Genomic DNA, 230,686 nt, shown 5'->3' on the forward strand with positions numbered 1-230,686 from the left:
CCCACTGTTGTGATCTCTCAATCCATACAGTAGGGGATATTTTAGGGGCTGGCAAGCCTATTTTTTATGCAGTTAGATTCTGCACAAATTCCTCGCAAACCTCTGTACTTTTATTTTGCAATAAACAACCGCTAAGATTCAATTTTTAAAAATGTTAGGTGTTAGATAAAGAAGAAGTACAAATGCTGCAAGATTGGCTTTATTTGGTACAAAGAAAACTAACTATTTTTGATTCCAACTATTAAACCTTATTAATACTTTTTAAATTCCTCTTAATTGTTTGCATTATTTTTCTACTGTTTACCATTCGATACCTTCTGAATGATTAAAGCTTAAAAACCAAAGTTTTTGGATGAAAAATGATATGCAAATTTAATTGGTTTTCAGCAATCAGTCTTCCGCAAACGGGCCAGATTCACTATAATATGTATTAATCCTTTCTAAAAATAAAAAGGGATAAAGCAAATCGCTTTATCCTGAAAAATTCTCATTAAATCGTCTCTCATAATCTTCCATGTCATTTTGTATAAATTCTAACCTTCTGCGATTATAATTAAGGGATAAACCAAAATCATATTTAGTAGTTTGATAATTTTGTGGAAGTATCAAATGGATTAAATCCTCAAAATAGTGAAAAAACAACTGGTCAAATTCAATTAATTTTTCTTTCCATTCATCCAAATCAAAGACTTTTCTAGTAATCATTTGAGGCGTATATTCTATATTACCACTAACATATCCCATCATCATGCTATTATATTGCTCACCTAAATTTTTGGTATATAAGCTACCTCTATGTTTTACATAGTTATATAGTTGTCTCACCTCTAACGTTAGAGGGTTGTTATTAAAGGCAAGTAAATGTTGCCTGAATTCATCCCTGCCTCTTAATCCAACCACTTCAAGTAGGGTTGGAAAAGTACAGAACCCAGCGTATTTTTGATAGTATCTAGGCTTCTCCATGAATAGAAATGAGTTATCTCCTAGATAAAACCAGATAACTTGCCAAGATAAATCGATGGCGTAGTTGTAAAAAGATAAAGCACTTTGAAGAAATTTAGATCTTATGTATCTGAGGTGTGTGTCATCATTTTGAGATATTAATTGACCAAAATTTTCACAATCGAAATCTGAAAGATAGGACCTTCCATTACTAAAGGCATAATAGACATCACCAATTTTATGTGCTGCGTAAATGATATTAGGTTCAAAATTCATATAATGTACATCCCAAGGCTCTAAATCGAACCAATGATCCACACTGAAATCACTGTATAATTCTTGTATGCTAGTCAACAGCTTCACCCGCTTAATTTAATAGAATTACAGTATAATATTACCATATTTAGATAAAAATATCGTCTTTAATTTACGTCATTTCTTATTCAAGTAACGAAGCTTATGTTGAACAAGAAGCTGAAAAACTAAATTCCTTGCTACACAGTACAAGAATACTGTTGAACATAAAAGTATATTCAACGGGCGTGTTTGTTGAAAATCAAAAGCCTAATCCCTTGCAAAAAAATACAAGGGATTAGGCTTTTTAGGCATTTTTCTTTCAAAATCCTTAACGTTGTAAATAGACGTTCCTGATGCTACCCGTTGGCCAATGTATTGGCGATAAGTGGTAAATCTAATGGAGATAGGCAGTGAAAAATATGACAGAAGTGGTTCATAATGAATTCCTGTCCTCTATCTTTATCGTTATAATTTAGTATTCTTCTCTAAGAGCAGATAAAAATGCAAATAGGTTCTTCTTTTGCTTTTCAGTTAGTAAGTGGATGCTTTGTATTAACTGCTGATCAATTAGGTTTTGTTCATCACTCATATCGTTTAATTGCTTGAAAAATTCATGAAGAGGGATGTTAAAATAATTACAAAATTGTTCTATAAAACGGATACTTATATCTTGTTCTCCAGCCTCGATTCTAGATAATCGGGGCTGCGTGGTTTGTAGTGCTGAAGCCAAATCTATCATAGAGACTTTATGTTCTTTTCGGATCTTTCTAATCAATTCTCCTGTTCTCTTATTAATCATAATCATTACCCTTTTTAGTCTAGTTTAGCGTTTTCCCAATTTACAAGCAAATAAACATATTTTATAATAAATAATATATAAAAAATATACATAATTATATATAAAAAGAGGTGGGGAAATTGGCTGATCTTTCATTTGATGAAGCATTTAATGATTTTGTCGAGAAGCGTATTCATGAAGCTTTAATAAAAAAATCAGATTCAAAGCAGAAGGAACTACTAGAAAGTCTTGAAAGTGAATTATTATCGCTCTTATCATCAGAAAGCGAGAGGGATAAATTAAAAGAAGTCTTCTTCAAGATATTAAGTGAACAGAATCAAATTTGCTATGAGTTAGGTTTGGCTGATTCTCGATTATTTTCACTAAAACTTTCTAGGTAACGAATAAAGTACCATTATTGAAAGCTATGATAAAAGAATATACCATAATCTGCTTTTCGCTGTATCAATAATTACAATGCTGGAGGTGTGTTAACTTGGGAACGTATGTTGGTTTGTCACTACTGCCCGAAGGAGTATCTCAACTACAATGGGGGAAGGTGTACGAAGAAAGTCTTGAATTATTAAACGCATTTCCGTTTGCAGATATAAAAGAGAAAAATTACTTTGGACTCACTATCCCTGTGTTTGTACAAGCAAAAGAAAGAGTTGAGCCAAAAAAGTTCTGGCAGTTTTGTGGAGATTTGAATAGCAAAAAATATGGAGAAACTTTTAAACTTTATAAAGAAATAAGTGTTTATAAGAAATCGATTGAATCTGATGGAAGAAAAGATATTTTATTTGAGAATCAAGAGCAGCATATTGTACGCATTTTTGATTCAAAGACGCAGGGGCATGAGTATCATTTGTATATCTTAGCTATTGCAATGCTCATAGAAAGTCGTCTACCTAAATACGCTTTAGTCAGTGGTAATATTGACTATAAACAATGTGTTAAAGCTAAGGAGTGGGCGGACATGCATCTTTCTACTCCAATTGATCTACCTGTTAGGGTGGACGCAGAGAGATTGCTTCCGCGATTTAGTCTTATTAATAATGACATTGATAAGATTGAGGTTCTGGATAAGTGGCTAATTGCTGATCAAGAAAAAAAGTTTGAAATTATTTTTAATCTCTTTTCAAGGGAGAGTTTCGTTCAGTGGTTTTTAAGAATTCTAAGGTCCTATTCCTCACCGGTGCAGATAGGCGCATTGAAATTTATGATCTATTATTTGAACATAGTAGAAGATTTAAAAGGCTTAATTTATTTAGCGTGTAAACATGAGGACGGTCCAAAATTTCAATCATCTGATATGATAAAAGCTATTGCGCGGACATGGATATGTTTGCCTCAAGAACACTTTTCGTTTATGAAAGCTTTTAATAAAGTTGAAGGGCATCCGGAAATTGTTGAACGGCAATTTGGAATGATGATGTTGGATTTAAGGTTCTCAGGTAGAGAAATCAAAACTCATATTCCCTTGGACGAAGTAGCAGCAAATTTAGAGAACCATTTTCCAGATTTTGAGGGAAGTATTGAACAAACTTTAATCGATGAAATTTCTTTAATAGAAGGAGAACTTCAAATCTTTCATGAACAAGTTAAGCCATCCCTTGAAATATCTGATGCATCTACAGAAAGTAAAATGTATTTAGCTGATGGGGATGCTTTTCTTTATTTCAACAATGATAATATCCTATTAACAGAAGACCAAGAACTACAATTGAGAGCTATCGCTTATAGTATTAAAGTCTTTATAGAAAAAAATGAATATTCGAAGATGTTAAATCAATTTTTATTTGGATCACTTTCGGATATGAAAAAAGTGTTGGCAGCGTTATCGAATGAAAAATTTCATATGATATTGACAGAACACACGTGGAACTGGATTCAAGAAACAGATAATGTAGAGTTAATAAAAACATTATTATTAAAATTAATAATTGACGAGTTAATGAGTAATAAAAGTGAAAAGAATAATTCGGATATGCGGAAAGCGATGTTCGAAAACAGGAAGCTATTAGAAAAAATAAATGGATATATCAAAGATGAGCAAACTATGGAAATTATGCAGGAGTGGATTAAGGAAGAAGAGGAAGGCAAAGGTAAATAGCGCTTAACAAGAGGGCAGCCGATGGAGAATAACCATCTTAATACAATCAAAAAAGCAATTGAAAATTCTGTTTTCTGCTTTGCAAGTCGGAGTGGACAGGGGTTCATTGAAAAAACAAAATGCCAATGCTATTTGGCTGGCCAAACCTACTGTGATGCTTATTTTGAACAATTGGAGTTTTACAAATTATATAGTGAATTAGAAAAGCAGGGGCTTACTAAGAATCAAATTATTGAAGATATCAAGGGAGTTTTTCAATGGGATAAAACATCATGGATTCAATATAATGTGAAGGATTAGTATTTTTTTAGGTCTGTTAAAAAGAAGAATAAAATTAAGGCAAGTAGTTTGCGGCTTTTTAGACAAGGAAGAGAGCGTATATGAAACTATTACTGTGTAAAAATTGCAATGATATATTTAATCTTGACTATTTAGAAAAAAGTTGTCGATGCGGTTTCACTAGAGGCAAGTACTTAGACCAAAGGTTAGCTGAATATTTTGGGGAGTATGCTGTGCCAATCGGGATTGCCAATGATTCTCTAATTAATGCAATAAAAAATCAACAGAATGAGGGCATGGGGGAATTATTTAAGGCTTTTGTAATTCCTGTCATATGTTCTACTTTTAAAAAGAATGAAGATAACAAATCAAGCTAGTTGAAGAACCTATTTTAAACCGATAAATTGAATTTGGTTTCCCTTGTGGAATAATTGACAGATCTTATTTTCGAAACTCCGATTCGTTTTTTAGCTATATACTATTGGATAGCTAAAAAACGAGTCGGAGTGTTGGTAGCATTTCGATTCGCGTCCATTGTGAATCTTAGAGTAAATAATCCACCCAAACGGTTCGTAATGAAAAAGATGACCTATAAATGGAGGTATAGTCTATTTATAGGTTTCTTTTTGTATTTAACATTTGGTATTGTAATGATTTTTGAACATTTAAGTCAATCTGTAACAGTTAGTCGAGTAAGTAAAATGCTAAATGATCAGGGGGTACTTACAAGAAAAAGACTATTGTGGATTCCAGCAGTAGTTAGACGCATTGCGAAATCTGAAGTATACGTCGGGGATCTTTTCTTTAATAAAAACCAAACGATTTATGTAAATGGAAATAAAGTAATAATCAATAGTTCAAGTAGTGAATATTGCCATGATCTAGTGACACTTTTGCCATAGTTGAGAGAAACCAATAAAACTCCTATTGTAAAGGGAAGGTGGAAGCAGATTGACACTTTACATGGAGCCTCTACGGGCATGGATTCCTAGCCAAAAGCCAGCATTATGGGGCTGTCTCGGCCCACAAGGCTATCTTGCTCGCCTTTCCATATAAAGTTGTAGCCTAGTCAGCTTGTTTATTCTAGGTGGCGCCACTCGAAGATCTAGCTAAAGTGATAAATATTTTAAAGGAAAACCATATTGAAATTGAGGTGTTGGGCAGCATGTAATTAAGATGGGCTTCATAATAATAGCAGAAAAGTAGAGGAATTGGCATCCATCTGCTTTTTTTGTTTACTGTTATTCTAACATTTTTTCGTCAAGGGTAACCTTGATTATTGCGTATCCTGTTTGATAACGACATAACCTTCTTTGTAAATCAATTGTAAAAGTAAATCGACAATTTCCTGAGCTTGTATTAGTTCTATCTTTTTTTCGTTTGCTATTTCTTTAGCTATTCTATCGCGAGTATTTCGTATCATTAGGTATTCCCCCATTGTTTAAGAAAATAGGTTGCGAAACTTAACCGTTTAAGCCCCATTTCTTTTTGCATATATTGATTATCTTACTTGATTACTGATATGAAACACTTTAACCGAATGACCTATTACTTCCTCAAGGCGCTTTTTGAACTGTCTTACAATCTCATCGGCATTTATCGACTTATTAATCCAATCTGTATCAATATATACAGCAAATTCATCGTTTATCAAGTAACCGTCTTCAGATTGCTCTCCTTTTATAACCATTCGTGTTGTTCCTTTTACCGTATCTAAATATATTTTAACTCATCCATTTTTACGTACTTACACATTGCCTTCCCTCCAAAATTAGTTTCTCTTCAGTTTTTATGTCTATTTCCTCCAATCCATTTTAAAATTTGAGTTTTGTCTTTTTTTATTTTACAACCATGGAAATATAAAATATAATAAATTATATATAAAAAATATGCACAATATAATATATAAATATACAATAATTAACTTTACATGCAAAGACTCAAATAATTAGTGGTTGAAGGAGCAGAGATGCAGTACGTAAAACATTTAGGATTTCTACAAATAGATATGTATATAATCACAAAATTAAACGAGGTTCCACAATCAAAAATCTCTGAAGAGCTTTTATCGGATATTGTAACCGTCCTTGCAAAACACGAAGTCGTAACGGATAGTATAATTTTCGATTTTTTAAGTAGTGAGAGATGTGAACAGAAGGATATTATACACAAGGCGTTGATTGATGCGGGTAAACGAATTGCTAAAGAAAATCTATAAGTGGCTCAGAAAAAGCAAAAGGTCATTAAATGAAAATATTTAACCACAAAAAAATGAGGAATGGTTCGATGTTTATATTTAAAAATGAAAATGGAAAAAACTCCTTAGAAATAAATATTGAATACCCTTTTGAGGATTTCTTTTCCTTAGTAAATCACATAAAACGAACCTCAAATCTGGATTTAGTGAGAACAGAAACAAAGCAGTTAATAGATGCTGGTATTCAAGTATGCTCATATAAAATTTACTACAAAGACTTAAATGAAGAGATTGGAATAATGATTAAAGATAGTTCTTATTCAATTCATTTTAGCAGTTTTATTACATTATCTGCTGTTCTAGAGAAGGAAAAGCGTAAGGAACTTGAGAGTAAAAATATAAAAGAAATCAGAATTTTTCTAAATAGCAGAAATGAAACGGATTTGTATGAGGTATGTATTGAGAATATAAAAAAATATTACCTAATGGAATCAACATCTCACCTTTCTAATTATCAAATAAAAAAGATTCTCTCTGGGAAACGTTCATTAAATTATATAGAGATTAGGCTTTAACATAATGGGATTAGATAATATATCACTAGTAAAAAGGAGAATAAACACATGGAAATATACTCTGGTAAATTAAAGATAGAGCTTGCAACAATCGTTGAGTCTTCAGAAGAAAATAATATGAAAAACAAAGTTCATGAAGGATTAACTATGGAATTGATGGGGGAAATTCGACTTTTACTAGGCGCTGCTGGATACATGGTAGGAGCTATTGGAACAACATTGGAGAAAGTTGAAAATCCCAAGTCTAGTGACTATTCTATGATTAAATCCGAAGTAGAGAAATCCAAAAAAGAAATTAACCGCGTGTATAACAAGGCTAGTAGAAGGTCAATTAAAATTGAATAAATTATTTTTTCGGAAGTTTTCGCTAATATAAAAACCGCCTTTATACCTATTAAGGCGGTTTTTATATTCCCGCTCATATACAAAAACAATAAAGTCTTTATATAAACGTTGTATTAGATGAGAAAGGACTAATTTTCTATTTCAGCTGTGACATATAAATGGAGATTTTAAAGCATTAGAAATCCTCTTCAAGTCTTTTTAAAGCTCTTGCATAGGCTGCATTTCGCTCTTTTTCTTCCCAATCAAGATTTTGAAGTATGCGCTGCCAATATATATTCCCTTGTTCTGCATATGATTTTGCAGTTTCTCTCCATAAAAACGCTTCTGCTTCTTCTAAAACAATATATGATCTACTTTGAATTTTGAAATGTGGCATACCTTCCTCTTTTAATAAACTGTATATAGTTGCAGGACTTGTTCTGAAGTAGTCAGCTGCTTCTTTTACCGTTAGGACTGTTCTACCGTAGTATCGTTTTTTTTCCTTTTTGGTTTCTTTTATTAGATCTTTAGAGAATTGATCAAGTTCTTCCCTAATTATCTGCCTGAGAATATCCTCTATCATTCTAGGCCCTCCTTTATTTTTTTCGAAATTAATAATTTCTGATTGTATCTTTGAAACATCCCAATTTTTATCTGGATCTGACCAATCATTCATTTTGTAATCCGAAATTGTCGGTTTAATTTCGTTTTCCTCAAGTATTATCCGGCCTTTAACTTTTAAATGTGGCATAGCTCTTGCATACGTTAATTGACGCAAAACAGAAGAACTAATCCCGTTTATGTTGGCAGCTTCTTTCATAGTAAGATATCTTTTTTTGATCTGGTTATTTGTTGGGGACAAACTTTCTGTAAGTACGATCAGTTCCTCATGGAGAATTTTGGTATAAAGATTCTCAAATAAGAAAGCAATCACCTGTTTTTCCATAGTCCACCTCACCTTAAAATGTCATATCCGACTCTATTATAAAACAAAAAAAGAACATATGTTTTGAAATATGTAACTATATTTAAATATTCTGTATTATAATATTAGTAGATAGAGTATTTATAATTTGAGAGTTGGGAGGATATGATTATGGTATATTATCCGAATATACAAAAAATATTAATATAAAGAATTCATTATAGGAATAACAGGGAATTGATTTTCAATAGGGGGCGATAGGTATGTCAAAAACACCAATACCTGAGAAGGTTAAAATAAGGCTATGGGGTAAGGCTGCAGGGCGTTGTCAGTATGAGGGGTGTAATAAGCCTTTATGGTATGACTCAACCACTAAGTCCGAATTTAATTCTGCCTACATAGCTCATATTGTGGCAGATAGTCCTGATGGTCCGAGGGGAGACAAGCAGCGTTCAGAATTATTGAGTAAAGATATTAAGAACCTTATGTTAATGTGTGATACCCATCATAGATTGATAGACCGTGATCAAGTTAAAGAACACCCCGAAGAATTACTTTTGGGGATGAAAAAGAGGCATGAGGAAAAAATGGAGATGCTGACTTCTTTAACAGAAGAAAAGCAATCGACTGTTCTACTATATGGAGCGAATATTGGACAAAATGGTTCAAATGTTAGTATGGAGAAAGCGGTATATGCTATGTTACCTGAAAAATACCCTGCAGAAAAAACGGGAATGGAACTAGGTTTTGAAGGCAGTATGTTTAATGATAAAGAACAATTGTATTGGACAATGGAGGCTGAAAATTTAAGGCGACAATTTAAAGGAAAAGTATTACCTAGAATTGAAGCCGGTATAAATCATATGTCCATATTTGCCCTAGCTCCCCAGCCGCTTTTAATAGAACTTGGAAGATTGTTATCCGATATACAGGCTGCGGATGTATATCAGTTGCATCGTGAACCTTCAGATTGGAAATGGCAAGAGACCCCTGAAGAATTTGACTATGTTGTTATCCCGCCGGATACAAAAACAAATACTGTTGCACTTAACCTTTCATTAAGTGGGACAATAGATAATAGTCGTATTCGGGATGTATTAGGAAACGATGTGTCGATTTGGACATTAACGATAGAAAATCCGTATAATGATTTTTTAAAAAGTAAGGAGCAATTGAGATCATTTAGAGAAGTTTTCAGAAAATTAATGGATCAAATTAAAAGTAACCATGGTCATAAAAATGAACTTCATTTGTTTCCTGCTGCCCCAGTTTCTATAGCTATTGAAATTGGAAGAGCGTGGATGCCAAAAGCGGATTTACCTTTAAGGATTTATGACGAAAATAATGGCTTTTCTCATGTTTGGAGTATTGAATAATTTAAAAGGAAGTGTTTCGGGTTGAATAATCGGGAAGATATTGTATTAAAGGAATTAGTTGAACGTTTGGATTTACCAGATTCTGCTTATGAGAAGGCAGAAAAAAGATATAAAGATTTAGGAGAATGGTTTAACAGGGATAACTCGAAACTCAGTGGTTATAATGTTCATATCTTTCCTCAAGGTTCTTTTTTGTTAGGTACTGCTATTCGCCCTATTAATGAGGAAGATGAATATGACTTAGATCTTGCCTGTAAGCTACGCCAAGGAATCAGTAAAAGTTCCCATACACAGGAAGAATTAAAAACACTTGTTGGAGAAGAGCTAGAAGCCTACAGAAAAGCAAGAGGAATTTTAGAGCCTTTAGTTCCAAAGCATCGTTGCTGGAGACTTGAGTATCATGATGATATTAGCTTTCACCTAGATATTGTCCCTGCTATCCCCCTCGATGATTTTAAGAAATCTATGCTATTCGAAGCTATGAATATGAGAGGAACAGGGGAGAGTGTTGCAAAGGGGGCATCTGAAAAAGCCATCTCAATTACAGATGACAGGGATCCCAATTATAAAAAAATTATTGATGAGTGGAATATTAGTAATCCTGAAGGTTATAGTATTTGGTTTAATGAACAAAATAAAACTACTGAAAATTACGTTTTATTAGAAAAAGCTCAAGTGGATAAGGTACCACTTTATAAACAAAAAAGCCCTCTTCAGAGATGTATACAAATATTAAAGAGACACCGAGATATTATGTTTGGTGATGATGAATCAAAGCCGATTTCCATAATTATTACAACATTAGCAGCAAGAGCCTATAATGGAGAAAGTGATATATACGTCGCTTTAAGTAATATATTAGAGAAAATGGCTGGTATGATTAATAATCAATCTCCTCGTGTCCCTAATCCGGTCAATCCTGAAGAGGATTTTGCAGACAGATGGGCTATGCCTGAGTGCATTCATTTAAACTTAGAAGAGAACTTTAAGATTTGGTTGCAACAGGCTCGGAGAGATTACAATAGTATAACAACACTGAAAGATCCTGTTTTGTTAACTGAAGCCATTAGCAAAAGTTTTTCGATATCAATAAATAGCGAGGAACTCAAGAAAAAACTTGGTTTAAGTAATTCATCTACTCCATTTAGTAAACCGAAAGATCATTACATTAGCGAGCCTGCTAAACCATGGAAACAAAAGATGTAGGCGGTTGGATATGAACTTACACGGAGCATTGGAATTCCTAAATGATTACCCGGAAATGTCTTTTGGTCCTATGAAGAGTAGGGAGTTAAATCTAAGAGGTACATTTAGATTCAGAGCAAATTACGAAGGTGGTCCAATCATAGAGGATAGGTATGAACTAGAGATTTTGATTCCTGAAGGGTTTCCGATTGAACTTCCAAAAGTTAAAGAGTTAAAAGGAAAAATACCAAGGGATAACAATTATCACATTAATCCGGATGATACATTGTGTGTAGGTTCACCACTTAGAGTCATTTTAAAACTCCAAGAATCGGCAACATTGAATACTTATGCGGAAGAATGCCTAGTACCATATTTATATGCCGTTTCTTATAAGTTGAAAAATGGAGGCGACTTTATTTTTGGTGAACTTGAACACGGTAAAAAGGGGATATTCAATGATTACTGTGATATATTAGGGCTTACAAATCCGAATCAGGTTGCTAAAGCACTATCATTGCTTTGTATGAAAAAAAGAATAGCTAACAAGAAAATTTGTCCTTGTGAATGTGGCAAAAGGCTAGGGTCCTGCAATTTTCACATTAAACTAAACACATTAAGATTGGTGGCACCAAGATCTTTTTATAAAAAACATTTATTAGATCTTATTTAGTAACCCTATTTTAAATAAGCATTGGGAGTTAAATCTCAATGCTTATTATCTTTAATCACTACCCTGAACAGTAATTATTATAATAATACTACACCACTACATCTCATTTTTTAATTTATGTTTTTCCTACCTTCAGCACTCGACGCATATTAACCAATGCCTACTTTTTCCTCTTAAATTAACACGGTTAACCTTAACATAATAAATCACATTTACATCATTATCTTTTTTATTCCATGCTAGCAGTGTTTTTCATTCCATTCCTTCACCCATGCTATTATTTTTTTGGCCCCAATTTGGGCCCAGTGGCCCCAGATTAGTGCATTATCTTGCTCCATTTTGCAAAATAAATATAAACGAAAAAACCCCTGAAACGTTGATTTAACAACATTTCAAGGGTTTTATTTGCATTATAATGCTTAATGCTAATATTAACGAGAGTAGAACTCAACGATAAGAGCTTCGTTAATTTCAGCTGGCAATTCAGAACGTTCTGGTAAACGAGTGAATGTACCTTCTAATTTATCAGCATCGAAAGTCAAGAAATCAGGTACGAAGTTGTTCACTTCAACTGCTTCTTTAACAATATCAAGATTACGTGATTTTTCACGCAATGTGATTGTTTGACCTGCTTTTAGACGGTATGATGGGATATCAACACGTCCACCATCAACGATAACGTGACCGTGGTTAACAAGCTGACGTGCTTGACGACGTGTACGAGCAAGACCTAAACGATAAACAACGTTATCAAGGCGAGATTCTAGAAGCGCCATGAAGTTTTCACCGTGTTTACCTTTCATTTTGCCAGCAATATCGAATAAATTACGGAATTGACGCTCATTTACACCATACATATGACGTAATTTTTGCTTTTCCTGTAATTGTAAACCGTATTCTGATAATTTTTTGCGTTGGTTTGGACCATGTTGTCCTGGAGCGTAAGGGCGTTTATCTAACTCTTTGCCAGTACCGCTTAAAGAAATTCCAAGACGACGAGAAAGTTTCCAACTTGGACCTGTATAACGAGCCATTGATGACTCCTCCTTCATGTTTTTATTTTGTAAAATAAAAACAGATGCAACTAGCCTTTATGTTTATTTTGTCTTCATGTACCTTCGCCCTAGCAGCTAAGGGTTACACAATACACCATCAAAAAAGCTTTTGAGGAACAAAATAAAGCAACAAAGTGATTTGCATATGCTGCAATATTTTACACAAAGAATATTATATGATTTCAACTGCCTAAAAGTCAAGCTAAGATTTATTAATTTTATGCTAGTAGAAATTTACCTTTATAGGAGCAGGAAAATTTTATGCTCTTGTATTCTCATTACAGCGCCTTGTGATATAATTGTTTTACTTTACTATAAGAATTGTCCGATAATTTAAGTATATAAAATTCCTACTTTTGGATTAGGCGAAAAGTATCTGTTGTTTATATAGGACTGGATGTTGCTAACTTTAGTCTAGCACTAAGTCTTGTCATTATAAAATTAAATAGAAGACAGCGGCAATATCTTTGGATAAATTGGGAAAAATACAATGAATAGTTAGATGAATAGGTGATAATTAGATGGATATGCTTGACCACCAATCAATAGTAAAGCTAAAAAGTCGTTTCTTTGATCTCTTTGATATAGAAAGTAAAAGCTTTAATTACGAAATAATTCTGCGAGAAATGCTTTATATTATTAAAAATTTTTTGCATGCTGCAGAAGTGACTTACTATAGTGCTAATGAGTGGAACGATGAATGGGCTGTGGAGGCGTCAACAAACCCAACAGTTGCAGCATCCATCCTTCCGTATACAGTAGATATAAAAAACAGGCTGCTGACAAGAGCAGTCAGCAAAAAGCCAATTGGTATTGATGAATTAGAAGAGTATGATTTGTTAATTCCTTTAAAAAATAAAGATGGCTTTTATAATTTTTTTGTTGTGAGATTAAATGAATCCGAACAAAGCAAATCACTTGGTGATGACTGTCTGTATAAGCTGATAAGTGAAGAATTTAGTTACTATATAATAAAGGTTCAAAATTTACTGGAAGTGGTTGCAGAGGAGAAAAGATATAAAAAACTCTTCAAGGTAACCGAAAAATTCCACTCCTCCATGAATACAGAAGGGGTTTTGCGGGCGATTATCAATACTTTAAAGGATATCTATCCATCGCTCGGCTATTATCTGTTATTGTCTCATGATAATAACACACATGGAGATCTGCTCATTAAGGATTTGGAATATGACAGCTCAAACCTTGCTGCGATGGAAGCCTACGTAACTGGTGAGATCCAGTTTGAGTATCTTCAAGAGGGCAGAAATTCGATACTATATGCTCCTTTGAAAGGAAAGCAAGGGGTATACGGTGTTTTGCAAGTAATTGCTGAAAACTCGGTTAAGTTCCCTAAAAAAGAAGTAGAGTTCATTTCTCTGCTTGCTAATACTGCGGGTGGTGCACTTGAAAACGCACAGCTGTATCAGCAGTCGAAAAAACTGGTGTCTGATCTTCAGCTTATTAATGAAGCGTCCCATCGGTTAAACGCTAATCTAAGGCTTAATGAAATGATGACATATATGTCGAATCGAATATCAACAAGCTTTGAGGCTGAAGAGGTAGGATTTATTTTATTTTCCGCTGAATCAAATACAGTGACTGTCTTAAACGGAAGCACGGACTTTTTCTGCTCAAAAGCTGCTGAAAGTTATATCCAGTATTTTAAAGAAAAGATTAAACAAGAAAAAGACTCTTTGTTTTTAGGAGATTTCAGTATGCCTGCCGAAGAGGATGCTGTTTTCAAATCGATTATGGCAGTGCCGATGATGCAAACAGGCATTTTAAAAGGTTTTTCTATCGTGATGCATCAAAAGCCGTATCATTTTTCATTTGATACTTTTAAGCTGCTGCAATCACTTATCCATCATTCTACATTAGCACTGACTAATTCTATGCTTAGAGAAGAGCTAGAAAAGATGGTCGTCACAGATCATCTAACAAAACTTTATTCCAGAAGCTTCTTAGATGAAAAGCTAGAAAGGTCCCTTGTAGAGGATGCAGAAGGTACATTCATTCTCATTGATATTGATAACTTTAAAGCAGTTAATGATACGTATGGACATCAAGTCGGTGACGAAATTATTATTCAGGTTGCTAATATCATCTTAGAAAACATTCGAGCGACAGATATTGGAGCAAGATGGGGCGGTGAGGAGCTCGCAATCTACTTGCCAAGAGTTCCGCTCCAAGTAGGGGTTGCTATTGCAGAAAGACTTGTGGAAAAAGTCAGGAAAAGCTCTGCCCCGCCTGTGACTATTTCCTGCGGGGTCTCCTATTGGATGAGACATAAGAAGGAGAATTACCATGCACTCTTTAAGCGTGCAGACAAAGCGCTGTATATTGCTAAGGAAACAGGGAAGGACCGAGTCATCGTCCAGGACGCATTCTTGCAAAAATAATGCTTGCTTCAAAAAGAAAACACCCCGAAACGTTTGAACTGCGCCCCAATTGTTAGACACATCTAACAATGGGAGGCGCAGTTTTTTATGGCAAAATATACATCAGAGGAAAAATTACAAGCAGCACTACGGTACTTAGAAGGCAAAGAAAGCTCACATGAAATTGCTAAAACTATTGGAACAGACCATAAAGCAATTCTTAAATGGGCGAAACAATATGAGTATAACGGTGTAGAAGCTTTTATTAAACGGTATACAAATTATTCAGCACAGTTTAAACTAGACGTACTAAATTACATGATTGAACATGGTACGTCCTTTATCGAAACTGCGGCTATATTTAATATAGCTACTCCATCTACACTTCGAAGTTGGAACAAACAACTTGAAACAAAAGGATTCGATGCCCTTCAATCAAAGAAAAAGGGGCGTCCATCCATGAAAAAAGAAACGAATAAACAACCAAAACAAACACCAGTAGAAGGGTCAACAGAAGCACTTCAAGCACGTATTAAGCAACTTGAAATGGAAAACGAGTATTTAAAAAAGTTGAATGCCTTAGTTCAAGCCAAGGAAACATCACCAAAAAAGACAAAGTAAAGGTCATCTATGAATTAAGGCATAAATACTCGGTGAAGGCATTTGCCAAATTTGCACAGATTCCACGTAGTACGTACTATGACTTAGTGAAGAAATTAGATCGACCCGATCTAGATGCCGAGTTAAAAACCGAGATTCAAGCGATTTACAACGAACATGAGGGTCGTTATGGGTACCGACGAATTCGTGATGAACTCGCAAATCGTGGGCGAAAAGTGAATCATAAAAAAGTTCAACGCATCATGAAAACCCTTGGTTTAAAGTGCATAGTCAGAATGAAAAAGTATAAATCATATAAAGGGACAGTCGGTAAAATCGCACCTAATATTTTAGACCGCAAGTTTACAGTTGAAGTCCCTAATACGAAGTGGGTAACCGATATTTCAGAGCTTAAATTATTTGGTGAAAAGCTCTATTTATCACCTGTTTTAGACTTATTTAATGGGGAAATAATTACATACACAATTGGTCATAGACCCACGTATTCCCTTGTTTCAGAAATGTTGGAGAAAGCATTAGAAAAGTTACCAGAGGAACACCAATTACTGATGCATTCCGATCAAGGTTGGCATTATCAAATGAAACAATATCGTCACGCACTTGCATCAAGAGGCATTGTGCAAAGTATGTCTCGTAAAGGAAACTGTTACGACAACTCAGTTATGGAGAATTTCTTTGGAATTCTTAAATCGGAATTCCTCTACTTAAAGGAATTTGAAAGTATGGAACATTTTAAATTGGAACTTGAAAATTACATAACGTATTACAACACAAAACGCATGAAGGCAAAATTAAAAATGAGTCCGATACAATACCGAACTCATTTTATACAAGCTGCCTGACGAAATAACCGTGTCTAACTTTTAGGGGTCACTTCACGTTTCGGGGTGTTTTTCGTATGAACTAGAACAAATTAATTTACAAAATCCATTAGGGCAGAAACAAATAATTCTAAATACTTCTTGTCTGTTTCATCAAAGCGGGATTTTTCAGGTGAATCAATATCGAGAACACCTAATAATGTGCCGTCTTCTTTCACCAATGGCACGACAATTTCTGATTGGGAAGCAGCATCACAAGCAATATGTCCCGGGAATTGATGAACATCTTCCACTAATACTGTCTCCTTCTTCTCGGCAGAAGTTCCGCAAACACCTCTTCCGAAAGGAATACGAACACATGCAGGCAAACCTTGGAACGGGCCGAGTACAAGCTCCTTATTATCCTCTGTTAAATAAAAGCCTACCCAATTGACACGATCCAAAAATTGATTCAAAAGAGCAGCTGCATTTGATAAGTTTGCAATTGTATTTGATTCGCCTTCAAGAAGAGCTTTCAGCTGTTTAATTACCAATTCGTATTGCTGTTCTCGATTGCCTTTGTATGTTTCGACGTTAAACAAGCAAATCACCTAACTTTCCTTCTATTATTCTCATTATTTTAGCAGATTAGAGCGAATATGAAAAAGTTTTGTCGACTTTCTTTTAAAGGATTGGCCAATATAATCAAGAAATTTATATAGAGGCTATTCTTCTATCATTTATGCTGCACAAAAATAATTATTATTCAAACATATATTACTTTGAATAGCAAGAGAAAAGAGGCGATATGGGTGAAAAGAAATTCAAAGGAAGCAATAGTCGAATCTGCGATTACATTATTCAACAGAAAAGGCTACAATGGTACATCTATCAGAGACATCGCAGGCCATGCCAATGTAAATATTGCAAATATTTCCTACTACTTTAATGGTAAGAATGGTTTGCTTGAGTATTGCTTCACTAATTATTTTGAGAATTATATGGCTGTCCTGGAGGAGGTTTGCCGCCATAATTATAGCAGCATGTCGGAAAAGCTGAAAACAGTCGTAAAAGAAATCATTGAATTTCAATGGAAGAATTTACAGTTAACAAGGTTCGTACTCCGAGAAGTATCTATTGATTCCCAAGTTGTCAGGGAAATATTGTCTACTTATTATGTAAAGGAACGCTATTATTTATCAAGCATTTTGGAAAGTGGCATAGAAAAAAAGGAATTTAAAAAACAATCTGTTCCATACAGCATCATTCAGTTAAAAAGCTTCCTTTCTATGCCTTTTCTAAATGCATCGTATATTCAAGAGGTTCTTCATATTTATTTAAATGAACCATATTTCATCAAAAAATACCTAGAGGAAATCGATAAATGGATTGATGAAGTAATTTGCTTTCCGCAGCGCTTAGCCGTTCCCAATTAATAGATGTTGCCCTTGTCCTAAATCCTTGGCTTGGTGGGCATCTGATCCATATATAAGCGGGATTTGCAGACGCACTGCTTCCTCTATCGCCCAAATGGGAGGGTATGTCTCCTCGCATAATGGCTTAAATAATCCTGCTGCATTATAATCCAGCTCAAGCTCCTTTTGTTTCACAAGATGAAGTATTTCCTTTATAGCAAGTGAAAAATCCTGAACCGGAGGGAATTGCTTTTGAAACTTATGGACAAGCGTCATATGTCCGATTCTTTTCGGTTTAAATGGACCTAAATCAGCTAATATCGATTTAGAGAGTGTTTGGAAATAGCATTCATAGATACAATCAACATGTCCATATTTCTCAATCATACTAGCAAATATTTCGGGGCTGTAATCAAGGCAATCATATTTTCCGTGTGGATTTTTTAAAAAATGCACACTCAATACACTGTCATCTAAAAATTTCCCCCACTCTAGCAAGAACTCCATCGTTCCATTCTCATAGCCTTCAATATAATCAATCTCTAGACCAAGATTAATGATCAGTTCCCTGCTGAATTCCGCCTTTACTTCTAAGACATCTTCGACATAAGAAGGCAGCTGCTCCATTGTCATGCTGCTGTCTTTTGTCGGGGCTGCATCCTCAAACCCCTTCGGTAACGGGGCATGTTCCGTGAACGTTATCTCTTTAAATCCTAGGTCTATAGCTCTTTTTATGTATTCTTTTAATCCGTCCTTTGTCCCATGCGGACAATATGGTGTATGAATATGACCATCTCTTTTGTACATGACTCTCACCCTTTCCCAGTATGGCTATATTTATTATACCTTTATTGTTCCGATATACAGGAATGCTTTTTTTAAAAATATTCTATAAATGCTTAAAAACAGACGGAAATCGGACTGAATTTCACTAGGGAGTAGTGCCGGCAAGATACGGGGAGAACTATTGTTTGCCTTACGTAAATTCACATAAAGAAAAACTGTCTTGGAAAATAACAATTTTCTTTAAAAAAAAAATAAAATATTAGTCAAAAATTGTCGTTTACATGGTATCATAAATACAAATATATAACCTTTACATATAAAAGTATGTTGAAATAAATTTGGTCGGTGTATGAACAGGGGGCTTCAAATGAACTACATAATCGGAGGAGTAGGCATTTTAATCTGCCTATTTGCAGCAGGATATTTTATTAGAAGAAAATATTATGGAACAGTGGATGAGCTGGAAAGCTGGAAAATCGATATAATGAATCGGCCTGTGTTGAATGAGCTTTCGAAAGTGAAAAAGCTTAATATGATTGGGCAAACGGAGGAACTCTTTGAAAAATGGAGAGCTGATTGGGATGGTATCGTGACAGATCAGTTGCCGGAACTCGAAGAGCTTTTGTTTGATACAGAAGAGTCGATTGATAAATATAAGTTCAGAAAAGCAAAAGAGCTTCAGAAAAAAATCCGCGTTAAATTGGAGAGCATGGAGAGCAGCATCGAAACAATGCTTGAGGAGCTTAATAATTTAATTGGAAGCGAAGAAAAGAACAGAACTGAAATTGATGCTTTAAAGGAATCCTATCGAGAAAGCAAAAAGACATTGCTAGCACATAGGCACTCTTTCGGAGAAACAGAAAGCAAAATAGAAGAAATGCTGCAGGAAACTACTGTAAAGCTAAAAGAGTATGAAGAAAAAACGAATAATGGCGATTATTTGGAAGCAAGGGAAATTATTCATGCAATCGAAAAGCTCACTGGCGATATTCGCTACTTGATTGATAATGTGCCTCCGTTGCTTATTGAGTGCCAAACGAAGCTTCCTGAACAGCTGAATGATTTAAAAGATGGATATGCAGATATGCTGGAACAAGGCTTCATTCTTGAACATATCCAGCTTGAAACAGAAGTGAAGGAAATTGAAGTGGAACTGGAAGAAAGCAACAAGCTGCTTGTAGAAGGAAAGATAGAGCAGGTGCAAAATGTTATTGCAGAAGTACAGGAAAAACTGGATCTTCTGTATGACTTGCTTGAAAAAGAAGTAATTGCAAGAAACTACTGGAACAAAAACTTAGATCCTGCTAAGGCAATCCTTGAAGAAATCAGGGAAGGGAACTCTCGCCTTCAAGTAGAGGTATCCTTGCTGCAGAGAAGCTATAATTTGAATGATGAAGATTTAGAGCTGCAGTTCAAACTCGAGAAACGTCTGAAGCTATTATACAAGCAATATGAGGTGCTTGAGCATAAGCTGTTGACAGAGTCTGCGGCACATACGATTTTAAGTGAGGAACTAAAGGTTCTTAAAGAGCAGCTTGAGAGTGCTTCAAAGGAACAGGAGGACCTCTTTGACAAGCTTCATGCCTTAAGAAAAGATGAAGTAGCTGCACATGAAAAAATGACAGAGCTCACAAAGCAAATGACAAATGCTCTTCGGATGGTTGCGAACAGTAATTTGCCTGGTGTTACAGCAGAATACAATGAGCTTGCAGAAGAGACAAAGGAAGCTATGGCTAAGCTTAAAACCGTATTGCAGGAGGCGCCACTTGATTTGCCGACGGTTCAAAGCATGGTTGAAAATGCAGAGCATGTTACACATGCGCTGGTGAATGCTACGGAAGAATTGGTTGAGACGGTTCTGTTGGCTGAGAAGGTCATCCAATATGGTAATAGATACCGCCGTAAATATCCAAAGGCTGAAAAGTCGCTTGCAGAAGCGGAAATGCTTTTCCGTAAGTATCGTTATAAGGAAGCATTAGAGCAAGCAGCTGCGGCGGTTGAGGAAATTGAACCTGGCAGTATGAAGCGAATGGAAGCTTTGATTGGCGATTTAAGGGAAAAGCAAATGAAATAGAAAAAAGAAGATAGCCCGAGCAAGGCTATCTTTTTTTTGCAGTGCAATTCAAACTATCTTTTTGTTTTTAACGCATAGCTCTATTATATTTTCAAATAATGTTTACTATGATACCATAAAGTGCTGGAGTTCTTAGTTAGGAGGGGCTTATGATATATTTGGATAATAGTGCGACAACAAAGCCGTTTCCGGAAGTGATTGAATCCTATACAGCAGTTGCAGCAAACTATTTTGGAAATCCTTCTTCTTTGCATCGAATAGGGATGGAAGCAGAGAAGCTTTTGATACAAGCAAGGGCTCAAATTGCCGCGTTGCTAGATGTTAAGGAAAGCGAGATTTATTTTACTTCTGGCGGTACAGAAGGAAACAATATGGCACTAAAAGGGATTTCTCGAAGGTTTAAGTCAAGAGGTCAACATATTATCACAACAAGCATAGAGCATGATTCGATAATGAAGGTAATGGAACAGCTGGAGCAAGACGGTTTCTCCGTAACATACCTTCCTGTTAACGAGGATGGGATTGTATCTGTTGAGGATATTAAAAAACATATACAGAGTGATACAATACTTGTTTCTATCATGCATGTTAATAATGAAACAGGCGCAATCCAACCGATTGAAGCAATCGGAAAGTTATTGAACGAATATCCTAAGATATATTTTCATGTAGATGGTGTTCAGGCAATAGGAAAAACGCCTCTTTCATTAAGAGATTATCATATAGATTTATATACAATGTCCGCACATAAATTTCATGGACTAAAAGGCAATGGTATCCTGTTTGCAAAGGACGGAATTAATATTTCTCCATTGCTTGCCGGCGGAGGACAGGAGCGCAATGTAAGAAGCGGAACGGAAAATGTGGCAGGTGCAGTAGCAACAGCGAAAGCTTTAAGAATGCAGCTTGATAACTACAAAAATCAGTTTGGGAAAATGCTTGAACAGAACAAGTTCATCCGTGATCAGTTAGAAAGCATGGATAATGTTGTTGTCCACTCCCCGGTTAACAGTGTTCCGCATATTATTAATTTCTCAGCAAGTGGTATCAAAGCAGAGGTATTGATTCACGCCCTCGAGGAAAAAGGTATTTTTCTGTCGACTACTAGTGCGTGTTCATCAAAGACAAACACAGTCAGCAAAACATTATTGGCTATGGGAGTACCGGAAAATATCGCAGAAAGTTCTTTTCGAATCAGCTTGGCTTATGATAATGAGTTAAAAGATATTCGGGAAGCAATGTCTGTATTAAAGGAAACTATCAACTGGCTAAGAGGAGTAATGAACAGATGAAGTATGATCGTATATTAATTCGGTATGGAGAGCTTTCTACTAAAGGAAAAAACAGAAAAAAATTCGTTGATAAATTAAGACATTCCATTGCAGATGCTTTAAGCAGTTTTCCTAACATCAAAATTGACGGACAGCGTGACCGTATGTATGTCATTTTAAATGGGACGGAAGCAGAAGCTGTCGTTCATTCATTAAGGAACATCTTTGGAATTCAGTCATTCAGCCCTGCTATTAAGGTCGACCGAGATTTAGACTTGCTGAAAGACACAGCATTAGAGCTTGTATCTTCAATCTATAAGGATGGAAATACGTTTAAAGTGAGTGCGCGAAGATCTGATAAGACCTTCTCCTTGGACACAAATGAACTGAACCATTTTTTTGGTTCTCATATTTTGAAAAATATTCCTGGTATAAAAGTAGATGTCAAAAATCCCGATATTACACTGCAGGTCGAAGTGAGAAGTGAGGCAGTGTATTTGTCGAGTGAAAACTTTGCTGGTGCTGGTGGACTGCCTTCTGGTGCGAGCGGAAAAGCAGTTCTTATGCTATCAGGCGGGTTAGACAGTCCTGTTGCAGGCTACTTGTCTATGAAGAGAGGGCTTGAACTTGAGGGGGTTCACTTCTTTAGTCCTCCATTCACTAGTGAAAGAGCTAAGCAAAAGGTTGTCGATATTGGCAATGTGCTTGCTTCCATGAATGGGCGGTTTGTCCTTCACATTGTACCTTTTACAGAGATACAGCAGTTAATTCATAAACAAATACCAGAAAACTATACAATGACTGCGACAAGAAGGCTAATGCTGCGAATCACAGATGAAATCAGAAGAAGGCAAGAAGCATTAGCAATCATTACAGGGGAAAGTCTCGGTCAAGTTGCCAGCCAGACCCTTGAAAGCATGTATGCGATAAATGCAGTTACAAATACACCGATTATCAGACCATTGGTCGCATCTGATAAAGGAGATATTGTCGACATTGCTAAGTCTATTGGAACATATGACATCTCCATCAGACCTTATGAGGATTGTTGTACAGTATTTGTTCCTGCTTCCCCAAAAACAAAACCGAAAAAAGAGAAGGTGGAGTTTTATGAGAGTTTTGTGGACTTTGAGCCAATGATTAAGGAAGCTGTCGACAAAGTAGAAACAATTATACTAACTGGCAAACAGGAAGAAAACAGTCTGTTAGACAGCTTGTTTTAACAGAAAGTAACCTATTTGCTAGTAGTGGTAATAATGTGAACAATTACCAATTAGAAAAAATGAATGAAGTCCATGTGTATTACACATTCTATTATCAACAAGGAGGTGATACACATGGCAAACAACAACAGCAGCAATAACTTAGTAGTACCTGGTGCAGACCAAGCTCTACAACAAATGAAATATGAAATCGCTTCAGAATTTGGCGTTAACTTAGGTGCAGAAACAACTGCTCGCGCTAACGGTTCTGTTGGTGGTGAAATCACTAAACGTCTAGTTCAAATGGCTGAACAACAACTTGGTGGCGGATACCAACAATAATAAAATAATATGGCGATAGAGATGAGGCCTTTGCCTCATCTCTTTTTGCTTATAAATCACTTATTATCTCCTTAGCGAAAATGAAATATTTTAAAAATGAAAGAGTTAGTAGTATAATGACATAAGTATTTTTAAACCTAATCACTAGGGGGAAATGAAATGGGTCGGGAAGAATTATTGGCTCCGGAAATGTATAACTTCGTTTCCGAGATTGAAAAGTTTGCGCAAAACAAAGAAAGGCTTGCATTGCGCTGGCAAAATGAAAGCGGAGATAAGCAAGAAATTACATACAGCCAACTTATGCAGCAGGCAAATAAGATGGGCAATGTTTTTAAGGAAGCGGGCCTTGTAAAAGGTGATGTTGTATTGGTCATTGTACCAAGACTGATTGAAGCGTACCAAGTATACATAGCTGCACTGAAATTAGGGCTTACAATCCTTCCAAGCTCAGAAATGCTTCGGGCGAAGGATCTGCAATACAGGATTACACACGGTGAAGTGAAAGCTGTCATCAGCTATTATCCATTTTTGGACGAGCTTAACAAAGTAGAAGAGCTCAACAGCCTGAAACGATTTGTTATCGGCAAAGAAGCAGATGGATGGAGATATTTAGATGAAGCAGCAGCAGACGCTTCTGATGAGTTGGAGTTAACGATAACAAAAAAATCAGATACAGCATTTATTTCGTATACGTCTGGAACTACAGGTAATCCAAAAGGTGTTGTACATACACATGGCTGGGCATATGCTCACCTTCGTACAGCTGCGCCAAACTGGCTGTGTATTGAAAGTGGCGACTTAGTTTGGGCTACAGCTGGACCTGGCTGGCAGAAATGGGTTTGGAGTCCGCTTCTTTCCGTATTAGGATCAGGTGCAGTCGGATTTGTTTACCACGGCAAGTTCGATCCTCGCAAATATTTACAGCTGCTCGAAGACTATGAAATCAATGTATTATGCTGTACTCCTACAGAGTATCGCCTGATGGCTAAAGTAGAAGATATCGGTTCATTCAAGCTTCCTAGCTTACGAAGTGCAGTTTCAGCAGGAGAGCCGCTGAACAGAGAAGTAATCGATGTATTCAAAGCTCATTTCAATCTTGATGTACGAGATGGATATGGCCAAACAGAAAATACGCTGCTGTTAGGCATTACAAAAGGAGTTCCACTTCGTCCAGGTTCGATGGGCAAACCAACACCTGGAAATATTGTTGAAGTTGTCGACGAAAATGGTAAACCATGTGCAGTGGGAGAAGTTGGCGATATTGCTGTCCATAAAGACACACCTGCTTTATTTAAAGAGTACTTTAAAGAGCCGGAGCGGACTAGACAGCAGTTCAGAGGCGAATACTATATTACTGGCGACAGAGCGAAAAAGGATGCAGACGGTTATTTCTGGTTTGAAGGCAGAAGTGATGATATCATCATAAGCTCTGGCTATACAATCGGGCCATTTGAAGTCGAAGATGCACTAGTTAAACATACTGCAGTAAAAGAGTGTGCTGTTGTCGCAAGTCCAGACCCTATCAGAGGAAATGTCGTAAAAGCATTTATTGTGCTTCGTGATGGTATCGAAGGGACAGATGAGTTAGTGAAGGAATTGCAGACACATGTTAAGACTATGACTGCGCCTTATAAATATCCGCGTAAGATTGAATTTATCAATGAGCTTCCTAAAACAGCTTCTGGTAAAACAAGAAGAGTGGAACTAAGGGATAATGAACAGAAAAACAATGGATAACCGAAATTTCGGTTTATGAAATACCCTATAAGCAAAGAAGGAATAAGCAGCATGTATGCAAAATATATACATAGCTGCTTATTTGTTTAGGAGGAAAAGAATGGGTACTTTATTTTATGGTGGAACAATATACACAATGAAGCAAGAGGGCGAAATGATAGAGGCTGTATATACAGAAGGACAGCTTATAGTCGATTATGGCGATAAACAGACGCTTGAAAAAAAATATAGAAGCAACATAACGGATCAGGTCCATTTAAAAGGTGCTGCCATGTTGCCGGGCTTTGTGGACAGTCATATGCATCTTATTGGACATGGGGAAAGACTGCTTCGTCTAGACCTGTCCGCATGTATTTCAAAAGAAGCTGCATTGCAGCTTATAAAGAAAGCAGGAAAGAAGGCAACAGCAGGTGAATGGATTTTAGGGGGAGGCTGGAATGAGAATATTTGGGATGACAAATCTCCACTCACTAAAGAAGAACTTGATAAAGCAATCCCGAATAATCCAGTTGTTTTGGACAGAATCTGCAAACACGCCATTGCAGTGAATTCAAAGGCATTACAATTAGCAAACGTGACAAATAAGACAGAAGAGCCCTTTGGCGGAGTAATAGAAAGAGATGAAACAGGTGCCATTACTGGGGTATTGAAGGATAAAGCGCAGGAGCTTATTACTAAGGTCATACCTGAGAAAAGTCATGAATATGTTAAAAATGCATTACGTGAAGGCATCAAGGATGCTTACAGACTTGGTTTGACAGGTGCTCATACAGAAGATTTATTTTATTATCACGGTTTTGAGGGAACTCAAACAGCCTTCAAGGAAGTGATAGAAGAAGAGGGGCATCTGTTTAGGGCACATTTGCTTGTACATCATCGTGTTTTTGATGAGATGGTGAAGTCCGGAAATACTTATCAATCTGGGGGAGATTGGGTAGAATTTGGCGCCATGAAAATATTTGCAGATGGCGCATTTGGCGGGAGGACAGCATTTTTAAGCAGACCTTATGCTGATGATCCGTCCACACAAGGTGTCAGCATCTTTACAATGGAGCAGTTAGAGGAGCTAATCAAGAAGGCAAGAGAAAATAATATGCCTGTAGCAGTGCATGCTATTGGGGATGCCGCTTTTGATATGGTTTTACAAATGATTGAGAAGCATCCGTTAAAGGGATACGGCAGAGACAGACTCATTCATGCAACCATGCTGCGTGAAGACTTAATCAACCGTATGAAAGGCCTTCCCCTTATACTAGATATTCAGCCTAGCTTTGTTACATCAGATTTTCCATGGGTGTATGACCGACTTGGCAAGGATAATATGAAATATTGTTATGCATGGAAAACATTGCTCAAAAGCGGACTTCATTGTGCAGGCGGTTCTGATGCACCAATTGAATCCGCTGACCCTCTTGCAGGTATTTATGCTGCCGTGACGAGAACGAATACAGAAGATCTAAGCGGAGCAGGCTATATGCCGGAACAAGCATTATCTGTATATGAAGCAGTAAGCTTGTATACAAAGGGCAGCGCCTATGCTATTTGCCATGAAAAAGACAGAGGCGTAATTGAAAAAGGATACCTTGCAGATTTCACGGTGCTTGATCAAGATTTATTTACAATAGAGCCTAAAGATATCCAGAAAGTACAAGTTGTACAAACTATTATTGCAAGTGAAACTGTATATCAAAAAGAAGAGAGAGATTAAGGAATACTTAATCTCTTTTTCTTTTTTGGAAAATTTCGGGTTGTGCATTATCTGGAATAGAATTATAATATGAAATATTTCGAAAATAGAAAGAAGAGATAAAGATGAAGGATAACCAAATGAAAACGGGAGTGCTGTATGCTGCCATCGCTTACTTAATCTGGGGGTTATTTCCGATTTATTGGAAGAATCTGCAAGGGGTAGGAGCAGACGAAATTCTCGCAAATCGAGTGTTATGGTCTTTTGTATTTATGGTATTGCTAATAACAGTAACAAAGAAATGGAAAAAACTGATTGGAGTGCTTTCCAGTTTCAAAACTAATAAAAAACAAGGCTTGATGCTATTTGTTGCTTCTTTGTTAGTTAGCTGCAATTGGTTTATCTATATTTGGGCAGTTAATGCAGACCAAATTATTGAAACTAGTCTTGGCTATTATATTAATCCTTTAGTCAGCGTATTGCTTGGCATGATTGTGCTGAAGGAAAAATTGACAAAAACACAGTATGTTTCTGTCGGTTTAGCAGCCATTGGAGTAATAATTTTAACCTTTTCCCATGGAAGCTTTCCATGGATAGCTTTGTCCCTTGCATTCACGTTTGGATTATATGGTTTGGCCAAGAAGCTTATTTCAATTGATTCAAGTATAGGGCTCACATTAGAAACATTGTTTATAACACCAATTGCATTAATGTATATTGCTTATTTATTTGTTAAGGGAGACCATGCTTTTCTGGCAGTTTCACCACAATTGGATTTGTTAGTCATTCTTTCTGGTGTGTTAACAGCAGTTCCGCTCCTATTTTTTGCTAAAGGTGCTCAACGAATACCACTATCCATGCTGGGATTCATCCAATATATGACACCAACTTTGACTCTTATTTTAGGTGTATTTGTTTATGATGAACCATTTACAACAACCCATTTATTATCCTTCCTGTTTATTTGGGCTGCATTATCGATTTATTCTTTATCAAAGACAAAGCTGTTTTCTCATGCAAGCAGTGCAAAAGGCAAAAAAAGCGCAGAAATTTAAGAAGGCATATAGAGTCTCTTGCTAGTTAAGAATGAACTTATTCTTATAAGCAGACTATAAAACAGAAGAATCTTGAAACATTTATTATAGTCATTCGTAGAAAGTAAGGAGAAGGAGGGATACATAAGCAATGAATAAAAAAAGATGGGCGGCACTTGGAATCGCTGGATTCATTTTTGTGTTTTCAATAATCACAAGCTTTGTGTCGACAGCGTTAACTACTGATTTCAGCAGTGTTTTTTCCGATTTAATGGCAAGCAGTGAAGAGGAATTTGCAGAAACTACGTTGGAGAGTGGAGATGAGTTTAATAAAATAGCTGTGCTTGAAGTGGATGGGACGATTCAGGATACTGGAGATACACAATCAATCCTTTCATCTGCGGGATACAATCACAAAGCCTTTATGAAAAAGCTTGATAAAGTGAAGGATGATTCCGATGTTAAAGGGATAATTCTTAGGGTGAACTCCCCAGGCGGAGGAGTTGTCGAAAGTGCAGAAATCCATGACAAAATCGTCGAAATACAAGAAGAAACTAAAAAGCCTGTATATGTTTCAATGGGATCAATGGCGGCTTCGGGAGGGTATTATATCTCGGCACCTGCTGACAAAATCTACGCCAGCCAGGAAACGATGACAGGATCATTAGGTGTTATTATGTCAGGTTATAATTTCGAAGGACTTGCTGAGAAGTACGGGGTTGAATTTGTAACAATCAAAAGCGGTCCATATAAAGATATCATGAGTTCTACAAGAGAAATGACAGATGAAGAAAGAGATATTCTTCAGACGATGATTAACAATTCCTATGATGGATTTGTAAAGGTTATTTCAGAAGGCAGAGGCATAAAAGAGGATAAAGTCAGAGAGATTGCCGATGGCCGAATTTATGACGGCAGACAGGCGAAGGATTTGAATTTAATAGATGATTTTGGTTACTTGGATGATGTCATTGCTGCGATGAAAGCTGACTATAAGTGGAATGATGCAATGGTTGTGAGCTATAGCGATTCAGGAAGCTTGGCTTCCATGTTTGGCATGTCAGCAAAAAGTTTGCTTAGCGGAGAAGAGCGTGAGTTGGCCAATATTCTTACAATCGCAACTAATGCAAATTCACCGCGGCTTATGTACTTGTATGCAGAATAGGGGGTCGGATAAATGGATATGGATATAACAAACACAGGAACCGATCAACTCACTGGACATGCTGAAGAACAGGCAAGTACGAAAAATGATTTACATCATTATGCTGGTTTTTGGATGCGGTTTTGGGCGTATATTGCTGATATCATTATCATTACTAGCATACACCGGATTATAATTTATCCTATATTTCGCTTAATGGACTTGTCTACGGAAAACACGGGCCTGTTTTCTGCCGTAAATATTCTGACAGCATTCGTTTTCTACCTGTATTTTGTATTGATGACAAAGTATTTTAAGCAGACGTTAGGAAAAATGATTTTCGGTTTGAAGGTAATTCCCTTGAAGAAAGATCAATTAACGTGGGACACCGTTATTTTCCGGGAGTGGATAGGCAGATTTATATCTGCAAGTATTTTTATTCTCTATCTTCTAGTCGCATTTCTGCCAAAGAAACAAGGCTTGCATGATTTATTTGCAGATACTGCTGTTGTACACGAAAGACGCTAGCATATAAGTTCAAGAGAAACCTGCCTTTATGGCAGGTTTATTTTTTTATTCATTAGCAAATAATAGTAAGGCTGAAAGGATGTGCACAGTGTGAGAGTTATATTCATCATCGGCATCATTATTCTATGCCTTCTTCTTTTGTTTTTACTGCTTTTATTGATGAAAATTACTGTAAGGATACGATATTACCATGCAAAAGACAATGATGATCTTTCTATTGAAATTAGAGTGTTTTTTGGTCTGATAAGAATCAAGAAGAAATTCCCGCTGATTAAAGTAGATGATAACTCTCCTTCTCTTGTTGTTAAAGAAGAAACAAAAGTGAAGGTTGGAGAGGATGGACCTGAACAGAAAGGTGATAAGAAGACAAACCAATTTACAGGCGACGATTTACTTAATACCTTTTCCAACACAAAGGAACTGCTTCAGCATGTTGTAGGCTTTCACCGCATTTTCCGCTATTTACTGTCAAAAGTCCGCATAAAGGATATCGAATGGAGCTCCATTATCGGACTGGGAGATGCTGCCCATACAGGGGCGATAGCAGGAGCTGTTTGGGCGGTTAAAGGTGCGATTATCGGTATCATCAGCAATTATATGAAAATGCAAAATATGCCTCATATACATATATATCCGCAATTCCAGCGCAATGCTTCAGAAACTTTATTTAAGTGTATGATTCGATTTCGCTTAGGGCATGCTATGATTGCAGGAATTAAACTAGTGAAATATTGGAAGGGCGGTATGCCTCATTTAAAAGCAAATAATGAAGCGCCGGCCATCCAAAAATAATAATGAATAACGAAAATGGAGGAATAAACATGTCTGATCATCCAATACAAGGCTTAATGACAACTGCAATGGAAAACTTAAAGGAAATGATCGATGTCAATACGATTATCGGAGACCCTGTTGAAACTCCGGACGGCAGTGTAATCCTTACTGTTTCAAAGGTTGGTTTCGGGTTTGCAGCAGGTGGAAGTGAATTTACTCTTGAAGATCATTCTTTGCATGACAATGGTGTAAGCAAACACCCATTTGGCGGCGGAAGCGGCGGCGGAGTTTCTATTACGCCAATAGCATTCTTAATTGTTAATGGCCAAGGAGTAAAAATGGTTCACCTTGACGAAAGCACACACCTATATGAAAAACTATTGGATTTTGCTCCGCAAGCTGTTGATAAAATTCAGCAAATGTTCTCTAAAAACGGAGACAGCCAGTCAGGTTCCGGACAGCAGCAGCAATCTTCCAGCCAAACTGCCAGCAAGAAGGAAGATATTGAATTTTAATAATAGATAATAGGTCTGAAACCACATTTTAAGGCAGTCTTTTTTAGCCTGTGGAATCAGACTATTATTTTTTTAGCAGACATTTTCTTTGCAAATAGACCCGTGTATCGCTATGATAAACACATATACATATTTAAAATTACGGGAAGGGTGACTTTAATGCCTGCAGTAACATTCAAAAACAACCCCGTCACATTAATTGGCAATGAGGTAAAGGTTGGAGACAAGGCTCCTGACTTTAAAGTGTTGGCAAACGACATGACGGAAATTACGCTGGATAGCTCTAAAGGAAAGGTACGCTTATTCAGTGTCATCCCATCCATTGACACGGGTGTATGTGATGCTCAAACGAGACGCTTTAATGAAGAGGCTGCAAAACTTGATAATGTAGAAGTAATTACAGTAAGTGCAGACCTTCCCTTCGCTCAAAGAAGATGGTGTGCTGCTGCCGGATTGGAAAATGTCATTACTGTATCAGACCATAAAGATCTTTTCTTCGGCAAAGCGTACGGTGTAGTAATGGAAGAGCTGCGTTTGCTTGCACGAGCTACTTTTGTTGTGGATTCAAACGACGTTGTTACATATGCCGAATATGTGGAAGAGGCGAGTAATCATCCGAATTATGATGCAGCTATAGAAGCAGTAAAGGCTGCAAAATAATAAGTGATTTGTGAGTAATCGGGAATAACGCAGAAAGTCTCGAAAGAGTTTCGAGGCTTTTTCTGTGCGGGATTAGTAAAAATTAACTTAACATATAGGAAAGATAGGTGAGAGGCATGAAAATAAGTCCTGTCGAACAATTATTTACTATTTTTAATGAAACAGCTACAGTGCTTCAAGAAGAACTGCACTGTACCTATTTAGAAGCGTTAGCTGAAACGGGAGAAAATATCTTCCAGGAAGCAATCTTGCAGGAAGAAATTAGCGAGATTGCAAAGAAAAGACTTGCTAAAAGCTATGAGACCATTTCGCTTTCAGCATTCAGCAAAGAGGATATCCGTAAAAGCTTTCAGTTGGCAATCTTAAAAGGCATGAAAGAAAACACACAGCCTAATCACCAGATGACACCAGATTCAATTGGAATGTTTATTGGTTATCTTGTGCAAAAGTTCTATACAGAAAAAGAACTGCGTCTACTAGACTTGGCTGTAGGCACAGGCAATTTGTTAACATCTGTCATTAACCAACAAGGTGACAAGCAAGCAGAGGCGATTGGGGTAGACATCGATGATTTACTTCTTCAGCTTGCGTATGTCAATGCGAATCTTCAGGAACAGCCAATAGAGTTCTTTAATCAGGACAGTCTTGAGAAATTGTTCATCGATCCAGTGGACATTGTTATAAGTGATCTGCCAGTAGGATACTATCCAAATGATGTTGGTGCAAGTGAGTATGAGCTTAAGGCAGACAGCGGTCATTCTTATGCCCATCATCTTTTTATCGAACAGTCCATCAATCATTTAAAACCTGGTGGATTTGGATTTTTTATGGTTCCAAATGGATTATTTGAAAGTGAACAGGCACCTAAACTTCATGCTTATTTAAAGGATGCCGTTCATATTCAAGCAATCATGCAGCTTCCATTGACATTATTTAAAAATAAACAGGCAGGAAAAAGCATTTTGATATTGCAGAAAAAAGGAGATACTATAAAGGCACCGAAACAAGTGCTCCTTGCAAGCATTCCAAGCTTCTCTAATATGCAGGCAATGGAAAAAATACTCGGCCAGGTTGAACAATGGCTGACAGAAAACAAGCAGTAAAAAACAGACCGTAACGCCAAAAGTACACGTATACCTGTTCTATAAAAAAACAGCATTTGTACTAATACAGTCTGACACTATTATATAAAAGTTTTTCCTTGTTTTTTGGACAAATTCACGAAAATAACAAAAAAACAAGAAAAAAACAAAGAACTGTATCAATATAACTTGAAATGTTTGTGACACAATGTTTAAATGAGAAATTGAGAGATATTTGTCCAGTAAGGTTATTATATGAAGCTGTTCAATGTCAGATTAGCACAATAAAATGTTGTTATATAAAAGGGGAGTAAAATACTTTATGGCAAAAATTATTGCGATCAACGCAGGAAGTTCTTCACTTAAGTTCCAGCTGTTTGAAATGCCAAGTGAGGACGTAATCACAAAAGGTCTTATTGAACGAATCGGTTTAAATGAGGCAGTATTCAATATTTCCGTTAATGGTGAAAAAATCAAAGAAGTGACAGACATTCCTGATCACGAGGTAGCAGTTACTATTCTTTTGAATAAGTTGACAGAACTTGGAATCATTAAGTCATTAGATGAAATTGAAGGTATCGGACACCGCGTTGTACATGGTGGAGAAGAGTTTGCTGATTCTGCTTTAATTACAGATGAAGTTATGGAGAAGATCGACAAGCTGTCTGAATTGGCTCCACTGCACAATCCAGCTAACTTGACTGGAATCCGTGCATTCCAAAACGTTCTTCCAGATGTGCCGGCTGTTGCTGTATTTGATACTGCTTTCCACCAAACAATGCCTGAAAGCTCTTATCTATACAGTCTTCCTTATGAATACTATGAAAAATACGGTATTCGTAAGTACGGTTTCCATGGAACAAGCCATAAATATGTTTCACAACGCGCTGCAGAAATGCTAGGCCGTCCAATTGACCAGCTTCGTTTGATTTCTTGTCACTTAGGTAACGGAGCAAGTATCGCTGCAATCGAAGGCGGTAAATCAATTGATACTTCTATGGGCTTCACACCGCTTGCTGGTGTAACAATGGGGACTCGTTCAGGTAACATCGACCCTGCCTTGATTCCATATATCATGGAAAAAACAGACCAATCTGCAGATGAAGTACTGCAAGTATTGAACAAAAAAAGCGGATTGCTAGGAATTTCCGGATTCTCAAGTGACCTTCGTGATATTACAGAACAAGCTCAATCTGGAAATGACCGTGCTGAATTGGCATTGACAGTATTTGCTGAGCATATTCATAAATATATTGGTTCTTACGCTTCTGGCATGAACGGTGTAGATGCAATCATCTTCACAGCTGGTATCGGTGAAAACAGTGAAGTTGTTCGTGCACGAGTGTTGAAAGGCCTTGAATTTATGGGAGTTTATTGGGATCAATCACTAAATAAAATTTCTGGTGAGGAATCATTTATTAACTATCCTCACTCACCAGTAAAAGTTATGGTAATCCCAACAAATGAAGAAGTTATGATTGCACGCGACGTTGCAAGAATTGCAAGTGTGTAAGCTGTATTAAAAGGGAAAGACAATCTTTTGTAATTGCAAAAGATTGTCTTTTTTTATGTATGGATACAATGCTAGTGCCTGGCCAAATGATATACTGTAAATACTAAAGGCTTTGGTAACTTGAAAGGAGCTGTATTATGCTGACATTTAGAGAAGAAGAAGTACTTAAGGAGCTATCTGAGTGGGAGAGAGAACTGCTTTCATATGAAAAGAATGATATGGTGAGTTTATATGAAAAGTATGTGAAAAAAAGCATGTCATATATAGAAGAAAGCAAGTGGCAGGATATTTATGCAGTTATTGATAATTCTTTATTTCATGCATATACGATGCTTTTAAGTTCCAGCCTTCACGAAAATGCAAATGAGCGAATGCTGTCAACCGCTAGAATATTTAATGAGAATATTACGGAAATAACGGATATGAAGTCTTTAACAATTGATCAACTCCACTTTATTGGGCAGCAGCAAATGGCGAAACACCGTTTGTATGCCTGTTTTCAAGGCAGTATTACAGGAACTGGCGGTGTTGCAGCGGCAGCTTCTGACTTTTTGGGACTGATGGCAATCAATATAAGATTTTGTCAGCAAATATCTTCCTTGTTTGGTTCACCAGGCAACACTCCTACTGAAATAATGACTGCATTAAAGGTTCTTCATGGTGCATGCCTGCCAAAAAGACTTCAAGGCAAGGCTTGGGCAGAATTAATGGAAGAGCTGGGACGACCGAACAATTATTTTTATGAAGGATCAGAAAACGTTGCAAGTTCGGAAGTGGCAGAGGTCATGTTGCAGCAGACAATGAAAATGTTTTTTATTTTTCTATTTGGTAAAAAGACATATAAGAAAATGCCTTTTGTCAGCATGTTTATCGGTGCGGGGGCCAATTATCAGTATACGAAAAAGATAACAGAATTTATTTATAAGTTTTACCAGCGCCGGTATCTGTATGAAAAGCTGCAAAGTTAAGCAGAAAATAAAGGAGAGGAAGCAGGTTTGAGCATAAATACTCATAATAATAAGAATTATACTCATATTAAGTGCAAAGTAATTACAGTGAGTGATACAAGAACAGAGGCTGATGATAAAAGCGGAAAGACAATAATGGAATTGTTGGAAGCGGCAGGCCATTATACAGCTAATTATGTGATTGTCAAAGATGAAATAAAGGAAATTCAAACAGAACTATTGAAAAATACAGAAGCACAAGCAATTATTTTGAACGGGGGAACGGGGATTTCTCCAAGAGATGTCACAATTGAAGCAGTCGCACCATTGTTAACAAAGGAAATAAGCGGGTTTGGTGAGCTTTTTAGGATGCTTAGCTATACAGAGGATATTGGAGCAGCAGCTATGCTGTCAAGAGCAATTGCCGGGACGGTTGGCGAGCGTGCAGTCTTTGCAATGCCAGGTTCAACAGGAGCTGTAATGCTTGGAATGAAGAAACTTATACTTCCAGAGCTCAGCCATGTCATCAGTGAACTACATAAAAAATAAGGAACATTTGAATAAGATTTTGCATAAAAGGGAGGAGAGCCTCCTTTTTTTTACGGTTTTTTTTTATAACCGGCAATGAAAATACTGATGTGACAACAAATACTTTTAGACGTCCTGAGTGTATGTATAGAGGCATTATTATAAATATAAATATTTTTGTATTTTTATAGAATAAAAGCTTGAAATTCTCTTAAAAAGTTGCTAAAGTGTTTAGTATAGTTTTTGAATAAAAATATAAATAAATGAATAATTATTCGTATATATAGGAGGAAAACGCTCATGGCGAATCCAAAAGTTGTATTAGCATATTCAGGTGGTTTAGATACATCCGTAGCAATCAAATGGCTACAAGATCAAGGTTTTGATGTAGTTGCTTGCTGTCTTGATGTTGGAGAAGGTAAGGACTTGAAATTTATTCAAGAAAAGGCTCTAACAGTTGGAGCTGTTCAATCATATGTAATTGATGCAAAAGAAGAATTTGCACAGGATTTTGCTTTGATAGCGATGCAGGCACATACATTATATGAAGGAAAATATCCGCTAGTTTCTGCACTTTCAAGACCGTTAATTGCAAAAAAACTTGTTGAAGTGGCAGAAAAAGAAAATGCAGTAGCTGTTGCACACGGATGCACAGGAAAAGGAAATGACCAAGTGCGTTTTGAGGTTTCTATCCAAGCTCTTAACCCGAACTTAAAGGTGTTGGCGCCAGTGCGCGAATGGGGTTGGTCTCGTGAAGAAGAAATCGAATATGCGAAAGAGAAAAATATTCCGATTCCAATTAACTTAGACAGCCCATTCTCTATTGACCAAAACTTATGGGGACGCAGCAATGAGTGCGGAATTTTAGAAGATCCATGGGCGGCACCGCCGGAAGATGCATATGATTTAACAGTAAGTCTAGAAAATGCGCCTGATACGCCGGACATTATCGAAATAGACTTTAAAGAAGGTATTCCAGTCAGCATTGACGGCATTTCATACAAATTGTCTGATTTAATCCTTGAGCTGAATAAATTGGCAGGTAAGCATGGAGTAGGACGTATTGATCATGTAGAAAACCGCCTTGTTGGGATTAAATCACGTGAGGTTTATGAGTGCCCTGGTGCTATTACACTTATCCAAGCACATAAAGAGCTCGAAGACATTACGCTTGTAAAAGAAGTTGCTCACTTCAAGCCAGTTATCGAAAAGAAAATCACGGAAGTTATTTATGAAGGCTTATGGTTCTCTCCAATAACAAATGCTCTTCAGGCATTCCTGAAAGAAACGCAAAAGAATGTGACAGGAACTGTACGTGTTAAGCTATTTAAAGGTCATGCAATCGTTGAAGGAAGAAAATCTCCTAACTCCTTGTATGATGAAAAGCTGGCAACATACACTTCAGATGATGAATTCGATCATGCAGCTGCTGTTGGCTTCATTAAACTATGGGGGCTGCCAACAAAAGTGCAAAGCATTGTGGAAAACAGCAAGAAGGTGACAGTGTGAAGAAATTATGGGGAGGCAGATTTACAAAATCTGCAGAAGAATGGGTAGACGAATTCGGCGCATCCATCTCCTTTGATCAAGAGCTAGTCTTAGAAGACATTGACGGAAGCATTGCCCATGTGGCAATGCTTTCTGAAACAGGAATTCTAAGTGTAGAGGAAGCGGAAAAAATCAAAGCTGGATTGCTTCTATTAAAAGAAAAAGCAAACAAGGAAGAGCTTGAGTTCTCTGTTAAATTGGAAGATATCCATCTTAATCTTGAAAGCCAACTGACAGAACTGGTTGGTCCTGTTGGCGGCAAGCTTCATACTGGAAGAAGCCGTAATGATCAGGTTGCAACAGATATGCATTTGTATTTGCGCAAGCAAGTAAAGAATATCATTGCTCTTTTAGAGGAGCTTCAAGGTGCGTTGCTCGAAAAGGCGGAAGCCAACATCGAAACGATTATGCCTGGGTATACACATTTGCAAAGAGCACAGCCTATATCCTTTGCTCATCATCTGATGGCTTATTTTTGGATGTTTGAACGAGATAAAGCGAGATACAAGGAAAACTTGAACCGCATTAATGTCTCGCCGCTTGGTGCAGGAGCATTAGCAGGGACAACTTTCCCTATCGATCGTTACAGAACTGCTGAACTTTTGGATTTTGAAGGTATTTATGAGAATAGCATGGATGCTGTCAGCGACCGTGATTTTATCTTGGAGTTTTTATCTTCGAGCAGTATCTTAATGATGCATCTATCTAGATTCAGTGAGGAAATCATTCTTTGGTCAAGCCAGGAGTTTAAATTTATTGAACTGGATGACAGCTTCTCAACAGGAAGCAGCATCATGCCGCAGAAGAAAAATCCGGATATGGCAGAACTAATCAGAGGAAAAACAGGCAGAGTCTACGGTAATTTAATGGGATTGCTGACTGTCTTAAAGGGGCTTCCTCTTGCTTATAATAAAGACATGCAAGAAGACAAAGAAGGAATGTTTGATACTGTCAAAACAGTAGCAGGTTCTTTGAAGATTTTTGCTGGCATGGTTCAGACGATGAAGGTTCAGACAAATGCAATGGAGCAAGCAACAAAAAATGACTTTTCTAATGCAACAGAACTGGCCGACTATTTATCAGACAAAGGCATGCCGTTTAGAGAAGCACATGAGGTTGTAGGCAAATTAGTGCTGCACTGTGTGCAGAAACAATGCTTTTTGGCAGATTTGCCGCTGGATGAACTTCAAGCTGCAAGCCCGCTGTTTGAAGGAGATATTTACGAGGTGCTCAATCCAAGAACGGCTGTACAAAGAAGAAACAGTGCAGGCGGAACTGGATTCCAGCAAGTCGAACAAGCTATTAAAAAAGCAAAAACATGCCTTGATTCTTTTGCGAAGGCATAATTTAAGAGAGGCATCCGTTGGGATGCCTCTCTCTTTCTTATATTCCATTTCTTACAATAAGCACATCACATGGCGCATTGCGGGCAATTCCCTCAGAAACACTGCCGATAATAAAACGTTCCACTGTATTCAAACCAGTAGCGCCGCAAATAATCAAATCGGCATCATATTTCTCGGCAATATCCCTTGGAATAACAGCTCTTGGTGATCCGAATTCAATTGCTTTCTCCACATTTTCTACACCGCCTTGGGCTGCCTTCCTTGTATACTTTTCCATTATTTCTTTGGCAAATTCGTCTGCTTTCGAAGCAACAGATTGATCAAATGCTGCAACTGTAGCGAAAGAACGTGTGTCAATAACATGTGCTAAAATAAGCTTTGCATTATTTTCTGCTGCAATAGATACAGCCTTTTCAAAGGCTTTTTCTCCTTGCTCCGAACCGTCGACAGCAACAATGATTTTCTTATACGTTAACCCCATATTAACACCCTCCTATTTCTTCTATTTAATTATATACCCTCCTATTGCATAACATTAACTTTAATAAGCAAAAATAAAAAAGCATTTCAAAACAGGAGGGGACAGCCATCATGAGGGAAATAAAGGGAAACCCGAACTTTGATTATGATGAAAATGGTCATTTGGAAGTTACGGCACAAGTGATGGACGCCTATAATGACGGCGCCATTGACAGCTTGATTATCCGCAGCCAAGAAGAGAAATAAGCAAAAAAACTGACTCAAAACTCCGTTAAACGGTCATTTGAGTCAGCCCCTTCTTCATTCATTATGAAATTACTTGAAGCTCTTTCGGAAACTTCGTCAGGATTTCCACGCCATCTTTCGTTACATACACATCATCTTCGATTCGCACACCAGCTACATTTGGCACATATATACCTGGCTCAATTGTATAAACCATACCCTCTTTTAATGTAAGTGGATTTGTTGATGTGAGGGATGGGAACTCATGAACACTTATACCAAGACCATGTCCAAGGCGATGTGGAAAATACTCTCCATAACCAGCGTCCTTAATCACATTTCGTGCTGCCATGTCCACATCCATACATTTAGCTCCAGGAACAGATGCATCAAGAGCAGCGAGCTGGGCTTTCAATACTGTGTCATATATCTTTTGCTGTTCATCATTTATATCCCCGAAAGCTACCGTTCTTGTAATATCGGAACAATAGCCATCCACAACAACGCCTAAATCAAACAGAACTAAATCTCCCTTTTTGATTTTTGTATTCCCTGGAGTGCCGTGTGGTGACGCACCGTTTTTGCCTGTTAGCACCATTGTGGAGAAGGACATTTTGCCGATGCCTTTTTTCTTCAATTCATACTCAATGGCAGCCAAAATTTCCATTTCTGTTTTGCCTTCTGCAATCTCGCTGCAGCCAACCTCAATCGCATAATCTGCCCACTTGCAAGCTTCGCGGATTTTGGAAAGCTCTTGCTCTGATTTGACCATTCTCACTTCATTCAGCTTTTCCTCTGCAGGCAAGTATTTCTCAATGGCAGGGAAATATTGCTGTAATGCTTCATATCTAGAAATATTCATATGTTCTTTTTCAACAGCAATTCGTTTTGCTGCTGATTTTTTGCTGACTTTTTCCTGAATTGTTTCCCATGGATTATCCGTGTCACTATAACCGATTATGTCATACTTCCAGCCTGCATTTCTTGCATCATTTTGCTCCATTGCAGGACATACAAGAATCGGTTCTTCTTTTGGGAAAAGTATCAGTGCCAGTAGTCTTTCATGTGGATCACTGTAAAATCCGCTCAAATAAAAAATATTATCTGTTGATGTCAAGAAGGTGAAATCGATTGCCTCTTGTTCCATCCATGTTGATAGTTCCTTTAATTGCTTCTCCAAGGAATAATTCCTCCTTTAATAAAGTTAAACATTATCTTAATATATGTTATCGCTTCTTAAGATTATCAACAACTCCATTGCTTGTAAACCTTTAGTAATGCGAAATATTCAAGAAGAATGACTTTTTTTAAACTTGTCCGCATAGAATGGTTATAAGTGAAAAAAGGAGGAAAAATATGAAGAAGAATCGGTATTTATTATGCATTCTGTTATGTGGTGTTCTTTTATATTATGGTGTACCAAGGCTTGCTCCGTATGATGCTGGCTTGGCAGGAATCTTTTCTGTTACTTGGCTCGCATTTGCCATCTTTGTGCTTGCAGGAAACTTAACTGCATTGCTGTATACGCCAAAAGCAAAACAACAGAACAGTAAAAAAACACTTCAGCAGCTGCAAAAGAAAAGAAAAATCCGTTACTATCAATAAAATACTTAAGCTTGTCAAAGCTTCTCAATCACAGGTGAGTCCATTCGCATAATTGGGCAACATTGGTGGATAATGAAGAAGGGATTTGGCAAGCTTCTTTTTTTGCTTCTAATTCTATAACAGATATATGAATTATTTGTAACAATTCTTTCGTTACTTTCTTTTTTCTTTGTCATACAAGTATTAAATAACTAAATGGTCAAAACTGTACTAATAATTAAGACGATAAAAATTTCACTGTTATATACATATTGGATTGAATCGAACGAGTGGACATTCTATAATAAAAGAGAAGACAACCGAAAGAGCTAAACTCACTAAACTTACCCGTTTTCATTAAGTTTATGAGTTGACTACATAGAGAATGAAACCCAAAAGGAGGGTGAACAGTGGCAACAAAACATGAACAGATTCTGAATTATATCGACGAACTGCCCGTTGGAGAAAAAATTTCCGTCAGGCAAATCGCAAAGGCGCTGAGCGTAAGCGAAGGAACAGCCTATCGTGCTATTAAGGAGGCTGAGAATAAAGGGTATGTCAGCACGATTGAACGGGTTGGAACGATAAGGATTGAAAGAAAAAAGAAAGAAAATATTGAAAAGCTGACATTTGCTGAGGTAGTAAATATTGTAGATGGACAAGTTCTTGGCGGAAGGGATGGACTTCATAAAACCCTAAACCGATTTGTCATTGGAGCGATGAAACTAGATGCAATGATGCGCTATACAGGTGCAGGCAATTTAATGATCATTGGGAACAGAATAAAGGCTCAGGAGCATGTATTAAGAGCAGGTGCGGCTGTTTTAATTACCGGTGGATTTGATACAGAGGAACATGTGAAGCGGCTTGCTGATGAGCTGCAGCTTCCGATTATTTTAACAAGCTATGATTCCTTTACTGTTGCTACCATGATCAACAGGGCAATCTATGATCAGTTGATTAAAAAGGAAATAGTGCTTGTAGAGGATGTTCTGACTCCTTTGGAAGAGACGATTTATTTAAAGACAGATGATCCTGTTTCCATGTGGCAGAAATATAATGAAGAGACAATGCATGGCAGGTTTCCAGTTGTTGATGCCAACATGAAAGTACAAGGCATGGTTACTTCGAAAGATATTATCGGTAAACAAAAGGAAATATCAGTTGAAAAGATTATGACGAAAAGCCCTGTTACAGTCGGCGGCAAAACAAGTGTAGCCTCTTGCTCCCACATTATGGTTTGGGAAGGGATTGAGCTGCTTCCAGTAGTTGATGAAGCAAATAGGCTCCAGGGAATCATAAGCAGACAGGATGTCTTAAAAGCGCTGCAGATGAATCAGAGACAGCCGCAGATTGGCGAAACAATTGATGATATCATTACAAAACAAATCAATGTTTCTAAAGGCAAACCGAAGTCAGAAAATTCCTTTACTTGCGAAGTTACCCCGCAGATGACAAATCACTTAGGAACCATTTCTTATGGAGTGTTCACCACCATTGTTGCAGAAGCTGCAAACCGAGTGCTGAGAGGGCATAAAAAAGGCGATTTAGTGGTGGAAAACTTAACAATCTATTTTATAAAACCAGTTCAGATTGACAGCACCATTGAAATAGTCCCGAAAATCCTGGAAGTTGGCCGGAAATTTGGGAAAGTCGATGTAGAAGTGTTCAATCAAGGCGTGCTTGTCGGCAAGGCTATGATGATGTGCCAGTTAATTGACAGACACTAGAAAGGAGAGAAATAGAAGATGAAACAAAGCATATTAGATGCAATTAAACAATTTGAAACCATTATAATCCACAGGCATGTCCGTCCAGATCCAGATGCATATGGATCTCAAGGAGGCTTGGCTGAAATCATCAAAACATCTTTCCCTGCCAAAAAAGTTTATACAGTAGGGAAGGAAGAAGAATCGCTTCATTTTTTACGAAGACTTGATGTAATTGAGGACAGCATGTATGAGAATGCTTTAGTTATTGTTTGCGATACTGCCAATCAAGAAAGAGTATGTGATAGTAGATATACAAAAGGGCGTATGCTGATAAAAATTGACCATCATCCTAATGACGATCCATACGGGGATATTGTTTGGGTCGATACTTCGGCAAGCTCTGTAAGCGAAATGATTTATGAATTTTATTTATTTGGCAAAGATCAAGGCTTGAAGCTGAACGATGAAGGAGCAAGACTGCTTTATGCCGGCATTGTCGGAGATACAGGCAGGTTTTTATATCCAAGCACAACAGAAAAAACCTTCAGCTATGCAGGAGAATTAATAAATTACAACTTCACACGGCCTGACATGTACAATCAAATGTATGAGCTTGAACCAAATATCGTTAAATTAAATGGATATGTGCTGCAGAATTTTACGATGCTTCCAAGCGGAGCAGCATATATGAAGCTTGATAAGGAGGTATTAAGCCGTTTTGAGGCTGTTCCTTCGCAAGCTTCGTTACTTGTCGGCGAACTGGGAAGCGTAAAGGGTATTACAGCATGGGTGTTCTTTATTGAAGAAGACGATCAAATCAGGGTCAGATTCCGCTCTAAAGGTCCTATTATTAATGTCCTTGCGAAAAAGTACAATGGGGGCGGTCATCCCCTCGCATCTGGAGCGAGTATATTTAGCTGGGATGTTGCACAAGACGTTATCCGTGATTTAGATGAGCTTTGTAAATAAAAAGTAAAAACCCAAGAATTATTTCTTGGGTTTTTTATCATACTGCTAATCGGCAAAGGTTACACTCAGCTCTACATATACAGTCGTATAAATGATAAGCTCAGAGACTTTGAATCTGTAGCGCTTTTGATCTGATTCGACCACTTTATTTTCGATAGATTTCTTGAGCAGGGCCCGGCTTTTATATACAAGCTCCATATCTTTAGCCACAATTGTCCGCAGATCTTCCTTAATAGCATCTTCCATTTCTAAAGCATTAAATGGTTTGATATCGTATTTTTCCTTGTCTTTGCTGTTTATTTTCACGACTATTCCTTGTATTGTCAGTTTTTCCTCCGCTTTTTTATTCAGCTCGGAAAACTCCTGCTGCCATATTTCCTTATCTTTTTCTAAGTCTGCAATCGTGCTTTTTTGATTTTTTATTTCAGTGCTGTACCTTTCTTGCCAAACACCAAACATAAACAGAAAGACACACCAGCTTATAAAGCCTCCTATCACCATTCCAGCAAAAAAACGCTGAAGGGAAACATTTTTATAAAACGGTGGTATCCTCATGTTAAATATACTCCTGTGTTATCCATCGTAAGATCGTTGCACCAGTATGGGCCCCGCCGAATGCAGAAACAATCAATAGTATCTGTTTGAAAAGATCTTTCGTTCCGGCGTCATAAATACCCTTTTCAATTGTATTGATTGCATCGAAAGTGCCGCCTATAGCTGTAACAATCGCCCAAATCCTAATCATATCCGACAATTTCGTTATTTCTGTCAAGAGAGGCTTGCCTGTCATAAATGCGGCTAAACCGCCTAACAGGGCACCTCCGAGCACAACACCAAGGGCAATAAAATAGCTTTCTATAAATGCCGGGAAAAATGGTTCTTGGTTCATCTTGTCAACCTCACAGTCCCTATTATTCTCTTAATCATACATATGGACAAACTGGGGGAATTATGATTGCTGGAGTTTGGAAACACGAAAAAACTTCCATATTAAAATGAATTAGGCTTTGCTATAAGGAATTCGTATAGACAATGAAAAAGTAAGAACATATTTTCTTTTTTTATGCAATAGAACTATAATAAAAGGATAATTAGTTGCCATAGTCGAACAATTAAATGATTGTGGCGATAAAGAATAATAGTAGAAAGTTTTTGTAAAAGAGTGGTGATTATATGTCTTTTGTTCATCTGCAAGTATCAAGCGCGTACAGCTTGCTGTCGAGTACAGCGTCCGTTAAACAGCTTGTTTCCGCTGCGAAGGAAAGGGGATTCAGTGCGCTTGCCTTGACCGATCGCAATGTTATGTATGGGACGGCAGCTTTTTATAAGGAATGTATCAAGCAGAATATTAAACCTATTATCGGTTTAACTGTCGATATTATCAGTGAAAAGCACACAGATACGGCCTTCCCTCTAGTGCTGCTGGCAAAAAACGGGGAAGGCTTCCAAAACCTGTTGAAATTATCAAGTGCCATCCAGACTAAAAACAAACAAGGCATTCCAATCAGATGGCTAAAGCATTATGCTGACGGGCTGTTTGCGTTTACTCCAGGACATAGTGGTGAAATAGAGCAGTCTCTGCTGGCAGAAGACCTAGAGCACGCTAAAGAAACAGTGGCTTTATTTAAGAGCATACTCGCTCCCGGTCATTTTTATTTATCGCTACAAAAGCACGGGATAGAAGCAGAGACAGCCTTGAATAAAAAGCTAAAAGAATTAGCAGAGTCTTCAGCAACAAAACTGATTGCTGTAAATGATGTCAAGTATACAAGCAAGGGAGACCGTTTTGCGCAAAGCTGTTTGAATGCAATTAAACATGGCATCACCTTAGCTGAGGTAGTACAGGATGAATGGGAATCTGAAGAGCGTTATTTGAAAAGCAAGCAGGAGATGGTAGAGCTGTTCAGCGAGGAGCCGGAGGCGTTGGAGAATACTTGGGCGGTTGCTTCAGCATGTGAATTCCAGCTTGGAGAGAAGGTCGCTGCATTGCCAAAATACCCTCTTTTAGCCGGACAAACAGCCGACGGGTATTTACTGGACTTATGCGAGCAAGGGCTGAAAGCTAGATATACAAATCCTTCGAAAATACATATGGAACGCCTTCGTTATGAACTGGATGTAATCAACCGGATGGGCTACAGCGATTACTTTCTGATTGTCTGGGACTTTATGAAATATGCAAGAGACAACGAAATCCTAACAGGGCCTGGAAGGGGTTCTGCTGCAGGCTCGATGGTTGCATATGTGTTGTTCATTACAGACGTTGATCCGATAAAATATGACTTGCTGTTTGAGCGCTTCTTGAATCCTGAACGGATTACGATGCCAGATATCGATATTGATTTCCCGGATGACAAGCGGGAACAGGTTATTGAATATGTTAAAAACAAATATGGTGAGCTGCATGTAGCACAAATTATTACATTTGGGACACTTGCAGCAAAAGCTGCCTTAAGAGATGTTGGCAGGGTTTTTGGGTTATCGATGAAAGAGTTGGAGCAACTTTCAAAATCAGTGCCCTCGAAGCTTGGAATCACATTGGAGCAGTCCCTGCGGGAATCAAAGCAGCTTCAAGCATTTATTGCGGAATCTCCGAAAAATAAACAAATCTTTGAAACAGCTTGCAAAATAGAAGGGCTGCCGCGACATGCGTCTACACATGCTGCTGGGGTAGTGTTAAGCGAAGAGCCCCTTGTACAGATTGTCCCGATTCAAGGAGGCAATGAAGAGGTTTATTTAACACAGTACAGCATGGAGCATTTGGAGGAACTGGGATTATTAAAGATGGATTTTCTCGGGTTAAGGAATTTATCCTTGCTGCAATCTATCATGGAAACCATTCAGCGCCAAACACATAGAAGAATCGCAATTAAAGAAATTCCTTTAGATGATTCAGCAGTGTTTGAACTCTTGAGCCAAGGAGAAACAACAGGAATATTTCAGTTGGAATCTGACGGAATGAGAAATGTCTTGAAAAAGCTAAAACCAACAGAGTTTGAAGACATAGTAGCTGTTAATGCCCTTTACCGTCCCGGTCCAATGGAGAACATCCCGTTATATATTAACAGGAAGCACGGCAAAGAAGAAATTGATTATTACCACCCTGATTTACAGGTAATCTTAGAGAAAACATACGGGGTAATTGTTTACCAAGAGCAGATTATGCAAATTGCTTCTAAAATGGCAGGTTTTACTCTAGGCGAAGCAGATTTGCTTCGCAGAGCAGTGAGCAAAAAGCAGCGGGATGTGCTAGCGTCAGAACGGGTTCATTTTGTAAATGGTGCGTTGGCAAAGGGATATACACAAAAGGCCGCAGATGAAATTTATGAACTGATTGTCCGATTTGCAGATTACGGGTTTAATAGGAGTCACGCAGTAGCATACAGTATGATTGCCTACCAGCTTGCCTACTTAAAGGCGAACTATCCGCTGTTTTTCATGTCATCTCTTCTGACGTCAGCAGTCGGAAATGAAGGGAAAATTATGCAGTATATCCAGGAATCAAAGCAAATGGGTATTAAGGTTTTGCCTCCTTCTATTAATAAGAGTCATTTCGCCTTTATGGTCGAAGGCAGTGAGATTTTATACAGCTTAGCGGCTGTTAAAGGGGTCGGAGCAGCTGTCTTGAAAGAAGTGTTCCGTGCGAGAAGGCAAAAAAGATTTGAGGATCTTTTTGATTTCTGTTTGCGAACCTCTCCAAAGATAGTAAACAGAAAAATCATAGAAGCCTTTATATACGCAGGCTGCTTTGACGAATTTGGAGAGGACAGGGCAACATTGCTTGCGACCATTGATGTAGCAATTCAGCATGCTCAACTTGTTCATCCAGATGGCATGGAACAAGATGATCTGTTCGGTGAAGAAGGCTTTTTCTTTAAGCCGAAATATGTCCAAGTAGATCCGATGAACGCAGAGGATAAGCTTTCATTAGAGAAAAAGGTTCTCGGACTCTATCTATCTAATCACCCAGTTTCCATATATGAGCAATACAAGCAATTGCTTCGCTCTAATCATTTAGGTGAGATGGCTCCAGGCGGAAAATACAGGACTATAGTATATATAACGGACTGGAAAGCAATCCGAACAAAAAAAGGGGAACCGATGGCGTTCCTTTCCATAAGTGACCAGAGCGGGGAAATGGAGGCAGTCGCTTTTCCGGCAGCTTATAAAAAACTGCAAAACTTGATTCAAACGGAAAAAATTGTATTTATGGAAGGGAAAGTTGATGAACGGAACGGAAACAAACAATTTGTTATCCAAGATGCTGCAAATGTTTTGGAAATCGTCCAATCACAGAAAGCAAACAAACATAAATTATTTATTAAGATTGTCCAGGAAAATGAAACAGATGAAATAAAAGGAAGACTATTGGACATCATTAACAATTATAAAGGGGCTACCCCTGTTATTATCCACTATGTGCAATCTGGAAAGACAATTCAGCTGAATGAAGATTTCTTCATCGATCCTGTAAAGGAATGCCTTCAAAGGCTTGAAGAATTGCTTGGTACAAATCACGTAATCTTGTCTGATTAACTTTACAACTCTGCAATCTTGTTATATTGTTTAATAAGTCAACTGGTCTGACCACTAAGTTCGCGAGTTTTCTTACAGAAACAGGAAGTTTTTATGGCGGGAAAAGGAAAGATGACCAGAAGTTTTAAGGACATGCTAACAAGAAGCAGGTGATGATGAACGGTGAACGAGTCTTCTTCTAACAGCTCCAAGCTTTATTTGGACATAGTCAATCAATTAAGGGACATGATTGAGCAGGATGGCTTAAAACCTGGAGACAGGCTTCCCTCTGAACGTACCCTTTCCGAAAGGCTAAATGCAGGAAGGTCGTCTGTAAGAGAGGCGCTGAGGGCTTTAGAGCTTTTAGGGCTTATTGAGACGAAAAAAGGCGAAGGCACTTTTCTTCGGGATTTTCAAGGACATCGTCTTGTACAGTTAATCAGCACATTTATACTGCGTGATGAAAAGGCTAAATTGGATGTATTAGAAACAAAGAACTTTATACAATTGAATTGTTTGCAAATTGCAATGGAAAAAATGACAGAGAAAGAGCTGGCCGAAATCACAGAATGGGTTGAGTCTGAAAAGGTCAGTGAGAGTGATTTCTTTTTCAAGATTGTCCATATAGCCGACAACTATTTGCTGTTTCGTTTATGGACTATTCTAAAGGATTATTATTATTCTTTAGGGTTTTCCAATGTCTACTGGACAAAAGAAGACTATTTGCTGCTATTAAATAATATAAAAAGCAAAAATGAACTAGAACTGATCATGAACTATAGGGAAAAAAAGCAACTTTAAAGAAAATTAGCTATTATTTTATTTATTATCCTGATTTTTAGATACTTTTTAAAAATGCCAGTCAGGTAAGTATCAGTATGCTTTTTTTTACTATAATGTGCTGCTAAGATTAAAAATATGGTCTTAGATAAAGCGCAAAATGCAAAAAAATGGGGAGGCTTCCACATTGATGATAAAGGAAATATTTTCGAAATCGAAAAAAAAGAAATATGCAACCATCCCTTCAGAATCATCTAAACATGATGTTCCAGAAGGTGTCATGACAAAATGCAGCAATTGCAAAAAAATCATGTATACAAAGGAATTGCAAAAGAACCTCAAGGTTTGCCTGAACTGTGGCTTCCACTTGCCAATGACAGGCTATGAGAGGCTCGACAGCTTGCTTGATGAAGGCACGTTCACAGAGATGAACAAGGAAATGAAAACAGGCAATCCATTAAATTTCCCAGGCTACGAGGAAAAAATCGCAGGCGATCAGAAAAAAACGCATATGAATGAAGCGGTTGTAACAGGCACTGGTGAAATAAATGGTCTTCAAGTAGTAGTCGCTGTCATGGATTCTTCCTTTAGAATGGGAAGCATGGGATCGGTTGTCGGAGAGAAAATCACTTTGGCAATAGAAAAAGCAGATGAACTTTCTGTGCCATTCATCATTTTCACAGCATCAGGCGGTGCAAGGATGCAGGAAGGTGTCCTCAGTTTAATGCAAATGGCTAAAACAAGTACAGCATTGAAGAAATTCAGCGACAATGGCGGGTTGTACATTACGGTGATGACACATCCAACAACAGGTGGAGTGTCTGCAAGTTTTGCTTCGTTAGGAGACTATAACTTTGCTGAGCCAGGCGCCCTGATCGGATTCGCAGGTAGAAGAATTATCGAACAGACGATAGGCGAAAAGCTGCCGGAAGACTTCCAAACATCTGAGTTTTTATTAAAGCATGGTCAGCTCGATGCCGTTATACCGAGACTGGAAATGAAAGAAAAACTCCATTTAGTATTAGAAATGCATCAAGCGGGCGGTGATTCAGAATGGTAGAACTAGAATTTGACAAGCCAGTCGTTGAACTGAAAAACAAGATTAAAGAACTTGAAGATTTCTCGAAAAAAGCAAATGTTGATCTTTCTACTGAAATTGAAAAACTGGAAAAACGATTGGAGAAATTGGAAAAGGATATATATGAGAACATGAAGCCTTGGGATAGGGTGCAGATTGCAAGACACCCAAGCAGACCGACAACTCTTGACTATATTCCATATCTTTTCACCGATTTTATCGAGCTGCATGGTGACAGAACATTTGGTGATGATGCAGCAATAGTTGCCGGTATTGCTAAATTTAAAGGTCTTCCGATAACAGTTATAGGCCACCAAAGAGGGAAGGATACAAAGGAAAATATCCGCAGAAACTTTGGTATGCCTCATCCTGAGGGATACAGAAAAGCATTGAGATTAATGAAACAGGCAGATAAGTTTAGACGGCCGATTGTTTGCTTTATTGATACAAAAGGGGCTTATCCTGGAAAAGCGGCAGAAGAACGCGGGCAAAGTGAAGCTATTGCGAAAAATTTATTTGAGATGGCTTCTTTAAAAGTGCCTGTTATCTGCATCGTAATTGGAGAAGGAGGAAGTGGCGGAGCGCTGGCATTAGGTGTTGGTAACCATATGCATATGCTTGAGAACTCCACGTATTCCGTTATTTCTCCAGAAGGTGCAGCAAGCATCCTATGGAAAGACTCTAATCTGGCAAAGCAAGCTGCAGAAAAGATGAAAATCACGGCACCTGATTTGAAGGAGCTGGGTATTGTTGATACGATCATTCCAGAGGTAAGAGGCGGAGCACATCACGATGTCGAAGCACAAGCTGGTGAGATTGAACAGGTGTTGTTTGCATCCCTTAAGGAATTGAGGGCAATGACAGAAGGTGAGCTTGTTGAACACCGTTACAATAAATTCAAAAGCATCGGAGAACATATCTCTGAGTGATTCTAACGTAAAGAGCTTAAATGGGAAGCATAAGCTTCTTGTTTAAGCTTTATTTTTTTTTGTGCAAATCTTTATATAAAAATATTGAATGAAAATATAGCAATTATCATCGGAAAATGAGAAAATGCAGATGTCGGCAAAAAAGGAATCATCAAAGATTCTTAAATAGCATGCTAGAGGGTTTAAGCTTTCTTATTCGGGAAAAGATAAAAGAGGGAGCAAATAAGATTTTGCTGACAATTCCGTCTTTAATTTTTTTTTTAGATAAAGTTGAGATAGATGAGCCTTCATGATATGTTAGAATTGTTATAGTCAAATGTAATTAAATGAACGCTAAATTATCATAATAAGGAAAAGAAAGCCTTGGGAATTACTATTTTTTAGGGAATATTATCTTTTTATGTGTAATATTTGTGACAGATATTGCAGAAAGATGTTATATAATTTAGTATATGTATGTTTTTATCTACATAGCAGTAGATTAAATTGTATGAGGTGATTGTAATGGTTAAAAGAATTGGGGTACTAACTAGCGGCGGAGATGCGCCAGGAATGAATGCAGCAGTAAGAGCAGTTGTGCGTAAAGCTATTTTCCATAACGTGGAAGTATACGGAGTAATTGGCGGATATGCAGGTCTAATCAATGGAAACTTCAAGAAACTAGAAGTTGGTTCTGTTGGAGACATCATTCACCGCGGCGGAACATTTTTATTCTCTGCTCGTTGTGAAGAGTTTAAAACAAAAGAAGGTCAACAAAAAGGTATTGAGCAGCTTAAAAAGCACGGTATTGATGGTCTTGTAGTTATCGGTGGAGACGGGTCCTACATGGGTGCGAAGGCGCTTACAGAACAAGGATATCCATGTGTCGGCGTGCCAGGAACAATCGACAACGATATTCCAGGAACAGAGCTGACTATCGGATTTGATACAGCTTTGAACACTGTTATTGATGCGATTGACAAAATCCGCGATACAGCAACATCCCATGAGCGTACATTTATTGTCGAAGTTATGGGAAGAAACGCTGGAGACATTGCACTTTGGGCAGGTCTTGCTGGCGGAGCTGAAACAATCCTTATTCCAGAAGAAGGCTTCCATATTGAAGAAGTGGTTGACCGTCTGAAAAAAGGTAGTGAACGCGGCAAAAAACACAGCATTATCATTGTTGCTGAAGGTGTAAGCTCAGGTGTCGAAATCGGCAGACAAATTGAAGAGCACACCGGGTTTGACACTCGCGTCTCTGTATTGGGTCATATGCAGCGCGGAGGTTCTCCAACTGCAGCAGACCGTGTGCTTGCAAGCAGACTTGGCGCATACGCAGTCGAGCTTCTTGTAGAAGGAAAAGGCGGACGAGCAGTTGGTATCGAAAAGAACCAATTGGTAGATTATGATATAATTGAAGCATTATCACGCAAACATACAATCGACAAGAACTTATATCGCCTATCAAAAGAATTGTCCATCTAATGATAGAACAGGAGACTCGAATTAGAATTATTTCTACTTGGAGTCTCTGCCATGAATAAAAAATATTTAAATTGGAGGCAATAATAATGCGTAAGACAAAAATAGTATGTACAATCGGTCCTGCTAGTGAAAGTGTTGAAAAGCTGACACAACTTATGGAAGCAGGTATGAACGTTGCACGTTTAAACTTCTCTCATGGTGATTTTGATGAGCATGGAGCTCGTATTAAAAACATCCGTGAAGCATCTGAAGTTACTGGTAAAAACATCGCGATTCTTCTTGATACAAAAGGCCCGGAAATTCGTACGAATAATATGAAAGACGGTGCTATTGAGCTTGTAGCTGGAAACAACATCATTGTTTCTATGAAAGAAGTAGAAGGTACTACAGAAAAATTCTCCATTACATACGAAGGACTTATCGATGATGTCGAAGCAGGAAGCAAAATCCTTTTGGATGATGGCTTAATTGGACTTGAAGTAACAAGCATTGATAAAGCAGCAGGAGAAATACATACAAAAATCCTCAATACAGGCACATTGAAAAACAAAAAAGGTGTTAACGTGCCTGGCGTTTCTGTTAAGCTTCCAGGAATCACAGAAAAAGATGCTAACGACATTCTATTCGGAGTGGAGCAAGGCATTGACTTCATCGCAGCTTCATTTGTTCGCCGTGCATCTGACGTACTTGAAATCAAGCAGTTGTTAAAAGACAATAACGCTTCTCATGTTCATATCATTCCTAAAATCGAAAACCAAGAAGGTGTCGATAACATCGATGAAATCTTGGAAGTTTCCGACGGCTTAATGGTAGCACGCGGTGACTTAGGTGTGGAAATACCTGCAGAGGAAGTTCCATTGGTTCAAAAATTATTGATTAAAAAATGTAATATCTTAGGTAAGCCGGTTATTACTGCTACGCAAATGCTTGACAGCATGCAGCGCAATCCGCGTCCAACAAGAGCGGAAGCAAGTGATGTAGCAAATGCGATTTTTGACGGTACAGATGCTATCATGCTTTCTGGAGAAACAGCTGCTGGAACATACCCTGTTGAAGCTGTTCAAACAATGCATAATATCGCGTCAAGAGCAGAAACAGCTCTTAACCATAAAGAGATCCTTTCAAAACGCAGCAGAGAGATTGAGCACAACATCACTGATTCAATTGGACAATCTGTTGCTCACACTGCTTTGAATCTTGATGTTAAAGCAGTAATCACACCAACTGCAAGTGGACAAACGGCAAGAATGATTTCTAAATTCCGTCCGGAAGCTCCAATTGTTGCTGTGACATATGATGCGCATATTTTAAGACAGCTTGCTCTAGTTTGGGGTGTTTATCCACGTCTAAGCACAAGATCAGAGTCTACTGATGAAATGCTTGATGTAGCAGTACAAGAGAGTGTTAACAGCTCTATCGTGACACACGGTGACACAGTTGTTATTACAGCTGGTCTGCCAGTTGGTGAAACAGGAACTACAAACATCATGAAAATTCATGTTGTTGGAGACGTTTTAGCAAAAGGTCAAGGTATCGGCCGCAAAACAGCTTACGGTAAGGTTATCGTTGCTAACAATGCGAAGGATGCACTTGATAAAGTGAAGCAAGGTTCTGTTTTAGTAACTACAGGAACAGATCGTGACATGGTTCCAGCTTTGGAAAAATGCAGTGCTTTGATTACAGAAGAGGGCGGATTAACAAGCCATGCTGCTGTAGTTGGACTAAATCTTGGTATCCCAGTAATCGTAGGTGTTGAAAATGCAACTAGCATCTTCGAAGATGGACAAGAAATTACAGTTGATTCCCGTATTGGAACAATCTACAGCGGACATGCAAGTGTGCTGTAATAGTTAATAATAAAAACGCCAATGGTTCTTTACCCTTGGCGTTTTGTTTTGTTTGGAAGAATATGCATTCACTAAATATTTTTCTAATCAAGTAGAAAAAGCTATAATAGAGAAAAGTGGTTTTGAAGGAGGAGCATCATTTTGCGCAATCTTTTTATCGCATTATTGTTTCTTCCGCTTGTCGAACTGGCTGCATTTCTGCTGTCAGGACGGTTTATCGGCATACCGGAGACTTTGCTGTTAGTGGTGGTAACCAGTGCGCTGGGAGCTTTTATTCTTAAAAAGGAAGGCGTAAAAGCCATAAAAAATGTTCAAGAGCAATTAAATTCAGGAAGACTTCCAGGCGATGCCATATTGAACGGTTTTTGTGTACTTCTCGGAGGAATACTTATGCTGCTGCCAGGCTTTCTGTCTGATATTGCAGGTGCTTTACTGTTGCTTCCACCGACGAGGAAGCTTTGCAAGAAGCTGCTGCTTAACTACATGCAGAAAAAACTGCTGCAAAAGAACAGGATTATCATTCAACAATGAATGTAGGAAAAAACAAGCGGCCAGGATTTATTCCAGGCCGCTTGTTTGCTTGTTATATCTTTTTTTCGTCTCCTTTTATGAAGCTCCATAAATCAGCGAAAACTCCAGCTTTATTCAATGTGCTAATAATGACAAGTGTGACTGGACCGATGATTAATCCTAAAAAACCGATCAGCTTAAAGCCGACAAATAAGGCAATTAATGTTGCAAGAGGATCAACACCGATGCTAGAAGAAAGGATTTTTGGTTCCATGATTTGTCTTTGCACAAGAACTACTATATACAATACTGTCAGTCCGACAGCTAAAGGCATTTGTCCGGCAATCATTTCGTATATAATCCATGGAACAAAGACTAGCCCAGTGCCTAAATAAGGAATAATATCAACAATCCCAGTTACTAAGGCAATAGTGATTGCGTAATCGACTCTAAGAATGATTAAGCCGATTAAAATGATGACTGTTGTGATAGATACTAATGTAAGCTGAGCCTTCAAAAAACCAAGCAATGCTCTCTTTAAATCGACAAACACGGATTTTCCGCTTCTGCTCAAACGCGGAGGAAGCAATTTTGAAAGTTTTCGTATGAGGCGATTCCAGTCTTTGCTGATAAAGAAGGTGGCCAATAAAGAGAAAATAATCACAGTAGCAGCATTGGGAAACCAAGACAAGATAATCGGGATGTTTTGGAAAAACGATTGGATAAACGCTCCCACACTTGTCCCGATTTGCTCTCCAACATTTTTGATATTGGAAATAATGGTATCCTGCTGGTTAGTACCTAAGCTTTTAAATGTGCTTGCAAGCTGATTGTAAAGCGGGATAATTTGGGCGGTAAAAAAGTTCTCTATGTATTCAATCAGTGTATTAATATGCTGTGGTACGACATTAGCAAGATAGGCAGCACCTGTGACAATTTCTGCGATTAACAGTGTAATAAGGCCTGCAAACACAGATAAAATGATAATAATACTTAAAACTACGGCAAAGGACCTAGGTAATCTACACTTAAATTGCAGGAAGTTTACAAGTGGATTCATCAGGAACGCAATCAAAAAACCGATAATAAAGGGATAGGTTATTTTTGATAAATAAAAAAAACCAACAAATACTAGTACCGTCACTGCAATTACAAACAGCAGACGAAGTGAACGGTGAATCAAAGTCAGGTTCAATAGACGTCCTCCATTCTTTGGAAAATACATAGCAGTCTTTCCGAAATGTTATCATTTCATATGTAAACTTAAACAATGCAGCCATAAAGTATAATCTGTTAAAGGCTCATCTATGCTTATATCATTGATTATAGAGGAAAGGAAAAGGATGGGTCAATAAATGGTAATTTAGCTTTAGAAAGGAGTACATAATATGTTTAGTCAATCATACCTATTTTTATATTTGCTTGTCATTATCGCCCTTATTGCCAAAAACACATCTCTGCTGTTCGCAGTCGGAGCATTATTGATTTTAAAGGTGATCGGCCTTGATGCAAAATCCTTCTCTTTCATCCAGTCAAAGGGGATTAATTGGGGGGTTACCATTATTACAATAGCTGTACTGGCACCCATCGCAACTGGTGAAATCGGTTTCCGAGATCTTTCTGCCGCTTTTAAATCTCCTTTTGCATGGATTGCCCTCTTATCTGGAATTGCAGTCGCACTGCTTGCCAAAGGCGGGGTTAACTTGCTGTCATCAGATCCCCAAATCACTACTGCACTTGTATTAGGAACCATTTTAGCTGTTTCCTTGTTTAAAGGGGTTGCTGTTGGTCCGTTAATAGGAGCAGGGATTGCATACATGGCGATGAGGGCTATGGAGTGGTTTAAATAGCGAAATAGGCGAGGGAACACGTTCTGAGGTTCCCTTTATTGTTCTTTTGTTTCATCTCCTCTCACTTTTGTATCTCCTCTACATATTGTAAGAAATCCTTTCATGTAAATGCTACCAACTTTCGAATAGTAAATTTTAAGTTTTTAAAATATACATAATGAAATTATTTAAAGATAATTATTTTCAAAACGAAAAAACACTGTCAGATTATCTGACAGAATTCATTTCCTTTTGTTTTTATCATGGTACGATTGTGTCAACATTTTAGTAAAAGGAGACAATTACATGAAAAAAACACGTCCTGTACTCACTATCTTTTTATTCTTTTTAGGCTGGGTATTTATGTATGCTGACAGAAATATCTTATCACCTGTCATGGGCAGTATCGGCGAGGAATGGAGTTTAAATCAAACGCAGTTAGGATTAATGGCGACCGTCTTTTTTGCTGCATATGCCTTCATGCAAATTCCTACAGGGTTTTTGGCAGATAAGTTCGGCCGTGTCAAAGTGTTAGTGATCGGCTTTATCGTTTTTGGTATCGGAACATATTTGAGTGGTGCATCTACAACATTTGGGATATTTCTACTGATGCGCGCACTTACTGGATTAGGTGAGGGCACCTATTATGGCTCGCAATACGGCATCTCCTCCACCATTACTCCGAAGAAGTACCGCGGCCTCGTTTCTGCGATTATAAACAGCGGCATGGCCTTTGGTATCTCACTTGGATTTATGTCATCAAGCTACTTTACCTATACTTTAAATAAAGGGTGGCAGTTTCCCTTTTATGTCTTTGCCATCCCAACGATAATCGTCGGTATCTTAATTGGTATTTTTGTCCGCGATAACTCACATAAAGAGAAAAAACAGGCTGTTCAAGGAGCAGAAAAAGTAGAATTAAAAAGCATTTTTACAAAAAACCATATATTCGTTTATGTGTTGATTTTCTGTTCCTTATATGGCTTTTTTGGAATGCTGACATGGCTTCCTTACTATTTGCAGACAGCAAGAGATATAGAGGCTTCGCAAACAGGCATTATTTCCTCCTTAGTACCGTGGGCCTCCATTCCTGGAGCAATTCTTTTCGGTTATTTATCTGATCGAATTAAAAGCAGAAAACCGCTTATTATCGGGCTTTCCCTGGCAGGGGCAATCTGTCAGTTTGTCATTCCTTACACAGAAAATTACTCCTTCTTAATCGTTGGTTTATGCCTGTACGGTTTGCTTGGGAAATTAGCGCTAGACCCAGTATTGATTTCTTATATGGCAGATATTACGCCACAGTCCATGTATTCAAGAGTTTATGGGTTTTTCAACTTCAGCGGTATGCTTTCCTCTATTTTTGCACCATATATAACAGGCTATTTTGCAGATAAGACAGGAAGTCTTGAATTTGGCTTCTATTTATCAGGGGGGCTGCTAATTATCGGTGCAGTATTATTTTTGTTCACGACAGATAAAAAACAAGCGGATGTTAATTCGATTGAATCAATCGCCACTTTGAAAAGGGAGGAGAAGCTGATTTGAAGAAAGTAATTGTCGGCACAAAATCGATGGTGGTCAGCCCCCATTATTTAGCTTCACAGGCTGGTGAAAGGATATTACAACAAGGAGGGAACGCATTTGATGCTGCTGTTGCAGTGAGTGCTTGCCTTGCAGTTGTTTATCCTCATATGACAGGTCTTGGCGGTGATTCCTTTTGGCTTGCTTATCATGCAGAAAAAAAGAAGGTCCGCTCCTACAACGGCAGTGGCCGTTCCGGTTCAAAAGTGACGAGAGACAAATATAAAGGCAAAGAGGCGATTCCTTTTCGCGGAATAGAAAGTGTTATTACAGTGCCAGGGATGGTAGACAGCTGGGATGCAGTCCTAAGGGAATATGGAAGGATGTCACTCAAGGAAGTGCTTGCACCTGCTATTGAATATGCAGAAAATGGATTCCCAGTTTCCAATGACCAATATGAAAATACGGTAAAGAGTATCGAACTGTTACAGTCAGATAAAGACATGGCAAAAGTATTTTTGCCTGAGGGAAAAGTGCCCAATACATTCAGCAAGTTTGTGCAGAAAAATCTTGGGTGTACACTTCAAAGCTTGGCGGATAAAGGAAGAGATGATTTTTATAAAGGAGATTTAGCAAAGAGAATTATTTCCAGTATCCAAAAAAAGGGCGGTTTGCTGACAGAACAGGATTTTGCTGCACATCAAGGTGAATGGACTGAACCTCTTTCGTCCACATATCGGGACTATACCATATTCCAAGTACCACCTAACTCGCAAGGATTTGTTGGTCTGATGATACTTAATATTTTGGAAAATTTCGATTTATCAGCAATCCCACATGAATCATACGAATATTACCATCTATTAGTGGAGGCTGTGAAAAAAAGCTTCCAGGATCGGAACAATCACTTAACAGATCCTGTGTGGCATAATATACCGTTAGAAAAATTATTAAGCAAAGAATATGCAAAGGAATTGGCTGCCTCCATATCATTTGACCATACATGTGATTTGCCGACACAGCCTGTCGGCAGTGATACTGCGCATGCTGCAGTTGTGGACGAAGACGGCAATGCAGTTTCCTTTATTCAAAGCTTATATTTCGAGTTTGGATCAGGAATTATTGCCGGAGATACAGGAATTACGATGCAAAACAGAGGCTCCTTCTTTTCCCTTGATGCAGACCATATTAATGCATTAGAACCAAATAAAAGGACTTTTCATACGTTGATGCCGGCGATGGCTTTTAAAGAAGATAAGCCATATGTACTATACGGCACACAAGGCGGTGAAGGACAGCCGCAAACACAAACGGTGATGATCACTAGAATGCTTGACTACGGGATGGACCCACAAGCTGCAATCAGCGGTCCAAGATTTGTATGGGGCAGAACTTGGGGAGAAAAAACCCAAGAATTGAAAATCGAAGGTCGGGTGGCAAATGACGTTTTGGAAAAGCTGCAAAAGCTAGGCCATTCAGTGAATAGAGTTGATGACTATGCTGGGATTATGGGTCATGCGAACGCAATTCTCATTGATGAGCAAGGGTTTTTCTATGGCGGTGTTGACCCGAGAAGTGATGGAGCAGCTGTCGGAAGATAGTGGTGAGGGGGCACAGATGAAAGCAGCTGTGCTTCCTTTTTTTTACTTACTGTTTTAGCAGAAAAATAATTTATATGTCACAACTTGTCTCCAATGCCGTGCTAAAAAATCCGGAATATTAGCGGTGTGAAAAGAATATATTTTACTAAAGGCATGGTAAGTATGTAATATTTTTTACTATATTGATAGTTTATAGGTGTAAAATATGAGACATTTGGAGAATTTTTAGGTATAATAAAAATGTAGTTACGGAACACCCGTATTATAAAGATGGTATTCCTTATTTTTTTGACGAAAAATGTAAGCATTTACAATGTCTTATTTTAACAGAAAAGAGAAATGATACTATGGTGGAAATGTTAGAAAAAGGCCCCTCAAAATCTGGTTTTATCAATCCGCAAAACAATTTTTATTGATTTTTAGGTACATAATCAGTTAATCTAACAAAATAGTGAACTTTTTTTAGAGGCTGTTTTTCAGCTGCTACCTAATTTTTTATTAAATGGCTCCAAACAAGTCTTAATCAAATTTTAGTCTGAATAATCTAAAAATTCAATGTAGAGGCAAGATTCATTAAAGAAATCTGTAATTATATACGTAACTACATTCATGAATAATATGGGGACTTATATTTTGCGATGTATTGGAGAGAAGTAAGGAGAAAAGGAGAGATAGTTTATGGCAGTAACAAGAGGTCTAGAAGGAATAATTGCAACCACTTCTTCTATCAGCTCTATCATTGATGATTCATTATCGTATGTTGGTTATGACATTGATGTTTTGGCAGAAAACTCCAGTTTTGAAGAAGTAGTTTTTTTACTGTGGAACAGAAGATTGCCGACAGAAGCAGAATTGGATGATTTAAAGCAAGAGTTAGCTGATAATGCAGAGCTGCCTGCGCCGCTGCTTGAACAGCTTAGGCTGTTGCCGCTTGCAAATGTGCACCCAATGGCTGTACTCCGTTCAGCAGTATCCCTTCTGGGTGTTTACGATAAGGATGCTGACTTTATGGATGAAAGCACAAACTATCAAAAAGCATTGAGATTACAAGCCAAAATCCCTACTATCGTTACAGCCTTCTCAAGATTAAGAAAAGGGCTTGATCCGATTGCACCGAGAAAAGATTTGAACTTTGCAGCAAATTTTTTATATATGCTGACAGGAGAAGAGCCTGAGAGCATTGCGGTAGAGGCATTTAATAAAGCATTAGTGCTGCATGCAGACCATGAGCTGAATGCTTCTACGTTTACAGCACGGGTTTGTGTGGCAACATTGTCTGATGTATATTCAGGTATCACATCTGCAATTGGTGCATTGAAGGGACCGCTCCACGGCGGTGCTAACGAAGCAGTCATGAAGATGCTGACAGAAATCGGCAGTGTTGATAATGTTGATGCTTATATTTTTGACAAAATGGATAAGAAGGAAAAAATCATGGGCTTCGGTCACCGCGTTTACCGTAAAGGTGATCCGCGTGCTAAGCACTTGAAGGAAATGGCAAGGAAGCTGACAGAATTGACGGGTCAATCAGAGCTGTTTGAAATGAGCTTAAGGATTGAAGAACTGCTGAAGGAAAAGAAAGGCCTTGTTCCGAATGTAGATTTCTTTTCTGCGTCTGTCTATCACAGCCTGGAAATAGATCATGATTTGTTCACGCCGATTTTTGCTGTGAGCAGGGTTTCCGGATGGCTTGCCCATATTTTAGAGCAATACGAAAATAACCGCTTGATCAGGCCAAGAGCTGATTATACAGGACCTGAAAGAGCTGTTTACATTCCAGTTCATGAACGCTAAATTTACGCGTCTATGATATACTTATTGCAGCATAGAACAAGCAAAGTCAGGAGTCTCCTAAAGCGGGGAATGTGCGAATAAGCGGCATACGTGCCGAGCGCCCTTCTTAGACGAAGCCAATATGCGCAACTTACTTTAGCCATTCTTGCAAAAGGAGTAACGCTTCTTTTGCAGGAAATACTTTTTTAACGGAGGGATACATATGAAAGGTGAAAAAATTTCAGTAGTTGATGGTGTATTAAATGTACCAGCAAATCCAATCGTACCATTTATCGAAGGTGACGGAATCGGTCCTGACATCTGGGCTGCAGCTTCAAGAGTGCTGGATGCTGCCGTAGAAAAAGCATATAGCGGTGATCGTAAGATTGTTTGGAAAGAAGTGTTGGCTGGAGAGAAGGCATTTAATGAAACAGGTGAATGGCTGCCTTCTGAAACATTGGAACAAATACAAGAATACTTGATTGCTATAAAAGGTCCATTAACAACTCCTGTCGGCGGTGGAATTCGTTCGTTGAACGTAGCACTTCGTCAAGAGCTTGACCTTTATGTATGCTTGCGACCTGTTAGATGGTTTGAAGGCGTGCCTTCTCCTGTTAAAAGACCGCAAGATACAGACATGGTTATCTTCCGTGAAAATACAGAAGATATCTATGCAGGAATCGAGTATGAAAAAGGGTCTGAAGGTGCTGCTAAACTACTAAAATTCCTTCAAGATGAAATGGGTGTTAACAAAATCAGATTCCCGGAAACTTCCGGTTTAGGAATCAAGCCAGTTTCTGAAGAAGGCACAAGCCGTTTAGTGCGTGCTGCAATTAACTATGCCATCAAAGAAGGCAGAAAGTCTGTAACACTTGTACACAAAGGCAATATCATGAAATTTACAGAAGGTGCCTTTAAGAACTGGGGCTATGAACTAGCTGAGAAAGAATTCGGAGATAAAGTGTTCACTTGGGCGCAATATGACCGCATTAAAGAAGAGCAAGGCTCAGATGCAGCAAATAAAGCTCAGGCAGAAGCTGAAGCAGCTGGAAAGATCATCGTAAAAGATTCCATTGCTGATATCTTCTTGCAGCAAATCCTGACTCGTCCAACTGAGTTCGATGTAGTTGCTACAATGAACTTGAATGGAGACTACATTTCTGACGCGCTTGCAGCACAAGTAGGCGGAATTGGAATTGCTCCAGGAGCGAATATCAACTACGAAACAGGTCATGCTATCTTTGAAGCGACACATGGAACTGCGCCAAAATATGCTGGATTAGATAAAGTGAATCCTTCATCTGTTCTACTTTCAGGTGTACTGTTGCTTGAACATTTAGGCTGGAATGAGGCAGCTCAGTTAGTTGTTTCATCAGTTGAAAAGACTATCGCTTCTAAAGTGGTAACTTACGATTTCGCTCGTTTAATGGACGGAGCGACTGAAGTGAAATGTTCTGAATTCGGTGATGAATTAATTAAAAATATGGACTAAAATAGCTCATCGTTTGAATTTGCCAAGTATTCCAAAAGAATACCTGCTAAAATCAAGCCCTTGACTGTTAAGGCTTAGTCTATTCGAGGGAAGAGTGTTGAGGGGCCTCTTCCCTCTTTTATTGCATAAAAAAGATTTAAAGGAGGAATTAGCATGAGTTTGCGCAAAAAGATTTCCATTATTGGCGGCGGATTTACTGGTGCTACGACTGCATTTCTGCTGGCTCAAAAGGAGCTTGGCGATATTGTGCTGCTTGATATTCCGAAGATGGAAAATCCAACAAAGGGAAAAGCGCTTGATATGTTTGAGGCGAGTCCAGTACAAGGCTTTGATGCAAATATTAAAGGAACATCAGATTATAAGGATACAGAAGGTTCGGATATAGTTGTTATCACGGCGGGTATCGCAAGGAAGCCTGGGATGAGCAGAGATGATTTAGTGCAAACAAATCAAAGTATTATGAAGTCGGTCACAAATGAAGTGGTCAAGTACTCGCCGGATTGCATTATCATTGTCCTTTCCAACCCGGTAGATGCAATGACATACACGGTGTACAAGGAGTCAGGCTTTGCGAAAAATAGAGTCATTGGACAATCTGGTGTCCTGGATTCAGCAAGATTCAGAAGCTTTGTAGCAATGGAATTGAATTTATCTGTTAAGGATATTACTGGCTTTGTTCTTGGCGGCCACGGAGATGATATGGTTCCTTTAATCCGTTATTCCTATGCTGGTGGTATTCCGCTGGAAACATTGATACCAAAGCATCGCTTGGATGAGATTATTGACCGAACAAGAAACGGCGGTGCTGAAATCGTTAATCTGCTCGGAAATGGAAGCGCTTATTACGCTCCGGCAGCATCACTTGCCGAAATGTGCGAAGCGATAATCAAAAACCAAAGAAGAGTCTTGCCTGCAGTTGCTTATCTTGATGGAGAATACGGCTATTCTAATATATACTTGGGAGTTCCGACCATACTTGGCGGAAACGGTATCGAGCAGGTAATTGAACTTGAACTGACAAAAGAAGAGAAAGCAGCATTGGACAAGTCAGTAATTTCCGTGAAAAATGTTCTTAATGTGCTTACATAAAATGTATTATAAAAAGACCCATCTAGTACTAGATGGGTCTTTTTTACCTACTATCCAATACGGACCAAAAATATGCAGGAAGTAGGATGGATAGAGCAAGCTTAGCTTGTTGTTCGTCTGCTGCTGATTTATACTATAATAGACATGTAAATTTTGGGGGACTTAGGGGAATTTTTTAAACTTGGAGGCATTTATGAAGAAGAAAGTTCTTGTGGTTGATGATGAGCAGTCTATCGTAACACTACTAAAATATAACCTGCAACAGGCGGGCTATGATGTTATAACAGCAATGGATGGTGAGGAAGGGCTGAATCTTGCGGTTACGTCAAATCCTGATGTCATCCTCCTTGATTTGATGCTTCCGAAGATGGACGGGATGGATGTCTGCAAAAACTTGAGGCAGCAAAGAATATTTACACCCATTCTTATGCTGACTGCAAAGGATGATGAGTTCGATAAGGTTCTTGGCTTGGAGCTTGGTGCAGATGATTATATGACAAAACCATTCAGCCCAAGGGAAGTTATTGCCCGTATTAAAGCAGTATTAAGACGCTCTCAGCTAATATCAGAATCATCAGAGCAGGAAAAGGAAGAAAGAGATACGCTTAAAATTGGGGAGCTTAAAGTCATGCCAAACCACTATGAAGCATATTTCAAGGAAGAACTTTTAGAGCTTACTCCAAAGGAATTTGAACTGCTTCTGTATTTGGCGAGAAACAAAGGACGTGTTCTAACTAGAGATCAGCTGTTAAGTGCGGTTTGGAACTACGATTTTGTTGGAGACACAAGAATCGTTGATGTTCATATAAGCCATTTGCGTGAAAAAATGGAGCATAACACGAAGAAGCCAATCTACATTAAAACGATTCGTGGATTAGGATATAAACTAGAGGAACCAAAATAAAATGAAAACATTTAAATCCAGGCTGCTGGCCAGTTTACTTCTGGTCGTCGCCATTGTCTTTTTGGTGCTGGGTTTGTTTATTTACCAGTTAAATAAATCTTCTTACATAAATTCGTCTGATACGAGGCTGGAAAGGGAAAGCAGTTTGCTTGTAGCTCAAATGGCCAATGCTGATTCTATTGAGGATATAGATGCAAGTGAGATGGCAGAATACAGCAGGCTTTTGGATATCCAAATAACAGTAACAGACACAAAAGGAAATATCCTCATTGATGAGGGAGAAAAGGCGCATGATGAATTTTTACAATCACTGAGTTCAGTCGTCAGCAAAGCATCGAGCCAGCCGCAAGATGACTTTACTGGCGGAGATACGAGTTTCCATTATTATTGGCAAGAGCTGAAGTTTAATGGGGACAAGCAAGGCTATCTTTTTTTAGGTCTTGATTTGTCATCACAGAAGGATGCCTATCAGCAGATGAATACATATGTCCTTGCTGCATTGCTCATTGCTTTTGTTTTAATCTTTGTTATTGGTTTAACACTTGTGTTCCGCTATATGAGACCAATCGAATCTGCTGCAAAGGTAGCGGTTGATTTGGCAAAAGGCAATTATCATGCACGTACATATGAGGATAATATGGATGAGACAGGTATGCTCAGCTCCTCTTTAAATAAGCTGGCAAAAAACCTGCAAGAGATGGTTAAGGCTCAGGAGATTCAGCAGGACCGGCTTGGAACTCTTATTGAAAATATTGGGAGCGGGCTGTTGCTGATTGACAGCAGAGGGTATATAAATCTAGTAAACAGAGCTTACAAGGATTTATTTACTGTTAATTCATCTGATTATTTATACAAGCTTTACTATCACGTTATAGAACATAGAGAAATATCTGATTTAGTTGAAGAAATTTTTATGACGGAGCATAAGGTTGTTAAGCAATTACAGCTTACTATTAATTTTGAGAAAAAAAGCTTCCAAGTTTATGGTGTGCCTATAATCGGGACAAATGATATGTGGATGGGCATATTGCTCGTCTTCCATGACATTACAGAGTTGAAAAAACTCGAACAAATCAGAAAAGATTTTGTCGCAAATGTATCTCATGAACTGAAGACACCAATCACCTCCATTAAAGGATTTTCGGAAACTCTATTGGACGGGGCGATGGATAATAGAGAGGCATTAGTAGAGTTTTTGCAAATCATATTAAAAGAGAGTGACAGGCTGCAATCGCTTATTCAGGACTTACTTGACTTAACAAAGCTGGAGCAGCATAACTTCTCATTAGTTAAGGAGCCAATTAATATCCTGGATATTTTGGAAGAGGTCAGCAAACTTCTTGCGAATAAAGCGGATGCCAAGAATTTAATTCTTGATTTTCAACGTCCTAGTGAGGAAGTTTGGATTGAAGGTGACAGGGCCCGTCTTATTCAAGTGTTTATGAATCTGATATCTAATGCGATTTCTTATACACCAAGCGGCGGCAAGGTTTCCGTTTCTGTCGAAAACAAGGAAAGGGATGTATTAGTTTTTGTAGCAGATACGGGAATAGGTATTGAAAGAAGTGAAATTCCAAGGATTTTTGAACGCTTTTACAGAGTCGATAAAGCAAGAAGCAGGAACTCTGGCGGAACTGGCCTTGGATTGGCAATTGTAAAGCATCTTGTTGAACTCCATAAAGGATTAATAAAGGTGGATAGTGAAGTTGGCGAAGGAACAACTTTCACCATATTGCTGCATAAAAAGTTCCCATATTAATTGTACAAGTTTACATTACTTTTACATATGGTTTGCAAAGTATTTACAAGGGTTTGCTAAAATACTAGTGAAGACCCCCCTTATCCATTAGGTTAAGAGCTGAAGCCCGAAAGCCACCCCGCTTTCGGCTTCTTACATTTACAAGAGTTAATCTACTTAAAAGAGATCCTATCGTTGAAAATCAATTAATTAGGTGCATCTATACATAATCTTTTTAGTGCAGAATTGTTTTCTGCACTTTTTCTATTTTTTAACGGTAGTAAATGCTTTTCTGTCTTATAAAAGGGATTAGCATGAGCAGGCTATGAACAAGGGCTATTCCTTACAATCTTTATCTACTCATGGTAAAATAAAAGAGATTAGACCATAATAATATTACTTATTTTGCTGTTAAAGCAAAGGCGGCTGATATAGAGGAACATAAGGAATGGAGGAACTGAATTTGAAGAAAAAACTGATTCTGATTGACGGGAACAGCATTGCATACAGGGCGTTTTTTGCCTTGCCTCTGCTGAACAACGACAAAGGTGTACATACAAATGCAGTTTACGGTTTTACAATGATGCTGATGAAAATATTGGAGGATGAAAAGCCGACACATATGCTCGTTGCTTTTGATGCTGGCAAAACAACATTCCGGCATAAAACCTTCAGTGAATATAAGGGAGGTCGTCAAAAGACTCCGCCTGAATTATCGGAGCAGTTTCCATATATAAGGGAGCTCTTACAGTCATATGGCATCCGCCACTATGAGTTGGAGAATTATGAAGCAGATGATATTATCGGTACACTTTCCTTGCAAGGCGAACAGGATGGATATGAGGTTGTTGTTATATCAGGTGACAAAGACTTGACTCAACTGAGCTCAGATAAAACGACTGTTTACATTACGAGAAAAGGGATTACAGATATTGAATCATATACGCCTGATCATATTCAAGAAAAATACGGCTTGACTCCAGACCGGATTATTGACATGAAGGGATTAATGGGTGATAGTTCTGATAATATTCCTGGGGTGCCAGGAGTCGGAGAAAAGACGGCGATTAAGCTGTTGAAGGAATTTGAAACACTTGAAAATCTTCTGCAGTCCATCGATCAAGTCAGTGGTAAAAAGCTGAAAGAAAAACTCGAGGAATTCAAAGATCAAGCGTTAATGAGCAAGGAGCTGGCCACGATTACAAGAGAGGCTCCGTTAACTGTAGGATTAGGGGAACTGGAATTTCCGGGCATGAACGAAGAGAAGCTCCGCCCATTTTTCAAGGAGCTCGGCTTTAATTCTCTTTTGGACAAGCTTGGAGATGCACCTGTGGAAGAAGCTGCAGAGCTGGAACAAATTGAATTTGAACATGTGAAGGAGATTACGGCAGATATTTTTGCCGACGAGAACGTCCTGTATGTGGAAGTGTTAGAAGATAACTATCATTATGCGCCAATTATCGGAATCTCGTTAGTGAATGAAAAAGGGGCATTTTATTTGCCGATTGAATCAGCCCTAGAATCAGCAGCCTTTAAGGAATGGGCAGAGGATGAGTCAAAGCAGAAGACAGTGTATGACGCGAAAAGATCAGAGGTAGCTCTCCGACATAAGGGCATTCATTTGAAAGGCATCACATTCGACTGTTTAATTGCGGCGTATCTTGCAGATCCATCTGCATCCATCGAGGATGTTGCGTCTGTTTCTAAAAAGTACGGCTTCACGAATATTCAATCGGATGAAGCGTTTTATGGTAAAGGAGCTAAACGAAAGGTGCCAGAGGAAGACATGCTTTCAGACCATCTTGTCCGCAAAACATTTGCCCTTTCTGCCATTCAGGACAAAATGGAAGAAGAGCTTAAGAAGAATGGTCAAGAGGAACTATTCTATGAGCTGGAAATGCCACTTAGTCTTGTACTAGCAGATATGGAATCAACAGGAGTAGAGGTTGATGTAGAAAGACTTCAAAAGATGGGTGCAGAAATCAATGACAGGCTTAAAAGTATTGAAGAGCGTATTTATGAATTGGCTGGCGAAACGTTCAACATCAATTCTCCTAAGCAGCTGGGGGTTATCCTGTTTGAAAAGCTTGGTCTTCCTGTCGTTAAAAAGACAAAGACAGGTTATTCCACTTCAGCAGATGTCTTAGAACAGCTGGCGAGCTCCCATGATGTGATTAAGGAAATTCTTGAATACAGACAGCTTGGAAAGCTTCAGTCCACATATATTGAAGGATTGCAAAAAGTGGTTCACAACGGCAAAATTCACACTCGCTTTAATCAGGTGTTGACACAAACAGGCCGATTGAGCTCCATTGATCCAAATCTGCAAAACATTCCAATCAGACTTGAGGAAGGCAGAAAAATTAGGCAAGCATTCGTTCCTTCTGAGAAGGATTGGATTATATTTGCTGCTGACTATAGCCAAATTGAGCTTCGGGTGCTTGCTCATATTGCCAATGATGAGAAGCTGATTGAGGCCTTTAGGGAGGATCATGATATCCATACAGAAACAGCAATGTCTGTTTTCCATGTGGAAGCAGATGAAGTAACCTCTAATATGAGAAGACACGCTAAAGCAGTTAACTTTGGCATTGTTTATGGTATCAGTGATTACGGCTTATCACAGAGCTTGAGTATCACGAGAAAGGAAGCTGGGAAGTTTATTGAAAGATATTTGGAGAGCTATCCTGGCGTTAAGAACTATATGGAGGAGATTGTGGCAGACGCAAAGCAGCAAGGCTATGTGTCCACATTGCTTCATAGAAGAAGATACTTGCCTGATATTACAAGCCGAAACTTCAATTTGCGCAGCTTTGCAGAAAGAACTGCGATGAATACGCCAATACAGGGCAGTGCGGCAGATATTATCAAAAAAGCGATGATTGAAATGGCGAAGCGTTTGGAATCAGAAGGCTTGCAAGCAAAACTGCTGCTGCAGGTGCATGATGAATTGATCTTTGAAGCACCAAAGAATGAAATCGAAAAGCTGAAAGAAATTGTGCCAGACGTGATGGAAAACGCAGTGGAACTTAGTGTTCCGCTGAAGGTGGACTATTCGTATGGTGACACATGGTTTGATGCTAAGTAATAGAAAAGAGGTAAATGAAGTTGCCTGAATTACCAGAAGTAGAAACAGTCAGACGGACGTTAAAGGAGCTCACACAGCATAAGGTAATCAAAGAGGTTGCTGTATCGTGGGCGAAGATGATAAAAAGACCGGAAAATGTCGAGGAGTTTTCCGATGCTCTTGTTGGACAAAGGATTGAAGATATTAAACGGAGAGGCAAGTTCCTTCTCATTGAAACAACTGATTTTACAATTGTCTCTCATTTGCGGATGGAAGGACGGTACGGGTTGTTCCAAAAGGACGATCCTGTTGACAAGCATACACATGTAATTTTTTATTTTGAAGACGACTCACAGTTGCGATATAAGGATGTCCGCAAATTCGGAACGATGCATCTATTTAAAAAAGGAGAGGAGCACCATACCCTTCCCCTTTCCCAGCTTGGTCCGGAGCCTTTTGACTCTGAATTTACAATCGGGAACTTCAAGGAAAGGCTTGGACGCACGACAAGAAGCATCAAAACAGCCTTGCTTGATCAAAAGATTGTCGTTGGACTCGGAAATATTTATGTAGATGAGGCATTGTTCCGCAGCGGCATTCATCCAGAACGAATTGCGAGCACGATCAATGATCTAGAAGCAGAGACTCTGTACAGAGAAATTATAGCGACATTGTCAGAAGCGGTGGAAAAAGGCGGAAGCACGATACGCTCTTATGTTAATACACAAGGGCAAATCGGAATGTTCCAGCTTGAACTTTTTGTTTACGGCAGAAAAGGGGAAGCTTGCAAAAAATGCGGCTCCGAATTAGAAAGAATCATTGTTGGAGGCAGAGGGACTGTTTTTTGTCCGCATTGTCAAAAATAGCAGCCAGTATTAGCATTAACATTGGATGGGCTCCTTCCATATAGTATATTACTATCCGTTAGGAAGGAGCTTTTTTAAAATGTCACAAGTACTTTCTCTTATCCTATTAGCGCTTGCTGTCAGTATTGATAATTTCAGTGTCGGGTTCACTTATGGTTTACGAAAGATGAAGATTCCTTTTAAATCCATTTTCATCATTGCCTGCTGTTCTGGATTCACACTGCTGCTTTCGATGCTGTTAGGCCATGTTATTGCACAAGTGTTCTCTTCTGATTTTGCCGAACAAATCGGCGGCGGAATTCTTATTATTTTAGGAATCTGGATCTTATATCAGTTTTTTCGGCCGGATAAAGAAAGAGAAATTATTACCACAGAAAAAAACTTGGTGAATTTTGAAATTAAGTCATTGGGAATTGTGATTAACATTTTAAGAAAACCGATGTCAGCTGATTTTGACAACTCTGGAACTATAACAGGAGTTGAGGCAATAGTCCTTGGGTTTGCGCTGTCATTAGATGCATTTGGGGCAGGAATAGGAGCATCCATGCTAGGATTCTCTCCATTCTTTTTGACACTTGCTGTCATCATTATGAGTACATCCTTTGTTTCGTTAGGAATGTTTGGCGGACGAATGCTGTCTAAAAAAAGCTATATGGAGAAATTCTCCTTTATCCCAGGAATTATTTTAATTATTATTGGTATTTTTAAGCTGTAAAAAAGAAACCATTGAATAAAAGGCAGGAGAACAAATGACTTTAATTATAGGCTTGACAGGCGGCATCGCCAGCGGTAAAAGCACCATATCCAACTATTTCAGCTCTCTGGGCTTAGTCGTTATTGATGCTGATGTTGAAGCCCGTTTAGCTGTAGAAAAGGGGGAGCCGGCATACCGTGAAATCGTTGCCCATTTTGGCTCTGGAATTTTGCTCGAAGACGGCAGTCTAAATCGGGCTAGGCTCGGCGAAATCGTCTTCAGCGATGAAAAACAGCGGGCTGTGCTTAATGGAATTGTACATCCAGAGGTAAGAAACCGAATGAACGCCAAGCAAGAGGAGGCCGTTAAAGCAGGCAGCCCGGCAGTAATTCTTGATATACCTTTACTGTTTGAAAATAAGCTGGATGCCACAGTTGAGAAAACAGTCCTTGTCTATGTGGAAAAAGATACTCAAATACAGCGGCTGATGGACAGAAACGCTCTAAGCCTTGAACAGGCACAATTAAGAGTTGCAGCGCAAATGCCTTTAGAAGAGAAGCGAGTGCTGGCAGATAGAATAATCGACAATAATGGAACTGTTGAAGATTCCCAAGCTCAAGCTCTTCAGATTTTGCATGACTGGAAGGTCCTTTAAAAAATGTGTTACGATGCCCCATAGCTTTAATGGGGCAGTTTTTCATGAAGAAATATGCTGCATTTTCCATTGTTTCCATAAAAAATGGACATAAAGTTTTAAGCAGGAAATAATTAATTCATTCTATCACTTGTACAAACTAGCACTTTTTTATAAGATAATATTAATGGGAATCAATACATTGCGAACAATGAATTCGGAGCTGATATAGATGAGATGTCCTTCATGTCAACATAATAATAACCGTGTTCTTGATTCACGACCTGTTGATGACAGCCGCTCAATCCGCAGAAGAAGAGAATGCGAAGAGTGCGGTTACCGCTTTACTACTTTCGAAAAAGTAGAAGAAATACCGTTGATCGTTGTGAAAAAAGAAGGAACTCGAGAAGAGTTCAGCCGTGACAAGATTCTGCGTGGTCTCATTAGGGCATGCGAAAAAAGGCCTGTTGCTTTAAAGCAGCTAGAAGACATTACGGCAGAAATTGAAAAGGAACTTAGAAGCAACGCCGTTTCGGAGATTAATAGTGAAGACATCGGTGAAATGGTCATGGATCGTTTGGCGGAAGTCGATGAAGTGGCATATGTCCGCTTTGCATCTGTTTACCGTCAATTTAAAGATATAAATGTTTTTATAGAGGAACTGAAAGAGCTGATAAAAAAGAATTAAGGCAAACCGGTGCTGCACAGGTGACACTTCGAGCGGTCACTTGAAAATGAAAAAGGAGCTGAAGGATTCTTTGGCTCTTTTTTGACTTTGTTTTAGGCTCTAACCTGCTAAGTCTTTACAACCTTTTTAAGCAATAATAGCAAAGGAGTGACGGTTATGTCACAGCATTGGCAGGACTTGCTTCCAATCGACAGATATCAAGTATCGACAAACGGACTATTAAGTGAGTATGACCGGAAGGTAATCACCTTTTTGTATCAGCCGCTTATCGGGACATCCTGTCTTGGCCTGTATATGACCTTATGGGGAGAGGTAGAGGAAAACCGTCTATGGTCAACTGATCATTCCCATCACAGCCTCATGAACTTTATGGATTGCGGCTTGAAGGAAATATATGCTGCAAGATCAAAGCTGGAAGGAATCGGACTTCTTAAGACATATATGAAAAAGGAAGGAGAAAATCGCTCCTTCATTTATGAGTTACAGCCGCCATTAACACCTGAACAGTTTTTTCTTGATGGCATACTAAATGTTTATCTTTTTCGAAAAATAGGGAAAGCCCAATATAACAGGCTGAAGAACTTCTTTGCAGAAGAACGCAAGCTTGATGAGAAAGAGTACAAGCCGGTCACGAAGGCGTTTCAGGATGTATTCATGTCTGATCATTCCAGTGTCGTTCGATCGACATATGAATGGGAAGGCGGCGAGATGTTAGATGAGGAAACCATCCTTATCGGCAAAAGAGAGCAGAAAAGCATTAAAATCGAGAACAACGATTTTGATTTTGATCTTCTTCTTGCAGGATTGAATGAATCCTTCCTTTCCAAAAAGGCGATAACAACTAAGGTAAAGGAAGCCATTCAAACATTATCCTTTTTGTATGGAATTAATCCGATTGAAATGAAGAATATCGTGATGAGTGCCATTAATCCAAACGATGAAATTGATATAGAAGAGCTGAGAATAGCCGCAAGAGACTGGTATCAATTTCAGCATGGAGGAAAATATCCGCTGTTAGTGGACAGAACGCAGCCAGTTCAGTGGCAGACACAGACAGAAGCCCCAAAATCAAAAGAAGAAGAATTCCTTTATTATCTCGATAATACTTCACCAAGGCAGTTCTTGAAAGATATTGGAGGCGGAGCGGAACCCTCAAAAGCAGACCTTCAAATTATTGAAGAAATTATGTTTTCCCAAAAGCTCCCTCCTGGTGTCATTAACGTTTTGATACATTATGTCATGCTGAAAACAGATATGAAGCTGACGAAGGGCTACGTAGAAAAAATCGCTGGCCAATGGGTGAGAAAGAAAATCCAAACTGTTAAGGCTGCGATGGAGCTCGCTAAACGAGAGCATCAGCAGTATTCAGATTGGGCAAATGGAAAAAATACAACCAGCAATAATAAAGCAGCGAGGAAAGTCATTCGGAAAGAGAAAATTCCGGAATGGTTTGGAGTGGACAAAACCGCTGATGCAAAAGTGGATGCCCCGGAAAAAGCAAATACGGAGAATGTAGATAACGACGTTCTAAAAGAATTAGAAGAGGAAATAAAAAACTTAAGGAAATAGGTGGTGAACGAATATGGAAAGCATTAATGATACTCTTCGTAAGCTTGGAGCAAACGGCGGCTTTCAAGAGAGGTATAAGGCTATGAAGGAGCAGGTGCTGAATCACCCTGATGTTAAATCATTCCTAGAAGAGCAGGAGGATTTTATCACCCCGCGTATGCTGGAAACAGGCATGATGAAGCTGTATGAGTATGCAAACCAAAGCAAAGAGTGCCGAAGCTGTCCTAGTTTAGGTGAGTGCATTAACATGATGCAGGGATATCATCCGAAGCTGGTAATTAACAGAGGAGCTATCGACATTCAATATGATGTCTGCCCGCGCAAGATAATGGAAGACAGCCAAAAGAAAAAGGAAAAGCTTATTCGGAGCTTGCATGTGCCTAAGGATATTCTCAAGGCATCATTCAACAATCTGGACATAGGCCAAGAGCGTGCTCAGGCGGTTAGGGCAGCAATTAATTTCGTAAAACAATACGAACCTGGAATTCGGCAGAAAGGTCTGTATTTCTTTGGTGAGTTTGGTGTAGGAAAATCCTATATGCTTGGCGCAATTGCTAATGAGCTTTCGCAAATGCAGGTTTCTTCCATGATTGTGTATGTGCCGGAACTATTCAGGGAAATGAAGAGTTCTATTGCTGATAACTCATTAAATGACAAAATTGAGAGCATTAAAAGAGAACCAGTCCTGATGCTTGATGATATTGGGGCAGAGACGATGTCAAGCTGGATACGGGATGAAGTTTTAGGACCAATTTTGCAGTTTAGAATGCTAGAAAATCTGCCGACATTATTCAGCTCGAACTTTGATTTTGCAGGTTTAGAATACCATCTCACTTATTCACAGCGCGGTGAAGAAGAGAAAATGAAGGCGATGCGGGTAATGGAAAGAATCAGATACTTGGCAGAACCAGTTCATCTGAGAGGCGAAAATAAGCGTAAATAACCTTTATGAAGGCAGGCTTAAAACATTTGAGCCTGCCTTTTTCTTGTGAAGATTATCGTCACCACTTCTATTTTTTTGTGTTTCCCCATATACATTCTAACAAGGATTTTTTTCACAAAGGGGGGTTACGATTGATTGAAGTCATTTTTCAAAAAAAAGGCGATGGAGAAAAATTGCTTAGGCTGATCAATCTTAAACATAAATATCCGAATTGGGGCATCAGTTCCATTCAAGAAGAACAGGAATTTCGCTTGAAGTTCAGCTGGAGTGCTGAGCAAAATAATTTGTTTATCCAAACACTTAAAATGGTTTTAGGGGAGTTTATTCTTCACTACAAATCAGAGGAGTGGGCAAGGCAAGTATTGACAGAGCAATACTATTATACAGATGAAGCGGAGCAGCGCCATATTCTTGAGATTCTCCACAGTCTGCTTGAAAAAGAAAGAAAGGATTTAGCAAGCCTGCTTGGCAAGCTTCATTTACACGAGTGTCTCGATCATGCCATTGGTGACCTGCTGAAAGAAAATCTTTCTTTTTCTTTCGATAGCTTTGTGACATTCCGGCTGCAGGACTATACCCAAAAGCTGCATGGCTATGTGGAAATCGCCATTGATGAATATAAGATGGAACAGGAGTATCAAGTGTTCATTCAGACGTTAAGGGACTTTCTTGCAGAACGTAAACCTAAGGTCCAGACGATTCATGTGCTTGTCGACTTAGAAATTCAATTTTATGATTCAGAATATCGGGAACTCTCTCAGCAGGATTTAATGAAAATACTCGACAGCAAGATGTTTGCCTATCAATCTGTCTATATTGATCCATTTTCAATCGGTCCGCTTCTATCCCTTGCGCCAAAAACGATTCACCTGTACACAGAAGACCGCGAGCAGCCAATCGTTCGCACTATCATGAACATCTTTGAAGAGAGAGTCAGCGTTCTGGACAAGGAGGAATTTTTTCAAGGAACACCGCACACATTCTAATAACTATTGAGAAAAAAATGAATCGCGGCTACTTGCAATTATAAAACATAAAGCATATAATAACGTACATAAAATAACTATATCGAATACATGTTATGATAAGGACAATAGTTTTCTTGTACGGTTTTAAGAGAGGGAAGCATTAGCTGGGAGCTTCCTAACACGATGAGAATTGCTTACCACCTTTAAACTTCAGCCAGGAACAGGGAAACCCCCTTATTATTGGTTTGGCGGACCGCAGCCGTTATCTGCTTAACTAAAGCCGTTTATGCCCATAGTGGGATGAGCGGGAATTAGGGTGGAACCACGAATTATATAAACATAACTCGTCCCTTTCTATAGGGACGGGTTTTTTTGCGTTCTGGTCCTTTAACATGAAAAGATAAACAAGTATAACGAAGGAGGAAATATCATGTCAGAAATGATAAAAATTACATTTCCAGATGGAGCAGTAAAGGAGTTTGCTGCAGGCACAACTACTGAAGATATCGCAGCATCCATCAGCCCTGGACTAAAGAAAAAAGCTCTTGCCGGTAAAGTTAACGGTGGATTATATGACTTAAGAAGACCAATCCTTGAGGATGCTTCTTTTGAAATCATTACACCTGAGAGAGAAGAGGCATTGGAGATTCTTCGCCACAGTACTGCCCACTTGATGGCACAAGCTATTAAAAGGCTGCATGGTAATGTAAAGCTTGGAGTAGGTCCTGTTATTGAAGGTGGTTTTTATTATGATATCGACTTGGACAAATCACTTACACCAGAAGATTTGCCTTTAATTGAAAAGGAAATGTCTAAAATCATTAATGAGAACTTGGAGATCGTTCGTAAAGAAGTAAGCCGCGATGATGCAGTTAAGCTCTTTACAGAAATGGATGATGAGTACAAGCTGGAGCTGATTGAAGCAATTCCGGCAAATGAGACAGTTACATTGTATGAGCAAGGTGAATTTATTGACCTTTGCCGCGGTGTGCATGTGCCTTCTACAGGTAAACTGAAAGAATTCAAACTATTGAACATTGCAGGAGCTTACTGGAGAGGCAATAGTGACAATAAAATGCTTCAGCGTATTTATGGAACTGCCTTCTTCAAGAAAGCAGATCTTAATGAGCATCTTCGTCTATTGGAAGAAGCGAAGGAAAGAGATCACCGTAAAATCGGAAAAGAGCTTGATCTGTTCATGACTTCTCAAAAAGTTGGACAAGGCCTGCCATTATGGCTTCCTAAAGGTGCAACAATCAGACGAATTTTGGAAAGATACATTGTCGATAAAGAAGAAAGATTAGGCTATCAGCATGTCTATACACCAATCATGGGTAGTGTTGATCTTTATAAGACTTCCGGCCACTGGGATCATTACCAAGAGGATATGTTCCCTGTAATGGATATGGATAATGAGCAGCTAGTTCTTCGTCCGATGAACTGCCCGCATCATATGGTTGTGTACAAAAATGATATTCACAGCTACAGAGAGCTTCCTATTCGTATTGCCGAGCTTGGAACAATGCACCGCTACGAAATGTCTGGAGCCCTATCTGGACTTCAGCGTGTCCGCGGGATGACTTTGAATGATGCTCATATCTTTGTCCGTCCTGATCAAATTAAGGATGAATTCAAACGCGTTGTAAACCTTGTGCTGGATGTGTACAAAGACTTCAATCTGACAGATTATTCTTTCCGTTTGTCTTATCGTGATCCGCAGGATACAGAGAAATATTTCGACGATGATGAAATGTGGAACAAAGCACAAAGCATGTTGAAAGAAGCGATGGATGATCTTGGCTTGGATTACTACGAAGCTGAAGGAGAAGCAGCATTCTATGGACCGAAGCTTGACGTTCAGGTTAAGACTGCTCTTGGCAAAGACGAGACTTTGTCTACTGTTCAGCTTGACTTCTTATTGCCAGAGCGCTTTGATTTAACATATGTCGGCGAAGACGGCAAACAACACCGTCCTGTTGTTATCCACAGAGGTGTTGTATCGACAATGGAAAGATTCATCGCATTCTTGATTGAAGAATACAAAGGTGCATTCCCAACATGGCTTGCTCCTGTACAAGTTCAAGTGATTCCAGTATCTCCTTCTGTTCATTTTGATTATGCGAAGCAAGTGCAAGAGCAGCTTCAAAATCAAGGGTTCCGTGTGGAGCTTGATGAGCGTGATGAAAAAATTGGTTACAAAATCAGGGAAGCACAAATGCAAAAAATCCCTTATATGCTTGTTGTAGGTGACAAGGAAGTGGAAGAAAATGCAGTCAATGTTCGTAAATACGGAGAGCAGAAGTCTGAAACTATTCCTTTCGATTCCTTCCTGCAAGGTCTTTTGGACGAAGTGAAAAAATAAAAAGTACTTTCCAAAAAACGGTGATGTACCGAAAAAACAGGAAATTATGCAAAAAGTATTGCAATAACGCAAGAACTTTGATAAAATTTTTTTCGTTGTGATAATTCTTTCGTTGACTTATCCATTTCGACTGTGATATAGTTACTAAGGTAAATTGAATATAAAGTTCTGAGGAAAAGAAGAAGCACCCGCTTCTCACCTGATTGACACGGATTCCAAGTAGTTAACAGGTATTACGTAAACAATTTAGGTCTTACTATGGTTATCGTAAGTGTGGGTGATTTGAGTCGCCCACACTTTTTATTTTGGATGCAAATCCAAATTTGCGATTTCAACTGGGGAGTCAAGTGTCAATTGGTACTTAGCACAGAAAAGGACGCGAAGCTTTTCTTGATAAGGTCTTGACCCGAACGTTGTATTCGTCAATTAACCTTGGAGGTGTTTAACTATTAGCAAAGATATGATTTTAAATGAAGGTATTCGTGCTCGAGAAGTTCGTCTTATTGACCAAAACGGTGAACAGCTTGGCATTAAAACGAAATTTGAAGCTCTTGAAATTGCAACACGTGTGAATCTTGATGTAGTTCTTGTTGCTCCAAATGCCAAACCACCAGTAGCTCGTATCATGGACTACGGGAAATATAAGTTTGAACAGCAAAAGAAGGAAAAAGAAGCACGTAAAAATCAAAAAATCATTAATATCAAAGAGGTTCGCCTTAGTCCGACTATTGATGAGCATGACTTTAATACAAAGCTTCGCAATGCAATAAAGTTCCTGGAAAAGGGCGATAAAGTAAAGGCATCCATCCGTTTTAAAGGACGTGCCATTACACATAAGGAAATCGGTCAACGTGTACTAGTTCGCTTTGCGGAAGCTTGTACAGAAGTTGCCACTGTGGAATCACATCCTAAAATGGACGGCCGAAGCATGTTCATGACTTTAGCGCCTAAAAACGACAAGTAAACGAGGAGGAATACGAAATGCCAAAAATGAAAACTCACCGTGGAGCAGCAAAACGTTTCAAAAAAACCGGCTCTGGTAAATTAAAACGTTCACATGCTTACACAAGCCATTTATTCGCTAACAAATCTACAAAACAAAAACGTAAGCTTCGTAAAGGTTCTTTAGTATCTTCAGGAGATTACAAACGCATTCGTCATTTATTAGACAACATTAAGTAATTTTTTCTAAATAGGAGGGAAATAATATGCCACGTGTTAAAGGCGGTACAGTTACACGCAAACGTCGTAAAAAAGTTCTTAAATTAGCTAAAGGTTATTTCGGTTCAAAACATACATTATACAAAGTTGCTAACCAACAGGTTATGAAATCCCTAATGTATGCATACCGCGATCGTCGTCAGAAAAAACGCGACTTCCGCAAACTTTGGATTACTCGTATCAACGCAGCAGCACGCATCAACGGTCTTTCTTACAGCCGTTTAATGCACGGATTGAAAGTTGCTGGTATCGAAGTAAACCGCAAAATGCTTGCTGAGCTTGCTGTAAGCGATGAAAAAGCATTTGCTGAATTAGCAACTGTTGCTAAACAAAACATTAAATAAGCTTTTTAAGCTTAACAAAGAAGGCATGGTTCATGCCTTCTTTTTATTTATATAGATTTAAGGAAAGGGAGAGGGGCAATGACTATTAAAATCGTTTGTCTGTATTGGCTTCTTATTAATCTTTCTGGGTATCTTGTGATGAAAATAGATAAAGACAGAGCAAGAAGACATGCTTATCGTATAAGTGAACAAAACTTGTGGACAATAGCCGTCTTTTTCGGTGCATTAGGAATGACTGCGGGAATGAAGCAATTTCGCCATAAAACAAAGCATGCTGCTTTTAAAGTAGGATTGCCGCTGCTAGCTGTTGTCGAAACAATAGCTTTTATTTTTATATTAAAGGAATTAGCATAAATTTGAAGGTTTGGCTATACACTTTACTAACAGCATGATTCTCTTACAATTGAAGGTGATAGAATGGAAGACCAATTATCAATGCTATTTGTCATGGTAGAATTAGGCGGGGTGCTTGCACCTATTGCGTTTATTCTCTTCCATACGTTAAGGCAAGTGTTATTTATTCCGCCAATGCTTGTATGTATTGCTGGAGGAGTGCTTTTTGGCGTAACATTCGGTACGATTTATTCGGTCATAGGACTGACAGTGAATTGCCTGTTTTTCTTTCTTGTTATCAACAGAATGCCTAAAACACGTCAACGACTTAGCGGTTTGAAGAAAAAGTGGTTTGGAGAATATCGCAATCTAACGACTGGGCAGGTGGCCGTATTAAGGCTGATTCCTTTTATCCATTATCATTTATTGAATTTTTGTTTGCTTGAACGTACGAAGAATTTCAAGGATTATATGAAATTTTCGTTAATGACTAATATACCGCTGGCATTTTTCTATACGATTTTCGGCCAGTTCATCAGTCAGTTTTCACCGACGATGATTATTGTCATTCTGTTTGCTTTAGCTGTATTAGTGTATGTATTGAGAGAGAAAATGACTATTATAAAATGGCATGAATTTTTTAAAGATAAGAAACAAGAAAAAAAAGCTAAACACTCGTTTTAGCTTTTTGTTTTTTATTTTAGGACTTTTTCCAACTTATCTTTGCATTTGGGTAAACAGCTTTCAGTGTTTCTTCGAGAAAGTATACATCTCCGTCAAGCAGTTTAGTGTCATATGGTTCAGCAGGCCATAATAGAATACTGCTCACCGTTTTCTGATCATTTGGATTTACATATTTTTCCCCTTCGAATAAAAAGCCGTTGTAGGTGAAAACCAAGTTTATTCTAATATTTTTTTTGTCATCAATCATATAAAACTTGTTTCTTCTCTTGGCAAACTCAAGCCTGCGTACAGGACTTGCAGCATATGAAAGGATGCGATAAACGATAAAGATGATAAGTGCCAATAACAGCAAGCGCAATAGCCACATCATATAAAAAGCCTCCAAATCTTTTGATAAAACTTTAGCTAATTCTATACGTGTGAAAACATATAAGGTTTCAATTTTATGAAAAAAAATATAAAAAAGTGCAGATTATGCTTTTAAAATAGTGGATTTCCAACATACTATTAGAGAACCCTATAGGAAGGCCAACAAATTGCTAGGAAGAATTTTAATTTATTAGTATAATAAGAATGATTTGAATGATTAATATAAGGGAGTCGAAGTAACGTGAAGCTAGATGAAACATTGACGATGCTTAAAGAGCTGACAGACGCTAAAGGTATACCGGGAAATGAAAGAGAACCACGGGAAGTAATGAAAAAATACATAACAGAATATGCAGATGAAGTGACTACTGATAATTTAGGAAGTCTTATTGCTAAAAAAACAGGCAAAGAAGGCGGACCGAAAATCATGGTAGCTGGCCACTTGGATGAAGTTGGCTTCATGATTACAAGAATTGATGATAAAGGCTTTTTATACTTTCAGACAGTAGGAGGCTGGTGGTCACAAGTAATGCTTGCACAGCGAGTAACAATCGTGACAAGCAAAGGTGATATCACTGGCGTAATCGGTTCAAAGCCGCCACATATCCTCTCTCCAGAAGCACGGAAAAAGCCTGTTGAAATCAAAGATATGTTTATTGATATCGGTGCTGCTTCTAAAGAAGAAGTGCTTGAATGGGGAGTAAAACCTGGCGATATGGTCGTACCGTATTTTGAATTCACGGTAATGAACAATGAAAAGATGCTGCTTGCTAAAGCTTGGGATAACCGCATTGGCTGTGCGATTGCCATCGATGTCTTAAAAGGCTTAAAAAATACGGAACATCCTAATACTGTATATGGTGTTGGAACAGTGCAGGAGGAAGTTGGTCTGCGCGGTGCGAGAACAGCAGCGCAAAAAATTCAGCCTGATATTGCCTTTGGTGTAGATGTGGGTATTGCGGGAGATACACCGGGAGTAACAGAAAAAGAAGCGCTGAGCAAAATGGGCAAAGGTCCGCAAATTATTCTTTATGATGCAAGCATGGTTTCTCATAAAGGCTTAAGAGATTTAGTAACAGATACAGCAGATGCTAATAATATTCCATATCAATTCGACAGTGTGCCTGGCGGCGGAACAGATTCTGGTGCTATCCATCTTACACATAATGGAGTACCGGCATTGTCTATTACAATTGCGACACGCTATATTCATTCACATGCAGCAATGCTTCATCGTGATGATTATGAAAATGCCGTTAAGCTGATAATCGAGGTAATTAAAAAGCTGGACAGTGATACTGTGAAGGAATTGACATTTAAATAACCGTTTTTAAGAGACCAGAAATGGTCTCTTTTTATTTCGACACATCCGTACGCTGCTTCTTTGGCCAAAGGCAATAGCTGAAACTAATGAGGAAATCAATCCCAAGGACGACAGACCAGATTTGGATAAGACGAAGCAAGGTATTTGCATCTTCTTTTGGAATAAATATTGTCATCATATAAAGCAATGCAGCACCAATTGCAAAAGCCACAAGGTGGCGGAGCCAGCCAGTAATTTCTTGTTTAGCATGCGCCCGTCCATATTTTTTTACAGGCTTTTCTCCTGCAGCAAACCGGTAGCTGAAATGGGCATCCATCCACTTGATCATACTGTGTCCGAAGGCGATGGTGACGCCAAGATAAACGGCTGCCAGCCCATGGAAAACCGTTATTTCGCTGCCTTTGTTTATATCTGCAATAGTAAAGATAACTAACAGTAAATCAATAATTGGTGTTGCAAGCAGCAATGCTGCACCTACCTTGTTTTTTCCAAGAACATAACGGCTAAACAATCCTAGCAATACAAATAACCAAAAAGAAATTTCGCAAATGATAATCAGGATGCCAATCATGGAAACACTCCTTTTTTAATACAACTGTATTAAATACAAATTAGCACAGTTGTATTAAAAAAGCAATAGAGTTATACTATTGGTATGCCTAAAATTGTTAATCATACTTTACAAAAAGAAAAAATCGCAAAAGCAACATGGAGTGTTATCAGAAAGGTTGGCATGGACAAAGCTTCTGTCAGAAATATTGCAGAAGAAGCAGGCCTGTCAGTCGGCGCACTCCGCTATTACTTTAAAACGCAAACAGAATTGCTTCAATTCTCGATGAATTTAGCATCTGAAAGGGTGAAGGAGAGAATCTCAGCCGTTTCGCTGACAGGGGAACCAGTCGAGGATGTTTGCACCATTTTGTACGAGCTGCTTCCGTTAAATCAAGAGAAACAAGAAGAAATGGAGGTTTATTTTGAGTTTACGAAAAAGTCGATTTCTGATCCATTGCTTGTGGAGCAGCGTAATGAAGTGTTAAAAGAAATGCAGCATGGAATAAGAAGATGTGTAGAAGGTCTTATCGTAAGCGGCAGCACGAAGCAGGAGCTTTCTGCAGAAGCGGAAGGAAGGCGTCTATTTGCCTTAATTGATGGTCTTGCTTTCCATTGCTTACTCGGTGTGATTACGAGTGAAGAAATGAAACAAACTGTTCGTCTCCATATCGAGACATTATGCAAATGATAAACATAAAAAAAGTTTGCCCTATTTTGGGCAAACTTTTTTTGCTATTGTAAATCAATAGGCGGAGGCGGCGGGGTATTGTTTAAGATTGCCGCTTTTCGCGCTTTCAAGAATCGGTTGATATTTAAAACAATTGTTTTTGCAACAGCATATGTTGGGACCGCTAGAATCATTCCAAGTATACCTGCTAAGTTTCCTGCGACGAGAAGCAGGACAATAATAGTGGCAGGATGCGTATCGAGCCTTTTGCCTAAAATAAGCGGTGACAAGATATTTCCTTCAATTTGCTGAGCAATGGTGATGACAATAATAACGAGCAGAGCCTGAGTCGGTGAAGTGAACAATGCGATAATAACAGCAGGCGCTCCGCCGATAAGTGGTCCGACATATGGAATAATGTTAGTTACAGCAACAATCAAGGCCATGACTAAAGCATAATCCAGACCGATAATCCAGTAACCGATTAAGGCAAGTGTACCAACGAAAAGGGCAACCATAACTTGTCCTTGAATATAAGCAGCTAAAGTTTCACCAGTATCCTTTAGTATTTTTGTAGCTTCCTTGCGGTAAGAAGCAGGGAAAAACCTTGATAATGCTGCTGGGAATTTGTTCCCGTCCTTGAAGCTGTAAAACAGCAAAAATGGGACGGTGACAATCGTTACTGTAATATTTGTCATTGTGCTGATGATGGTGCTTATGCTGTTTGTAATGCTGCTTGGAATTGTCTGAGCAAAATCATTGAGCTTGGCTGTGATGTCGCTCATTGTCACATATTCCTGGTTAAGCAGCCATTTATACTGTTTCGTATCATTCAAGTCATTGAAGAACCTAATGGCTTGATCTGCATAGTTCGGTATATTGCTAAATAGTTCTGTAATCTGCTTGCTGATCATCGGAATAACGCTGCCGATTGCTAAAATAATTAAACCTATTACTACTACATAAATAATAATAATAGCTAATGTTTTCGGTACCTTATATTTTTGCAAGAAGTTGACAATCGGATTCAACAGGAAGTACAAAAATCCTGTGATAATAATAGGAAAAAACAAAGTAGAAAACAGTACAGCTACAGGCTGAAATAAAAAAGATATTTTTGTGCAAACATAAATGATTGCGACAATTAATAATACTTGCAAAAGCCAATAATGAAACTTCTTCTTCGTCAAGATAACTTCACCTTTTTTCTTTATTAGTTACATTACTTTATGTATATGTGCACAAAAAACCAATAGAAACGTATAGTACACGTAGTATAGCATATAAATCTATCTGAATTATACCCTGCTATACAAAGTTTATAACATTGCAGTTATGCTTTATGGATATACGATTGACGATAAAAGAAGTTTCACTATTAATAAAAATTTTTGGGCAAAAAAAAGGAGGAATTAGCATCCCCCCATTTTTCTTTATTTCAATCCTGATTCTAAAGATTGCAGCATCTCTGTCTTTTCATCCTCAGAAGAATTTTTCCAGATTACTTCGAATAAGACCCCGAGACCAGGAAGCATTTTCTCTTCGCCATTTTGGATAGCATCTACAATCGTCGCCTTCAGCTCGTCTTGTGTATTGCCAGAGACATTATGGATAATCGCATTACGTAAATTTAAATTCATGGATAACACTCCTTTTTCCTAATATGACAAACCCATACTATATCATTACTCATTTAACGTTTATTATGTATATTCTTTACGCTATAATAATAAAAAATGAAAGAATGGTTAGCTTAAGTGAGGAGACGTACAATTTGAAACATATATTATCTGCCAAAAACCCTCAAATAAAAGAGTGGAAAAAATGCCTGACAAAAAAAGAAAGGGACAAAACAGGCACCTTTCTTGTAGAAGGCTTTCATTTAGTAGAGGAAGCGTTAAAAGCAAATGCAATTAAGCACTTGATTATTTCTGAGGAAATAGAAATGCCAAAATGGGATTACGGTGATGTTCCTGTAACCATTGTAACGAAGGAAATTATTCTGCAATTAACAGATACTGAGACCCCGCAAGGAATTGTGGCTTTATGCACCCAGTATGCTGATGAACAAGTGCTTTCCACAGGAAAATCCTTTATTGCTCTTGATGAGATTCAGGATCCAGGTAACCTTGGAACAATCATCCGCACAGCCGATGCTGCCGGAATTGATGCCGTAATAGTCGGCGACGGCACTGTTGACATATATAATCCGAAAGTTGTTCGCTCAGCGCAAGGCAGTCATTTTCATCTGCCTATTATTAAGCAGAACTTGCCGCAATTTATTGCAGAATTAAAGGAAAAAGAAATACCTGTTTATGGTACAAGCTTGGAAAACGGCGTCAATTATCGAGAAGTAACACCTGAATCCTCCTATTGTTTAATTGTCGGCAATGAAGGAAACGGAGTAAGCAAAGAAGTGCTTGCTGCAACGGATAAAAATCTGTATATTCCGATACATGGGAAAAGTGAATCCTTAAATGTAGCAGTTGCTGCAGGCATTTTAATCTATCATTTCGCCTAATCTGCAAGCTTACAGCAAAATGGATTTGAAATGAACATGAAAATATACTATAATAATGGCAAATTGCATGATGAATAAACGTTGATGGAGAAAAGTAATTTACAGCTCTGCTGATTTAGGGAGAAAATGCCTTGACTGAAAGCATTTTTATCTGGCAGCTTAAATGAAGTTCACCTCCTGAGTTGGCATCGGGACCAGTTTCATTAATGAAATTGTAAAGATGTTCCGGCATTTATGCCGTTATCCAAATGAAGTGAACTTGAATGCTTAATTCAGGTTAATTAGGGTGGTACCGCGAATATATAAACCTCGTCCCTTTGTTGGGATGGGGTTTTTTTATGTTTCAAGCAGCAGTAGTTTTACGAAAGCTTGTACGATTCATGCAAAATTAAAAGGAGGAAACGAGATTGGAAGCGAAATTGAAGGAACTGCAAGCAGAAGCTTTAACAGCAATAGCAGCCAGTGAAAACGTAAAAGAGTTAAATGACATAAGAGTTGCATACTTAGGCAAAAAAGGCCCAATTACAGAAGTGTTGAAGGGAATGGGCAAATTATCGGCAGAGGAACGCCCGAAAATGGGAGCTTTAGTTAATGTCATCCGCGATGAAATTACAAGCCATATTGAAGAAAAACAAAAGACGCTGGAAGAAGCAGAAGTGCAAAAGAAAATTGCAGCAGAAACAATTGACGTTACTTTGCCAGGCCGCCCAGTTGCGGTTGGAAATCATCATTCCTTGACGAGAGTGATTGAGGAAGTGGAGGATCTGTTTATCGGAATGGGCTATACAGTCGAGGAAGGTCCAGAAGTGGAAGTCGACTATTATAATTTCGAGGCTTTGAACTTGCCGAAAAACCACCCAGCAAGAGACATGCAGGATTCTTTCTACATTACAGAGGAACTGCTTCTTAGAACACATACTTCACCAGTGCAAGCTCGTACGATGGAGAAGCATAAGGGCGTAGGTCCTGTTAAAATTATCTGTCCTGGTAAAGTGTATCGCCGTGACAATGATGATGCTACGCATTCCCACCAATTCATGCAAATTGAAGGGCTTGTCATTGATGAAAATATCCGCATGAGCGATCTTAAAGGTACACTTGAAGTGTTCGCGAAGAAAATGTTTGGCAATGACAGAGAAATCCGTCTTCGTCCAAGTTTCTTCCCATTCACAGAGCCTTCTGTAGAAGTTGATATTTCTTGCAGTATCTGTAAAGGAAAAGGCTGCAGTGTATGTAAAGGCACAGGCTGGATTGAAGTGCTTGGAGCAGGTATGGTTCATCCAAATGTGCTGGAAATGGCAGGATTTGATTCGAAGAAATATTCTGGTTTTGCCTTTGGAATTGGTGCAGAACGTATTGCGATGCTGAAGTACGGAATTGACGATATCCGCCATTTCTATACAAATGATATCCGTTTCTTAAAACAGTTTACAGTGCCAGAATATTGAGTTGGAGGAGAATAGCAAATGTTAGTTTCTTATAAATGGTTGCAAGAATATGTAGATTTAAATGATATAACACCTGAGGAGTTAGCTGATCGCATCACGAGAAGCGGTATTGAGGTAGAAGGTGTGGAAGTGCTAAATGAAGGCATGAAAAATGTCGTTATCGGTCATGTGTTAGAGCGTGAACAGCACCCAAATGCAGATAAACTGAACAAATGTCTAGTAGATGTAGGCGACGGCGAACCAGTTCAAATCATTTGTGGAGCACCAAATGTTGATGCTGGCCAAAAAGTAGCTGTTGCTAAGGTTGGAGCAGTTCTTCCAGGGAACTTCAAAATTAAAAAAGCGAAGCTGCGCGGTGAGGAATCAAATGGAATGATTTGTTCCCTGCAGGAGCTTGGCATTGAAGCAAAAGTTGTTGCAAAAGATTATTCAGAAGGCATTTTCGTGTTCCCAGGTGATGTGGAAGTAGGCAGAGATGCACTTGAGTATTTACAAAGAGATGATGCAGTCCTTGAGCTTGGCCTGACTCCAAACAGATCAGATTGCTTAAGCATGTTAGGAGTTGCTTATGAAGTTGCAGCTGTTTTAGGCAAGGACGTAAAGCTTCCTGCTGTTGACTATCCAAAAACAGCAGAAAGCGCTGCGGATTATGTAAGCGTAAAAGTGGAAAACAGTGAGGATGTACCACTATACACAGCAAAAATTATTAAAAACGTTAAAGTCGCTCCATCACCATTATGGATGCAAGGAAGACTAATGGCTGCTGGTATCCGTCCACATAACAATGTTGTCGATATCACAAACTATATTCTGTTAGAATACGGTCAGCCTCTGCATGCATTTGACTATGATCGTTTTGGTTCAAAAGAAATTCTTGTAAGAAGAGCAAAAGCTGGAGAAACAATCGTAACTTTGGATGATGCAAAAAGAACGCTGACAGAAGACAATTTGCTAATTACAAACGGTGAAGCTGGAGTTGCTGTAGCTGGTGTAATGGGCGGTGCAAATTCAGAGGTTCAAAGCGATACAACAACAGTCCTTTTGGAATCTGCTTATTTCGAAGCTGGAGTTATCCGTAAATCCTCTAAAACACTAGGCTTAAGAAGTGAAGCGAGCGCAAGATATGAAAAAGGAATCGATCCTAATCGTGTTCGTCAAGCTGCTGAAAGAGCGGCGCAATTGCTTCAAATTTATGCAGGCGGAGACGTTTTGGAAGGTGAAGTGGCAGCAGAAAACCTAAAAGCTGAGCCGAAAATTGTTTCGATTACTTTAGAGAAATTGAACAATGTATTAGGGACTTCTTTAACAGAAGGCGAAGTGACAGATATTTTCAAAAGGCTTCAATTTGAAACTTCTGTTGAAAACGGCAGCTTCACAGTAACAGTGCCGACTAGAAGAAATGATATTTCTATTCCAGAAGATTTAACAGAAGAAGTAGCAAGACTTTTCGGTTATGATCATATTCCAACAACCTTGCCTATCGGTGCAGCTATCCCAGGCGCGTTGTCAGAATATCAGAAAAAGCGTCGCGCTGTCCGCAAATATTTAGAAGGTGCAGGATTATATCAAGCCATCACTTATGCATTAACAAGTGAAAAGAAAGTTCAGCAATTTGCACTAGAGAAAAGAAATCCAGTCCGCCTGGCAATGCCAATGAGTGAAGAAAGAGCATTGCTGAGACAAAGCATCGTTCCACAGCTGTTAGAGGTAGTAAAATATAATGCTGCCCGCCAAAATGACAGCCTGTCTGTTTATGAAACAGGCGTTGTATTCTTGGAGACAGCACAAAATGAGCTTCCGGAAGAAAAAGAGCATGTTGCAGGTGCTATTACAGGATCATGGGTTTCTCATATCTGGCAAGGTGAGAAAAAACCGGTTGATTTCTTCGTATTAAAGGGAGTGCTTGAAGGGCTGTTCCAGAAGCTTGGCGTTTCTGAAGAAATCGAGTTTACGCGCGGAACAATGGATGGCATGCATCCTGGAAGAACAGCAGATATTTTGTTCAAAGGTGAATCAATCGGGTTTGCTGGCCAGGTGCATCCACAAGTTCAAAATGAGCTTGATTTGAAAGAAACATATGTCTTTGAATTAGATTTAAGCAAGCTGCTTGCTGCTGAAGTTACAGACTTGCAATACACGACAATTCCAAGATTCCCTAGCGTAACAAGAGATATTGCTCTTGTTGTTGATACCACAATTTCAGCTGGCGAAATCCAAAAAATTATCGTTGAAGCAGGCGGTTCCTTACTGAAAGAAGTACAGGTGTTTGACCTGTATGAAGGAGACAAAATGGAAGAAGGCAAAAAATCCATTGCTTACTCTCTAAAATATTTCGATCCAGAACAAACATTGACAGATGACATGATTACAAAGTCGCATGACAAAGTTTTAGAAGCTGTTAAAGAGAAAGCAGGAGCTGTGTTAAGAGGATAATATAGATGGAAGCTGGCCGGTATGGCCAGCTTTTTTTGCGAGGAGAGCGGGAGAAGCTGTAAAACTTGCTGTATTTACCATGCAATGACTTCCCACTTAAAGTCACTTCATGGTATGATATAGATTAGGATTCTTAAAGGATTGGAGGCAAGATAGTGTCAGATGCACAAAAAAACCGTACGAATGTGAAAATATATGGAACGGAATATGTAATACTCGGCCAAGAATCTTCCAGTCATGTTCGATTGGTTGCCTCTATCGTGGACAAGAAAATGCGCGAGATTTACGGGAAGAATCCATCCCTTGATACAAATAAATTAGCAGTGCTGACAGCTGTTAATATTGTAAATGACTATATTAAGCTAATAGATCGCGTGGAAGAATTGGAAAATGAATTAAATAGAGAAAAGGACTGAAAAAAAGTTCATGTTGGATTTAATCGTCATCATTCTGCTCGTTTTTGGTCTCTTGAGAGGGCTGAAACGGGGCTTTATCCTGCAGATCATTCATTTGACAGGATTTATCGTGGCATTTATTGTTGCAAATAAATATTATATACCGCTCTCAACTAAATTAAACTTATGGATACCTTATACAAATACAAGTGAGAACAGTTTCGTTCAAGGACTTTTTGGCAGCACAAACTTGGAAGAGGTATTTTACCGTGCAGTCGCTTTTGCAGTGATTTTCTTTGCTGTGAAAATAATCTGGCAAATCATCGGCAGCATGGTCGATTTTGTCGCAAGCCTTCCTGTCTTGAAGCAGCTTAACACTTGGGCCGGAGCAATTTTAGGCTTTGTTGAAACCTATTTGGTGCTGTTTATCCTGCTTTATATTGCAGCATTGCTTCCTGCTGAGTTCATTCAGACACATCTGAATAATTCGGTTGTAGCAGCAGGTATTATCGAAAACACTCCATACTTTTCGGAAAAGATCAAGGAAATTTGGTTTGAATACGTAGCCTCCTAAAGGCAATAGGAACTCTTCCGGCTATGAGGCTGGAGGGGTTTCTTTTTGCTTAAATAGTAGCAACTTGTTATAGAAAAATAGCAGAACATGTTATGATATTATTGTTTGACAGAATTAAGGGAAACATACTAATCAATGACAGGATTATGTAGGTGATAACAATGACAACAAAAAAAGAAGTAGTACGCCAATTAGAACAAATTGCAATATATATGGAATTAAAAGGGGAAAACTCCTTTAAAATATCCGCATTTCGCAAAGCAGCACAAGCGTTGGAAACAACAGAACAAACATTAGACGAAATAGAAGATTTCACAGCGTTTCCTGGCATCGGCAAGGGCACTGCTGCTGTCATAGAGGACTTTATCCATACAGGAGAATCCTCTGTATTGAAGGAACTAAAGGAAGAAGTGCCTAAAGGGTTAATACCATTGCTTCAGCTGCCAGGTCTTGGAGGCAAAAAGATTGCTAAACTCTACAAAGAACTCGGCATTGAAAATGCAGAGGACTTGAAGCTTGCGTGTCAGGAAAAGAAAGTCCAATCCTTGAGCGGCTTTGGCAAAAAAACAGAAGATAAAATACTGGAGGCGCTTGACAGCTTTGGTTCAAGGCCAGATAGACTTCCGCTTGCTTATATGCTTCGAGTGGCTTTTTCCATTGAAGGTGAGTTAGAAAAAATAGAAGCGATTGAAAGGTTTTCCCGTGCAGGTAGCATTAGAAGAATGCGGGAGACGATTAAAGATTTGGACTTTATTATTGCCACCAATTCACCAGCAGACGTAAAAGACAAATTGCTGACCCTACCAGGCATAAAGGAAGTCATTGGTGCTGGCAATACGAAGGTAAGTGTTGTGCTTGAATTGGAATTTGATGTTTCCATTGATTTCCGCCTCGTTAAGCCTGAGGAATTTGCAACAACCTTACATCATTTCACAGGTAGCAAGGATCACAATGTCAGAATGAGGCAGCTTGCAAAGGAACGAGGCAAAAAAATAAGCGAATATGGTGTGGAAGACACTGAAACAGGGGAAGTAGAAACATTTTCGACTGAAGAGGAATTCTACCATTATTTCGGCTTGCCGTTCATTCCTCCTGAAATGAGAGAAGATGGCAAGGAAGTCGAAGATTTCAAAGAAGAATTGGATATCATCTCTCTTGAAGATATTAAAGGTGATTTGCATATGCATACAACCTGGAGTGATGGTGCGTTTTCTATCGAAGAAATGATCGAAGCAAACAGACAGCGCGGCTACAAATATATGGCAATTACAGATCACTCCCGCTATTTAAAGGTGGCGAACGGTTTAACACCGGAACGTTTGCAAGAACAGCTTCAGATCATTAAAGCGCTTAATGAAAAGTACGATGATATTACCATTTTAGCTGGTGTTGAAATGGATATTTTACCGGACGGAACACTTGATTATGATGACGAGCTTCTTGAGCAAATGGACATCGTTATCGCATCCATCCACTCTTCCTTCTCTCAGCCTAAGCATAAGATTATGGAAAGACTCGAGAATGCACTGCGCAATAAGCATGTCGATATCATTGCCCATCCGACAGGAAGAAAAATCGGAATCAGAGACGGCTATGAAGTGGATATGGACGATTTAATCAGGCTTGCCAAAGAAACAAATACAGTACTTGAGCTGAACAGCAATCCAAACCGTCTAGATTTGAATGCAGAAAATATTAAGAAAGCGCAGGATGCTGGTGTTCATCTTGTCATCAATACAGATGCTCATCACACGAAGGAGCTTGCTTATATGGGCATCGGTGTGTCTACAGCGAAAAAAGGCTGGATAAATAAAAATACAGTAATTAATACGTGGGATACGGAAAAACTGTTGGATTTTCTAAAGAATCGTCATAAGTAATAAAAGCTAAAAAATTTTTTCTATAATACTAGGAAAGAAAAATTTACGTTTGCATTAAAAAGATAAAGGAGATAACTCCATGCAAGAAAGAGTATTGAAGACATTAGAATTCGACAAGATTAAAAGCCAGCTGCTAGAGCATGTTTCTTCTCCATTAGGAATGATAAAGGCTTCTGAGCTGATGCCTTCCACAAGCTATGAAGAAGTGGTTCAATGGCAGGAGGAAACAGATGAAGCGGCAAAAGTTTTCCGAATGAGGGGAAACATTCCATTAAGCGGAATACATGATATCCGCCCGCATGTGAAGCGTTCATCCATCGGCGGGATGTTAAGTCCCGTTGAATTGAACCAAGTAGCAAGTACAGTCCATGTGAGCAGACAAATAAAAAGATTCACAGAGGAATTCCATCAAGAAGATCCAATCCCTATTTTACAGGAACTGGTTGACGGCATTGTTGTGCTCGCTGAAGTGGAAGAAGAAATTAAAATGGCCATTGATGAACAAGGGACAGTTATGGATAGTGCGAGTGAAGCATTGCGCGCTCTTCGCAACCAATTAAGAAGAAATGAATCGAAGGTGCGGGAAAAACTAGAAAGCATGATTCGTTCCGCTAATGCAGCAAAGATGCTGTCAGATACAATCATCACAATCCGGAATGACCGTTATGTTATCCCTGTTAAACAAGAATACAGAGGACATTATGGTGGAATCATCCATGACCAAAGTGCTTCAGGTCAAACATTATTTATTGAGCCTCAATCGGTTGTAACATTAAATAATGAGCTGCAAGGCATACGCGTAAAAGAGCAGCAGGAAATAGACCGAATTCTAGCACAGCTGACTGTTCTTGTGGCAGAGCATAGAGAAGAGCTGCTGGAAATTGTGGAGATATTAAAGGAAATTGACTTTATGTTTGCTAAGGCGAAATATGGTCATCGCATTAAAGGAACAAAACCAATCATAAATAATGAAAGAAAAATAAACTTGTTCAAGGCAAGACATCCCTTGATTCCAATTGACGAGGTTGTAGCTAATGATGTCGCATTAGGAGATGCTTATTCTTCTATTGTTATAACAGGACCGAATACAGGCGGTAAAACAGTAACATTAAAAACAGTAGGCTTATGCACATTAATGGCTCAATCCGGTTTGCAAATTCCTGCTCTTGATGAATCAGAAATGGGTGTGTTTGAGGCTGTATATGCAGATATTGGCGATGAGCAGTCTATTGAACAATCATTAAGTACATTCTCTTCTCATATGGTCAATATTGTAAGCATATTGAAGGAAGTTAACAGCAGCAGCCTTGTCCTGTTTGATGAGCTTGGTGCCGGAACAGATCCTCAAGAAGGGGCAGCACTTGCCATTTCTATTTTGGATGAAGTAAACAAAAGAGGAGCAAGAGTAATTGCCACAACCCATTATCCTGAGTTGAAAGCATACGGGTATAATCGAGAAGGTGTTGTTAATGCCAGTGTAGAGTTTGATGTTGAGACATTAAGTCCTACCTATAAACTGCTGATTGGTGTTCCTGGACGGAGCAATGCGTTCGAGATTTCCAAACGACTCGGATTAAATGAGGATGTTATTGAAACAGCGAGATCTCATGTGAGTGCAGAAACGAACAAAATTGAAAATATGATTGCTTCCCTGGAAGAAAGCCGCAGAGCTGCAGAATCCGAGCATAAGGAAGCTGCTGATTTGCTGAAGCAGGCGGAAATGCTGCATCGTGACCTGCAAAAGCAAGTAATGGAATATTACGAGAAAAAAGAGGCGCTTGAAGAAAAGGCTAAAAAGAAAGCCGCAGATATCGTTGAAAATGCGAAACAAGAAGCGGAAACAGTCATTTCAGATTTACGGAAAATGCAGCTGGAGAAACGGGCGGAAATTAAAGAGCATGAATTAATTGATGCAAGAAAACGCCTTGAGGATGCTGCTCCAAAATCAGCGATTAAGCGAAAAGAAGCAGTGAAAACAAATCATGAGTTCCAGCCGGGGGATGAAGTAAAAGTACTGACATTTGACCAGAAGGGCCAGCTGATTGAAAGGGTCTCTAATAAAGAGTGGCAAGTTCAAATCGGCATTATGAAGATGAAAGTGAAAGAGCGTGATATGGAGTTCATTAAAGCGCCTAAAGTGGTGGAAACAAAACCACTTGCAACAATCAGGGGCAAAGATTTCCATGTAAGTCTTGAACTAGATCTTCGAGGGGAAAGATATGAAAATGCCTTGGCGCGTGTTGAGAAATATATTGATGACAGTCTGTTAGCAGGCTATCCAAGAGTATCCATCATTCATGGCAAAGGAACTGGAGCACTACGAACAGGTGTGCAAGAATACTTAAAAAACCATCGTTCCGTCAAAAGTATTCGCTTCGGTGAGGCTGGGGAAGGCGGCAGCGGCGTTACCGTTGTAGAACTGAAATAATAGAAACAAGACAAGAGAGAGGAGATGCCAGATGAATGCATTTTGGAGCAATGAATATGTGAACACCGCTGGCGATTACAGTGTTGTTATCCTGAGCATCGTTGTTTTTTTATCTATATTTGAATTAGTTACAAAATATAATAACTGGGAAGAGATAAAAAAAGGGAATGTTGCTGTTGCGATGGCAACAGGCGGTAAAATATTCGGGATTGCGAATGTATTCAGGCATTCCATCATGCAGAATGACTCATTGCTGACGATGATTGCCTGGGGAATATTCGGTTTCTTCCTATTGCTGATAGGATACTTTATTTTTGAGTTTTTAACACCGAAATTTAAGATTGATGAAGAGATAAAAAATGATAACAGAGCGGTCGGTCTTATCTCTATGATTATTTCAATCGGCCTTTCCTATATAATAGGTGCAGGCATCTCCTAATGGGGTAGACCAGTTTTTTAAGTATACTGGCTGCAGATCTACAACCTTATAGAAGTTTGGCTACATTCAGAGACCAGTTTCAAGGAAACTGGTCTCTTTTGTTATTTAAAAATGCCCTTTTTATAATTTAGGCTTATTTTAAATGTCCTAAAGCTCCTTCCCGCCATATAATAAGCTAGTACAATCTCAACTATGTTAGGAGGAGCAGGTTTGGAAACAGAGAAACCTTGGCTTGAACTTTATCCAAAGGAAACAGCGAAAAATGTTTATTATAAGGCAGAAACCCTTCCCCAGCTGCTGCGCAATGCAGCAAAAGAATATCCGAAACATAAGGCAGTTCACTTTATGGGAAAGGAATTAACGTTTAAGCAAACGTATCAAAAATCATCTAAACTAGCAGCTTATTTGCAAAGCATCGGAGTGAATAAGGGAGACAGGGTTGCAGTAATGCTGCCAAATATCCCGCAAACTGTAATCAGTTTTTATGCCATTATGCTTGCCGGAGCGATTGTAGTTCCAGTAAACCCTCTTTATAAAGAAAGAGAAATTGAATTTATCCTCAATGACGCTGGCGCAAAAGTCATTATTACACTCGATATCCTTTACAACCGCGTAAAAAATGTACAAGAAATGACAAGTATAGAGCAAATACTTGTAACCTCTATCAGTGAATTCCTCCCATTCCCCAAAAATCTCGTTTATCCATATATCCAGAAAAAAGAGCATGGCATTATTCCTTCCGTCAAACATGAGGGATCTACCCATCTGTTAAAAAAAATTTGGAAAAAGCCTGTAGAAGAGTTTACAGAACACAGCCTTAACTTTGAGGAAGACTTGGCGATTATCCAGTACACAGGAGGAACAACAGGATTCCCGAAAGGCGTTATGCTTACACATCAAAACCTTGTTGCCAACACTGCTATGTGCCGCCAGTGGCTGTATAAGCTGGAGAAAGGCAAAGAAAGGCTCCTTGCAATTATGCCCCTTTTCCATGTGTATGGGATGATGACTGTGCTTGTCCTGTCTGTCATGGAGATATACAAAATGATCTTGCTTCCAAAATTTGATGTGACTACTGCACTTAAAACGATTCATAAACAAAAGCCTACCGTATTCCCTGGGGCGCCGACCATTTATATCGGCTTGTTGAACCATCCAGATATTAAAAAATATGACCTATCCTCAATCATTGCCGCTATAAGCGGTTCTGCTCCGCTTCCTAAAGAGATTATCGACCGCTTTGAAGAGAAGACTGGCGGAAAGCTGGTTGAGGGCTATGGACTGACAGAAGCCTCTCCAGTGACGCATGTTAACTTCTTATGGGATCACGATATTGTTAAAGGAAGCATAGGTGTACCGTGGCCTGGTACAGATGCTGCTGTTTTCTCGCCGGAAACGGGTGAAATGCTCCCTCCTGGAGAAATTGGTGAGCTGGCAGTTAAAGGACCACAAGTAATGAAGGGATATTGGAATAATCAAGAAGAGACAGAGCTTGTTCTAAAGGACGGATGGCTGTATACAGGCGACCTCTGTTATATGGATGAAAAGGGCTTTTTCTATATTGTTGACAGGAAGAAGGATACGATAATCGCCGGCGGCTTTAATATATATCCACGAGAAGTCGAAGAGGTTCTGTATGAGCATCCTGCCGTTCAGGAAGCAGCAGTTGTCGGTGTGAAAGACTCTTACCGCGGTGAAACAGTGAAGGCATTTATTGTGTTGAAAGAAGGAGAGCAGGTTTCAGACGATGAGCTGAATACATTTATGCGAACAAGGATGGCAACCTTTAAGGTGCCAAGAATTTATGAATTCCGTGATGAGCTGCCAAAGTCAGCGATCGGCAAAGTATTGAGAAGAGAGTTAAAGGAGAAGGAAACGGAAGAAGGGAGATAATGGGGATGAATATCATCGTCTTGCTTTCAATCGTCCTGGAAGCAAACCAGCAGCTTATGATTGAGAACGGGAAGATACAGCATACCAATTTAAAAGAAAGTGTTAATCCGCCAGATGAAGCAGCATTAGAGGAAGCTCTGCTTTTAAAGGAAGCTTACGGAGGCAGCGTTACAGTCTTGACTGTTCACCATCGGGAAGCTGAAAAACATCTTAGAAGAGCACTTGCGATGGGAGCAGACAATGCCCTATTCGTAAAAACAGACGAAGACTTAGAGCCGGCTGTCATTGCTAAGCTTATTGCTGAGCAATTAAGCAGCCTGCCGTATGATCTTATCTTAGCTGGAGACTTTTCGACAAATGGGGGCTCAGGACAAGTTGGACCTAGAGTGGCAACAATATTAGGACTTCCCTTCCTTTCAAAGGCGGCAAAGCTGGAAGTAGAAAAAGAGGCTGTTTTCATAACGAAGGAGAGCAATGGAGATTTAGAGACATATAAAGGGAAATTTCCAGTTCTCCTCACAATCCCGCAAGGCCTGCATACACCTCGTTTGCCGAAGCTCTCAAGCATCATGAAGGCTAAACAAAAGCCTCTCGAAAAAAAGACAGCAGCCTATCAAAATCAAAAGGATATTCAAACAGTTGATTTCAGCTATTTCGTAAATGATCGGAAAAAGATTCTGTTGGAAGGGGAACTGGAAGACAAAGTGAAACAATTGGCGCAAATAATACAAAGCCATATACAAGAGTGACGGGAGTGAGAGAAATTGAAAAAGCGAATAGTGATTATTGCGGAAAAAAGACAGGATAAATTACATTCAGTCACATTAGAGTGCATGGAGGCAGCTACTAAAATATCCAGCGATGGCGAAATAGTTGTCTTGCTTGTCGGCGACGACGATGATGAATCAATTGCTGATGATCTTATGTATTATCACTGTGACAGAGTTGTGTTCATGAAAAACAGTAAGCTCTCCAGACCTAATGTTCATACATTGCTTCCTCTCATAAAGCAATTCATAGAAGCAGAGCAGCCTTATGCCGTGTTATTAGGACAGACGGACTTTGGCAAAACACTAGCAGCATGTCTTTCCGAATCCCTTAAACTCCCCCTAGTTTCTAATATTGTAGAAATAAAAACGGGGCCAGATAGCTTGTTTGTAACAAGACAAATTTTATCTGGAAATATTATCAACAAGGTGCAGATAAACAATCATTGTATTTTAAGCATAAAGCAAAAAGCTTGGAAAGCTGATAACAGGCTTGAGGAGAAAAAGGGTATTAAAGAGATACAATCTCCAATTGTAAACAATCCTGACTTTTCCCTTGTCCGGCTTGAGAAAAAGAGCAGCGGCAAGGAAGAACTGGCAAATGCCAACATAATTGCTGCAGCAGGCAGAGGTGTTGGAAATGAAAGTGGCTATCTTCTTGTCAAACAGCTTGCCGAGACATTAGGAGGTAAAGTTGGCGTGTCACGAGGGGCTGTTGAACTTGGCGTGTGTGATGCATCCAATCAAATTGGCCAGACAGGAGAAACAGTCGCCCCAAAAATATATATCGCATGTGGAATTTCAGGAGCTATCCAGCATCTAGTCGGCATTACGTCAGCAGATATAATTATTGCGATTAACAAGGATGAAGAAGCACCGATTTTTCAAGCATCAGATTATGGAATTGTCGGGAATGTTTTTGATGTGTTGCCATTACTAGAGAAAGGCTTGAGATCTCAAGACAGCCAATAACGAAAGTCAAGTGGGCAAAACGACTGAATAGATGCAGGAACAGATGGGAAAAATGATGGACGAAACAAATTATTAGCATCAATAGTAAAACGGTGGTATACTTTGGGATATTATCAGGTTTAACACTAAGAGGAGGCATATATAAATGGCAATTTCACATGCAACAGATCAAAACTTTTCAGAAGAAACAGGTTCAGGCGTAGTCCTTGCAGATTTTTGGGCACCTTGGTGCGGACCATGTAAAATGATTGCACCAGTATTGGAAGAATTGGATTCAGAAATTGGTGATAAAGTTAAAATCGTGAAAATCGATGTTGACGAAAACCAAGAATCAGCTTCTAAATTCGGCGTAATGAGCATCCCAACATTGTTGGTATTCAAAGACGGCGAAGTAGTCGATAAAGTTGTTGGTTTCCAACCAAAAGAAGCTCTTTCTGAGCTATTGGCTAAACACGTTTAAGACTCAAAAACAAAACCCTGGGACTTCCTAGGGTTCTTTTTTTGGCCTTTAATCAGCTTTTAGTTGGACTTTTGGAAAAATCCTCATTCCCTTCCTCCAACTTACACACACTCATAGTTGCTGAAAACGAGCTTCTGCCCTATCATATATAATAGTACTTATGTTCTGTATAAACAAGTGCGTTCAGGGAGGGACTGCAATGAACGATACAATAAAAAACAAACTGATGCTTTTGCCTGACCAGCCAGGATGCTACCTGATGAAAGACAGACAAGGAACGATCATCTATGTAGGGAAAGCAAAGGTACTTAAAAACCGCGTCCGCTCTTATTTCACTGGTTCGCATGACGGGAAAACCTTGCGGCTTGTGAATGAAATAGAGGACTTTGAATATATTATCACTTCATCTAATATAGAAGCACTTATCTTAGAGATTAATCTAATTAAAAAGCATGATCCGAAATACAATATTATGCTTAAGGACGACAAAAGTTATCCATTTATTAAGCTGACAGCAGAAAGACATCCCCGGTTAATTACGACACGTAATGTGAAAAAGGATAAAGGCAAATACTTCGGTCCATACCCTAACGTACAGGCCGCTAATGAAACGAAAAAGCTCCTTGACAGGCTTTATCCTCTTCGTAAATGCACTACATTGCCAGACAGAGTATGTCTTTATTATCATCTTGGACAATGCCTTGCTCCATGTGTAAATGAGGTGCCTCAGGAAGAATACCGCAAGATGGTTGATGAGATTACAAAGTTTCTGAATGGCGGCTATAAGGAGATAAAAAAGGAGCTCACAGCAAAAATGTCAGCTGCTGCTGAGGAGCTTGATTTTGAGCGGGCAAAAGAATACAGAGACCAGATTGCTAATATTGAAGCTACGATGGAAAAGCAAAAAATGATGATGACTGACCTTGTCGACAGAGATGTTTTTGGATATTCAGTTGACAAAGGCTGGATGTGTGTCCAAGTGTTTTTCATCAGACAAGGAAAGCTGATTGAGCGAGATGTTAGCATGTTCCCAATTTATCAAGAGCCGGAAGAAGAGATGCTCACCTATTTCGGACAATTTTATTCAAAGGCTAATCATTTCAAACCGAAAGAAATCTTAATACCAGATTCTATTCAAGGGGAAATGGTCGAAGAGCTTCTTGGTGTGAAAGTGATTAAACCGCAAAGAGGTCAGAAAAAGGACCTAGTATTGTTGGCAAATAAAAATGCCAAAAATGCTCTTCATGAAAAATTTGCTTTAATTGACAGAGACGAAGAGCGCACAATCAAAGCAGTAGAGAATTTAGGAAGCCAGATGGGGATTTACACGCCGCACAGAATTGAAGCCTTTGATAACAGTAATATTCAAGGAACAAACCCAGTTTCGGCCATGATTGTGTTTGTTGACGGAAAACCGGCGAAAAAGGAATACAGGAAGTATAAGATAAAGTCAGTTCAAGGACCGGATGATTATGAATCGATGCGGGAGGTTGTGCGCAGAAGATATCAGCGCGTATTAAAAGATGGACTGCCAATGCCAGATTTGATTCTTGTTGATGGAGGGAAAGGTCATATTGAGGCTGTCAAAGAAATTCTCCTCGATGAACTGGCACTCGATATTCCGGTTGCAGGCTTGGCGAAAGACGATAAGCACAGAACTTCCCAGCTGCTTTACGGAAATCCGCTTGAAATTATACCGCTGGCACGAAACAGCCAGGAGTTCTATCTCCTGCAGCGTATTCAAGACGAAGTCCATCGGTTTGCGATTACCTTTCATCGTCAAGTGCGCTCGAAAAATGCCTTCCAGTCTATGCTTGATGACATTGCAGGGATTGGAGAAAAACGTCGTAAGCTCCTGTTAAAAACATTTGGATCTGTTAAAAAGATGAAAGAGGCATCGATTACTGACTTCACAAATATCGGAATTCCAGCTGCTGTTGCAGAGGAGCTTCTTGAAAAATTAAAAGATTGATTGTATTTTTATGCAAAAAAATAAAAAATAGCGTTGTTAAGCTGAAAACCATATGCTATAATGATGGCAACTTATAACTTAATAAGTGAAGGTAGAGGTGCGAGCTTCAATAGTAATAATTCGGAGAAGGATGAGCTTCATTGAAGAATTATGAAAGGGAAGATCGCCGAAGTGAAGGGATAACTCATCGTTCCTTTGCTGGTTTTGCATTGAATAAATGTAAGACTGTCAAAACAAGGAACTGTTTTGGAGAGCTATCTCGCTGTTTGTGCACATTTATATGTATTTACCTGCACGGCAATGAGATGTTCTCATTGCCTTTTTTGTTTGCAAAAAAAGGTGATAGAACAGAGCTTCTAAGAAGAGAAAAGAAGGTAGGGAATAGCTGTGGGATTAGTAGTTCAAAAATTTGGCGGAACATCTGTCGGAAGTGCAGAGAGAATTAAACATGTTGCCGAAAGAGTAATGGAAGAAAAAAATCGTGGGAATGACGTCGTTGTCGTCGTTTCAGCAATGGGAAAAACAACGGATTCATTAGTAAAACTAGCTGGTGAAATTACAGAAAAGCCGAGCAAACGAGAAATGGATGTACTCCTGTCAACAGGAGAACAAATCACAATCAGTTTACTTGCTATGGCTCTGAATGAAAAGAATATAGATGCCATTTCGTTTACAGGCTGGCAGGCAGGCATGGAGACAGAAGCAGTCCATGGCAATGCCCGCATATTAAATATAAAAACAGAGAGAATCGAAGAACATCTGATGGATGGCAAGGTTGTCATTGTCGCAGGCTTCCAAGGAATCACAGAAGGCGGAGACATTACAACACTTGGCCGCGGCGGTTCTGATACGACTGCGGTAGCTCTAGCAGCTGCGTTAAAGGCAGATAAATGCGATATTTATACGGATGTTACAGGTGTATATACGACAGATCCGCGCTTTGTAAAAGAAGCAAGAAAACTGCTGTCCATTTCATATGATGAAATGCTAGAATTGGCAAACCTTGGCGCAGGGGTATTGCATCCACGAGCAGTTGAATATGCGAAAAACTATCAAATGCCGCTTGTGGTCCGTTCAAGCATGGAACAAGAAGAAGGAACTATCATCGAGGAGGAAGTATCAATGGAACAAAATTTAGTAGTACGCGGAGTCGCTTTTGAAGATAATATTACGAGTGTAACGGTGTTTGGGCTGAAAGATCCGCTAACTAGCCTTTCCACTATCTTTTCTACATTGGCTTCACATCACATCAATGTGGATATTATCATACAAAGCTTGACTGAAAGCAAAGGAACGAACCTTTCCTTCTCCATTAAGGACAGTGATTTAGGAGAAACAGTTAAGGTCCTTGAAGAAAACAAAGCAGTGCTTGGTTATGATAGAGTTGCGTCAGAGCAAGGACTTGCGAAAGTCTCTATTGTCGGCTCTGGCATGATTTCCAATCCAGGTGTTGCTGCAGACATGTTCAAAGTGCTGGCAGAACAAGATATTGTGATAAAAATGGTAAGCACATCAGAAATTAAGGTGTCTACTGTTATTGAGAAAAGCAATATGGTGAAAGCAGTCGAAACACTTCATGATGCGTTCGATTTGAGCAATTTACCGGTTATTAATGCATAACAACAATAAAAAGGTCCTCAAGAAAGAGGACCTTTTTTTATACAGGATCTTTGCTGTCCCAGCGGACAGTGATAGTAATTTTTTTGCCGCGTCGTTTTGGATCTTCAAACGCTTCTGCAACTACTTCTTTTAATTGTTCGTGCTGCTGTGCAAGGTAGCCTGCTTCCAACTGGAATGTGCATTTGCCCTTTTCCTTCAGCCTTTGTTCAATTAATGGACTTGTAATGCTATATTCCATCTCATTTTTATTTGCTTTCACGATTTCAAGCTGACCCCAGCCTGCTTTTTCAAAAAAAGCAGCTGCTCCTTCTAAGTGGTCAAGGGGGAAAGTTCGGGCAATTCTTTTGCCAGCCCAATAAAGGATATCCGGAGTATCTCTTCCAAGCAAGTCAGGTATTAAAATTTCACGCAGCAATTCGTATCCATAGGCAGGTACTGTAAGAGAGTCTTCCTCTACTTTCGTTATTCTTTCTTCTGTTGTAATCTCGCTCAATTGCCTCTCTCCTCTTTCTACAATTCTATTAAATATATGTTATTAAATTCATTAAATGCATCGTAAATTTCGACAAAAAATATATCGCTTTAATAGTATACTTTAAAATCTAGAAAAAAACATAGCGATAAGGGAATAATAACAGGAAAATCAGGTCTATTTTATTAGTTCTGTATGGCAAAATAACACATCATATAAAGCTTTAAGCCAAGCAAGAAAAAGCTAGGAGAAAAAGCAGGCTTAATCTTACTGCCATCTGCTCTATCAGCTTCTATTATTTTTCCCTTAGGGCCAAAGTTTCTATGCGGTAAAATAAAGTAGAAATTTTTCCAAGAGCAAAATCATATAATAAAAAAGGATAAAGAAATCTGGAATAATTGTATCCGTTTTCTTGACCGAGATTTTTATTGGGAGTACAATGAAATTGTCACAGAATTGTAAGTTTTCTATCTTGTAATCGCTTTTATGAGGAAAAAGAACTATTTCATCATTAGGGGGGGAAAAGTATGGCAAAAAATCGAGAGTTTCTATTCAGAAGATTACATTCTTTACTGGGGGTTATCCCAGTCGGTGTATTTTTGATCCAGCATTTGGTTGTCAATCATTTTGCTACAAAGGGACCGGAATCATTTAATAAGGCAGCTGCCTTTATGGAGCATTTGCCGTTCCGATACTTTTTAGAAATTTTCGTGATTTTTTTACCAATTATTTATCACGCTGTATACGGTATTTATATTGCTTTTACAGCCAAGAACAATACGAAGAAATATGGATATTTCCGAAATTGGATGTTTTATATCCAGAGGGTTACTGGAATTGTAACATTGATATTCATTGTATGGCATGTTTGGGAAACACGGGTAGCTGCTCAAATGGGGAAAGAAGTCAATTATAATATGATGGAGGAAATCTTAGGAAATCCTTGGATGTTTGCCTTTTATTTAGTTGGTGTAATCTCCACTATATTCCATTTCTCTAACGGGTTATGGTCATTCTGTGTCAGCTGGGGAATTACAGTTACTCCTAAATCACAAAGAATTAGTACATATGTTACGATTGGAATTTTCATTATCTTATCAACAATCGGCGTACGAGCGCTGTTAGCTTTTGTATAGAAACTAGAATGATAGAGCACTAGATTAAGGGAGTGGAATAAAATGAGTAAAGGGAAAGTCATTATTGTAGGCGGTGGTTTAGCAGGATTAATGGCCACAATCAAAGTAGCGGAAACTGGGACACCTGTCGAATTGTTTTCCCTTGTGCCAGTCAAGCGTTCCCATTCTGTTTGTGCACAAGGCGGCATAAACGGTGCGGTAAACACGAAAGGGGAAGGGGATTCTCCTTGGGAGCATTTTGATGATACTGTATACGGCGGGGATTTCTTAGCAAACCAGCCGCCAGTTAAAGCGATGGCAGAAGCTGCACCAGGGATTATTCATTTGTTGGACCGCATGGGCGTAATGTTCAACAGGACACCAGAAGGACTTCTTGATTTCCGCCGTTTTGGAGGAACACAGTATCACCGGACAGCATTCGCTGGAGCAACGACTGGACAGCAGCTTTTGTATGCATTGGATGAGCAAGTACGCCGATACGAGGTAGATGGACTAGTTGTTAAATATGAGGGCTGGGAATTCCTTGGAGCAGTCCTTGATGACGAAGGTGTCTGCCGCGGTATAAGAGCGCAAGACTTAAAAACAATGGAGATTAAAGCTTTCCCTGGTGATGCTGTTATTATGGCAACAGGCGGACCTGGTATCATCTTTGGTAAATCGACAAACTCTGTTATCAATACAGGATCTGCCGCTGCCATCACTTATCAACAGGGCGCTTACTATGCAAACGGGGAGTTCATCCAAATTCATCCAACTGCTATTCCTGGCGATGATAAACTCCGCCTGATGAGTGAATCAGCAAGGGGTGAAGGCGGAAGGGTCTGGACCTATAAAGATGGAAAACCATGGTACTTCCTTGAAGAAAAATATCCTGCATACGGCAATCTTGTGCCAAGGGATATTGCGACAAGGGAAATCTTCCATGTTTGTGTAGACCAAAAACTTGGCATCAACGGAGAAAATATGGTGTATTTGGACTTGTCCCATAAGAATCCGAAGGAGCTTGACATAAAACTCGGCGGTATCATTGAAATATATGAAAAATTCATGGGCGATGATCCTCGAAAAGTGCCAATGAAAATATTCCCGGCAGTTCATTACTCAATGGGCGGATTATGGGTCGATTATGATCAAATGACAAATATCCCTGGCTTATTTGCTGCAGGGGAATGCGATTATTCTCAGCATGGTGCAAACCGGTTAGGAGCAAACAGCTTGCTGTCTGCCATTTACGGCGGTATGGTTGTTGGTCCGAATGCAGTCAAATACATTAACGGTTTGAGCAAAAGTGCAGAAGACCTATCCTCTACCCTATACGATCAAGCAGTCAAAGAAGAACAAGGAAAATGGGATAGTATTATGAAGCTGGACGGAACGGAAAATGCCTATGTGCTTCATAAGGAATTAGGGGAATGGATGACAGATAACGTAACAGTAGTTCGTTATAATGACAAACTTCAAGATACAGATAACAAAATCCAGGAATTGCTGGAGCGCTATAAAAACATCAATATTAATGATACAGCGAAATGGAGCAATCAAGGAGCAGTGTTTACACGCCAGCTTCAAAATATGCTTCAGCTGGCAAGGGTAATCACAATTGGAGCATATAACCGTAATGAAAGCCGCGGCGCTCACTATAAACCTGATTATCCAGACAGAAATGATGAAGACTTCTTGAAGACAACAATGGCAAAGTTCGTATCAGAAAGTGAAGCACCTCAATTCCATTATGAGGATGTTGATACATCACTAATTACGCCTAGAAAACGGGATTATTCGAAACAAAAAGAAGGAGTGAAATAAGATGGGGGAAGCAAGTACGGTTACATTTCTGATAACAAGACAAGATGATCCTGATTCAGCACCCTATTCAGAAGAATTTAAATTGCCATACAGACCGAACATGAATGTTATCTCTGCCCTAATGGAAATACGAAGAAATCCAGTCAACAGCAAAGGGGAAAAAACAACACCAATTTCCTGGGATATGAACTGCCTGGAGGAAGTATGCGGAGCTTGTTCGATGGTCATCAACGGAAGACCAAGACAGTCATGCACAGCATTAGTCGACCAGCTTGAACAGCCGATCCGCTTGGAACCGATGCGCACATTCCCAGTTGTCAGAGACTTGCAGGTCGACAGAACCCGCATGTTTGACAGCTTGAAAAAGGTGAAGGCATGGATTCCAATCGATGGTACTTATGATCTTGGGCCAGGACCGAGAATGCCTGAAAAGAAAAGACAATGGGCATATGAACTGTCTAAATGCATGACATGCGGTGTTTGCTTAGAAGCTTGCCCGAATGTGAACAGCAAATCGGATTTTATTGGACCAGCTCCATTATCCCAAGTGCGTCTCTTTAATGCCCATCCGACAGGAGCGATGAATAAGTCAGAGCGCCTTGAACAAATTATGGGAGATGGAGGGCTTGCAAATTGCGGCAATTCCCAAAACTGTGTTCAATCTTGTCCAAAAGGAATTCCATTGACCACTTCCATTGCAGCATTGAACAGAGATACCACCTTTGAAGCATTCAAGAGCTTTTTTGGCAGTGATAGTGTTTAATAAAAAAGAGATGGCTGAGAAAAAAAGCCATCTCCTTTTTATTTTCATCAAAGACAGAAAATATAAAAGGAAAGGCAAAAGAAAAACATCTTCCCTGAGATGTTTTTTAGTTGTCTTTATTATGGTAAGTGAACCGATTTTAAATGGGCTAGCTTCCAATAAACAGGTATACCCTCGGCTGTAATTATCTCTATAATATTGTTGGAAATATTTTTTACTAAACCAATCTTGTCAGGAGCATCTCCTAAATCAAATACAAGTAATTGGTCAGCATGTTTTTTTAATTGTTCTTCAAAAGTGCGGGCTAAAGGTATAGTGGAGGGGACAATGGGGAGATCTGCGTTATTCAAAGTATAGGGTGTTAAATTAGAAGTATAGGGAATAAGCCATTTTATGTGATGCATGGAAATGAAAATAGTCTTAAAAACTGGTGAGTAAAATACAATATAGTCATTCAAAATATTAGTAATATAGCCATGAATAGACTTATTTCCTGTGACAAATAATTCTATAAACTGCCCCTTCGCATTATTTAGGATTTTGCGATATGAAATGTTTTCACTAGCATCTTGAAATGGCAAATCTCCGCCAGTTGTATCAATAGTGAATTCCGATTCTCCTTTAAGCGATTTTTTTATATTATGGACATGGTTAAGCGGAATATAAAGGTACTTTTCGCCATCATTTATCACGATAATATCTAGGCCGTTGTCCAAGAGAACTCCGGAAAACACAGTTTTTCCTGATATTTCAACCTTTACATACTCATTTTGCAATTTTTTTATGCTATCCATCTATTCACTTCCTTAAAAAAAGCAAGTAATTAAAATACTCCCATCATTTCTTTGATTTTTTTAGTCGTTCTTCTCTGATTTTCTTGTACATATATTCGGCATGTTTCATTAAGGCAAAATACTGCTTCTCCAGTGCGAGTTTTTGATCTTTTGCATTGATTATCTGTGTTTTTACATCTGTTTTTGTATTATTTGTAGTATTTAAAGGAACTTCCTGAACTTCCGCTTCCTTTTTCTTTTCTTGTTCAGTGTGGCTTTTTTTGCTTCTTAAAGAAGAGCCTAAGGGATTAAGAGGATGCTTAAAGATACTATCTGCTGCTGTATTGTTCTCCGTCGGTTTCACTTCTTTCTTTGGAGAAACTTGATCACTTTCAGCTTTAGGAGATTTTTCCAAAGTGTCAGCACTTCCTTTGTATTTTTGTGATAGAACATTTGTCAAAAAGTCATGCAGTGTATTATCTTGTTTCTTGTTCTTTCTTGGTGGCAAATCAGCATAGCCGTTGTTTGTTTCACGAACACCACTTATGATAGGGTCTGATTCGACTGAGACCGCATCTGCAACTGATTCCGTGTTGAAAGCAGAGACCGCATCTGCAACTGGTTCCGTGTTGAAAGCAGAGACCGCATCTGCAACTGGTTCCGTGTTGAAAGCAGAGACCGTATCTGCAACTGGTTCCGTGTTGAAAGCAGAGACCGTATCTGCAACTGGTTCCGTGTTGAAAGCAGAGACCGTATCTGCAGCTGGATCTGTGTTGAAAATAGAGACCGCCTCTTCAGCTGGATCTGTGTTGAAATCAGAAACTGTATCTTCAACTGAGTTTGTGCTGAAATCGTAGACCTCACTTTTAACTGGTTCTGTGCTGTGTTCGGAGTCAGCATCATTTCTTGTTCCTGTATCATAATCAGCAGCAGTTTCCTTAGATGATTCGCTGTTTTCTGCTACTTCTTCCATACGGATTTGTGAAGAATCATCTTCTTTATTAGACGACTGCTCCTGATTAGAAGAAGGACTATTATCCTCTTGCAGGCCATTAAAGATATTAATGATAGAGGTTTTAAGAATATACATTTGTTCTTCCTTATTAATTAAAATTAAGAAGTCGTCGGTCACTTTACTAAGCATCCCTTTAAAAACCTGATTGGAGTTGCAAGTAATGGTCACCCAACTGTAACGTAATTCCTCTAATAATTCATTTAAGTCTTTTTTAGTCTCAAGTGGAAATTCTAAAGGTAATGGATTATTGTCTTTTGCATTTTTTGTAATAGCATGAATCTGGTCTAATGCGAAATAGTAGATGTTTCCATTCGTTTCTAGAATTAAATGATCCTCTTTTACATCGAGTAATGTGCCTTCCACATATTGATCTTTATTTAGGAAAAGTCGTATCTTGAATCTTTTCAGTCTATCAAGTGCATTGGAAAAAGTGAATTCTCCCATAAGAACCACCTCCTAAATGAGAGTCGCTTCTATAAAAGAAGCGACTAATCATAATGATTATTTTTCACTGCCCTTTTCTTCTGTTTTTTCTTCCTTCTTATCATTCTTATTTTCTTCTTGTTTCTCAGACTCATCTTTCTTTGGTTTTTCAATTTTGAGTCCATAGCTGATATTGTGGATGTGGAATGTAGCAATTCTGATAATCTCTTCATTATGAACGATTGTGATATACTCTAGGTTAATGTCATCCAATACGCCTTCAACTGACTCTTTGCCACCGCGATTGATTTTTACCCAATTGTATTTTAAGCTTTCCATTACTTCAAAAAGAGTTGGAGCAGTTACAAATGTGAATAATTCTGGTATTTCAAGTTCAAATGGAAGACCCTTTTTTGTGTTCTCTGTCAGGCTTTTGATGTGATGTGTTAAATAATAAACGACACCATCTGCTTCAGTAAGAAGAGTGAAATGGTCTTCGCTAACTCCTAATAATTTCCCGATACGAGACTCAGGGCCTCCCCTATCCACTTTAATTGTTTTACCTACTAATGTCTGTAATACTTCTTTATTCATCTCCAAATAACCTCCTAGTTATGTTTTCCATGTATGATATGTGTCAGGGCAAGACAATGTACTATGTTACCTGCCTATTTATGTAAATGACTCTTTTTTGTGCATGTATTAATTAGGCATTATATTTATAATTGCAATGCCGGGATATAGGGCAAACGTATATTTTTATAGATATCAGTAAAATTCCGAACAAAAATTATAATAAATCATACAATTAACCAAAAAAGAAAATGATTAATTTGTGGGGTATATTTGAAATAAAGAAAATGGAAGGTTGGGAGATAGAATTGTTGGATTCTGTAATGAAAAGAAAGGATCTCATAAAAAATAGACCTTACTTTGTACGTATTGGTAGTAGGCAATCAAGTATACATATTAAAATCTGGGATATAGTCTAATTGTATTCCAAGTTTTTTTTTAGGTGAAAGGATTTTTGTTGCTCATTTAACAAGCTGTTTATGTTCTTTCATTTCCTTATAAAAACAACTATATAGTTGAAAAATACTGTGCTATGATAAAATCATTGGCAAATTTTACGAAAGTAAAAGACGCAAAGCCACGGGCCTAAAGCAACAGCAATGGCAGCCGGGCTGCCAGGAATCTTAAGTCCTGCATACATACAAATTACTCCTTTCTTAAGTTTGCCAAAGTTAGAATTAGGAGTGGTAACATTGGAAGTCAGGGTTGTTATTGCAGACGACTCTTTATTTATGAGAACTTACATAAAAAATCTATTAAATAACAGCAAATACAAAGTCATCGGGGAAGCATCTGACGGCTGTGAGGCTGTATCGGTATACAAAGAGCTGAAGCCGGACATCCTTATCCTCGATTTAACGATGGATTGTATGGATGGGATGACAGCATTGCAAAGGATTATGGAATTTGATTGTGCTGCAAGAATCATTATTTGTTCCGCGATGGGACAAAGCAGGAATGTTACAGCTGCTTTAAAGCATGGTGCGAAGGATTTCATCGTAAAGCCATATTTTGAACGATTCCTGCTGACATTAGATAACATATCATAGAGAAGGAGGGTGCCTTTTACGGTATCCTTCTTTTTTTATAAATTAGGGTGAGTGTCACGCTTTTTGCCATTTTTCATACAATACGTTGTAGCACTTTAACAAGAAATGGGGACTGTATGCGATGCCAACCTCCTATATGGACTATACAAAGCCTAATATCAGCTATTTTTCTGACGTTAATAGGAATCGTCTAAACACTCGAAATGCTGATAATTATATTAACCGACTAGGCAGGGATGTGTTAAACACTCTCGGTGAGGTTTCTTTATTAGATATTTACTTGAGCAGCAAAAAAGTGGTCGAACCTCATTACCATCAGAACGCTGCAGAACTTGTCTACTGTATATCTGGATCTGCAGTTGTCTCACTTATCAATCCATTTACCAATAAAGTATCCAATATTCCCATTAAACCAGGTCAAGTAGCCAACATACCCCAAGGCTGGTGGCATTGGGAAATAGCCTCGGAAGATAGAACTCATCTGCTTGCCATCTTTGACGCTCCGTACCCTGAATATATATTTGGTTCTGATATCCTTACAAAAACACCAGTCGAAGTGCTCGCTCACACGTATTGTCTCGACCCAGTCCAATTAAAAAAGATACTTGCACCATTAAAGAATGAAACGATAGTAATTGGACCAACAGACGAATGTGTCCAAACACAGCACAGTCGAAATAATGAAACTTCTTATTATAATCACGGATATTATCCCTACAGCACGCAGCAGCCATATTATTCTAATGGCCGTTATTAAAGGACACGATAGATTGGAAAAGTAATGCCTTGTCCTGCGAATTGTAGGGAAAATCAGAACTAAAGGGAAAGCGTATATCAAGCGTATAAACGATAAAAAATGCCGTCCATTTTAAGGATATACAGTCACTCCAATGCTTTTCCCCACATAATATATTCAGACTATAAAATATACCCATCCCATAGTTCATAGCTGGCAAAGGCAAGGAGGGTTACACTACTTGAAGGAGAATGAATTTACTCACAAGCCATTATTAACAAAAAGGGAAAGAGAAGTATTTGAACTGTTGGTCCAAGACAAAACGACCAAGGAAATCGCGAGTGATTTGTTCATCAGCGAAAAAACAGTTCGCAACCATATTTCTAATGCGATGCAGAAGCTGGGCGTTAAGGGGCGTTCACAGGCTGTTGTAGAACTCCTAAGAATGGGAGAACTAGAGCTATAAGCTAACGAAAGGTGACTTTATAAAAAGCTGACTAAAAGAATCCTACCAATGGGAAGGATTACTTACGGCTTTTTATGTCACCTTTCAAAGTTTTACCTGAAAAAATACATAATGAGTTGCAAAAAGTAGCTGTGTCAAAAGTACTTAAAATAACAAATCCGAATTATTATGCGATATTCTAATGAAACTTGCTCATAATAGTTTGGTTTTTTTCTGTTGGATAAAATGATTGAAGGCCTTAACGGAGTGGAGCGGAGGGTAATCGATATCTCGGCTATAAGAGAAAATTATTTATTATTCATTTTTAAAGATATATTTTGTATTGTTCAAGCCTCTTTTTAGTTGTCACAGCAATATAAAGGCATTTTAGTCTATACGTTTACGATTTGCCCAATCTAGACTATAATTATTATTAAGTAATGAGGATGATAGATAAATTGGACAGATAATAGGAGATGTAGCAATGAATGTAGAAGAAAAAAACTCAAAAGAGTATTTAGATATGATAGCAATCATTGAAAAAGATATGAGATACATTTCTGGAATCATTAAGCAGAAGGGTCGGGAAATCCTAAGTAATTATACGATTACTCCGCCTCAATTTGTTGCATTGCAATGGCTTTTTGAAGATGGGGACATGACAATCGGCGAATTATCTAATAAAATGTATCTTGCCTTCAGCACAACGACTGATTTAGTAGATCGGATGGAAAAGAACGAATTGGTGCAGCGTGTCAAAGACCCGAATGACCGCCGTGTCGTGCGCATCCATTTATTAGATGAAGGAAAAAGGCTGATTGACGAAGTAATCAAAAAAAGACAAATGTATTTACAAGAAGTGTTGGGTAATTACTCACTAGAAGAAGTTGGACATTTGAAAGACAACTTTATTAGACTACATCAAGAAATGCGGGAAAAATGAGGCGGTAAGTTTGGATAGACCAATAGGTGTTATAGATTCTGGAGTTGGCGGTTTGACTGTTGCAAAAGAAATCATGCGGCAGCTGCCAAATGAAAAGATTATTTATTTAGGTGATACAGCAAGATGTCCATATGGACCAAGATCTGGAGAAGAAGTAAAAGCATTCACATGGGAATTGACAAGATTTCTGTTGCAGAAAAACATTAAGATGCTTGTCATTGCCTGTAATACAGCAACAGCTGTTGCCCTTGACGAAATAAAGGAGCAGCTGTCCATTCCTGTCATCGGTGTGATTGTTCCCGGAGCTAGAACTGCGATTAAAGTGACGAGGAACAATTATATAGGCATGATTGGAACTATCGGTACGGTGAAAAGTAAAGCATATGAAAAGGCTCTTAAGCAAATAAACAAAAAAGTCCGCACGGAAAGTCTTGCATGCCCTAAATTCGTTCCCCTTGTGGAAAGCGGAGAGTACGATGGACCGGTAGCGAAACGCATCGTCAGACAAACGCTTGCTCCTTTTAAAGGCAGTGACATTGACACACTGATTCTTGGTTGTACACACTATCCTCTTTTAGAAAAAGTGATAAGAGAGGAAATGGGGGACAAGGTTAAGGTGATCAGCTCCGGTGCTGAGACAGCGCGGGAAGTAAGTACAATTCTTGCTCACAGTGAACAGCTGGCATCACCCCAGGAAAAGAACGAGCATGAGTTTTATACAACAGGTTCCAGCGATATCTTTGCAAGAATTGCATCAGATTGGCTCGACCAGAAAATTGAAACAGTAGAGACGATTAAACTCTCCTAAAGACTAGGCAGCTTATGCTTAGTCTTTTTTATATGGATTAAAAAAAATTTGGAGAGCTCGGTCTAAATTTAGAAATAGCTCGTATACATATTAGTACAAACTGTCTTAGGAGTGATTAATGATGTCTAAGAATAAAAAGCTAACGATTTTGTCTGCTGCATTCGTATCAACAGTTATGCTATCTGGCTGTGGCCTTTTTGGTGGAGATAGTGGAAAAGAGAGTGTCGATCCGCCGCAAGAAACTACATATACGGATAATGCGGCAGAGGAAACGGCAGCCAAGGCTGGAGAAGAAGCAACTGCAGCTGATTCCATGCCAATCGAGCTTTATTTAGTCGATAAAGATGGATTTGTTGTTCCGCAAACCTTAAATATCCCTAAAACTAACAGTGTTGCGAAGGAAAGCCTTGAGTATTTAGTGAAGGATGGTCCTGTCACAGAAATGCTGCCAAACGGCTTCCAAGGCGTGCTTCCTGCTGGCACAAGTGTTAGTGTTAATATTAAGGATAAAGTTGCTACAGTTGATTTCTCAAAAGAGTTTAATGACTACGAAGCAAGTGATGAGTCAAAAATTATGCAGTCCGTTACATGGACATTAACTCAGTTTGATACAATTGATTCCGTTAAACTGCAAGTTAATGGCAAAGAATTGAAAGAAATGCCTGTAGCTAAAACCCCGCTTCAAAGTACCTTGACAAGAGCAGACGGAATCAATATTGATACGAAAGATGTTGCCGACATCACAAACACAAAACCGCTTACGGTTTACTATGTTGGCGGAGAGACTGGCGAATACTACTATGTTCCAGTAACAAAGCGTGTTAGCAATTCAGAAGAAAATAATATTGCTGCTGCAGTAGGGGAGCTTGCGGAAGGCCCTGGAACAGGATCTGCTTTGGCAACATTTATGGAGCAAGATGTAGCGCTGTTGGATGACCCTGTTGTCACAGATGGAAAAGTTACATTAAACTTCAATGAGTCTATTTATAACAGCGCAGATGGAGAAGAAAAAACTGTTTCTGATGATCTGTTAAATTCCTTAGTGCTGTCACTGACAGAACAGGAAGGAATTGAAAGTGTCGCTATTACGGTGAACGGTGAACAAGACCTTGTTAATGAGGAAGGAAAAAGCCTCACAGAACCAGTGTCTCGTCCTGAAAAAGTTAATACTGGAAGTTTCTAATAAGAAGGCTGCGCTTATGCAGCCTTTTTTAGTTTGTAGGAACTTTTCATATATGATTGGACTGTCCTATTTTTTGATAGTAAAATGTAAGAAGAAAAATCAAGAGTTACATAATTAAAAAACGCAGCAGGAAGTGGGAGCAAAATGAAAGAAGTTATTATCGCAACAAAAAACCGAGGCAAAGCGAAAGAATTTGTGGAAATGTTTGAACCACTAGGCTACTCTGTCAAAACATTGCTTGATTACCCAGAAATAGACGATGTAGAAGAAACAGGCACTACATTCGAGGAAAATGCGGTATTAAAGGCAGAGACAGTGTCTAAGCTGTTAGGAAAGGTCGTTATTTCCGATGATTCCGGATTGATGGTTGATGCATTAGAAGGCAGACCAGGTGTCTATTCTGCTCGCTATGCAGGGGAGCAGAAAAATGACCAGGCAAATATGGATAAAGTTCTAAGAGAGTTAGAAGGAGTTCCGCATGAAAAGCGAACAGCACGCTTTTGCTGTACCTTAGCTATTGCTAATCCGGAAAACAGAACACAAACCTTCACAGGAACTTGCGAAGGCGTTATTTTAGAGGAAAAAAGAGGAGAATACGGCTTTGGCTATGATCCAATTTTCTTTGTAAAAGAAGAAGGGAAAGCAATGGCTGAATTGCCGCCAGAAAAGAAAAACAGCATCAGCCACAGAGCGAATGCACTGAAAAAACTAAAAGAACAGCTGTCAGATGTTCTTTAAGGAGAGGAATGGACAATGAAGGTTCTAATCGTCAGTGACAGCCATGGACTTGTGGACGAGCTTCAGCAACTAAAGGAAAGGCATAAGGATGAAGCAGATCTGTTTCTCCATTGCGGAGACTCAGAGCTCCCAGCTGATGACCAAGCCATCGCTGGCTATGTCGTAGTTCAAGGAAACTGCGATTATTACGCAAAATATCCAGAAGAAACAATACAAGAAGTGAACGGAAAAAAACTTTTAATGGTTCACGGCCACCTCTATGGCGTGAAATCATCTGTCAGCAGATTGCTGTACAGAGCAAAAGAGGTTGGCGCGCAAATTGCCTGCTTCGGCCACAGCCACTACCTTGGCATGGAAATGATTGAAGATGTCCTCTTCATCAATCCAGGCAGTCTTCGTCTTCCAAGAGGAAGAATGGAAAAGACATATGTCATTCTCACAGTCGAAGATAAATCATTAAAAACAGAAGTATACGATTTTAATTCAGGGCTGCTCTCTGAATTAACAGCAGAGTTCCCACTGTAAAAACTTTCTGAAGAGGAAAAAAGATAATTTTCCTCTTCAGGAAAAAAACTTTCAAAAACATGTTGACTTTATTTCGCCTAGAACATATAATAAATATTGTCCTGATGAGGACGTTAAAAAAATATTCAAAGCCATGTCCCAGTAGCTCAGCCGGATAGAGCATACGCCTTCTAAGCGTACGGTCGGGAGTTCGAATCTCTCCTGGGACGTCCTAACAAAAACCACTTATGAATTCTTTCGTAAGTGGTTTTTTGTTATAAACTCTAATATCTTTTTTTATGGTGATTTTAGTTTTAAAAAAAGATAAAGTTTCTTATGAAGCATTTATGCAATTTCAATGATCTATATCCTAAAGTAGGCTATAAAATCTTTCTATAATAACTATGCTTTAGGATTTTGTTATCTCTTTTCTCCTTTCTGTGGTTAACGACTATCTAAAGAGGTAGTAAAGTATAGAGTAAAAGCCCCTCTCGTTTGAGAGGGGCTGCTTGGTTATTTATTGTAAATTGAAGAATACAGAACTGCTTACCATTGGGTCGTATTGGAGAGTTGCTTTTTCTCCAGTTTTAACAAGACCAGCGATGTAACCTTGTTTTTCATTTCCTTTATACATTTCAAAAGAAAAATCAGGTTCTGTAGTACCTACTATATCACCGCTATAAATATCTCCGCTTTCACTTACAAAATCAAAGTACATTATGCCGTCAATTGAAAAAGGATAGTCCTCTGTCTCAGAATCAGCTACTTTCACTTTAGCATCAACAAGCACCCATTCATAACCTTCTGGAGCATCTTCGTTAAACTCATTCATTTTCTTTAGTTGACTCTGTGCTTCTTCACCACGAATAACCTTTTCGACAGATAAATCAATTGTAGTATTATAGCTATTTGATTCATCATCATATGTTGAAGTTTCAATAGTAGCAACTTCGTTTAGTTTTACTGGATTGGAGCGTGTTCCTACTTTAGACTCCTTAGTATTTTCTTCGCTAGATGCCTGTTCTGAACTACCAGACTTTGATTTAGTAGATACATTATCGTCATTACCACTAAATGCAACTGCCAAGATAATAATTAGGACAATAAGTGCAATAATTCCTAAACAACCAAATTTAAAAAACTTTTTCAAAACTTTTTCCCCCTCATATCTCTAATACAAAAACCATTTTATTAAAATAGATTCTATTTGACTATACTTTCGACAAAAATAGACAAAATGGTAAATTTAAACATAGGCAATTTGTAGGTAAATGTATGAAAATATTCATATAAAAATTAAATAAATTAGTACGTACTAGATGTATTTTAATTTGACAATTGTACGTACTAGTACTACAATCTTCAGAAAGTAAGCCCTTTCATAATTAAAGGCTCAATAATACATTGCTTGAACACTTTTAGATGTTAGCAATCACAGTGTAAGTCTATCTTATTATGAAAAGGTATATAATTTAATAGTTTTACAGAAAGAGGGAGTGTTAAAAAAATGATACAAACTCAAAAGAGCTTTTGGAACTTCGGTGGACTCTTTTTCTTTTACTTTTTTATTTGGGCGACTGTTTTTACATTTTTACCAATATGGCTTGAGGAGCAGGCAGGTTTATCTGCTACAGAATCTGGCTATGTGTTTTCTGCCATGTCATTAGTTGCACTCCTGTATCAGCCGTTCTTTGGAATCTTGTCGGACAAGCTTGTGTTCAAAAAGCATTTGTTTGCTACAGTGGCAGGTGCAGCCATTTTTATGGGTCCGTTTTTCAGTTATGTATTTATTTCTTTATTAGACTTAAATATAATTGCCGGTGCACTTCTTGGCAGCGTTTATTTAAGTTCTGTATTATATGGCGGAGTTGGTGTAATAGAATCATACATAGAAAGGGCTAGCAGGGCTAATAAGTTTGAATATGGACGTGCTCGTCTGTTTGGTTCTGTTGCTGGAGCAACGGCTACCTTCGTCTCAGGGCTTCTTTTCGTTGCACATCCTTTCAGCATCTTTTGGGTGGCATCCTTATCAGGAATTGTTCTTAGTATTCTTTTGTATACGGCGAAGATCGACAAAACAGCATCTTTTGCAGCAAAGGAATCTGCGGCAGAGCCGTTGACGAAGGAAGTCATTTTCTCTGTATTTAAGCTAAGGAACTTTTGGATGCTGGGGCTTTTCATCATCGGTACTGCATGCATGTATGATGTATTTGACCAGCAGTTTCCGAATTATTATAAGCAATTTTTTACTACACCTGCTGAAGGAACAAATGTATTCAGCAAGCTTGTTTCACTGCAGATTGGTCTTGAAGCAATCATCATGGTTTTTATGCCGATTCTTATCAATAAGATTGGTGCGAAAAATGGTTTGCTCTTGTTCGGTGCATTAACATTCATTCGTATTTTTGGCAGTGCTGTTGCAATCGGTCCTATTTCCCTATCGATTGTGCGCTTAATTGCAGCTGTTGAAATGCCATTATTGTTAATTTCCATTTTTAAATATATAACAGGTGTATTTGATATTAGACTATCAGCTACCGTATATTTACTAGCATTTAATTTTGCGAAGCAAATTTCCATTATGGTTTTTTCCAGTGTGGCAGGAGGTATGTACTCCACTATCGGCTACCAAAATACATATTATATTTTAAGTGTTGTTGTACTGGTTATTACAATTATGTCAATTTACACTTTAGAAAATGATAAGAAGCATAAAAAGATGAAGGTTTCCGACAGTTTTTCCCCAATAACTGTGAAAAAATAATTTCATAAAAAAAGCATCCATCGGGTGCTTTTTTTATCTTTTGGATAAGGGTGTCAAGAAATACAAAAACCAAACAGCATGGTTTTGTTCATCCATCGCTGCCCTTTTAAATGATTCTTTAATAAAATTATTATTTGTGCTGTCAGAGATTTCTAAATAAAAATCGACAGCTTCTTGTTCGTCTACAAAGGCAGAATTAACTCCTGCTTGATAATTTTGCGGGCAGGCTTCTGTAATGGCAGCTGAGTGCTTTTGACCAGTGAGCTCGGTGTAAATATAGGAGAACATATTATAATGGTTGATTTCGTCTCTGCGTATCTCGTTAATTATCTTTCTTTCTCGTTTAGTTGGTGCTAATGATTCTAATTGTTTGTAACAGTGAATAGCGGCATACTCCTCATCTATTGCCTTTGCAATTTTTGCGGCGAGCTCTTTGCTACGCTGTTGAAATGATGCATAGTCATAGTATAAATGCACAATTAATCATCTCCTTGCTTCGTTATAGGTTACTATATGCCGTCTGGGGATTAAGGAAACATGTCCGATTCTTAAAAGGGGAACCTCATAAGTAACGAGGAATATTGTTCAGGGGGGCGATCGAAGTCTATTTCGCTGTTTTTAAAACTCGTACTAGCTTTACATCAGGATTCTTTCGCTGCTTCTGCACCTTTTTAATTCCTTCTGTACCAACCATACTGCCAATCATGCTGATGATTATACTCGAACACATCCATTGCAAGGCATAATAAATGCCAGAACCGACTATTATATCGAGAATCATAATTCTTTTAATCACAGACCCTTCTATTACAACAACAAGAAATACCTGTTCCTTTTTTTTAGCCAATTGCGTCACTCCTTCCCGTTTAGATTATGTGCTGTACTGCTTGGCTTATTCAAAATAAAAAATCACTTCATCTAATGAGTGACTTTTGATTCAACCTATTTATTGGGCGGAAATTTATCTAAGAACTCATTTTTTAATCTATTGTTGATTATTTTTTGTAAATTTATAACAGGGGATAAGAGATATAGATGGAATATATAGACAAGAACTTTTTTAAAAGTTATAGAGAATGGTGGGGGAAATCATGAAAATAAAGACATCTAGGCTGCTAATCCGCGAGTTTAACGATAATGACTGGCAGGATGTATTTCGTTATACTTCCAACAGTAATGTAATGCATTATATCCCAGAAGGTGTGATGACGGAAGAGAAAACAAAACAATTTGTGCGGAAAAATCAAGGTCAGTCTGCTGAATATTTTCCTGTCATATTAGCTGTGGAAAATAAGCTGATTGGTCATCTCGGTTTTTTTAAGTACTTCGGCAATCATACCTATGAAATCGGCTGGGTGTTCCATCCTGATTACTGTAACAAGGGCTATGCTTCAGAAGCGGCCAAGGCTATGATTGGATACGGATTTGAACATATGCAGCTTCATCGGATTATCGCCACATGTCAGCCAGAAAATATTGCTTCCTTTAAAGTGATGGAGAAGATTGGCATGCGCAGAGAAGGATATTTTAAAAAATGCATTCCGGCAGGGGAAAACTGGTGGGATGAATACTATTATGCGATATTAAGCGAAGAATGGAAATGAATCAGATTAACCTGTATGTTCAAAGGGGTTGCATAAGCAAACGTATAATCGGCATATTAACCCCTGAACTATGCGCAGCCAAGTTTTACTCTTTGTTGCGCATCAAATAATAAATAAGCAGCTTCTGTGTATTGTTCTTAAGGTTTGTATTATAAAAGCGGTGTGGTTCATGATATCCCCTGCAGTAAAAATCATATTCTGTAGCAAATCCGTCATTTTTGCCCCGTTGTACTCTCAATTGATTCCTTTTCATATCCTCCTTGATTACTTTCAAGTCGGCTTGCACCTTCAGCATCGTATGTTCAATCAGATTCAAATAAACATTTTTGATTTTAAAAGAAGTACCCTCTATTTTTTTGCGATCATATTCCAATACAGATAATACAAGGGCAAGATGTACGGATTGGCTGATTAATCTTCGATCTGAATCAAGTATTGCTGTCATGTCCCTAATCTCCTATTCCGCTCTCTTGCTTGAGAGGAGACTAGCAAATGGCACAAAATGAATATGATGCTCTTTATCCTTAATCCGCAGCTCTTTTTTTAGATAATCAATAAAAACAGTCGTTCCATATAGCGAATGAATGGAGTCAGCGAATGTTAGCTTGTATTCAAGCGTCCAGTTATACTCCATTGCTTCATGTATGAGCATGTCGATGTCTGCTGGGAAACCTCCGTCTGTTTCTGCGCTATTCTCAGTATCCTCCTTTTCCGGCAGTTGCCGAGTAATCATTGCAGTCCATTTCATTCTTCCTTTGTCTTTAATCAAGTTATCCATCTCCTTTTGCTCTAAGTAAAATATACCAGAACAAATGTTCTTTATCAAGGTTGATTTGGAACGTTTGTTCGTATATAATATATGCAAGAAGGGAGTGAATTATTAGATGAATCGTCAATTGGAAAGAGCGTTAAAGGAAAACAAAGAAATTGAAATTATTTATATGAGCGGCAATGAAATCTTCTCTAAAAGGACCATTCTTGTTCGGGAAGTGAAGGGTAACTATATTAAAGCCTTTTGTCTGCACAGAAAACAGCCTAGAATTTTTAAACTGGATTCAATTCTCGCAGCTTCTTATCCAGGAATGAGAGGAAGGAAAAATGCATAAAAAACCCTGTAATAGGGATTTAACGTTTTCTTGCTATCCGGGATGCCGGTTAATCTTCTCAACGCCGACGTGAAGATAAAAGGATATTTACGCTAGGTGATGCAAGGAGAATAACAGCGACTTCCTCTCCAAAATAACATTGCAGAAGTTTTAATAGAAGTTTCGCCGATTCCAACCTTTTTAAATCAGTAAGATTGCAGCAATAGCTGAAATCTGTCACCGCATGTGCTACTCCTACACTATTTTTTCCACTTCAAGCAATCAACAAAATATTCGCATGTTTAATTTGCTGATCGTATAAGGCCAACGTACCAGAAAACTTGTGAAAGCTGTAATAGGAGTTATGGCCTCATTTAATTATTTCATCGTTTTTACTGTTGTCATTTTATAGTGAAAGCACTAATTAGCAAGGCAAAGTACTCCTTGATTAGCTATCCTTTAAGAAATTCTAAAATCCTTATTCCAATATAACTTTGCATTCTTTTCCTCTTTAAACTGCTAATTTCTGTGGAGGTGATAGATATTGTATGACGCAGTGCTTTTGTTACATCATTTGTTAGTTTTCCTAAAAAAGGAGCTTCGTCTATAATTGTTAAAATGGAAAAATAAACTAGTGTAAACGGTTAAGAAATGGTGAATTGGATATATTGAAGATATAACCCTATCGTTTTTGTAAAAAAGTTCACAAATTGTTCATAAAAAAGTTGCAAACGCTTACTAATTTTAGTGTATACTATACATATAGTAAATTCTAACTATGATAATTATTTGTGAAAATAGATGAAACAGATAGGAGTATAAGGCAAAGGAGGAGAAGCAATGATCTTAAAGGAGCTGGCAAGAAATCGTCAACTAGTCATTAACTACTATAAAAATGGTCTTTTGCAGACATGCAAAGGCAATGTAGAAATGCTGAATCTGCATGAGCAGACAATTGGCTTAAAAGATGAAAAGGAAAATATCCTGCAGATAAAGCTATCATGGATACATGACATTACACCGACAGCAGGTTGAATACACATATTTTTGCAACCGCTTTCCTCCTGGAGGGGCGGTTCTTTTGTAAAAAACCTGTTAGGAAATCTGACAAGATAATATACAGCACTCTCATTATCGTATTATAATGAATTCTCCATAATCAAAAATGGCAGGCTAAGAAGAGTAAGAATAAGTAAGAATAGAACAAAGTATTCGGAATAAAAAATTTTTTGTAATTTTCCAAAGTACAGGCATCATTTATTTATCAATATTGTAAGCGTTTACTGAGTATTATTTTTTGTTTGAATTATCGAACAATTCTTAAAAAGGGTGTTGACTCTTGTTTCAAATCGGCGTAAGATAACCTCAACAAAAGCAAAACGGAGCTGATAAATACAGCTTTGAACTTTGTTGAAACCATTTGAAATGCTGTTTAAGAAAAATCCTAATAGCCTAAATAAAAGATAATGAAAAATACGATGATGAGGATAAGTAGTTTCTAATTTTGGGATTCCACAGAGAGCCGGTGGTTGCTGAGAACCGGTGAAGCCGATTAGAAATGAACTCACCTCTGAGTGTTAGCTTGAAACACAAAGTGAAGTAGAGCTGACCGAGTGACACGCCACTCGTTACCAAAAACGAACGAACTGTTCATTGAGTGCATACATGTGTTTCATGTATGAATGAGGGTGGTACCGTGGAAAGCTGAAATGGCCTTTTCACCCCTTTGTCTACTTATAAAGTATACATTGGGGGTGTGAAGGCTTTTTTTATGATATAGGTCTATTTTAGCTGTTGTAACATTGTAATCGCGCTGTTTGATCATTGGAGAAAAGGAACCACTTTAATAAGGAGGTTATATTGATGATACAGAAAACCGCCTTTGAAGAGACGAAGGCTAAAACGAAGCCATTAACTGGGGCAGATCTTTTGCTGCAAGCTTTGGAAAAAGAAAATGTGGAATGTATTTTTGGCTATCCAGGAGGAGCAGTACTTCCTATTTATGACAAAATTTATGACTCGAAAATATTTCATGTTCTTCCTAGACATGAACAAGGCGGAATACACGCAGCCGAAGGCTATGCACGTATCTCTGGAAAACCAGGTGTTGTGATTGCTACATCAGGACCTGGTGCTACAAATATAGTAACAGGCCTTGCTGATGCAATGATGGATTCGTTGCCACTCGTTGTTTTTACAGGACAGGTAGCTACAGGAGTAATCGGGACAGATGCTTTCCAAGAAGCAGATATTCTTGGGATAACAACACCGATTACAAAATATAATTGCCAAATCAGAAACTTGGAAGACATTCCGAAGATTGTAAAGGAAGCTTTTTATATCGCAACAAGCGGAAGACCAGGTCCAGTGCTTATCGATGTGCCGAAAGACATTGCTGCAACTGTGGCCGAGGAACCGAGGGAGCAGGAAGTGGACTTGCCGGGTTATCAGCCTACAACAAAGCCGAATTATCTGCAAATCCGAAAGCTGACTGAGGCTGTCAGTTCAGCAAAAAAACCAGTTATCCTAGCTGGCGCAGGTGTTATCTTTTCTAAGGCGTCAGAAGAGCTAAAAAGCTATGCTGAGCAGCAGCAAATACCGGTTGTTCACACATTGCTTGGCTTAGGAGGGCTGCCTGCTGATAATTCCTTGTTTGTTGGAATGGGTGGAATGCATGGCTGTTATGCAGCAAACATGGCTTTATATGAGTGTGACTTGCTCATAAATGTCGGTGCGAGATTTGATGACCGTTTAACGGGTAACTTGCAGCATTTTGCACCAAATGCAATCAAGGCCCATATTGATATTGATCCAGCTGAAATTGGCAAAATCATCCCGACAAAAATACCTGTTGTTGCAGATGCAAAAGAGGCTTTAACAGAGCTGATCAGCCAAAATGGTAAGCAATCCGAGCATAAAGACTGGTTAGAAAAGATTGAAAATTGGAAAAAAGACTATCCTTATTATTACGAAAATTCCGACAAGTTGAAACCACAGCAGGTGCTTGAACTTCTTCATGAGAAAACAAACGGCGAGGCAATTGTAACAACAGATGTTGGCCAGCATCAAATGTGGGCAGCTCAGTACTACCGCTTTAAAGACCCTAACAAATGGGTAACTTCAGGCGGACTAGGAACAATGGGCTTCGGATTGCCGTCAAGTATCGGCGCGCAAATTGCCGATAAGGATGCAACAGTCCTTTCAATCAGCGGTGACGGCGGCTTTCAAATGTGCAGTCAGGAATTGGCTCTTATTAGGGAGTTGAATTTGCCAATCAAAATTATCATTTTCAATAACCAGGCATTAGGAATGGTAAGACAATGGCAGGAGTTCTTTTATGAATCACGATTCTCTCACAGTAAAGAATCAGTTCAGCCATCCTTTGTTAAGCTTGCTGAAGCATATGGAATTAAAGGGTATCAAATTTCGAATGTGGAGGATGCTGACAAGATATTGGATGAAGTGCTTCATGACAGGGAGCCGGTTGTTTTAGACTTCCGCATTGATCCAAATGAAAATGTTTATCCAATGATTGCTCCAGGCAAAGGTTTACACGAAATGGTAGGGATGAAGCCATGAAAAGAATAATCAGTTTAACAGTGCTGAATAAATCAGGTGTTTTAAACCGGATTACTAATCTATTTTCGAAGAGAAACTATAATATTGAAAGTATTTCTGTGGGTCATACAGAGCAGGAAGGCGTCTCAAGAATCACATGTGTTGTGCATGTTGATAGTGAAGGAGTCATTGAACAGGTGACGAAACAGCTCAACAAACAAGTCGATATTTTAAAGGTCGTTGATATTACAGACCAGGCTATCGTTGAAAGGGAGCTTGCGCTAATTAAGGTGCTTGCGACGCCTTCAACACGAAATGAGCTTTACTCCTTGATTGAACCTTTCCGGGCATCTGTAATTGATGTGAGCAAAGAGAGCCTTGTCATCCAGATAACCGGCGAATCATCAAAGGTTGAAGCATTCATTGAGTTGATAAGACCATATGGAATTAAAGAAATTGCCAGAACAGGAACAACGGCATTCCCTCGTGGTTCTCAGAAAAACACTAGTCAAAGAAACCATTACTCTATTGTTTAATTAAATTTATATAAAAACAAATCTACTAATAAGGGAGAAATTTAAAATGGCGAAAATGTACTATAACGGAGATGCAAGCTTAGGATATTTTGAAGGAAAAACAGTTGCTGTAATTGGATATGGATCCCAAGGCCATGCACATGCTTTAAATATGAAGGACAGCGGAGTAAATGTTATCATCGGCTTACGACAAGGAAAATCATGGGATAAAGCAGCAGAGGACGGCTTTGATGTATATTCAGTAGGCGAAGCGACAGCAAAAGCGGATGTTGTTATGATTTTGCTTCCAGATGAGCAGCAAACAAAGGTTTATAATGAAGAAATTAAACCGAACTTAACAAATCAAGCATTGATGTTTGCACACGGCTTCAATATTCATTTCAGCCAAATCGTACCGCCATCTTCCAGCGATGTATTGTTGGTAGCGCCAAAAGGCCCAGGTCACTTAGTAAGAAGAACGTTTGAACAAGAAGCTGGAGTACCTGCATTATTTGCCATCTACCAAGATGTAACTGGTGAAGCTAGAGAGCTTGCATTAGCTTACGCAAAAGCAATCGGATCATTGCGCGCTGGAGCTTTGGAAACAACATTTAAAGAAGAAACAGAAACAGATTTGTTTGGTGAGCAAGCAGTATTATGCGGTGGTTTGACTGCACTAGTAAAAGCTGGTTTCGAAACATTGGTAGAAGCTGGTTACCAGCCTGAATTAGCATACTTTGAGTGTTTACACGAGCTGAAATTGATTGTTGACTTGATGTATGAAGATGGAATGGCTGGAATGAGATACTCTATCTCAGATACTGCACAATGGGGCGATTTTGTTACAGGACCAAGAATCGTGACAGAAGATGTGAAGAAAGAAATGAAAGCTGTATTGACAGACATCCAAGAAGGGAAGTTTGCAAAAGGCTGGATCTTAGAAAACCAAGCGAACAGACCGGAGTTTAATGCAATTAATGCTAGAGAAAGCGAGCATTTGATTGAGAAAGTCGGCAAAGAACTTCGTTCAATGATGCCGTTTGTAAAAAGCTCACGTAAAAAAGAAGTGGTTGGCAGCGGCCAAAAGTAAAACCTAAATTTATACTGGTTTTGCTCTAAGTTGAGCATAAACAAAGACGGTGCAGGGTTCATTCCCTGGACCGTTCTCTACAAAAAAACAAACACTGGCTGTTCATCCATGGGCTAGGAGGTCGCAATAAATGAAGAAGAAAATTGCCGTATTGCCGGGAGATGGTATCGGACCAGAGATCATCCAAGGTGCAATTGACGTCTTGCAACTAATAGAAGAAAAATTTGGTCACTCATTTGAGTATGAATATGCTAATATTGGCGGCTGTGCCTTTGAACAAGAAGGAACTCCGTTGTCAGACGCAACGATTTCCCTCTGCAAATCTAGTGATGCCATTATGCTTGGAGCAGTTGGTGGTCCGAAGTGGGATAATCTCCCTGTTTCCCAAAGACCAGAACAAGGTCTGCTTCGCATCAGGAAAGAGCTGAACCTTTTTGCTAATTTAAGACCAACTAAATATTTTGAGAGTTTAGCAGCTGCTTCTCCGCTGCGCCAGGATGTCATTGAAAATGTTGACTTAATCATGGTTAGAGAACTGACTGGCGGTATTTATTTTGGTACTCCTAGTGAAAGAAGCTCAATTAACGGAGAACCAGGAGCTGTTGATACACTCCTTTATACAAAAGAAGAAATCGACCGCGTTTTAGAAAAGGCATTTGAAATAGCGAAAACTAGATCTAAAAAGGTTACCTCTGTTGATAAGGCAAACGTGCTAGAGTCAAGCAGACTTTGGAGAGAGTGTGCGAATGAGATGGCAGCGAAATATCCTGAAATTAAGCTTGAGCATATGCTCGTAGATAATGCAGCGATGCAGCTTATCAGCAATCCAAGACAGTTCGATGTAGTAGTCACGGAAAATATGTTTGGAGATATATTAAGTGATGAGGCAAGTGTGTTGACAGGATCATTGGGAATGCTTGCATCTGCGAGTATTTCACAAGCTGGTCCATCCCTTTATGAACCAATTCACGGTTCGGCTCCGGATATCGCTGGACAGAATATTGCTAATCCCTTGGCAACCATCTTGTCTGCAGCAATGATGCTCCGTCTGTCTTTTCATATGGAGCAGGAAGCGCAGGCTATCGAAGATGCAGTAGACCAAGTGCTGACACAAGGCTACCGGACGAAGGATATTCTATCTGCAGATACTACATTGCTTACTACTTCACAAATGGTGGAGCAAGTAAAAGCGGAAATTATCAAAACCCTACAAACAGTTGAAGTAAGATAAATAGAGAGAATGGTAAGAAAATTGGAGAGATACAAAGGATAATATTATATAGAAGAAAAAAGTCGAAAGAAAGGGGAGGACCATAATGGGCAAGTCCATTATTGAAAAAATCTGGGAAAAGCATATTGTTCATCGGGAAGAGGGAAAACCGGATCTGCTGTACATCGATCTTCATTTAGTGCATGAAGTGACATCACCACAGGCATTTTCAGGGCTTAGGATGAAAAACCGCAAAGTCCGCAGACCAGATCGCACCTTTGCTACAATGGACCATAATGTTCCAACAATCAATCGCTTTAAAGTGGATGATGAAGTAGCATTGAATCAAATGACAACATTGGAAAAGAACTGCCTTGAATTTAATGTTCCCTTGGCAAACTTGGAGAGTCCCGAACAAGGTATTGTCCATGTCATTGGTCCAGAGTTAGGACTTACACAGCCAGGAAAAACGATTGTTTGCGGTGACAGCCATACATCAACACATGGTGCATTCGGTGCATTAGCATTCGGAATTGGCACAAGTGAGGTAGAGCATGTATTGGCGACACAAACTTTATGGCAAACAAAGCCGAAAACTCTAAAAGTAGAAGTGAACGGTAAATTGGCTGAAGGTGTTAACGCTAAGGATGTCATTTTGTATGTTCTTTCCAAGCATGGAGTAAACTTTGGAACAGGTCATGTTATTGAATACACTGGTGAGGTTATCAGAAATTTAAGCATGGAAGAAAGAATGACTATTTGCAATATGTCCATTGAAGGCGGAGCAAGAGCTGGGTTGGTTTGTCCGGACGAAACAACATTCAGCTATTTGCGAGGCAGAAAATATGCTCCTGAAAACTTTGAAGAGGCAGTAAAAGCGTGGGAGGAAATTGTGTCAGATGAAGATGCTGTTTATGATCATGTCATTGAAATAGACGGCAGTGATATCGCACCAATGGTCAGCTGGGGAACAAACCCGTCTATGACAGCGAAAGTTGATGACAGAATTCCGACAGAGAATGATTTTGCAGATGAAACAGACCGCCGTGCTTTAAAGAGTGCCCTTCACTATATGGGACTTAAAGAAGGACAAAACATTAAAGATATTGCAATCCAGCATGTTTTCATCGGTTCCTGCACAAATTCTAGAATTGAAGACCTACGTCAGGCAGCAAGTGTAATTAGCGGTCAAAAGGTGCATCCAGGTGTCCGTGCATTAGTCGTACCAGGTTCACAGCAAGTAAAGAAGAAAGCAGAAGAAGAGGGTCTGGATAAAATCTTTACAGAAGCAGGTTTCGAATGGCGAGATGCAGGCTGCAGTATGTGCTTAAGTATGAATAATGATGTTGTCCCAAGTGGAGAGCATTGCGCATCTACCTCTAACCGTAATTTTGAAGGACGACAAGGAGCAGGAGCAAGAACACATCTGGTCAGTCCGGCAATGGCAGCGGCAGCAGCGTTGAATGGACGTTTTGTCGATATAAGAAAAGGCAATGTAGCAGAACTTGTATAAGGAAAAAGGAGGGACGTCCCATGGGCGGTTTTAAGAAATTGGCCGGAAAGGCCGTGGCGATGGATCGTGTAAATGTGGACACAGATCAAATCATCCCTAAACAATTCTTAAAAAGAATTGAAAAAACTGGATTTGGACGCTTTGCTTTCTTTGACTGGCGTTATAAGGAAAATGGTGAACCGAATCCTGAATTTGAGTTGAATTTCCCTGAAAATCAAGGGGCGACTATTTTGGTTGCAAACAAGAACTTCGGCTGCGGATCTTCTAGGGAGCATGCTCCATGGGCGTTGAATGACTACGGCTTCCAAGCTGTAATTGCACCGTCATTTGCCGATATTTTTTATCAGAATTGCTTGAAGAACGGCATGCTGCCTATAGTGCTCGAAGCAGGTGAAGTAGAATACTTGTTAAAGGCGGCAGCGCATCAGCCATATACCCTTCATATAAATTTAGAAGCAGAACAGGTAGAGGATGAGAGCGGCTTTACCGCTAAATTTTCCATTCATCCATACTGGAAGAAAATGCTGATTAATGGCTGGGATGAAATCCAAATTACTTTGCAGTATGAGGATAGTATTACAACATATGAAAACAACATTAATACATTTGAATTAGCGAAATAACAGAAAAAGAGTTTTCGAACGGTGGATGCTTGATATTGCAGAGATGGAGCTGCATGCAGAATCAAGGTATTTACACCGCAGGAAGCTCCTTTTTCTTTTTTGGAATCTTTAGGCAATGTTGCAATAAAAACCGCAACCATGCTAAACTAGCAAAAAATAGAATAATTAGGGTGTTATGACATGAAGAAACGGGATTTGACCAAAAAAGGCAATATCATCCTTTTCCCTGATTTGGACCAACGTTATTTAGAAAAAGGTTTGGAAGCTGTTCAAGACAGAGATTTCCAGGAGGCTGTTTCCTTCTTAGAGAAGGCAATGGAAATCAATCCTGATAACAGTGAGATAAAAACAGGGCTTGTTTTAAGCTATTATGAGCTGGGCATGCTGCGGGAATCCAAACTAATGGCGAAAAGCATGCTAGAGGAAGGGCAGGGCGATTACCTGCAAGTATTGGATCTATATATGATGATTCTTGTTCAGCTCCATGAATATGATGAGATTGTCTCGACTATTGAAATACTGCTTGAGGACGGACATATCCCAGCCGGAAAAATGGAGCATTTCTCTAAACTTCTCGATTTCAGCAGAAGGATGGCAGCATTAAGCGACACAGCTGAAGAGGAGTATGTATTTGAGGACATAGGCACAGACAAGCTTGAACTGTCTGCCATTCATGATCAGAATGAGATGATGCTGCTTGCAGCCAAATTAGAGAAGGCAAATATACGGCCATACATAGAAGAAATAAATGAATACTTGGAAAATCTTGAAGCAAACCCATTTTTCCAGTCTATGCTTTTAAATATCCTGAAAGAGCAGGAGTATGACAAACCGATATGTATAAGGAAATTGGGCAGAGAGATGACTGTTGTCCCTGAAAGTTTGGACGATATCCGTTTCCATAAGCAAGCTGTTGACATCAAGAGTGTTCTAAAAGACCAGCTTGAGCATGAGAATCCAGTAATGCTCGAGAATATTAACGCATTGCTTGAACGTCACTTCTTCCTGCTTTTTCCGTTCACACTTGAAGGGAAAACGAGTGCTGTATGGGCAGCTGCCTACCATTCTATCGTTCAAGAGTACTATGGAATGGGTGCTGAAATGGGAGAGGATTTACCTACTCTTTATCATGTTTCTTTTGATGAAGTGGAAGATGCAAAAGCGCTAATTAATAGATTAGAGGAAATTTCTTATCCTAATATGTAGCTTGGATGTTGAAACAACATGAACGTATGATATAATGTAATGGTTGCATTCTTAAAATGCGAGCGTGTATAACATTAGTAGATACCTGCTTTTAGTTATATAGAGCTGACATCTGCCGAGTTATTCGGAGATGTTCGTATCAAAATTCTCTATTAAAATAAAAGTACTATCTAAACAACTGTTAGAAGTATTGAAAAGTAGAATAGATTGTTGGAGGGAAATATAGTTATGTCAGCAAAATGGGAAGCATTAGAAGGGAACCGTGGTGTTCTAACAATTGAATTGGATGCTGAAAAGCTAAACGAAGGTTTAGACCTTGCATTCAAAAAAGTAGTAAAAACAGTTAATATTCCTGGATTCCGTAAAGGGAAAATTCCTCGTGGAATGTTCGAACAACGTTTCGGTATTGAATCATTATACCAAGATGCAATCGATATTCTATTGCCTGAAGCTTATGCTAACGCAATCGATGAAACAGGCATTGAGCCAGTTGATCGTCCAGAAATCGATGTAGAGCAAATCGAAAAAGGAAAAACACTTATCTTCAAAGCAACTGTAACTGTTAAACCAGAAGTTACTTTAGGTGATTACAAAGGCCTAGAAGTAGAAGCTGTTGACACGAATGTTACAGATGAAGATGTAGATGCTGAAATCAAAGCATTGCAAGAAAAACAAGCTGAATTAGTTGTTAAAGAAGATGGGAAAGCTGAATTAGGCGATACAGTTGTTATCGATTTTGAAGGTTTCCAAGACGGAGTTGCTTTCGAAGGCGGCACTGCTGAAAACTTCTCATTAGAACTTGGTTCAGGCCAATTCATCCCAGGCTTCGAAGAGCAATTAGTTGGTCTTGCAGCTGGAGAAAAGAAAGAAGTAGAAGTATCATTCCCAGAAGAGTATCATGCTGCTGAGCTAGCTGGAAAACCTGCTACTTTCAAAGTAACTCTTCATGAAATTAAAGGAAAAGAGCTTCCAGAATTAGATGATGAGTTCGCTAAAGATGTAGATGCTGAAGCAGAAACATTAGCAGAGCTTAAAGAAAAAATCAAAACTCGCCTTGAAGCTGACAGAAAGCATCAAGCTGAACATGCAGTTCGTGACACTGTAGTGGAAAAAGCTGCTGCAAATGCTACAATCGATATCCCATCTGCAATGGTTGATACAGAAATCGACCGCATGATGAACGAATTCGAACAACGTTTGCAAATGCAAGGAATGAACCTTGACCTTTACTTCCAATTCTCAGGTCAAGACGAAGCTGCACTTAAAGAACAAATGAAAGAAGATGCAGGACAACGTGTTCGCGTTAACTTGACTCTAGAAGCTATCGTAAATGCAGAAAACATTTCCGTTTCTGAAGAAGAAGTTACAGCTGAACTAGATAAAATGGCAGAAATGTACAACATGAGCACAGATGCTATTAAACAAGCACTAGGCGGCGTTGAGAATCTGCAAATGGATCTAAAAATCAGAAAAGCAATCGATTTCCTTGTAGAAAACAGCAAAACTGTTGCATAATAGAAGTAGATAAAAATAACTAAGGCGCGAAGTATCGTGCCTTAGTTTTATATTAGTAATAACCAACATATAATAAAGTCACAAGACTTTAATTCCCTCACTTTTCTTGTACAGGAATTTATACATATAAAAAGAGTGGCATATTTCCAGACTTAAAGCAGGCAATTCTGGTTATGCTTAAAAGAAGTACATACGTTTTACCGCAATGGATTACATGGATAGATTTATCCAAGCTGTATCATTTCCTGTACAATCGCTAATGTGGTACAATGCAATACATAACTGTTGTAAAAAAGATAAATAGATGATTAACTTTATAATCCGTGCGGTAAAACATATATATAAGAGTTTTAAGGGGTGAACACATGTTTAAATTTAATGATGAAAAAGGTCAATTAAAATGCTCCTTCTGTGGAAAGACACAGGACCAAGTCCGCAAGCTTGTTGCAGGACCAGGTGTGTACATATGTGATGAATGTATTGAATTATGTACAGAGATAGTGGAAGAGGAGCTTGGAACAGAAGAAGAAGTGGAGTTCAAGGATGTTCCGAAGCCTGCAGAAATCCGCGATATACTTGATGAGTATGTTATTGGACAGGAGCAAGCAAAGAAATCCTTATCTGTAGCCGTATATAACCACTATAAACGTATCAATTCCAACAGCAAAATTGATGATGTTGAACTGTCTAAGAGTAATATTGCTATGATCGGGCCGACAGGAAGCGGTAAAACGCTTTTGGCACAGACACTGGCAAGAATTCTGAATGTTCCATTCGCAATTGCTGACGCAACATCATTAACAGAAGCTGGTTATGTTGGGGAAGATGTCGAGAACATTCTTTTAAAGCTAATCCAGTCTGCTGATTATGATGTGGAAAAAGCAGAAAAAGGAATCATCTATATCGATGAGATTGATAAAGTGGCCCGCAAATCAGAAAACCCGTCTATTACAAGAGATGTTTCTGGTGAAGGTGTGCAGCAGGCATTGTTGAAAATCCTTGAAGGAACTGTTGCAAGTGTTCCGCCTCAAGGTGGGAGAAAACATCCGCATCAGGAGTTTATCCAAATTGATACAACAAACATCCTTTTCATCTGCGGCGGTGCATTTGATGGCATCGAGCCTATCATTAAAAGACGTCTTGGTCAAAAGGTAATTGGGTTTGGCGGAGAAACGAAAGTGGAAGAAGTGGAAGACAAAGACTTGCTTTCAAAAGTACTTCCAGAAGACTTGCTTCGTTTTGGTCTTATTCCGGAATTCATCGGGCGTCTTCCTGTTATCTCAAGCTTAGGACAGCTTGATGAAGAGGCGCTTGTAGAAATACTGACAAAGCCGAAAAACGCTTTAGTGAAACAGTACAAAAAGATGCTTGAACTAGATAATGTTGAATTGGACTTCGAAGAGGATGCCCTAAGGGAAATTGCGAAAAAAGCAATTGAAAGAAAAACAGGTGCCCGCGGACTTCGTTCCATCATTGAAGGCATTATGCTTGATGTGATGTTTGACCTTCCTTCACGTGAAGATATCGTCAAATGCATTATCACAAAAGAAACAGTCGCGGATAACGCTGCTCCGAAACTTGTATTAGAAGACGGAACAGTTGTTGATAAAGAAACGAAAACATCTGCATAACAACAGTTAGCTGTAACTTAAGGGCTGGAATCCTCCGTGGATGCCAGCCCTTTATTTGTTTGTTTTAAGATAATCTAACCAATTCTGTGATTTTTTCCATTAAAATTTGTTTATTCCAACTCTGGGAAGGAGATACTACTTCCTATCAGCAAGATATAATTCAGGAGGTAATAATATGAGTTGGACAGAGATTGCTTTATTTGTACAACTATTCTTTGGCATCATAATCGGTCTGTATTTTTGGAACCTTTTAAAAAGTCAAAGAACACAAAAAGTATCAATTGATCGGGAATCAAAAAAGGAAATGGATCAACTGAGAAAAATGCGTTCTATCTCATTGACAGCTCCGTTATCGGAAAAGGTCAGACCAACAAGCTTTGAAGACATTGTTGGTCAAGAGGATGGCATTAAGGCATTAAAGGCTGCTCTTTGTGGTCCTAATCCGCAGCATGTCATCATATATGGACCGCCTGGAGTCGGGAAGACAGCTGCAGCGAGGCTTGTGCTCGAAGAATCGAAAAGAAATTCAAAATCTCCTTTTAAAAAGAGTTCTGTTTTTGTAGAGCTTGATGCAACTACTGCCAGATTTGATGAAAGAGGTATTGCCGATCCGCTGATTGGATCAGTTCATGACCCAATATACCAAGGGGCTGGAGCGATGGGACAAGCTGGGATTCCTCAACCTAAGCAAGGTGCAGTAACGAATGCCCATGGAGGAGTACTATTTATTGATGAGATAGGTGAACTTCATCCAACGCAAATGAACAAGCTCCTCAAAGTCCTGGAGGATAGAAAGGTGTTTCTTGAAAGTGCGTATTACAATGAAGAAAACACCCAAATCCCAACACATATACATGATATTTTCCAAAATGGTCTTCCAGCAGACTTTAGACTGATTGGAGCGACAACAAGAACACCGAATGAAATTCCTCCTGCTATTCGTTCCAGATGTATGGAAGTATTTTTCCGTGAATTAACAGCAGACGAGGTCGTAAAAATCGGCAAAAAAGCCGCTGATAAAGTGCGATTGGATATTAGCGAGAAAAGCTTAGAAACATTGGCTGAATATGCACGCAATGGGCGCGAAGCAGTCAATATTATTCAAATATCAGCAGGCCTTGCGATAAGCGGTGATCGTACATACATTAAAGACGATGAATTAGAATGGGTTATCCATTCAAGCCAGCTTTCTCCAAGAATGGAGCGTAAGATAAACGATGTATCCCACGTCGGTATAGTCAACGGCCTGGCAGTACATGGTCCAAATATGGGGGCACTCCTTGAAATAGAAGTGACTGCTATACCTGCAGAAAAGGATAAAGGCTCTATCAATATTACGGGAATTGTAGAAGAAGAAAGCATTGGCGGCCAAGGCAAATCAATAAGACGGAAAAGCATGGCTAAAGGATCGATTGAAAATGTCATAACCGTACTAAGGTCAATGGGTGTTCCAGCAGACCAATATGACATCCACGTCAACTTTCCAGGTGGTGTCCCAATAGATGGTCCATCGGCAGGGATTTCAATGGCTGCAGGCATTTATTCAGCCATCTATAAACAACCGATTGACAGAAAGGTAGCAATGACGGGCGAAATAAGCATCCATGGAAATGTGAAGCCTGTCGGCGGTGTGTTTGCAAAAGTGAAAGCAGCACAGAAAGCCGGTGTCAGCACTGTCATTATCCCTGAAGAGAATATGCAATCTGTTCTCAAGGAGATTTCGGGTATAACGATTATCCCGGTTGCATCGTTTAATCAAGTGCTGGAGCTTGCTTTGCTGAAAGAAGCTCCAGATAACGAGGAAGCAATACCTGCTTCGATTAATATATCTAAAAAGGAAAGTGTATAACTGATAAATAGCCCTGCACTAAAAATTGTTGATTCTAACAAATAAAAGTGCAGAGCTTTTTTTATATGAGTAAATGCCAATTAATTTAACAGCAGGCAAAGATGCTTTATAATGTAAGCGACAGAAGGTTTGCTAATTCTTTTACAGAAAAGAGACATAATACAGCCCATTTGTTAAAATAATAACATTATGACATAAGTAAGAGTGGTAACTTACAACTTATACAATCATGCAATATTTCAATACGAATACAAGAACATCGGCAAGCATGCTTACAATTCTTAAGTAAAAATAATGAGGGCAAGTGAGTTCTATTTCCTTTTTTCCTATAATAACCCTAGTTAATAGACACTTTTTCCTAAATAGGATAGAATTGTACAAAGTATGAAATGCGATGCTGGAGGTGCAACGTCATGGAGGAAAAAAAGAATACATTAGTACCCCTCCTGCCGCTTCGAGGATTACTTGTTTATCCAACAATGGTATTACACTTGGATGTTGGTAGAGAAAAGTCGGTGCAGGCACTTGAAAAAGCAATGGTGGAAGACCACCTGATTTTTCTAACAATGCAAAAGGATATTGATATTGATGATCCTGCTGAGGAGGATTTATACAAGGTTGGAACACTGACTAAGGTCAAGCAAATGCTGAAGCTTCCTAACGGTACAATTCGTGTCTTAGTGGAAGGTCTGAAGCGTGCCGAATTAGTGGAGTTGTCGGAAGAGGACGGCTATTATGCCGCATCTCTTAAAGTGATGGAAGAGAACACTTCTAAGGATGTAGAGGACGAGGCATTAATGCGGACAATGCTTCAGTACTTTGAGCAATACATAAAAATCTCCAAAAAGATTTCCAGTGAAACGTATGCAACTGTTTCTGACATGGAGGAACCGGGAAGAATGGCTGATATTATCGCCTCCCACTTGCCGATTAAATTGAAGGAAAAACAGCAGATTCTGGAAACATTAGATAATAAAGAGCGCATGAATCATGTGATTGATATCATTCATAATGAAAAAGAAGTCCTTAACTTAGAAAAGAAAATAGGACAGCGTGTGAAGAAATCCATGGAAAGAACGCAAAAGGAATACTATTTGCGTGAGCAAATGAAAGCGATCCAAAAAGAGCTTGGCGATAAAGATGGAAAAAGCGGAGAAGTCAGCACACTAAGCGAAAAGATAGAGCAGGCCGGAATGCCTGAGCATGTTAAGGCTGCAGCGCTGAAAGAATTAGACCGTTATGAAAAGATTCCGTCTACATCAGCAGAAAGCTCTGTTATCCGAAATTATATTGACTGGCTCTTAGCATTACCGTGGAGCAATGCGACAGAAGATGATTTAAATATAATAAAAGCTGAAAAAATCCTTGATCAAGATCACTACGGTCTTGAAAAGGTGAAGGAACGGGTTTTGGAATATTTGGCCGTTCAAAGCTTAACCAATTCCCTTAAAGGACCAATCCTTTGCTTGGCAGGACCTCCGGGAGTCGGAAAAACGAGCTTAGCACGCTCCATTGCTAAATCTCTTAACCGAAACTTTGTACGCATCTCCCTCGGAGGAGTCAGAGACGAGTCTGAGATTAGAGGTCATAGAAGGACATATGTCGGGGCGATGCCTGGCCGCATCATTCAAGGGATGAAAAAGGCAGGAACCATTAATCCAGTATTCCTATTGGATGAAATCGATAAAATGTCGAACGACTTTAGAGGAGACCCTTCTTCTGCGATGCTGGAAGTGCTAGACCCAGAACAAAACCATAACTTCAGCGATCATTATATTGAAGAAACTTATGATCTTTCCAATGTAATGTTCATTGCAACAGCTAATAATTTGGCAACTATCCCAGGACCGCTTCGTGACCGTATGGAAATAATAAATATTTCCGGATACACAGAGCTAGAAAAAATCCATATTGCCAAAGATCATTTGCTGCTTAAACAGATTAAAGACCATGGACTTACAAAAGGACAGCTGCAAATCAGGGAAGATGCCATTCAAAATATTGTCCGCCATTATACCCGAGAAGCAGGCGTAAGAAGCTTGGAGCGTCAAATCGCGACGATTTGCCGCAAAACAGCGAGAATGATTGTATCAGAAGAAAAGAAAAAAGTAATTTTAACAAGCAAAAATGTGGTAGAATTTCTAGGTAAGCCTATCTTTAGATATGGTCAGGCAGAACTTGAGGATCAAGTTGGTGTTGCGACAGGACTTGCATACACGACAGTCGGCGGAGATACGCTGCAAATAGAAGTATCATTAGCTCCTGGTAAAGGTAAGCTTGTCCTTACAGGGAAACTGGGTGATGTTATGAAGGAATCAGCACAGGCAGCATTCAGCTATATTCGCTCTAAAGCGGAAGAGCTGGGCATTGACTCGAAATTCCATGAGAAGTATGACATTCATATCCACGTCCCAGAAGGAGCGGTGCCAAAAGATGGACCGTCCGCAGGTATTACGATGGTGACAGCTCTTGTTTCCGCACTGTCTGGTAGACCGATTAAAAGAGAAGTAGGTATGACAGGGGAAGTAACGTTGCGCGGCAGAGTTCTGCCAATTGGCGGTTTGAAGGAAAAGTCACTCAGCGCCCATCGTGCAGGCTTGACGACCATCATTGCTCCGAAGGATAATGAGAAAGACTTAGATGATATACCAGAAAGTGTCCGAGAGGAACTGAATTTTATTCTTGTTTCTCATGTGGACGAAGTGTTAAAACATGCTCTGAACGGAAGTGTAAATTCTTGAAAGTAAATAGTGCAGAAATAGTAATTAGTGCAGTAAAGCCACATCAATACCCGGAAACAGATTTACCTGAATTCGCGTTAGCTGGCAGATCAAATGTAGGAAAGTCTTCCTTTATTAATAAAATGCTTGGCAGAAAGGCGCTTGCTCGTATTTCCTCCAAGCCAGGGAAAACGCAGACATTAAATTTTTACTTAATTAACGAAATGCTTCACTTTGTAGACGTTCCTGGCTACGGATACGCAAAAGTATCCAAGAAGGAGCGGGAAGCATGGGGCAAGATGCTCGAAACATATTTTACGACAAGAGAGCAGCTTAAAGCAGTTGTCTTGATTACAGACATTAGACATGCCCCAACTGCAGATGATGTCACGATGTATGAGTTTCTCAAACATTATGGTATACCGGCAGTAATCATTGCAACAAAAGCAGACAAAATTTCTAAATCCCAATGGCAAAAGCATTTAAAAGTCACACGGGAAACTTTAGATCTTAGCAAAGACGATCATCTTATCCTCTTCTCAAGTGAAACAGGAGAAGGGAAAGATAAAGTCTGGTCATTGCTGCAGTACCTTTCCAAAAACTAAAATGCAAAAAAGCCAAATCGGACAACGATTTGGCTTTTTTATTTATGGGAAAATCACCAGAAGGATAATAAAAAGGGCGGAAACAGGAAAAGCTATTAGCAAATCATGGCTTAGTAGGAGGAGTAACTTGTGACAAGTGAGAAACCAATATCCATATTTGCTTTAGGCGGTTTAAATGAAATTGGAAAAAACATGTACGTATTGGAATATGGGGACACAATCTTAGCAATTGACTGCGGAAACAAATTTCCTGATGAAAGTCTGCTTGGAATCGATTTAATAATCCCTGATATCAGTTATTTAGTAGAAAATAAGGAGAAAGTGAAAGCACTTATTGTCACACATGGACATGAGGATCATATTGGCGGCATCCCTTATTTTTTGAAACAATTAAATGTACCTGTTTATGGAACAAAATTTACTCTTGGCCTTATTGAACTAAAGCTTAAGGAACATGGTCTTGCAGGGGATACAGAATTAATTGAGATTACTAATAGCTCACAATTAACATTTGACGAAATTAAAGCCGAATTTTTCAAGGTGAATCACAGTATTCCTGATTGTGTAGGCATTGTATTTCGTACCCCACTTGGAAATATTGTGCACACGGGAGACTTTAAGTTCGATCTAACCCCTGCGAATAAGGAACACTCAGATATACATAAAATGGCTCAAATCGGTTCAGAAGGAGTTTTATTGCTTATATCTGAAAGCACGAATGCTGAACGGCCTGGCCTGTCTCCATCTGAACAATTAGTAGGCAGCCATATTCTTGAAGCCTTCCGAAAAGCAGAAAGAAAAGTAATTTTGTCAACATTTGCTTCCAATATTAACAGGGTACAGCAAGTTGTGGATGCAGCAATCGATACAAATCGCAAGCTTGCTCTTCTTGGCAGAAGCATGCTTAATGTCGTGGAGGTTGCGATGACTCGTGGCTACTTACAAGTTCCAGAAGGTCTGTTAATCGACCAGGACCAGATTGAACTATTCCCTCCAGAAAAGGTCGCGATACTTTGTACAGGCAGTCAGGGAGAACCATTAGCTGCACTTGCCAGATTATCGACTGGAAATTTTCGGGGAGTTGAAGTGCTTCGCGGTGATACCGTTATTTTTGCTGCCGGTCCAATTCCAGGAAATGAAAGATATGTTTCGCGAATTGTGGACAACTTCTTTGCAATCGGAGCAAATGTAATTTACGGTTCTGGCAGCATGTCTGGCATGCATGTTTCGGGACATGGGTACCAAGAAGATTTAAAGCTTATGCTGACATTGATGAGGCCGCACTATTTCATCCCAATACACGGTGAATACAGAATGCTTAACCAGCACCGTAGCCTTGCTGAATCAGTCGGTGTAGAGGAAGGCAACACTTTTATTATCGGCAATGGTGACGTTGTCGACATTCAAGATAAAAAAGCAAGATTTACAAGAAATGTCCATGCTGGCAACACCTATGTTGATGGTGTTGGTGTAGGGGATGTCGGCGAGGTAGTACTTCGGGACCGCAAGCAGCTTGCTGAGGATGGAATGCTTGTAATCGTGCTGACAATGAGCAAGCATGAGAAAAAGCTGATTGCAGAGCCAGATACTATTTCAAGAGGCTTTGTATACGTACGAGATGCCGAAGATCTCCTTCGGGAGGTAAACCGCCTTATTAAAGAAGCAGTCATGAGCATTGACGCAAGAGGTAAAAATCAATGGGGTGCCATTAAGCAGGAAGTGCGCAAAGCTGCAGGCCAGTATATCTTCCATCAAACGAAAAGAAAACCGATGATCCTGCCGATCATTATTGAAGTATAAAAAAACAGATAGCTTTAGCTATCTGTTTTGCTTTATTTCCGTTTCGAAAGCAGAAAATATCCGCCAATAAGCAGGAATAAAAGCGGTGTAAAGAATTTCAGTGTACTTTCACCGATATGGATGAACGTAATGGAAGCCACTATTTCTTCGTAAAAAAGCAGCAAGCCTGCCAACAGTAGAAACAGCACACCATTTACCAGGCCCGAACCTGCTCTTTGATTGAAGAGAATAAACCCTAACGCGATAATCAATAAAAATGTTCCCGTATCATCCGGCCAAATCGCCAGTTTATTAACAAGGTGAAAGTGAAGGCCAAACCCTGTTAAAATCACCCCAGGCAAGATAGAGCCATGATCCTTGCCTATAAAGCCTTGACATAAAAAGGCAAGGCCAACGATGATTAGCAATGTAGGCCAAGAATAAAAGTCAGGGAATGGAGACATATTTAATTCATTTAGTAAAAAGTATAATCCGAATCCAACTAGCACAACACCAGTAAATAATTTATAAGATTTCATATTTCCTCCGTTTCCAGTAATACAAGCTTGAATACAACCGATATCTTTGTTACTGTACATTGAGTAGATAGTATTAGATAGGCTGTTTTTTGAACAGCAAAAAACAAAAAAAGCTGTTTTAATAGATGATTTTGGCATACACTATTACTAGTAAATACACATAGTATAAAACTGACTTTGCCAATAATACTATATGTTAACATATCAATTCACAATTTGTTCACAATTAAAAGCATATTTCTTGCCCATAATTAGTGTTTTTTTGTTATAATAAGTACATGTTTAGAATTATTATAAATAAAGAATCGATTTTTGGTTGAAATCCTTTGGGGGTGTCATTTACTTATGCATATAGTTGTGGTTGGACTAAATTATAAAACGGCCCCAGTAGAAATTAGAGAACGGTTAACATTTGACTCTTCGAAAATAGGGGAAGCAATGAGTCAGTTGCAAAAGAAAAAAAGCATATTAGAGAATATCATCATTTCTACTTGCAATCGTACAGAAATTTATGCTGTTGTCGACCAATTGCATACTGGTCGTTATTATATAAAAGAATTTTTGTCTGAATGGTTTGAGATTGACCAGTCAGAATTCAGTCCATATATATTTGTATACGAACAGGATGGAGCTATGAACCATCTTTTTCAAGTTGCGTGCGGATTAAATTCTATGGTGGTAGGGGAAACTCAAATTCTTGGGCAAGTGCGTGCAAGTTTTCTAGAAGCCCAATCCATTCAGTCTTCTGGCACAGTCTTTAACCAGTTGTTCAAGCAGGCTATTACGCTTGCGAAAAAGGCTCATACAGAAACAGATATCGGTGCTAATGCAGTTTCTGTCAGCTATGCGGCTGTAGAATTGGCGAAAAAGATTTTCGGAACTTTAGAGAACAAAAATGTACTCATATTAGGTGCGGGGAAGATGGGCGAGCTGGCAATTCAGAACCTGTACAGCAATGGAGCTAAAAACGTGACGGTCATTAACCGCACTTTTGAAAAGGCACAAAGCCTTGCAGACCGGTTTGAAGGTCAGGCGAAGTCATTGAGTGAGCTTCAATGTGCATTGATTGATGCTGACATTCTTATCAGCTCTACTGGTGCAAGCTCGTTTGTCATTACGAAAAGTATGATGAATACAGTGGAAAAGATTCGCAAAGGTAAACCGTTATTTATGGTTGATATTGCTGTTCCTCGTGATTTAGACCCTGCACTAGCAGAGTTGGATAGTGTGTTTTTATATGATATAGATGACTTGGAAGGGATTGTGGAAGCAAACCTTCAAGAGCGTCAAAAAGAAGCAGCAAAAATCATGCTTATGATTGAAACAGAAATTGTAGAGTTTAATGAATGGCTTCATTTATTAGGAATCGTTCCAGTGATTTCTGCCCTTCGCGATAAAGCTTTGGCAATCCAGGGAGAAACGATGAAGAGCATTGAAAGAAAGCTGCCTCATTTAAGTGACCGTGATAAGAAAGTCTTAAATAAACATACGAAAAGCATCATTAATCAAATGCTGAAGGATCCAATCCTTCATGCGAAAGAACTTGCCTCTTCCGATGATCGAGAAAAGGCGATGGAGCTGTTCGTTAAAATTTTTAATTTAGAGCAGGATGTCCATTCTCAAGCAACAGTTGTGAAGGAAGACAAGAAAACAGTTTCTTCTTTACAGCCAAACTTTCAAGGTTAAAAAATCAACCTGAAAGCTAGATTGTTTATAAGAGTTTTGGCATTATAGTATATGGAAGCAATCTTTACACAAGGCCTTAATTGTTAAAGGGGAAACACATATATGACAGATGCTTATTTGACAAGACTTCATGAATTAACGATTATTCTTTATGCAATATCTGTGCTCTTATACTTTTTTGATTTTATGCATAATAACCAGAAAGCCAATAGAGCAGCTTTCTGGTTACTTTCCGTTGTTTGGCTCCTGCAGACTTCGTTTCTGTTTATTTACATGATGCAGACAAAACGGTTTCCGGTGCTGACTATTATGGAAGGACTGTATTTCTACACATGGGTCTTAGTTTCCTTTTCGCTTTTAATTAACAAGCTGCTGAAAATAGACTTTATTGTCTTTTTTACAAATGTACTTGGGTTTATTATTATGGCCATCCATACGTTTGCGCCGATGAGCGAGGGAACAGAAATGGCCAAGCAAGTTGTTTCAGAGCTGCTTTTTATTCATATTACAGCAGCGTTGCTTGCGTACGGGGGCTTTTCATTATCTTTTATTTTTTCTTTACTGTATTGTGTTCAATATAATCTTTTAAAAAAGAAAGCATGGGGAAAAAGGCTGCGGCGCATTCCCGACTTATCGAGGTTAGAAAACCTCTCCTATTTGTTTAATGTGTTCAGTGTGCCTACCTTGCTGATTTCCTTGATACTGGGAATTCAATGGGCAAGTGTTCAAGCGCCAGGGTTTATCTGGTATGATCCGAAAATTCTTGGTTCCTTTTTAGTCCTATTTATTTACGGATGCTGTTTATATATAAGGGTAACGCACAAACTAGTAGGAAAAGGAATTGCTTTCTTTAATATTGCATGTTTTTTAGTATTGTTGATTAACTTCTTTTTAATAGGAAATTTTTCAACGTTTCACTATAAGTGATAAAGCTACATAAGCCGACGAAAAGCGGCTAAAAGTTGAAGCTGGAGGCATACTTATGCGAAAAATTATTGTCGGTTCAAGACGAAGCAAATTAGCGATAACACAAACGAAATGGGTTATTAATCAACTGAAAAGATTAGACCCGTCATATGAATTTGAAATTAAGGAAATGGTTACAAAAGGTGATGTCGTCCTTGATGTTACGTTATCAAAGGTTGGCGGAAAAGGACTGTTTGTCAAAGAAATTGAGCAAGCGATGCTTGATAAGGAAATTGACATCGCAGTGCACAGCATGAAAGATATGCCTGCAGTACTGCCACCGGGACTTACAATCGGCTGTATTCCAGAAAGAGAGGACCATCGCGACGCGCTTATCTCAAAAGGCCATATTCCATTAAAGGACTTGAAGGAAGGCGCTATTATTGGGACGAGCAGCTTAAGACGCGGTGCCCAGCTGTTAGCTGTAAGACCGGATCTGGAAATCAAATGGATTCGTGGAAATATTGATACACGATTAAAGAAGCTGGAAACAGAGGAATATGATGCAATTATTCTTGCAGCTGCAGGGTTAGCGAGAATGGGCTGGACAAGCGATGTTGTTACAGAGTTTCTTGATCCAGAAACATGCTTGCCGGCAGTAGGTCAAGGTGCATTATCTATTGAATGCAGAGAAGATGATAAGGAAGTGCTCGAATTATTAAGCAAGCTATCATCTGAGGAAACGACGAAAACAGTTTATGCTGAAAGAGCCTTCTTAAACAAAATGGATGGCGGCTGCCAAGTTCCGATTGCCGGATTTGCCACAATGGTTAATAACGAGGAGCTGACATTGACAGCCCTTGTTACCTCTCCAGATGGCAAAACGGTGTTTAAAGAGGTACTGACAGGTACAAACCCTGTAGAACTCGGTGAACAGGCTGCAGAAATTCTTACAGAGCGCGGAGCAAAGAAATTAATTGATCGTCTGAAAGAAGAGAATATTATTGATGCTTAAGCCGCTGCACGGCAAAAGCATTCTGGTTCCCCGCGCGAAAAAACAAGCTACTGAACTTTCTGCAACAATTAAGCAATTGGGAGGCGCGCCTGTCGAGATACCGTTACTTGCCTTTCGCAGCCTCCCATTAGCTAGTAATATGCAAGCAAAGCTTAAAGAAGGCGTTTATGATTGGCTAGTATTTACAAGCAGCAATGGAGTGAACGCTTTTTTTTCAACAATGGAGCTTAAAGACTCTTTATATAAGATTGCGGTAATTGGGGATAAAACAGCCGAAACATTAGCCAAATATGGCCATAAGGCTGCTTTTATTCCGTCCTCGTTTGTTGCTGAAACATTTGCTCAGGAATTCGCAAAGGAAGTAGCAAAAAATGAACAGGTTCTTATTATAAAGGGCAGCTTAGCAAGAAACGTTCTTTACAAAAGCCTCTGTGCGGCAGGGATTGCGGCAGAGGAAGCAATCATTTATGAAACTTACTTTCCAAAGGAGAGCGAGACTCTATTAGTAGAGGCTTTAAAGAAGCGAAGTTTGGATGTGCTTTTGTTTACAAGTTCATCCACAGTGGAATATTTTATGGATGTAGTCCATACATACAACCTTTACGATTATATAAAGGACTGCATCATCGGATGCATAGGTCCGATAACAAAGAAAAAACTAGCTGATAATGGAATAAATGTTCACATTTTTCCCGACAATTTTACTGTAGACAGCATGCTGGAGCAATTAGTTCAATATTTAACAGAATAGGGGAGAACAAACATGTCATTACAATTTAAACGTCACCGCAGACTTCGTCAATCTGCAAGTATGAGAGCATTAGTAAGGGAAACGCATGTTCATGTAGATGATTTGATTTATCCAATTTTCATTGCTGAGGGTGAAAACATTAAGCGGGAAATCTCATCAATGCCAGGTATCTATAACCTGTCGATTGACCGCTTGAAAGAGGAAATGGACGAGGTGCAAAGCCTTGGTATTAAATCAGTGCTTTTGTTTGGAATACCGTTAGAAAAGGATGAATGCGGAACACAGGCATTTCATGATCACGGTATCGTGCAAGAAGGAATTCGGTTTATTAAGAGTAACTATCCGGAGATTGTTATCATCGCGGATACTTGTCTTTGTGAATATACAAGTCATGGACATTGCGGCATTGTCGAGAGCGGCCGTGTCTTGAATGATGAATCATTAGAGTTGCTTGTGAAAACAGCTGTAAGCCAGGCTGAAGCAGGTGCAGACATTATCGCTCCTTCCAATATGATGGACGGCTTTGTCGCTGCGATTCGCAAAGGTCTTGATGAAGCAGGTTATTTAGATACACCAATCATGTCATACGGAGTGAAATATTCATCTGCATTCTACGGACCATTCAGAGAAGCAGCTGACAGCACTCCGCAATTTGGTGACCGCAAAGCATATCAAATGGATCCTGCTAACCGTATGGAAGCTTTGAGAGAAGCTGAATCAGATGTGGAAGAAGGCGCGGATTTCATGATTGTTAAGCCTGGTATGCCATATTTGGATATTGTCCGTGATATGAAAAACACGTTGAAAATGCCAATCGTGATTTATAATGTAAGTGGAGAATACAGCATGGTTAAAGCTGCAGCACAAAATGGCTGGATAGATGAAGAAAGAATCGTGATGGAAATGATGGTAAGCATGAAGCGTGCAGGTGCAGATTTAATTATGACTTATTTTGCGAAAGATGTTGCTCGCTGGTTGAAAGAACAATAAGAAAAGAGGGATAGCATGCGTTCATATGAAAAGTCAGAGAAAGCATACAAAGAAGCAGTCGAATTAATGCCAGGCGGGGTAAACAGCCCTGTTCGTGCCTTTAAATCTGTGAAGCGGAATCCTGTGTTTATGAACTCAGGAAAAGGCTCAAAAATTTACGATATTGATGGCAATGAATACATTGACTATGTTCTGTCATGGGGTCCCCTTATCTTAGGGCATGCCAATGATCAGGTAGTCGAAGGAATAAAAAAAGTTGCAGAGCAGGGGACAAGCTTTGGAGCACCAACTTTAATCGAGACTGAGCTTGCTAAGCTAGTTAAGGAAAGAGTGCCAAGCATTGAAATCATCCGCATGGTATCCTCAGGAACTGAGGCGACAATGAGTGCAATCAGGCTGGCTAGAGGCTATACTGGCCGAAATAAAATCATCAAGTTTGAGGGCTGCTACCACGGCCATGGCGACTCTCTTTTAATTAAAGCAGGTTCAGGAGTTGCAACACTAGGCTTGCCAGACAGCCCAGGCGTTCCAGAAGGAGTTGCAGCAAACACTATTACAGTAGCCTACAATGACCTAGAAAGCATTAAGTATGCCTTCGAAACCTTTGGAGATGACATCGCCGGCATCATCGTAGAGCCAGTAGCTGGTAATATGGGCGTAGTGCCTCCTAAGGATGGCTTCCTGCAAGGGCTGCGTGAAATAACAGAACAATACGGTGCATTGCTGATTTTTGATGAGGTTATGACAGGCTTCCGTGTAGACTATGGCTGTGCCCAAGGCTATTTCGGTATTACGCCTGATCTTACTTGCCTTGGCAAGGTTATTGGCGGAGGACTCCCAGTTGGCGCGTACGGCGGAAAAGCAGAAATCATGAATCAAGTTGCTCCAAGCGGACCGATTTATCAAGCAGGTACATTATCAGGTAATCCGCTGGCAATGACAGCAGGCTACGAGACATTGTCCCAATTGACGCCTGAAAGCTATAAAGATTTCATTTTTAAAGCAGATAAGCTTGAAGCAGGCCTAAAGGCTGCGGCTGAAAAATACGAGATTCCATTTACAATTAATCGTGCCGGTTCTATGATTGGCTTCTTCTTCACAAACGAAGAGGTAGTTGATTATGAAAGTGCGAAAACTTCCAATCTAGATTACTTTGCTGCATTTTATAATGAAATGCTCGAGCAAGGTGTATTCCTGCCGCCATCTCAGTTTGAAGGTTTGTTCCTATCAACTGCTTTAAGCGAGGAAGATATTGACCACACAATAAAAGCAGCAGAAATTGCTTTTTCTAAGTTGAAATAATTTATCCATAAAAATCCAAAGTGCTATTGCAGGCGCTTTGGATTTTTTTGTTTTTAAATTCATAGACTTTCTATACAAAGAAATATTCATAAAAGGGCATTTCTGTTCATAAATTGTAATTGACATAGTGATTATACGTGAAAGGAATGAAGGGAGGAGTCGCTTTGTCTCAAGAAAATTCGTCTATCTTACGGTTTTCGTTGGAAGAGTCAGTCTGGTTTCAAAAAGGACAGGAAGTAGAGGATCTGCTGTCTATTTCACTAGACCCGAATATAACCATCCAAGAAAACGATCAGTATATTACCATTCAAGGATCATTAGAATTGACAGGTGAATACAATCGAACACAGACAAATCAGCCAGAAGAAGAGGAGGTATTTAAGGCTCCTAAGTTAGTTCATTCCGTTTTGGAGAGGGAAGAAGGAGTTAATGAGTTTCTTCATCATTTCCCTGTCGACATTACGATTCCATTCTCACGCGTTCGCAGCATCGAAGATATTGAAGTTGAAATTGAAACATTTGATTATGTCTTCCCAGAAAGAAGCTGTCTGAATCTTACAGCAGAATTATCTATTGCAGGCTTAACGAATGAAGAGCAAGCCTCAGAAGAGGAAACTGAGGAGGATGAATGGACTTCCCATTATCCGGCAAGAGAAGAGAGCACAGAGGCAGAGCAGATATTTGTTCAACAGGAAAACAATCAAGAGGATGAACTAGAAGCATTAACAAGGGGCTACGAACAAAGGCAGCAGCCTGAAGAAATCGAGCTTTCTGCAGGCTCTAGCAGAGAAGATGTAAACTTTGGGGCTGAAGAGATTGAGAATGAGCCTGTGTTTAGGGACAGTGAAGAGGAATTAGAACCTGTTAAAATTGAAGTACAGCCGTTTCAAAGAATCAGTCCATTGATGGAAGAGGAAGAACGGATTTCCGCTGAGTCTGGTCTGGAGGAATATGAGCCGTTTGAATTGGAAGTCCGCAAAGCACCTTCGCAAAAGGACGATGATTGGGAAGAGGACACGACGACAGATGTACCTTTATTCGCTGAGGCTGAAGTATTAGAAGAGCCTCCAGCAGCTGTTGTTGAACCTGTTGCAGACCATAAACCTGAAGTAAAGGTTTCCTTGTTTAGATCAGAAGAGACATTCCCTGCAGAGGATGTTTTCGATAAGCCTGTTCCAGAATCTTCTGAGCAAAAGCTTGATGAATCAACAGCAGAATTCTCAGAACACGATAAGGATGAATCTGAAGAGTCCTCTTCTGAGAATGATAATGGACCGAAGAAGAAAAAAGGAATTTTCTCGAAAAAGAAATCATTGACCTTTACAGAGTTCTTCGCCCGTAAGGAAGAAGAAACACATACAAAGGTAAAGGTAGTTATTGTTCAGCAGGGAGATACGATTGAGAAGCTAAGTGAACGTTATAATGTTAATGTTCATAACCTGCTGAAGGAAAACCACCTTGAGGTCAATCAGGATGTTGTAGAAGGGCAAGTTTTATATATCCCAGGTAAAATTGCTGAAAAGTAAGTTTTGTAGGTGCACCTAAAAGGGTAAAGCGGGCCCCGAATCAACATGTAAGGAGATGTTAGTCAATCTCTTTTTCCTAATAAGAAAGTGTGGGCGCATATGAGTGAAAAAAACACGATTAAAAAATATACACCCATTTTAGAGCCATACGGAGTGGAGCCGCATTTTGTGGAGGAGTTCGGCAGAATCGTGAAAATTTATTCCAGCAAAGGCACATTTGCACTAAAAACGATTGATCCCCATAAAGGCTCTGATTTTATCCGGCACGTTCGGACATTGTACCAAAAAGGATATAACAGAATTGTGCCGATTTATCCGACAGTCGATGGCAGGTATGCAGTCTTGTATGAGCATAAGCTCTATTATTTAATGCCGTGGCTTCCGAACGAAGAGCGGGAGAATTATTTCAAGAAGCATCAGCAAATGTTCAGGGAGCTCGCAAGACTGCATGTCCTATCCTCTAAGGAAGTGAAAATTGAAAAGGAAGATCGGGAAGAGCATTATGAAAATACGCTATTGGAGCTGGAAAAGGAACAAGAATTTTTGGATGGCTATATTGAAGAGTGTGAAAACACAGAATATATGTCACCGTTCCAATGGATGTTCTGCATGTATTACCATGATGTGAGGCAAGCGCTGAAATATTCGGAAACGAAGCTGAAGGAATGGTATGAAGAGACAAAGGATGATGAGAAGGCAAGAGTATCGATCATTCATGGGAAAATCTCGCCAGAACATTTTTTATATGACGAGAAAGGGTATGGGTATTTCACTAACTTTGAAAATGCCAAGTTTGGCTCTCCAAGCCATGACCTGCTTCCGTTTATTGCTAGGTCTCTGAAAACCACTCCGAAGCAGAATAATGATTGCTTAGAATGGATTTATACTTATTTCAATTATTATCCGCTCAAGTCGGATGAGATGCTGCTTTTTTTGAGCTATTTAGCACATCCTGGACCTGTAATCCGCATATGTGAAAAATACCATAAAAGCGATAAGAAAAAGAATGAGCGCAAATATGCACAAAGCTTATTGAAGCAATACTGGCTGCTGAAAAATACCGAATATATTGTCATGCGTATTGACGAAATGGAGCGGGAAAAAAAAGCGCAGCAGGAAGCACAAAAAGAGACCCAAGATTCTTAACATCTTGGGTCTTAAATAATTTCCAGATAAATAGACAAAGCCAGCACGATTAAAAGAGATAAAAACAGCACATCAAAGGTTGTCGGTAAAAGCATTGTTCTGACAGCCTGAAAGATGCAAAAAGGTATAATAAAACGGGCACATGCATTGCGGACGCCTTTAAGCCATGGTGGATATGTGTAGGGATTAAACTTCTTTTTCAAGGAACACAAACCTCCTTTTTTAACCTTACTATCAATATATGGCGCGGTTAACCTGTTAAGTACTGCAAATTAACTATGCTGTGCTTTTAAGGCCAGTATGTATAAATTTTAAAAAATAAGGTTATCCTTATTGACGAAAATAACTTTTATTCGGTATTATCTATATAAATAAATAAAAAGGCAATGACAGGGAGTAGTACAATGCCAGTTGTTTTTTAGAGAGGAAATCACATGCTGAAAGATTTCCATTCAACACATTGGAAGGTAGCCCTCGAGCTTCTTTTGCGAACGGGAAAGCTTATTAGTGAAAGACGGACAGCATCCGATATCATCTTTGAAAGAGCCAATATTTTTATATTGGAAAAAAGGTGGTACCGCGAAAAACTCCCTTCGTCCTTTTATGACGAAGGGAGTTTTTTATTTGCCAAAATGTAAGTATTGAAAAAATTCTCACAAGGAGGATAATGGGTATGGAAACAAACGAGTTATCAATGCCGACTAAATACGATCCCCAATCCATCGAAAAGGGACGCTATGACTGGTGGCTGAAAGGTAAATTTTTTGAGGCAAAGTCAGATGAGGGAAAACAGCCATATACAATCGTGATTCCGCCTCCAAACGTAACAGGGAAGCTGCATTTAGGTCATGCTTGGGATACAACTTTACAAGACATCTTAACAAGAATGAAAAGAATGCAAGGCTATGATGTTCTATGGCTGCCTGGAATGGACCATGCAGGGATTGCCACACAAGCAAAGGTGGAAGAAAAACTGCGTGCAAACAATATCAGCAGATATGATCTAGGAAGAGAAAAGTTTGTTGAAGAGACATGGAAGTGGAAAGAAGAATATGCAAGTCATATTCGTGAACAGTGGTCAAAGCTTGGACTTGGATTAGACTATTCAAGGGAACGCTTCACTCTTGATGAAGGGCTGTCAAAAGCGGTGCGTGAAGTATTCGTTTCTCTTTATAACAAAGGTTTAATCTACCGTGGTGAATATATCATTAACTGGGACCCGGCAACAAAAACGGCTCTGTCAGATATTGAGGTAATCTACAAGGATGTACAAGGTGCATTCTATCATATGAGATATCCGCTTGCTGACGGCTCCGGCTATATTGAAGTTGCTACTACTCGTCCGGAAACGATGCTTGGTGATTCTGGTGTTGCTGTACATCCAAAGGATGAAAGATACCAGCATTTAATCGGAAAAACAGTAATTCTGCCGATCGTTGGAAGAGAAATTCCGATTGTGGCAGATGATTATGTAGAAATGGACTTCGGTTCTGGCGCTGTTAAAATGACACCAGCACATGACCCGAATGACTTTGAAGTAGGTAACCTTCATAATCTAGAACGCATCCTTGTAATGAATGAGGATGGAACGATGAATGAACGTGCCGGTAAATATGAAGGCATGGATCGTTTTGAATGCCGCAAGCAAATCGTTAAAGATCTTGAGGAGCAAGGTGTTCTGTTTAAAATTGAAGAGCATATGCATTCAGTTGGACATTCTGAGCGCAGCGGCGCAGTTGTTGAGCCATACTTGTCCACACAATGGTTCGTTAAGATGCAGCCATTAGCAGATGCAGCTGTTGCTTTGCAAAACAACGAAGAAGAGAAAGTACAATTTGTGCCGAACCGCTTCGAAAACACTTATTTACACTGGATGGAAAACATCCGCGACTGGTGTATTTCTCGTCAGCTGTGGTGGGGTCATCGCATTCCAGCTTGGTATCATAAAGAAACAGGCGAAGTGTATGTAAACCACGAGGCTCCAAGTGACATTGAAAACTGGGAGCAAGATACAGATGTTTTAGACACTTGGTTCAGCTCTGCCTTATGGCCGTTCTCTACATTGGATTGGCCTGACACAGATGCTCCTGACTTTAAGCGTTATTATCCGACAGCTGCACTTGTTACTGGCTATGACATCATTTTCTTCTGGGTTTCCCGCATGATTTTCCAAGGGCTTGAGTTCACTGGCGAAAGACCGTTTAATGATGTATTAATCCATGGACTTGTTCGTGACGAGCAAGGCAGAAAAATGAGTAAATCATTGGGTAACGGTGTTGATCCGATGGATGTTATCGCACAATATGGTGCTGATTCCCTGCGTTACTTCTTGTCAACAGGCAGCTCGCCAGGCCAAGACTTACGCTTCAGCATGGAAAAGGTAGAATCGACTTGGAATTTCGCCAACAAGATTTGGAATGCATCCCGTTTTGCTTTAATGAACATGAACGGCTTATCATATGAAGAAATTGACTTGTCTGGAGAAAAATCTGTTGCAGACAAATGGATTTTAACACGTCTTAACGAAACAATCGAAACAGTGACACGTCTGTCTGACCGCTATGAATTCGGTGAAGTAGGACGCATCCTTTACAACTTCATCTGGGATGATTTCTGTGACTGGTATATCGAGATGGCGAAGCTGCCGCTTTATGGCGAAGACGAAGCTGCTAAGCTGACAACACGTTCTATTCTTGCATATGTATTGGATAATACAATGAGATTGTTGCATCCTTTCATGCCATTTATTACAGAAGAAATCTGGCAGAACTTGCCGCATGCAGGTGAGTCTATTACAACTGCAGCATGGCCGGAGGTAAATCCAGCATTTACAGATAATAAAGCTGCTAACGATATGAAGCTGCTTGTAGAAATTATCCGTTCAGTAAGAAACAGCCGTGCGGAAGTAAATACACCAATGAGCAAGAAGATTAAAATCCTCTTGAAAGCACAAGATGATACAATCAAAGCTACATTGGAAGACAACAAAGCATATATTGAGCGTTTCTGTAATCCAGAAGAGTTGGAAATCGCAACAGATATTGCTATTCCTGATAAAGCGATGACTTCTGTTATTACAGGTGTGGAAATTATTCTGCCACTTGAAGGCCTCATCAATATGGAGGAAGAAATTGCCCGTCTTACTAAAGAGCTTGAGAAATGGACGAAAGAAGTAGACCGAGTTCAGAAGAAGCTAAGCAATCAAGGGTTTGTAAGCAAAGCACCAGAGAAAGTCATCAATGAAGAAAAAGCAAAAGAGCAAGACTATCTGCAAAAAAGAGCAACAGTAGAAGCTCGAATTAAAGAACTTAAGGGCGATGCTTAAAACCTCCCTTTTAAACTAAGACGAACCCTATCCTACATAGGGTTCGTCTTCCCTATTTAAAGATAAACCAAGAAGAGGTGGAAATTATGTTCCAGACATATGAAGAGGCATTAAAGTGGATACATGGACGGCTTAGGCTCGGAATTAAGCCTGGGCTCACTAGAATGAACATCATGATGGAGAAGCTTGGTTTTCCAGAGAAAAAGATTAAAGCTGTTCATGTGGGCGGCACAAATGGCAAAGGCTCAACGGTTGCCTATTTGCGCAATATAATGGAAAGTGCCGGGTTAACAGTTGGAACCTTTACTTCCCCATATATTGAACAATTTAATGAAAGAATCAGCATCAATGGCGTGCCGATTGCCGACGAGGAAATTAAGGAGCTTGCTAATATTCTTTATCCGATAGTTATGGAAATGGATAAAGACGAATTAGGCGGACCGACAGAATTTGAGATTATTACAGCAATGTCTCTTTATTATTTTGCATTTGTCCATCAACCAGATGTTGTTCTGTATGAAGTCGGCTTAGGTGGTCGTTTTGATTCTACTAATATCATTACACCTCTCTTATCTGTCATCACAAGTATCGGTCTTGACCATACTGCTATTTTAGGAGAAACATACAGCGAAATTGCGTTTGAAAAAGCTGGGATTATTAAAGAGAACACACCGGTAATTGCTGCAGTCAAGCAACAGGAATCAGAGGAAGTAATTGTACGCAGAGCTAAAGAGGAAAACGCTTCTTACTATTTATTAGGCAAACATTTTGTGGTGGAAGATTATCAATCGAATGAAGATGGAGAGGTTTTCACCTTTAAAACAGCAGCAACAAAATTTCTACATTTGCAGATTGGCATGCTAGGAGAGCATCAAGCAGAAAATGCTGCTCTTGCCGTTATGGCTGCATTGCTTCTTAAAGACAGCTTACACTTGAGTGAAGCAGATATCAGAACAGGATTGCTTCAAGCACGGTGGGCAGGCAGATTGGAGATTCTCTCTAAACACCCGTATGTGCTTGTAGACGGTGCACATAATCAGGAAGGTGTTGAGGCGTTAGTTGATGTCTTAGAAACAAGATACAAAGATAAGAAGAAGAGTGTTTTGTTTGCTGCATTATCTGATAAGAAAACAGATAAAATGATTGAAAAGTTAGGACAAGCAGCTTCTGACATCACTTTCACAAGCTTTGACTTTCCCCGCGCAGCAGCAGCTGAAGCGCTGTTTAGAGAAAGCAGTCATTCAAATAAACGCTTTACTGATGATTGGAAAAAATTAATTACAGAAAAACTCGAAAGACTTCATGAAGATGAGCTGCTGGTCATCACTGGCTCCTTGTATTTCTTGTCAAATGTGCTTGCCTTTTGGAAAGAACGAAATTTAGGAGGAAAGTAACAGAATTTTTTACAAATTTTTATATATTTTTGCAATAAAAAAATATAGTATAATACTAATAGGTAAAAAGTTTGAAATTTCGTAATATGAAATAATAGCCTGTTAAAGGCCAAATAGGCAATGCATCTTTTTAGAAAAGAAATTAGGTGGAGCATTTGGTTAAATCATCTACTAAAAAAATAATATGGGCAATTTGGATAGTGCTTATCCCTATTGGCTTATTGCTGACATATCACTTCTATCCACCAGACATTACGGGGGAATATGGTGATGTCCTTGCGTTTTTAATATTTATGGCAATCGTTGCAAGCATGCCAATGATGATTAATGGAACTCCTGTTTTCTTCCTGCAGTGGGCAACGATCTCTGTTTTCTTGATATTTGGTTTATTTATCGAGACAGTGCTTGTGCAAATAGCATTGTTCACCTTAATGCTGCAGATGCGTCTCGATAAAAAATCATTATTCCGGCTGCCGATGAATTCAGCAATGTTCTTTCTCGTTTCTGTATTGAGCGGAATTATATACTACAGTCTTGGCGGAAGCCATGGAGCGGACCTTCTGTTCCACTTTGACTCTTTTATGCTCATTCTTTTTTATCCTTTTATTTATTTTGTTCTGAATGCGCTTTTCATTTTTTGCATTGACCGTCTAGTATATAAAAGAAAAGTAAATTTTCTCACGAAGGATGTTTTGTGGGAGTTTTTCACTACGCTTATTACATATCCTGTCGGCTTCGCGCTGTATATTATGTACTTGGATATTGGGTTAATGGCTCTCGTTTTGATAGGAATTCCTTTCATCTGTCTGTCTGTTGTATTGAGACTGTATCATTCAAGCCAATCAATCAATGACTATTTGAAAAAAATTGCCGAAATTGGACATCAGCTGTCACAAGCCTTATTTGTAAAGGAAACAATCAATTTGTTTATCGACAGCATATTTGAATTGATGAAGGTTGATGTTGTGTATGTGGATCAAGTAAACAGCAAAAATGAGCTAGAGTCGATTGCCAGGGTAGAGAAGCAGAAGAAGCTCCCGATTTTTTCCGATGTACTGAAGGAAAATGAGGGAATTATTGGCCGAGTACTTGCCGCAAAAAAACCAGCTGTCTATCATAGGCGCAAAGATTGGGAAGAGCTTAACAAAGGCTTTATGCCCGATTATATTGAAAGTGTGCTGTGCATGCCAATCATCAAAAACAATGGTGTGATTGGTATCTTGCTGCTAGGAAGCGTGCAAAAAAAGGCATTCGCGCATACAAAGCTGATGATATTGGATCTGTTATGCACCCAGTTTGCAGTTGCTCTTGATAATGCGCGATACTTTGAAAAAACGAAAGAAAAGAGTGAGCGCTGTGCGCTGACAAAGCTATACAATTACCGTTATTTCGAAAAGCACTTAACAGCAAAATTTACAGAGATGAACAATAATGTTATTAACAATTTAACTGTCATTATGCTTGATATTGACCATTTTAAGTCAATTAATGATACGTATGGTCATCAAGCAGGAAATGAAATATTAACAGAGTTTGCAGACAGAGTCTCAAAGCTTATCGATAAACACGGAGTGGTAGCGAGATACGGGGGAGAAGAGTTTGTGATTCTCCTTGAAAATACGGAAATCGAGGAAGCACAGGAGCTTGCAGAATTTTTAAGAAAAATGATTGAAACCCGGCCGTTTTTCATCAAACAAAATATAGATGAAAAACAAAAAGAATTGCAGGTAAGCATCACAGCATCACTGGGACTTGCATGTGCTCCTGAACAAGCTGATGAAGCAATGGCGCTGATAAGGCATGCTGACAGAGCCCTGTATGTTGGGGCGAAGCGGGCAGGCAGGAATCGCGTCGCTTGTTATATGAAATAGCTCATAAAGTGCAAAGGAACTTCTATTGATTTAGCAGTTTCTTTTTTTTTTGCAAAGATTTAGTAACACGAGAAACATGCTGAAAAAATAGGGGGAAAGGACGATAACACAAGAGGCTAGAGCGTAATATATTCCCAGCAGAAAAGACTATCCTAGTTCAAAAGTCCTTGATATAATGAAGATATTATACTAGTTTAACAGTAGTAAGAACGGAGTGGGGAAATGAGGAGAGCGTTACGTTTCAGTAAGTTTATTATATTGTCAATACTGTCATTGCTGTTGATACCCTTCCAAGCAAATGCGGCTGCATCAGCGCCGACAGTTAATTTTACAGTGACACCATCTCAAAGTGTTATCGTTAAACCGGCAAACAGTTCGGCACAGGGAAGTTTAGATATTCGTTTAACTCCTGAGGGGAAGGCAACAAATGCAAATCGTTCTCCAATAGATGTTGCATTTGTTTTTGATAAATCAGGCTCCATGGATGAGCTAGGCAAAAGCCCGTATAAGTTTTTGAGTGCAAAAAATGCCATGGCTGAAGCGGCGGCTTTCTTTAGCCAAGACCCTAATAAAAATGACAGGTTTTCTCTTATTCCTTTTTCTACAGATGTGGAAACAGATAAGGTTGTAAGTTTTCCGGTTGTGTCCACGCCAACGACAGATAATGTGAGAACAAACCTGCAGACTATTAACAACCGAGTGAAGGAGCTTTCTGCCGTTGGCGGAACAAACTATACACAATCCTTCCAAAAAGCAAGGAGCATGTTAATAACTGGAACAAGCCAAGCGAAGAAGTATATCATCTTTATGACAGATGGAGAGCCGACATCTTCTAAAAACGTAGAGACATTTACTGATAGAGTTTGTCAATCTAAGTACTTCTGCTATGACAAAAAAGTGCAGGATACAGTAACATACACTGTTTATACAAATAATACAGCGACTGCTGTCCGTTCTAATGGGACAGTTGTTTCCAACAGCTTAAAAACAGTGCAAACAGCCATTAAATCATATGTTGATGAAGAGGTCGACGAACTTGCTGCCAATAACATTAAGCTGTATTCCGTCGGCTTTGGGACAAATAGTGAAGTAGATATGAGCTATTTAAGTAAGTTATCAGAGAAGACTGGTGTGACAGCACAGCAGGCTTCAACAGATACTATTGCGAAAATATTTGAAGATATATCACAGAAGGTATCCACACCAACTATCACGGCTACTGTTAAAATTAATATTGCTAAGTTTGGGGATACTGTTAAACTTGCAGACAATGCCAATGCTACATTGGATTCTTCAGGAAATATAATCATTAAAAAGGACATATTGTTCCCAATCAATCAAAATGTTACGACTCCGATTGATGTGTCACTGCCTTTGACATTCAGTCAAAAAGGGACATATAATTTTGATAATATTAAGCTTGAATATACCGATCTAGATGGAAAGCTTCAGGAGAAATCAACCTCTGCAACGATTGTTGTTAAAGATGATGCACCTGCCGGCTTCCAGTCCTCTATGACATTGTCAAAAGTAGTGAATGACTTAAATAATTTAGTCAAAACTAGCAATTCGAATGACAGAACAAATTATTTTAATGTCAATTATTCTTTAAAGCCTATTAATTTAGTGAACAGCACTGTCAGCGGCAAATTACAGAATTTAGTTATTGAACAGCCATTGCCAGCTGGGATTACGGTTATTCCTAAGGATAATGTGAAGGTAGAGTCAAGGAATGGTAAAAACTATGCAGTGATGTCATTAAGTGATGTGGCAAACTACGCAAAAGGCAGCTTTACGCCCTCAGAAATTACGGCTTCCTTGCCGCTGAAAGTAGATTGGGCGGTCACTAATATGACGATGCCAATCGCCAATTTATATTTTACTGATTCTCGTTTTTCATACAGCAGTCAAACAACGATTCCAGCATCATCGCAAATGATTAATATGAAGGTACAGTTAAAAGAAAACACAGCGAATGTATACACAGGTGATGCTGCAGGAACAATTGAAAAGAGAGATCAGGCAACAAATACGAAAATAGCAAGCACTGCTGATTTCAAGGAAGATTATGGACTTGAAAATAAGCCTGTGAAAGATATGGTTTTTAAAGAAGGGACGAATAATCAGGCAATAGAAATCACGTATAATGATGACAGTAAAGCCTATCTGTATTTCACACCAGATTATGATTTGACCGGAAAGTCTACAGGCGATAAATATGGAAGTGGCGAAACAGCATCAGAAACGGTAGAGGCAAGGCTTGTCCAGAAAGTTGCAGGAGATGATGTTGTCTACTCCTATAAAGTGGACAATGGCAAGGAGACAACAGGTTGGATTAAATTTAATCCAACTGAAGCAATCATAATAGACAAGACAGGCAAGAATACGATTCACGTTAAGGCTGAAGGTGGTTTTGCTAACAGCCAGGAAATCACAAAGACAATTACAATACAAGATAAAGTACAATCTATTTCGGTTGCGCCTAACCCTATAAATATTATCGTAGGAAGCACGACTGACTTCACTGTTACCTTTAACCCGGAAAATGCCACAAACAAAGACTTGGATATTAAACTTGCTGACACATCAATAGCTAGTATCCTTGATGGAAAGTACAGCATTTACGGAAATAAGGCAGGGGAAACAGAGCTGATTGTGAAGACAAAAGACGGTTCTAATCTTGAGGTAAGAATTCCGGTGACAGTTACGGACCCGTATATTGCCCTTGATGAAATTAAATTCACGAAACCAGCCTACCAAGTGGAGGTTGGGGAAGAGCTGCCAGTAACAGATAACTTAATCTTCAACCCAAGCAACGCAACAGACAAAGATATTATTAGTGTTGTAGCAGATCAGCCAGATAAAGTAGAAGTCATTCATAAAGATGGCGAATACTACTTGAAAGGGAAAGAAGTCGGTTATTCAAATGTGACAGCAACTGCAGAAGAACAAAGAGATAGCACAAGTCCAAGTGCATCCACCTTGATTGAAGTTGTGGAGGATACTAGTACAGACGATGGTGATAACGGCGGTTCTGGAAACAGCACGGACGGTAAATGGTAATAAGGAAGGGATGCTAAATGTAAGCATCCCTTTTTTTGTAGAATTAAAAAGGGTGCCAGATAGGGCACCCTTGAATGGTTATTGAATAACAAAATCATCAGGAATAATCTGCAAGCGGTCAACTATCGGCAATGCATCTATTCCTTGCAATAATACGTCTTGGTCATAATCAACAATGAATCTGGACATGTAACCTTCTGTTGACCCAGGAACATTTTCGATTGCTTTAAATGAGCGGTTCGCTCTGATCGCATTGATTTCAAGAGAACCTCTGGCAAATATGCCTCCTTTAATATAAAACAACGAACCTACTCCATATAATTCTGCATCCCTTTCTGTATAGAAAAATGCTTGTAATGGCTTGATATTCATTTCCTCGATTGGCAAGTACGGATAGCTCGGCTCATTCATGTCAGCATAATTGTTAAATTCATTCATCCTTGTAATCGTAAGCCTGTCTTTTGAAAGCAGTATCAGCTGCCCTTCCGTTGCGTTACCTAAAGTATTTGTGTATGGCAGGCCAATAATATTAACGTTGGAGATAAAGCTGTCTGCATTCGAATAAACAACAGAATTAAAGCGCACAATGTCATTTTCTTGTTCAGATTCCCCTGTTTCATCGCCCTTGACTGTAAAAGAACCAAGACTGATAATATTACTGTTTAAATCCATTTCTGTATTAAGGGGGCGAATGCTGAGTGTTGTTCCTGAGAAGATATCGCCATTCAGCTTCACTCCGTTTGCTGTGTTAACCGTTTTGTCAGCGCTGGACTCTATTACGATTTTTCCGGCAGCCACCATGTCTTGCGCAACTGTGACATTGCCGTCAAAGTTAATAAGATGAAGATTGCCCGCTGTCTTGACAGCTTGAAGGGATATATCCTTATTGCTGACAACATATAAATCACCATTAACGATAAGATCTTTGTTAAATGTAATTGGATAGTTGCTGCTGTTTATAACAACATCTCCATTAACTTGTACTGTATTATTAAATTGAATTGGACCAGTTTTACTGTCAATCGTGAAACCGCCCTCCAGCTCCTCAAGGGAGTCTCCTAGCACAGATTGAGGGACTTGCTGTGTTTCAGTCTTTGCAATCTCACTTTCGGTAACATTTGTAGTCACCTTAGAGCTTATTTCCTGCTTTAATACACTTGGAAGATACTTTATATCCTCTGTTGTTGAAACAGTTGCTGTTAAGTTGTTATTTCCAAGGATTGTGTTAATTCGGTCTCTGAGTGTTTTATCAAACTCAATATTGATAAATTGACTATCATGCTTAAGATCAGGTACATCTTCCTGATAGAAATTGCTTTCCTTCAGTAGCGGAAGTATATGCGCTCCTGTGCTGTAGAAGTCACCATTAACTGATGGCGGGAGAGAATGTATTGTTCTTGCGCCTCCTTGCCGGTCTTGATATTTTGCATCATCTGATATCGTCAGATAATTAGCAAAGGCATTTCCGTTAATATTAGAAGAACCATTCAAGAAAAGTCCGCCTTTATCATCTTCTGAAGCTGACCCTGCAGCATACTTAAGGAAGCTTGGAAGTGGGGACAGAATGATCTTTTTCTTCAACGTACGCGTGACATCTCCCTCATTTTCATTCGGGTTGTTCGTTACAAGCACAATCTCCAGCACTCTTGTGTAATCATCATCTCTGTTAATGGAATAAGAGCTTGTATTTTCCAACGTTGCAGCCTCACATTGGTTTTGTGCCGAAGTAGGCTGGATAGATAGAATGTCGTTGGTATTGCTTAAGTCTTGTATGCTTAAACATTTAATAGAGTCATCGTAATTGGTATTTTCAAGGATATGGTCAAGACTGGGAACGAGCACTCTATTTTGCAGATTTCCTTCAAATGATGCATTTACTCGGTAAGTGCCATCTGTTCTTTTCACCATATCTAAATTTAATGTATTCAGCCTTGCCGCAATTTCAGATGTAATTTCCTCGAGCATCTTTTTGCTCTCAAACGTTACGGTGATGTCCGATTCCCTTGTTTCCACTCGTTTTGCTCCACTGATGGAAGATGCCACAATGGCAAGACCAATCGTCGTGAATACAATCGACACTAAAAGGACTGTAAGGAGGGCATTTCCTTGTTCATTCAGTTTCTTCATATAATACTCCTTAAAAGCCAAATCGACTTTCTAATGTTAGTGGCCGTTCTATTCTGGCATTTTGAATGGTGAAATCCACTGCAATAATGCCGTGTAAACATTTGTTGTTATCATTTCTATCGGTATCACTGCACATTAAATTAATAGTGGATGCACTGTAATCGCCGTTTCCTTCCAGTGTATTTCCATCAATGGAAACAGACTGAATTTCTTTGCCACCTACTGTTTTTTCTACAAATTCAATCGATCGTGTTTCTGTGTTCTCTTCATCAATTTCTTCTTTACTGTAGGAGTAAAAGGTTGAATTCTCTTTTTCATTTTCGTTAATAGCTGTCTGCTCTGAATTAACAAGGACGATTTTGTCGCCATCTTGTGTGACATAATCAAACGGAATGCTGTTAAAGGAATTCATCATCACAGACACCGCATAATCAGCATCATCACGGAGCTGCCCTTCTACTTGTATCTTATTGTACAGATTAATACCTGTATGAAAGACACCATATATAACAGGCAGCACGATAGCTGTTATCGCAAGCACTGCAAGAACCTCAACCAAGGTCAGTCCTTTTTCATCTAAGATCTTCACTTTTAATTGCCCCTTCCATTGAAGTTGTGTAGTCATGCTGCTTCACCGTCCAAGCCACTTCAACAGTTAAGGGAATGAAATAAGCTGTATTGTTTTCATCCAGCGAAGGAACAATAGTAACATTGTAGGCTACATTATTTATGGTGATTGGCTCACAGCCCTGTATCTCATCATTCCAAAATACTTGATAGGAATTATCACAAATTCTTAATGTACCTTCTGTGGCCGGATTTTTTTCCAGCCTGTCTCTTAGCGCAATAAACGAGTTATTGCCTGAAGACTGTTCCATATACGTTAAAGCGTTTCTAGCAACATTAATGGCAGCAGTCTTTTTTTGGTTCGAGTTTGTAAAAGAATAAGCTTGATTAAAAAAGTTCATTATACCTAATAAAATTAGACTGAGTATAGTAAGGGAAACGAGAACCTCAATCAAAGTTAAGCCTTTATTACTAGATAGAACTTTAAAAAATTTCATATATTCCCCTGCTTTCAAAATTACTAATCTTATTATACAATATTTATTAGTCGTAAATTGACTAAAAAAGTCGAAAAAGAGTGCTAAAGTATTGGAAAAATAGAAAAAAATGTCGTTTTTTTAGGAAATTAGATATAGTTATAAGGAGGTGTGCCATGATATCGTATGTTCTAGCTCTTTTCTCCCTAATTTTGATTGTGCCAATTGTGTATTTTCTCCCATTAGGGTTTACGAAAAAGGGCAAATGGTGGATTATTGGTGCTGCACTGCTCACATCTGTATGCGGGTTATTGACACAGCGATTGTTTGCATGGTGGCAAACAGTGCTTTTAATGCTTTTATTTTTAATTATATTTACTTATATCTTCATTAAAAAATCCCCAGAAATGATGTTTGAAGCAGAGGAAGAAATGGATGAAGAAGATTATGACTGGGAAATGGCTACAGCTCAGCAGGTGACACAGCGAAATAGCACATGGGATATCAAAAGCGAAAAGCTGCCTGCAGCAGCTGAAGTAAAAGAAGTCGAGCCAGTTTTAACAGCTGAAAAAGCACATGATGAGGAAGATATTATTATTCCGGCAGTTTCTGTCGAGGAAGAATTTATGAAAAGTGATTTTTCTGCGAAAGAAGATGTTAACAATTCAGCTGTTGCGGACGAAATAATCATAGGGGAATTAGAGGATGCAGAGGAAATTCCAGCAATGGAAGTTCTCACATCGCCAACTGAAAATGCGGTAGCAGAACATTCAGCAGAAAGCTTTTCTTATATGGAGGAGCTGGAAATGCTGATGAACTCTGATGAAAATGAAACACAGCAAGAAAATAAGCAGAGCAAAACAGCAGCCGAGTTTGCTGATTTTGATATGTCTTTACTAGAAGATTTAGATCAAGCAGCGGCAAGTGTAGAGGATGACCAAGATGCCGTAACACCGGCTGCTAATGATGAGAGCTTAATAGAACAAGAAGTGGATGATTTTGTTATAAACCCTGACTTGTTGGAACGAGAAGAAGTCGACACTGTAGCAGAAGATTTGCTGCCAGACATTCTAGCCCATAAAGAACCGTTATTAGAACTAAGCACAGAAAAAATCAGCGAAGAAGAAAATATTAAAGAAGAAAGTATGGAAGAAGTCGACGTCATAGAAGACGAAGTGACAGTTAAAGACAATAGAGTGGCGCATCAGGTTATCAATAATACGTTAATGCAGCTTGACCTGATGAAGAACAGCCTCAGCAGAGAGGAATATGAAGCAATCCTGCTGAAATGCCTAACAGAGACATTGCCATTACATGAATACTTTGCTCTGTCTAATTTACTGATCGAGCATTATGTTCAGCATAACGAAAGTTCCAAGCTGCGGTCATTGTTTGTTCAATTGCAAACTAAATACCAACATGAACCAATCATCTTAGAACAGCTTAGCTTCATGGAGAAGAATTACTTAAATAATTAAATATGTGAATAAGGTGAGGATATTTTATGAAAAACAGTACACAAATTAAAGGATTGCCAATCATTAGCATTTCAAACGGACAGCAGGAAGGAAAGGTTCAATCACTTATTATTAACCCAGAAAAGGGTACGGTAGATTTCTTGACGATCGAACAAGAAGAATGGCAGGACAACAATTTTGCTATTCCGTTTAAAAAAGTGGTCGGTGTCGGCGAGTATGCAGTAACGATTGAAAATGCCCATGCCATCATGGATTTGAACGAAATTCCGATTGCCAGTGAATTAGTAAATAAAAAAATCGGTCTTATCGATGCAAATGTTATTACTAGAAAAGGGGAACTTATCGGCAAAGTTTCCGAATTTGTCGTTGATGACGAAAATGGCGGTGCAATCACGGCACTTCAAGCTAATGTGAAAAACAAAGAAGTGCTGATTGATGCCGAATTTGTGTTGACTTACGGAAAAGACATCATTGTTGTTAAAGAAGAAACAGCTGCCAGCCTTAGAGAGCTTGGTGCAAAAGAAGAAGCTTCAGCACTAGATACAGCTGAGGAGACGGAAGAATTATTAAAAGAGCTGTCTGCTCCTGCCATTAATCACGCAGAGGAAGCAGAACGCCTGCAAGCATTAAAAGAAAAGCAAGTAGAATTATTGCTGAATAAAAAAGTAGTTAATGATATATACACAAATGAAGGTCAACTACTGCTGACAAAAGGAACTGTTCTGACATTAGCGGATATTGAAAATGCCCAGCTAGCAGGACCAAGTGTAGTAATTGACCTTTCAATGAATGTGGAAGCTTAATAACAAAGGAGCAAACACTGCATGAAAAACATCCAAGCTGCAAAGCTATTTGCCGCAATTTTGTTCGCGACTTCCTTTATTTTTAGCTTTTCTCAATTTGGGGCGAAGGCATACAGTAATTTTTTTCAGAGTAATGACGGATATGAGGAGCATACAACAATTGCCGGCATCGATGTTTCTGGGATGAATCAACAGGAGGCCTTAAGCGCAGTAAGCGAAAAGCATACAGAATGGGAGAAGAACACAAATATTCAATTGAAATTCAAAGAAAAGACAGTGAGTTTTGATCTAAGCCAGTTTGCATTTCAATTGAAGGACTCTGTTGCTTCCATTAAACAAGGGGAGAACAATAATGTTCTTGTGTCCCTTGACTTGCAGGAAATGGAAAGCTTCCTGACATCTGTATCAGCCGAGCTGACGACAGATAATGCTTTTTATTTGTCTAAGTTGAATGATAGTTTAGTAGGAATGGCAGCAAGCTTACAATCTGGCAATCAATTAATCGACTTGAATGAATACAAAATAAGCAAAAAAGAAGAGAACGCTAAATTAGCAGAGGCGACAGTGGATACGGACGACCAGAAAAACAGTGTGAAAAAATGGGTAAAGCAATTCCCGACTTTAACGATTAAACCGCAAGCAACCATTTCTTTGCTTGAATGGATGAACGAAAATAATGGGGAAGCTTACTCAGATAAGGTGCTAAGCATTGTGGCTACTGCTGTTCATTCAGCAATCCTGCCAACGAACTTCACTGTTTCAGAAAGGTATACAAGCAATACGTTGCCAGACTTTGCTGATATCGGCTATGAAGCAAGAATAAATAAGAATCAAAAAATGGATTACCGGTTCAATAATCCTAATGAACAAACCTTTACTATGTCCTTCCAAATGGTTAATAACAAACTGTATGTAAGTTTAAATGGAGCTAGTTTGCTATATGACTACAAAGTGATTTTGTCTGATAAAGAAACATTTTCACCAAAAACAGTTCTTCAGTTTGATCCAAGTCTGAGCTTAAATGAAACGAGAATTGTAGAAGAAGGCTCCGCCGGACAGTTGATCAAGGTATACAGAGAGTCGAAGGATGAGAACGGGGAAGTTGTAAAAAAAGAACTAATCAGTGAAGACTTTTATCCACCAGTGAATAAAGTCATTGCACACAGCCTGCTTGTTGAAGAGGATGTTACAATCGACGCTGATAACAGTGCTGCAGAAGACACAGATAGCGATAATAGTGAAGCAAAGACAGATACAGAAGCTTCTGAAGACGACTCAAGCAATACAAAAGATACGGAAACAACGGAAACGGATAGCAAAACAAATGACAGCACAGAAGCGGACAAGACTGCTGCAAGTACGGAAGAAACAACGGGAAGCACTAAATAATTTTAAGGGAGGGATCAAGGATGAAACAAATTCGAAAACGACTTGGTGATTTGTTGGTGGAAGCTGGTTTGCTGACAGAAGAACAGCTGCAGCAGGCGCTGCAAGATAAGCATCCGGATCAAAGGCTTGGCGACAGTTTGCTTCAAAAGGGATTTATTACAGAGCAGCAGCTTATTGAAGTATTGGAATTGCAGTTAGGCATTCCCCATGTAAGCTTGTACCGCTATCCTTTTGACCCTAAATTATTTACGATTGTTTCCAAGGAAACAGCGAAAAGACAGTTGATTATTCCGCTCAAGAAAGATGGAGAAAAACTGTATGTCGCAATGGCTGATCCAATGGACTTCTATACAATTGATGATTTGCGCTTGGCTACTGGCTTTCAAATAGAAACAGCTATTGCTTCTAAAGATGATATCCTGCGGGCAATCAATAAATATTATGATATGGACGAAGGCTTTGAAGAATTGCTGTCAGATCCGAATGAGATTGGTGAAAGCCAGAGCGATGGGATGATTGAGCAAGATTCTCCAATCGTAAGACTTGTTAACCAAATATTGACGAATGCAGCAACATTAAAAGCAAGTGATATTCATATTGACCCGCAGGAAACGAAGGTGGTTATCCGCTACCGTATTGATGGCGTACTTCGTGTCGAACGGGTCCTGCCAAAGCATATGCAAAGTGTATTGATTGCCAGGCTGAAAATCATGGCCAATTTAGATATAACAGAGCATCGCATTCCCCAGGATGGGAGAATTAAGATTAATCTGGATTTCCATCCGATTGATTTGCGTGTATCAACATTGCCGACAGTATATGGTGAAAAGGTTGTAATGCGTCTTCTTGATTTAGGGAGTACCTTAAATGACCTTAATAAGCTTGGCTTTAATAAAGTTAATCTTGGCCGCTTCGTTGACATGATTGAAAAACCGACAGGGATTATTTTAATAACAGGCCCGACTGGTTCAGGTAAATCTTCCACTTTATATGCTGCACTTAATCGCTTAAACAGTGAAGAGGTTAATATCATTACGGTCGAGGACCCTGTTGAGTATCAATTAGAGGGCATTAACCAAATTCAAGTAAACGGAAATGTCGGCATGACCTTTGCAGCAGGATTGCGCGCTATCCTGAGACAAGACCCGAATGTCATCATGGTCGGGGAGATACGAGATAAGGAAACAGCCGAGGTTGCTGTCAGAGCGTCGTTGACAGGACATCTTGTTCTTAGCACTCTTCATACGAATGATTCTTTGGGCTCTATTACACGATTGCTTGATATGGGAGTGGAGCCATTTTTAGTTGCTTCCTCCTTAAGCGGAATTGTCGCACAACGGCTTGTGAGAAAAGTGTGCAGAGACTGTGGAGAGGTTCATCCTGCTTCGGCGCGAGAGAAAGAAATTTTCGCAAAAAGAGGGTTGTCCATCGAGAAGGTGGCAAGAGGGAAGGGCTGTGCTTCCTGCAACATGACAGGCTATAAAGGCCGTGTTGCTATCCATGAGGTGTTAGTTATCAATGATGAGATGAAAAGTGTCATCATGAATGGCGAGTCCTTCACGAAGCTGCGGGAGCTTGCTATTAAAGCTAAAACAATCTTCTTAATTGATGACGGTCTTTTGAAAGTTAAACAAGGAATTACTACAACAGAAGAAGTGCTTCGTGTAGCTATCCCTGACTAGGAGGGGCTAATATGTACAACAATATCGACCATTTGCTGCGGGTCGGCTTTGAGCTTAAAGCTTCTGACATCCATTTGACAGTCGGAGTGCCTCCTGTCATGCGTATAAACGGAGAGCTGAGACGATACGGCAAGGAAAGCTTAACCCCTGCAGATACAGAAACGATGGCAAAAGCGATGATTCCTAAGGAGTTATGGGATGTGTTCACGGAAAAAGGAGAGCTGGACTTTTCCTACAGTCTAAAAGGTGTTTCCAGATTTCGTGTTAACACATATAAGCAAAGAGCGTGTGTTGCTCTTGCAATCAGGGTGGTGCCAACATCTATACCCAATTTGGATGATTTGAAGCTGCCGCCAATCTTAAAAAAAATCAGTGAAAAGCCGCAAGGATTAATACTCGTTACAGGACCGACAGGAAGCGGTAAATCAACAACACTTGCAGCGATGATTTCCTATATGAACGAGACGATGAGAAAGCATATTATCACATTGGAAGATCCGATTGAATACTTGCATAAGCATGGTAAATGCATTATTGATCAGCGAGAGGTCGGCTTTGATACGAAGAATTTCGCCAATGGGCTGCGGGCTTCGTTAAGACAGGACCCGGATGTTATTCTAGTCGGCGAGATGCGTGATTTAGAAACAATTCAAACCGCAATTACAGCAGCAGAAACAGGCCATCTTGTGCTCGGAACGCTTCATACGTCTAGTGCGCCGGCGACAATCAACCGGATTATTGATGTGTTTCCGCCGTCCCAGCAGGATCAAATCCGCATTCAGCTGGCATCTGTGCTTGTGAGCATCGTGTCCCAAAGGCTGTTTCCAACACCAGACAAGACGGGCAGGGTGTCAGCAACAGAAATCTTAATTAATAATGCAGCTGTTGCGAATTTAATCCGCAACGAAAAAATCCATCAAATTCAAAATATCATGCAGACATCAAGAGCAGCTGGGATGCATACATTAGAAAGCAATGTGAAGGAGCTCGTCCAGGCTGGAGCTGTATTAAGAGAAGCTGCACTTCCATATTTACAAGAGAAGGAGCAAAGCAATGGCTCGTTATAAATATGAAGGAAGAGACCGCAGAGGTAAAAAAACAGGCATTGTTACAGCACAGTCAAAAAGAGATGCCATGCTGCAGCTGAAGGAAAAAGGAATCAGAGTCATGGAAATCAATGAGATTCCCGAAACACTGCTTACAAAGGAAATCACACTAGGCAGTCCGGTTAAGCTGCAGGATTTTGTTATTTATTTACGTCAATTTGCCACATTGCTGAAAGCAGGTATTTCTGTTGTGGAAGCAACAGCTATTCTTGCACAGCAGACAGAAAGCAAAGGCCTTCGTAAAGCATTGCTGTCTGTCGAACAAGATTTGCGTGACGGAAATCCGCTCTCGCAAGCAGCCAGCAAGCATCGCAAAGTGTTCTCCAGCATGTTTGTCAACATGATACGTGCTGGTGAAGCAAGCGGCAGCATGGACGAGACATTGGAAAGACTGGCAGTGCATTATGAGAAGCAGCATTTCACGAAACAAAAGATTATTTCGGCACTTACTTATCCAATCGCGATTGCTATTATTGCCATTATAGTCGTTATCTTTTTGCTCGTAAGCATCGTCCCGACATTTGTTGATATGTTCAAGGATTTCGGCGGTGAATTGCCTGCAATCACCCAATTTGTACTGAATGCTAGTGAATTCATGCAAGTATACTGGTGGCTGATTGTACTGTTGATGATTGCATTTGTTGTCAGCATTCTTGTGATACGAAATAATAAAGCTTCAAAATACTATTTAGATTATTTTCTGCTTCGGCTGCCTGTTTTCGGTAAAATTTTGCAAAAAGCAGCATTAGCAAGAATGACAAGAACATTAAGCTCGCTGTTTTCCAGTTCCGTGCCGATTCTGCAGGCGATCGCGATTGTCGAAAGCGTCATTGAAAATGAAGTGATGTCAAAGGTGCTTATAAAATCAAGAAGCGCACTAGAACAAGGTCAATCATTAACAACACCGATGAAAGCACACTGGGTGTTCCCGCCCCTTGTGACCCAAATGATTGCCATCGGTGAAGAGACAGGCTCACTCGATGCGATGCTTTCAAAAGTTGCTGACTTTTACGAAAGAGAAGTCGAAAGTGCCACAGACAGACTGAAGTCCTTAATCGAACCGATTATGATCGTGCTCCTTGCCGGAATTGTCGGCACAATCGTCACATCCATCATGGTGCCGATGTTTGAAATATTCAACCACGTTCAATAAAAAATATAGGACATTTTCCTTAAAATAACTGTATGAATGAGTCTATTTATCTAGTATAATAGTAATAGGTTGTACACAACCAAAATAAATAACTTTTTTAAAAAGAGGAGCAACTAAAAATGGGTCAATTATTAAAAAAACATATTAAAAACGAAAAGGGTCTTACGCTAATTGAGCTTTTGGCTGTTATCGTTATTTTAGGTATTATTGCTGCGATTGCTATTCCTAGCATTGCGAATATTATTGAGAAATCTCGTTTTGATGCTGTTAAAGCAGATGCTGTACAGATTTTGAATGGCGCACAGACTTATGTTTCTTCTAATGACTATACAACAGGAACACTAGATGAAGATGAGTTAGGTGATTTTGTTGAAAACGTAACTACATTTGAAGATGGATATACTGTAACAGTTGGTGACAGTGGACTTACTTTTTCAGGTACTGGTCAAAAAGGAAATGTAACAATAAAATTTAATAATGCAAACTTATCTACAATTAACAGTGCTACAAAATCTGGTAAGAGTAATACAATCGGTACTACTACTACACCTTAATGAATTGAGGGCGAATAATTGATCTACCTACTAATCTTCCTATACGGAATAACACTAGGCTCCTTTTATAACGTTGTCGGGCTCAGGGTTCCATTGCAGAAATCGATTGTTAGGCCAAGATCACATTGTACGAATTGCGGGCATACTTTAACACCGCTAGAATTAATACCTGTTTTAAGCTATATGTTCGTAAGGGGGAAATGCAGGTGCTGCAAAGCATCGATTTCCCCCTTATATCCTATATTTGAGCTTTTGACAGGTGTTCTTTTTGTTTTATGCCCTGTTATTCTTGGCTGGGAAGCAGAGCTGTTTGTAGCGTGGACGTTCATCTCATTATTGATGATCATCACTGTTTCTGATATAGAATATATGATTATTCCAGATAAGGTGCTGCTGTTTTTTGGCATCTTGCTGTTAGGAGAACGAATTTTTATTCAGTTGGATCCCTGGTGGGACAGCTTGCTTGGGGCAGTTGTCGGTTTTGTGCTTTTGTATGTGATTGCAGTGGTCTCAAAAGGCGGCATGGGAGGCGGAGATATAAAGCTGTTTGCCGTTATTGGATTGGTGCTTGGTATGAAGCTCGTCCTTTTGACCTTCTTCCTTTCCACCATATTTGGAACTGCAGGCGGCCTTATTGGCATGGCTGCAGGTAAAGTGAAAAAAAACAAGCCGATTCCGTTCGGTCCGTTTATCGTGATTGGTGCGCTTGTGAGTTATTTTTATGGCAATGACTTAATCAATTGGTATTTAAATGTATTTCTTTAAGGAGCAGAGGTATGGCTATACGATTTAATTTAGGAAAAAGCAAATATGTCAACTTAACAGTGAAAGACCATTGTATCCGCTATGTGGAAATAAAGCACGGCCATGATACATCTGTCCAAAGCTGGGGTGAGCGTTTCTTGCCGGCAGGCTTGATTCAAGATGGTGCAATCCAGGATTTGCAAACCTTCTCCATGATATTGGAAGAGTGTATTCAAGAATGGAAAATTGCCAAAAAACAAGTCCGCTTCCTTGTTCCTGATTCATCTGTGGTTATCCGGAAAATTTCCATTCCGGAAGATGTAACCTCTGATGAAATTAAAGGATACTTATACATGGAATTGGGGACGTCTATCCATTTGCCGTTTGAAAACCCTGTTTTTGATTATCATCTGTTAGCAGAAAAAGATAAAAATAAGCAACAAATCATTCTGTTTGCAGCACCAGAAGACAATATTGCAGAGCTGTCCGAGATTCTTGATGAAGTGAAGCTGAAACCAGCAGCTGCTGATATTTCCGCACTTGCCCTCTATCGTTATTATCACCATACAAGCAACTCGCCGTCCAATGACGGGGTGATGATTATGAAGTGGATTTAAAGACAGTAAATGTGAGCATTTTTGAAAATTATCATCCGCTTTTTATGCGCCATTTGATTATTGAAGTAGACAATGAGCAGTGGGTGCAGAAAAATGCATCAGAAGGACTTACATTTACGGGAGATAAAGCGGAAGTTTGGAACGGCCTTGACGATATCTATAAAGAAATAGAAAAAGTAATGAGCTTTTACCGTTATACTCTCAACAAGGGAGATAGACAAGTAAAAAAAATAGTGATTACCGGAGACCATCCATGGCTGCCTGCAATTGTTGAGCAAATTAAGGAAAGATTTGATAATGCAGAACAGATGAAGGATTTTGGCCCGAGTTTGAATGATGAGCCTATACCAACGAGCGTACATGTCAACATTGGTTTAGGATTAAAAGAGGTGTAGGTCATGCTTGTAGAAATTAACCTCCTTCCTAAAAAAGAGCCTAAGAAAACAGCCATGCTTGTTTGGGTTCTTGCAGCAGCAGCTCTTGCTGCCCTGCTTGCAAGCTTGTTCTTTTGGCAGTACACCAATGACAAGAAAAAGCTGAATTCGGTTGAGGATAGCCTTGTACTTTCCAATAATATTGTAAAGTCTTCAGAGGCCAGCTTGAAAAACTATCAAGAATCAGATTCTGCAAAGGACTTGAAGAATGCCATCACTTGGGCGAATGAACAAAAAGTGGACAATGTTTTCCTTTTGAAACAGCTCACAGCTATTCTGCCTAATAGAGGATTTATTCAAGAACTGGAAGTGAGTGAAAAGCAAAAAGTTACGCTTAAAGTACAGTTCGATACAAAAAGTGATGCTGCGTATTATTTGAATTCGATCCTGCAATACAGCTGGGTCGATGAAGCGATATTGGTAGACAGCAAATCTACGGATATATTAGAAGGCAAAGTGAGTGAAGAGATAGACGAGGCTATTGAAACACTGAAGGAAGGCGATATTGAACCAAGATATTATGCTTCCTATGAAATATTGTTTACAACTGCTGGTTTAACGGCAGCAGCAAAGAATGAAGAAGGGGAGGAGTCCCCATGAGATTAGGTGAAAACAGATCGCTGTTTTTGTTCCTGCTTTCTGCTTTGCTTATTTTAGGTGCTGGTGCTTATGTTTATTTTGCATACTTACAGCCGCTATCTAACCAGGTGGACACAAAAGAGACAGAGCTTCAGCTTGTGGAGCAGCAGGTCACGATTCTTGATTCGAAAATTAAAGCAGCTAAAGAAAGCACTAAAACAAGCACTGTTCAGCTACAGCAGCAGGTTCCTGTTAAAAGACTGCTTGAACAGGCACTCCTGGAAATAGAAAAAGCAGAAATTATTTCCGACACGAACCTTATTGAAATAAAGCTGAATGGTACAGATTCAGACGAAACGGTGACAGAGGAAGATTTAACAACAGCTGATAAAGCTATTGATGATGCCAATAAACAAGCAGGTGACGAATCAGAAAATGATGCTGCAGCCTCTGAAACAACGTTGCCAAATGGCATTAAGAAAACAGCCATTAATATATTAGGAGAGGCTAACACCTATTTCGACCTGGAGAAATTGCTGGAAGAGCTGCAGTCCTCAAAACGGATTATGGATATTGATTCCTTAAAAATTACTGGAACGAAGGAAGTAATGGAAGTGGAAGACAATGACCAGAAAATCGAATTTGAAATGACTGTATCCATTTACTACTATCCAGAGCTGGAAGACTTGATCAATGACTTGCCGTCAATGGAAAGCCCTGCTTCAGCAGACAGGAAGAACCCATTTGCTGGGGTGTCTACAGAGGAAGATGAGTAAAACGAATAGATTGCTATATACTAGACTCAATGAACGAGGATTGACCCTTGTAGAGCTTCTTGCAGTAATTGTCATTATAGGTATCCTTGCGGCAATTGCAGTCCCATCTGTCATAAAGGTAATCCATGATATGAGAGACAAGTCATTTGTTGCTAATGCATGGAATATGAAGGAAGCAGCAGACTTCTATATCAAGGAAGCTACCACAAGCGGTCATGGTGCAAATGATCGGATTACGTACGAAGAGCTTGTTGAGAACGGTTATATGAGTGCATTTAATGATCCAGATACGGATGATCCCCTCCCGCTCTCTGCCGACAGCTATGTGACGATAAATAATAATGAAACGATTGCGGTGTGCATTAAAGGGGAAAAACGAAATCTTTGCACAAGTGAAGGCGAGGAACAGCCGATTCAATATAAGGACTTAAAAGTGAGTCTGATTATGTCTAATAAAAACTGAATTTGACGAAATCATTCTATAACAAGACGACAAAAGTCTTGTTATTTTTTTTTGCTAGTATGATAGGATGAACAAAACTAGTAAATGGAGGTAGGACGAGTGACAGAAAAGCCGGAGAACCGCAAAACGATCACTATCAAAATCAACGGAAAAGACCGTCCGTTCCAAAACAAAGAAAATCAAATGAAATCAGATGAACAGCAGGATGCTTTTGTAAATAACAAGGATTCTATTCTGCCGAAAAATTCTGCAGAGGAAGTGGCGGCAGGCAGCGAGGCACTGGAAGATGAGAGCTTTGACTGGATTCTTCCTAATGCTGCTGATGAAGAGGAATCCGACGACATAAAGGAATTTCAATTGCAGACTGACCAGAAAAGCAAGGGCAATATGCTTGCAAAGATGAAGCAAAAAGGCAGCAAAAGAAATCTATCAAAAGGAATGGTTGCATCGATTTTTTTTGCTGTGTTCTTTGCGATTGTGCTAGGGACGGGGTTTGGTTTCGTGCTGCTGAAAATGGTCGATACAGATAAGGCAGCAATCGCAGGCAATAATGCAAGTGCACCTGCACAATCAGCAGGCACGGATAATACCGGTGAAGCTGCAGCAGGCACAGTTGCGGCAACAAAAGCAGAAATCAGCACCTTTGTTGTACAGAATAGCATTTACACAGCAGAGGATGGAGCAGATAAAGAGGTGGACCGACTTACAGAGAAAGGCATTGTTGCCCAAAAGGTGCCGATAGATGGGAAGTTTGCGATTTACCTAGGCATAGCTGCTGATATAGACAATGCGAAAAGCATGAAAACAGAAAAAGAAGCAGACGGAGCATCTGCATTTGCCAAGGAAATGGTGTTTCCGGGAGGTGAAGCAGGTAAGGTGACTTCAACAGAAAAGCAGTTCCTTGATGCTGCACCAGAAATATACGGTGCTGCAAGCGACGCTTTAACAGCTGCATATGCTGGCGGCACAATCCAGGAAGATACAGCGGAAAAACTAAGTGATCAGCAAAAGATTCTTGATGAGATGAAAATAAGTGAATTTAAGGAAGCTTCCATCAAGAAAGCAGCCGAAGGTCTTGCATCAGGAGTAAAAGGTGCAGCTGCCCTCGGACAGGACAGCAGCGCAGCCAATCAAGAAGCTGTTCAAAAGTCACTTTTAGCTTTTTTGGCAAACTATGTCGAAATTGGTTCATAAACTTTATATTACCTGGGAAATAATAAAGGGAGCAAAATGCTTCCTTTATTTTTCTTGGCGAAATTTGCAACTCTCCTGAAACTAATTGCATGATGTTTACGTCATATTTAGGAAGAGAAGCTAAAGGGAATTTTCGATATATTTCTACATATTACGTCATGTTACATTTCATTTACTATTTGTTAAAAAATTCTCGTTGAAAATTGTATCTGTATGTATTCTTTGATAGGATAGGTTTGTATCTCCCATTATGAAATGTTAGGTTGGTGGAATCATGATTAAGAAAACCCTCATATTAGCCTCATCTTCTCCTCGACGAAAAGCGCTCCTTGAAGATCTTCATATATCTTTTGAAGTTTCCAGCAGTGACGCAGATGAAAGCTTTGACAACTCCCTTGCACCTGGAGAAATAGTGATGGAATTGGCCAGAAGAAAGGCGGACGCTATCTCAAAGGCGAATCCAGACAGCTATTGTTTAGGTGCGGATACGATTGTATACCATAATGGGAATGTTCTCGGTAAACCTGCTTCCAGACAAGATGCGTATCAGACCTTAAAGGCATTGTCCGGGGCGGAGCACGCCGTATATACAGGTGTATCCATCGCGGTGAATGGAAAGCATACTGCTTTTTTTGAAAAAACAAATGTTCTGTTTTGGGAATTGACAGATGCAGAAATAAACGCATATCTCGACACCGGGGAACCGTTTGATAAGGCTGGTGCCTATGGCATTCAAGGAGTAGGCAGACTTTTAGTGAAAGAAATCAAAGGAGATTATTTTACGGTAGTTGGACTGCCGATATCCAGGACCATCCGCGAGCTGCGGGCCCTTGGATTTGACATGCCTCATTAAAAAGGTTAACACCCCCATCTCTGTTCTCTTCATAGAATAGGTGATAGGAGGATAATATAAGCATGGACTCTATATTAATGAAAGACTATCCGGAAGAGGAGCGGCCCAGGGAACGTTTTATGCTTAAAGGGGCTGAAAGCCTGTCCAATAATGAACTGATTGCCATCCTTATTCAGACTGGTTCAAAGGAAGAATCAGCTTTGGATGTTGCCAACAGACTGCTCCATCACTTCAATGGTTTAAGAACCTTGAAGGATGCGACATTGGACGAGCTAAAGGCGATTAAGGGCATCGGAACGGCCAAAGGATTGCAGCTTTTGGCGGCTTTGGAGCTGGGCGGGCGTGTTTCAAAGCTTGCCTTTAATGGGAGATATACAATACGCTCTCCTGAGGATGCCGCCAAATACATGATGGATGAAATGAGATTCCTGTCACAGGAGCATTTTATCTGCTTGTACCTCAATACGAAAAACATTGTCATGCATAAGCAGACAATTTTTATTGGCAGCTTGAATGCGAGCATCGTTCATCCTAGAGAGGTATATAAGGAGGCAATTAAGCGTTCAGCAGCTTCGGTCATTTGCCTGCATAACCACCCATCCGGTGATCCTTCTCCAAGCAGGGAGGATGTGGAGGTAACAAGGAGACTGGCGGAAAGCGGAAAAATCATCGGGATAGATTTGCTCGATCATATCATTATTGGGGAAAATAAATTTGTTAGTCTAAAGGAAAAAGGATATATATGAGACTGTTCTTTTATCCATATTTAAGATATAATATTGTTTATGATTTTTTTGCCTAAATATGTCTGAATATGACAAAAAATATATGATTATGATAACAAGGAGAAAATCTACCTGCTTAAAAAATAGCATTTAGTTTCAGAAAGGGAGATACAATATGTTTGGAATTGGAACAAGAGACCTTGGAATTGATTTAGGAACAGCGAACACATTAGTTTATGTAAAAGGGAAGGGGATTGTTGTAAGAGAGCCATCTGTTGTCGCACTGCAAACAGATACGAAAAGCATCGTTGCAGTCGGAAATGATGCAAAGAACATGATCGGAAGAACACCTGGAAATGTGGTTGCACTTCGACCAATGAAAGATGGAGTTATTGCTGATTACGAAACAACAGCTACAATGATGAAGTACTATATTAAACAAGCTACAAAAAACAAAGGGTATTTCTCTGGAAAACCTTATGTGATGGTTTGTGTGCCTTCAGGCATCACAGCAGTAGAAGAAAGGGCTGTTATCGACGCGACACGCCAAGCGGGAGCCCGAGATGCATATACAATCGAAGAGCCGTTTGCAGCAGCGATTGGAGCTAACCTTCCTGTATGGGAGCCGACAGGTAGCATGGTTGTTGACATTGGTGGAGGTACAACCGAAGTGGCAATCATTTCATTGGGTGGTATCGTAACAAGCCAATCAATCCGTATCGCCGGTGATGAAATGGACGATGCTATTGTAAATTATATCCGCAAAACATATAACTTGATGATCGGTGAAAGAACATCAGAAAGCATCAAAGTGGAAATTGGCAGTGCAGGCAGCCCGGGAGAAATGGAAAACATGGATATCCGCGGCCGAGACTTGCTGACAGGTCTTCCAAAAACAATCAAAATCACGGCAGAAGAGATTGCGATTGCCTTAAAAGACACAGTTGCAGCAATTGTGGACGCAGTGAAGGTAACATTGGAGAAAACTCCTCCAGAACTTGCAGCTGATATTATGGACAGAGGTATCGTCCTTACTGGAGGCGGTGCGCTTCTTCGCAACTTGGATAAGATTATCAGTGAAGAGACAAAAATGCCTGTCGTTATTGCAGAGGATCCACTAGATTGTGTGGCAACCGGAACTGGAAAAGCCCTTGATCACATCCATCTGTTCAAAAACAAAGCAAAAGATTCACGATAATTCCTTTAGAGGTGTTTTGTCATGCCACAGTTTTTTATGAATAAACGATTGATTATTTTGCTTGTTAGCATTATTATTCTCGTGGCATTGATAGGGTTTTCTTTGAGCCGTTCAAAGCTTACCTGGCCGGAACAGTTTATTAAAGACACGACCGGCTGGGTGCAAACCCTAGTTTCAAGGCCTGTCCACTATGTGGCAGGTGTCATTGATAATGTAAAAGACTTGCAAGATACATATCAAGAAAACAAAGAATTAAAAGCAAAGATAGAAGAGTATGGAGTTTTAAAAGCACAGGTGCAGGGTTTGCAAAAGGATAATGAAGAATTGCAGAAGATTGTCGACGAATATCCTTCTTTAAATGACAGTGGTTACCTAAAGGCAACAATCGTCAGCAGAGACCCTTACCAATGGAATGAACTGATTACGATTAACAGAGGTAAAAACGATGGCGTGGAAGCCGATATGGCTGTCATCACATCTGCAGGTTTAATCGGAAAGGTGAAATCTGTCAGTGCTAATACAGCCACTGTCCAGCTGTTAAGTTCGGAAGACCCTTCAAACAGAATCTCTGCCTATATACAAAAGGATGAGAACACAAAAGATAAAAATAAAAAAACATCTGTATTTGGATTAATCGAAGATTATGATAAAGAATCGAAAAACCTTATTATGACATGGGAGGAAGTTCCCGACGGTCTGAAAGTGAAAAAGGGACAAATCGTCTCCACATCAGGTCTTGGCGGAGTATTCCCACCTGATTTAGCAATCGGGAAAGTAGTCAAGGTTGAATCGGACGAATACGGGTTAGCGAAAAAGGCTTATATTGAGCCGTCAGCAGATTTTTATGATATTGAACATGTTCTTGTCGTAAAACGGGAGAGCGGCGAGGAAGACAAATGAGGAAGTTTCGGATCGGATGTCTAATTGCGTTAATGTTCATCCTCGAGAGCATCTTTGTCGAGCTGCTGCCTGGGGAAATTTTATCAAATAAAATTTTAGTGCCGCACTTTTTAATTATTACTATTTTCTTTTTCTCCATTTATGCAAACCGCAACTTGGCCATCATCTATGCATTTGTTTTTGGGTTGCTAGTAGATGTTGTGTATACGGAAGTACTTGGAATCTATTTTTTTGTATTTCCATTCACCATCTATTTGCTCAGCAAAATAATGAAGGTGCTGCATGCCAATTTGCTAGTGGTTTCCGTGATATCTTTATTGGGTATCAGCATATTAGAACTGATTGTATATGAAATGAACTTTCTTATTCATTTGACAAGCATGGAATTTGCTGACTTTCTTAAATTACGCCTTGTCCCAACGTTATTATTAAACGCGATTTTTCTTGTGATTGCAGCATACCCATATAAGCGTATTTTTGAAAAGTATGCTGGGGAAAGCAATGATTAATATTGCATGTTAATGGTACGGAAATAACCCTTTTTCATAAAGCGTTTTTTTGCTTTATGGGAAGGGATTTTTCTAGTATTGCCATCATTTAATGCCTATTTTTCAATTCTTCCTCACCATAAAAGAGGATTTTTATAATGTTTTGTCGAATATATAGCAGGAACAAGACTAATTTTTTTAGATAGACTTAATAAGGATCATTCCTTTTTCTAGCAGAGGTGAACATCTTGAAATGAAAAGAAAGCAGTTAGTAACCATTAAGGGGACAAAAAATGGCTTAAGCCTTCATCTCCATGATAACTGTTCCTATGAAGACATGATGAGGGAGCTTGATGGCAAGCTTCGTGAAAGCTCAAACATGCACGGGGAAAAGCAGAACATTACGGTTAATGTAGAGCTTGGCAATAGATACATAACAGAGGATCAGAAAGAAGAGCTGATTGAGGCGATTCAATCGAAGAAAAATCTCTCTGTCCAAGATATAAACAGCAATATTATCACAAAATCGGAAGCGGAAAAAATGGTTGAAGAGTCGGACATTGTATCCGTTGCCAGCATTGTCCGGTCGGGGCAAGTTTTGGAGGTTCCAGGTGATTTACTGCTGATAGGTGATGTCAATCCTGGCGGGAAAGTAGTAGCAGGAGGCAATATTTATATTATGGGAAGCTTGAAAGGTGTGGCACATGCAGGTGTCAATGGTAATGAGAAAGCGATTGTCGCAGCATCTGTCATGAGGCCCACACAGCTGCGAATTCATAACTTAATTACCCGTGCTCCTGATGAGTATCCTGCTGGTGAAAAGCGGGATATGGAATGCGCTTATGTCGATAACAGTGAAATAATGATTGATAGATTACAAGTGTTGACACACCTAAGGCCGAATTTGACAAAATTGGAAGGGGGACAAAATAATGGGTGAAGCTATCGTTGTAACGTCTGGAAAGGGTGGAGTCGGAAAAACCACCACATCAGCTAATATAGGAACTGCTCTTGCATTGCAAGGAAAAAGAGTGTGTTTAATAGATACAGATATAGGTCTTCGCAATCTTGATGTTGTAATGGGATTGGAAAATAGAATTATTTATGACTTGGTGGATGTTGTGGAGGAAAGATGCAAAATTCATCAAGCGCTGGTTAAAGATAAAAGATTTGATGATTTGCTTTATTTGCTTCCTGCTGCGCAAACAAGTGATAAAACAGCAGTTCAGCCAAAGCAAATGAAGGAGCTTGTCCTTAAATTAAAGCAGGATTATGATTATATAATCATCGATTGTCCGGCAGGGATTGAACAAGGCTATAAAAATGCCGTTGCAGGTGCGGATAAAGCGATCGTTGTTACAACACCGGAAGTATCGTCTGTCCGTGACGCTGACAGGGTTATTGGCCTTTTAGAAAAAGAAGATCATATTGAAAGACCGATGCTTGTTATTAACCGTATTAGAAATCATATGATGAAAAGCGGTGACATGCTTGACATCGATGAAGTAACTTCACATCTTTCCATTGATTTGCTTGGAATAGTAGCAGATGATGATGAAGTCATTAAAGCTTCAAACAGCGGCGAGCCAATCGCACTTAATCCGAACAGCAAATCATCCCTTGCATACCGCAGTATCGCAAGAAGAATTTTAGGGGAAACTGTACCGCTTCAGCACTTAGAAGAAGAATCAAAAGGTGTATTTGCCCGCATTAAAATGTTCTTTGGCGCAAAATAATAAGCTTGCCGACAAACTTAGTTTGTCGGCAGTTTTTTTATATAGACAATAGCAACTTACAATCATCAGCTGTTAAAAGGAAGGTAACTGATCTAAATTATTTTCCTTAATACCATCAGGTTCACTGCGTATAATATCCCTGCCATACTTATGAAACACGTCGACATGAGCTAACTTTCCTGCTTTTGCTTCATCCAGAGCAGTAAGGTAATCTAATTCTCTTCCGCTGCTTGTTTTAAAAGCGATAATATCATCATCGTCATTCTTCCGAACAGCTACTATTTGTTCTACTCCCGCATTAATCTCTTCAACAACTTCTAATTGGGCTTGTTCTTCTCCTTGGTGTTTATATTCTTTATAAATTTGTTGAAAGTCTTTATTATCCATTAACCCACCTCCAAAACATTCTATTATTATGACCTTCAAGCTATCGTTTTATGAATCCGAATAAGAGCAAAATAAAAACAGCTTTACTCAAAGCTGTTTCATTATTTCCGCCAAAAAGTTGTGCAGTCCGCTTTATCAGCAATATTAAATTCAATTAGTTTTTCAAGCAATGAGTAATCAACTGGACTATCCCACTTCATGCGTATTAATTGGTTTGTGTGATCATAGCCAGACTCTTTAATGTCGTTTGTAAACCGCTCGATAACAACCTTTTCAGGAGCTACCGCCATATGATGCTTTGCAATGCTGAAGCCGATTATAAATGTTTCATGATCCGTAAACATCGGCTGCTTCCATGCTACTTTGGGCACTAAATTTGGATATTTTTCTCCTACCCAATTTAATACTTCTTCTGTGCGCTCCCGATGCTGCGGGTTATCAATATTTGCTAAATATTCGGCGAAAACCTCCATGCTATTCCTCCTCTAAAGTATGTAATTAAATGGATGAATCTTGCCCCCTATTATTACTCAGGGGGCTGTTGCTTTCTTATGATTTTACAAGGCGTTTGCGAATATACAAGAATAGGAAAGCAATGATGGCAATCGCAATAATGGCATAAATGATGTTCGAGTAAATGTCCATATAGCCGACAATTGTTTCCCATGAATCACCTACAGCAGCTCCGATTCTAATCAGCACAAAGTTCCATATCAGTGTACCGAGGGAAGTCAATACAAGGAAGATGGCGAAGTTCATTTTTGCCATTCCTGCCGGCAAAGAAATCAAGCTTCTAATCAGCGGGATAAAACGGCAGAAAAAGACAGTCCAATACCCGTATTTTTCAAACCAGCCGTTTGCTTTATGTACGTCTTCTTTTGTCAGTCTTATAATATGTCCCCATTTATCTACTATACTCTCTATCTTTTCCATGTTTAATAGTGTTCCAACCCAATAAAGAATAACAGCACCAAGCACGGAACCGATTGTGGAGACTGCAACAACTCCTAATACTGTCATATCTGTATAGGTTGTCATGAAACCACCGAATGTCAGAATAATTTCGGACGGAATTGGAGGAAAGATATTTTCCAAAGTTATTAGTAATAGTATCCCGATGTAACCAAATTCCTCCATTGTGTGTGTAATCCAATTGTCCATGAAAGACCTCCTTCTAATTAACGATTATGTAAATTGACGTAAGACATTTACGAATCGCTTGCCTTAGCCATTGAATTCCATAAACAGTTACATTAATAATAACAAAATTGCTTGTGATAATGCCAACATTAACAGATAACTTCATGATTTTAGCTATAGAAAATTATGATTGTCCTGTCATACTCTGTTCAGCCTTTTCATAGAATGGGAGTATTAGGACAAGTGTTAGGGAGGAGAGATTTGTGAGTTCACGGGCAGATGAAATCCGAAGAAGAATCGAAAAGAGAAAGAAAGAACGAGAGAGAATGCAGAAAAATGTGGAGAGAAGGGTTCTTTGGAATGATGAGGAGGAATCTGGCGACCACAATACTTTCTATTTTGAAAACGATAAAAAAGAGGATGATTTTCATCCGCTGTTTCGGAAGGACTTATTTTTATTAAAAATCCTCGGTGCTGCTGTCCTGTTTTTAATAGTGGCAATTGTCGTGAGGAATCAATCTCCTGCCTTTCAAAAAGCTGAAACATCAATAAGGCAGGCAATGAATCAGGAGTTTAATTTTGCGTTTGTTTCTAATTGGTATGAGGATCAGTTTGGAAAGCCGCTTGCTTTTTTACCGTCAACTGCAGAGGATGACTCAACCGGAGAAGAACAATTACAGCAGTATGCCTTGTCGGCGTCTGGGAAAATCCTAGAGGACTTTGCTGACACAGGGCAGAGAGTGGCAATTGAAACAGGCATTGACACAAGCGTTCAGGCTTTGAATGAAGGAACAGTTACTTTTATCGGCGAGAAAGAGGGGTTCGGAAACACCGTGGTTATACAGCATAGTGACAAAAGTGAGTCATGGTATGGAAACTTAGAAGAAGTTGATGTGAATATTTATCAATCTGTCAAAAAGGGGAGCAAGGTTGGGTTAGCTTCCGGGTATGGAACAAATGAGACATTAGGCTTGTTCTACTTTGCGATTAAAAAAGACAATGATTTTATCGATCCTATACAGGTGATTGAGTTTGAATAAGTACCTCCGAGTATTTCAATCCATTTATATACATCCATTCTTATGGGCTGTTATTGGCATAGGCGTCATAACTGCCCATTTTTATGAATTATGTTTGCTGCTGTTCATCATTTTAGTTCATGAACTAGGACACGCAATGGCGGCTGCATCCTTCTCTTGGAGAATTAAACGGATTGCCCTGCTCCCCTTTGGCGGTGTGGCAGAAATGGATGAGCATGGAAACAGACCGTTGAAGGAGGAAGCAATCGTTACAGCAGCAGGTCCAATCCAGCATATATGGATGGTAGGTTTAGGTTATTTGCTTCATGAACAAGGCTTAATGTCTGAATATCTTTTTGACAGCTTTCTAGAATTTAACTTGATGATTTTCTGTTTTAATTTGCTGCCGATCTGGCCTTTGGACGGAGGGAAAATCCTGTTTTTGTTCTTATCTTTAAAGAAGTCATTTCCTGCTGCTCATAAATGGACGCTGCTTTTATCTCTTGCAGGCACTATGCTGTTTTTAGTTTGCGTCCTTTTATTTATGCCCGTCAATCTTAATGCCTGGATCATCCTTTTGTTTCTGTGGTTTTCTATTTTTTATGAATGGAAGCAAAGACGCTATATATTCTTGCGGTTTCTGCTGGAGAGATATTATGGCAAGACAAATGAACTTAGAAAGCTAATGCCGATAGAGGTGAAGGAAGAGGAGCTAGTATTTCATGTGCTAGAACGGTTCCATCGCGGCTGCAAGCATCCGATTATTCTGAAAAAAGGCAAGGTGAGTCACTCCTTAGATGAGAATGAAGTGCTTCATGCTTATTTTGCAGAAAAGCTAGTTACGGCAAAAATCGGGGATTTGCTCTACCGGTAAATAAAGAGATGTCTGGTACAATCCAGACATCTCTTTATGCTGCTTCCTTTCATCTAGCTATTTCAGGTACAATAGAAGAATCATGGGAAAAAAGGATGAATGTATTGAAAAAGGTGTTAGTGAATATGAAAACGAGGGAAAAGCGATTTGCTTATCTCCTTGATTCTAGACTAGAAAGATTGTATATTCAGCAGCCCCAGCAAAAGTCAGCTGTTGGCAATATTTATGCGGGCTTCGTAACAAAGGTTATACCTGGCATGAATGCTGCATTTGTCGATATTGGAGAAGAAAAAAATTGCTATTTGCAAAAGGATAAGCTCAGCTCCTATTCTGCGGACGATAGGGCATTAGAAGATAAAAAAGGCAGGAGCATCTCCGCATATGTGAAACAGGGTGAAAAGCTGCTCGTTCAAGTTGTCAAAGATGCGACTGGTACGAAGGGGCCGAAGCTGACAGGCATCATTGAACTGCAGAAGGAAAATCTTGTTTATATGCCGCAAGGACGTTACATAGCTGTTTCAAAAAAAATCGCTGACCCCAAAAAGCAAAAGCAAATGCGGGCAATTGGCAAAAAACTGACATCAGCACCAGAAGGTCTCATTTTCCGAACAAGTGCTGCTGATATGCTAGAAGACCAGCTTGCAGCAGAAGTTGATAGTCTACGACAGGAGCATCTCCGCTTAATGCAGAAAGCTGCCAGCACAAAAAGGCCGGCATTGCTGTTAGAAAAGGATGATTTTACAAAAGAGCTGTTTCGGATTTTTGAGCAGATGGAAACTGGAGAGGTGTTTGTAGATGTTCCAGAAGAAGCAAAAGCATGGAGCACTGCATTTCCCCACTTAAAGTTCCACTATCATGCTGATAAAGAAAGTTTATTTTCTGCCTTTCACGTGGACAAAGATATTCAAGATGCCCTGAAGAGAGTTGTATGGCTAGATAAAGGTGCCTATCTTATTATTGATGAAACAGAGGCAGCGACAGTTATAGATGTCAATACAGGTAAATTTGAAGGTAAGCATGATTTAGAGCAGACGGCTTTTGAGGCAAACCGTTTTGCTGCAATAGAAGCGGCGAGACAGCTGAAAATCAGGGATCTTTCAGGGATTATCTTAATAGATTTTATTGATATGCCAAAGGAAAACCAAAAGAAAATTGAAGAAATCATCAAAAATGAGCTGCAGAAGGATAGCAGACAAACGCGTGTGGTCGGCTTTACAGAGCTTGGCATACTACAAATCACCCGCAAAAAAACAATCATTCCATTAGCGGAAGCAGTTAAGACTAAATGTCCAGTCTGTGATGGTACAGGCTCTGTCATGAGTGCAGAAAGTGTGGCATTTAAGCTTGAGCGTGAATTATGGGAATATCAAAGAAGTGACCATGAAATGGTTGAGATTCAAGCAGGAGCCGAGGTTATCAACGTGTTTGCAGGAGAGAACAATGTCCATTTAAAGCGTTTGGAAGAAGCAATCGGCCTTCATATACACTTGGTCGAAGAAGCCTTCGCTCTTCCTCATTATCATATTAAGTATATCGGTCCCAAAAAATAGAGAGCTAGAAACAAAAACGATTGATTGACAGTATCCAAAAATCATGATAGTATTTTAATGTTGTTTGTAGCACCCGCTACGCTACAACCGCTCGGAACAGGTATACATAAGACTTTGTTCATACAAAGCGCCTGTGATTGGCGAGTCTTAGTCTAACAAGGAGGTGCAGTTTAATGTACGCAATTATTGAAACAGGCGGAAAGCAAATCAAAGTTGAAGAAGGTCAAGCTATCTACATTGAGAAATTAAACAGTGAAGCTGGTGAGACAGTTACTTTCGACCGTGTTCTTTTCGTTGGCGGAGAAAATGTAAAAGTAGGAAGCCCAGTTGTTGAAGGAGCTACTGTTACAGCTAAAGTTGAAAAACAAGGCCGTCAAAAGAAAATCATCGTTTTCAAATACAAAGCGAAGAAAAACTATCATAAAAAGCAAGGTCATCGTCAACCGTACACTAAAGTTGTTATCGAAAAAATCAACGCGTAAGGTGTTTGTATGATCGATATTACGATTAACAAAACAGATTCAGGCTTGATTGAATCATTTACGATAAGCGGTCATGCCTTGTTTGCTAATCACGGGAATGATATTGTCTGCGCTGGAGTCTCAGCTGTCTCCATTGGAGCGATTAATGCTGTAATCTCCATTACAGGCATTACACCTGATATTGAGCAAGGCAAAGATGGCGGATTTTTGAGCTGCAGCATACCTGCACATATCGCGGAAGATACCCGAGAAAGAATTCAGCTTCTTTTAGAGGGTATGGTTGTTTCCTTAGAAACGATTGAACGTGATTATGGCAAGCATGTTGCTATCAAATATAATTAAATAGGAGGTGGAACGAATGTTAAGATTAGATCTTCAGTTTTTTGCATCGAAAAAAGGGGTAGGTTCTACAAAGAACGGTCGTGACTCCATTTCTAAACGTTTAGGTGCTAAACGTGCAGACGGTCAATTAGTAACTGGTGGAAGCATTCTTTACCGTCAACGCGGTACAAAAATCTATCCAGGAGTAAACGTTGGTCGTGGTGGCGATGATACACTATTCGCAAAAGTTGACGGAATCGTTAAATTTGAGCGTCTTGGTCGTGATCGCAAACAAGTTAGCGTATACCCAGTAGCACAAGAAGCATAAGTTTCTTATGAAAAGGCTGGCTCTTTTGGAGTCAGTCTTTTATTTTTTCATTCTATTTCAGCACTTAGACAGACAGCATTTATGCTCTCTGTCTAAGTGCTGAAAGAAAAGATTTGCATTTTTTTGCTATATTTTTACGTGTCGTTTCATTTTTTGTTATACTTACATACGAGAAAGTCTTCTGACACTAAATAACCGTGTAGGAGTACGATAATGAACAAAGACTGGGAAAGAATCGAATTTTTGAGACATGTACGCCATGATTGGCTGAATAAAATCCAATTGATTAAAGGAAATATGGCATTAAACAAAAAAGACCGCGTGGAAGAGATTATTGATGATATTATTTTGGAAGCGCAGCAGGAAGCAAAATTGTCCAATTTGGATATCCCTGCTTTTGCGACAAAAATACTGACTTCCAATTGGGAAAACTATTCATTCCGTCTGGAATACGAAGTGCTGAATGATGAAAAGTGTCGATACATAGAAGACTTGGCATTGACTGGCTGGACAAGCCGATTTTTTTCCATTTTGGATGGCAGCATTAAAAAATATCACGATAATCACCTTTCTGTGTCAATTGAGCCCCAATTGGCGGAAACCCGATTGTTTTTTGATTTTAGCGGAATAATAGAAGAGAAACAGCAGCTTATCCATTTTTTACAGGAAGAGCTGCAAGATGGTTTTTACGTGCAAAACAGTGAAATTTCAGATGAGGAATTAACGATAGAGCTGCTAATAAAGCAGCATCCATAAAATTCCCTACATTACTTGTATTTCGATTCATAGGCATACTGCCTAACTAGGAGGAAGTTGTAAAATGTTTGTTGATCAGGTCAAGATATACGTGAAAGGCGGAGACGGCGGAAATGGAATGGTTGCCTTTCGCAGAGAGAAATATGTTCCTAAAGGCGGACCAGCTGGCGGAGACGGCGGTAACGGCGCAGATGTAATTTTTGAAGTGGAAGAAGGCTTGCGTACATTGATGGATTTCCGTTATAAGCGCCACTTTAAGGCACCCCGCGGAGAGCATGGAATGAGCAAAAACCAGCACGGCAAAAACTCTAAGGATATGATTGTTAAGGTTCCACCGGGCACAGTCGTTGCTGATGCGGAAACAGGAGAAACAATTGCTGATTTGACGAAGCACGGCCAGCAGGCTGTAATTGCCCGCGGCGGACGCGGCGGACGAGGTAACTCACGCTTTGCAAGCCCGTCAAATCCAGCTCCAGAGCTTTCTGAAAACGGCGAGCCGGGACAAGAGCGTGAAGTTACATTAGAGCTTAAAGTATTGGCAGACGTAGGGCTTGTTGGCTTTCCAAGTGTCGGAAAATCAACATTGCTTTCTGTTGTGTCTGCAGCAAAGCCGAAAATCGCTGATTATCATTTCACGACAATCGTCCCAAATTTAGGGATGGTAGAAACAGAAGATAGCAGAAGCTTTGTTATGGCTGATTTGCCAGGACTGATTGAAGGTGCACACTCTGGTGTCGGCCTAGGTCACCAGTTCTTGCGCCATATTGAGCGCACAAGAGTTATTGTCCATGTTGTCGACATGGCGGCAATTGAAGGCAGAGATCCTTTCGAAGATTATATTACGATCAATAAGGAGCTCCAGGAATACAATATGCGTCTTTTAGAAAGACCGCAAATTATTGTAGCTAATAAAATGGACATGCCGGATGCAGAAGAGAACTTGAAGGTCTTCAAGGAAAAACTCGAAGAGGATTATCCAATCTTCCCAGTATCTGCCTTGACGAGAACAGGTTTACGTGATTTGCTGTTTGCAGTAGCTGATAAGTTAGAGCACACACCAGAATTTCCGCTTGAGGAAGTCGAGGAAGAGGCTGGAGTTCACCGCGTATTGTATAAGCATGAAGCAGATGAGCGTCAGTTCTTTATTTCTAGAGACTCTGACGGAAGCTTTGTCCTTACTGGGGAAGGAATTGAAAAGCTGTTCAAGATGACTGACTTCTCTAGAGATGAATCTGTGAACAGATTTGCTCGCCAGTTGAGAGGTATGGGTGTGGATGAAGAGCTAAGACAGCGCGGTGCTAAGGATGGAGACATCGTTAAATTAATGGATTATGAATTCGAGTTCATTGATTAATTTTTCCTTTAAGTTATGTAATAAACTAAATTTGCTGACTCCATGGGAATCTTCCCATGGAGGTTTCCCTTTAGCTTAAGAGAGGTTGAGCGAATGAAACAGAATAAGTTGGACCAGCGTTTTTTTCTTGTCCGTGAGGATGTTCTTTCAGAGGCGATGAAGAAAACATTGGAAGCAAAGGAATTGCTGGAACGGGGCAAGGCAGAATCTGTTTTTGATGCAGTTCAAAAAGTCGATTTAAGCAGAAGTGCCTTTTATAAGTACAGAGATACAATTTTCCCCTTTCATACAGTCGTGAAGGAACGTCTGATTACGTTATTCTTTTATATTGAGGATCGTTCAGGTACGCTTTCTAAACTGTTGAATGTTGTTGCATCAGGAGGATGCAATGTATTGACAATCCATCAGACAATACCGCTGCAGGGACGGGCAAATGTGACCCTTTCCTTAAATACAGCTGAAATGGAAATATCCATTGATACATTACTCGAAAGACTGCGAATGCTTGAGTTTGTCGAGAAAGTGGAAGTTTTAAGCTCAGGAGCATAATCTGCTCCCTTTTTCTTTTTTGAAAAAAGATGCATTTATACAATGAGAATTCAGAATTATACATAAATAGTGCTTTTAAGTTGGAGGAGAAGGAAATTGAAAGTAGGGTATCTAGGACCGAAAGCAACATTTACGAATATAGCAGTAAATAAAATGTTTCCAAATGCAGAGAAGCTTCCGTATATGACAATCCCGAATTGTATGGATGCTGTAATGAAAGGCGAAGTAGAGGCTGCTCTTGTGCCTGTTGAGAACACATTAGAAGGCTCTGTTAATATCACGCTGGATTATTTAATTCATGAGGTGGACATTCCGATTAAAGGAGAAATTACTGTTCCAATTAAACAGCATTTAATGGTGCATCCAAACTTTAAAGACCGTTGGAAAGATGCAGAGGTTGTATTCAGTCACTCCCATGCGATTGCCCAATGTCACCGGTTTTTGCATGCTGAATGGAATGGAATCAGATGTGAAAATACAACATCAACAGCAGCCGCAGCTCAATACATAAAGGAAAATCCCAACCTCGCTGCTGCATCAATCGGCAATGAATTGACTGCAGCTGAATATGGACTTGAAATAGTCAAACGGAATATCCATGATTTTGATAATAACCATACACGCTTTATCATTATTTCCAAAAAGGATACTGCCTTTCAACCGGTTGACTGCATTCATCTTGGCTATAAAACTAGCTTAATGGTCTCCCTTCCTGCCGATGAGTCTGGTGCTCTGCATCAAGTCTTGTCTGCATTCGCATGGCGCAAGCTGAACTTAGTTAAGATTGAATCAAGACCTACTAAGACTGGTCTTGGCAATTACTTCTTTATTATTGACATTGATCGGGAGCTTGATGATGTCCTCATCCCTGGTGCAATGTCCGAACTAGAAGCGATTGGCTGTGATGTAAAGCTGCTCGGATCATACCCGTTTTATGCAGGAGCAAAAAGTTAAGGAGCCCAAAATTGTTGGGCTCCCTTTTTAAATAAATTAGTCTTCTAGTCCAATTAAGAACCCGGCATTTCGCAATGCAGTTTCGGCATCAATAAGCGCCTCTTTAGAAGGAGCTGTTAATGTGTGTAAATGAATGCCGGACGTCAGCTGTGATAGATAGACAGCATTTGTGCTTTTAATCTTTTTCATAAATTGCTGTACTTCCTTCCGGTTTGACACAAGGATGGAGGCAGTTAAATCACCGTAAACAGGATGTTCGATTTTAACATCTTTTACTGTTACTCCAAAATCCACTATGATATTTAACTCTTCCTCTGTTTTTTCGGGAGGGTGGTTGCAGGCAATGATTTTTTCATGCAGCTCTGGTTTAGATTGCTGCAAATACAAATATCCTTGACTAGTGGCGATAATCGGTTCATTTTTTGCCTTCAGCAAGGTAATATCTCCGACAATAATCTGTCTGCTGACACTTGTCAGCCGTGACAGCTCGCTGCCTGTAAAAGGACGGTTATTTTCTTTAAGCAAGGATAGTATAAAGCTTCTTCTTTCCTCTCCAAGCATTTTTTCCATGTAATTCCTCCTTCATAATCTTTCTTAAATGGATATAAGCTTGCTATATATCGTTTTAAGGCATTTTAAATGATATTTTCAGGTATCTTGTCCTATTTTACCAAACTATTTGCTGTGACCGCCATCAATATCAATTTTTCCTTATAAACACTGATAATGCGGCAATATACTGTCAAAGAACATTTCTAAAGACAGCACATAATTACTGAGAAAAGCGCATAAATTTTTCTGAAGAACAATAACACTTTTTCCGCGACAACATAGACTATATGGACATATGCATAGGAGGGAATCTATAGTGAAGATCCATATCGTACAAAAGGGGGATACTCTTTGGGAAATCGCCAAGAAGTATGGCGTTAACTTTGAAGAGTTGAAAATGTTAAATTCCCAGCTAAGTAATCCAGATATGATTATGCCCGGTATGAAAGTTAAAGTTCCGACTGCTGGCGGCAGTATAAAAAAAGAAGCGCCAATAGCAGGTATGAAGAAGGAGCAGCCAATCATAAAGGAACAGCCAATCATAAAGGAACAACCGATAGTGAAAGAGCAGCCAATCATAAAAGAACAGCCAATCATAAAAGAACAGCCTAAAAAAGAAATGCCGAAAAAAGAAAAACCGAAGGAAAAGCCGTATACTCCAAAAATGCCTACACCAATTATTCCAGAAATTGATATTCACAATTATTATTCCATGAATATGACAAATATTGATGTAGAAGTGGATATTGAAGAAAAACCTGTCCCGCCAAAGCCTGTAAATATTGTACCTGTAAAGGAAGAACCAAAGGCAGAGGTCTGTCCGCCGATTATTCCATATCAGCCATATTGTTATGAAATATCGCCAATGATGCCAGGTTCAGGCTTCCCGCCAGGTGTATGCATTCCAGAAGGAGTTCCGATGGATTATTATCCTGTCCAACATGCTAGCATGCCAGGGGCGATGCCGATGCAGGGAATCAAACATAAATGGGAAGAATCTTCATCTTCTTATGCGTCGCCATTCACACCAGCAGCACAACCGTTTCAACATGCAAATATTGGCACAAATCCAGTAGCTGGTCATAAAGAGATGCCAGTCCAGCAGCCGTTTCAACATGGACTTCAGCCAATGCACCATAATCACATGCACTCTTCTTATGATATGCATGAATCGTCTTCTGATTATGCAAATGTTGCTCCAGCATCATACCAAGCACCGGTTCAGCTTCCATATCAGGAGGATTGCGGCTGTGGCGGGCCTGCTGTGCCATACCCAGGTCAAGTTTATGGCAGTGACCAATTCGCTCCTGGTACAGCAGGAATGCAGCAAGGCTTTAATCCAGGAATGGGAATGGGTGGCGAAATGGCATTCGGAGGAATGCCAGGAACGCAACAAGGCTTCGATCCAGGAATGATGGGAGGCCAGCCACCATTTGGAGGAATGCCGGGAGGAGATCAATTCGCTGAAATGCCAGGAATGCAGCAAGGCTTTAACTCAGGAATGATGGGAGGCCAGCCGCCATTTGGAGGAATGCCGGGCGGAGACCAATTCGGAGGAATGCCAGGAACGCAGCAAGGCTTTAACCCAGGAATGATGGGAGGCCAGCCGCCATTTGGAGGAATGCCGGGCGGAGACCAATTCGGAGGAATGCCAGGAACGCAGCAAGGCTTTAACCCAGGAATGATGGGAGGCCAGCCGCCATTTTCGGGAATGCCGGGCGGAGACCAATTCGGAGGAATGCCAGGAACGCAGCAAGGCTTCAACCCAGGAATGATGGGAGGCCAGCCGCCATTTTCGGGAATGCCGGGCGGAGACCAATTCGGAGGAATGCCAGGAGGGCAGCAAGGCTTTAACCCAGGAATGATGGGAGGCCAGCCGCCATTTTCGGGAATGCCGGGTGGAGACCAATTCGGAGGAATGCAGCAAGGCTTCAACCCAGAAATGGGCGGCTTACCAATGACAGGAGGTCCAGGTTATCCATTTGGAGGTACAATGCCTGGTGGCTTTATGCAAGAACCACCATACCCCCAAGGTGCGCTAGGAAACGTGCCAATGCAAAACACTATGGGTGAGATGGGCACTGGAATGCCTGGGATGCAAGGAATGCCAAGCGGAACTGCAGGAGCTCGTGATGTAATGGGATCTCCTATATTTGGACCAGGCGGCAATGCGCCAATCTTTGCACCTCCATTTCAAGGAAATGGTCAGCCCCCATTAGTTCATCCGTATGGAATTAATGAGGTAACTCCATTTGGCATGCCTCGTTATTTAGACGAAAGCAGCGATTATGAAAATTAATAGTAGAGGAGACGATGATTCAGTCTATCGTCTCCTCGCTTTATTACAAAATAAGCTGCCTTATCCAGTAAAGGATTTGAAACGCATCCGCAAACAAGTATATTTGGTAGTGACAGATTATGCTTGGCTAATCCTTAAAGAGTTCCCAAGCTATAAAAAATTAAAAATCCAAGAGGCATTCACAAACTCTCTTCACTATGAAGGATTTCATGCAACCTATCGCTTCTTCTCTTTTGAACAAGATCCTATTATTATTGATAACCGAATATATGGCTGCATTGAATACATACCTGGAAGCCTTAAGCCTTTCTCCTATATGGATAAAGACAGCAGAAACGAGGCTTTATCGTTAATGGGCCATTATTATAATTGCACAGAAAGGCTAGTCGATACTTATCGATATATTTTGCCTGACTTTGATATTTTTGAAAAGTGGTCAGAAAGAGGTAACCAGTTTAAGCTAAACTTGCCTGTTGCCGCCCAATTTTTAAAAGGAGATATTCTCCAAGAATTAAATGGTTGGATAGATTGGTCTCTATATCATTTGGAAAGAGAAAGAGACAATATTAAAAACCAAAAAAAAGTGATTTTGCATGGAGATGTTGCACATCATAACTTTCACCGCGGCCTTAATGGAGAGCTGTATTTAATTGACTTTGACCTTATTAGTATTGGACCTAAAAGCATGGATTATTTACAATATGCCAATCGGATTTTGCCGCTAATTGGGTGGTCACATCATCAGCTTCAAAAAATAAGCTTGCTTCAGCCATTTTTAAATGAAAGATCCTTTTTAATTGGGCTTGCTTTTCCTACAGATGTACTGCGGGAATGGAACAGGATTATTAGACAAAACAAGCTTAATAATGAGCTGGCCAGAAACCATGTAGTAGAGCTTACAGAGCAGCAATTCTCCAAAAGAAGAAAATTTGTGCAAAAAATGATGAAGTTAGCAGACCGCTTTCAATAGCTTTCCCTATCTTGATTAAACGAAAATGCCTATACTTAACAGCATGAAAGGTTCCTGATTCGCAGAAAATAATTTTGAGCTTTATTTGCTCAAAATGAATTGTGAAAGGGAGTATGCGAAGGATGAAGTGGATGAAAGCGGCAGCTCCATTTACGCTGTCTCTCATGCTGTTGACAGGGTGCGCCAATACGGACCAGGATTTAAATAATAGTGAAAATGATATACCCCTAGGCTATTACTCAAACGAAAGACATGAACAGGAGAGTACAGGGAATGCAAGGGTGTTAGGCAATCAAGATAATGACGGACCTTTGACAGAGGCAATGGACCACACCTTTGGATTAGAAGGGCAGCAAAACCGTGCTAATGCGAGCAATATAAATGATCAAACATCGCTTGGCAATAACGAGGAAAGCTACAATACAGAACTTGCAGACAAGATTAACAATGCTGCCTTAAAAGTAAAAAATGTAAAAGATGTTCGAACTGTTGTTTATAATGATAATGTGTTAGTGGCATTAGAAGTAAATAACAGAAAAACAATCACTACTACTAAAGCAGATGTCAGAAAAAATATAGGCAGTTATATAAAGGGAAAAGAAACATCCATTGTAACAGATAAAGGGATTTTTCTTAATATAGATAGTATTAATAAAGGAATTCGCAAACGTCTTCCTGAAAAAACGATAGACAGGAATAAACGTAATATTATTAAAAAAGCAGATCCAACAAGCAATTTATAAATAAAAAGCTGATTTTAAAAGAAGTTTCTTTTAAAGTCAGCTTTTTTTGTGAAAGTGAGATTTATTAATAAATGTTCTTAATTAATAACATTTTACAGCCAAAAGAGGCAATTGAATCTTATAATTGTTCGATATAATGAAAAAATACAAAGATTTTCCTTTCCATAATGAAATGTTTGCTTTATAATGAAAGAAACATTCGTTATAGAGAACAATTGAAGAACGTAAGGTGGAGGGACAAATCGTGAAGGTACTTGTGACTGGGGGAGCCAGCAATAGCATGGCATTTGAAGTGATCATGAAGCTTATAAAAAAGGGGATAGATGTAGTAATTGCCGATAACTGTGAATGGAAGTTCACATCTCCGTTCCACAGTAATATTACTTATTATCATACAGCGCTTGATAAGGAGCTTTTAACACCTATTTTACAAAAGGAAAAGGTAGAAGTTGCACTACATTTCAAAAGTGAACCTATCACATCAAATAAAATAAAAGACTCCTTCGACCAGTCGGAAGAGAATATTCACACAACGATGCATGTACTCGAAGCTTGTGCGGAAGCTAAAGTGAAAAAGGTGATTTTTCCTAGTACGATCTCTGTTTATGGCAATCAATCAGATGTGGCTGTGGAAGATTCATTTTTAGACCCTATTCTTTTTGAAGGCCTTTCGAAAAAAGTGGAAGAGAAATATGTCATGCATTATCACAAGCTTTACGGCTTGGACTTTTCTATTTTAAGGTTCGCTGATATATATGGAATAGATAATGGCGGATATATAGCAGAAAATATCGAGAGAGCAATAGATGGACATGCACCCCTTATCAATGGAACAGGACAAGAACTGCGAAACTTTCTTTATATCGATGATGCTGTCGATGCTATTTTAGCTGCTTTAACTAGTGGAGATAATCAGGTCATAAATATTGCAGCAGACTCTATGCACAGTTTGGAAGAAGCGGCGGTTTGTGTAAGTGAGACGGTTGGAAAGTTAGAGCCGGTTTATGATAGAGAAGAGGAGACATTAGTTTCCACTTGCCCTGTATCGACTCATAAAGCAAAAGAACTATTAGGCTGGGAAGCAAAAATCCCGCTGTGGGAAGGGCTGCAAAAAACCTTAGAGAAAACCGAGGTAAGAAAGCATTTTTAAAGTTTGTTATTTTGTAAAGAAATTTATTCGCATGTTTTTAGATAATATGGTGAGACTAATAGGGAATTTAAGTTTGTTCTAGTAAGTTAAAGAGGTGGTTCATAATGAAAACCAGATTCCTTTTATTGTTCTCTATTCTTCTTATCATTCTATTATCTGCATCTCCCGGGTGGGGAAATGGAGCTCATGCACAGTCTCCGAAGAAGTTTTCTGTTATGTTGCAGAGAGTATATTTGGACGGGGAAGTTAGTGAAGAGTGTGTAGAGGAAACAATATGGTCGATGGAAGATTTCTGGTCTAAATATGAGAATTGGCAGCTGGTGAATATGGATAGTCACCAATTTGTCTTTAGACAGGAAATGGACGATATTTCTCCATTGCTTAAAGCGAATGGCTATTTCGGAGTATCAGCAGAAGGCGTTTTAGGCGTTTATAATGGTAAGCCGAATAAGTCGAATATTATTCAATCCTTCTTCCAAATAGATTTGGAGAAGCTGGAATCAAAGCAGCAAAAAAATCTGCAAAATGGGATTCCGATTAAGAATAAAAACCGCTATGTGGAAGTGCTTGAGACATTTAAAAATCTTGATACAAACAATCAAGCAAATTAACAATGGATAGTCAAACAGGCTAATCGAAAGAATGGGGAAACTTTCGATTGCCTAAAAAGTCTTATTAGGAGCCTTTAAAACCATTATTTTTAAAAGTGGTTTTTTTGTGTTTTATAAAAGCTATATTTTTGGAATTTTACGAAAATATCTTATATGGTAGTTTTTCTTTATTGTATGCTAAAATAGTCTTTATAGCTTTAATAAGGGAGCGAAAAGGATTTGTACGAATATATTAAAGGGAAAATAGAGTATATTGGACCTGAATACATAGTGGTTGAAAATAATGAAATCGGTTATCAAATTAAGACTCCGAACCCATTCTCTTTTTCTTCCTTATCAAACCAGAAAATCACTGTTTATACGTATCATTATGTAAGAGAAGATATTATAAGCTTATATGGTTTCCGGTCAAAGGATGAAAAGACATTATTTATAAAGCTGCTTAATGTTTCTGGTATCGGACCAAAGGGCGCTCTTGCTATTCTGGCTTCAGGACAGCCGGATCAAGTAATTTCTGCTATTGAAAATGAGGATGAGGCATTTCTTGTGAAATTTCCTGGTGTCGGCAAAAAGACAGCAAGACAAATGATTCTTGACTTAAAAGGGAAGCTGTCAGATATCATGCCGGATTTCTTTCCAGACTTGTTCAATGTGGAAGAAGTGGAACAGAAAAAAGCTGGCGAGTCTCTTCTTGATGAAGCACTGCTTGCATTGTCTGCGCTCGGATACACGGACAGAGAGGTTAAAAGAGTTATACCACAATTGAAAAAAGAACAGCTTACAACAGACGAATATATCAAACTGGCGTTAAAGCTGCTGCTTAAGTAATCGGAGATATCTTTTAAGGAGAGGAGTGGAATATGTTGGATGATCGCATCGTATCTGGAGAAGCCGATTCATTAGAAGTTTCCTTTGAACAAAGTTTGCGTCCCCTTCAATTAAAAGAGTATATCGGTCAGGATAAAGTCAAAGATAATTTGGAAGTGTTTATTAAAGCTGCTAAATTTAGGGAAGAAGCCCTTGACCATGTCCTTTTATATGGACCGCCAGGCTTAGGAAAAACAACATTGGCAACAATTATCGCTAATGAAATGGGCGTTAATATCAGGACGACTGCCGGACCGGCAATTGAAAGGCCGGGTGATTTGGCCGCCATCCTCACCGCCCTTGAGCCTGGAGATGTTCTTTTTATTGATGAAATACATCGGCTTCCCCGAGCTATCGAAGAGGTACTTTATCCAGCCATGGAAGATTACTGCCTCGATATTGTGATTGGAAAAGGGCCTAGTGCAAGATCTGTGCGCCTTGATCTGCCGCCGTTTACACTAGTTGGTGCAACGACAAGAGCTGGCTCCGTATCTGCGCCGCTGCGAGACCGTTTCGGCGTCTTGAGCAGGCTTGAGTATTATCAAGAGGAACAGCTGAAAAGTATTGTCGTTCGTACGGCACAAGTGCTCCAAGTAGATATACATGACGGGGCTGCATGGGAAATCGCGCGAAGGTCGAGAGGAACACCGAGGATTGCAAACCGATTGCTGAGAAGGGTCAGAGACTTTGCTCAAGTAAAAGGTGATGGAAGTATTACGGAAAAACTTGCCCATGATTCTTTAGAACTTTTGCAAGTCGACCGTTTAGGTTTAGACCATATTGACCATAAATTATTAATAGGTATGATTCATAAATTTAGAGGCGGTCCTGTCGGTTTAGAGACAATTGCAGCGACGATCGGGGAAGAGGCGCACACGATTGAGGATGTGTATGAACCGTATTTACTGCAGATTGGTTTTCTGCAGCGGACACCTCGAGGCCGTGTCGTTACCGATTTAGCCTATGAGCATTTAAATATAACCAAAGAAGTATAACGAATCATGGCACGCTCATTATAGCCATGATTCCAGTTTGAATACAATAGTTTTTAAAAGAGAAAAGGTGAAGTATAGTGAAAGTAGATTTATTTGATTTTCATCTGCCAGAAGAATTGATTGCACAAGTGCCTTTAAAGGATAGGACTAGCAGCAGGCTAATGGTGGTAGATAAGGAAACAGGAAGCTTAGAACACCGTACATTCAAGGATATTATTGAATACATAAACCCAGGAGATTGCCTTGTTCTTAATGACACGAGAGTCTTGCCTGCAAGACTGCACGGAGAAAAGGAAGATACAGGTGCGCATATTGAGGTCCTTCTTCTTAAACAGCAAGAAGGAGAGCAATGGGAAACATTAGTGAAGCCTGCAAAGCGTGTTAAGAAGGGGACAGTTATCTCCTTTGGCGACGGTAAGCTGAGGGCTGTTTGTAAAGAAGAGCTTGAACATGGTGGCAGAATTCTTGAGTTTGTCTATGATGGAATCTTTTACGAAATTCTCGATGAGCTTGGCGAAATGCCGCTGCCTCCATACATAAAAGAAACGCTGGACGATCAAGACAGATATCAAACGGTATATGCTAAGGAAAGAGGATCGGCTGCTGCACCAACTGCCGGCCTTCATTTCACAGAGGAGCTGCTAGAGGAGCTTAAGCAAAAAGGAGTTCATATTGCATTTATCACATTGCATGTTGGTCTTGGCACATTCCGTCCAGTGAATGTGGAAGATATTGATAAACATGAAATGCATGCAGAGTTCTATCAGATTACTGCAGGCACCGCTAAGCTGCTAAATAAGGTGCGGGAAAGTGGCGGGCGTATTTTGTCTGTCGGCACAACTTCCACACGCACATTAGAGACAATTGCCACAGCAAATGACGGTCAATTTGTGGAAAGCAGCGGCTGGACAAGCATTTTTATATACCCAGGATATGAGTTCAAAGGGATTGACGGCATGATCACTAATTTCCATTTGCCAAAATCGACGCTTATCATGCTAGTAAGCGCACTTGCCGGCAGGGAACATATTCTTCATGCATATGAGACTGCTGTTAAAGAACACTACCGCTTCTTCAGCTTTGGAGATGCTATGTTCATCCGCTAAAAAGCAGCAGCTGCAAATTCTTATTGGTGGATTTTTAAATAAAGGAGATTTTACATTGACTGCAATACGTTATGAATTAATTAAGACGTGTAAACAAACAGGAGCAAGGCTTGGTATCGTGCACACTCCGCACGGTTCCTTTGAAACTCCTACATTTATGCCTGTCGGTACATTGGCGACAGTAAAAACGATGGCGCCAGAAGACTTGAAGACTATGGGTGCAAATATTATCTTGAGCAATACGTATCATTTATGGCTCCGCCCTGGTCATGAAATTGTGAAAGAGGCGGGAGGCCTGCACAAATTCATGAATTGGGACAAAGCGATTTTGACTGATTCAGGCGGTTTCCAAGTGTTCTCATTAAGTGATTTCCGCAAAATTGAGGAAGAGGGAGTTCATTTTAGAAATCACCTAAATGGAGATAAGCTGTTCCTTTCACCTGAAAAAGCGATGGAAATCCAAAATGCGTTAGGTTCAGACATTATGATGGCATTTGATGAATGTCCGCCATATCCTGCAGAGTATGACTATATGAAAGCATCGGTAGAGCGTACATCAAGATGGGCTGAGCGTTGTTTGAAAGCACATGGCAGACCAGAGGACCAAGGCTTGTTCGGAATCATCCAAGGTGGAGAATATGAAGAGCTGCGCAAACAGAGTGCAAGAGATCTTGTATCTTTAGACTTCCCAGGCTATGCAGTCGGCGGCCTTTCTGTCGGCGAGCCGAAGGATGTTATGAACCGAGTGCTTGAGTTCACAACACCATTAATGCCGGATAATAAGCCGCGTTACTTAATGGGTGTTGGTTCACCTGATTCCTTAATAGATGGGGCAATCAGAGGGATTGATATGTTTGACTGTGTTCTTCCGACACGCATTGCCCGCAACGGCACATGCATGACAAGCGAGGGCAGACTTGTAGTGAAAAACGCAAAATATGCTAGAGATTTCGGGCCGCTTGACCCGGAATGCGACTGCTATACATGCAAAAACTACAGCCGAGCTTACATCCGTCATTTAATCAGATGTGATGAAACTTTCGGAATAAGACTTACATCTTACCATAATCTCTATTTTCTGTTAAACTTAATGGAGAATGTCAGACAAGCGATTCGTGAAGATCGATTGGGGGACTTCAAAGAAGAGTTTTTCGAGCGCTACGGCTTCAATAAGCCAAATGCTAGAAACTTTTAAATAGAGAATTTGAAAGGAGGGGAAATGAATGCAAAACATTATGGGGCTACTACCATTTATTTTAATGTTTGTTCTATTCTACTTTTTGCTTATCCGTCCGCAGCAAAAGCGTCAAAAAGCGGTAAGGCAAATGCAGAGTGATTTGAAAAAAGGGGACAAGATTGTCACGATTGGCGGACTTCATGGCACAGTCGATGCAATCGATGAAGGCACTGTTGTTCTTAAGTCTCCAGACGGAAGCCGTCTGACTTTTGACCGCAATGCAGTTCGTGAAGTTCTGGAATCTTCCAGCACTGTCCTGGACAAAGCATAATACAAAAAGCTGGAAGCAAGTTTTGCTGCCAGCTTTTTTTAATGTAAAGTTATTCTCCATTAAGATTTCGAAAGATTAACTCCTAATATGCCGCCCATCATCGCGATCAGCGTATAGCAAACATGGTAAATGAACTGCTCGAAAGTAAAGAGCTGATCCAAGCCTAAAAAGCTGAACAAGAACACTATCAGGAAATAAATCAAGCCTGTTATCCCCCCGAGAAACCAGCCCTTTTGCTTACCTTTCCCACCAGATATAAACCCTCCTGCAAACAAAGTAATAAACGACACAGCAGTGATTATGTATTGCAAGGATGCTTCCTGAAGGGAAGTGAATCTCAGCAGCAAGGAAAAGACAATGCTGCTTGTAATAAATAGGGTAAAGATCGCTATCAGGCCATATAATACAGCACTGCCGACATTTTTGCTTTCTTCGATCTTAAACCTCTCCTTTCAACCATTTTCTTTTTTAATGAGAAATCTTGGAGTTTCATACTAGTACAAGCATATTCGCCAACTGTCCTAAATAGAATCATGAATTTGATTACTTCGCATAAAAATCATCGGCGAGAAGAAACTAAAAAGGTTGTTTATTCGAAAAGAAATACTTTTGGGAGGGAATATAATGGAGGAGTATATTGTCATTCTGCTGAGGACTCTATTGCTTTATGCCATCATCGTTCTCGTTTTCCGCATGATGGGTAAACGGGAAATAGGGGAGTTAAGCATTCTTGACTTAGTTGTATATATTATGATTGCAGAAATTGCTGTTGCTGCGATTGAAGATATTAAAACAGAGCTAGTTCCTACTATTTTGCCAATATTTATTCTGCTTCTGATTCAGATTGGTCTGGCAGCTCTTTCCCTTAAAAGTAAAAAAATTAGAGATTTGATTGACGGGAAACCAACCATCATTATCAATAAAGGGAAAATTGATGAAAAAGCAATGCGTTCCCAGCGCTACAATATGGACGATTTACTCCTGCAGCTTCGCGAGAAGGATGTTCGTAATGTTGCTGATGTTGAATTTGCGATATTAGAAACGTCTGGAAAGCTGTCTGTTTTCGAAAAGGAGCCGAACAAATCAGGCGTTACCATTCCTTTAATAATCGATGGGGTCATTCAAGAGGCAAGTCTTAAAGAAATTGGAAAAAGTCATGGCTGGTTACAGCAGGAGCTGAAGAAACAGGGGCATCTAAAGATAGATAAGATATCCTTCTGCAGTTTCCAGGATGATAAATTTTATATTGATTATTTTGACGAAAAATGAGGCAGAGTCAAGACTCTATCCTCATTTTCCTGTCAATATGGGACCGATCCACGGAATCCGTCTAATATCTTCTTTTTTAATGAGCTTAAAAACAAAAAGCAAAATCAGGTACAACAAGCTAATGATAATTGTATCTGCTGCCACCATTAACACAAGGCTGTCTATCCAGCTTAAGTTAGCCAGAAATGCTCCAGCATAGCCGGAAATAAAGATGACAGCAAGCATTTTGGCGTAATCTTTTACATAAATAGAAAATCCTATAGATTTAGTTATAGTAGCGAAATGAAGCAATGTTGTGAGAACAAAGCCGACTATTAAAGCAATGGCTACCCCGTAAATACCGAACTCCGGCCTGCTGGCAAGAAGGAGAATAACGGCTGTTTTCACAGCTGCTCCGATAAAACTGTTTATCATCGCAGCCCTTGCCAAGTTAAGCGCCTGCAGTGCTGCTTGAAGCGGTCCTTGATAGTAGTTCAAGATAAAAAATGGTGCCATCAGCAAAATAAAGGTTGTCCCCTTTGTGCTGCCATACATGACGGTCATTAAAGGCTCTGCCAATGCATACAGCACAATCACAGCAAGTCCGCCTGTCATGAACGTAAACCTTAACGCTTGCTGCAGCAAATAATCTATCGTTTGCTTTTGATTGCTGGCATTGGCTTCACTTATGGCAGGAACAAGCGATGTGGACAGTGATTGTGTGAAAAACGAAGGAAGCATCAAAAGAGGCAGTGCAAATCCTGTTAACACTCCGTATTGCTTCGTAGCATTGACGGCAGTAAGCCCAGCGATAGCCAAGCTTTGCGCCACCACAATAGGCTCTAAAAACCATGCAATACTCCCAATCATTCTGCTTCCTGTAGTAGGAAGGGCAATTTGCATAAGCTCGTTAAAGGTGGTTTTCCCTTTCACTATATACTGCAAGAATTTGTTTCGAAGGGAAAAGCTCTTTTTCCATTTGAAAGAGGCGAGCAAGTAAAGAAGAGAAGCCAATTCTCCAATAACCCCAGCGAGCATCGCTCCTGCAGCAGCATATTCAATTCCCATAGGCAAGAATGCTTTCGTAAGAACAGCTATTAACGTGATGCGGATAACTTGTTCAATTACCTGTGAAACAGCTGCCGGCTTCATCGTTTGTTTCCCTTGGAAATATCCTCTTAGAACAGAAGAGACAGCGATGACAGGAATAATCGGTGCGATGGCCATCATTGGCACTAGTGTTCTTCTGTCATTAAATAATGTTTCAGCCAAATATGGAGCAAGCAAATATAAAAGCGGTGTAAAAACCAATGCAAGTCCAAGTGTCGTTGATAAAGAAACGACAAGTATGGATTTGACTTTGCGCTGATTCCCTTCCGCATATGCTTCTGCCACGTTTTTTGAAATGGCGACAGGCAGTCCAAGTTGAGTGATGGTCACGACTAAAATGAGTGTGGGATATACCATCATGTACAGCCCGACTCCATCTTCCCCTATAAATCGGGCAATAACGATGCGATTGATAAAACCTAAAACTCTAGTGATCAGTCCTGCTGCTAGCAGTATAATGGTGCCTTTCAAAAACTTAGACATTCTATTTCCCTGCCTTCTCAAATAACGAATAATGCTATACAATTAACTATATGCATTCATGTGGACAAAGCATGACAAGTATATAAAGGAATTTGAAAAGAAGCAGAGATTGGATCGAAAAGGAACTATTGCCTTTCATCATGAAAAACGTAAGAGGTTTATGATAAGAGGAAAAGGACCATCATGTTAAAGGAGCTGTTTGAAAGATGCCATCTGAGCATTTGTATGATCATTTTCGCCATCAAGTGAAGCCAGCGCTGAAGAGCAAGCTGGAGGAATTTCATCTACTGGGCTATGACACTATAGATGAGAACGAACTATGGTTCTTCTTAACGAAGAAAAAGTGGAAGAAAACCTCAACGGACTACAGGATTGCAGAAATTGTTCAAGATGTAATGAATGTTAAAGTATTAGACTTCATGAATTTTGCCACAGTGGAAGCCTACAAGGCAGACGACTATTTCTCTGTGCTTTCAGAGGAGGAAAAAAAGGAGCTGCTAAAATAACCTTTACATACAGAGCATTTGTGAATTTTTTGTGAAGAAGTTCGATAATTTTTAGTACAAATTGACAGCACTCATAAACTGTTTCATAATGTTTTATTATAGAAAGAAAATGTTTAATTAACGAAGAATTCATGAACAAATTCTGTAATGAATAGTGCTTGCCGTCCTGTCAAGCTGTCAGGATGGCTTAAGCTTGTCAATAGGTGTAATCATATGTACGCCTTTTTAGAACGAGGAGGAAAAATACATAATGGTAAAGCGGAGCAGAATAGTTGCCTTCCTATTAATTGTAGTTGTCTTTGCAGGATTGATGGGAGGAACAACAAATAATATTTTAAAGGATATTAAACTTGGTCTTGATCTCCAAGGTGGTTTTGAGGTTCTTTATAAAGTTGAACCAATAGATGGGAAAAAGATTAATGCGGATATTCTTAACAGTACGGCTCAAGCCTTAGATAAGCGAATCAACGTGCTCGGTGTCAGCGAGCCAAGCATTCAAATCGAAGGAAAGGACCGCATCCGTGTACAGCTAGCAGGCATAACTGATCAGAATAAGGCACGGGAATTGCTGTCGACAGAAGCGAACCTGTCGTTCCGTGATGTTAACGATAAAAAGCTGATGGATGGTTCTGACCTAGTGCAAGGCGGAGCTGAACAGGTATTTGATGAATATGGTAAACCTAGTGTTTCCTTAAAGCTGAAGAATGCTGAGAAATTTAAGGACGTAACGACAGAAGTGCTTGGAAATCCGCTTGTCATCTGGCTCGATTATGAAGAAGGCGATTCCTATGCGGAAGAAGCAACAAAAGCTGATCCTAAATTCCTGTCTAACCCAATGGTAAGCAGTGTATTGAACACAGATACCGTTTCGATTACAGGGAACTTTACGATTGAAGAAGCGAAGACATTGGCTGAGCTTCTGGATGCGGGAGCTCTTCCTGTTAAGCTGACTGAGGTTTATTCAACAAGCGTTGGAGCCCAGTTTGGTGACCAGGCTCTTAAAGAAACAGTATTTGCCGGCATTGTTGGTGTTGGACTTGTGTTCTTATTTATGCTGTTCTACTACCGTTTGCCAGGCTTAATTGCAGTCATCACCCTGTCTATATTCGTATACTTAAATCTGCTTGTTATTGATTTAATTAACGGGGTACTGACACTGCCGGGAATTGCCGCCCTAATACTTGGTGTCGGTATGGCGGTTGACGCCAATATCATCACATATGAACGGATTAAGGATGAACTTAAAGTAGGGAAAACACTGAAATCGGCTTACCAAGCTGGTAACAAAAACTCAATATCCACCATTATTGATGCTAACCTTACAACGATTCTTGCGTCCGTTATCTTATTTGCATATGGTACAAGCTCTGTTAGAGGATTTGCGACATTGCTGATTGTCAGTATTCTAGTGAGCTTTATCACGGCAGTATATGGGACAAGATTGTTGCTTGGGCTTATTGTTAACAGCAAAGCATTCAACAAGAGACCGTCATGGTTTGGTGTCAATAAGAAGGATATTAAGCATATTGGCGAAAACTACGATACACTTACATTGCCGACGAAATTTGACCGTATTGACTTTGTAAAATACAAAAACGTATTCTTTGGAATATCAAGCGTTCTTGTTGTTGTAGGTATCATTGTTATTGCTGTGTTTAGACTTAACCTTGGCATCGACTTTGCAGCCGGTTCACGGGTGGAAATAAGCTCTGAGAAACCATTGACAACAGAAGCGGTTCAAGCAGATATGGATGCTCTCGGCATTACAGCAGATGATATCACTATTTCTGGTGAAAATAATGACAGAGCTGCAATCCGCATAAAAGGGGATATGAGTCAAAGCAAAGTCGCAGAACTGAAAACGACTCTGCATGATAAATACGGCTCCGATCCGAATGTCAGCACCGTATCACCTACAGTCGGAAAAGAGCTGGCCAAAAATGCGTTCTATGCCATCATTTTAGCATCACTAGGGATAATACTTTATGTAACAATCCGTTTTGAAATATATATGGCATTAGCAGCTATTATCGCCCTGCTTCATGATGCATTCTTTATCATTGTCATCTTCAGCTTTACAAGGCTTGAAGTTGATATTACATTTATCGCGGCAGTACTTACGATTGTCGGGTATTCTATTAACGACACGATTGTTACGTTCGACCGTATCCGCGAAAACCTTGTGAAAAAGAAAAGAATTACGACTGCGAAGGAAATCAAAGATATTATCAATACAAGTATCCGCCAAACATTTACACGCTCCCTCAATACAGTTCTCACAGTTGTTATCTGTGTAATTGCTTTGTTGATTTTTGGAAGCGAGTCAATCCGAAACTTCTCATTAGCTTTATTGATTGGTTTAATTGGCGGTGCATACTCTTCTATCTTTATCGCATCCCAGTTATGGTTTGTATGGAAGAAAAAAGAGCTTAAGAAAAAAGGCGTTCTAATTACGGTTAAAGAAAAACGTGTAAGTTCAGATGAGCCGCAAGTATAAGTTTGATTTAAGACAGGTCCTTGATTGAAGGACCTGTCTTTTTAGTTTAATACCTGCATATTATGGGAAAGTTATAGGGAAGGACTTAGTATTGGAGGTAGCTTATGAAAATCCAATGGAACTTTTTATTTGGCATTGTTTTTGCACTTATAGTAGCTGTTTTTGCTGTGATAAATGTTGATTCTGTTACAGTGAACTATTTATTTGGAACAGGAGAATGGCCGCTCATTCTCGTAATTCTAATCTCCGTATTGCTGGGAGGACTTATGATAGGCTCTGCTGGCTTGATAAAAATTTATTCGTTGCAGAGAAAATGGAAGGCTGCAGTTAAGGAAAACGAGTCACTTCAATTGCGGCTGCAAGAGCTTGAACCAGTACAAGCTGGTGAGGCAGAACGAGTAGAGACAATAACTGCTCCAACAAAATAATTTCACACACAAAAAAGCTTATGCTCAGCAATGGCATAAGCTTTTTTGTGTGTAATCAAAGTCTGTTTCTTCCACTATCAAACATTGAAAGGATTAACTCATACTTGTATAATGATAGATTGAGGTGATAAGATGCTTCATCCTAAATCTAGATGGATTACAGAAAAGAAAAATAATGATAATGCTGCAATACTTGCAGACCAGTTAAAAATCACACCTCTTGTAGCAAGTTTACTCGTAAACAGAGGGTATGATAGCCTTGAAAAGGCAAAAGCATTTTTATACAGCATAGATGAGTTTCATGACCCATTTTTAATGAAGGGCATGGATATAGCAGTAAACCGCATAAAGGATGCCATCGATAAACAAGAGCCAATCCTTATATTTGGCGACTATGACGCAGATGGTGTAACAAGCACCACTGTTATGATGAAAACATTGGAGGATCTAGGCGCCGATGTTCAATTTTATATACCCAATCGTTTTACAGAAGGCTATGGACCGAATGAAGGGGCATTTCGATATGCAGCAAGCATCGGCATTAAGCTGATTGTTACAGTGGATACGGGAATAGCTGCTGTCAAGGAAGCAGATGTGGCGAAAGAGCTAGGGATAGACTATATCGTGACAGACCACCATGAGCCTGGATTAGTTCTTCCAGATGCGCTAGCAATCATTCATCCAAGATTGGATGGGAGCGAGTATCCTTTCCATGAGCTTGCCGGAGTCGGTGTTGCTTTAAAAGTTGCGCATGCGCTATACGGCGAACTCCCAGAGCATCTTCTGCAATTTGCTGCAATTGGGACAATTGCCGACCTTGTATCACTGACAGGGGAAAACCGGATTATCGCCAAACTTGGAATCAAGAAGTTGAAGCAGACTGCTAACATCGGCTTACAGGCATTACTGAAGCAGATGAAGACAGAAGCAAGCGGGATAGATGAGGAAACAATCGGATTTATGATTGCCCCTAGGATAAATGCTGTTGGCCGGCTCGACAGTGCTGACCCTGCCGTTGAACTGCTCTTAACAGCTGACCCAGACCTTGCTGCATCTCTTGCAGAAGAGATGGAAGCGATAAATAAAGAACGGCAGGCAATCGTTAACCAAATTACGGAGGAAGCGATTGAACAAGTTGAGACGCTGTATCCGTTGGCCGAAAACCGGGTGATTATCGTCGGTAAAGAGGGATGGAATCCGGGAGTAGTCGGTATTGTGGCTTCAAGGCTAGTCGAGAAATTTTACAGACCTACCATTGTTCTAGGCTTTGATCAGGAAAAAGCTATTGCAAAGGGGTCGGCACGCAGTATTGCCGGATTTGATTTATACCAGAATCTGTCTACATGCAGAGAGATACTTCCCCATTTCGGCGGACATCCGATGGCAGCAGGGATGACACTTGCATTGGAGGATGTGGATCAGCTTCGTCAGCGCTTGAACCAACTCGCTTTTGACAAGCTTGTTCCTGAAGATTTAGTTCCATTAACAGCCGTTGATATGGAGATTGACCTTAAAGATGCGCATTTACAAGCCATTGAGGAAATGCAGCTGCTTGCGCCATTTGGTGTCGATAATGCTAAGCCGCGGATTGTGATGGATTCTGTTGAGATAAGCACTATAAGGAAGATTGGAGCTAACCAGAATCATTTGAAGGTGCAATTTCAGCAGGAAGACACAAGCCTTGATGGAATTGGGTTTGGGATTGGCGAGCTTTATGACCATATATCGCCAAGTGCAAAGGTGTCTGTACTAGGACAGCTTTCTATCAATGAATGGAATAATATAAAAAAGCCGCAAATATTTATTCAGGATATTGCTGTAAAGCATTGGCAGCTTTTCGATTACCGAGGTATTAGAAATTTGGAGAAGCTCGCATCTGCCATACCAGGCAACAGTGCAACATGGATTTTCTTTCACAAGGATTCGGCAACACCTGAGGCTCTTAATTCTATTTCTGATTATAAAATTATTGAAAATCTTGATGATGCAGCATCCTTCCAAACCGAAAATCGCATACTAGTACTGGCAGACTTTCCGCATAGCAAAGATATCGTTCAACAATTGTTAGCTAGCACTGCCCCTGAACGAATATATGCAAGCTTTTTTAAGCAGGACAGCGACTTTTTCAGCACGATGCCGACAAGGGATCACTTTAAATGGTACTACGCTTTTCTTGCAAAGCAAAATGGCTTTGACCTTAAAAAGTACGGCGGAGAGCTTGCGAAACGCCAAGGCTGGAGCAAAGAAACAATTGTTTTTATGTCAAAGGTGTTTTTTGAGCTGAATTTTGTTACAATGAAGGATGGGTTTATTACGCTGAATAAGAATAGCAATAGAAGAGATTTAACAGAGTCTCCTTCTTTTCAACAGAAACAAGCACAATTTTCGCTCGAAAATGAATTAATATACTCGTCTTATGAGCAGTTAAAGAATTGGTTTGATCTTATTCTTCAGAAATCCGTTAAGAATGAGGAGGAAGTGCAAGAATGGATTTAAAACAGTATGTAACAATTGTGGAAGATTGGCCAAAACCGGGCATTCGTTTCAAAGATATTACCACACTTATGGATAATGGTGATGCATATAAATACGCAACAGATAAAATTGTTGAGTACGCTAAAGAAAAGGAAATCGATATTGTTGTCGGACCAGAAGCCCGCGGCTTTATCATCGGCTGTCCTGTTGCTTATTCATTAGGAGTAGGCTTTGCGCCAGTTCGTAAAGAAGGAAAGCTGCCAAGAGAAACAATCAAGGTTTCTTACGGCTTGGAGTACGGCAAGGATGTGCTGACAATCCATAAGGATGCAATTAAGCCTGGCCAAAGAGTCCTAATTACTGATGACTTGCTTGCAACAGGCGGCACAATTGAGGCTACAATCAAGCTTGTAGAAGAATTGGGCGGTGTAGTAGCTGGGATTGCCTTCTTGATTGAATTGTCTTACCTAGAAGGACGCAAAAACCTTGATGGCTATGATATTTTGACATTGATGGAATATTAATAACGAAGAAGAGCGCTGTGATAGCGCTCTTTTTTTTTGCAATAAAAAAGCATCGGGAACTTTCGACTGTTTTCGACAAAAATTCTAATGTTTTGCAAAAAAATTACATGGATTCTCTTTACATTCTCTCTCTTTTTTTTAATAATAGAAATAATCATTCTAAAATTGTTTTAATTCTATTAAAAATTGCATGATGCAATATAAGGAAAAACATATAGCGGGATAGATAAATAGTCGAACTTATGATAAATTCTAATAATACACTCGGAATATGAAAGGTGATTACATGGCGAATGATCAAGTGTTAACCGCCGAACAAGTCATCGATAAGACTAAAGGATATTTAAACGAAGAGCATACAAAATTCATACAAAAAGCCTATGATTTTGCCCAAAATGCTCATCGTGAACAATATAGAAAATCTGGGGAGCCATATATAATCCACCCTATTCAAGTGGCAGGGATTCTTGCTGATTTGCAGATGGATCCGGCTACTGTTGCTGCAGGTTTTCTCCATGATGTTGTTGAAGATACCGATATCACATTAGAGGATATTAGTGACAGCTTTAGCAATGAAGTGGCCATGCTCGTTGACGGCGTTACGAAACTAGGGAAAATCAAATACAAATCCCATGAAGAACAACAAGCAGAGAACCATCGCAAAATGTTTGTCGCAATGGCGCAGGATATACGAGTCATACTGATTAAGCTTGCCGACAGACTTCATAACATGCGAACGCTAAAGCATCTTCCTGCAGAGAAGCAGCGCCGCATTTCAAATGAAACGCTTGAGATTTTCGCTCCATTAGCCCACAGACTAGGGATATCTACAATTAAATGGGAGCTTGAAGATACAGCTCTACGTTATATGAATCCACAGCAATATTATCGAATTGTTAACTTAATGAAGAAAAAGCGCGCTGAGCGTGAACAATATTTAGAAGAAGTTGTTTCCGAAATACGGGAAGGCACGGATGAAGTAAAAATTCAATCTGACATTTCGGGACGTCCAAAGCATATATACAGCATTTACCGCAAGATGGTGCTACAAAACAAGCAGTTCAACGAGATTTATGATCTTTTGGCAGTGCGCATTGTGGTAAACAGCATCAAAGACTGCTATGCCGTGCTTGGAATTATTCATACACGCTGGAAGCCGATGCCAGGACGCTTCAAAGACTATATCGCGATGCCTAAAGCTAATATGTACCAATCCTTGCATACAACAGTGATTGGGCCGAAGGGTGACCCGCTGGAAGTGCAAATACGCACAACAGAAATGCATCGAATTGCAGAGTTCGGGATTGCCGCACACTGGGCATATAAAGAAGGAAAAACAGTTGATGAAGGCTCCTCCTTTGAAGAGAAGCTGTCATGGTTTAGAGAAATTCTCGACTTCCAGGAAGACAGTATTAATGCCGAGGAGTTTATGGAAAGTCTGAAAATCGATTTGTTTTCCGATATGGTATTTGTGTTTACCCCAAAAGGCGATGTATTTGAGTTGCCTTCAGGCTCCGTTCCGATTGACTTTGCTTATCGAATTCACTCGGAAATCGGTAATAAAACAATTGGTGCCAAGGTTAACGGCAAGATGGTTACACTTGATTATAAGTTAAAGACTGGCGATATCGTCGAAATTCATACAAGCAAGCATTCATATGGTCCTAGCCAAGACTGGATCAAGATTGCACAAACCTCACAAGCAAAAAATAAAATCAGGCAGTTCTTCAAAAAGCAGCGCAAAGAGGAGAACGTGGAAAAGGGCAAGGAGCTTGTCGAGAAAGAAATCCGCAATATGGAGTTTGATCTGAAGGAAATTCTTACCCCTGATAATATTAAGACAGTGCTTGAGAAGTTCAATTTTGTTGGTGAAGAGGATATGTATGCTGCTGTCGGTTACAATGGCATAACAGCCCTTCAAGTCGCCAACCGCCTTACAGAGAAATGGCGCAAGAAGCGTGATGCGGAGCAGTCTGCAACAATATCTAATGCTGTTGCTGAATTAAAGTCATTTCCTAGTGCGAAAAAACGTGCTTCTGGAGTGCGGGTAACCGGGATTGACAACCTGCTAATCAGGCTGTCACGCTGCTGTAACCCAGTGCCAGGCGATGAGATTGTCGGCTTCATTACAAAAGGACGAGGCGTTTCTGTTCACCGCTCAGATTGTACTAATATCGATACCGAGGATGCAAAAGCAAGACTGATTCCTGTTGAATGGGAAACAGCGCTGAATGATCGGAAAGAATATAATGTGGAAATTGAGATAAGCGGATATGACAGAAGAGGCCTTTTAAATGAGGTTCTTCAGGCAGTTAACGAATCGCAAACGAATATTTCTGCTGTTTCAGGCAAATCTGACCGCAATAAAATGGCAACCATCACGATGTCTATTCTCATTCTGAATGTCAATCACCTCCATAAAGTGGTGGAGCGGATTAAGCAGATACCTGATGTCTATTCTGTACGTAGAATCATGAACTAAGGAGAAACGGTATGCGTATTGTGTTGCAAAGAGTGAAAGAAGCAAAAGTGGAAGTCGACGGGAAAACCGTTGGACAAATTGATAAGGGCTATATGCTCCTCGTTGGCGTCACACATGATGACACAGCAGAGGATGCAGCCAAGCTTGTAGATAAAATTGCCCATCTGCGAATTTTTGATGATGAGGATGGGAAAATGAATCACAGCATAATGGAGGTTGAAGGCGCTATTTTGTCTGTTTCCCAGTTTACTCTGTATGGAGATACGCGAAAAGGGAGACGGCCGAACTTTATGAATGCCGCCAAACCGGATTATGCAGTAAATCTATACGATCAATTTAATCTTATGCTGAGGGAAAAGGGCTTGCATGTGGAGACAGGTGTTTTCGGTGCCATGATGGATGTCTCATTGGTGAATGATGGCCCTGTTACTCTTATACTCGAAAGCAAATAAAAGAACCGTTCCGATTGGAACGGTTCTTTTTATTATTGGAAATAGCTTTCGAGCCCTTCATAAATGGCTGCGGAAACTGTCTCCTGGTATTTTTGGGACGAAACAAGCGCCTCTTCTTGCTGGTTGCTTAAATAACCAAGCTCTAAAAGCGTTGCTGGTTGTGTGTTTTCTCTAAGAACAAAATAATCGTTCTTCCTTACACCTCTGTCCTTTAATTGGGTTGCTTCAATAATGTTTTCATGCAGACTGTTGGCAAGCTCCTTTTGGGAAGAGCTGTAATAATAGCTTGTCATCCCTCGGACGCTGCTGTCCTTTATGCTGTCATAATGGATGCTGATAAAGGCGTCAGCTTTATAGAAGCTGCTCATATTGACACGGTCCTGCAACGAGATAAAAAAGTCATTCTGTCTTGTCATCACCACATTGCTGCCAGCAGCCTGCAGTTTTTCAGCAAGAAGGTTAGCTGTTCGGATTGTCAGCGTTTTTTCCAATGTGCCGACAGCTCCGATCGTTCCGCTGTCTTTACCGCCATGACCAGGATCGATGACAATTGTTTTTCCTTTTAAGTCGCCTGTTTTGTTACTGTCTTGTGAGGAAGGTGCTGTTTGCTTTTCAGCAGATTCTGACACTATCCAGCTGGCTACATAGCCGGCTTGACCGTCTGTCAGCTCAATTTTATACCAGTCGCCAATCTCTTCTGTTGCTTTAAAGGAATCCCCTTCACTTGCAATACTTAAGACTGAGGCTTGTACGGATGCTTCACTCCGAATGTTTGTCCCATCATGAAGAATAGTAACAGATGCATCAATTGGTTTTGCAGAAATGTTTTCTACCTCGCTGTCCTCAGTCAGCAAGGTTTTAGACACCCAGCCAGTATTGCCTGAAAATTGGATTTTAGCCCAATCTCCATCCTCTGCTACTATATGTATTACCGTTCCTTTTGCCAGCTTGCCAATGACTACTCCATTCAAAGAAGCTGTGTCACGAACGTTTATATCATCGTCAGCTACAATCGCAGTTTGGCCGTCTGTTTGTGAGACGTCCGTTGTGTCTGAAGTGTTTTGCGCGCCGCCGATAATATATTGGCTGTTAACCCAGCCTGTTCCGAGCGCTGTTTGGATTTCAGCCCAGTCTCCTTCATTTGAAAGAATGGTGACAGGAGTATCTTTGCTGAGTGTTGTGATAACCTGATACTCGGTTCCAGGTCCTTTGCGCAGTCTTAATCCATTTTCAGAAATGGTTCCTTCTGAAGCTGTGACGCTGTCTGTTTGCGTATTGGGAGCATCATTACTCGAACCTTCAGACTTTGTTACTAAGTAGGCTGCCACCCAGCCGGCTTGACCATTTCCTAAATCGATTTCCAGCCAGTCCCCATTGTCAGTCAGCACTTTATAGCTTGTGCCTATTTCCATTTTCCCAATAATTGAATCATCAAGGCTAGGACCTTCTCTTATATTAAGGACTGTCGTCGATTGCACAGATAGACTGCTTTCCGCTTTAGCTTGGATTGCAGGAATCAGCATTAGCATCATAATGGGAATTATCCATATATGCTGTTTCTTTATCATTTGATAGCTTCTCCTCCCTTCCTTGAAAGAGCATAGTTAGTTGCATTTTAATACATTTCTCTTTCAAGATACAATCTCCTTTGATAACTTTTCTCTTTTTCTTTTCAATTTTAGACAATAAATATAACATATGATGAAAAATTTTTTAACTCATGGGGATAATAATAGAAATTAACAAGAAAAAAGGGTGAAAACAATGAGATTTGGTGAAAAAAGCATAAAAACCCATGATGTAAGCTCGAAATTACTCGGTGTGGACTTTCATGATTTTATCGAAAAGGAAGCTAACTCGACAGCTGTTGAGCTTGCTTCAGAGTTTGGGTTATCTGTAGGCGAAGCAAGAAAACTGAAAAAGCAGGTTGGGAGATATTAAAGGGCTATTGACAATCAATTCATCTCTTATTATTATTATTAATAAAATAATAAGGGATAAATTAAAAAAGCCAATGAGGGAGAAAAGTAGTTAGGATACACATGAAAAGAGAGGAAATGCCAAAGGCTGGAAGCATTTCTGCATGATGACTTAATGAACGAACACTCCGTAGGTTTTCTTCTGAACATGTTTTTTAACATTACTAGGTATGAAACGTTAGCAGGCGTTAACTGCAAAGTGGAAGATGCATTTCTTTAAAGATGCATTTCTTCAATTAGGGTGGCACCACGGGATTCCAAAATCTCGTCCCTTGTATATTTCTTGATATACAAGGGGCGGGATTTTTTTGTTTGCTTTTTTAAAATTGCCCATCTCTAATTCCGATACATAAGCCAATACAGGAGGATAATAATATGCAAATAAATATTCCAAGAGGAACGCAAGATATTCTGCCAGGCACAGTGGAAAAATGGCAATATATTGAAACACGTATTAAAGAGCTTTGCGACAGATTCCAATATAACGAAATAAGAACACCTATCTTTGAGCATACAGAGCTGTTTTTGCGCAGTGTTGGAGATACAACAGATATTGTCACAAAGGAAATGTACACATTTGAAGACAGAGGAGAAAGAAGCCTGACACTCAGACCAGAGGGTACTGCTTCTGTCGTTCGTTCTTTTGTAGAAAATAAAATGTTCGGGTTGCCATCACAGCCAGTTAAGCTTTTCTATTTAGGACAAATGTTCCGTTATGAGCGTCCACAAGCAGGCCGTTTTCGCCAATTCGTCCAGTTTGGTGTAGAGGCAATCGGCAGCAAGGATCCTGCGATTGATGCGGAAGTAATGGCCCTTGCCTATAGTGTATATGAATCACTTGGGCTTTCAAAGCTGAAGCTCGTTGTAAACAGTCTTGGTGATAAAGAAAGCAGACTTGCACACAGAGATGCACTAATCGGCCACTTTAAGCCAAGCATCGGCGAATTCTGCAGTGACTGCCAAAGCCGTCTCGAAAAAAATCCAATGAGAATTTTGGATTGTAAGAAAGATCATGATCACCCGTTAATGAAGTCGGCACCGTCAATCCTAGACTACTTGAATGAAGAGTCTAAACAATACTTTGAGAAAGTGAAAGCATATTTAACTGCCTTAAATATTCCTTTCGTAGTCGATTCAAATCTAGTAAGAGGCTTGGATTACTATAATCACACTGCATTTGAAATCATGAGTGAGGCAGAAGGATTTGGAGCCATTACGACACTTTGCGGAGGCGGTCGTTATAATGGGCTTACAGAAGAGCTTGGCGGACCGGAAGCACCTGGTATCGGGTTTGCGATGAGCTTGGAAAGATTGCTTGCAGCCTTAACAGCAGAAGGAATCGAATTGCCTGTTGAGAAGAAAATCGATTGTTATCTTGTTGCATTGGGAGAAGAAGCAAAGGATTATACGGTCGGACTTTTAAATGATTTGCGCAGAGCAGGCTTATCTGCTGAAAGAGATTATATGGACAGAAAAGTAAAAGCTCAATTTAAAGCTGCCGATCGCCTTCAAGCTAAATTTGTCGCTATTTTAGGCGAGGATGAGCTGAAGGAAAACAAGATTAATGTGAAGAGTCAGGAAACTGGTGAACAAAAACAAGTGAAGCTGGAAGAATTAGCGGCAGCGCTGCAAGATTTTCAAAGCTATTAAAAATAAATAGTAGGGAACTAAAAGGAGGATGAAATATGTTTGGAAGAACGTATTTTTGTGGTGAAGTAACAGAAAAGGCTATTGGCGAAAAAGTCAGCTTAAAGGGCTGGGTTCAAAAACGCCGTGATTTGGGAGGACTTATTTTCATTGATTTGCGTGACCGTACTGGCATTGTTCAAGTCGTGTTTAATCCAGAAATAAATAAAGAAGCAATTGAAATTGCAGAAAAAGTAAGAAATGAATTTGTTCTAGATATTAAAGGAACGGTTGTGGCAAGGCAGGAAGGAACAATCAATGAAAACCTGCAAACAGGTAAAATTGAGATTGTTGTAGACGAAATTATCATTCTGAACGAAGCAAAAACACCGCCGTTTGCTATCTCTGATAAAACAGACGTAGCAGAAGATGTTCGCTTAAAATATCGCTATTTAGATTTCAGAAGACCAGTTATGTTTGAAACATTAAAAATGCGTCATCAAGTAACAAAGATTATGAGAGATTATTTAGACAGCGAAGGCTTCTTGGATATCGAAACACCAATCCTTACAAAAAGCACGCCTGAAGGAGCAAGGGATTATCTTGTGCCAAGCCGTGTTCATCCAAATGAATTTTATGCATTGCCGCAGTCTCCGCAGCTTTTCAAACAGCTGCTGATGGTAGGCGGAATTGAGCGCTATTACCAAATTGCCCGCTGCTTCCGTGATGAAGACTTGCGTGCAGACCGTCAGCCTGAATTTACACAGCTTGATATTGAAACAAGCTTCTTAAGTCAGGAAGACATCATGAAAATGATGGAAAACATGATGGTGACAATTATGCGTGAAGTGAAAGGAATCGATGTTCCTTCACCATTCCCAAGAATGCCTTATGATGAAGCAATGGCACGCTACGGATCGGATAAGCCAGACACAAGATTTGAAATGGAGCTTACAGATCTGTCTGAAATTGTTAAAGACTCCAGCTTTAAAGTGTTTGCAGCTGCTGTTGAATCAGGCGGCCAAGTAAAAGCAATTAATGTGAAGCAAGCAAATGATAAATATTCTCGTAAAGATATTGATGCTTTGACAGAATTCGTGAAAGTTTATGGCGCGAAAGGCTTAGCATGGTTGAAGGCAGAAGAGGATGGATTAAAAGGTCCGATAGCAAAATTCATCTCAGAGGAAGAGCAAAAAGCGTTTGAAGCAGCACTTGCTATTGAACCAGGTGATCTGCTGCTGTTTGTTGCAGATAAAGCAAGCGTTGTTGCAGACTCATTAGGTGCACTTCGCCTTAAATTAGCAAAAGAGTTGAACTTAATAGACCCAGAGAAATTCAACTTCCTATGGGTGACAGACTGGCCGTTGTTTGAATTTGATGAAGAAGAGAACCGTTTCTATGCAGCTCACCATCCGTTCACAATGCCAAAACGAGAAGATATTGAACTGCTCGATTCCAATCCTAAGGCAGTTAAAGCACAAGCGTATGATATTGTATTGAATGGTTATGAGCTTGGCGGAGGATCACTTCGTATTTTCGAAAAAGATATTCAGGAAAAAATGTTCGGACTGCTTGGTTTCTCTAAAGAAGAAGCTTATGAGCAATTTGGTTTCCTGCTGGAAGCATTCGAATATGGAACACCTCCGCATGGCGGAATTGCAATCGGCTTAGACAGACTGATTATGCTTCTGTCTGGCAGAACAAACCTGCGTGATACAATCGCATTCCCGAAAACAGCAAGTGCAAGCTGTCTGTTGACAGATGCACCAGGCGAGGTTTCTCAAAGCCAGCTTGATGATTTGCATCTAGCACTTAAATCACCGAAAAAAAATGACTGATAAAAGAGGGCTGTCTAAAAGTGACAGCCTTTTTTTCCTGTCAACAGTCCTGAGGACAAGGGCTAGAACCTGTCAATAATTTATGTTATAGTACAAAAGGGTTTAAGAGTATAATACTAGAAAACATATGTATAATTCCTATTAACGTAAATCTAATAATGGAGTTGAAGAAATAGATGTTGCACCAGTTTTCAAGAAATGAATTAGCGATCGGTACAGATGGATTAGAAAAGTTAAAAAACAGCACGGTGGCAGTGCTAGGAATTGGCGGGGTCGGCTCCTTTTCTGCTGAAGCTCTGGCTCGTTCAGGAGTCGGAAAATTAATATTGATTGACAAGGATGATGTTGATATTACCAACGTCAATCGCCAAGTGATTGCATTATTGTCAACTGTCGGTCGTCCGAAAGTTGATATCATGAAAGAGCGCATTGCAGATATCAATCCAGATTGTGAAGTAATCGCACTGAAAATGTTTTATACAGAAGAAACTTATGAGGAAATCTTTGCATACGGCTTGGACTATGTTGTGGATGCATCTGATACTATTTCCTATAAAATTCACTTAATGAAGGAATGTTTACAAAGAAATATTCCTATTATTTCAAGTATGGGTGCAGCGAATAAGATGGATCCGACTCGTTTCCAAATTGCAGATATCAGCAAAACACATACAGATCCAATTGCTAAAGTTATTCGTCTTCGTCTGCGAAAAGAGGGAATCCGTAAAGGAATTAAAGTAGTCTTTTCAGATGAAAGCCCGATCGTTATCAGAGAAGATGTCCGCAAAGTGGTTGGGAAAGAAGATGCACCGATTCGCAAGGCAAAAATGCCGCCTTCTTCCAATGCCTTTGTTCCATCTGTTGCCGGTTTAATTATGGCAAGCCATGTGGTGAAGGAATTACTGGGGGACATTAAAATTAAGCGTGTAAATGACTAATATAAACGAAAGATCCTAGGCTATCGGCCTAGGATCTTTTTTTAGAGTAAAAATACTGGTTTAAATTTACAAATAACCTATTGCAGGCATTGGTGTATTAGTGTACTATCTAGATAGTACACTAATACACAGTTTTGGAGGAAGAATATGAAAGCATTTAAAGGCTTGTTGAGGAAGGACTTAAAAATAACCATCGGCTATTTTTATACGATATTAATTTTTATGGCAATCGCCTATGCGGCTGGCTGGTTCCTTTCTGGTTATTACAGCACTAGCATGCTCGCAGGAACCATTTCGATTGCTTTAATTATTGCCCATGTTATTTATTTACCAGGGTCTTTGCTGACATCACTTAATTTGGAAGGCAAAACGCAATTGTGGCTCCATAATCCAGCAAGCAGTGTGCAATTATTGCTGTCAAAGCTTACGGCCTGTTCTATATTATCGTTATGCTCCGCTGTCCTTATAACCATTATTACCATTTTAAGTCTTTTGCCGATAGCAGAATTTCAAGAAATGTTTACTGCATTTGATATTGTATTTATGGCTGCGGCAATATGGTTAATCTCTTTTTACTTGAGCATCTGGGTCATCTTTTATTGGACTGTCTACCACAGTTTAGGAGCCATCCTATGGTTGAAGAAATTTCGCTGGATTATCCTCATTGCCTTTTTCTATGGATGGGAACTGTTAAAAGAACAGTTTGGGAAAATCAGCTTTATTAAAGATTTAAAAGAAATAGGGATGTTTAATTTAGGTAGAGCTTTTCAGATGGAAACAGGTATGAATTCCTTTCAAGCTACCTTTGAAGCAACAGACATTTCCGTGTTTGTCCTAGCAGGCTATTGTCTGACAGCTCTTGTTATTTTTTGGGTTTCGTCTTGGCTGTTAGATAAGAAAGTAGAGGTGTAAGCTGCATGGCAGATGACTACAAGCAATCACGGCCGATTTATATGCAAATTGTTGATCGGATTATGCGGCAGATTGCAAGACAGGAATTAAAGGTTGGCCAAAAGCTGCCTTCTGTACGGGAAATGGCCATTGATTCAGGAGTGAACCCAAACACAATTCAAAGAACCTATAGTGAATTGGAGAGGATGAATATCGTGGAAACGAGAAGAGGGCAAGGGACATTCATTACCGAAAAGAAGGAAGTGCTAGAGGAAGTGAAGAAAAAATTGCAGCTTGAACTTGTTGGCAGGTTTGTCGAGAGTATGAAGGAACTCGGAATATCAGAAGAGGAAATGATTGCAGAACTAAAAGCTGCATTTAAGCAGGGGGAGGAGGCTGAAAAGATTGATTAAATTAGAGAAAGTTACAAAAAAGTATGGCAAAGAAACAGCTTTAGAAGATGTTGATTTCTCTTTTCTGCCAGGGAAAATCTACGGCTTAGTCGGTGCTAATGGCAGCGGAAAATCAACAACCTTAAAACTTATTGCAGGACTCGTTCAGCCTTCCTCTGGAACTGTCACTGTAAATGGCAAACAGGTTAATCGAAAAATAGCAGCAGATGTATCGTATTTGACGGAATTAGATATGTTCTACGATGGTTTTACTGTTGCTGACATGATCAGCTTTTCTGCCTCGCAGTTTCAGGATTTAAACCTTGAGACGGCAACGGAGCTACTTCATTTCATGGAGCTTGATAAGGCCAAGAAAATTAAAGAGTTGTCAAAGGGCAACAGAGGAAGATTGAAGCTGGTTCTCTCTTTAAGCAGGCAGGTTCCAGTTCTGTTGCTGGATGAGCCGTTTTCCGGACTAGACCCGATGGTAAGAGATTCGATCGTTAAGGGGTTGCTCCATTATATTGATTTTGAAAAGCAGACAGTTATTATTGCTACACATGAGATTGCTGAAATAGAGCCAATTTTGGATGATGTTGTTGTTATCAATAAGGGACATTTAGCGGCGCATTTTCATGTTGACCAGCTGAAAGAAGAGCAAGGGTTGTCTATTGTGGAGTGGATGAAGAACAATATCAAACATTCATAAAAAAGGGGAGATAAAATGGGAAGCATTGTTGAACTGAAAAATGTTTCAAAGGTGATTAAAGGCAGGAAAATCATTGATAATTTAAGCTTTAATGTAGAAGCAGGTGAAGTGTTTGGATTTCTTGGCCCAAATGGTGCCGGAAAAACAACGACCATTCGAATGATTGTTGGCCTAATAAACATTTCAGCCGGTGATATTTTAATAAGCGGAAAAAGCATTACCAAGGAATTTGAAAAGGCTGTGCAGCATGTCGGTGCAATCGTAGAAAACCCAGAAATGTATAAATTCCTGTCAGGTTACGATAATCTAGTCCATTATGCTCGGATGACAAGAGGAGTAAGCAAGGAGAAGATTAATGAGGTGGTTGAGCTTGTCGGCCTGACAGATAGAATACGTGACAAGGTTAAAACCTATTCTCTTGGGATGAGACAGAGACTTGGACTTGCTCAAAGCTTATTGCATGATCCAAAAGTTCTAATATTGGATGAGCCGACAAACGGCTTAGATCCAGCAGGAATAAGAGAAATTCGCGACCATTTAAGAATGCTCGCCAGAGATAGAGGGATGGCCGTAATAGTTTCCAGCCATCTGTTGTCGGAAATGGAAATGATGTGTGACCGGATTGGTATTATCCAGCAAGGCAAACTGGTGGATGTCCAATTGGTGAAGGACTTTGTCAACAACACAGAAAAGCTCTATGAAGTGGAAATAGACCGTAGCGACGAAGCTTTAAGTGTTGTACGTGAGTATATGCCTGGCATAGAGGTGTCCAAAAGTGCTGCAGGCATAGAAATCCCAGTAACGAAAGAGCAGATTCCAGCATTGGTAAAACTTCTTTCGGGTCAGGATTTCTCCATTTATGGAATTAAAGAAGTTTCTAAGACACTCGAAGACAGATTCTTAGAAGTAACAAATGAGAAGGGGGAATTGTAATGCTGCAGCTGTTGCAAAATGAATGGATGAAGATATGGAAGCGTGCAGCCACACACGTAATGGTTGTCCTTTTGCTTCTAAGTGTAATCGCTATTGGAGCCATTACGAAGTATCAGGAAAATGGATTATCTGTTCCTGACAATGAAAATTGGCGCCAAGGTTTAGAGATGGAAAACAAGGAATATCAAAAACAGCTCGATGAAGGAACAGTCTCCCCTGATTTAATAGAATATACAAGGTCACAGATTGCCATTAATGAATATCGATTAGAGCATGATATTACTACAAATGTGGATTACTCTGTGTGGGATTTTATATCAGATAGTTCAGAACTCATCTCCTTTGCCGGCTTGTTTACTATTATCATTGCAGCTGGCATAGTTGCAAACGAGTTTGCATGGGGTACGGTAAAGCTGTTGCTAATACGCCCGATTGGAAGAGCCAAAATACTGTTTTCTAAGTATTTGTCCGTAATATTGTTTGGGGTATGTTTAATTTTGGTTCTATTTGGTTTTGCTTTATTGCTGGGCGCCATATTGTTCGGATTCCCAGAGAGCAGCACTCCCTATTTAAATTATCATGACGGAAAAGTGACAGAACAAAGTATGATTCTCCATCTGTTAATAACATATGGACTGAATTCAATCGATCTGCTGATGATTACGACAATGGCGTTTATGATTTCGAGTGTATTCCGCAACAGTTCACTTGCTGTTGGAATCTCGATATTCTTAATGTTTATGGGCGGCACAGTGACCTACATGCTGTCGACAAAGTTTGAATGGGCAAAATATATTTTATTTGCTAATACAGATTTGACTCAGTATTTTGAAGGTACTCCATTAATGGAAGGCATGACATTAACATTTTCAATTGTAATGCTGTGTGTTTATTTCCTGATTTTTCACTTGCTTGCCTTTTTCGTATTCAAGAAAAGAGATGTTGCGGCATAAGTTAGGTTTTTGCGGATGGAATATAACCATCCGCTTTTTGGTGTTTCATCTAAACTTTTTCGTTTATGGGGTAAGTTGCGATATAATAGTTTTTAAAGAAGTGCGAGTAAAGAGGTGTACATATAGTGAATGGAGAACCACTAGCCTATCGAATGCGGCCGACTACCATTGATGAAGTAGTCGGGCAAAAGGATATAATCGGCAAACAAACAGGCTTATATAAAATGATTAAAAATGGTCATGTTCCGTCCATGCTTTTATATGGGGAGCCAGGCATAGGAAAGACCTCCATTGCCTTTGCGATTGCCGGTACGACGAATTTGCCGTTTATTGCCTTAAATGCGACAACAGCAGGCAAAAAGGATGTGGAGGCAGTCGTGGATGAAGCGAGATTAACAGGGAAAGTGCTGCTGTTTCTCGACGAAATTCACCGCTTCAACAAAGCACAGCAAGATTATTTGCTTCCCCATGTGGAAAGAGGGGATATCGTTTTAATCGGTGCAACTACTGAAAACCCGTATCATGATGTGAATCCTGCCATCAGAAGCCGCTGCGGGCAGATTAAGCAGCTTAAAAGATTGACAGATGTTGATATTGAGGAGCTACTTACTAGGGCTATTAAAGAAGAACGGGGTCTAGGCACCCTGTCGATAAAGATAAGCGATGAACAAATAAAAAAAATTGCCCAAGGAACGAATGGAGATGCTCGGAAATCCTTAACCCTTTTAGAGTCTATTGTCTATTCCTCTGATAAAGAAGAAGATACATTTGTTGTAACAGATGAAACAGTCGCACAAATGATTGAAAGAGTCGGAGTTTATGGAGATAAGAAGGGGTCTCATTTCTATAACCTTCTTTCCAGCCTGCAAAAGAGCATTCGCGGAAGCGATGTTGACGCAGCTCTTTATTATCTTGCTCATTTGCTCGAAACAGGTGATCTTGTTGCTGTTAACAGAAGACTGCTTGTAATTGCCTATGAAGATGTCGGTCTTGCGAAAACATCTGTAGGCAATAATGTACTTGCAGCCGTTACAGCAAGTGAGCGGCTTGGATTGCCTGAAGCAAGAATTCCTTTATCTGTTGCTGTTGTAGAAATGTGTTTATCTTCTAAATCAAATGCAGCCTATAAGGCCCTCGATGCAGCAATCGCTGATGTTAGGAGTGGCCATGTTGGGGATATTCCGATGCATCTCCGCGACGGCCATTATGCTGGAAGCAAAGCGCTCGGCCATGTTGGCTATGTGTATCCTCATGATTATCCAATCGGCACATTCGGCGGCTGGGTCAATCAAGAATATTTGCCAGAAAAGCTTAAAGGAACGCAATACTATCAGCCAACTGAGGCGGGAGAAGAGAAAAAGCTTAAGGCTATTTACGAACGGCTGGCAGGATTCCGGACAGAAAACGAGAAAAAACAATAAAGCTTTACCGAATTTAACGATTAAGGGACGTGTAGTTAGTTTTGAAGATTGAAAGAATCGAGCTTCTTCATCTAAAGATGCCGTTGCTGCATCCATTTGTAACAAGTATCGGGAGTTTAATGGAAAAGGACTTCCTGATTATTAAAATGTTCAGCGGCGGGCATGTAGGCTACGGAGAGTCCGTTGCTATGCCAAATCCAGGCTACAGTGAAGAAACTACAGGCACTTCTGTGCATATAATAGAAGAATTTTTAATTCCTCTTTTGTTTAATAGCACCATTAACCATCCAGACGACGTTTCTAATATATTCGCACCAATCAGAAGAAATAATATGGCAAAAGCAGCATTAGAAGGAGCTGTTTGGGATCTTTACAGCAAAAAAAATGGAGTGTCCCTTGCCCATGCACTTGGCGGGACGAGAAAAAGCATTGATGTTGGCGTAAGCATTGGAATAGAGAAGTCGCTAGACGAGCTACTCTTGAAAATCGAAAGATATTTGGCAGATGGCTATAAAAAAATAAAAGTTAAAATAAAGCCAGGCTATGATTTGGAGCCATTGGCGAAAATCAGGGAGAAGTTCGGATTTGGGATTCCTCTTATGGCCGATGCGAATTCAGCATATTCCCTGCAAGATTTGACACATTTAAAAAAATTAGATGCATTCAAGCTGATGATGATTGAACAGCCTTTAGCCTTTGACGACATGATTGACCATGCTGTTCTGCAAAAGGAGCTAAGCACTCCGATTTGTCTGGATGAAAGTATCCATTCAGCTGAGGATGCCCGCAAGGCAATCGAGCTTGGCAGCTGCAGGATTATCAATTTGAAAATTGGCCGCGTCGGCGGTTTGACAGAAGCAAAGAAAATTCATGATTTATGTGATAATTATAATGTTCCTGTCTGGTGCGGAGGAATGCTTGAAGCTGGTGTCGGCAGGGCTCATAATATTGCTATAACCTCGCTTGCGAACTTTACAATTGCCGGTGACACTTCTGCTTCTGATCGCTATTGGAAGGAAGACATTATCCAGCCTGAGGTGATTATGTCTGCTCCAGGAAAAATAGCAGTCCCAACAAAGCCAGGCATCGGTTATGAGCTGAACGAGCAAGTGATTGAAAAATACTTATTAGGAAAAAAGACATTCACAAATAATTAATCAACATACAGCACAATCTCTTGCAATGCTAAGATTGTGCTCCTATGATTTGAAAACACAGAACATTCGGTATATTGGTTGGTAACAGGGAGCGGAGGAAGAACAGTGAAGGATATAGTAATAGATTGGGTGAACAAAAAAGAAGTAGAAATAAAAGCGATGTATCATTATTTGCATGAACATGCAGAGATTAGCTGGGAGGAACATCATACAACAGCTTTTATATGCAAACAGCTTGATTTGCTAGATATACCTTATAAAACTTTTTCGGACCAAACAGGAGCAGTCGGCTATTGGGGCAATAACAGGACCGGACCAACTATCGGTGTGCGCACAGATATAGATGCATTATGGCAAAATGTCGACGGTGTATGGAAGGCAAATCATTCATGCGGCCATGATGCCCATATGACAATTGTACTCTTTACACTCAAATGCCTAAAAGAGCTTGGGGTACAACCGAGAGGAATGATTAAAAGCTTTTTTCAGCCTGCAGAAGAAACAGGCGGCGGTGCCCTTTCTTTTATCAATAAAAATTTATTAGATGATGTGGACTATTTACTTGGGCTTCATTTGCGGCCGATTCAGGAAATGAGGCATAATGAAGCATCTCCAGCTATCTATCACGGAGCAGCAGCGTCATTTAAAGGGCGGGTTTTTGGCTTGCAGGCACATGCCGCCCGTCATCATTTAGGAATAAATGTTATAGACAGTATTACGGCTATTAATACGGCAATCCGCGCTATACCGCTTAATCCTATCATACCTGCATCAGCAAAGATGACCTTCATTCAAGGCGGAGGGAAAAGCTTTAATATCATTCCTGATTATGCAGAATTCGGCATTGATGCGCGAGCACAAACGAATGAAGCAATGAATGACCTTATCGATAAACTAAAGAGGAGCATCTATCACGCTGGAGAAGCAAATGGAGCTAAAGTAGAGTTAGAGCTCTTGTCTGAGATGCCTGCAGCACAGAAGGATAATGCGATGGAAGAAGCAGTAGCAGGCAGCATTAAAGAAGTGCTTGGTAAAAAAGGACTTGTTCCGCCACCAGTCACACCAGGAGGCGAGGACTTCCATTTTTATGCAAAAAAATTAAAAAACCTACATTCGACAATGATCGGCTTAGGTACAGACCTAAAACCAGGCCTG

220 protein-coding genes, 1 tRNA gene, 2 riboswitches and 6 other annotated features (1 of these 229 cut by a window edge) are annotated in these 230,686 nt (G+C 39.4%); of the genes, 183 read left to right on the forward strand and 38 right to left on the reverse strand.

Annotated elements, in window-relative coordinates:
• Window positions 1–471 precede the first annotated feature (471 nt).
• Window positions 472–1,296: a hypothetical protein gene (locus M3600_RS04680; RefSeq protein WP_251644841.1), complete on the reverse strand. Its 825-nt coding sequence runs from the start codon at window positions 1,294–1,296 to the stop codon at window positions 472–474.
• Between the two features lie 415 nt (window positions 1,297–1,711).
• Window positions 1,712–2,038, reverse strand: a complete 327-nt coding sequence (locus M3600_RS04685) for a helix-turn-helix domain-containing protein (RefSeq protein ID WP_251644842.1) — start codon at window positions 2,036–2,038, stop codon at window positions 1,712–1,714.
• Between the two features lie 119 nt (window positions 2,039–2,157).
• On the opposite strand from M3600_RS04685, the gene M3600_RS04690 reads away from it, so the two are divergent.
• The 5 genes from M3600_RS04690 (at window position 2,158) to M3600_RS29320 (ending at window position 5,311) form a co-directional block, all read left to right on the forward strand.
• Window positions 2,158–2,418 (forward strand): hypothetical protein, encoded by a 261-nt coding sequence (locus M3600_RS04690; protein ID WP_251644843.1) that lies wholly within the window; start codon window positions 2,158–2,160, stop codon window positions 2,416–2,418.
• A gap of 95 nt (window positions 2,419–2,513) precedes the next feature.
• Window positions 2,514–4,130, forward strand: a complete 1,617-nt coding sequence (locus M3600_RS04695; protein WP_251644844.1) for a hypothetical protein — start codon at window positions 2,514–2,516, stop codon at window positions 4,128–4,130.
• A 21-nt stretch (window positions 4,131–4,151) separates the two neighbouring features.
• Entirely contained in the window at window positions 4,152–4,430 is a 279-nt protein-coding gene (locus M3600_RS04700) for a hypothetical protein (protein ID WP_251644845.1), read from the forward strand.
• An 80-nt stretch (window positions 4,431–4,510) separates the two neighbouring features.
• Window positions 4,511–4,786 carry a hypothetical protein gene (locus tag M3600_RS04705; protein WP_251644846.1) on the forward strand — a complete coding sequence of 92 codons (276 nt, stop codon included), beginning with the start codon at window positions 4,511–4,513 and terminating at the stop codon, window positions 4,784–4,786.
• A gap of 273 nt (window positions 4,787–5,059) precedes the next feature.
• On the forward strand, window positions 5,060–5,311 hold the full coding sequence (locus M3600_RS29320; RefSeq protein WP_396953787.1) for a recombinase family protein: 252 nt from the start codon (window positions 5,060–5,062) through the stop codon (window positions 5,309–5,311).
• 374 nt (window positions 5,312–5,685) lie between these two features.
• Here the strand turns inward: M3600_RS29320 and M3600_RS04710 are convergent, their stop codons facing one another.
• Window positions 5,686–5,832, reverse strand: coding sequence for a hypothetical protein (locus M3600_RS04710; protein WP_251644847.1), 147 nt, complete (start codon window positions 5,830–5,832; stop codon window positions 5,686–5,688).
• A 78-nt stretch (window positions 5,833–5,910) separates the two neighbouring features.
• A complete protein-coding gene (locus M3600_RS04715) occupies window positions 5,911–6,099 on the reverse strand; it encodes a hypothetical protein (RefSeq protein ID WP_251644848.1) in 189 nt (62 codons plus the stop codon).
• Between the two features lie 279 nt (window positions 6,100–6,378).
• On the opposite strand from M3600_RS04715, the gene M3600_RS04720 reads away from it, so the two are divergent.
• The 3 genes from M3600_RS04720 to M3600_RS04730 all read left to right on the forward strand — a co-directional run bounded on the left by M3600_RS04720 (window position 6,379) and on the right by M3600_RS04730 (window position 7,526).
• On the forward strand, window positions 6,379–6,627 hold the full coding sequence (locus M3600_RS04720) for a hypothetical protein (RefSeq protein WP_251644849.1): 249 nt from the start codon (window positions 6,379–6,381) through the stop codon (window positions 6,625–6,627).
• A 68-nt stretch (window positions 6,628–6,695) separates the two neighbouring features.
• Entirely contained in the window at window positions 6,696–7,181 is a 486-nt protein-coding gene (locus tag M3600_RS04725; RefSeq protein WP_251644850.1) for a hypothetical protein, read from the forward strand.
• 48 nt (window positions 7,182–7,229) lie between these two features.
• Entirely contained in the window at window positions 7,230–7,526 is a 297-nt protein-coding gene (locus tag M3600_RS04730; protein ID WP_251644851.1) for a hypothetical protein, read from the forward strand.
• Window positions 7,527–7,701: 175 nt separating this feature from the next.
• On the opposite strand, the gene M3600_RS04735 is transcribed toward M3600_RS04730, so the two are convergent.
• A complete protein-coding gene (locus M3600_RS04735) occupies window positions 7,702–8,451 on the reverse strand; it encodes a helix-turn-helix domain-containing protein (protein WP_251644852.1) in 750 nt (249 codons plus the stop codon).
• 242 nt (window positions 8,452–8,693) lie between these two features.
• On the opposite strand from M3600_RS04735, the gene M3600_RS04740 reads away from it, so the two are divergent.
• The 3 genes from M3600_RS04740 to M3600_RS04750 are packed head-to-tail and all read left to right on the forward strand — an operon-like array spanning window position 8,694 to window position 11,664.
• Window positions 8,694–9,806, forward strand: coding sequence for an SAVED domain-containing protein (locus tag M3600_RS04740; protein ID WP_251644853.1), 1,113 nt, complete (start codon window positions 8,694–8,696; stop codon window positions 9,804–9,806).
• Between the two features lie 21 nt (window positions 9,807–9,827).
• The gene (locus M3600_RS04745) at window positions 9,828–11,012 is read left to right on the forward strand and encodes a nucleotidyltransferase domain-containing protein (RefSeq protein WP_251644854.1); all 1,185 of its coding nucleotides are present in this window, start codon (window positions 9,828–9,830) and stop codon (window positions 11,010–11,012) included.
• Window positions 11,013–11,022: 10 nt separating this feature from the next.
• Window positions 11,023–11,664, forward strand: coding sequence for a ubiquitin-conjugating enzyme family protein (locus M3600_RS04750; protein WP_251644855.1), 642 nt, complete (start codon window positions 11,023–11,025; stop codon window positions 11,662–11,664).
• A gap of 431 nt (window positions 11,665–12,095) precedes the next feature.
• Here M3600_RS04750 and rpsD read toward each other — a convergent pair whose 3' ends face one another.
• The gene (gene rpsD / locus M3600_RS04755; protein ID WP_127736987.1) at window positions 12,096–12,698 is read right to left on the reverse strand and encodes a 30S ribosomal protein S4; all 603 of its coding nucleotides are present in this window, start codon (window positions 12,696–12,698) and stop codon (window positions 12,096–12,098) included.
• 542 nt (window positions 12,699–13,240) lie between these two features.
• Between rpsD and M3600_RS04760 the strand changes: the two genes are divergently transcribed.
• Window positions 13,241–15,118, forward strand: coding sequence for a sensor domain-containing diguanylate cyclase (locus tag M3600_RS04760; protein WP_233317716.1), 1,878 nt, complete (start codon window positions 13,241–13,243; stop codon window positions 15,116–15,118).
• 87 nt (window positions 15,119–15,205) lie between these two features.
• Window positions 15,206–16,560, forward strand: a protein-coding gene (locus M3600_RS04765) for an IS3 family transposase (protein WP_251644856.1) whose coding sequence is annotated in 2 segments (ribosomal slippage) — window positions 15,206–15,659 and window positions 15,659–16,560 — 1,356 coding nt in all. Because the reading frame shifts where the segments join, the coding sequence is not laid out codon by codon here.
• A gap of 71 nt (window positions 16,561–16,631) precedes the next feature.
• Here the strand turns inward: M3600_RS04765 and M3600_RS04770 are convergent.
• Entirely contained in the window at window positions 16,632–17,120 is a 489-nt protein-coding gene (locus M3600_RS04770; protein ID WP_233317398.1) for a GAF domain-containing protein, read from the reverse strand.
• Window positions 17,121–17,330: 210 nt separating this feature from the next.
• Here M3600_RS04770 and refZ point away from each other — a divergent pair, with 210 nt between their 5' ends.
• A complete protein-coding gene (gene refZ / locus M3600_RS04775; RefSeq protein ID WP_237941804.1) occupies window positions 17,331–17,954 on the forward strand; it encodes a forespore capture DNA-binding protein RefZ in 624 nt (207 codons plus the stop codon).
• On the opposite strand, the gene hisJ is transcribed toward refZ, so the two are convergent.
• Window positions 17,937–18,740 carry a histidinol-phosphatase HisJ gene (gene hisJ, locus M3600_RS04780; protein ID WP_233317400.1) on the reverse strand — a complete coding sequence of 268 codons (804 nt, stop codon included), beginning with the start codon at window positions 18,738–18,740 and terminating at the stop codon, window positions 17,937–17,939. The two genes, refZ and hisJ, sit on opposite strands and share 18 nt — an antisense overlap.
• Before the next feature lie 346 nt (window positions 18,741–19,086).
• On the opposite strand from hisJ, the gene ezrA reads away from it, so the two are divergent.
• From ezrA to argH, 18 genes are all read left to right on the forward strand, one after another.
• On the forward strand, window positions 19,087–20,793 hold the full coding sequence (ezrA, locus tag M3600_RS04785; RefSeq protein WP_233317401.1) for a septation ring formation regulator EzrA: 1,707 nt from the start codon (window positions 19,087–19,089) through the stop codon (window positions 20,791–20,793).
• 149 nt (window positions 20,794–20,942) lie between these two features.
• Complete coding sequence (locus M3600_RS04790) at window positions 20,943–22,085, forward strand: cysteine desulfurase family protein (RefSeq protein WP_233317402.1); 1,143 nt, start codon at window positions 20,943–20,945, stop codon at window positions 22,083–22,085.
• Entirely contained in the window at window positions 22,082–23,287 is a 1,206-nt protein-coding gene (gene thiI / locus M3600_RS04795) for a tRNA uracil 4-sulfurtransferase ThiI (RefSeq protein WP_233317403.1), read from the forward strand. Before M3600_RS04790 ends, thiI begins: the two co-directional genes overlap by 4 nt.
• A 114-nt stretch (window positions 23,288–23,401) precedes the next feature.
• Window positions 23,402–23,608 (forward strand): alpha/beta-type small acid-soluble spore protein, encoded by a 207-nt coding sequence (locus M3600_RS04800; protein ID WP_233317404.1) that lies wholly within the window; start codon window positions 23,402–23,404, stop codon window positions 23,606–23,608.
• Window positions 23,609–23,767: 159 nt separating this feature from the next.
• The gene (mbcS, locus tag M3600_RS04805; RefSeq protein WP_233317405.1) at window positions 23,768–25,345 is read left to right on the forward strand and encodes an acyl-CoA synthetase MbcS; all 1,578 of its coding nucleotides are present in this window, start codon (window positions 23,768–23,770) and stop codon (window positions 25,343–25,345) included.
• 100 nt (window positions 25,346–25,445) lie between these two features.
• Window positions 25,446–27,053: an amidohydrolase gene (locus tag M3600_RS04810; protein WP_233317406.1), complete on the forward strand. Its 1,608-nt coding sequence runs from the start codon at window positions 25,446–25,448 to the stop codon at window positions 27,051–27,053.
• 104 nt (window positions 27,054–27,157) lie between these two features.
• Entirely contained in the window at window positions 27,158–28,087 is a 930-nt protein-coding gene (gene rarD / locus M3600_RS04815) for an EamA family transporter RarD (protein WP_233317407.1), read from the forward strand.
• 130 nt (window positions 28,088–28,217) lie between these two features.
• Window positions 28,218–29,231, forward strand: a complete 1,014-nt coding sequence (gene sppA / locus M3600_RS04820) for a signal peptide peptidase SppA (RefSeq protein WP_237941800.1) — start codon at window positions 28,218–28,220, stop codon at window positions 29,229–29,231.
• A gap of 18 nt (window positions 29,232–29,249) precedes the next feature.
• A complete protein-coding gene (locus M3600_RS04825) occupies window positions 29,250–29,738 on the forward strand; it encodes an RDD family protein (RefSeq protein ID WP_233317559.1) in 489 nt (162 codons plus the stop codon).
• 90 nt (window positions 29,739–29,828) lie between these two features.
• Window positions 29,829–30,530 carry a DUF2953 domain-containing protein gene (locus M3600_RS04830; protein ID WP_233317409.1) on the forward strand — a complete coding sequence of 234 codons (702 nt, stop codon included), beginning with the start codon at window positions 29,829–29,831 and terminating at the stop codon, window positions 30,528–30,530.
• Window positions 30,531–30,559: 29 nt separating this feature from the next.
• On the forward strand, window positions 30,560–31,027 hold the full coding sequence (gene ytfJ / locus M3600_RS04835; RefSeq protein ID WP_233317410.1) for a GerW family sporulation protein: 468 nt from the start codon (window positions 30,560–30,562) through the stop codon (window positions 31,025–31,027).
• Between the two features lie 159 nt (window positions 31,028–31,186).
• Window positions 31,187–31,687, forward strand: coding sequence for a thiol peroxidase (tpx, locus tag M3600_RS04840; protein ID WP_251644857.1), 501 nt, complete (start codon window positions 31,187–31,189; stop codon window positions 31,685–31,687).
• A 116-nt stretch (window positions 31,688–31,803) separates the two neighbouring features.
• The gene (locus M3600_RS04845) at window positions 31,804–32,790 is read left to right on the forward strand and encodes a class I SAM-dependent methyltransferase (RefSeq protein WP_233317412.1); all 987 of its coding nucleotides are present in this window, start codon (window positions 31,804–31,806) and stop codon (window positions 32,788–32,790) included.
• Window positions 32,791–33,091: 301 nt separating this feature from the next.
• On the forward strand, window positions 33,092–34,282 hold the full coding sequence (locus tag M3600_RS04850; protein ID WP_233317413.1) for an acetate kinase: 1,191 nt from the start codon (window positions 33,092–33,094) through the stop codon (window positions 34,280–34,282).
• Window positions 34,283–34,419: 137 nt separating this feature from the next.
• Complete coding sequence (locus M3600_RS04855; protein ID WP_251644858.1) at window positions 34,420–35,250, forward strand: EcsC family protein; 831 nt, start codon at window positions 34,420–34,422, stop codon at window positions 35,248–35,250.
• Between the two features lie 27 nt (window positions 35,251–35,277).
• Entirely contained in the window at window positions 35,278–35,778 is a 501-nt protein-coding gene (locus tag M3600_RS04860; RefSeq protein WP_237941798.1) for a MogA/MoaB family molybdenum cofactor biosynthesis protein, read from the forward strand.
• Window positions 35,779–36,057: 279 nt separating this feature from the next.
• A complete protein-coding gene (locus tag M3600_RS04865; protein WP_233317416.1) occupies window positions 36,058–37,266 on the forward strand; it encodes an argininosuccinate synthase in 1,209 nt (402 codons plus the stop codon).
• Entirely contained in the window at window positions 37,263–38,651 is a 1,389-nt protein-coding gene (gene argH / locus M3600_RS04870; RefSeq protein ID WP_233317417.1) for an argininosuccinate lyase, read from the forward strand. The genes M3600_RS04865 and argH overlap by 4 nt, the downstream gene beginning before the upstream one ends.
• A gap of 37 nt (window positions 38,652–38,688) precedes the next feature.
• Here the strand turns inward: argH and M3600_RS04875 are convergent, their stop codons facing one another.
• The gene (locus tag M3600_RS04875; protein WP_233317418.1) at window positions 38,689–39,132 is read right to left on the reverse strand and encodes a universal stress protein; all 444 of its coding nucleotides are present in this window, start codon (window positions 39,130–39,132) and stop codon (window positions 38,689–38,691) included.
• A gap of 110 nt (window positions 39,133–39,242) precedes the next feature.
• Here M3600_RS04875 and M3600_RS28855 point away from each other — a divergent pair, with 110 nt between their 5' ends.
• A complete protein-coding gene (locus M3600_RS28855; RefSeq protein ID WP_267913463.1) occupies window positions 39,243–39,377 on the forward strand; it encodes a hypothetical protein in 135 nt (44 codons plus the stop codon).
• Between the two features lie 61 nt (window positions 39,378–39,438).
• Here M3600_RS28855 and M3600_RS04880 read toward each other — a convergent pair whose 3' ends face one another.
• Entirely contained in the window at window positions 39,439–40,536 is a 1,098-nt protein-coding gene (locus tag M3600_RS04880; protein ID WP_251644859.1) for a M24 family metallopeptidase, read from the reverse strand.
• A 176-nt stretch (window positions 40,537–40,712) separates the two neighbouring features.
• Between M3600_RS04880 and M3600_RS04885 the strand changes: the two genes are divergently transcribed.
• From M3600_RS04885 to M3600_RS04895, 3 genes are all read left to right on the forward strand, one after another.
• A complete protein-coding gene (locus tag M3600_RS04885) occupies window positions 40,713–40,961 on the forward strand; it encodes a hypothetical protein (RefSeq protein ID WP_233317420.1) in 249 nt (82 codons plus the stop codon).
• Between the two features lie 389 nt (window positions 40,962–41,350).
• Window positions 41,351–42,670, forward strand: coding sequence for a DRTGG domain-containing protein (locus M3600_RS04890; protein WP_233317421.1), 1,320 nt, complete (start codon window positions 41,351–41,353; stop codon window positions 42,668–42,670).
• An 18-nt stretch (window positions 42,671–42,688) separates the two neighbouring features.
• A complete protein-coding gene (locus tag M3600_RS04895; protein ID WP_233317422.1) occupies window positions 42,689–43,621 on the forward strand; it encodes a DHH family phosphoesterase in 933 nt (310 codons plus the stop codon).
• Window positions 43,622–43,666: 45 nt separating this feature from the next.
• Here M3600_RS04895 and ytrI read toward each other — a convergent pair whose 3' ends face one another.
• Window positions 43,667–44,176: a sporulation membrane protein YtrI gene (gene ytrI / locus M3600_RS04900; protein WP_233317423.1), complete on the reverse strand. Its 510-nt coding sequence runs from the start codon at window positions 44,174–44,176 to the stop codon at window positions 43,667–43,669.
• Between the two features lies 1 nt (window position 44,177).
• Window positions 44,178–44,510, reverse strand: coding sequence for a sporulation membrane protein YtrH (gene ytrH, locus M3600_RS04905; protein WP_233317424.1), 333 nt, complete (start codon window positions 44,508–44,510; stop codon window positions 44,178–44,180).
• A gap of 284 nt (window positions 44,511–44,794) precedes the next feature.
• Between ytrH and dnaE the strand changes: the two genes are divergently transcribed.
• From dnaE to M3600_RS04940, 7 genes are all read left to right on the forward strand, one after another.
• On the forward strand, window positions 44,795–48,157 hold the full coding sequence (gene dnaE / locus M3600_RS04910) for a DNA polymerase III subunit alpha (RefSeq protein ID WP_237941796.1): 3,363 nt from the start codon (window positions 44,795–44,797) through the stop codon (window positions 48,155–48,157).
• Window positions 48,158–48,319: 162 nt separating this feature from the next.
• Window positions 48,320–48,937 (forward strand): FadR/GntR family transcriptional regulator, encoded by a 618-nt coding sequence (locus tag M3600_RS04915; protein WP_233317427.1) that lies wholly within the window; start codon window positions 48,320–48,322, stop codon window positions 48,935–48,937.
• A gap of 169 nt (window positions 48,938–49,106) precedes the next feature.
• On the forward strand, window positions 49,107–49,976 hold the full coding sequence (gene accD, locus M3600_RS04920; protein ID WP_237942333.1) for an acetyl-CoA carboxylase, carboxyltransferase subunit beta: 870 nt from the start codon (window positions 49,107–49,109) through the stop codon (window positions 49,974–49,976).
• Complete coding sequence (gene accA / locus M3600_RS04925) at window positions 49,970–50,923, forward strand: acetyl-CoA carboxylase carboxyl transferase subunit alpha (protein ID WP_233317429.1); 954 nt, start codon at window positions 49,970–49,972, stop codon at window positions 50,921–50,923. Before accD ends, accA begins: the two co-directional genes overlap by 7 nt.
• 504 nt (window positions 50,924–51,427) lie before the next feature.
• Entirely contained in the window at window positions 51,428–52,390 is a 963-nt protein-coding gene (gene pfkA, locus M3600_RS04930) for a 6-phosphofructokinase (protein ID WP_233317432.1), read from the forward strand.
• 86 nt (window positions 52,391–52,476) lie between these two features.
• The gene (gene pyk / locus M3600_RS04935) at window positions 52,477–54,237 is read left to right on the forward strand and encodes a pyruvate kinase (RefSeq protein WP_233317434.1); all 1,761 of its coding nucleotides are present in this window, start codon (window positions 52,477–52,479) and stop codon (window positions 54,235–54,237) included.
• A 141-nt stretch (window positions 54,238–54,378) separates the two neighbouring features.
• A complete protein-coding gene (locus M3600_RS04940; protein WP_233317437.1) occupies window positions 54,379–54,768 on the forward strand; it encodes an FxsA family protein in 390 nt (129 codons plus the stop codon).
• A 52-nt stretch (window positions 54,769–54,820) separates the two neighbouring features.
• Here the strand turns inward: M3600_RS04940 and ytvI are convergent, their stop codons facing one another.
• Window positions 54,821–55,942, reverse strand: a complete 1,122-nt coding sequence (gene ytvI, locus M3600_RS04945; RefSeq protein ID WP_251644860.1) for a sporulation integral membrane protein YtvI — start codon at window positions 55,940–55,942, stop codon at window positions 54,821–54,823.
• Between the two features lie 193 nt (window positions 55,943–56,135).
• Here ytvI and M3600_RS04950 point away from each other — a divergent pair, with 193 nt between their 5' ends.
• The 22 genes from M3600_RS04950 to M3600_RS05055 all read left to right on the forward strand — a co-directional run bounded on the left by M3600_RS04950 (window position 56,136) and on the right by M3600_RS05055 (window position 81,070).
• A complete protein-coding gene (locus M3600_RS04950) occupies window positions 56,136–56,597 on the forward strand; it encodes a DUF441 domain-containing protein (protein ID WP_233317441.1) in 462 nt (153 codons plus the stop codon).
• A 285-nt stretch (window positions 56,598–56,882) separates the two neighbouring features.
• Window positions 56,883–58,124, forward strand: a complete 1,242-nt coding sequence (locus M3600_RS04955; RefSeq protein WP_233317443.1) for an MFS transporter — start codon at window positions 56,883–56,885, stop codon at window positions 58,122–58,124.
• On the forward strand, window positions 58,121–59,701 hold the full coding sequence (gene ggt / locus M3600_RS04960; protein WP_237941793.1) for a gamma-glutamyltransferase: 1,581 nt from the start codon (window positions 58,121–58,123) through the stop codon (window positions 59,699–59,701). The genes M3600_RS04955 and ggt overlap by 4 nt, the downstream gene beginning before the upstream one ends.
• A gap of 678 nt (window positions 59,702–60,379) precedes the next feature.
• On the forward strand, window positions 60,380–61,495 hold the full coding sequence (gene citZ / locus M3600_RS04965; RefSeq protein WP_233317447.1) for a citrate synthase: 1,116 nt from the start codon (window positions 60,380–60,382) through the stop codon (window positions 61,493–61,495).
• Window positions 61,496–61,697: 202 nt separating this feature from the next.
• A complete protein-coding gene (gene icd, locus M3600_RS04970) occupies window positions 61,698–62,966 on the forward strand; it encodes an NADP-dependent isocitrate dehydrogenase (RefSeq protein WP_233317450.1) in 1,269 nt (422 codons plus the stop codon).
• Between the two features lie 153 nt (window positions 62,967–63,119).
• Window positions 63,120–64,055: a malate dehydrogenase gene (mdh, locus tag M3600_RS04975; protein ID WP_233317452.1), complete on the forward strand. Its 936-nt coding sequence runs from the start codon at window positions 63,120–63,122 to the stop codon at window positions 64,053–64,055.
• A gap of 193 nt (window positions 64,056–64,248) precedes the next feature.
• Window positions 64,249–64,959: a response regulator transcription factor gene (locus tag M3600_RS04980; RefSeq protein WP_233317454.1), complete on the forward strand. Its 711-nt coding sequence runs from the start codon at window positions 64,249–64,251 to the stop codon at window positions 64,957–64,959.
• A 1-nt stretch (window position 64,960) separates the two neighbouring features.
• Window positions 64,961–66,718 (forward strand): two-component system histidine kinase PnpS, encoded by a 1,758-nt coding sequence (pnpS, locus tag M3600_RS04985; protein WP_233317456.1) that lies wholly within the window; start codon window positions 64,961–64,963, stop codon window positions 66,716–66,718.
• A gap of 442 nt (window positions 66,719–67,160) precedes the next feature.
• Window positions 67,161–69,785 (forward strand): DNA polymerase I, encoded by a 2,625-nt coding sequence (gene polA, locus M3600_RS04990; RefSeq protein ID WP_233317458.1) that lies wholly within the window; start codon window positions 67,161–67,163, stop codon window positions 69,783–69,785.
• A gap of 20 nt (window positions 69,786–69,805) precedes the next feature.
• The gene (mutM, locus tag M3600_RS04995) at window positions 69,806–70,630 is read left to right on the forward strand and encodes a DNA-formamidopyrimidine glycosylase (protein ID WP_233317461.1); all 825 of its coding nucleotides are present in this window, start codon (window positions 69,806–69,808) and stop codon (window positions 70,628–70,630) included.
• A 79-nt stretch (window positions 70,631–70,709) separates the two neighbouring features.
• Window positions 70,710–71,345: a sporulation membrane protein YtaF gene (gene ytaF / locus M3600_RS05000; protein WP_233317463.1), complete on the forward strand. Its 636-nt coding sequence runs from the start codon at window positions 70,710–70,712 to the stop codon at window positions 71,343–71,345.
• Window positions 71,346–71,379: 34 nt separating this feature from the next.
• Window positions 71,380–71,979, forward strand: coding sequence for a dephospho-CoA kinase (gene coaE, locus M3600_RS05005; RefSeq protein WP_233317465.1), 600 nt, complete (start codon window positions 71,380–71,382; stop codon window positions 71,977–71,979).
• A gap of 211 nt (window positions 71,980–72,190) precedes the next feature.
• Window positions 72,191–72,646, forward strand: a complete 456-nt coding sequence (gene nrdR, locus M3600_RS05010) for a transcriptional regulator NrdR (protein WP_233317475.1) — start codon at window positions 72,191–72,193, stop codon at window positions 72,644–72,646.
• A gap of 156 nt (window positions 72,647–72,802) precedes the next feature.
• Window positions 72,803–74,215, forward strand: a complete 1,413-nt coding sequence (locus M3600_RS05015; protein WP_233317477.1) for a replication initiation and membrane attachment family protein — start codon at window positions 72,803–72,805, stop codon at window positions 74,213–74,215.
• A 13-nt stretch (window positions 74,216–74,228) separates the two neighbouring features.
• A complete protein-coding gene (gene dnaI, locus M3600_RS05020; protein ID WP_251644861.1) occupies window positions 74,229–75,158 on the forward strand; it encodes a primosomal protein DnaI in 930 nt (309 codons plus the stop codon).
• A gap of 131 nt (window positions 75,159–75,289) precedes the next feature.
• The gene (ytxC, locus tag M3600_RS05025) at window positions 75,290–76,144 is read left to right on the forward strand and encodes a putative sporulation protein YtxC (RefSeq protein ID WP_233317481.1); all 855 of its coding nucleotides are present in this window, start codon (window positions 75,290–75,292) and stop codon (window positions 76,142–76,144) included.
• A gap of 412 nt (window positions 76,145–76,556) precedes the next feature.
• On the forward strand, window positions 76,557–78,488 hold the full coding sequence (gene thrS / locus M3600_RS05030) for a threonine--tRNA ligase (protein WP_251644862.1): 1,932 nt from the start codon (window positions 76,557–76,559) through the stop codon (window positions 78,486–78,488).
• Between the two features lie 170 nt (window positions 78,489–78,658).
• Window positions 78,659–78,797 (forward strand) — a sequence feature (ribosomal protein L20 leader region).
• Window positions 78,798–78,948: 151 nt separating this feature from the next.
• The gene (gene infC / locus M3600_RS05035) at window positions 78,949–79,452 is read left to right on the forward strand and encodes a translation initiation factor IF-3 (RefSeq protein WP_233317485.1); all 504 of its coding nucleotides are present in this window, start codon (window positions 78,949–78,951) and stop codon (window positions 79,450–79,452) included.
• Between the two features lie 17 nt (window positions 79,453–79,469).
• A complete protein-coding gene (rpmI, locus tag M3600_RS05040; RefSeq protein WP_101175729.1) occupies window positions 79,470–79,670 on the forward strand; it encodes a 50S ribosomal protein L35 in 201 nt (66 codons plus the stop codon).
• A 26-nt stretch (window positions 79,671–79,696) separates the two neighbouring features.
• Window positions 79,697–80,053 carry a 50S ribosomal protein L20 gene (rplT, locus tag M3600_RS05045; protein ID WP_127737091.1) on the forward strand — a complete coding sequence of 119 codons (357 nt, stop codon included), beginning with the start codon at window positions 79,697–79,699 and terminating at the stop codon, window positions 80,051–80,053.
• Window positions 80,054–80,131: 78 nt separating this feature from the next.
• Window positions 80,132–80,407: a DUF1294 domain-containing protein gene (locus tag M3600_RS05050; RefSeq protein ID WP_233317488.1), complete on the forward strand. Its 276-nt coding sequence runs from the start codon at window positions 80,132–80,134 to the stop codon at window positions 80,405–80,407.
• Window positions 80,408–80,470: 63 nt separating this feature from the next.
• A complete protein-coding gene (locus M3600_RS05055) occupies window positions 80,471–81,070 on the forward strand; it encodes a TVP38/TMEM64 family protein (protein ID WP_233317490.1) in 600 nt (199 codons plus the stop codon).
• A gap of 16 nt (window positions 81,071–81,086) precedes the next feature.
• Here M3600_RS05055 and M3600_RS05060 read toward each other — a convergent pair whose 3' ends face one another.
• Complete coding sequence (locus M3600_RS05060) at window positions 81,087–81,440, reverse strand: sigma-w pathway protein ysdB (RefSeq protein WP_251644863.1); 354 nt, start codon at window positions 81,438–81,440, stop codon at window positions 81,087–81,089.
• A gap of 264 nt (window positions 81,441–81,704) precedes the next feature.
• On the opposite strand from M3600_RS05060, the gene M3600_RS05065 reads away from it, so the two are divergent.
• Window positions 81,705–82,763 (forward strand): M42 family metallopeptidase, encoded by a 1,059-nt coding sequence (locus tag M3600_RS05065; protein ID WP_233317564.1) that lies wholly within the window; start codon window positions 81,705–81,707, stop codon window positions 82,761–82,763.
• 31 nt (window positions 82,764–82,794) lie between these two features.
• Here the strand turns inward: M3600_RS05065 and M3600_RS05070 are convergent, their stop codons facing one another.
• Entirely contained in the window at window positions 82,795–83,334 is a 540-nt protein-coding gene (locus M3600_RS05070) for a hypothetical protein (protein WP_237941790.1), read from the reverse strand.
• 84 nt (window positions 83,335–83,418) lie between these two features.
• Between M3600_RS05070 and M3600_RS05075 the strand changes: the two genes are divergently transcribed.
• Window positions 83,419–84,003, forward strand: coding sequence for a TetR/AcrR family transcriptional regulator (locus M3600_RS05075; protein WP_251644864.1), 585 nt, complete (start codon window positions 83,419–83,421; stop codon window positions 84,001–84,003).
• 44 nt (window positions 84,004–84,047) lie between these two features.
• Here the strand turns inward: M3600_RS05075 and M3600_RS05080 are convergent, their stop codons facing one another.
• Together M3600_RS05080 and sspI are read right to left on the reverse strand one after the other, a co-directional pair.
• Complete coding sequence (locus M3600_RS05080) at window positions 84,048–85,172, reverse strand: AI-2E family transporter (protein ID WP_237941788.1); 1,125 nt, start codon at window positions 85,170–85,172, stop codon at window positions 84,048–84,050.
• A 243-nt stretch (window positions 85,173–85,415) separates the two neighbouring features.
• Window positions 85,416–85,622: a small acid-soluble spore protein SspI gene (gene sspI, locus M3600_RS05085; RefSeq protein WP_233317507.1), complete on the reverse strand. Its 207-nt coding sequence runs from the start codon at window positions 85,620–85,622 to the stop codon at window positions 85,416–85,418.
• A gap of 134 nt (window positions 85,623–85,756) precedes the next feature.
• Here sspI and M3600_RS05090 point away from each other — a divergent pair, with 134 nt between their 5' ends.
• The 14 genes from M3600_RS05090 (at window position 85,757) to M3600_RS05155 (ending at window position 103,784) form a co-directional block, all read left to right on the forward strand.
• On the forward strand, window positions 85,757–86,503 hold the full coding sequence (locus tag M3600_RS05090) for a TrmH family RNA methyltransferase (RefSeq protein ID WP_233317510.1): 747 nt from the start codon (window positions 85,757–85,759) through the stop codon (window positions 86,501–86,503).
• Window positions 86,504–86,575: 72 nt separating this feature from the next.
• Window positions 86,576–86,823 (forward strand) — a binding site (T-box leader).
• Window positions 86,824–86,910: 87 nt separating this feature from the next.
• On the forward strand, window positions 86,911–87,951 hold the full coding sequence (pheS, locus tag M3600_RS05095; RefSeq protein WP_233317512.1) for a phenylalanine--tRNA ligase subunit alpha: 1,041 nt from the start codon (window positions 86,911–86,913) through the stop codon (window positions 87,949–87,951).
• A gap of 18 nt (window positions 87,952–87,969) precedes the next feature.
• On the forward strand, window positions 87,970–90,384 hold the full coding sequence (gene pheT, locus M3600_RS05100; RefSeq protein WP_237941787.1) for a phenylalanine--tRNA ligase subunit beta: 2,415 nt from the start codon (window positions 87,970–87,972) through the stop codon (window positions 90,382–90,384).
• A 155-nt stretch (window positions 90,385–90,539) separates the two neighbouring features.
• Complete coding sequence (gene zapA, locus M3600_RS05105; RefSeq protein WP_233317516.1) at window positions 90,540–90,800, forward strand: cell division protein ZapA; 261 nt, start codon at window positions 90,540–90,542, stop codon at window positions 90,798–90,800.
• A gap of 10 nt (window positions 90,801–90,810) precedes the next feature.
• Window positions 90,811–91,353: a CvpA family protein gene (locus M3600_RS05110; RefSeq protein WP_233317518.1), complete on the forward strand. Its 543-nt coding sequence runs from the start codon at window positions 90,811–90,813 to the stop codon at window positions 91,351–91,353.
• A 161-nt stretch (window positions 91,354–91,514) separates the two neighbouring features.
• Window positions 91,515–93,233, forward strand: coding sequence for a DNA polymerase/3'-5' exonuclease PolX (polX, locus tag M3600_RS05115; RefSeq protein ID WP_233317521.1), 1,719 nt, complete (start codon window positions 91,515–91,517; stop codon window positions 93,231–93,233).
• Window positions 93,234–93,312: 79 nt separating this feature from the next.
• A complete protein-coding gene (locus tag M3600_RS05120; RefSeq protein ID WP_233317530.1) occupies window positions 93,313–95,661 on the forward strand; it encodes an endonuclease MutS2 in 2,349 nt (782 codons plus the stop codon).
• Window positions 95,662–95,692: 31 nt separating this feature from the next.
• Window positions 95,693–96,100, forward strand: a complete 408-nt coding sequence (locus M3600_RS05125) for a DUF350 domain-containing protein (protein ID WP_233317532.1) — start codon at window positions 95,693–95,695, stop codon at window positions 96,098–96,100.
• A 210-nt stretch (window positions 96,101–96,310) separates the two neighbouring features.
• Window positions 96,311–97,993, forward strand: coding sequence for a long-chain-fatty-acid--CoA ligase (locus M3600_RS05130; RefSeq protein WP_251644865.1), 1,683 nt, complete (start codon window positions 96,311–96,313; stop codon window positions 97,991–97,993).
• Between the two features lie 5 nt (window positions 97,994–97,998).
• The gene (locus M3600_RS05135; RefSeq protein WP_251644866.1) at window positions 97,999–98,742 is read left to right on the forward strand and encodes an electron transfer flavoprotein subunit beta/FixA family protein; all 744 of its coding nucleotides are present in this window, start codon (window positions 97,999–98,001) and stop codon (window positions 98,740–98,742) included.
• A gap of 15 nt (window positions 98,743–98,757) precedes the next feature.
• Window positions 98,758–99,732 carry an electron transfer flavoprotein subunit alpha/FixB family protein gene (locus tag M3600_RS05140; RefSeq protein ID WP_251644867.1) on the forward strand — a complete coding sequence of 325 codons (975 nt, stop codon included), beginning with the start codon at window positions 98,758–98,760 and terminating at the stop codon, window positions 99,730–99,732.
• Between the two features lie 145 nt (window positions 99,733–99,877).
• The gene (trxA, locus tag M3600_RS05145; protein WP_144456514.1) at window positions 99,878–100,192 is read left to right on the forward strand and encodes a thioredoxin; all 315 of its coding nucleotides are present in this window, start codon (window positions 99,878–99,880) and stop codon (window positions 100,190–100,192) included.
• Between the two features lie 199 nt (window positions 100,193–100,391).
• The gene (gene uvrC / locus M3600_RS05150) at window positions 100,392–102,164 is read left to right on the forward strand and encodes an excinuclease ABC subunit UvrC (RefSeq protein ID WP_233317542.1); all 1,773 of its coding nucleotides are present in this window, start codon (window positions 100,392–100,394) and stop codon (window positions 102,162–102,164) included.
• 84 nt (window positions 102,165–102,248) lie between these two features.
• Window positions 102,249–102,429: riboswitch (Lysine riboswitch) on the forward strand.
• Window positions 102,430–102,551: 122 nt separating this feature from the next.
• Window positions 102,552–103,784 (forward strand): aspartate kinase, encoded by a 1,233-nt coding sequence (locus M3600_RS05155; protein WP_233317543.1) that lies wholly within the window; start codon window positions 102,552–102,554, stop codon window positions 103,782–103,784.
• A 37-nt stretch (window positions 103,785–103,821) separates the two neighbouring features.
• Here M3600_RS05155 and M3600_RS05160 read toward each other — a convergent pair whose 3' ends face one another.
• Window positions 103,822–104,277 carry a YslB family protein gene (locus M3600_RS05160; RefSeq protein ID WP_233317545.1) on the reverse strand — a complete coding sequence of 152 codons (456 nt, stop codon included), beginning with the start codon at window positions 104,275–104,277 and terminating at the stop codon, window positions 103,822–103,824.
• A 506-nt stretch (window positions 104,278–104,783) separates the two neighbouring features.
• Between M3600_RS05160 and M3600_RS05165 the strand changes: the two genes are divergently transcribed.
• From M3600_RS05165 to sdhB, 3 genes are read left to right on the forward strand one after another with little or no spacing between them, the layout of a single operon-like run.
• On the forward strand, window positions 104,784–105,392 hold the full coding sequence (locus M3600_RS05165; protein ID WP_233317547.1) for a succinate dehydrogenase cytochrome b558 subunit: 609 nt from the start codon (window positions 104,784–104,786) through the stop codon (window positions 105,390–105,392).
• A gap of 42 nt (window positions 105,393–105,434) precedes the next feature.
• Window positions 105,435–107,198: a succinate dehydrogenase flavoprotein subunit gene (gene sdhA / locus M3600_RS05170; RefSeq protein WP_233317549.1), complete on the forward strand. Its 1,764-nt coding sequence runs from the start codon at window positions 105,435–105,437 to the stop codon at window positions 107,196–107,198.
• A gap of 1 nt (window position 107,199) precedes the next feature.
• On the forward strand, window positions 107,200–107,961 hold the full coding sequence (gene sdhB / locus M3600_RS05175; protein ID WP_233317551.1) for a succinate dehydrogenase iron-sulfur subunit: 762 nt from the start codon (window positions 107,200–107,202) through the stop codon (window positions 107,959–107,961).
• A gap of 119 nt (window positions 107,962–108,080) precedes the next feature.
• Here sdhB and M3600_RS05180 read toward each other — a convergent pair whose 3' ends face one another.
• The 3 genes from M3600_RS05180 to M3600_RS05190 are packed head-to-tail and all read right to left on the reverse strand — an operon-like array spanning window position 108,081 to window position 110,766.
• Window positions 108,081–108,755 carry a DUF2642 domain-containing protein gene (locus M3600_RS05180; protein ID WP_233317553.1) on the reverse strand — a complete coding sequence of 225 codons (675 nt, stop codon included), beginning with the start codon at window positions 108,753–108,755 and terminating at the stop codon, window positions 108,081–108,083.
• A 43-nt stretch (window positions 108,756–108,798) separates the two neighbouring features.
• Entirely contained in the window at window positions 108,799–110,193 is a 1,395-nt protein-coding gene (locus tag M3600_RS05185) for a hypothetical protein (protein WP_251644868.1), read from the reverse strand.
• A 57-nt stretch (window positions 110,194–110,250) separates the two neighbouring features.
• Window positions 110,251–110,766 (reverse strand): hypothetical protein, encoded by a 516-nt coding sequence (locus M3600_RS05190; protein ID WP_233318271.1) that lies wholly within the window; start codon window positions 110,764–110,766, stop codon window positions 110,251–110,253.
• A 515-nt stretch (window positions 110,767–111,281) separates the two neighbouring features.
• Window positions 111,282–111,364: riboswitch (cyclic di-GMP riboswitch) on the forward strand.
• Between the two features lie 73 nt (window positions 111,365–111,437).
• Here M3600_RS05190 and M3600_RS05195 point away from each other — a divergent pair.
• From M3600_RS05195 to M3600_RS05235, 9 genes are all read left to right on the forward strand, one after another.
• Window positions 111,438–111,794: a response regulator gene (locus M3600_RS05195; protein WP_251644869.1), complete on the forward strand. Its 357-nt coding sequence runs from the start codon at window positions 111,438–111,440 to the stop codon at window positions 111,792–111,794.
• 121 nt (window positions 111,795–111,915) lie between these two features.
• Window positions 111,916–112,551, forward strand: a complete 636-nt coding sequence (locus tag M3600_RS05200; RefSeq protein ID WP_233318275.1) for a cupin domain-containing protein — start codon at window positions 111,916–111,918, stop codon at window positions 112,549–112,551.
• 220 nt (window positions 112,552–112,771) lie between these two features.
• Window positions 112,772–112,996, forward strand: coding sequence for a spore germination transcription factor GerE (gene gerE / locus M3600_RS05205; RefSeq protein ID WP_016201768.1), 225 nt, complete (start codon window positions 112,772–112,774; stop codon window positions 112,994–112,996).
• A 463-nt stretch (window positions 112,997–113,459) separates the two neighbouring features.
• Window positions 113,460–113,918, forward strand: coding sequence for a MarR family winged helix-turn-helix transcriptional regulator (locus tag M3600_RS05210; protein WP_233318277.1), 459 nt, complete (start codon window positions 113,460–113,462; stop codon window positions 113,916–113,918).
• Window positions 113,919–113,928: 10 nt separating this feature from the next.
• Window positions 113,929–114,726: a glutamate racemase gene (racE, locus tag M3600_RS05215; protein WP_251644870.1), complete on the forward strand. Its 798-nt coding sequence runs from the start codon at window positions 113,929–113,931 to the stop codon at window positions 114,724–114,726.
• A 121-nt stretch (window positions 114,727–114,847) separates the two neighbouring features.
• Window positions 114,848–115,909, forward strand: coding sequence for a GerMN domain-containing protein (locus M3600_RS05220; RefSeq protein ID WP_237942331.1), 1,062 nt, complete (start codon window positions 114,848–114,850; stop codon window positions 115,907–115,909).
• Window positions 115,910–116,053: 144 nt separating this feature from the next.
• Window positions 116,054–116,647: an XTP/dITP diphosphatase gene (locus tag M3600_RS05225; RefSeq protein WP_233318281.1), complete on the forward strand. Its 594-nt coding sequence runs from the start codon at window positions 116,054–116,056 to the stop codon at window positions 116,645–116,647.
• Window positions 116,648–116,662: 15 nt separating this feature from the next.
• Window positions 116,663–117,172, forward strand: a complete 510-nt coding sequence (locus M3600_RS05230; RefSeq protein ID WP_237941780.1) for a metallophosphoesterase family protein — start codon at window positions 116,663–116,665, stop codon at window positions 117,170–117,172.
• 135 nt (window positions 117,173–117,307) lie between these two features.
• Window positions 117,308–117,381: transfer RNA gene (locus M3600_RS05235), tRNA-Arg, on the forward strand.
• A 287-nt stretch (window positions 117,382–117,668) separates the two neighbouring features.
• Here the strand turns inward: M3600_RS05235 and M3600_RS05240 are convergent.
• Window positions 117,669–118,301 carry a hypothetical protein gene (locus tag M3600_RS05240; RefSeq protein WP_233318284.1) on the reverse strand — a complete coding sequence of 211 codons (633 nt, stop codon included), beginning with the start codon at window positions 118,299–118,301 and terminating at the stop codon, window positions 117,669–117,671.
• 357 nt (window positions 118,302–118,658) lie between these two features.
• Between M3600_RS05240 and M3600_RS05245 the strand changes: the two genes are divergently transcribed.
• Window positions 118,659–119,915, forward strand: a complete 1,257-nt coding sequence (locus tag M3600_RS05245) for an oligosaccharide MFS transporter (RefSeq protein ID WP_251644871.1) — start codon at window positions 118,659–118,661, stop codon at window positions 119,913–119,915.
• Window positions 119,916–119,948: 33 nt separating this feature from the next.
• Here M3600_RS05245 and M3600_RS29165 read toward each other — a convergent pair whose 3' ends face one another.
• Both M3600_RS29165 and M3600_RS05255 read right to left on the reverse strand, forming a co-directional pair.
• Window positions 119,949–120,392: a ferritin-like domain-containing protein gene (locus M3600_RS29165; protein ID WP_251644872.1), complete on the reverse strand. Its 444-nt coding sequence runs from the start codon at window positions 120,390–120,392 to the stop codon at window positions 119,949–119,951.
• A gap of 127 nt (window positions 120,393–120,519) precedes the next feature.
• Window positions 120,520–120,762 (reverse strand): hypothetical protein, encoded by a 243-nt coding sequence (locus M3600_RS05255; protein WP_233318290.1) that lies wholly within the window; start codon window positions 120,760–120,762, stop codon window positions 120,520–120,522.
• A gap of 244 nt (window positions 120,763–121,006) precedes the next feature.
• On the opposite strand from M3600_RS05255, the gene M3600_RS05260 reads away from it, so the two are divergent.
• Window positions 121,007–121,519: a GNAT family N-acetyltransferase gene (locus tag M3600_RS05260; RefSeq protein ID WP_251644873.1), complete on the forward strand. Its 513-nt coding sequence runs from the start codon at window positions 121,007–121,009 to the stop codon at window positions 121,517–121,519.
• Window positions 121,520–121,604: 85 nt separating this feature from the next.
• Here M3600_RS05260 and M3600_RS05265 read toward each other — a convergent pair whose 3' ends face one another.
• Together M3600_RS05265 and M3600_RS05270 are read right to left on the reverse strand one after the other, a co-directional pair.
• On the reverse strand, window positions 121,605–121,964 hold the full coding sequence (locus tag M3600_RS05265; RefSeq protein ID WP_233318295.1) for a YhjD family protein: 360 nt from the start codon (window positions 121,962–121,964) through the stop codon (window positions 121,605–121,607).
• Window positions 121,965–121,976: 12 nt separating this feature from the next.
• Window positions 121,977–122,288: a YolD-like family protein gene (locus M3600_RS05270; RefSeq protein ID WP_233318297.1), complete on the reverse strand. Its 312-nt coding sequence runs from the start codon at window positions 122,286–122,288 to the stop codon at window positions 121,977–121,979.
• Between the two features lie 115 nt (window positions 122,289–122,403).
• On the opposite strand from M3600_RS05270, the gene M3600_RS05275 reads away from it, so the two are divergent.
• From M3600_RS05275 to M3600_RS05345, 15 genes are all read left to right on the forward strand, one after another.
• Complete coding sequence (locus M3600_RS05275; protein ID WP_233318299.1) at window positions 122,404–122,625, forward strand: WYL domain-containing protein; 222 nt, start codon at window positions 122,404–122,406, stop codon at window positions 122,623–122,625.
• Window positions 122,626–123,444: 819 nt separating this feature from the next.
• A complete protein-coding gene (locus M3600_RS05280) occupies window positions 123,445–123,639 on the forward strand; it encodes a YolD-like family protein (RefSeq protein ID WP_233318300.1) in 195 nt (64 codons plus the stop codon).
• Between the two features lie 434 nt (window positions 123,640–124,073).
• Window positions 124,074–124,333: a binding site (T-box leader), on the forward strand.
• A 134-nt stretch (window positions 124,334–124,467) separates the two neighbouring features.
• Window positions 124,468–126,183 (forward strand): acetolactate synthase large subunit, encoded by a 1,716-nt coding sequence (ilvB, locus tag M3600_RS05285; protein WP_233318302.1) that lies wholly within the window; start codon window positions 124,468–124,470, stop codon window positions 126,181–126,183.
• Entirely contained in the window at window positions 126,180–126,698 is a 519-nt protein-coding gene (gene ilvN, locus M3600_RS05290; protein WP_233318311.1) for an acetolactate synthase small subunit, read from the forward strand. Before ilvB ends, ilvN begins: the two co-directional genes overlap by 4 nt.
• A gap of 46 nt (window positions 126,699–126,744) precedes the next feature.
• Window positions 126,745–127,767, forward strand: coding sequence for a ketol-acid reductoisomerase (ilvC, locus tag M3600_RS05295; protein WP_233318313.1), 1,023 nt, complete (start codon window positions 126,745–126,747; stop codon window positions 127,765–127,767).
• Between the two features lie 130 nt (window positions 127,768–127,897).
• Entirely contained in the window at window positions 127,898–128,998 is a 1,101-nt protein-coding gene (gene leuB / locus M3600_RS05300) for a 3-isopropylmalate dehydrogenase (RefSeq protein ID WP_251644874.1), read from the forward strand.
• Window positions 128,999–129,083: 85 nt separating this feature from the next.
• A complete protein-coding gene (gene leuC / locus M3600_RS05305; RefSeq protein WP_233318317.1) occupies window positions 129,084–130,490 on the forward strand; it encodes a 3-isopropylmalate dehydratase large subunit in 1,407 nt (468 codons plus the stop codon).
• Window positions 130,491–130,510: 20 nt separating this feature from the next.
• Window positions 130,511–131,113: a 3-isopropylmalate dehydratase small subunit gene (gene leuD / locus M3600_RS05310; protein WP_251644875.1), complete on the forward strand. Its 603-nt coding sequence runs from the start codon at window positions 130,511–130,513 to the stop codon at window positions 131,111–131,113.
• A gap of 180 nt (window positions 131,114–131,293) precedes the next feature.
• Window positions 131,294–132,319 (forward strand): tetratricopeptide repeat protein, encoded by a 1,026-nt coding sequence (locus M3600_RS05315; protein ID WP_251644876.1) that lies wholly within the window; start codon window positions 131,294–131,296, stop codon window positions 132,317–132,319.
• Window positions 132,320–132,547: 228 nt separating this feature from the next.
• Window positions 132,548–133,834: a trigger factor gene (gene tig, locus M3600_RS05320; protein WP_233318323.1), complete on the forward strand. Its 1,287-nt coding sequence runs from the start codon at window positions 132,548–132,550 to the stop codon at window positions 133,832–133,834.
• A gap of 365 nt (window positions 133,835–134,199) precedes the next feature.
• Window positions 134,200–135,465, forward strand: a complete 1,266-nt coding sequence (clpX, locus tag M3600_RS05325; RefSeq protein ID WP_233318325.1) for an ATP-dependent protease ATP-binding subunit ClpX — start codon at window positions 134,200–134,202, stop codon at window positions 135,463–135,465.
• Between the two features lie 175 nt (window positions 135,466–135,640).
• Window positions 135,641–137,314, forward strand: a complete 1,674-nt coding sequence (gene lonB / locus M3600_RS05330; protein WP_233318327.1) for an ATP-dependent protease LonB — start codon at window positions 135,641–135,643, stop codon at window positions 137,312–137,314.
• A 413-nt stretch (window positions 137,315–137,727) separates the two neighbouring features.
• Complete coding sequence (gene lon / locus M3600_RS05335; protein WP_233318329.1) at window positions 137,728–140,055, forward strand: endopeptidase La; 2,328 nt, start codon at window positions 137,728–137,730, stop codon at window positions 140,053–140,055.
• Window positions 140,052–140,639, forward strand: coding sequence for a ribosome biogenesis GTP-binding protein YihA/YsxC (gene yihA / locus M3600_RS05340; protein ID WP_233318331.1), 588 nt, complete (start codon window positions 140,052–140,054; stop codon window positions 140,637–140,639). Before lon ends, yihA begins: the two co-directional genes overlap by 4 nt.
• Window positions 140,640–140,831: 192 nt before the next feature.
• A complete protein-coding gene (locus tag M3600_RS05345; RefSeq protein WP_233318418.1) occupies window positions 140,832–142,439 on the forward strand; it encodes a ribonuclease J in 1,608 nt (535 codons plus the stop codon).
• Between the two features lie 32 nt (window positions 142,440–142,471).
• Here the strand turns inward: M3600_RS05345 and M3600_RS05350 are convergent, their stop codons facing one another.
• On the reverse strand, window positions 142,472–142,957 hold the full coding sequence (locus M3600_RS05350; protein WP_233318334.1) for a LiaI-LiaF-like domain-containing protein: 486 nt from the start codon (window positions 142,955–142,957) through the stop codon (window positions 142,472–142,474).
• A 345-nt stretch (window positions 142,958–143,302) separates the two neighbouring features.
• Between M3600_RS05350 and hemA the strand changes: the two genes are divergently transcribed.
• The 8 genes from hemA to ysxE all read left to right on the forward strand — a co-directional run bounded on the left by hemA (window position 143,303) and on the right by ysxE (window position 152,279).
• Window positions 143,303–144,643 carry a glutamyl-tRNA reductase gene (gene hemA, locus M3600_RS05355; RefSeq protein ID WP_233318336.1) on the forward strand — a complete coding sequence of 447 codons (1,341 nt, stop codon included), beginning with the start codon at window positions 143,303–143,305 and terminating at the stop codon, window positions 144,641–144,643.
• A 102-nt stretch (window positions 144,644–144,745) separates the two neighbouring features.
• Window positions 144,746–145,570: a cytochrome C assembly family protein gene (locus tag M3600_RS05360; RefSeq protein WP_233318338.1), complete on the forward strand. Its 825-nt coding sequence runs from the start codon at window positions 144,746–144,748 to the stop codon at window positions 145,568–145,570.
• Between the two features lie 55 nt (window positions 145,571–145,625).
• Window positions 145,626–146,564 (forward strand): hydroxymethylbilane synthase, encoded by a 939-nt coding sequence (gene hemC, locus M3600_RS05365; RefSeq protein WP_233318339.1) that lies wholly within the window; start codon window positions 145,626–145,628, stop codon window positions 146,562–146,564.
• The gene (locus M3600_RS05370; RefSeq protein ID WP_251645023.1) at window positions 146,557–147,315 is read left to right on the forward strand and encodes a uroporphyrinogen-III synthase; all 759 of its coding nucleotides are present in this window, start codon (window positions 146,557–146,559) and stop codon (window positions 147,313–147,315) included. Before hemC ends, M3600_RS05370 begins: the two co-directional genes overlap by 8 nt.
• A gap of 12 nt (window positions 147,316–147,327) precedes the next feature.
• Window positions 147,328–148,305, forward strand: coding sequence for a porphobilinogen synthase (gene hemB, locus M3600_RS05375; RefSeq protein ID WP_233318341.1), 978 nt, complete (start codon window positions 147,328–147,330; stop codon window positions 148,303–148,305).
• Between the two features lie 15 nt (window positions 148,306–148,320).
• Window positions 148,321–149,607, forward strand: a complete 1,287-nt coding sequence (gene hemL, locus M3600_RS05380; protein ID WP_251644877.1) for a glutamate-1-semialdehyde 2,1-aminomutase — start codon at window positions 148,321–148,323, stop codon at window positions 149,605–149,607.
• A gap of 164 nt (window positions 149,608–149,771) precedes the next feature.
• Entirely contained in the window at window positions 149,772–151,133 is a 1,362-nt protein-coding gene (gene spoVID / locus M3600_RS05385) for a stage VI sporulation protein D (RefSeq protein WP_233318346.1), read from the forward strand.
• A gap of 99 nt (window positions 151,134–151,232) precedes the next feature.
• Complete coding sequence (gene ysxE / locus M3600_RS05390; RefSeq protein WP_233318356.1) at window positions 151,233–152,279, forward strand: spore coat protein YsxE; 1,047 nt, start codon at window positions 151,233–151,235, stop codon at window positions 152,277–152,279.
• Between the two features lie 11 nt (window positions 152,280–152,290).
• Here ysxE and M3600_RS05395 read toward each other — a convergent pair whose 3' ends face one another.
• Complete coding sequence (locus M3600_RS05395) at window positions 152,291–152,482, reverse strand: hypothetical protein (protein WP_233318357.1); 192 nt, start codon at window positions 152,480–152,482, stop codon at window positions 152,291–152,293.
• A 174-nt stretch (window positions 152,483–152,656) separates the two neighbouring features.
• Window positions 152,657–152,883 (forward strand) — a binding site (T-box leader).
• Window positions 152,884–152,952: 69 nt separating this feature from the next.
• Between M3600_RS05395 and M3600_RS05400 the strand changes: the two genes are divergently transcribed.
• The 4 genes from M3600_RS05400 to M3600_RS05415 all read left to right on the forward strand — a co-directional run bounded on the left by M3600_RS05400 (window position 152,953) and on the right by M3600_RS05415 (window position 161,932).
• Window positions 152,953–155,604 carry a valine--tRNA ligase gene (locus M3600_RS05400; RefSeq protein ID WP_251644878.1) on the forward strand — a complete coding sequence of 884 codons (2,652 nt, stop codon included), beginning with the start codon at window positions 152,953–152,955 and terminating at the stop codon, window positions 155,602–155,604.
• A gap of 86 nt (window positions 155,605–155,690) precedes the next feature.
• Window positions 155,691–156,998, forward strand: a complete 1,308-nt coding sequence (locus tag M3600_RS05405) for a bifunctional folylpolyglutamate synthase/dihydrofolate synthase (protein WP_237941768.1) — start codon at window positions 155,691–155,693, stop codon at window positions 156,996–156,998.
• 146 nt (window positions 156,999–157,144) lie between these two features.
• Window positions 157,145–158,869 (forward strand): sensor domain-containing diguanylate cyclase, encoded by a 1,725-nt coding sequence (locus tag M3600_RS05410; RefSeq protein WP_396953784.1) that lies wholly within the window; start codon window positions 157,145–157,147, stop codon window positions 158,867–158,869.
• Window positions 158,870–159,091: 222 nt separating this feature from the next.
• Window positions 159,092–161,932, forward strand: a complete 2,841-nt coding sequence (locus M3600_RS05415) for a vWA domain-containing protein (RefSeq protein ID WP_251644879.1) — start codon at window positions 159,092–159,094, stop codon at window positions 161,930–161,932.
• A gap of 78 nt (window positions 161,933–162,010) precedes the next feature.
• On the opposite strand, the gene M3600_RS05420 is transcribed toward M3600_RS05415, so the two are convergent.
• The 3 genes from M3600_RS05420 to M3600_RS05430 are packed head-to-tail and all read right to left on the reverse strand — an operon-like array spanning window position 162,011 to window position 165,123.
• Window positions 162,011–164,059 carry a FapA family protein gene (locus M3600_RS05420; protein WP_251644880.1) on the reverse strand — a complete coding sequence of 683 codons (2,049 nt, stop codon included), beginning with the start codon at window positions 164,057–164,059 and terminating at the stop codon, window positions 162,011–162,013.
• A 10-nt stretch (window positions 164,060–164,069) separates the two neighbouring features.
• Window positions 164,070–164,648, reverse strand: coding sequence for a prepilin-type N-terminal cleavage/methylation domain-containing protein (locus M3600_RS05425; RefSeq protein WP_233318376.1), 579 nt, complete (start codon window positions 164,646–164,648; stop codon window positions 164,070–164,072).
• Window positions 164,632–165,123 carry a type IV pilus modification PilV family protein gene (locus M3600_RS05430; RefSeq protein WP_251644881.1) on the reverse strand — a complete coding sequence of 164 codons (492 nt, stop codon included), beginning with the start codon at window positions 165,121–165,123 and terminating at the stop codon, window positions 164,632–164,634. The genes M3600_RS05425 and M3600_RS05430 overlap by 17 nt, the downstream gene beginning before the upstream one ends.
• A 155-nt stretch (window positions 165,124–165,278) precedes the next feature.
• On the opposite strand from M3600_RS05430, the gene M3600_RS05435 reads away from it, so the two are divergent.
• The 21 genes from M3600_RS05435 (at window position 165,279) to minD (ending at window position 183,974) form a co-directional block, all read left to right on the forward strand.
• A complete protein-coding gene (locus tag M3600_RS05435) occupies window positions 165,279–166,580 on the forward strand; it encodes a hypothetical protein (protein WP_251644882.1) in 1,302 nt (433 codons plus the stop codon).
• Between the two features lie 26 nt (window positions 166,581–166,606).
• Window positions 166,607–167,383, forward strand: coding sequence for a PRC-barrel domain-containing protein (locus tag M3600_RS05440; protein WP_251644883.1), 777 nt, complete (start codon window positions 166,607–166,609; stop codon window positions 167,381–167,383).
• A 21-nt stretch (window positions 167,384–167,404) separates the two neighbouring features.
• Window positions 167,405–168,772 carry a G5 domain-containing protein gene (locus M3600_RS05445; RefSeq protein ID WP_251644884.1) on the forward strand — a complete coding sequence of 456 codons (1,368 nt, stop codon included), beginning with the start codon at window positions 167,405–167,407 and terminating at the stop codon, window positions 168,770–168,772.
• A 20-nt stretch (window positions 168,773–168,792) separates the two neighbouring features.
• Window positions 168,793–170,454, forward strand: a complete 1,662-nt coding sequence (locus M3600_RS05450; protein WP_251644885.1) for a GspE/PulE family protein — start codon at window positions 168,793–168,795, stop codon at window positions 170,452–170,454.
• Window positions 170,455–170,465: 11 nt separating this feature from the next.
• Window positions 170,466–171,521, forward strand: coding sequence for a type IV pilus twitching motility protein PilT (locus M3600_RS05455; protein ID WP_233318394.1), 1,056 nt, complete (start codon window positions 170,466–170,468; stop codon window positions 171,519–171,521).
• Entirely contained in the window at window positions 171,508–172,713 is a 1,206-nt protein-coding gene (locus tag M3600_RS05460; protein WP_251644886.1) for a type II secretion system F family protein, read from the forward strand. The genes M3600_RS05455 and M3600_RS05460 overlap by 14 nt, the downstream gene beginning before the upstream one ends.
• Before the next feature lie 119 nt (window positions 172,714–172,832).
• Window positions 172,833–173,267 carry a prepilin-type N-terminal cleavage/methylation domain-containing protein gene (locus M3600_RS05465; protein ID WP_233318398.1) on the forward strand — a complete coding sequence of 145 codons (435 nt, stop codon included), beginning with the start codon at window positions 172,833–172,835 and terminating at the stop codon, window positions 173,265–173,267.
• 18 nt (window positions 173,268–173,285) lie between these two features.
• Entirely contained in the window at window positions 173,286–174,032 is a 747-nt protein-coding gene (locus M3600_RS05470) for a prepilin peptidase (protein ID WP_233318400.1), read from the forward strand.
• Between the two features lie 11 nt (window positions 174,033–174,043).
• Complete coding sequence (gene pilM, locus M3600_RS05475; protein WP_251644887.1) at window positions 174,044–174,628, forward strand: type IV pilus biogenesis protein PilM; 585 nt, start codon at window positions 174,044–174,046, stop codon at window positions 174,626–174,628.
• Window positions 174,619–175,023, forward strand: coding sequence for a type IV pilus biogenesis protein PilM (locus tag M3600_RS05480; RefSeq protein ID WP_251644888.1), 405 nt, complete (start codon window positions 174,619–174,621; stop codon window positions 175,021–175,023). Before pilM ends, M3600_RS05480 begins: the two co-directional genes overlap by 10 nt.
• Window positions 175,024–175,026: 3 nt before the next feature.
• Window positions 175,027–175,662: a fimbrial assembly protein gene (locus M3600_RS05485; RefSeq protein ID WP_251644889.1), complete on the forward strand. Its 636-nt coding sequence runs from the start codon at window positions 175,027–175,029 to the stop codon at window positions 175,660–175,662.
• A complete protein-coding gene (locus tag M3600_RS05490; protein ID WP_233318407.1) occupies window positions 175,659–176,417 on the forward strand; it encodes a pilus assembly protein PilO in 759 nt (252 codons plus the stop codon). The genes M3600_RS05485 and M3600_RS05490 overlap by 4 nt, the downstream gene beginning before the upstream one ends.
• The gene (locus M3600_RS05495; RefSeq protein ID WP_233318408.1) at window positions 176,410–176,880 is read left to right on the forward strand and encodes a type II secretion system protein; all 471 of its coding nucleotides are present in this window, start codon (window positions 176,410–176,412) and stop codon (window positions 176,878–176,880) included. Before M3600_RS05490 ends, M3600_RS05495 begins: the two co-directional genes overlap by 8 nt.
• 99 nt (window positions 176,881–176,979) lie before the next feature.
• Window positions 176,980–178,074, forward strand: a complete 1,095-nt coding sequence (locus M3600_RS05500; protein ID WP_251644890.1) for a hypothetical protein — start codon at window positions 176,980–176,982, stop codon at window positions 178,072–178,074.
• Window positions 178,075–178,348: 274 nt separating this feature from the next.
• Window positions 178,349–178,927: a Maf family protein gene (locus M3600_RS05505; RefSeq protein ID WP_233318412.1), complete on the forward strand. Its 579-nt coding sequence runs from the start codon at window positions 178,349–178,351 to the stop codon at window positions 178,925–178,927.
• Window positions 178,928–178,989: 62 nt separating this feature from the next.
• Complete coding sequence (radC, locus tag M3600_RS05510) at window positions 178,990–179,673, forward strand: RadC family protein (protein WP_237941755.1); 684 nt, start codon at window positions 178,990–178,992, stop codon at window positions 179,671–179,673.
• A gap of 154 nt (window positions 179,674–179,827) precedes the next feature.
• Window positions 179,828–180,850 carry a rod shape-determining protein gene (locus M3600_RS05515; RefSeq protein ID WP_233313003.1) on the forward strand — a complete coding sequence of 341 codons (1,023 nt, stop codon included), beginning with the start codon at window positions 179,828–179,830 and terminating at the stop codon, window positions 180,848–180,850.
• A 21-nt stretch (window positions 180,851–180,871) separates the two neighbouring features.
• Complete coding sequence (gene mreC / locus M3600_RS05520; protein ID WP_233313004.1) at window positions 180,872–181,750, forward strand: rod shape-determining protein MreC; 879 nt, start codon at window positions 180,872–180,874, stop codon at window positions 181,748–181,750.
• On the forward strand, window positions 181,747–182,259 hold the full coding sequence (gene mreD / locus M3600_RS05525; RefSeq protein WP_233313005.1) for a rod shape-determining protein MreD: 513 nt from the start codon (window positions 181,747–181,749) through the stop codon (window positions 182,257–182,259). Before mreC ends, mreD begins: the two co-directional genes overlap by 4 nt.
• A gap of 232 nt (window positions 182,260–182,491) precedes the next feature.
• Entirely contained in the window at window positions 182,492–183,178 is a 687-nt protein-coding gene (minC, locus tag M3600_RS05530) for a septum site-determining protein MinC (RefSeq protein WP_233313006.1), read from the forward strand.
• Entirely contained in the window at window positions 183,171–183,974 is an 804-nt protein-coding gene (minD, locus tag M3600_RS05535; RefSeq protein WP_233313007.1) for a septum site-determining protein MinD, read from the forward strand. Before minC ends, minD begins: the two co-directional genes overlap by 8 nt.
• A gap of 72 nt (window positions 183,975–184,046) precedes the next feature.
• On the opposite strand, the gene M3600_RS05540 is transcribed toward minD, so the two are convergent.
• The 3 genes from M3600_RS05540 to M3600_RS05550 form a co-directional block, all read right to left on the reverse strand.
• Complete coding sequence (locus tag M3600_RS05540) at window positions 184,047–184,361, reverse strand: DUF3892 domain-containing protein (protein ID WP_233313008.1); 315 nt, start codon at window positions 184,359–184,361, stop codon at window positions 184,047–184,049.
• 101 nt (window positions 184,362–184,462) lie between these two features.
• Complete coding sequence (locus M3600_RS05545) at window positions 184,463–184,834, reverse strand: iron chaperone (RefSeq protein WP_233313009.1); 372 nt, start codon at window positions 184,832–184,834, stop codon at window positions 184,463–184,465.
• Between the two features lie 76 nt (window positions 184,835–184,910).
• Window positions 184,911–185,522 (reverse strand): DedA family protein, encoded by a 612-nt coding sequence (locus M3600_RS05550; RefSeq protein WP_233313010.1) that lies wholly within the window; start codon window positions 185,520–185,522, stop codon window positions 184,911–184,913.
• 242 nt (window positions 185,523–185,764) lie between these two features.
• Here M3600_RS05550 and M3600_RS05555 point away from each other — a divergent pair, with 242 nt between their 5' ends.
• The 10 genes from M3600_RS05555 (at window position 185,765) to pheA (ending at window position 193,688) form a co-directional block, all read left to right on the forward strand.
• Window positions 185,765–186,541: a M23 family metallopeptidase gene (locus tag M3600_RS05555; RefSeq protein WP_233313011.1), complete on the forward strand. Its 777-nt coding sequence runs from the start codon at window positions 185,765–185,767 to the stop codon at window positions 186,539–186,541.
• Window positions 186,534–187,394: a M50 family metallopeptidase gene (locus tag M3600_RS05560; protein ID WP_233313012.1), complete on the forward strand. Its 861-nt coding sequence runs from the start codon at window positions 186,534–186,536 to the stop codon at window positions 187,392–187,394. The genes M3600_RS05555 and M3600_RS05560 overlap by 8 nt, the downstream gene beginning before the upstream one ends.
• 8 nt (window positions 187,395–187,402) lie before the next feature.
• Complete coding sequence (locus tag M3600_RS05565) at window positions 187,403–188,944, forward strand: Rne/Rng family ribonuclease (protein WP_251644891.1); 1,542 nt, start codon at window positions 187,403–187,405, stop codon at window positions 188,942–188,944.
• 75 nt (window positions 188,945–189,019) lie between these two features.
• Window positions 189,020–189,102: a sequence feature (ribosomal protein L21 leader region), on the forward strand.
• A 15-nt stretch (window positions 189,103–189,117) separates the two neighbouring features.
• Window positions 189,118–189,426 carry a 50S ribosomal protein L21 gene (rplU, locus tag M3600_RS05570; RefSeq protein ID WP_127737291.1) on the forward strand — a complete coding sequence of 103 codons (309 nt, stop codon included), beginning with the start codon at window positions 189,118–189,120 and terminating at the stop codon, window positions 189,424–189,426.
• A 9-nt stretch (window positions 189,427–189,435) separates the two neighbouring features.
• Window positions 189,436–189,768, forward strand: a complete 333-nt coding sequence (locus M3600_RS05575; protein WP_233313014.1) for a ribosomal-processing cysteine protease Prp — start codon at window positions 189,436–189,438, stop codon at window positions 189,766–189,768.
• Window positions 189,769–189,784: 16 nt separating this feature from the next.
• Complete coding sequence (rpmA, locus tag M3600_RS05580) at window positions 189,785–190,075, forward strand: 50S ribosomal protein L27 (protein WP_016201696.1); 291 nt, start codon at window positions 189,785–189,787, stop codon at window positions 190,073–190,075.
• A 213-nt stretch (window positions 190,076–190,288) separates the two neighbouring features.
• Window positions 190,289–190,831: a Spo0B C-terminal domain-containing protein gene (locus M3600_RS05585; protein ID WP_233313015.1), complete on the forward strand. Its 543-nt coding sequence runs from the start codon at window positions 190,289–190,291 to the stop codon at window positions 190,829–190,831.
• A gap of 64 nt (window positions 190,832–190,895) precedes the next feature.
• Window positions 190,896–192,185 (forward strand): GTPase ObgE, encoded by a 1,290-nt coding sequence (gene obgE, locus M3600_RS05590; protein ID WP_233313016.1) that lies wholly within the window; start codon window positions 190,896–190,898, stop codon window positions 192,183–192,185.
• A 93-nt stretch (window positions 192,186–192,278) separates the two neighbouring features.
• Entirely contained in the window at window positions 192,279–192,734 is a 456-nt protein-coding gene (locus M3600_RS05595) for an ACT domain-containing protein (RefSeq protein WP_251644892.1), read from the forward strand.
• A 96-nt stretch (window positions 192,735–192,830) separates the two neighbouring features.
• The gene (pheA, locus tag M3600_RS05600; protein WP_233313017.1) at window positions 192,831–193,688 is read left to right on the forward strand and encodes a prephenate dehydratase; all 858 of its coding nucleotides are present in this window, start codon (window positions 192,831–192,833) and stop codon (window positions 193,686–193,688) included.
• A 36-nt stretch (window positions 193,689–193,724) separates the two neighbouring features.
• Here the strand turns inward: pheA and M3600_RS05605 are convergent, their stop codons facing one another.
• Window positions 193,725–194,258: a transcription repressor NadR gene (locus tag M3600_RS05605; RefSeq protein ID WP_233313018.1), complete on the reverse strand. Its 534-nt coding sequence runs from the start codon at window positions 194,256–194,258 to the stop codon at window positions 193,725–193,727.
• A gap of 298 nt (window positions 194,259–194,556) precedes the next feature.
• Here M3600_RS05605 and safA point away from each other — a divergent pair, with 298 nt between their 5' ends.
• The 10 genes from safA to yajC all read left to right on the forward strand — a co-directional run bounded on the left by safA (window position 194,557) and on the right by yajC (window position 204,489).
• Window positions 194,557–196,539, forward strand: a complete 1,983-nt coding sequence (safA, locus tag M3600_RS05610) for a SafA/ExsA family spore coat assembly protein (protein ID WP_251644893.1) — start codon at window positions 194,557–194,559, stop codon at window positions 196,537–196,539.
• Window positions 196,529–197,509: a phosphotransferase gene (locus tag M3600_RS05615; RefSeq protein WP_233313020.1), complete on the forward strand. Its 981-nt coding sequence runs from the start codon at window positions 196,529–196,531 to the stop codon at window positions 197,507–197,509. The genes safA and M3600_RS05615 overlap by 11 nt, the downstream gene beginning before the upstream one ends.
• Window positions 197,510–197,631: 122 nt before the next feature.
• Window positions 197,632–198,252 (forward strand): YhcN/YlaJ family sporulation lipoprotein, encoded by a 621-nt coding sequence (locus M3600_RS05620; protein WP_237941749.1) that lies wholly within the window; start codon window positions 197,632–197,634, stop codon window positions 198,250–198,252.
• Window positions 198,253–198,496: 244 nt separating this feature from the next.
• Window positions 198,497–199,402, forward strand: coding sequence for an NAD-dependent epimerase/dehydratase family protein (locus M3600_RS05625; RefSeq protein WP_251644894.1), 906 nt, complete (start codon window positions 198,497–198,499; stop codon window positions 199,400–199,402).
• A 104-nt stretch (window positions 199,403–199,506) separates the two neighbouring features.
• Window positions 199,507–200,013, forward strand: coding sequence for an intercompartmental signaling factor BofC (locus M3600_RS05630; protein ID WP_233313023.1), 507 nt, complete (start codon window positions 199,507–199,509; stop codon window positions 200,011–200,013).
• A 219-nt stretch (window positions 200,014–200,232) separates the two neighbouring features.
• Complete coding sequence (gene ruvA, locus M3600_RS05635; RefSeq protein ID WP_233313024.1) at window positions 200,233–200,841, forward strand: Holliday junction branch migration protein RuvA; 609 nt, start codon at window positions 200,233–200,235, stop codon at window positions 200,839–200,841.
• Between the two features lie 35 nt (window positions 200,842–200,876).
• Window positions 200,877–201,875 carry a Holliday junction branch migration DNA helicase RuvB gene (ruvB, locus tag M3600_RS05640; protein ID WP_233314697.1) on the forward strand — a complete coding sequence of 333 codons (999 nt, stop codon included), beginning with the start codon at window positions 200,877–200,879 and terminating at the stop codon, window positions 201,873–201,875.
• Between the two features lie 77 nt (window positions 201,876–201,952).
• Window positions 201,953–202,981, forward strand: coding sequence for a tRNA preQ1(34) S-adenosylmethionine ribosyltransferase-isomerase QueA (queA, locus tag M3600_RS05645; protein ID WP_233313025.1), 1,029 nt, complete (start codon window positions 201,953–201,955; stop codon window positions 202,979–202,981).
• A gap of 55 nt (window positions 202,982–203,036) precedes the next feature.
• On the forward strand, window positions 203,037–204,176 hold the full coding sequence (gene tgt / locus M3600_RS05650; RefSeq protein WP_233313026.1) for a tRNA guanosine(34) transglycosylase Tgt: 1,140 nt from the start codon (window positions 203,037–203,039) through the stop codon (window positions 204,174–204,176).
• A gap of 28 nt (window positions 204,177–204,204) precedes the next feature.
• The gene (gene yajC / locus M3600_RS05655; RefSeq protein ID WP_233313027.1) at window positions 204,205–204,489 is read left to right on the forward strand and encodes a preprotein translocase subunit YajC; all 285 of its coding nucleotides are present in this window, start codon (window positions 204,205–204,207) and stop codon (window positions 204,487–204,489) included.
• A gap of 59 nt (window positions 204,490–204,548) precedes the next feature.
• On the opposite strand, the gene M3600_RS05660 is transcribed toward yajC, so the two are convergent.
• Window positions 204,549–204,926 carry a TIGR04086 family membrane protein gene (locus M3600_RS05660; protein ID WP_233314698.1) on the reverse strand — a complete coding sequence of 126 codons (378 nt, stop codon included), beginning with the start codon at window positions 204,924–204,926 and terminating at the stop codon, window positions 204,549–204,551.
• A 187-nt stretch (window positions 204,927–205,113) separates the two neighbouring features.
• Here M3600_RS05660 and M3600_RS05665 point away from each other — a divergent pair, with 187 nt between their 5' ends.
• The gene (locus tag M3600_RS05665; protein ID WP_233313028.1) at window positions 205,114–205,758 is read left to right on the forward strand and encodes a DUF421 domain-containing protein; all 645 of its coding nucleotides are present in this window, start codon (window positions 205,114–205,116) and stop codon (window positions 205,756–205,758) included.
• A 21-nt stretch (window positions 205,759–205,779) separates the two neighbouring features.
• Here M3600_RS05665 and spoVB read toward each other — a convergent pair whose 3' ends face one another.
• Entirely contained in the window at window positions 205,780–207,330 is a 1,551-nt protein-coding gene (gene spoVB / locus M3600_RS05670; RefSeq protein WP_233313029.1) for a stage V sporulation protein B, read from the reverse strand.
• A gap of 206 nt (window positions 207,331–207,536) precedes the next feature.
• Here spoVB and M3600_RS05675 point away from each other — a divergent pair, with 206 nt between their 5' ends.
• From M3600_RS05675 to dtd, 7 genes are all read left to right on the forward strand, one after another.
• Window positions 207,537–207,836, forward strand: coding sequence for a post-transcriptional regulator (locus tag M3600_RS05675; protein ID WP_233313030.1), 300 nt, complete (start codon window positions 207,537–207,539; stop codon window positions 207,834–207,836).
• 250 nt (window positions 207,837–208,086) lie between these two features.
• Window positions 208,087–210,333, forward strand: coding sequence for a protein translocase subunit SecDF (secDF, locus tag M3600_RS05680; RefSeq protein WP_251644895.1), 2,247 nt, complete (start codon window positions 208,087–208,089; stop codon window positions 210,331–210,333).
• Window positions 210,334–210,437: 104 nt separating this feature from the next.
• The gene (locus M3600_RS05685; RefSeq protein ID WP_251644896.1) at window positions 210,438–210,761 is read left to right on the forward strand and encodes a LapA family protein; all 324 of its coding nucleotides are present in this window, start codon (window positions 210,438–210,440) and stop codon (window positions 210,759–210,761) included.
• Window positions 210,762–210,893: 132 nt separating this feature from the next.
• On the forward strand, window positions 210,894–213,257 hold the full coding sequence (gene recJ / locus M3600_RS05690; RefSeq protein ID WP_251644897.1) for a single-stranded-DNA-specific exonuclease RecJ: 2,364 nt from the start codon (window positions 210,894–210,896) through the stop codon (window positions 213,255–213,257).
• Window positions 213,248–213,760 carry an adenine phosphoribosyltransferase gene (locus M3600_RS05695; protein ID WP_233313034.1) on the forward strand — a complete coding sequence of 171 codons (513 nt, stop codon included), beginning with the start codon at window positions 213,248–213,250 and terminating at the stop codon, window positions 213,758–213,760. Before recJ ends, M3600_RS05695 begins: the two co-directional genes overlap by 10 nt.
• Before the next feature lie 286 nt (window positions 213,761–214,046).
• Window positions 214,047–216,242 carry a RelA/SpoT family protein gene (locus M3600_RS05700; protein WP_233313035.1) on the forward strand — a complete coding sequence of 732 codons (2,196 nt, stop codon included), beginning with the start codon at window positions 214,047–214,049 and terminating at the stop codon, window positions 216,240–216,242.
• A gap of 11 nt (window positions 216,243–216,253) precedes the next feature.
• Entirely contained in the window at window positions 216,254–216,694 is a 441-nt protein-coding gene (gene dtd / locus M3600_RS05705) for a D-aminoacyl-tRNA deacylase (protein ID WP_233313036.1), read from the forward strand.
• 32 nt (window positions 216,695–216,726) lie between these two features.
• Here the strand turns inward: dtd and M3600_RS05710 are convergent, their stop codons facing one another.
• Window positions 216,727–218,262, reverse strand: a complete 1,536-nt coding sequence (locus tag M3600_RS05710; RefSeq protein ID WP_233313037.1) for an N-acetylmuramoyl-L-alanine amidase family protein — start codon at window positions 218,260–218,262, stop codon at window positions 216,727–216,729.
• Between the two features lie 196 nt (window positions 218,263–218,458).
• Between M3600_RS05710 and M3600_RS05715 the strand changes: the two genes are divergently transcribed.
• The 12 genes from M3600_RS05715 to M3600_RS05770 form a co-directional block, all read left to right on the forward strand.
• Window positions 218,459–218,635: a hypothetical protein gene (locus M3600_RS05715; protein WP_233313038.1), complete on the forward strand. Its 177-nt coding sequence runs from the start codon at window positions 218,459–218,461 to the stop codon at window positions 218,633–218,635.
• A 64-nt stretch (window positions 218,636–218,699) separates the two neighbouring features.
• Window positions 218,700–218,949: a binding site (T-box leader), on the forward strand.
• Between the two features lie 99 nt (window positions 218,950–219,048).
• Window positions 219,049–220,323, forward strand: coding sequence for a histidine--tRNA ligase (gene hisS / locus M3600_RS05720; protein ID WP_237941742.1), 1,275 nt, complete (start codon window positions 219,049–219,051; stop codon window positions 220,321–220,323).
• Window positions 220,324–220,358: 35 nt separating this feature from the next.
• Window positions 220,359–222,137: an aspartate--tRNA ligase gene (gene aspS, locus M3600_RS05725; protein WP_237941741.1), complete on the forward strand. Its 1,779-nt coding sequence runs from the start codon at window positions 220,359–220,361 to the stop codon at window positions 222,135–222,137.
• 176 nt (window positions 222,138–222,313) lie between these two features.
• Window positions 222,314–223,075: a tRNA threonylcarbamoyladenosine dehydratase gene (locus M3600_RS05730; protein ID WP_233313041.1), complete on the forward strand. Its 762-nt coding sequence runs from the start codon at window positions 222,314–222,316 to the stop codon at window positions 223,073–223,075.
• 147 nt (window positions 223,076–223,222) lie between these two features.
• Entirely contained in the window at window positions 223,223–223,987 is a 765-nt protein-coding gene (locus M3600_RS05735; RefSeq protein WP_233313042.1) for a hypothetical protein, read from the forward strand.
• Between the two features lie 5 nt (window positions 223,988–223,992).
• Window positions 223,993–224,379, forward strand: coding sequence for a GntR family transcriptional regulator (locus M3600_RS05740; RefSeq protein WP_233313043.1), 387 nt, complete (start codon window positions 223,993–223,995; stop codon window positions 224,377–224,379).
• On the forward strand, window positions 224,372–225,067 hold the full coding sequence (locus M3600_RS05745; protein ID WP_233313044.1) for an ABC transporter ATP-binding protein: 696 nt from the start codon (window positions 224,372–224,374) through the stop codon (window positions 225,065–225,067). Before M3600_RS05740 ends, M3600_RS05745 begins: the two co-directional genes overlap by 8 nt.
• A 15-nt stretch (window positions 225,068–225,082) precedes the next feature.
• Complete coding sequence (locus M3600_RS05750; RefSeq protein WP_233313045.1) at window positions 225,083–226,000, forward strand: ABC transporter ATP-binding protein; 918 nt, start codon at window positions 225,083–225,085, stop codon at window positions 225,998–226,000.
• A complete protein-coding gene (locus tag M3600_RS05755; protein WP_251644898.1) occupies window positions 226,000–226,953 on the forward strand; it encodes an ABC transporter permease in 954 nt (317 codons plus the stop codon). The genes M3600_RS05750 and M3600_RS05755 overlap by 1 nt, the downstream gene beginning before the upstream one ends.
• Before the next feature lie 125 nt (window positions 226,954–227,078).
• Window positions 227,079–228,374, forward strand: coding sequence for a replication-associated recombination protein A (locus M3600_RS05760; protein ID WP_233313047.1), 1,296 nt, complete (start codon window positions 227,079–227,081; stop codon window positions 228,372–228,374).
• Window positions 228,375–228,415: 41 nt separating this feature from the next.
• Window positions 228,416–229,531 (forward strand): o-succinylbenzoate synthase, encoded by a 1,116-nt coding sequence (gene menC, locus M3600_RS05765; RefSeq protein ID WP_251644899.1) that lies wholly within the window; start codon window positions 228,416–228,418, stop codon window positions 229,529–229,531.
• 105 nt (window positions 229,532–229,636) lie between these two features.
• A protein-coding gene (locus M3600_RS05770; protein ID WP_251644900.1) for a M20 peptidase aminoacylase family protein crosses the window boundary here: on the forward strand, window positions 229,637–230,686 show its 5' portion. The gene runs 105 nt beyond the window's last position; 1,050 of the gene's 1,155 nt are visible here — the first part of the coding sequence; its start codon is at window positions 229,637–229,639; its stop codon lies off the right edge, out of view.

This window comes from Niallia sp. MER 6 (assembly GCF_023714395.1).
In the GTDB taxonomy this organism is placed as follows: Bacteria; Bacillota; Bacilli; order Bacillales; family Cytobacillaceae; genus Niallia.

What these genes read in the sequence shown, in the direction of transcription:
- M3600_RS05225 (WP_233318281.1), top strand. Translation starts at nt 116,054, where the DNA reads ATGAAAGAAGTTATTATCGCAACAAAAAACCGAGGCAAAGCGAAAGAA.
- M3600_RS04735 (WP_251644852.1), bottom strand. Translation starts at nt 8,451, where the DNA reads ATGGAAAAACAGGTGATTGCTTTCTTATTTGAGAATCTTTATACCAAA.
- M3600_RS05400 (WP_251644878.1), top strand. Translation starts at nt 152,953, where the DNA reads ATGGAAACAAACGAGTTATCAATGCCGACTAAATACGATCCCCAATCC.
- hemC (WP_233318339.1), top strand. Translation starts at nt 145,626, where the DNA reads ATGCGAAAAATTATTGTCGGTTCAAGACGAAGCAAATTAGCGATAACA.
- M3600_RS05445 (WP_251644884.1), top strand. Translation starts at nt 167,405, where the DNA reads ATGAAAAACATCCAAGCTGCAAAGCTATTTGCCGCAATTTTGTTCGCG.
- M3600_RS04850 (WP_233317413.1), top strand. Translation starts at nt 33,092, where the DNA reads ATGGCAAAAATTATTGCGATCAACGCAGGAAGTTCTTCACTTAAGTTC.
- M3600_RS05550 (WP_233313010.1), bottom strand. Translation starts at nt 185,522, where the DNA reads ATGGACAATTGGATTACACACACAATGGAGGAATTTGGTTACATCGGG.
- M3600_RS05540 (WP_233313008.1), bottom strand. Translation starts at nt 184,361, where the DNA reads ATGGATAATAAAGACTTTCAACAAATTTATAAAGAATATAAACACCAA.
- M3600_RS04855 (WP_251644858.1), top strand. Translation starts at nt 34,420, where the DNA reads ATGCTGACATTTAGAGAAGAAGAAGTACTTAAGGAGCTATCTGAGTGG.
- M3600_RS04885 (WP_233317420.1), top strand. Translation starts at nt 40,713, where the DNA reads ATGAAGAAGAATCGGTATTTATTATGCATTCTGTTATGTGGTGTTCTT.
- yajC (WP_233313027.1), top strand. Translation starts at nt 204,205, where the DNA reads ATGCAAAACATTATGGGGCTACTACCATTTATTTTAATGTTTGTTCTA.
- M3600_RS05515 (WP_233313003.1), top strand. Translation starts at nt 179,828, where the DNA reads ATGTTTGGAATTGGAACAAGAGACCTTGGAATTGATTTAGGAACAGCG.
- radC (WP_237941755.1), top strand. Translation starts at nt 178,990, where the DNA reads ATGGACTCTATATTAATGAAAGACTATCCGGAAGAGGAGCGGCCCAGG.
- obgE (WP_233313016.1), top strand. Translation starts at nt 190,896, where the DNA reads ATGTTTGTTGATCAGGTCAAGATATACGTGAAAGGCGGAGACGGCGGA.
- M3600_RS04750 (WP_251644855.1), top strand. Translation starts at nt 11,023, where the DNA reads ATGAACTTACACGGAGCATTGGAATTCCTAAATGATTACCCGGAAATG.
- M3600_RS05275 (WP_233318299.1), top strand. Translation starts at nt 122,404, where the DNA reads ATGAATCGTCAATTGGAAAGAGCGTTAAAGGAAAACAAAGAAATTGAA.
- nrdR (WP_233317475.1), top strand. Translation starts at nt 72,191, where the DNA reads ATGAGATGTCCTTCATGTCAACATAATAATAACCGTGTTCTTGATTCA.
- dnaE (WP_237941796.1), top strand. Translation starts at nt 44,795, where the DNA reads ATGTCTTTTGTTCATCTGCAAGTATCAAGCGCGTACAGCTTGCTGTCG.
- M3600_RS05750 (WP_233313045.1), top strand. Translation starts at nt 225,083, where the DNA reads ATGGGAAGCATTGTTGAACTGAAAAATGTTTCAAAGGTGATTAAAGGC.
- M3600_RS05230 (WP_237941780.1), top strand. Translation starts at nt 116,663, where the DNA reads ATGAAGGTTCTAATCGTCAGTGACAGCCATGGACTTGTGGACGAGCTT.
- aspS (WP_237941741.1), top strand. Translation starts at nt 220,359, where the DNA reads ATGTTTGGAAGAACGTATTTTTGTGGTGAAGTAACAGAAAAGGCTATT.
- hisJ (WP_233317400.1), bottom strand. Translation starts at nt 18,740, where the DNA reads ATGTACAAAAGAGATGGTCATATTCATACACCATATTGTCCGCATGGG.
- pfkA (WP_233317432.1), top strand. Translation starts at nt 51,428, where the DNA reads ATGGTTAAAAGAATTGGGGTACTAACTAGCGGCGGAGATGCGCCAGGA.
- M3600_RS05695 (WP_233313034.1), top strand. Translation starts at nt 213,248, where the DNA reads ATGGATTTAAAACAGTATGTAACAATTGTGGAAGATTGGCCAAAACCG.
- M3600_RS05015 (WP_233317477.1), top strand. Translation starts at nt 72,803, where the DNA reads ATGTCACAGCATTGGCAGGACTTGCTTCCAATCGACAGATATCAAGTA.
- M3600_RS05595 (WP_251644892.1), top strand. Translation starts at nt 192,279, where the DNA reads ATGAAACAGAATAAGTTGGACCAGCGTTTTTTTCTTGTCCGTGAGGAT.
- M3600_RS05280 (WP_233318300.1), top strand. Translation starts at nt 123,445, where the DNA reads ATGATCTTAAAGGAGCTGGCAAGAAATCGTCAACTAGTCATTAACTAC.
- M3600_RS05245 (WP_251644871.1), top strand. Translation starts at nt 118,659, where the DNA reads ATGATACAAACTCAAAAGAGCTTTTGGAACTTCGGTGGACTCTTTTTC.
- M3600_RS05665 (WP_233313028.1), top strand. Translation starts at nt 205,114, where the DNA reads ATGGAGGAGTATATTGTCATTCTGCTGAGGACTCTATTGCTTTATGCC.
- M3600_RS04685 (WP_251644842.1), bottom strand. Translation starts at nt 2,038, where the DNA reads ATGATTAATAAGAGAACAGGAGAATTGATTAGAAAGATCCGAAAAGAA.
- M3600_RS05065 (WP_233317564.1), top strand. Translation starts at nt 81,705, where the DNA reads ATGCTTAAAGAGCTGACAGACGCTAAAGGTATACCGGGAAATGAAAGA.
- citZ (WP_233317447.1), top strand. Translation starts at nt 60,380, where the DNA reads ATGGCAGTAACAAGAGGTCTAGAAGGAATAATTGCAACCACTTCTTCT.
- M3600_RS04730 (WP_251644851.1), top strand. Translation starts at nt 7,230, where the DNA reads ATGGAAATATACTCTGGTAAATTAAAGATAGAGCTTGCAACAATCGTT.
- thrS (WP_251644862.1), top strand. Translation starts at nt 76,557, where the DNA reads ATGTCAGAAATGATAAAAATTACATTTCCAGATGGAGCAGTAAAGGAG.
- M3600_RS05345 (WP_233318418.1), top strand. Translation starts at nt 140,832, where the DNA reads ATGTACGTATTGGAATATGGGGACACAATCTTAGCAATTGACTGCGGA.
- icd (WP_233317450.1), top strand. Translation starts at nt 61,698, where the DNA reads ATGAAAGGTGAAAAAATTTCAGTAGTTGATGGTGTATTAAATGTACCA.
- M3600_RS05180 (WP_233317553.1), bottom strand. Translation starts at nt 108,755, where the DNA reads ATGGATAGCATAAAAAAATTGCAAAATGAGTATGTAAAGGTTGAAATA.
- M3600_RS05075 (WP_251644864.1), top strand. Translation starts at nt 83,419, where the DNA reads ATGCCTAAAATTGTTAATCATACTTTACAAAAAGAAAAAATCGCAAAA.
- M3600_RS04810 (WP_233317406.1), top strand. Translation starts at nt 25,446, where the DNA reads ATGGGTACTTTATTTTATGGTGGAACAATATACACAATGAAGCAAGAG.
- lon (WP_233318329.1), top strand. Translation starts at nt 137,728, where the DNA reads ATGGAGGAAAAAAAGAATACATTAGTACCCCTCCTGCCGCTTCGAGGA.
- M3600_RS05190 (WP_233318271.1), bottom strand. Translation starts at nt 110,766, where the DNA reads ATGAATAAAGAAGTATTACAGACATTAGTAGGTAAAACAATTAAAGTG.
- pilM (WP_251644887.1), top strand. Translation starts at nt 174,044, where the DNA reads ATGGCTATACGATTTAATTTAGGAAAAAGCAAATATGTCAACTTAACA.
- clpX (WP_233318325.1), top strand. Translation starts at nt 134,200, where the DNA reads ATGTTTAAATTTAATGATGAAAAAGGTCAATTAAAATGCTCCTTCTGT.
- coaE (WP_233317465.1), top strand. Translation starts at nt 71,380, where the DNA reads ATGACTTTAATTATAGGCTTGACAGGCGGCATCGCCAGCGGTAAAAGC.
- M3600_RS05200 (WP_233318275.1), top strand. Translation starts at nt 111,916, where the DNA reads ATGCCAACCTCCTATATGGACTATACAAAGCCTAATATCAGCTATTTT.
- accA (WP_233317429.1), top strand. Translation starts at nt 49,970, where the DNA reads ATGGTAGAACTAGAATTTGACAAGCCAGTCGTTGAACTGAAAAACAAG.
- leuD (WP_251644875.1), top strand. Translation starts at nt 130,511, where the DNA reads ATGGGCGGTTTTAAGAAATTGGCCGGAAAGGCCGTGGCGATGGATCGT.
- leuB (WP_251644874.1), top strand. Translation starts at nt 127,898, where the DNA reads ATGAAGAAGAAAATTGCCGTATTGCCGGGAGATGGTATCGGACCAGAG.
- leuC (WP_233318317.1), top strand. Translation starts at nt 129,084, where the DNA reads ATGGGCAAGTCCATTATTGAAAAAATCTGGGAAAAGCATATTGTTCAT.
- rpmA (WP_016201696.1), top strand. Translation starts at nt 189,785, where the DNA reads ATGTTAAGATTAGATCTTCAGTTTTTTGCATCGAAAAAAGGGGTAGGT.
- M3600_RS05735 (WP_233313042.1), top strand. Translation starts at nt 223,223, where the DNA reads ATGAAAGCATTTAAAGGCTTGTTGAGGAAGGACTTAAAAATAACCATC.
- M3600_RS05370 (WP_251645023.1), top strand. Translation starts at nt 146,557, where the DNA reads ATGCTTAAGCCGCTGCACGGCAAAAGCATTCTGGTTCCCCGCGCGAAA.
- lonB (WP_233318327.1), top strand. Translation starts at nt 135,641, where the DNA reads ATGAGTTGGACAGAGATTGCTTTATTTGTACAACTATTCTTTGGCATC.
- M3600_RS05265 (WP_233318295.1), bottom strand. Translation starts at nt 121,964, where the DNA reads ATGACAGCAATACTTGATTCAGATCGAAGATTAATCAGCCAATCCGTA.
- ytaF (WP_233317463.1), top strand. Translation starts at nt 70,710, where the DNA reads ATGTCACAAGTACTTTCTCTTATCCTATTAGCGCTTGCTGTCAGTATT.
- M3600_RS05505 (WP_233318412.1), top strand. Translation starts at nt 178,349, where the DNA reads ATGATTAAGAAAACCCTCATATTAGCCTCATCTTCTCCTCGACGAAAA.
- hisS (WP_237941742.1), top strand. Translation starts at nt 219,049, where the DNA reads ATGCAAATAAATATTCCAAGAGGAACGCAAGATATTCTGCCAGGCACA.
- ezrA (WP_233317401.1), top strand. Translation starts at nt 19,087, where the DNA reads ATGAACTACATAATCGGAGGAGTAGGCATTTTAATCTGCCTATTTGCA.
- infC (WP_233317485.1), top strand. Translation starts at nt 78,949, where the DNA reads ATGATTTTAAATGAAGGTATTCGTGCTCGAGAAGTTCGTCTTATTGAC.
- accD (WP_237942333.1), top strand. Translation starts at nt 49,107, where the DNA reads ATGATAAAGGAAATATTTTCGAAATCGAAAAAAAAGAAATATGCAACC.
- M3600_RS05440 (WP_251644883.1), top strand. Translation starts at nt 166,607, where the DNA reads ATGAAAAACAGTACACAAATTAAAGGATTGCCAATCATTAGCATTTCA.
- M3600_RS05740 (WP_233313043.1), top strand. Translation starts at nt 223,993, where the DNA reads ATGGCAGATGACTACAAGCAATCACGGCCGATTTATATGCAAATTGTT.
- thiI (WP_233317403.1), top strand. Translation starts at nt 22,082, where the DNA reads ATGAAGTATGATCGTATATTAATTCGGTATGGAGAGCTTTCTACTAAA.
- M3600_RS05685 (WP_251644896.1), top strand. Translation starts at nt 210,438, where the DNA reads ATGAAAATCCAATGGAACTTTTTATTTGGCATTGTTTTTGCACTTATA.
- dnaI (WP_251644861.1), top strand. Translation starts at nt 74,229, where the DNA reads ATGGAAAGCATTAATGATACTCTTCGTAAGCTTGGAGCAAACGGCGGC.
- ilvB (WP_233318302.1), top strand. Translation starts at nt 124,468, where the DNA reads ATGATACAGAAAACCGCCTTTGAAGAGACGAAGGCTAAAACGAAGCCA.
- M3600_RS04760 (WP_233317716.1), top strand. Translation starts at nt 13,241, where the DNA reads ATGGATATGCTTGACCACCAATCAATAGTAAAGCTAAAAAGTCGTTTC.
- ytrI (WP_233317423.1), bottom strand. Translation starts at nt 44,176, where the DNA reads ATGAGGATACCACCGTTTTATAAAAATGTTTCCCTTCAGCGTTTTTTT.
- mdh (WP_233317452.1), top strand. Translation starts at nt 63,120, where the DNA reads ATGAGTTTGCGCAAAAAGATTTCCATTATTGGCGGCGGATTTACTGGT.
- recJ (WP_251644897.1), top strand. Translation starts at nt 210,894, where the DNA reads ATGCTTCATCCTAAATCTAGATGGATTACAGAAAAGAAAAATAATGAT.
- M3600_RS05585 (WP_233313015.1), top strand. Translation starts at nt 190,289, where the DNA reads ATGAACAAAGACTGGGAAAGAATCGAATTTTTGAGACATGTACGCCAT.
- M3600_RS05185 (WP_251644868.1), bottom strand. Translation starts at nt 110,193, where the DNA reads ATGGGAGAATTCACTTTTTCCAATGCACTTGATAGACTGAAAAGATTC.
- sdhA (WP_233317549.1), top strand. Translation starts at nt 105,435, where the DNA reads ATGAGTAAAGGGAAAGTCATTATTGTAGGCGGTGGTTTAGCAGGATTA.
- M3600_RS04865 (WP_233317416.1), top strand. Translation starts at nt 36,058, where the DNA reads ATGGCGAATCCAAAAGTTGTATTAGCATATTCAGGTGGTTTAGATACA.
- M3600_RS05450 (WP_251644885.1), top strand. Translation starts at nt 168,793, where the DNA reads ATGAAACAAATTCGAAAACGACTTGGTGATTTGTTGGTGGAAGCTGGT.
- M3600_RS04980 (WP_233317454.1), top strand. Translation starts at nt 64,249, where the DNA reads ATGAAGAAGAAAGTTCTTGTGGTTGATGATGAGCAGTCTATCGTAACA.
- pnpS (WP_233317456.1), top strand. Translation starts at nt 64,961, where the DNA reads ATGAAAACATTTAAATCCAGGCTGCTGGCCAGTTTACTTCTGGTCGTC.
- rpsD (WP_127736987.1), bottom strand. Translation starts at nt 12,698, where the DNA reads ATGGCTCGTTATACAGGTCCAAGTTGGAAACTTTCTCGTCGTCTTGGA.
- M3600_RS05620 (WP_237941749.1), top strand. Translation starts at nt 197,632, where the DNA reads ATGAAGTGGATGAAAGCGGCAGCTCCATTTACGCTGTCTCTCATGCTG.
- M3600_RS05485 (WP_251644889.1), top strand. Translation starts at nt 175,027, where the DNA reads ATGCTTGTAGAAATTAACCTCCTTCCTAAAAAAGAGCCTAAGAAAACA.
- minD (WP_233313007.1), top strand. Translation starts at nt 183,171, where the DNA reads ATGGGTGAAGCTATCGTTGTAACGTCTGGAAAGGGTGGAGTCGGAAAA.
- M3600_RS05060 (WP_251644863.1), bottom strand. Translation starts at nt 81,440, where the DNA reads ATGATGTGGCTATTGCGCTTGCTGTTATTGGCACTTATCATCTTTATC.
- ytfJ (WP_233317410.1), top strand. Translation starts at nt 30,560, where the DNA reads ATGTCTGATCATCCAATACAAGGCTTAATGACAACTGCAATGGAAAAC.
- trxA (WP_144456514.1), top strand. Translation starts at nt 99,878, where the DNA reads ATGGCAATTTCACATGCAACAGATCAAAACTTTTCAGAAGAAACAGGT.
- M3600_RS05220 (WP_237942331.1), top strand. Translation starts at nt 114,848, where the DNA reads ATGTCTAAGAATAAAAAGCTAACGATTTTGTCTGCTGCATTCGTATCA.
- ysxE (WP_233318356.1), top strand. Translation starts at nt 151,233, where the DNA reads ATGAGTGAAAAAAACACGATTAAAAAATATACACCCATTTTAGAGCCA.
- M3600_RS05435 (WP_251644882.1), top strand. Translation starts at nt 165,279, where the DNA reads ATGATATCGTATGTTCTAGCTCTTTTCTCCCTAATTTTGATTGTGCCA.
- M3600_RS04705 (WP_251644846.1), top strand. Translation starts at nt 4,511, where the DNA reads ATGAAACTATTACTGTGTAAAAATTGCAATGATATATTTAATCTTGAC.
- M3600_RS05430 (WP_251644881.1), bottom strand. Translation starts at nt 165,123, where the DNA reads ATGAAATTTTTTAAAGTTCTATCTAGTAATAAAGGCTTAACTTTGATT.
- M3600_RS05315 (WP_251644876.1), top strand. Translation starts at nt 131,294, where the DNA reads ATGAAGAAACGGGATTTGACCAAAAAAGGCAATATCATCCTTTTCCCT.
- ilvC (WP_233318313.1), top strand. Translation starts at nt 126,745, where the DNA reads ATGGCGAAAATGTACTATAACGGAGATGCAAGCTTAGGATATTTTGAA.
- minC (WP_233313006.1), top strand. Translation starts at nt 182,492, where the DNA reads ATGAAAAGAAAGCAGTTAGTAACCATTAAGGGGACAAAAAATGGCTTA.
- M3600_RS05490 (WP_233318407.1), top strand. Translation starts at nt 175,659, where the DNA reads ATGAGATTAGGTGAAAACAGATCGCTGTTTTTGTTCCTGCTTTCTGCT.
- pyk (WP_233317434.1), top strand. Translation starts at nt 52,477, where the DNA reads ATGCGTAAGACAAAAATAGTATGTACAATCGGTCCTGCTAGTGAAAGT.
- M3600_RS04740 (WP_251644853.1), top strand. Translation starts at nt 8,694, where the DNA reads ATGTCAAAAACACCAATACCTGAGAAGGTTAAAATAAGGCTATGGGGT.
- M3600_RS05460 (WP_251644886.1), top strand. Translation starts at nt 171,508, where the DNA reads ATGGCTCGTTATAAATATGAAGGAAGAGACCGCAGAGGTAAAAAAACA.
- M3600_RS04725 (WP_251644850.1), top strand. Translation starts at nt 6,696, where the DNA reads ATGTTTATATTTAAAAATGAAAATGGAAAAAACTCCTTAGAAATAAAT.
- M3600_RS05715 (WP_233313038.1), top strand. Translation starts at nt 218,459, where the DNA reads ATGAGATTTGGTGAAAAAAGCATAAAAACCCATGATGTAAGCTCGAAA.
- sppA (WP_237941800.1), top strand. Translation starts at nt 28,218, where the DNA reads ATGAATAAAAAAAGATGGGCGGCACTTGGAATCGCTGGATTCATTTTT.
- sdhB (WP_233317551.1), top strand. Translation starts at nt 107,200, where the DNA reads ATGGGGGAAGCAAGTACGGTTACATTTCTGATAACAAGACAAGATGAT.
- rpmI (WP_101175729.1), top strand. Translation starts at nt 79,470, where the DNA reads ATGCCAAAAATGAAAACTCACCGTGGAGCAGCAAAACGTTTCAAAAAA.
- M3600_RS05050 (WP_233317488.1), top strand. Translation starts at nt 80,132, where the DNA reads ATGACTATTAAAATCGTTTGTCTGTATTGGCTTCTTATTAATCTTTCT.
- M3600_RS05700 (WP_233313035.1), top strand. Translation starts at nt 214,047, where the DNA reads ATGGCGAATGATCAAGTGTTAACCGCCGAACAAGTCATCGATAAGACT.
- rplT (WP_127737091.1), top strand. Translation starts at nt 79,697, where the DNA reads ATGCCACGTGTTAAAGGCGGTACAGTTACACGCAAACGTCGTAAAAAA.
- rplU (WP_127737291.1), top strand. Translation starts at nt 189,118, where the DNA reads ATGTACGCAATTATTGAAACAGGCGGAAAGCAAATCAAAGTTGAAGAA.
- M3600_RS05125 (WP_233317532.1), top strand. Translation starts at nt 95,693, where the DNA reads ATGAATGCATTTTGGAGCAATGAATATGTGAACACCGCTGGCGATTAC.
- hemA (WP_233318336.1), top strand. Translation starts at nt 143,303, where the DNA reads ATGCATATAGTTGTGGTTGGACTAAATTATAAAACGGCCCCAGTAGAA.
- M3600_RS04700 (WP_251644845.1), top strand. Translation starts at nt 4,152, where the DNA reads ATGGAGAATAACCATCTTAATACAATCAAAAAAGCAATTGAAAATTCT.
- M3600_RS05055 (WP_233317490.1), top strand. Translation starts at nt 80,471, where the DNA reads ATGGAAGACCAATTATCAATGCTATTTGTCATGGTAGAATTAGGCGGG.
- hemB (WP_233318341.1), top strand. Translation starts at nt 147,328, where the DNA reads ATGTCATTACAATTTAAACGTCACCGCAGACTTCGTCAATCTGCAAGT.
- pheT (WP_237941787.1), top strand. Translation starts at nt 87,970, where the DNA reads ATGTTAGTTTCTTATAAATGGTTGCAAGAATATGTAGATTTAAATGAT.
- M3600_RS04955 (WP_233317443.1), top strand. Translation starts at nt 56,883, where the DNA reads ATGAAAAAAACACGTCCTGTACTCACTATCTTTTTATTCTTTTTAGGC.
- M3600_RS05135 (WP_251644866.1), top strand. Translation starts at nt 97,999, where the DNA reads ATGAATATCATCGTCTTGCTTTCAATCGTCCTGGAAGCAAACCAGCAG.
- M3600_RS05405 (WP_237941768.1), top strand. Translation starts at nt 155,691, where the DNA reads ATGTTCCAGACATATGAAGAGGCATTAAAGTGGATACATGGACGGCTT.
- M3600_RS05455 (WP_233318394.1), top strand. Translation starts at nt 170,466, where the DNA reads ATGTACAACAATATCGACCATTTGCTGCGGGTCGGCTTTGAGCTTAAA.
- uvrC (WP_233317542.1), top strand. Translation starts at nt 100,392, where the DNA reads ATGAACGATACAATAAAAAACAAACTGATGCTTTTGCCTGACCAGCCA.
- M3600_RS04710 (WP_251644847.1), bottom strand. Translation starts at nt 5,832, where the DNA reads ATGATACGAAATACTCGCGATAGAATAGCTAAAGAAATAGCAAACGAA.
- M3600_RS05070 (WP_237941790.1), bottom strand. Translation starts at nt 83,334, where the DNA reads ATGATTGGCATCCTGATTATCATTTGCGAAATTTCTTTTTGGTTATTT.
- rarD (WP_233317407.1), top strand. Translation starts at nt 27,158, where the DNA reads ATGAAGGATAACCAAATGAAAACGGGAGTGCTGTATGCTGCCATCGCT.
- M3600_RS04800 (WP_233317404.1), top strand. Translation starts at nt 23,402, where the DNA reads ATGGCAAACAACAACAGCAGCAATAACTTAGTAGTACCTGGTGCAGAC.
- M3600_RS05755 (WP_251644898.1), top strand. Translation starts at nt 226,000, where the DNA reads ATGCTGCAGCTGTTGCAAAATGAATGGATGAAGATATGGAAGCGTGCA.
- mreD (WP_233313005.1), top strand. Translation starts at nt 181,747, where the DNA reads ATGAGGAAGTTTCGGATCGGATGTCTAATTGCGTTAATGTTCATCCTC.
- M3600_RS05110 (WP_233317518.1), top strand. Translation starts at nt 90,811, where the DNA reads ATGTTGGATTTAATCGTCATCATTCTGCTCGTTTTTGGTCTCTTGAGA.
- dtd (WP_233313036.1), top strand. Translation starts at nt 216,254, where the DNA reads ATGCGTATTGTGTTGCAAAGAGTGAAAGAAGCAAAAGTGGAAGTCGAC.
- M3600_RS05565 (WP_251644891.1), top strand. Translation starts at nt 187,403, where the DNA reads ATGTCTGGTACAATCCAGACATCTCTTTATGCTGCTTCCTTTCATCTA.
- M3600_RS05630 (WP_233313023.1), top strand. Translation starts at nt 199,507, where the DNA reads ATGAAAACCAGATTCCTTTTATTGTTCTCTATTCTTCTTATCATTCTA.
- ilvN (WP_233318311.1), top strand. Translation starts at nt 126,180, where the DNA reads ATGAAAAGAATAATCAGTTTAACAGTGCTGAATAAATCAGGTGTTTTA.
- M3600_RS05675 (WP_233313030.1), top strand. Translation starts at nt 207,537, where the DNA reads ATGCCATCTGAGCATTTGTATGATCATTTTCGCCATCAAGTGAAGCCA.
- M3600_RS05615 (WP_233313020.1), top strand. Translation starts at nt 196,529, where the DNA reads ATGAAAATTAATAGTAGAGGAGACGATGATTCAGTCTATCGTCTCCTC.
- M3600_RS04950 (WP_233317441.1), top strand. Translation starts at nt 56,136, where the DNA reads ATGTTTAGTCAATCATACCTATTTTTATATTTGCTTGTCATTATCGCC.
- M3600_RS04825 (WP_233317559.1), top strand. Translation starts at nt 29,250, where the DNA reads ATGGATATAACAAACACAGGAACCGATCAACTCACTGGACATGCTGAA.
- M3600_RS05495 (WP_233318408.1), top strand. Translation starts at nt 176,410, where the DNA reads ATGAGTAAAACGAATAGATTGCTATATACTAGACTCAATGAACGAGGA.
- M3600_RS04715 (WP_251644848.1), bottom strand. Translation starts at nt 6,099, where the DNA reads ATGGTTATAAAAGGAGAGCAATCTGAAGACGGTTACTTGATAAACGAT.
- M3600_RS04720 (WP_251644849.1), top strand. Translation starts at nt 6,379, where the DNA reads ATGCAGTACGTAAAACATTTAGGATTTCTACAAATAGATATGTATATA.
- tig (WP_233318323.1), top strand. Translation starts at nt 132,548, where the DNA reads ATGTCAGCAAAATGGGAAGCATTAGAAGGGAACCGTGGTGTTCTAACA.
- ytrH (WP_233317424.1), bottom strand. Translation starts at nt 44,510, where the DNA reads ATGAACCAAGAACCATTTTTCCCGGCATTTATAGAAAGCTATTTTATT.
- M3600_RS04895 (WP_233317422.1), top strand. Translation starts at nt 42,689, where the DNA reads ATGAAACAAAGCATATTAGATGCAATTAAACAATTTGAAACCATTATA.
- M3600_RS28855 (WP_267913463.1), top strand. Translation starts at nt 39,243, where the DNA reads ATGAGGGAAATAAAGGGAAACCCGAACTTTGATTATGATGAAAATGGT.
- mreC (WP_233313004.1), top strand. Translation starts at nt 180,872, where the DNA reads ATGCCACAGTTTTTTATGAATAAACGATTGATTATTTTGCTTGTTAGC.
- mbcS (WP_233317405.1), top strand. Translation starts at nt 23,768, where the DNA reads ATGGGTCGGGAAGAATTATTGGCTCCGGAAATGTATAACTTCGTTTCC.
- sspI (WP_233317507.1), bottom strand. Translation starts at nt 85,622, where the DNA reads ATGAATTTAAATTTACGTAATGCGATTATCCATAATGTCTCTGGCAAT.
- M3600_RS05465 (WP_233318398.1), top strand. Translation starts at nt 172,833, where the DNA reads ATGGGTCAATTATTAAAAAAACATATTAAAAACGAAAAGGGTCTTACG.
- M3600_RS05165 (WP_233317547.1), top strand. Translation starts at nt 104,784, where the DNA reads ATGGCAAAAAATCGAGAGTTTCTATTCAGAAGATTACATTCTTTACTG.
- polX (WP_233317521.1), top strand. Translation starts at nt 91,515, where the DNA reads ATGACAACAAAAAAAGAAGTAGTACGCCAATTAGAACAAATTGCAATA.
- M3600_RS04790 (WP_233317402.1), top strand. Translation starts at nt 20,943, where the DNA reads ATGATATATTTGGATAATAGTGCGACAACAAAGCCGTTTCCGGAAGTG.
- M3600_RS05730 (WP_233313041.1), top strand. Translation starts at nt 222,314, where the DNA reads ATGTTGCACCAGTTTTCAAGAAATGAATTAGCGATCGGTACAGATGGA.
- spoVB (WP_233313029.1), bottom strand. Translation starts at nt 207,330, where the DNA reads ATGTCTAAGTTTTTGAAAGGCACCATTATACTGCTAGCAGCAGGACTG.
- M3600_RS05350 (WP_233318334.1), bottom strand. Translation starts at nt 142,957, where the DNA reads ATGAAATCTTATAAATTATTTACTGGTGTTGTGCTAGTTGGATTCGGA.
- M3600_RS29320 (WP_396953787.1), top strand. Translation starts at nt 5,060, where the DNA reads ATGATTTTTGAACATTTAAGTCAATCTGTAACAGTTAGTCGAGTAAGT.
- M3600_RS05210 (WP_233318277.1), top strand. Translation starts at nt 113,460, where the DNA reads ATGAATGTAGAAGAAAAAAACTCAAAAGAGTATTTAGATATGATAGCA.
- M3600_RS05260 (WP_251644873.1), top strand. Translation starts at nt 121,007, where the DNA reads ATGAAAATAAAGACATCTAGGCTGCTAATCCGCGAGTTTAACGATAAT.
- M3600_RS05575 (WP_233313014.1), top strand. Translation starts at nt 189,436, where the DNA reads ATGATCGATATTACGATTAACAAAACAGATTCAGGCTTGATTGAATCA.
- M3600_RS05120 (WP_233317530.1), top strand. Translation starts at nt 93,313, where the DNA reads ATGCAAGAAAGAGTATTGAAGACATTAGAATTCGACAAGATTAAAAGC.
- M3600_RS05415 (WP_251644879.1), top strand. Translation starts at nt 159,092, where the DNA reads ATGAGGAGAGCGTTACGTTTCAGTAAGTTTATTATATTGTCAATACTG.
- tpx (WP_251644857.1), top strand. Translation starts at nt 31,187, where the DNA reads ATGCCTGCAGTAACATTCAAAAACAACCCCGTCACATTAATTGGCAAT.
- M3600_RS05605 (WP_233313018.1), bottom strand. Translation starts at nt 194,258, where the DNA reads ATGGAAAAAATGCTTGGAGAGGAAAGAAGAAGCTTTATACTATCCTTG.
- M3600_RS05360 (WP_233318338.1), top strand. Translation starts at nt 144,746, where the DNA reads ATGACAGATGCTTATTTGACAAGACTTCATGAATTAACGATTATTCTT.
- M3600_RS05710 (WP_233313037.1), bottom strand. Translation starts at nt 218,262, where the DNA reads ATGATAAAGAAACAGCATATATGGATAATTCCCATTATGATGCTAATG.
- hemL (WP_251644877.1), top strand. Translation starts at nt 148,321, where the DNA reads ATGCGTTCATATGAAAAGTCAGAGAAAGCATACAAAGAAGCAGTCGAA.
- M3600_RS05545 (WP_233313009.1), bottom strand. Translation starts at nt 184,834, where the DNA reads ATGGAGGTTTTCGCCGAATATTTAGCAAATATTGATAACCCGCAGCAT.
- M3600_RS04845 (WP_233317412.1), top strand. Translation starts at nt 31,804, where the DNA reads ATGAAAATAAGTCCTGTCGAACAATTATTTACTATTTTTAATGAAACA.
- M3600_RS05420 (WP_251644880.1), bottom strand. Translation starts at nt 164,059, where the DNA reads ATGAAGAAACTGAATGAACAAGGAAATGCCCTCCTTACAGTCCTTTTA.
- secDF (WP_251644895.1), top strand. Translation starts at nt 208,087, where the DNA reads ATGGTAAAGCGGAGCAGAATAGTTGCCTTCCTATTAATTGTAGTTGTC.
- M3600_RS04875 (WP_233317418.1), bottom strand. Translation starts at nt 39,132, where the DNA reads ATGGGGTTAACGTATAAGAAAATCATTGTTGCTGTCGACGGTTCGGAG.